At 65.8% G+C, this 230,686-nt stretch carries 177 protein-coding genes, 3 tRNA genes and 1 pseudogene (2 of these 181 only partly in view); 83 read left to right on the top strand and 98 right to left on the bottom strand.

The window, feature by feature from the left end:
- The 3 genes and pseudogenes from ETR14_RS14100 to ETR14_RS14090 all read right to left on the bottom strand — a co-directional run.
- Positions 1 to 1,769: the 5' portion of a nitrate reductase gene (locus ETR14_RS14100; RefSeq protein WP_129385505.1), read on the bottom strand. Its footprint begins 820 nt before the window's first position; only the first 1,769 of its 2,589 coding nucleotides appear in the window; it begins with the start codon at positions 1,767 to 1,769; the stop codon falls past the left edge of the window.
- A gap of 28 nt (positions 1,770 to 1,797) precedes the next feature.
- Positions 1,798 to 3,015 (bottom strand): annotated as a pseudogene (locus tag ETR14_RS14095) (NAD(P)/FAD-dependent oxidoreductase); the annotation flags it as partial.
- Positions 3,016 to 3,017: 2 nt separating this feature from the next.
- Entirely contained in the window at positions 3,018 to 4,274 is a 1,257-nt protein-coding gene (locus tag ETR14_RS14090) for a NarK/NasA family nitrate transporter (RefSeq protein WP_129391882.1), read from the bottom strand.
- A 387-nt stretch (positions 4,275 to 4,661) separates the two neighbouring features.
- On the opposite strand from ETR14_RS14090, the gene ETR14_RS14085 reads away from it, so the two are divergent.
- Positions 4,662 to 5,633: a sigma factor gene (locus tag ETR14_RS14085; RefSeq protein ID WP_129385501.1), complete on the top strand. Its 972-nt coding sequence runs from the start codon at positions 4,662 to 4,664 to the stop codon at positions 5,631 to 5,633.
- A gap of 87 nt (positions 5,634 to 5,720) precedes the next feature.
- Here ETR14_RS14085 and ETR14_RS14080 read toward each other — a convergent pair whose 3' ends face one another.
- The 4 genes from ETR14_RS14080 to ETR14_RS14065 form a co-directional block, all read right to left on the bottom strand.
- The gene (locus ETR14_RS14080) at positions 5,721 to 6,950 is read right to left on the bottom strand and encodes an MFS transporter (RefSeq protein WP_165356449.1); all 1,230 of its coding nucleotides are present in this window, start codon (positions 6,948 to 6,950) and stop codon (positions 5,721 to 5,723) included.
- 169 nt (positions 6,951 to 7,119) lie between these two features.
- Positions 7,120 to 8,166 carry a sugar phosphate isomerase/epimerase gene (locus ETR14_RS14075; RefSeq protein ID WP_129385498.1) on the bottom strand — a complete coding sequence of 349 codons (1,047 nt, stop codon included), beginning with the start codon at positions 8,164 to 8,166 and terminating at the stop codon, positions 7,120 to 7,122.
- Positions 8,167 to 8,257: 91 nt separating this feature from the next.
- Positions 8,258 to 9,403, bottom strand: a complete 1,146-nt coding sequence (locus tag ETR14_RS14070) for a Gfo/Idh/MocA family protein (RefSeq protein ID WP_206185836.1) — start codon at positions 9,401 to 9,403, stop codon at positions 8,258 to 8,260.
- Between the two features lie 10 nt (positions 9,404 to 9,413).
- Entirely contained in the window at positions 9,414 to 10,331 is a 918-nt protein-coding gene (locus ETR14_RS14065; protein WP_129385496.1) for a sugar phosphate isomerase/epimerase, read from the bottom strand.
- A gap of 230 nt (positions 10,332 to 10,561) precedes the next feature.
- Here ETR14_RS14065 and ETR14_RS14060 point away from each other — a divergent pair, with 230 nt between their 5' ends.
- Entirely contained in the window at positions 10,562 to 13,705 is a 3,144-nt protein-coding gene (locus ETR14_RS14060; protein WP_165356448.1) for a PAS domain S-box protein, read from the top strand.
- On the opposite strand, the gene ETR14_RS14055 is transcribed toward ETR14_RS14060, so the two are convergent.
- From ETR14_RS14055 to ETR14_RS14035, 5 genes are all read right to left on the bottom strand, one after another.
- Entirely contained in the window at positions 13,706 to 14,521 is an 816-nt protein-coding gene (locus ETR14_RS14055) for a helix-turn-helix domain-containing protein (RefSeq protein ID WP_129385492.1), read from the bottom strand.
- Between the two features lie 70 nt (positions 14,522 to 14,591).
- Positions 14,592 to 14,978, bottom strand: a complete 387-nt coding sequence (locus tag ETR14_RS14050) for a hypothetical protein (protein WP_129385490.1) — start codon at positions 14,976 to 14,978, stop codon at positions 14,592 to 14,594.
- Between the two features lie 93 nt (positions 14,979 to 15,071).
- On the bottom strand, positions 15,072 to 16,004 hold the full coding sequence (locus tag ETR14_RS14045) for a DUF1080 domain-containing protein (RefSeq protein WP_129385488.1): 933 nt from the start codon (positions 16,002 to 16,004) through the stop codon (positions 15,072 to 15,074).
- 99 nt (positions 16,005 to 16,103) lie between these two features.
- Positions 16,104 to 16,862 (bottom strand): NIPSNAP family protein, encoded by a 759-nt coding sequence (locus tag ETR14_RS14040; RefSeq protein WP_206185835.1) that lies wholly within the window; start codon positions 16,860 to 16,862, stop codon positions 16,104 to 16,106.
- A gap of 2 nt (positions 16,863 to 16,864) precedes the next feature.
- A complete protein-coding gene (locus ETR14_RS14035; protein WP_129385484.1) occupies positions 16,865 to 17,452 on the bottom strand; it encodes a DUF1579 domain-containing protein in 588 nt (195 codons plus the stop codon).
- Between the two features lie 80 nt (positions 17,453 to 17,532).
- On the opposite strand from ETR14_RS14035, the gene ETR14_RS14030 reads away from it, so the two are divergent.
- The 3 genes from ETR14_RS14030 (at position 17,533) to ETR14_RS14020 (ending at position 20,607) form a co-directional block, all read left to right on the top strand.
- On the top strand, positions 17,533 to 18,510 hold the full coding sequence (locus ETR14_RS14030; RefSeq protein WP_129385482.1) for a YafY family protein: 978 nt from the start codon (positions 17,533 to 17,535) through the stop codon (positions 18,508 to 18,510).
- Between the two features lie 218 nt (positions 18,511 to 18,728).
- Positions 18,729 to 18,959: a hypothetical protein gene (locus tag ETR14_RS14025; RefSeq protein WP_129385480.1), complete on the top strand. Its 231-nt coding sequence runs from the start codon at positions 18,729 to 18,731 to the stop codon at positions 18,957 to 18,959.
- 256 nt (positions 18,960 to 19,215) lie between these two features.
- Positions 19,216 to 20,607 carry an exopolysaccharide biosynthesis polyprenyl glycosylphosphotransferase gene (locus tag ETR14_RS14020; protein ID WP_243455520.1) on the top strand — a complete coding sequence of 464 codons (1,392 nt, stop codon included), beginning with the start codon at positions 19,216 to 19,218 and terminating at the stop codon, positions 20,605 to 20,607.
- Between the two features lie 246 nt (positions 20,608 to 20,853).
- Here the strand turns inward: ETR14_RS14020 and ETR14_RS14015 are convergent, their stop codons facing one another.
- Together ETR14_RS14015 and galU are read right to left on the bottom strand one after the other, a co-directional pair.
- Entirely contained in the window at positions 20,854 to 22,197 is a 1,344-nt protein-coding gene (locus ETR14_RS14015) for a UDP-glucose/GDP-mannose dehydrogenase family protein (RefSeq protein ID WP_129385478.1), read from the bottom strand.
- Positions 22,185 to 23,123 (bottom strand): UTP--glucose-1-phosphate uridylyltransferase GalU, encoded by a 939-nt coding sequence (gene galU / locus ETR14_RS14010; protein ID WP_129385477.1) that lies wholly within the window; start codon positions 23,121 to 23,123, stop codon positions 22,185 to 22,187. Before galU ends, ETR14_RS14015 begins: the two co-directional genes overlap by 13 nt.
- Before the next feature lie 565 nt (positions 23,124 to 23,688).
- Between galU and ETR14_RS14005 the strand changes: the two genes are divergently transcribed.
- From ETR14_RS14005 to ETR14_RS13980, 6 genes are all read left to right on the top strand, one after another.
- Complete coding sequence (locus ETR14_RS14005; protein ID WP_129385475.1) at positions 23,689 to 24,141, top strand: hypothetical protein; 453 nt, start codon at positions 23,689 to 23,691, stop codon at positions 24,139 to 24,141.
- Positions 24,138 to 24,626, top strand: a complete 489-nt coding sequence (locus ETR14_RS14000; protein WP_165356447.1) for a glycosyltransferase — start codon at positions 24,138 to 24,140, stop codon at positions 24,624 to 24,626. Before ETR14_RS14005 ends, ETR14_RS14000 begins: the two co-directional genes overlap by 4 nt.
- Positions 24,627 to 25,144: 518 nt before the next feature.
- Positions 25,145 to 25,888, top strand: a complete 744-nt coding sequence (locus ETR14_RS13995; protein WP_129385471.1) for a transglutaminase-like cysteine peptidase — start codon at positions 25,145 to 25,147, stop codon at positions 25,886 to 25,888.
- A gap of 74 nt (positions 25,889 to 25,962) precedes the next feature.
- Positions 25,963 to 27,327 (top strand): cell wall hydrolase, encoded by a 1,365-nt coding sequence (locus ETR14_RS28865; RefSeq protein WP_243455519.1) that lies wholly within the window; start codon positions 25,963 to 25,965, stop codon positions 27,325 to 27,327.
- 199 nt (positions 27,328 to 27,526) lie between these two features.
- A complete protein-coding gene (locus ETR14_RS13985; protein ID WP_165356446.1) occupies positions 27,527 to 29,494 on the top strand; it encodes an acyltransferase family protein in 1,968 nt (655 codons plus the stop codon).
- Positions 29,491 to 30,075 carry a serine acetyltransferase gene (locus ETR14_RS13980; protein ID WP_129385467.1) on the top strand — a complete coding sequence of 195 codons (585 nt, stop codon included), beginning with the start codon at positions 29,491 to 29,493 and terminating at the stop codon, positions 30,073 to 30,075. The genes ETR14_RS13985 and ETR14_RS13980 overlap by 4 nt, the downstream gene beginning before the upstream one ends.
- Positions 30,076 to 30,087: 12 nt before the next feature.
- On the opposite strand, the gene ETR14_RS13975 is transcribed toward ETR14_RS13980, so the two are convergent.
- Genes ETR14_RS13975 through ETR14_RS13945 form a run of 7 tightly spaced genes read right to left on the bottom strand, consistent with a single transcriptional unit; the run spans position 30,088 to position 39,277 of the window.
- On the bottom strand, positions 30,088 to 32,082 hold the full coding sequence (locus ETR14_RS13975) for an acyltransferase family protein (protein ID WP_129385465.1): 1,995 nt from the start codon (positions 32,080 to 32,082) through the stop codon (positions 30,088 to 30,090).
- Positions 32,082 to 33,068, bottom strand: coding sequence for a glycosyltransferase (locus ETR14_RS13970; protein ID WP_129385463.1), 987 nt, complete (start codon positions 33,066 to 33,068; stop codon positions 32,082 to 32,084). Before ETR14_RS13970 ends, ETR14_RS13975 begins: the two co-directional genes overlap by 1 nt.
- The gene (locus tag ETR14_RS13965) at positions 33,065 to 34,420 is read right to left on the bottom strand and encodes a hypothetical protein (protein ID WP_129385461.1); all 1,356 of its coding nucleotides are present in this window, start codon (positions 34,418 to 34,420) and stop codon (positions 33,065 to 33,067) included. Before ETR14_RS13965 ends, ETR14_RS13970 begins: the two co-directional genes overlap by 4 nt.
- Positions 34,410 to 35,720 carry an O-antigen ligase gene (locus ETR14_RS13960; RefSeq protein ID WP_129385459.1) on the bottom strand — a complete coding sequence of 437 codons (1,311 nt, stop codon included), beginning with the start codon at positions 35,718 to 35,720 and terminating at the stop codon, positions 34,410 to 34,412. Before ETR14_RS13960 ends, ETR14_RS13965 begins: the two co-directional genes overlap by 11 nt.
- On the bottom strand, positions 35,717 to 37,063 hold the full coding sequence (locus tag ETR14_RS13955) for an O-antigen ligase (RefSeq protein WP_165356445.1): 1,347 nt from the start codon (positions 37,061 to 37,063) through the stop codon (positions 35,717 to 35,719). Before ETR14_RS13955 ends, ETR14_RS13960 begins: the two co-directional genes overlap by 4 nt.
- Position 37,064: 1 nt before the next feature.
- A complete protein-coding gene (locus tag ETR14_RS13950) occupies positions 37,065 to 38,198 on the bottom strand; it encodes an acyltransferase (protein ID WP_129385455.1) in 1,134 nt (377 codons plus the stop codon).
- Complete coding sequence (locus tag ETR14_RS13945; protein WP_165356444.1) at positions 38,195 to 39,277, bottom strand: glycosyltransferase family 4 protein; 1,083 nt, start codon at positions 39,275 to 39,277, stop codon at positions 38,195 to 38,197. The genes ETR14_RS13950 and ETR14_RS13945 overlap by 4 nt, the downstream gene beginning before the upstream one ends.
- Before the next feature lie 252 nt (positions 39,278 to 39,529).
- On the opposite strand from ETR14_RS13945, the gene ETR14_RS13940 reads away from it, so the two are divergent.
- Complete coding sequence (locus ETR14_RS13940) at positions 39,530 to 40,669, top strand: acyltransferase (protein WP_129385451.1); 1,140 nt, start codon at positions 39,530 to 39,532, stop codon at positions 40,667 to 40,669.
- Here the strand turns inward: ETR14_RS13940 and ETR14_RS13935 are convergent.
- Positions 40,614 to 41,786, bottom strand: a complete 1,173-nt coding sequence (locus ETR14_RS13935; protein WP_165356443.1) for an acyltransferase — start codon at positions 41,784 to 41,786, stop codon at positions 40,614 to 40,616. The two genes, ETR14_RS13940 and ETR14_RS13935, sit on opposite strands and share 56 nt — an antisense overlap.
- A 296-nt stretch (positions 41,787 to 42,082) precedes the next feature.
- Between ETR14_RS13935 and ETR14_RS13930 the strand changes: the two genes are divergently transcribed.
- Genes ETR14_RS13930 through ETR14_RS13910 form a run of 5 tightly spaced genes read left to right on the top strand, consistent with a single transcriptional unit; the run spans position 42,083 to position 47,452 of the window.
- Complete coding sequence (locus ETR14_RS13930; protein WP_243455518.1) at positions 42,083 to 42,652, top strand: polysaccharide biosynthesis/export family protein; 570 nt, start codon at positions 42,083 to 42,085, stop codon at positions 42,650 to 42,652.
- A gap of 44 nt (positions 42,653 to 42,696) precedes the next feature.
- Positions 42,697 to 43,200, top strand: coding sequence for a hypothetical protein (locus tag ETR14_RS13925; RefSeq protein WP_129385447.1), 504 nt, complete (start codon positions 42,697 to 42,699; stop codon positions 43,198 to 43,200).
- A 55-nt stretch (positions 43,201 to 43,255) separates the two neighbouring features.
- Complete coding sequence (locus tag ETR14_RS13920) at positions 43,256 to 44,551, top strand: outer membrane beta-barrel protein (protein ID WP_129385445.1); 1,296 nt, start codon at positions 43,256 to 43,258, stop codon at positions 44,549 to 44,551.
- A 53-nt stretch (positions 44,552 to 44,604) separates the two neighbouring features.
- On the top strand, positions 44,605 to 46,719 hold the full coding sequence (locus tag ETR14_RS13915; RefSeq protein WP_165356442.1) for a polysaccharide biosynthesis tyrosine autokinase: 2,115 nt from the start codon (positions 44,605 to 44,607) through the stop codon (positions 46,717 to 46,719).
- 16 nt (positions 46,720 to 46,735) lie between these two features.
- Complete coding sequence (locus tag ETR14_RS13910; RefSeq protein ID WP_129385441.1) at positions 46,736 to 47,452, top strand: hypothetical protein; 717 nt, start codon at positions 46,736 to 46,738, stop codon at positions 47,450 to 47,452.
- Here ETR14_RS13910 and ETR14_RS13905 read toward each other — a convergent pair.
- From ETR14_RS13905 to ETR14_RS29650, 4 genes are all read right to left on the bottom strand, one after another.
- On the bottom strand, positions 47,337 to 48,731 hold the full coding sequence (locus ETR14_RS13905) for an O-antigen ligase (RefSeq protein ID WP_165356441.1): 1,395 nt from the start codon (positions 48,729 to 48,731) through the stop codon (positions 47,337 to 47,339). The two genes, ETR14_RS13910 and ETR14_RS13905, sit on opposite strands and share 116 nt — an antisense overlap.
- Positions 48,721 to 51,105: a sialidase family protein gene (locus tag ETR14_RS13900; RefSeq protein WP_206185834.1), complete on the bottom strand. Its 2,385-nt coding sequence runs from the start codon at positions 51,103 to 51,105 to the stop codon at positions 48,721 to 48,723. Before ETR14_RS13900 ends, ETR14_RS13905 begins: the two co-directional genes overlap by 11 nt.
- A 34-nt stretch (positions 51,106 to 51,139) precedes the next feature.
- Positions 51,140 to 51,991: a WecB/TagA/CpsF family glycosyltransferase gene (locus ETR14_RS13895; RefSeq protein ID WP_206185833.1), complete on the bottom strand. Its 852-nt coding sequence runs from the start codon at positions 51,989 to 51,991 to the stop codon at positions 51,140 to 51,142.
- A gap of 276 nt (positions 51,992 to 52,267) precedes the next feature.
- Positions 52,268 to 55,660 carry a M10 family metallopeptidase C-terminal domain-containing protein gene (locus ETR14_RS29650; RefSeq protein ID WP_129385437.1) on the bottom strand — a complete coding sequence of 1,131 codons (3,393 nt, stop codon included), beginning with the start codon at positions 55,658 to 55,660 and terminating at the stop codon, positions 52,268 to 52,270.
- A gap of 521 nt (positions 55,661 to 56,181) precedes the next feature.
- Between ETR14_RS29650 and ETR14_RS13885 the strand changes: the two genes are divergently transcribed.
- On the top strand, positions 56,182 to 56,454 hold the full coding sequence (locus tag ETR14_RS13885; RefSeq protein WP_129385435.1) for a hypothetical protein: 273 nt from the start codon (positions 56,182 to 56,184) through the stop codon (positions 56,452 to 56,454).
- A 163-nt stretch (positions 56,455 to 56,617) separates the two neighbouring features.
- Entirely contained in the window at positions 56,618 to 58,027 is a 1,410-nt protein-coding gene (locus tag ETR14_RS13880; RefSeq protein ID WP_129385433.1) for an exopolysaccharide biosynthesis polyprenyl glycosylphosphotransferase, read from the top strand.
- Between the two features lie 38 nt (positions 58,028 to 58,065).
- Here the strand turns inward: ETR14_RS13880 and ETR14_RS13875 are convergent, their stop codons facing one another.
- Positions 58,066 to 58,617 carry an NUDIX domain-containing protein gene (locus ETR14_RS13875; protein WP_129385431.1) on the bottom strand — a complete coding sequence of 184 codons (552 nt, stop codon included), beginning with the start codon at positions 58,615 to 58,617 and terminating at the stop codon, positions 58,066 to 58,068.
- A 153-nt stretch (positions 58,618 to 58,770) separates the two neighbouring features.
- On the opposite strand from ETR14_RS13875, the gene ETR14_RS13870 reads away from it, so the two are divergent.
- The 6 genes from ETR14_RS13870 (at position 58,771) to ETR14_RS13845 (ending at position 69,061) form a co-directional block, all read left to right on the top strand.
- Positions 58,771 to 60,201: a glycoside hydrolase family 30 beta sandwich domain-containing protein gene (locus ETR14_RS13870; RefSeq protein ID WP_206185832.1), complete on the top strand. Its 1,431-nt coding sequence runs from the start codon at positions 58,771 to 58,773 to the stop codon at positions 60,199 to 60,201.
- On the top strand, positions 60,198 to 61,421 hold the full coding sequence (locus ETR14_RS13865; RefSeq protein ID WP_243455517.1) for an MFS transporter: 1,224 nt from the start codon (positions 60,198 to 60,200) through the stop codon (positions 61,419 to 61,421). The genes ETR14_RS13870 and ETR14_RS13865 overlap by 4 nt, the downstream gene beginning before the upstream one ends.
- Positions 61,422 to 61,449: 28 nt before the next feature.
- Positions 61,450 to 62,499, top strand: coding sequence for a LacI family DNA-binding transcriptional regulator (locus ETR14_RS13860; RefSeq protein WP_129385429.1), 1,050 nt, complete (start codon positions 61,450 to 61,452; stop codon positions 62,497 to 62,499).
- 125 nt (positions 62,500 to 62,624) lie between these two features.
- A complete protein-coding gene (locus ETR14_RS13855; RefSeq protein WP_129385427.1) occupies positions 62,625 to 65,501 on the top strand; it encodes a TonB-dependent receptor in 2,877 nt (958 codons plus the stop codon).
- A gap of 53 nt (positions 65,502 to 65,554) precedes the next feature.
- Positions 65,555 to 67,525 (top strand): glycoside hydrolase family 3 protein, encoded by a 1,971-nt coding sequence (locus tag ETR14_RS13850; protein ID WP_129385425.1) that lies wholly within the window; start codon positions 65,555 to 65,557, stop codon positions 67,523 to 67,525.
- Positions 67,526 to 67,558: 33 nt separating this feature from the next.
- Positions 67,559 to 69,061 carry a tryptophan halogenase family protein gene (locus ETR14_RS13845; protein WP_129385423.1) on the top strand — a complete coding sequence of 501 codons (1,503 nt, stop codon included), beginning with the start codon at positions 67,559 to 67,561 and terminating at the stop codon, positions 69,059 to 69,061.
- 22 nt (positions 69,062 to 69,083) lie between these two features.
- On the opposite strand, the gene ETR14_RS13840 is transcribed toward ETR14_RS13845, so the two are convergent.
- Positions 69,084 to 69,707: a GNAT family N-acetyltransferase gene (locus tag ETR14_RS13840; RefSeq protein WP_129385421.1), complete on the bottom strand. Its 624-nt coding sequence runs from the start codon at positions 69,705 to 69,707 to the stop codon at positions 69,084 to 69,086.
- Between the two features lie 572 nt (positions 69,708 to 70,279).
- On the opposite strand from ETR14_RS13840, the gene ETR14_RS13835 reads away from it, so the two are divergent.
- The 8 genes from ETR14_RS13835 to ETR14_RS13800 all read left to right on the top strand — a co-directional run bounded on the left by ETR14_RS13835 (position 70,280) and on the right by ETR14_RS13800 (position 83,937).
- Complete coding sequence (locus ETR14_RS13835; RefSeq protein WP_129385419.1) at positions 70,280 to 71,500, top strand: helix-turn-helix domain-containing protein; 1,221 nt, start codon at positions 70,280 to 70,282, stop codon at positions 71,498 to 71,500.
- Positions 71,501 to 71,533: 33 nt separating this feature from the next.
- Entirely contained in the window at positions 71,534 to 72,175 is a 642-nt protein-coding gene (locus tag ETR14_RS13830) for a PQQ-binding-like beta-propeller repeat protein (protein ID WP_129385417.1), read from the top strand.
- Between the two features lie 264 nt (positions 72,176 to 72,439).
- Positions 72,440 to 73,834, top strand: coding sequence for a glycoside hydrolase family 28 protein (locus tag ETR14_RS13825; RefSeq protein ID WP_206185831.1), 1,395 nt, complete (start codon positions 72,440 to 72,442; stop codon positions 73,832 to 73,834).
- Positions 73,835 to 73,868: 34 nt separating this feature from the next.
- Positions 73,869 to 75,179: a pectate lyase gene (pelA, locus tag ETR14_RS13820; protein WP_129385415.1), complete on the top strand. Its 1,311-nt coding sequence runs from the start codon at positions 73,869 to 73,871 to the stop codon at positions 75,177 to 75,179.
- A 76-nt stretch (positions 75,180 to 75,255) separates the two neighbouring features.
- Positions 75,256 to 78,015 (top strand): TonB-dependent receptor, encoded by a 2,760-nt coding sequence (locus ETR14_RS13815; RefSeq protein WP_129385413.1) that lies wholly within the window; start codon positions 75,256 to 75,258, stop codon positions 78,013 to 78,015.
- 80 nt (positions 78,016 to 78,095) lie between these two features.
- Complete coding sequence (locus ETR14_RS13810) at positions 78,096 to 80,324, top strand: glycoside hydrolase family 88 protein (RefSeq protein ID WP_129385411.1); 2,229 nt, start codon at positions 78,096 to 78,098, stop codon at positions 80,322 to 80,324.
- Positions 80,321 to 82,573: a hypothetical protein gene (locus ETR14_RS13805; RefSeq protein WP_243455516.1), complete on the top strand. Its 2,253-nt coding sequence runs from the start codon at positions 80,321 to 80,323 to the stop codon at positions 82,571 to 82,573. The genes ETR14_RS13810 and ETR14_RS13805 overlap by 4 nt, the downstream gene beginning before the upstream one ends.
- A 17-nt stretch (positions 82,574 to 82,590) precedes the next feature.
- A complete protein-coding gene (locus ETR14_RS13800; protein ID WP_129385409.1) occupies positions 82,591 to 83,937 on the top strand; it encodes an oligogalacturonate lyase family protein in 1,347 nt (448 codons plus the stop codon).
- Positions 83,938 to 83,949: 12 nt separating this feature from the next.
- Here ETR14_RS13800 and ybaK read toward each other — a convergent pair whose 3' ends face one another.
- Positions 83,950 to 84,423: a Cys-tRNA(Pro) deacylase gene (gene ybaK / locus ETR14_RS13795; RefSeq protein WP_129385407.1), complete on the bottom strand. Its 474-nt coding sequence runs from the start codon at positions 84,421 to 84,423 to the stop codon at positions 83,950 to 83,952.
- A gap of 173 nt (positions 84,424 to 84,596) precedes the next feature.
- Here ybaK and ETR14_RS28385 point away from each other — a divergent pair, with 173 nt between their 5' ends.
- Complete coding sequence (locus tag ETR14_RS28385) at positions 84,597 to 84,743, top strand: hypothetical protein (RefSeq protein ID WP_165356440.1); 147 nt, start codon at positions 84,597 to 84,599, stop codon at positions 84,741 to 84,743.
- Between the two features lie 119 nt (positions 84,744 to 84,862).
- Here the strand turns inward: ETR14_RS28385 and ETR14_RS13790 are convergent.
- Together ETR14_RS13790 and ETR14_RS13785 are read right to left on the bottom strand one after the other, a co-directional pair.
- A tRNA-Ser gene (locus tag ETR14_RS13790) sits at positions 84,863 to 84,953 on the bottom strand.
- A 75-nt stretch (positions 84,954 to 85,028) separates the two neighbouring features.
- Complete coding sequence (locus ETR14_RS13785; protein WP_129385405.1) at positions 85,029 to 85,313, bottom strand: 4a-hydroxytetrahydrobiopterin dehydratase; 285 nt, start codon at positions 85,311 to 85,313, stop codon at positions 85,029 to 85,031.
- Between the two features lie 59 nt (positions 85,314 to 85,372).
- Between ETR14_RS13785 and ETR14_RS13780 the strand changes: the two genes are divergently transcribed.
- The 3 genes from ETR14_RS13780 to ETR14_RS13770 are packed head-to-tail and all read left to right on the top strand — an operon-like array spanning position 85,373 to position 87,014.
- A complete protein-coding gene (locus tag ETR14_RS13780; RefSeq protein WP_129385403.1) occupies positions 85,373 to 85,807 on the top strand; it encodes a metallopeptidase family protein in 435 nt (144 codons plus the stop codon).
- Entirely contained in the window at positions 85,804 to 86,376 is a 573-nt protein-coding gene (gene ccmA, locus ETR14_RS13775) for a heme ABC exporter ATP-binding protein CcmA (RefSeq protein ID WP_129385401.1), read from the top strand. The genes ETR14_RS13780 and ccmA overlap by 4 nt, the downstream gene beginning before the upstream one ends.
- The gene (locus tag ETR14_RS13770) at positions 86,373 to 87,014 is read left to right on the top strand and encodes a heme exporter protein CcmB (protein WP_129385399.1); all 642 of its coding nucleotides are present in this window, start codon (positions 86,373 to 86,375) and stop codon (positions 87,012 to 87,014) included. The genes ccmA and ETR14_RS13770 overlap by 4 nt, the downstream gene beginning before the upstream one ends.
- On the opposite strand, the gene ETR14_RS13765 is transcribed toward ETR14_RS13770, so the two are convergent.
- From ETR14_RS13765 to ETR14_RS13750, 4 genes are all read right to left on the bottom strand, one after another.
- On the bottom strand, positions 87,011 to 87,877 hold the full coding sequence (locus ETR14_RS13765; RefSeq protein ID WP_129385397.1) for a class I SAM-dependent methyltransferase: 867 nt from the start codon (positions 87,875 to 87,877) through the stop codon (positions 87,011 to 87,013). The two genes, ETR14_RS13770 and ETR14_RS13765, sit on opposite strands and share 4 nt — an antisense overlap.
- A 4-nt stretch (positions 87,878 to 87,881) precedes the next feature.
- Positions 87,882 to 89,105: a pitrilysin family protein gene (locus ETR14_RS13760; RefSeq protein WP_129385396.1), complete on the bottom strand. Its 1,224-nt coding sequence runs from the start codon at positions 89,103 to 89,105 to the stop codon at positions 87,882 to 87,884.
- An 85-nt stretch (positions 89,106 to 89,190) separates the two neighbouring features.
- On the bottom strand, positions 89,191 to 89,808 hold the full coding sequence (locus tag ETR14_RS13755) for a TetR/AcrR family transcriptional regulator (RefSeq protein ID WP_129385394.1): 618 nt from the start codon (positions 89,806 to 89,808) through the stop codon (positions 89,191 to 89,193).
- 115 nt (positions 89,809 to 89,923) lie between these two features.
- Entirely contained in the window at positions 89,924 to 91,549 is a 1,626-nt protein-coding gene (locus ETR14_RS13750) for an ATP-binding protein (protein ID WP_129385392.1), read from the bottom strand.
- A 78-nt stretch (positions 91,550 to 91,627) separates the two neighbouring features.
- Here ETR14_RS13750 and ETR14_RS13745 point away from each other — a divergent pair, with 78 nt between their 5' ends.
- From ETR14_RS13745 to ETR14_RS13730, 4 genes are all read left to right on the top strand, one after another.
- A complete protein-coding gene (locus ETR14_RS13745) occupies positions 91,628 to 92,044 on the top strand; it encodes a type II toxin-antitoxin system HicB family antitoxin (RefSeq protein ID WP_165356439.1) in 417 nt (138 codons plus the stop codon).
- A gap of 64 nt (positions 92,045 to 92,108) precedes the next feature.
- On the top strand, positions 92,109 to 92,936 hold the full coding sequence (locus ETR14_RS13740; RefSeq protein ID WP_129385388.1) for an alpha/beta fold hydrolase: 828 nt from the start codon (positions 92,109 to 92,111) through the stop codon (positions 92,934 to 92,936).
- A gap of 16 nt (positions 92,937 to 92,952) precedes the next feature.
- Positions 92,953 to 95,352: a TonB-dependent receptor gene (locus ETR14_RS13735; protein ID WP_243455515.1), complete on the top strand. Its 2,400-nt coding sequence runs from the start codon at positions 92,953 to 92,955 to the stop codon at positions 95,350 to 95,352.
- Between the two features lie 20 nt (positions 95,353 to 95,372).
- Complete coding sequence (locus ETR14_RS13730) at positions 95,373 to 96,653, top strand: MFS transporter (RefSeq protein WP_129385386.1); 1,281 nt, start codon at positions 95,373 to 95,375, stop codon at positions 96,651 to 96,653.
- Positions 96,654 to 96,662: 9 nt separating this feature from the next.
- On the opposite strand, the gene ETR14_RS13725 is transcribed toward ETR14_RS13730, so the two are convergent.
- From ETR14_RS13725 to maiA, 4 genes are all read right to left on the bottom strand, one after another.
- On the bottom strand, positions 96,663 to 98,417 hold the full coding sequence (locus ETR14_RS13725) for an alpha-keto acid decarboxylase family protein (protein WP_129385384.1): 1,755 nt from the start codon (positions 98,415 to 98,417) through the stop codon (positions 96,663 to 96,665).
- Complete coding sequence (locus tag ETR14_RS13720; protein WP_129385382.1) at positions 98,417 to 100,135, bottom strand: FAD-dependent oxidoreductase; 1,719 nt, start codon at positions 100,133 to 100,135, stop codon at positions 98,417 to 98,419. Before ETR14_RS13720 ends, ETR14_RS13725 begins: the two co-directional genes overlap by 1 nt.
- 117 nt (positions 100,136 to 100,252) lie before the next feature.
- Positions 100,253 to 101,023 carry a class II aldolase/adducin family protein gene (locus ETR14_RS13715; protein WP_129391850.1) on the bottom strand — a complete coding sequence of 257 codons (771 nt, stop codon included), beginning with the start codon at positions 101,021 to 101,023 and terminating at the stop codon, positions 100,253 to 100,255.
- A 91-nt stretch (positions 101,024 to 101,114) separates the two neighbouring features.
- Positions 101,115 to 101,750, bottom strand: coding sequence for a maleylacetoacetate isomerase (gene maiA / locus ETR14_RS13710; protein WP_129385380.1), 636 nt, complete (start codon positions 101,748 to 101,750; stop codon positions 101,115 to 101,117).
- Positions 101,751 to 101,969: 219 nt separating this feature from the next.
- On the opposite strand from maiA, the gene ETR14_RS13705 reads away from it, so the two are divergent.
- Together ETR14_RS13705 and ETR14_RS13700 are read left to right on the top strand one after the other, a co-directional pair.
- Positions 101,970 to 102,572, top strand: a complete 603-nt coding sequence (locus ETR14_RS13705; protein WP_129385378.1) for a PilZ domain-containing protein — start codon at positions 101,970 to 101,972, stop codon at positions 102,570 to 102,572.
- 100 nt (positions 102,573 to 102,672) lie between these two features.
- Positions 102,673 to 102,858 (top strand): hypothetical protein, encoded by a 186-nt coding sequence (locus ETR14_RS13700; protein ID WP_129385376.1) that lies wholly within the window; start codon positions 102,673 to 102,675, stop codon positions 102,856 to 102,858.
- A 29-nt stretch (positions 102,859 to 102,887) separates the two neighbouring features.
- On the opposite strand, the gene ETR14_RS13695 is transcribed toward ETR14_RS13700, so the two are convergent.
- Both ETR14_RS13695 and ETR14_RS13690 read right to left on the bottom strand, forming a co-directional pair.
- Positions 102,888 to 103,307, bottom strand: coding sequence for a hypothetical protein (locus ETR14_RS13695; protein ID WP_129385375.1), 420 nt, complete (start codon positions 103,305 to 103,307; stop codon positions 102,888 to 102,890).
- Positions 103,304 to 103,543 (bottom strand): hypothetical protein, encoded by a 240-nt coding sequence (locus tag ETR14_RS13690; protein WP_129385373.1) that lies wholly within the window; start codon positions 103,541 to 103,543, stop codon positions 103,304 to 103,306. Before ETR14_RS13690 ends, ETR14_RS13695 begins: the two co-directional genes overlap by 4 nt.
- A 158-nt stretch (positions 103,544 to 103,701) precedes the next feature.
- Here ETR14_RS13690 and ETR14_RS13685 point away from each other — a divergent pair, with 158 nt between their 5' ends.
- From ETR14_RS13685 to ETR14_RS13675, 3 genes are read left to right on the top strand one after another with little or no spacing between them, the layout of a single operon-like run.
- Complete coding sequence (locus ETR14_RS13685) at positions 103,702 to 105,363, top strand: MFS transporter (protein ID WP_165356438.1); 1,662 nt, start codon at positions 103,702 to 103,704, stop codon at positions 105,361 to 105,363.
- Positions 105,360 to 106,553, top strand: coding sequence for an HlyD family secretion protein (locus tag ETR14_RS13680; RefSeq protein ID WP_129385371.1), 1,194 nt, complete (start codon positions 105,360 to 105,362; stop codon positions 106,551 to 106,553). The genes ETR14_RS13685 and ETR14_RS13680 overlap by 4 nt, the downstream gene beginning before the upstream one ends.
- Positions 106,550 to 107,932: an efflux transporter outer membrane subunit gene (locus tag ETR14_RS13675; RefSeq protein ID WP_129385369.1), complete on the top strand. Its 1,383-nt coding sequence runs from the start codon at positions 106,550 to 106,552 to the stop codon at positions 107,930 to 107,932. The genes ETR14_RS13680 and ETR14_RS13675 overlap by 4 nt, the downstream gene beginning before the upstream one ends.
- Here ETR14_RS13675 and speD read toward each other — a convergent pair.
- Genes speD through ETR14_RS13640 form a run of 8 tightly spaced genes read right to left on the bottom strand, consistent with a single transcriptional unit; the run spans position 107,884 to position 114,781 of the window.
- Positions 107,884 to 108,285, bottom strand: coding sequence for an adenosylmethionine decarboxylase (speD, locus tag ETR14_RS13670; protein ID WP_129385367.1), 402 nt, complete (start codon positions 108,283 to 108,285; stop codon positions 107,884 to 107,886). The genes ETR14_RS13675 and speD overlap by 49 nt on opposite strands.
- Positions 108,282 to 109,892 (bottom strand): FAD-dependent oxidoreductase, encoded by a 1,611-nt coding sequence (locus ETR14_RS13665; protein WP_129385365.1) that lies wholly within the window; start codon positions 109,890 to 109,892, stop codon positions 108,282 to 108,284. Before ETR14_RS13665 ends, speD begins: the two co-directional genes overlap by 4 nt.
- Entirely contained in the window at positions 109,882 to 111,414 is a 1,533-nt protein-coding gene (locus ETR14_RS13660) for a polyamine aminopropyltransferase (protein WP_129385363.1), read from the bottom strand. Before ETR14_RS13660 ends, ETR14_RS13665 begins: the two co-directional genes overlap by 11 nt.
- Complete coding sequence (locus tag ETR14_RS13655) at positions 111,407 to 111,619, bottom strand: DUF350 domain-containing protein (protein ID WP_129385361.1); 213 nt, start codon at positions 111,617 to 111,619, stop codon at positions 111,407 to 111,409. Before ETR14_RS13655 ends, ETR14_RS13660 begins: the two co-directional genes overlap by 8 nt.
- A gap of 9 nt (positions 111,620 to 111,628) precedes the next feature.
- Positions 111,629 to 111,775, bottom strand: a complete 147-nt coding sequence (locus ETR14_RS28380; RefSeq protein WP_165356437.1) for a hypothetical protein — start codon at positions 111,773 to 111,775, stop codon at positions 111,629 to 111,631.
- Complete coding sequence (locus ETR14_RS13650) at positions 111,775 to 113,112, bottom strand: DUF4178 domain-containing protein (RefSeq protein ID WP_165356436.1); 1,338 nt, start codon at positions 113,110 to 113,112, stop codon at positions 111,775 to 111,777. Before ETR14_RS13650 ends, ETR14_RS28380 begins: the two co-directional genes overlap by 1 nt.
- The gene (locus ETR14_RS13645) at positions 113,102 to 113,773 is read right to left on the bottom strand and encodes a DUF4178 domain-containing protein (RefSeq protein ID WP_129385357.1); all 672 of its coding nucleotides are present in this window, start codon (positions 113,771 to 113,773) and stop codon (positions 113,102 to 113,104) included. The genes ETR14_RS13650 and ETR14_RS13645 overlap by 11 nt, the downstream gene beginning before the upstream one ends.
- Positions 113,774 to 113,785: 12 nt before the next feature.
- Entirely contained in the window at positions 113,786 to 114,781 is a 996-nt protein-coding gene (locus ETR14_RS13640; protein WP_129385355.1) for an SPFH domain-containing protein, read from the bottom strand.
- A 108-nt stretch (positions 114,782 to 114,889) separates the two neighbouring features.
- Between ETR14_RS13640 and ETR14_RS13635 the strand changes: the two genes are divergently transcribed.
- Positions 114,890 to 115,195 carry a YciI family protein gene (locus ETR14_RS13635; protein ID WP_206185830.1) on the top strand — a complete coding sequence of 102 codons (306 nt, stop codon included), beginning with the start codon at positions 114,890 to 114,892 and terminating at the stop codon, positions 115,193 to 115,195.
- A 7-nt stretch (positions 115,196 to 115,202) separates the two neighbouring features.
- On the opposite strand, the gene ETR14_RS13630 is transcribed toward ETR14_RS13635, so the two are convergent.
- The 3 genes from ETR14_RS13630 to ETR14_RS13620 form a co-directional block, all read right to left on the bottom strand.
- On the bottom strand, positions 115,203 to 116,486 hold the full coding sequence (locus tag ETR14_RS13630; RefSeq protein ID WP_243455919.1) for a serpin family protein: 1,284 nt from the start codon (positions 116,484 to 116,486) through the stop codon (positions 115,203 to 115,205).
- Between the two features lie 89 nt (positions 116,487 to 116,575).
- Positions 116,576 to 117,988 carry a Coenzyme F420 hydrogenase/dehydrogenase, beta subunit C-terminal domain gene (locus ETR14_RS13625; RefSeq protein WP_129385349.1) on the bottom strand — a complete coding sequence of 471 codons (1,413 nt, stop codon included), beginning with the start codon at positions 117,986 to 117,988 and terminating at the stop codon, positions 116,576 to 116,578.
- Positions 117,975 to 119,045, bottom strand: coding sequence for a polysaccharide pyruvyl transferase family protein (locus tag ETR14_RS13620; protein WP_243455514.1), 1,071 nt, complete (start codon positions 119,043 to 119,045; stop codon positions 117,975 to 117,977). The genes ETR14_RS13625 and ETR14_RS13620 overlap by 14 nt, the downstream gene beginning before the upstream one ends.
- A gap of 354 nt (positions 119,046 to 119,399) precedes the next feature.
- Between ETR14_RS13620 and ETR14_RS13615 the strand changes: the two genes are divergently transcribed.
- Positions 119,400 to 119,654: a hypothetical protein gene (locus tag ETR14_RS13615; RefSeq protein WP_165356435.1), complete on the top strand. Its 255-nt coding sequence runs from the start codon at positions 119,400 to 119,402 to the stop codon at positions 119,652 to 119,654.
- A 116-nt stretch (positions 119,655 to 119,770) separates the two neighbouring features.
- On the opposite strand, the gene ETR14_RS13610 is transcribed toward ETR14_RS13615, so the two are convergent.
- From ETR14_RS13610 to ETR14_RS13595, 4 genes are all read right to left on the bottom strand, one after another.
- Entirely contained in the window at positions 119,771 to 120,811 is a 1,041-nt protein-coding gene (locus tag ETR14_RS13610; protein WP_129385343.1) for a DUF2332 domain-containing protein, read from the bottom strand.
- Positions 120,812 to 120,946: 135 nt separating this feature from the next.
- On the bottom strand, positions 120,947 to 122,683 hold the full coding sequence (locus tag ETR14_RS13605) for a methyl-accepting chemotaxis protein (RefSeq protein ID WP_206185829.1): 1,737 nt from the start codon (positions 122,681 to 122,683) through the stop codon (positions 120,947 to 120,949).
- Between the two features lie 283 nt (positions 122,684 to 122,966).
- A complete protein-coding gene (locus ETR14_RS13600) occupies positions 122,967 to 125,444 on the bottom strand; it encodes a TonB-dependent receptor domain-containing protein (RefSeq protein ID WP_129385342.1) in 2,478 nt (825 codons plus the stop codon).
- A gap of 303 nt (positions 125,445 to 125,747) precedes the next feature.
- Positions 125,748 to 128,246 (bottom strand): TonB-dependent receptor domain-containing protein, encoded by a 2,499-nt coding sequence (locus tag ETR14_RS13595; RefSeq protein ID WP_129385340.1) that lies wholly within the window; start codon positions 128,244 to 128,246, stop codon positions 125,748 to 125,750.
- A gap of 101 nt (positions 128,247 to 128,347) precedes the next feature.
- On the opposite strand from ETR14_RS13595, the gene ETR14_RS13590 reads away from it, so the two are divergent.
- Positions 128,348 to 128,632: a hypothetical protein gene (locus tag ETR14_RS13590; RefSeq protein WP_129385338.1), complete on the top strand. Its 285-nt coding sequence runs from the start codon at positions 128,348 to 128,350 to the stop codon at positions 128,630 to 128,632.
- 156 nt (positions 128,633 to 128,788) lie between these two features.
- Here the strand turns inward: ETR14_RS13590 and ETR14_RS13585 are convergent, their stop codons facing one another.
- The 4 genes from ETR14_RS13585 to ETR14_RS13570 form a co-directional block, all read right to left on the bottom strand.
- Positions 128,789 to 129,202, bottom strand: a complete 414-nt coding sequence (locus ETR14_RS13585; RefSeq protein WP_129385336.1) for a response regulator — start codon at positions 129,200 to 129,202, stop codon at positions 128,789 to 128,791.
- 152 nt (positions 129,203 to 129,354) lie between these two features.
- Entirely contained in the window at positions 129,355 to 129,999 is a 645-nt protein-coding gene (locus ETR14_RS13580) for a hypothetical protein (protein ID WP_129385334.1), read from the bottom strand.
- A 133-nt stretch (positions 130,000 to 130,132) separates the two neighbouring features.
- Positions 130,133 to 130,876 carry a LytTR family DNA-binding domain-containing protein gene (locus ETR14_RS28375; protein WP_165356434.1) on the bottom strand — a complete coding sequence of 248 codons (744 nt, stop codon included), beginning with the start codon at positions 130,874 to 130,876 and terminating at the stop codon, positions 130,133 to 130,135.
- Positions 130,873 to 132,915: an ATP-binding protein gene (locus ETR14_RS13570; RefSeq protein ID WP_129385332.1), complete on the bottom strand. Its 2,043-nt coding sequence runs from the start codon at positions 132,913 to 132,915 to the stop codon at positions 130,873 to 130,875. Before ETR14_RS13570 ends, ETR14_RS28375 begins: the two co-directional genes overlap by 4 nt.
- 237 nt (positions 132,916 to 133,152) lie before the next feature.
- On the opposite strand from ETR14_RS13570, the gene ETR14_RS13565 reads away from it, so the two are divergent.
- Complete coding sequence (locus tag ETR14_RS13565) at positions 133,153 to 133,518, top strand: hypothetical protein (RefSeq protein WP_129385330.1); 366 nt, start codon at positions 133,153 to 133,155, stop codon at positions 133,516 to 133,518.
- A 45-nt stretch (positions 133,519 to 133,563) separates the two neighbouring features.
- On the opposite strand, the gene ETR14_RS13560 is transcribed toward ETR14_RS13565, so the two are convergent.
- A tRNA-Thr gene (locus ETR14_RS13560) sits at positions 133,564 to 133,639 on the bottom strand.
- Between the two features lie 176 nt (positions 133,640 to 133,815).
- Here ETR14_RS13560 and ETR14_RS13555 point away from each other — a divergent pair.
- On the top strand, positions 133,816 to 135,108 hold the full coding sequence (locus tag ETR14_RS13555; protein ID WP_129385328.1) for a hypothetical protein: 1,293 nt from the start codon (positions 133,816 to 133,818) through the stop codon (positions 135,106 to 135,108).
- 140 nt (positions 135,109 to 135,248) lie between these two features.
- The gene (locus ETR14_RS13550; RefSeq protein WP_129385326.1) at positions 135,249 to 139,910 is read left to right on the top strand and encodes an NAD-glutamate dehydrogenase domain-containing protein; all 4,662 of its coding nucleotides are present in this window, start codon (positions 135,249 to 135,251) and stop codon (positions 139,908 to 139,910) included.
- 103 nt (positions 139,911 to 140,013) lie between these two features.
- On the opposite strand, the gene ETR14_RS13545 is transcribed toward ETR14_RS13550, so the two are convergent.
- The 5 genes from ETR14_RS13545 to ETR14_RS13525 form a co-directional block, all read right to left on the bottom strand.
- Positions 140,014 to 140,235 (bottom strand): ribbon-helix-helix domain-containing protein, encoded by a 222-nt coding sequence (locus tag ETR14_RS13545; protein WP_129385324.1) that lies wholly within the window; start codon positions 140,233 to 140,235, stop codon positions 140,014 to 140,016.
- 58 nt (positions 140,236 to 140,293) lie between these two features.
- Positions 140,294 to 141,016 (bottom strand): acetoacetyl-CoA reductase, encoded by a 723-nt coding sequence (gene phbB / locus ETR14_RS13540; protein WP_129385322.1) that lies wholly within the window; start codon positions 141,014 to 141,016, stop codon positions 140,294 to 140,296.
- Between the two features lie 30 nt (positions 141,017 to 141,046).
- On the bottom strand, positions 141,047 to 142,054 hold the full coding sequence (hemH, locus tag ETR14_RS13535; RefSeq protein ID WP_129385320.1) for a ferrochelatase: 1,008 nt from the start codon (positions 142,052 to 142,054) through the stop codon (positions 141,047 to 141,049).
- Entirely contained in the window at positions 142,051 to 144,267 is a 2,217-nt protein-coding gene (locus tag ETR14_RS13530; protein ID WP_129385318.1) for a xanthine dehydrogenase family protein molybdopterin-binding subunit, read from the bottom strand. Before ETR14_RS13530 ends, hemH begins: the two co-directional genes overlap by 4 nt.
- Positions 144,268 to 144,346: 79 nt before the next feature.
- The gene (locus ETR14_RS13525) at positions 144,347 to 146,026 is read right to left on the bottom strand and encodes a class I adenylate-forming enzyme family protein (protein ID WP_129385316.1); all 1,680 of its coding nucleotides are present in this window, start codon (positions 146,024 to 146,026) and stop codon (positions 144,347 to 144,349) included.
- A 94-nt stretch (positions 146,027 to 146,120) separates the two neighbouring features.
- Here ETR14_RS13525 and lgt point away from each other — a divergent pair, with 94 nt between their 5' ends.
- The 5 genes from lgt to ETR14_RS13500 all read left to right on the top strand — a co-directional run bounded on the left by lgt (position 146,121) and on the right by ETR14_RS13500 (position 150,724).
- Positions 146,121 to 146,972, top strand: a complete 852-nt coding sequence (lgt, locus tag ETR14_RS13520; RefSeq protein WP_371416670.1) for a prolipoprotein diacylglyceryl transferase — start codon at positions 146,121 to 146,123, stop codon at positions 146,970 to 146,972.
- A 28-nt stretch (positions 146,973 to 147,000) separates the two neighbouring features.
- On the top strand, positions 147,001 to 148,038 hold the full coding sequence (locus ETR14_RS13515) for a class I SAM-dependent methyltransferase (protein ID WP_243455513.1): 1,038 nt from the start codon (positions 147,001 to 147,003) through the stop codon (positions 148,036 to 148,038).
- 1 nt (position 148,039) lies between these two features.
- The gene (locus ETR14_RS13510) at positions 148,040 to 148,561 is read left to right on the top strand and encodes a GNAT family N-acetyltransferase (protein ID WP_129385314.1); all 522 of its coding nucleotides are present in this window, start codon (positions 148,040 to 148,042) and stop codon (positions 148,559 to 148,561) included.
- Positions 148,558 to 149,322 carry a peptidoglycan editing factor PgeF gene (gene pgeF, locus ETR14_RS13505; protein WP_129385312.1) on the top strand — a complete coding sequence of 255 codons (765 nt, stop codon included), beginning with the start codon at positions 148,558 to 148,560 and terminating at the stop codon, positions 149,320 to 149,322. The genes ETR14_RS13510 and pgeF overlap by 4 nt, the downstream gene beginning before the upstream one ends.
- An 85-nt stretch (positions 149,323 to 149,407) precedes the next feature.
- Positions 149,408 to 150,724 (top strand): cystathionine gamma-synthase family protein, encoded by a 1,317-nt coding sequence (locus ETR14_RS13500; protein ID WP_129385310.1) that lies wholly within the window; start codon positions 149,408 to 149,410, stop codon positions 150,722 to 150,724.
- Positions 150,725 to 150,783: 59 nt separating this feature from the next.
- Here the strand turns inward: ETR14_RS13500 and ETR14_RS13495 are convergent, their stop codons facing one another.
- The gene (locus ETR14_RS13495) at positions 150,784 to 151,464 is read right to left on the bottom strand and encodes an HAD family phosphatase (protein WP_129385308.1); all 681 of its coding nucleotides are present in this window, start codon (positions 151,462 to 151,464) and stop codon (positions 150,784 to 150,786) included.
- A gap of 73 nt (positions 151,465 to 151,537) precedes the next feature.
- Here ETR14_RS13495 and ETR14_RS13490 point away from each other — a divergent pair, with 73 nt between their 5' ends.
- Genes ETR14_RS13490 through ETR14_RS13475 form a run of 4 tightly spaced genes read left to right on the top strand, consistent with a single transcriptional unit; the run spans position 151,538 to position 155,065 of the window.
- Positions 151,538 to 152,647, top strand: a complete 1,110-nt coding sequence (locus ETR14_RS13490) for an MlaE family lipid ABC transporter permease subunit (RefSeq protein ID WP_129385306.1) — start codon at positions 151,538 to 151,540, stop codon at positions 152,645 to 152,647.
- A complete protein-coding gene (locus ETR14_RS13485) occupies positions 152,644 to 153,498 on the top strand; it encodes an ABC transporter ATP-binding protein (RefSeq protein WP_129385304.1) in 855 nt (284 codons plus the stop codon). Before ETR14_RS13490 ends, ETR14_RS13485 begins: the two co-directional genes overlap by 4 nt.
- Complete coding sequence (locus ETR14_RS13480) at positions 153,498 to 154,478, top strand: MlaD family protein (RefSeq protein WP_129385302.1); 981 nt, start codon at positions 153,498 to 153,500, stop codon at positions 154,476 to 154,478. Before ETR14_RS13485 ends, ETR14_RS13480 begins: the two co-directional genes overlap by 1 nt.
- Positions 154,479 to 154,483: 5 nt before the next feature.
- Positions 154,484 to 155,065 (top strand): ABC-type transport auxiliary lipoprotein family protein, encoded by a 582-nt coding sequence (locus tag ETR14_RS13475; protein WP_129385300.1) that lies wholly within the window; start codon positions 154,484 to 154,486, stop codon positions 155,063 to 155,065.
- A 126-nt stretch (positions 155,066 to 155,191) separates the two neighbouring features.
- Here the strand turns inward: ETR14_RS13475 and ETR14_RS13470 are convergent, their stop codons facing one another.
- Both ETR14_RS13470 and pepN read right to left on the bottom strand, forming a co-directional pair.
- A complete protein-coding gene (locus tag ETR14_RS13470) occupies positions 155,192 to 157,594 on the bottom strand; it encodes a calcium-binding protein (protein ID WP_129385298.1) in 2,403 nt (800 codons plus the stop codon).
- Between the two features lie 640 nt (positions 157,595 to 158,234).
- A complete protein-coding gene (gene pepN, locus ETR14_RS13465; protein ID WP_129385296.1) occupies positions 158,235 to 160,820 on the bottom strand; it encodes an aminopeptidase N in 2,586 nt (861 codons plus the stop codon).
- A gap of 109 nt (positions 160,821 to 160,929) precedes the next feature.
- Here pepN and ETR14_RS13460 point away from each other — a divergent pair, with 109 nt between their 5' ends.
- Together ETR14_RS13460 and gyrB are read left to right on the top strand one after the other, a co-directional pair.
- A complete protein-coding gene (locus ETR14_RS13460) occupies positions 160,930 to 161,109 on the top strand; it encodes a hypothetical protein (protein WP_129385294.1) in 180 nt (59 codons plus the stop codon).
- Positions 161,110 to 161,185: 76 nt separating this feature from the next.
- Positions 161,186 to 163,711, top strand: a complete 2,526-nt coding sequence (gene gyrB, locus ETR14_RS13455; RefSeq protein ID WP_129385292.1) for a DNA topoisomerase (ATP-hydrolyzing) subunit B — start codon at positions 161,186 to 161,188, stop codon at positions 163,709 to 163,711.
- Positions 163,712 to 164,007: 296 nt separating this feature from the next.
- Here gyrB and xylA read toward each other — a convergent pair whose 3' ends face one another.
- The 4 genes from xylA to ETR14_RS13435 form a co-directional block, all read right to left on the bottom strand.
- Positions 164,008 to 165,318, bottom strand: coding sequence for a xylose isomerase (xylA, locus tag ETR14_RS13450; protein WP_129385290.1), 1,311 nt, complete (start codon positions 165,316 to 165,318; stop codon positions 164,008 to 164,010).
- Positions 165,315 to 166,778 (bottom strand): xylulokinase, encoded by a 1,464-nt coding sequence (gene xylB, locus ETR14_RS13445; protein ID WP_129385288.1) that lies wholly within the window; start codon positions 166,776 to 166,778, stop codon positions 165,315 to 165,317. The genes xylA and xylB overlap by 4 nt, the downstream gene beginning before the upstream one ends.
- Before the next feature lie 4 nt (positions 166,779 to 166,782).
- Positions 166,783 to 167,904, bottom strand: a complete 1,122-nt coding sequence (locus tag ETR14_RS13440) for a glycoside hydrolase family 43 protein (RefSeq protein WP_129385286.1) — start codon at positions 167,902 to 167,904, stop codon at positions 166,783 to 166,785.
- 159 nt (positions 167,905 to 168,063) lie between these two features.
- On the bottom strand, positions 168,064 to 171,003 hold the full coding sequence (locus ETR14_RS13435; RefSeq protein WP_206185827.1) for a TonB-dependent siderophore receptor: 2,940 nt from the start codon (positions 171,001 to 171,003) through the stop codon (positions 168,064 to 168,066).
- Positions 171,004 to 171,608: 605 nt separating this feature from the next.
- Between ETR14_RS13435 and ETR14_RS13430 the strand changes: the two genes are divergently transcribed.
- Positions 171,609 to 172,856, top strand: a complete 1,248-nt coding sequence (locus ETR14_RS13430) for an MFS transporter (protein ID WP_243455512.1) — start codon at positions 171,609 to 171,611, stop codon at positions 172,854 to 172,856.
- On the top strand, positions 172,853 to 174,481 hold the full coding sequence (locus ETR14_RS13425) for a glycoside hydrolase family 43 protein (RefSeq protein WP_129385282.1): 1,629 nt from the start codon (positions 172,853 to 172,855) through the stop codon (positions 174,479 to 174,481). Before ETR14_RS13430 ends, ETR14_RS13425 begins: the two co-directional genes overlap by 4 nt.
- Here the strand turns inward: ETR14_RS13425 and ETR14_RS13420 are convergent.
- The 3 genes from ETR14_RS13420 to ETR14_RS13410 all read right to left on the bottom strand — a co-directional run bounded on the left by ETR14_RS13420 (position 174,442) and on the right by ETR14_RS13410 (position 179,349).
- Positions 174,442 to 175,479, bottom strand: coding sequence for a LacI family DNA-binding transcriptional regulator (locus ETR14_RS13420; protein WP_129385280.1), 1,038 nt, complete (start codon positions 175,477 to 175,479; stop codon positions 174,442 to 174,444). The genes ETR14_RS13425 and ETR14_RS13420 overlap by 40 nt on opposite strands.
- A 103-nt stretch (positions 175,480 to 175,582) precedes the next feature.
- Positions 175,583 to 176,671, bottom strand: a complete 1,089-nt coding sequence (locus ETR14_RS13415) for a Ca2+-dependent phosphoinositide-specific phospholipase C (RefSeq protein ID WP_129385279.1) — start codon at positions 176,669 to 176,671, stop codon at positions 175,583 to 175,585.
- Positions 176,671 to 179,349: a TonB-dependent receptor gene (locus tag ETR14_RS13410; RefSeq protein WP_129385278.1), complete on the bottom strand. Its 2,679-nt coding sequence runs from the start codon at positions 179,347 to 179,349 to the stop codon at positions 176,671 to 176,673. The genes ETR14_RS13415 and ETR14_RS13410 overlap by 1 nt, the downstream gene beginning before the upstream one ends.
- Before the next feature lie 211 nt (positions 179,350 to 179,560).
- Between ETR14_RS13410 and ETR14_RS13405 the strand changes: the two genes are divergently transcribed.
- The 3 genes from ETR14_RS13405 to ETR14_RS13400 all read left to right on the top strand — a co-directional run bounded on the left by ETR14_RS13405 (position 179,561) and on the right by ETR14_RS13400 (position 180,515).
- The gene (locus tag ETR14_RS13405) at positions 179,561 to 179,965 is read left to right on the top strand and encodes a GFA family protein (protein WP_129385277.1); all 405 of its coding nucleotides are present in this window, start codon (positions 179,561 to 179,563) and stop codon (positions 179,963 to 179,965) included.
- A 117-nt stretch (positions 179,966 to 180,082) separates the two neighbouring features.
- Positions 180,083 to 180,226, top strand: coding sequence for a hypothetical protein (locus ETR14_RS28370; RefSeq protein WP_165356433.1), 144 nt, complete (start codon positions 180,083 to 180,085; stop codon positions 180,224 to 180,226).
- 106 nt (positions 180,227 to 180,332) lie between these two features.
- Complete coding sequence (locus tag ETR14_RS13400; RefSeq protein WP_129385276.1) at positions 180,333 to 180,515, top strand: hypothetical protein; 183 nt, start codon at positions 180,333 to 180,335, stop codon at positions 180,513 to 180,515.
- Between the two features lie 174 nt (positions 180,516 to 180,689).
- Here ETR14_RS13400 and ETR14_RS13395 read toward each other — a convergent pair whose 3' ends face one another.
- A complete protein-coding gene (locus tag ETR14_RS13395) occupies positions 180,690 to 180,989 on the bottom strand; it encodes a DUF1153 domain-containing protein (RefSeq protein ID WP_106514098.1) in 300 nt (99 codons plus the stop codon).
- Between the two features lie 108 nt (positions 180,990 to 181,097).
- Positions 181,098 to 181,361, bottom strand: coding sequence for a hypothetical protein (locus ETR14_RS13390; protein ID WP_129385275.1), 264 nt, complete (start codon positions 181,359 to 181,361; stop codon positions 181,098 to 181,100).
- Between the two features lie 102 nt (positions 181,362 to 181,463).
- Here ETR14_RS13390 and mnmA point away from each other — a divergent pair, with 102 nt between their 5' ends.
- The 6 genes from mnmA to ETR14_RS13360 all read left to right on the top strand — a co-directional run bounded on the left by mnmA (position 181,464) and on the right by ETR14_RS13360 (position 186,231).
- A complete protein-coding gene (gene mnmA / locus ETR14_RS13385; RefSeq protein WP_129385274.1) occupies positions 181,464 to 182,570 on the top strand; it encodes a tRNA 2-thiouridine(34) synthase MnmA in 1,107 nt (368 codons plus the stop codon).
- A complete protein-coding gene (locus ETR14_RS13380) occupies positions 182,570 to 183,418 on the top strand; it encodes a pirin family protein (RefSeq protein ID WP_129385273.1) in 849 nt (282 codons plus the stop codon). Before mnmA ends, ETR14_RS13380 begins: the two co-directional genes overlap by 1 nt.
- Positions 183,419 to 183,555: 137 nt before the next feature.
- Positions 183,556 to 183,879 carry a polyhydroxyalkanoic acid system family protein gene (locus ETR14_RS13375; RefSeq protein WP_165356432.1) on the top strand — a complete coding sequence of 108 codons (324 nt, stop codon included), beginning with the start codon at positions 183,556 to 183,558 and terminating at the stop codon, positions 183,877 to 183,879.
- 70 nt (positions 183,880 to 183,949) lie between these two features.
- Complete coding sequence (locus tag ETR14_RS13370) at positions 183,950 to 185,266, top strand: FAD-dependent oxidoreductase (protein ID WP_129385271.1); 1,317 nt, start codon at positions 183,950 to 183,952, stop codon at positions 185,264 to 185,266.
- 133 nt (positions 185,267 to 185,399) lie between these two features.
- A tRNA-Pro gene (locus ETR14_RS13365) sits at positions 185,400 to 185,476 on the top strand.
- A 62-nt stretch (positions 185,477 to 185,538) separates the two neighbouring features.
- A complete protein-coding gene (locus ETR14_RS13360; protein WP_129385270.1) occupies positions 185,539 to 186,231 on the top strand; it encodes a Crp/Fnr family transcriptional regulator in 693 nt (230 codons plus the stop codon).
- Here ETR14_RS13360 and ETR14_RS13355 read toward each other — a convergent pair.
- The 5 genes from ETR14_RS13355 to ETR14_RS29645 all read right to left on the bottom strand — a co-directional run bounded on the left by ETR14_RS13355 (position 186,194) and on the right by ETR14_RS29645 (position 207,311).
- Entirely contained in the window at positions 186,194 to 187,813 is a 1,620-nt protein-coding gene (locus tag ETR14_RS13355; protein WP_129385268.1) for a tetratricopeptide repeat-containing protein, read from the bottom strand. The genes ETR14_RS13360 and ETR14_RS13355 overlap by 38 nt on opposite strands.
- Positions 187,814 to 187,964: 151 nt before the next feature.
- Positions 187,965 to 188,642 (bottom strand): hypothetical protein, encoded by a 678-nt coding sequence (locus ETR14_RS13350; protein ID WP_129385258.1) that lies wholly within the window; start codon positions 188,640 to 188,642, stop codon positions 187,965 to 187,967.
- A 2-nt stretch (positions 188,643 to 188,644) separates the two neighbouring features.
- Entirely contained in the window at positions 188,645 to 190,207 is a 1,563-nt protein-coding gene (locus ETR14_RS13345) for a toll/interleukin-1 receptor domain-containing protein (RefSeq protein ID WP_129385256.1), read from the bottom strand.
- A gap of 376 nt (positions 190,208 to 190,583) precedes the next feature.
- Positions 190,584 to 199,232 carry an S-layer family protein gene (locus tag ETR14_RS13340; RefSeq protein ID WP_129385254.1) on the bottom strand — a complete coding sequence of 2,883 codons (8,649 nt, stop codon included), beginning with the start codon at positions 199,230 to 199,232 and terminating at the stop codon, positions 190,584 to 190,586.
- A gap of 417 nt (positions 199,233 to 199,649) precedes the next feature.
- Complete coding sequence (locus ETR14_RS29645) at positions 199,650 to 207,311, bottom strand: tandem-95 repeat protein (RefSeq protein ID WP_129385252.1); 7,662 nt, start codon at positions 207,309 to 207,311, stop codon at positions 199,650 to 199,652.
- A gap of 423 nt (positions 207,312 to 207,734) precedes the next feature.
- On the opposite strand from ETR14_RS29645, the gene ETR14_RS13330 reads away from it, so the two are divergent.
- The 4 genes from ETR14_RS13330 to ETR14_RS13315 all read left to right on the top strand — a co-directional run bounded on the left by ETR14_RS13330 (position 207,735) and on the right by ETR14_RS13315 (position 211,640).
- A complete protein-coding gene (locus ETR14_RS13330) occupies positions 207,735 to 208,262 on the top strand; it encodes a phage tail protein (protein WP_129385250.1) in 528 nt (175 codons plus the stop codon).
- A gap of 43 nt (positions 208,263 to 208,305) precedes the next feature.
- Positions 208,306 to 208,848, top strand: a complete 543-nt coding sequence (locus ETR14_RS13325; RefSeq protein ID WP_129385248.1) for a phage tail protein — start codon at positions 208,306 to 208,308, stop codon at positions 208,846 to 208,848.
- A gap of 31 nt (positions 208,849 to 208,879) precedes the next feature.
- The gene (locus ETR14_RS13320; RefSeq protein ID WP_129385246.1) at positions 208,880 to 209,428 is read left to right on the top strand and encodes a phage tail protein; all 549 of its coding nucleotides are present in this window, start codon (positions 208,880 to 208,882) and stop codon (positions 209,426 to 209,428) included.
- A gap of 166 nt (positions 209,429 to 209,594) precedes the next feature.
- Positions 209,595 to 211,640: a M13 family metallopeptidase gene (locus ETR14_RS13315; protein WP_129385244.1), complete on the top strand. Its 2,046-nt coding sequence runs from the start codon at positions 209,595 to 209,597 to the stop codon at positions 211,638 to 211,640.
- A gap of 207 nt (positions 211,641 to 211,847) precedes the next feature.
- Here ETR14_RS13315 and ETR14_RS13310 read toward each other — a convergent pair whose 3' ends face one another.
- The 6 genes from ETR14_RS13310 to ETR14_RS13295 form a co-directional block, all read right to left on the bottom strand.
- Positions 211,848 to 215,369, bottom strand: a complete 3,522-nt coding sequence (locus ETR14_RS13310; protein WP_129385242.1) for a tandem-95 repeat protein — start codon at positions 215,367 to 215,369, stop codon at positions 211,848 to 211,850.
- Between the two features lie 249 nt (positions 215,370 to 215,618).
- A complete protein-coding gene (locus ETR14_RS28365) occupies positions 215,619 to 216,161 on the bottom strand; it encodes a 2OG-Fe(II) oxygenase (protein ID WP_165356431.1) in 543 nt (180 codons plus the stop codon).
- A 74-nt stretch (positions 216,162 to 216,235) separates the two neighbouring features.
- Positions 216,236 to 216,679, bottom strand: a complete 444-nt coding sequence (locus ETR14_RS28360) for a hypothetical protein (RefSeq protein ID WP_165356430.1) — start codon at positions 216,677 to 216,679, stop codon at positions 216,236 to 216,238.
- Positions 216,680 to 217,149: 470 nt separating this feature from the next.
- Complete coding sequence (locus ETR14_RS13300; RefSeq protein ID WP_129385238.1) at positions 217,150 to 217,791, bottom strand: sigma-70 family RNA polymerase sigma factor; 642 nt, start codon at positions 217,789 to 217,791, stop codon at positions 217,150 to 217,152.
- A gap of 87 nt (positions 217,792 to 217,878) precedes the next feature.
- Positions 217,879 to 218,016, bottom strand: coding sequence for a hypothetical protein (locus tag ETR14_RS28355; protein WP_165356429.1), 138 nt, complete (start codon positions 218,014 to 218,016; stop codon positions 217,879 to 217,881).
- A 69-nt stretch (positions 218,017 to 218,085) separates the two neighbouring features.
- On the bottom strand, positions 218,086 to 218,880 hold the full coding sequence (locus ETR14_RS13295) for a response regulator (protein ID WP_129385236.1): 795 nt from the start codon (positions 218,878 to 218,880) through the stop codon (positions 218,086 to 218,088).
- A gap of 303 nt (positions 218,881 to 219,183) precedes the next feature.
- On the opposite strand from ETR14_RS13295, the gene ETR14_RS13290 reads away from it, so the two are divergent.
- Both ETR14_RS13290 and ETR14_RS13285 read left to right on the top strand, forming a co-directional pair.
- Complete coding sequence (locus tag ETR14_RS13290) at positions 219,184 to 219,393, top strand: NepR family anti-sigma factor (protein WP_129385234.1); 210 nt, start codon at positions 219,184 to 219,186, stop codon at positions 219,391 to 219,393.
- Between the two features lie 27 nt (positions 219,394 to 219,420).
- Positions 219,421 to 221,010, top strand: coding sequence for a sensor histidine kinase (locus ETR14_RS13285; protein ID WP_129385232.1), 1,590 nt, complete (start codon positions 219,421 to 219,423; stop codon positions 221,008 to 221,010).
- Between the two features lie 35 nt (positions 221,011 to 221,045).
- Here ETR14_RS13285 and ETR14_RS13280 read toward each other — a convergent pair whose 3' ends face one another.
- Entirely contained in the window at positions 221,046 to 221,234 is a 189-nt protein-coding gene (locus tag ETR14_RS13280; protein WP_129385230.1) for a hypothetical protein, read from the bottom strand.
- A 404-nt stretch (positions 221,235 to 221,638) separates the two neighbouring features.
- Here ETR14_RS13280 and ETR14_RS13275 point away from each other — a divergent pair, with 404 nt between their 5' ends.
- On the top strand, positions 221,639 to 221,764 hold the full coding sequence (locus tag ETR14_RS13275; protein WP_129385228.1) for an entericidin A/B family lipoprotein: 126 nt from the start codon (positions 221,639 to 221,641) through the stop codon (positions 221,762 to 221,764).
- A gap of 62 nt (positions 221,765 to 221,826) precedes the next feature.
- Here the strand turns inward: ETR14_RS13275 and ETR14_RS13270 are convergent, their stop codons facing one another.
- Positions 221,827 to 223,791, bottom strand: a complete 1,965-nt coding sequence (locus ETR14_RS13270; protein WP_129391833.1) for a bifunctional diguanylate cyclase/phosphodiesterase — start codon at positions 223,789 to 223,791, stop codon at positions 221,827 to 221,829.
- A gap of 281 nt (positions 223,792 to 224,072) precedes the next feature.
- On the opposite strand from ETR14_RS13270, the gene ETR14_RS13265 reads away from it, so the two are divergent.
- Complete coding sequence (locus ETR14_RS13265; protein ID WP_129385226.1) at positions 224,073 to 224,417, top strand: hypothetical protein; 345 nt, start codon at positions 224,073 to 224,075, stop codon at positions 224,415 to 224,417.
- Positions 224,418 to 224,598: 181 nt separating this feature from the next.
- On the opposite strand, the gene ETR14_RS13260 is transcribed toward ETR14_RS13265, so the two are convergent.
- The 7 genes from ETR14_RS13260 to ETR14_RS13230 form a co-directional block, all read right to left on the bottom strand.
- Positions 224,599 to 224,877, bottom strand: coding sequence for an endonuclease domain-containing protein (locus ETR14_RS13260; RefSeq protein ID WP_243455511.1), 279 nt, complete (start codon positions 224,875 to 224,877; stop codon positions 224,599 to 224,601).
- A 123-nt stretch (positions 224,878 to 225,000) separates the two neighbouring features.
- Positions 225,001 to 225,804, bottom strand: coding sequence for a twin-arginine translocase subunit TatC (gene tatC, locus ETR14_RS13255; protein WP_243455917.1), 804 nt, complete (start codon positions 225,802 to 225,804; stop codon positions 225,001 to 225,003).
- Positions 225,804 to 226,364, bottom strand: coding sequence for a Sec-independent protein translocase protein TatB (gene tatB / locus ETR14_RS13250; RefSeq protein ID WP_129385222.1), 561 nt, complete (start codon positions 226,362 to 226,364; stop codon positions 225,804 to 225,806). Before tatB ends, tatC begins: the two co-directional genes overlap by 1 nt.
- Before the next feature lie 18 nt (positions 226,365 to 226,382).
- Positions 226,383 to 226,646: a twin-arginine translocase TatA/TatE family subunit gene (locus ETR14_RS13245; protein ID WP_129385220.1), complete on the bottom strand. Its 264-nt coding sequence runs from the start codon at positions 226,644 to 226,646 to the stop codon at positions 226,383 to 226,385.
- A gap of 160 nt (positions 226,647 to 226,806) precedes the next feature.
- Positions 226,807 to 227,388 (bottom strand): SMC-Scp complex subunit ScpB, encoded by a 582-nt coding sequence (scpB, locus tag ETR14_RS13240; RefSeq protein WP_129385218.1) that lies wholly within the window; start codon positions 227,386 to 227,388, stop codon positions 226,807 to 226,809.
- Between the two features lie 23 nt (positions 227,389 to 227,411).
- Positions 227,412 to 228,176: a ScpA family protein gene (locus tag ETR14_RS13235; protein ID WP_129391827.1), complete on the bottom strand. Its 765-nt coding sequence runs from the start codon at positions 228,174 to 228,176 to the stop codon at positions 227,412 to 227,414.
- A gap of 252 nt (positions 228,177 to 228,428) precedes the next feature.
- Positions 228,429 to 229,445 carry a glycoside hydrolase family 5 protein gene (locus tag ETR14_RS13230; protein WP_243455510.1) on the bottom strand — a complete coding sequence of 339 codons (1,017 nt, stop codon included), beginning with the start codon at positions 229,443 to 229,445 and terminating at the stop codon, positions 228,429 to 228,431.
- A 469-nt stretch (positions 229,446 to 229,914) separates the two neighbouring features.
- Here ETR14_RS13230 and ETR14_RS13225 point away from each other — a divergent pair, with 469 nt between their 5' ends.
- Positions 229,915 to 230,686, top strand: the 5' portion of a protein-coding gene (locus ETR14_RS13225; protein ID WP_129385216.1) for an alpha/beta fold hydrolase. The gene runs 326 nt beyond the window's last position; 772 of the gene's 1,098 nt are visible here — the first part of the coding sequence; it begins with the start codon at positions 229,915 to 229,917; its stop codon lies off the right edge, out of view.

The raw sequence follows: 230,686 nt of genomic DNA, 5'->3' as shown, positions 1-230,686 counted from the left end.
CTGAGGCCGGTACGAGTCATCGTGTGCCAATGGTCGCGGTAGCGGCCGGTGTTGAGTGTCATCGGCCAGGCGGAAAGGGGCGCTGACAGGGTGCGCTGAACGATCGGCACCAGCCGGGCCCGGCGATTGTCCGTCTGGAAGCGGCCGTTGGCGAAGGGATCGCCGCCCCAGCGGAATGGCGGCATCGCGTCGTAAGCCTGATTGCCGATCGCGGACAGACCCGGAAGTGCAAACAGCCGCCTCCCGTCATTCTGGTACGTCGACAGACGGGCATGCTCGCGGAAGATGTCGGCAACTCGATCATAAGCGAAGTGGCTGGGCCAGCCCATGCGCCGGCCGACCTCCTTGACGATCCACCAATCAGGCTTCGCCTCGCCCGGAAGATCGAAAAGCGCGCGCTGTCGGCTGATCCGCCGCTCCGAATTGGTGACGGTGCCGTCCTTCTCGCCCCAGGCCGCCGCCGGCAGGCGGACATGGGCGAAGGCATTGGTGTCGGTGTCGGCGATCACGTCGGAGACGACGACGAACGGGCAGCCGGCAAGCGCCGTGCGCACCTGTCCGGCATCGGGCATCGACACGGCGGGGTTGGTCGCCATCACCCAAAGCGCCTTGATCCGGCCCTCACCGACTGCGCGGAACAGGTCCACGGCCTTGAGGCCCGGCTTGCACGCCATGTTCGGCGCCGCCCAGAAGCGGCCGACCCGCGCCACATCTTCGGGCTCGAAGTTCATGTGCCCCGCGAGGGTGGAGGCGAGCCCGCCGACTTCGCGGCCGCCCATCGCATTGGGCTGGCCGGTGATTGAAAAAGGTGCCGCGCCGGGTCTGCCGATCCGGCCTGTCGCGAGGTGAAGATTGAGGATCGCGTTGACCTGATCGGTGCCACGCACCGACTGGTTCACGCCCTGGCTGAACAGGGTGACGGTGCGCGGGTTGGCGGCGAACAGATCGAAGAAGCGCCTGAGGTCGGCAGGCGGGACATCGCATGTCCGCGCCGCCGACCACAGGTCGCTCCCCTCTCCCACCTTGGCCCAGAAGTCGTCGGGTACATGGACGCTTCGGGCCAGGTAAGCTTCGTCGATCAGGCGGTTGTCCCGGCAGTATGCAAGCAGGCCGTTGAACAGGGCGACGTCGCTGCCGGGGCGGATGGCGAGGTGCAGATCGGCCTCCTCGGCCGTTTCCGTCCGCCGCGGATCGATGACCACCATCCTGGCGCCGGCCGCACAGCGGGCGCGGGTGCGCTGATAGACGACTGGATGGCACCAGGCCGTGTTCGATCCGACCAGGACGAACAGGTCGGCGGAGTCGAGATCGTCATAGCTTGCCGGCACCACGTCCTCGCCGAAGGCACGAATGTGGCCGGCGACCGCGCTCGACATGCAGAGCCGGGAATTGGTGTCGATGTTGGCCGAGCCGATGAATCCCTTCATCAGCTTGTTGGCAACATAATAATCCTCGGTCAGCAATTGCCCCGAGACGTAGAAGGCGACGCTGTCCGGGCCATGATCGGCGATCGTACGGCGAAAGCGCCGGGCGACGAGATCCAGCGCCTTGTTCCAGGTCGCCTGCCGTTTGCCGATCATCGGTTGCAGCAGGCGCCCCTCAAGCCCCACCGTTTCGCCGAGATGGGTACCCTTGGAACAAAGCCGGCCATGGTTGGCGGGATGATCGGGGTCGCCGGCGATCTCGATCGATCGCGGGCCGGTACGCGTTGCCAGGATGCCGCAGCCGACCCCGCAATAGGCGCAGGTGGTGCGGACCGCCTTGGTCATGTCAGTGCGATGCCCCTGGGGCAGGCTGGGCATAAGCCGCGCCGAAGATCAGCAGATCCCGCATGCCCGACACGTCGCGCTGACTGCGCAGGAGATCGAAATACCAGGGGCCGTCGGCGGTATCGCCGTAGAGCAATGTCCCGACGATGCGATCGTCCTTAAGGACGATCCGGCGATACGTTCCCCCGGCATCGTCGCGCAGGACGATCTCCTCGCTGCCTTCCCCGCCGGCGAACGCGCCTGCGGAGAACAGGTCGATCCCGGAGACCTTGAGCTTGGTCGAGGTCACCGAACCGGCATAGCCGGCGGCGCGGCCGGCCAGACCTTCGGCGAGCGCCCGGCACATCTCCCAGATCGGCGCGACCAGGCCATAGACCTCGCCGCGATGTTCGACGCATTCGCCGACGGCGAGGATCGAAGGGTCGGACGTAACCATATGATCGTCGACGCGGATTGCGCGCCCGACCGCAAGCCCGGCTGCGCGCGCGAGGGCGACGTTGGGGCGGATGCCCGCTGCCATGACCACCAGACGTGCTGGAATGAGCGTGCCGTCCTTCAGGCGGACGCCCTCGACACGTTCCTTGCCCAAGATCTCGGCGGTGTCGGCGCCGGTCAGAATGGTCTGGCCGCGCGTCTCGAGCGACGCCTTGAGCAAGGCCGCGGCGGCCTGATCGAGCTGACGCTCCATCAGTGTCGGCATCAGATGCAGCACGGTGACCTTCATGCCCCGCAGGCTGAGGCCGTGCGCCGCCTCGAGGCCGAGCAGCCCGCCGCCGATCACCACGGCATCGCCCCCGTCCGCCGCCGCGGCCACCATCGCCTCCACGTCATCCAGGTCACGAAAGCCAACCACGCCTGGGAGGTCCGCGCCCGGCACCGGGATGATGAAGGGTTCGGAGCCGGTCGCGATCAGCAAGGTGTCGTAAGCGACGATGCGGCCGCTCCGCGACGCCACGGTCTTCGACGCGCGATCGATCGCCTCCACCGGATCGCCGGCGATCAGTTCGATGTCATTGTCGCGATACCAATCGCGATCGTTGATCACGATATCGTCGAAGCTCTTCTCGCCGGCGAGCAGCGGCGACAACATGATCCGGTTGTAATTGACCCGCGGCTCCGCGCCGACGATCGTGATGCGGTAGCGATCCGGAGCGCGTGCCAGCACCTCTTCGACCGCCCGGCAGCCGGCCATGCCGTTGCCGATCACGACGAGGTGCGGCCGCGTGTCCTTTGCGGAAGCGGCCATCGTCAGATCCTCGCGCCCGTGCTCCAGGCGGCGCGCCACTGGCCCTTGACCACGAACAGCCCCGCCCAGGCGAGCAGTGCCAGCCCTGCGAAGATCAGGAAGCCGCCGGCGAAGCTGCCGGTCAGCTGCTTGGCGATGCCGAGCGAGGAGGCGAGATAGAAGCCGCCGATGCCGCCGGCCATGCCCACCAGGCCGGTCATTACGCCGATCTCCGACTGGAAACGCTGCGGCACCAGCTGGAACACCGCGCCGTTGCCGGTACCGAGCGCCAGCATGGCGACGACGAAGCTCAACAGGGCGGAAACGACACCCGGTGCGACGCTGACCATTGCCAATGCGACCGCTGCGATCGCGAACACGGCCGACAAGGTCCTGATCCCGCCGATGCGGTCGGCGAGCGCACCGCCCATCGGCCGCACCAGGGATCCCGCGAACACGCACGCTGCGGTACAATAGCCGGCGCTCACCGGAGTGAGCCCGAAGCGATCGGTGAAATAGATCGGGAGCGACGCGGCCAGCCCGACGAACCCGCCGAAGCTCACCGCATAGAAACCCATCAGCCACCAGGCATCGGCACTCTGCAGCGGCCGAAAATAGTCCGCCAGGGCCTTGGGCGCGGGGCGATTCGGCGCATCTTTCGCCATCACCAGATAGGCGATGAAGACCAGGCTGAGCGGAATGCAGGCGAGGCCGAGCACCGCATTCCAGCCGAAGAGCGCGGCGAGGCCAGGCGCGAACAGGGCGGCGAGCACCGTTCCCGAATTGCCCATCCCGGCGAAGCCCATCGCCTTGCCCTGATGCTCGGGCGGATACCAGCGGCTGGCGAGCGGGAGGGCGATGGCGAAGCTCGCGCCGGCGAAGCCGAGGATCACGCCCAGTGCAAGCGTTCCGGCAAAGCTGCCGACACCGACCAACCAGGCCGTGAACAATCCGGTAATGACGATGAGCTGGCTGATCGCGCCGGAGCGCTTAGGCCCGATCCGATCGACGAGCAGGCCATTGACCACCCGCAGCAATGCCCCGGCCAAGGTCGGCGTCGCCACCATCAGGCCCTTCTCGGCGGCGCTGAGGTGAAGGCTTTTGGCGATTTCCGGCGCCAGCGGTCCGAGCAGAACCCAGACCATGAAGGCAAGATCGAAGTAAAGAAAGGCTGCGATCAGCGTCGGCGGATGGCCGACCTGCCAGAATGTAGGTGTGGCGCGGGGGGGCACCGGATCGATCTCCGCGCCTCCGCCGGCATAATCGAAGCCTTCGCGCATCAGTTCCGCAATCTTCATCGCTCAAACTCCCGGTGCCTTCGGGCACGAAAAAAGCCGCCTTCGATCCTCCGGCACAGGCGGGGACCGAACAGCGGCTTTGCTGATCTCAGGAGAGGGACGCCCCGGCGCTGGGACCATCCTTCCGATGGCGCGCCTCGTCGCGCGTCGGGCCGATAATCCCGCACATCATGGGCAGTTCGCAAGTGCAAAAAGGCCTTGGTGATTACTTCGCACGTGCGGCAATCGCGGGCACCGGCGCAGCACCTACGCACTACCCCTTACGCAACTACCCGGATTTGAGAATCCCTCTGAACATCGGGCATTTAACCATCACCGGACGGCGGCGACGCCCACCGGAGAAATGCCGAAATCGAGGGGAGATCGAACATGGCTGCTACGACGTCCAAGACCACCATCGCGCTGGAAGCCCTGGTAGCCGAAGTGATCGCCAACCGCGCCGCCGAGGGTGCCAAGCAGACCGGCCGGCAGCGGCTCAACACCGACCGCGCCTTCGCCTCGATCCTCAAGCTGATCGCCCCGCGCATCCGCCACTTCACCCGCCAATACGGCCTCGTCGCCCACGCCGAGGATGCCGAGCAGGTCGCAGCGATCGCCGTTCACCGGGCGATCGAAGCCTATGATCCCGCGAAGGCGCAGTTCACCACCTTCGTCAACTGGCAGATCCGCGGCGAGATGCAGGGCCTCCGCTTCCGCCTGATGACCGACCAGCGTTCGTCCGCCAAGAAGGTCGAGGCGCTCACCGTCTCCCTTCAGGATCTCGGCCGCAGCCACGACGGCGAGGACATGCCGTTCGAAGCGACGATCGAGGACGAAGACGCCCTCTCCGCCACCGAGGCCGGCGCTTCCGCCTACCTCGCCAAGACCGCGACCGCCGCTTTGATCGACGAATATGTCGACCATCTCCGCGCCGTCGGTATGGAGCAGCTCAAGAAGCGGCCCCGCGCCAAGAAGCCCGCCGTTGCCGGCGACGACAAGCTCCCCGTCCACCGGCCGCGCCTCCGCGAAGTGGATCCGGTCGAGCTCGCCAAGCTCGAAGAGAAACTGGAGCGGAACCGCGAAATCGTCGAGCGCCGCGTGTTCGACGCCGGCACCCTCGATGCCCTGGCGCTCGACACGGAGCTCACCAAGGAGCGCGTCCGTCAGATCACCAAGCGCGCCGCCAAGACGATGGGCGAGCTGGTCTCGAAGAGCTCCAAGTTCGAAGTGATGGCCGAGTACAAGGCCGCCGCCGCCCGCAACGGCGGCATCCCGCGCAGCGCCACCGGCAACGTCGTCGCCATTGGCGCCGCCGTGCAGGCGCTGGACGCCGAGTGGCAGGATGCCCGTCAGGCGGCGTGATCCTTCCTGCCTCTCCTCGGCAATGAAAAGGCCCGGATCCGCTCCCAGCTGATCCGGCCCTTTTCGTGTCGACGAAGAGGATGGCCGCTATGCCGCCGCAGCGACCTTCTCCCCACGATTGCGGAACGCGACCAGGAAAACGAGCGCCGTGACCCCGGCAAAGGCCGCCGGGAGATACCAGAAGCTCTGCCAATCGGCGCCGGTGCCAGTTCCGACCTGGACGGCATTGGCGACGTTGCTGCCGATCAGATAGCCGACACCCCAGGTCATCAGCGCCAGGAAGGATTGGGCGCGGCTGCGCGCATCGGCGGCGAAGTGGTTGCCGATCCAGATCGTGGCCGCCACGAAGACGAAGTCGAAGCCGACGCCGTGTAGCGCGAGGCCCGCGTAGATGATCGGCGTGATCGGCCCATCGGCGGTGAAGCCGTTGGCGAACAAAACATAGCGCACCGCCCAGGCCGCCATGCCGATGAACAGCACGCCCTTGATCCCGACCCAGCGGAAGAACAGCGGCAGCAGCAGCAGGAAACCGACCTCCGAGACCTGGCCGATCGTCTGCACCGCCGCGGCATTGTCCACGCCGATGTCGTCGAGGAAGGGGTTGGCGTAGACGTTGTAGAAGGAGAAGGGGATCATCATCAGCATCGAGCAGAGGATGAGCACCCAGAAGCTGCGATCCGAGGTGCGGATCACGTCGAGGCCGAGCAGCGCGACCACGGAGGTGCGCCCCTGCCCTGCCTGCGGCGGAGTGTTCGGCAGCGTGAAGGCGTAGAGGCCGTAGACGATCGATACGGCGGCCGCGAGGAGCAGCGGCTGCGCGGTCCGCTCGGCATGGCCGGCGTCGGGGAACCAGTGGCCCGCCTCGCCGGGAAGAACGAAGCCGACGATCAGGCCGGCGACGATCCAGCCGATCGTTCCGAACACGCGAATGGCCGGGAACTGCTTTTCGCTGTCGGTCAGCACGTTGAGTGCGACCGAGTTGGAGAGCGCGATCGTCGGCATATAGGCGAGCAGCACGCCCAGCGTCGCCATGAACATCGTTCCGGCATTCGCCCCAATGGTCGACAGCACGAACAGCAGCACGCCCGCGAAGACGTGAAGAATGCCCATCACCTTTTGCGCCGCGAAATAGCGATCGGCGATCGCGCCGACGAAGAGCGGCGCCGCGATCGCGGCCCAGCCCTGCGCCGAGTAGATGGTGCCGACATTGTCCTGAAGGCCGTTGCGGGTGAGATAGGTCGCGAACGGAACGAACCAGGCGCCCCACACGAAATATTGCAGGAACATCATCAGCGACAGCCGGGAGCGTGTGCTCATGTCCATCCGGTCTTTCCTCCCCTTGTTTCTATGATCTTCGGAGTTCTTGTACCGTTCGGGCTGAGCCTGTCGAAGCCCTTCTCTTCTTTCTCCAGCGCGGGAGGGAAGAAGGAGAGGGCTTCGACAAGCTCAGCCCGAACGGGGTTTGTGTGTGGTGGTCAGTTTCGGATCAGCCCAGCCCCAGCACGCGGCGGTTGCGGGCCGCGTCGGGCGCGGCGCCGGCGAAATCGTCGAACGCGCGTTCGGCCTTGCGGATCATGTGGGCGGCGATGAACGGCGCGCCTTCCGCCGCACCCTGCTCGGGATGCTTCAACGCGCATTCCCATTCGAGCACCGCCCAGCCGGCATAATCATATTGGGTGAACTTGGAGAAGATCGCCTTGAAATCGATCTGGCCGTCGCCCAGCGAGCGGAACCGGCCCGGGCGCTCGGCCCAATCGGAATAGGAGCCATAGACGCCGGCGCGGCCGGTGGGGCGGAACTCGGCATCCTTCACATGGAAGCATTTGACGCGCTCATGGTAGATGTCGATGAAGGCGAGATAATCGAGCTGCTGCAGGACGAAGTGGCTCGGATCATAGAGGATGTTGGCGCGCGGATGGTTGCCGACGGCCTCCAGGAAGCGCTCGAAGGTGATGCCGTCGTGGAGGTCCTCGCCGGGGTGAAGTTCGTAGGCGGCGTCGACGCCTTGTTCCTCGAAGACGTCGAGGATCGGAGTCCAGCGGCGGGCGAGCTCGGCGAAGCCCTCTTCGACCAGGCCGGCGGGACGCTGCGGCCAAGGGTAGACGGTCTGCCAGAGCAAGGCACCGGAGAAGGTCGCGTGGGCGTCAAGGCCGAGCCGGCGGCTGGCGCGGGCACCCATCTTGACCTGCTCGATCGCCCATTCGGTGCGCGCGGCCGGATTGCCGCGCACCTCTTCGGCCGCGAAGGCGTCGAACAGATCGTCATAAGCGGGATGGACGGCAACCAATTGGCCTTGCAGGTGGGTCGACAGCTCCGTGATCTCGACACCGGCCTCCCGGCAGATGCCGGCGACCTCGTCGCAATAATCCTGGCTCTCGGCGGCCTTGGCGAGATCGAACAGGCGCTGATCCCAGCTGGGGATCTGAACACCCTTATAGCCGAGCCCGGCGGCCCATTCGGCCATGCTCTTCAGGCTGTTGAACGGAGCTTCGTCGCCGGCGAACTGGGCGAGGAAGATTGCGGGACCCTTCATGCTCTGTCTCCCTGAGCAAAAGAAATGGGGGGCTTCGACAGGCTCAGCCCGAACGGGGCTGGGCTGGTATGGAAAACGCGCTCGGCGGTGCTCACGCGAGCTCGACCCATTCCGCGCCGCGCGCACTGCTGTCATGAGCGGCCTGGATGAAGCGCATCCCGGCCACGCCATCGGAAAGGCTGGCGTAGACGGGCTGTTGCGGCGCGCGGCCGCGTACCGCCTCGGCGAAATCGCGATAGATGTTGGCGAAAGCCTCGAGATACCCCTCGGGATGGCCCGACGGCAGGCGGGTCACCGCCATCGCGCGTTCGTCCAGATAGCCACGGTCGACGCCGGGGGTCCAGATTTCCTCCGGCCCGCCGCGCCGCGCGACGCGCAGGCTGTTGGGCTGCTCCTGACGCCAGTGCAGGCCCGCTTCTTCGCACCACACCGAGATTTCGAGCCCATTGGCGTCGCCGGTGCAGATCTGGCTTGCGACCAAGGTGCCGCGGGCGCCGCCTTCGAGGTGGAACATCGCCGCGCCGTCATCGTCGAGCGTGCGGCCCGGCACGGCCGCGCGAATTTCGGCGCTGAGCCTGGTCATCCGCTCGCCGGTGACGAATTCGACCAGGTTGAAGGCGTGGGTGCCGATGTCGCCGAACGCACCGCCGAGGCCGGAGCGCGCCGGATCGATCCGCCACTCCGCCTGCTTGCCGACCTGATCCTCCGCCTTGCCGAGCCAGCCCTGCGTATACTTGACCGCGACCCGACGGACAGCGCCGAGGCTGCCGCCGGCGACCAGCGCGCGCGCCTGCCGGATCAACGGATAGCCGGTATAGGTGTGAGTGACTCCGACCAGACCGCCGGTGCGATGCGCGACTTCCTGCAGCTGCAATGCCGCCTTGAGCGTGTCCGTCAGCGGCTTGTCGGTGAGCACCGGGAAGCCGGCCTCCAGGGCGGCGATCGCCGCCGGCGCGTGGACGTGATTGGGAGTCACGATGGCCACGAACTCGGCGCGCTGCTCGATCGGCAGTTCGCGCTCCCGCTGAATAAGCTCGGCCCAGCTCGAATAGCTGCGCTCCGCAGGCAGTCCGAGCGCCTCGCCCGAGCGGCGTGCCCGATCAGGATCGGAGCTGAACGCACCTGCGACGAGGCGGAGATTGCCGGCGATCGAGGCGGCGATGCGGTGGACGGGGCCAATGAACGCCCCCTCCCCACCGCCGATCATCGCATAGCGAACGGGATCCTTGGTCAGCATGCGGCGGTCCTCAGGCCTGGAGCCGGCGGAGGTAGGCGGCGCTCTTTGCCAATGCCTGGAGCGGCGGTTCGGTGAACGGCTCCTCCTGCTCGACGAAGTAGGAATAAATGGGTGCGCTGCGTGCGGCGGCGAACACGCTCTTCCAGTCGATGCTGCCCTCGCCGACCACGGTGCTGCGCGCATCGGCGGCGATCTTGCCGGGAATCCGCTCGCCGGCGACGATGTCCTTGACGTGAAGCAGGTGAACGCGCGGCGCGTAGCGTCGGATCGCCTCGGCCGGATCGTAGCCCGCACCGGCGGCCCAGCCGAGATCGAGCTCGAGCACCAGATGAGCCGGATCGGTCAGCCGGATGATCTCGTCCATCGGCAGCTTGTTGTCGTAGCGGAGGAATTCGGCGGCGTGATTATGGTAGCCGAAGCGCAGGCCGAGAGCGCGCGCCTTCTTGCCGATCTTGTCCATCTGATCGGCATTGTAGCGCCAGTGATCGAGGGTCATCGCGTCGGCGACACCCTGGTTCCAGCCCTTGCTGTCGTCGATCGGCTTCGCGGTTGCCGGGGACGAGGCGACGACATATTTGACGCCGACGTCGCGGGCGAAGGCAAGCCGTTCGTCGGCATGATCGATGAGATCGCCCATCGAATGGTGGGCCGACACGCATTCCAGCCCGGCCGCGCGCATGGCATCCCGAAACTGCTTCGGCGTGCGATCGTACCAGCCGGCCGCCTCGATCCGCCGGTAACCAAGCTTGCCCAATTGTCTCAGCGTGCCATCGAAATCCTTGGCAAGATCGTCCTTCACCGTCCACAGCTGCACACCCAGCGGCGGCATCCCGCCGCCCCGGGTGGCGGCCGATACGGCGCTGGTCGGAAGCATGGCTCCCGCAGCCAGGATTCCACTATGCGCGATGAGTGCCCGGCGCGTGATCACGTCTCAATCCTCCCTTATCGGTTTGCGCCATTGTTAGCGCTCTCAGGAATTGGGGCAAGCGCAGTCCTGTTGCGCCGCCGCCCAATCTACGCATTTGCCCGTACCTTCGCGATGCGGATGGTTAACGCGGAGCGCCTTAGGCGGGCAGGTCGATGCGGCATGTGGCCGCGCGCAGATTCGGTAGGCCCATGCCCCTTGATTCCCCGCAATCCGGCTCGGCAAGTTGGACGGTGCAGCGTCTCGAAGCGCTTGCGCACGTTCAGACCAAATTGGCGGAGGCGGAGCTCGATCTCGACACGTTCATGCAGGCGGTCGTCGACGAACTCGAGCGGCTGGTCGGCGCCTCGGGCGTGGTGCTCGAACTCGTCGAAGGACGGGAGATGGTCTACCGCGCGACGAACAAGGCACTGGCCGGATTCGTCGGGATGCGGATCAAGCGTTTCGGCAGCCTTTCCGGCCTGTGCGCGGACAAGGGCGAAATCCTGCTGTGCCGCGATACCGCGGACGATCCGCGTGTCGATCGCGCGGCGTGCGAGAGAACCGGCATCAAATCGATGATCTGCGCGCCCCTGCTCCAGCAAGGCGCAGCGATCGGCGTGCTGAAAATCTCGTCCGACCGCGTCGACGCCTTCGGCGCGAGCGAAATTCATGCGCTGCGGCTGCTCACCGCGATCCTTGCCGCCGAGATGGGCAAGCAGCTGCGCTTCGAGCGGACCGAGCGAATGCTCGAGGAATGGACCGAGCGCTCGCTCGAACTCGCCCGGGAAGTGGGCGAGCGCCTGCGGCTCGAGAACAGCCTTCGTGCCAACGAGCAGCGACTCGCGAACATCATCGCCAATGCCCATCAAGCGATCGTCACCACGAGCGAGCGAGGCATCATCACGTGCTGGAACCGGCAGGCGGCGCTCACTTTCGGCTGGAGCGAGGAAGAAGCGCTCGGCCGTGACATCGCGGATCTGATCATCCCGCCGGAGCTTCACGCCAGCCACGACGAGGGCATGAAACGCTTCCTGCAGACGGAAGAGGGGTCGCTGATCGGCAAGCGCGTGGAGGTCGAGGCACTGCACAGAAGCGGTGCCCGGATCCCGATCGAGATCGCGATCAACGCCACCAGGATGAGCGAAGGCTGGGAGTTCACCGCCTTGCTCCACGACATCTCCGAACGCCGCAGCCGCACCGAATTGTTCGAGAACGGCTTCTATCACGCGCCGATCGGAATGGCCCTGATGGATCTGAACGGCGGCTTCCTGAAGGTGAACGATTCCTTTTGCGACATCGTCGGCTATTCGCCGGACGAGCTTCGCACGCGCGACTTCAAATCGATCACCCACGCCGACGACGTCGGCCGCGACACCAGCTTCCTGGGGCAGATGCTGGCCGGCGAGATCAGCAACTACAAGATCGGCAAACGCTACATCCGCAAGAATGGCGAGACGGTGTGGGTGCGGCTTTCGGTGTCGCTGGTGGAGGCGGACGACGGCGCCCCCAAGCACTTCATCGCCCAGGTCGAGAACCTGACCAGCGAGCGCGAGGCGGAGACCCGCTACCGGCTGATGGCGGAGAATTCGACCGACATCATCGTCACCGGCGACGGTCAGGGACGGCTGACCTTCATCTCGCCGGCGTGCGAGGCCATCCTCGGCCTGAGCGAGGCCGATGTGCTCGGCAAATTGTTCATCGACTATGTTCATCCGGACGATCTGCCCGGTGTCCGCCGCCGTTTCGCCCGTCTGAACAGGACGGGATCGTGCGAGCGCTTCCGCTGGCGGGCACGTCACCGCCCGTCGATCTGGCTCGAATCGAGCCCGGCGCTGCTCCGCGAGACCGGCGGCGACGAGGTGATCGGCTATATCGACGTCGTCCGTGACGTCACCGCGCAGAAGGCACAGGAAGACGCGCTTGCCGCCGCGAGGCTGCGCGCCGAGGAGGCGGTGCGCTCGAAATCCGATTTCGTCGCCAATATGAGCCATGAGCTGAGAACGCCGCTCAACAGCATCATCGGTTTTTCGCACCTGCTGGTCGACGCGCCGAACCTCGATGCTGAGACGCAGCGGCGGATCGGTCTGATCCATAATGCGGGCCAGGCTTTGCAGGGCGTGATCGACAACGTTCTCGATTTCTCGAAGCTGGAGGCGGCGGCGCTGGAGCTCAACGCCTCTCCGTTCGATCTCCCGATCTTCCTGCGCGAGACCGTAGCATTGTTGGAACCGCAGGCTGCGGCCCGCGACCTGCCGCTGAGGCTGCTGATCAGCCCCGACGTTCCTTCGTCCGCAGCCGCCGACGAAGGGCGGTTGCGGCAGGTGTTGCTCAACCTCCTGTCCAATGCCGTCAAATTCACACGTGAGGGTGCGGTCACCGTCAGCGTGTGGCCGCTGTCAGTGAGCGAGAACGATTTCAGGATCCGCGTCGAGGTGCGGGACACCGGCCCGGGCATACCGCCGGAGCGGCTGGAAAGCCTGTTCGGCCGCTTCGTCCAGGCCGGCCCCACCGTTGCCTCTCATTATGGCGGTACCGGTCTCGGGCTCGCGATCAGCCGGCAACTGATCGAGTTGATGGGCGGAGCCATGGGCGTTTCGAGCAGCCTCGGCGAAGGCGCGACCTTCTGGTTCGAGCTGCCGCTGGCGCGCGCCGAGGGCGCGGCCGTCGACCGCAGCGAACTGCGCGCGCTGACCCAAGACGCTCTCCAGGGTCGCCGCATTCTCGTCGTCGACGATGTCGATCTCAACCGCGATCTGATGCTTGCGATGCTGTCGCGCTACGGCTGCGAGGTCGAGATCGCCGAACATGGCGCGGCCGCCGTCGCAGCGATCTTCGCCCGCCCCTTCGATCTGGTGCTGATGGACTGTCAGATGCCGGTGATGGACGGCTTCGCCGCGACCCAGGCGGTCCGGGCCGCCGGCGGCTCATACGCCAAGCTCCCGATCGTCGCCCTGACCGCCAGTGCCCAGCAGAGCCACCTCGATCGTTGCAAATCGGCCGGCATGGACGATCATCTGACCAAGCCGCTCCATCATGGGGCGCTCGAGCGGATGCTGGTCCGCTTTCTGAGCGGTTCCGAGGCGCGCCGCCCTGCGGACCCGCCCTCTTCCCCAGCCTCATCGACCAAGCCCAGCCTCGAAGAGCGTTACCGCCAGCGCAAGACGAACGCGTTGGCGGCGATCGGCAGGATCGCGCAGGCCGGTGCGCCCTCCGCCGCCGATCTCAACGAAATCGCGACCGTAGCGCACCAGATTGCCGGCACCGCCGGCATGTTCGGCGACGCCGAGTTCGGCGCGGCGGCACATGCGCTGGAGGTCGGGATCGAACGCTGGACTCCGGCCGAGCTGAAAGACGCGCTTCGCGCAGCCTTCGAGCGCCTGCAGCGCGCCCAGTAATCACGCGTCGGAAGCTGCCAGCCGCCGCAGGCGTTGCGCGGTTTGCGCGTTCGCAGGGAAGAAGGCCTCGATTGCCAATTCGGACAAGGTGACGTCGAGCGGCGTTCCGAACACGGTCGTCGTGCTGAAGAAGTCCAGCTCTCCGGCGAGCGTGGCAAGCCGAAGCGGCACGTAGAGACCGGCTGTGTCGTCGAACCCGCCGTCGGTCCGCGCCGGCGCGTCGTAACCGGACAGCTCTTCCAGAAGCGCGAGGAGCCGAGGATCGCCGCTTGTCGCCGCCTGGCGGCGCACGCGCTCGATCAGATGTTCCTTCCATTCGCCGAGATTGCGGATCGCCGGTGCGAGCCCCTGCGGATGGAGGCTGAGGCGGAGTACGTTGACCGGCTCGACGCGAAGCTCGGGTGCGGCGCCGGCGATCAGACCGGCCGCGGCCCGATTGGCGGCGACCAGGTTCCAGGCGCGGTCGACCGCCAATGCGGGAAAGGGATCATGCGCGTCGAGCACCCGCTCGACCGCTGCGCGGGCAGCGGCGAGATCGGGGTGATCGAGAGGCCGCTCGGCATAAGCCGGCGCAAAACCGCCGGCGAGGAGCAGCAGATTTCGTTCGCGCAGCGGAACGTCGAGCTGCTCTGCAAGCAGCGCCAGCATCTCGCGGCTCGGCTTCGATCGACCGGTCTCGATGAAGCTCAGATGCCGGGTCGATATGCCGGCATCGAGCGCCAGATCCATCTGGCTTAGGCGGCGAAGCTGTCGCCAGGCGCGGAGTTGCTCGCCGATTGGCTTTATCTTCTCCCGGGAGCGCACATTCGGTTCCATCACACCTTCTCCACTGGCTGCGGCGGGCGTTGGCGGGGCTCCGGCGGCGCGTGCCCCACCCGCTTTCCTATCATGCTCGGGCCGGGGCGATCTTCAGCGCGCCGGCCGCTTCCAATAAGGCGAGGCCTGCAACCATAAGCGCCTGCAAGGCGACGAAACCCTGGCCCAGCCAGGTAATCCCGGGCGTGGTCGCGACCAGCACGAAGCTTTCGGCCGCCCACAGCGCATTGCCTGCTACGACCAGCCACACCGGCAGAGGCCGCAAGGTATCGCGGGTCGCCACCCAGAGGATGAACAGAGCCACCGGCAGCAGCGCGAGGCCGGCCGCGCGCAAGACCACCGTATCCAGTCCGAACGGCCCGGACAGCGGCGCTGCGGCGAGCGCGAGAATGGCGCCCATGCCGAGGCAGCTCGCCGCATCCAGGACCAGGATTCGTTTGAGGAAAAGGGTCGTCATGGTTCGTCTCCTTCAACCGACCTTGTGCCGGCGAAGGAGACTATCGCAGCAGCGACGTCACCGGGTCGATTACGTCGGGCGTAATGGCCCTGCTCAGTCCTGAACGATGCGCGGCAGCGCGGCGATCGGCTCGAGCGTGACGTTGCGGAAGTAGGTTTCGGCGCCTTCCGACTGGAACTGGATGCGTCCGCTGGTCAGCGGGCTGCGCTTGCCCGTCTTTCGATCGAGAATGCTGAGATCGTGCACTTCCATCACCGGCACGCCGTTCAGGACATGGATGGCGCGATCACCGAGTACATAGAGATCGATGACATTCCACGCGCCTGCGGGCCGTTCCGGGTTACTTGCCGCTTCGACGTTCCAGGCGGGCTGGGCGACATCGAGGGTACGGCCGCCGATCATGAAGCGACGATGGGGATAGATGATCTTCGGATCGTAGCCGACGCTGGTGCGCACGCCGATATGGGTGCCGACCGGCACGACCATGCCGACGGAGCCGAGCATGATCTCGAACTCCACCGCTGGCATCCAGGTGCCGTAGACGCTGCCGGGCACGCCTCCCGAATGGTAGAGCAGACCGTTATTGTGCGGTTGATCGAGACGCGGGGCGTAGCGCTTCTCGCCCCATTTATATTCGAGCCGCAGATGGTAGTTGGAGAAATTCTTCTTGTGGACGATGCTGCCCCACGTCTTGCCGTTGACGTAGAGTGCGGGTGCGCCATCGATTTCGACCATCTTGAACATGTCGCCGCCCGGTCCGAGCGGCTTCGCGCCGGGCTTGTCGAGGTAGGTCAGCGACGGATCGCCATAGCCGAGCCACGTCTCCCAATCACGCAGATCGCGGCCGTTGAGCAAAGCGACCGCCCGGCCGGTGGCAGCGGGAATGTCGACGAGCCGCAGCGACTGCTGCACGAACGGGGGATCGCCGGCGATCGCGCGCGCCTGTTCGGGGCTGATTTGCGCCTGCGCACCAGCCGCGACGATGGCCGCGCCAAGAACCGCCCCCAAACAAGCTGCCAGTCGCATCGTCTCGCTCCCTAACCCTGCGCGGCCGGACAAGACGCGCAACGATCCGGTCTCTAGCCCGCGGCCATCAGGCGGGTCCAGCAAAGATAGACAGCGCTGTCAAATCACCGGCTGAAGGCGCAGGCGCTCGGGCTTTCGCATCAAAGCGGGCAGCAGATCGGCAGTCGCATCGTCCCGCCAGCCGCTGCACCGGGACCAGCGATCATCGAAGCGTGCGAGTTCGGATTGCGTGCGCCATCTGGAGAACCAGACGAAGACCGGCTCGCCCTCCCGCACCGGGAGCCGCGGAAAGCTGTTCGGCGCGGGTTCGCTGCACAAGATCCAGAGCGGGGTCGCTCCGGCCGCGCTTAGCCGCGGCAGCAGACGAGTCTGGAAGAAGCTCGTAAATTCGCGCGCATCGGTCCGGCTGAGATAGTGGATGTTCGCGGTTACGATTGCGGACGGGGCGAGCGCCGCGGCGGAGCCGGCGGAACGGCGGAGGAGCAACACGTTGTCCGAATCGATCATCGTCGCATTGGCTTCGTCGCGATGCGCACGCCAGACCGGACCGTCGTAGAAGGCGCTCAGCGCCGAAGCGCGCTGATCCATGGTGTCGAAGCCTCGCAGCCAGACGAACCGATCCGGATCGTCGAGATCGCGATAGACGCCCAGAACCGGCGCGCCGACCGCCGCCTGGGGCACGATGAACTCCCGCTCGAACAAACGGATCAGGCGGTCGCGCTGCCCCCCACGAAGCGTATATTGACGCAGTTCGACGATGTTGCTGGACCTACCCTCCCTGGATTGGCCTGCTCCGGGTGAGACGCCCAGGACGAGCGGAGCCGCGGCGAGGCTTGCGATCGAACTCCTGCGCCCCACCGTCACGACAGCCGCTCGAACTGCATGATCCAGTTGGTTTCCCAGGTTACGCCGCGGTCTGGAGAGAATGCTTGCTCCCAGCGTGGCGCGTCCCCCTCGACACCCGACCATAGGTAGCGAACGGTGATCGGCCTGCCGTTCAACTGGTCTTCGGCGAGAAAGGTGCCGAGGCCGTCGACGAAGCGTCCCGTCACCGGCGGCTCGACGACGGAAGAGCGCTCGTCGAACCACCAGATCGACCATAATCGCGTGGCCGGATCGATCCGGCGAAAGCCTACCGCGCGATAGGCGCCGCCGGGGTCGTCGAGGAACTGGTCCTCCACGTTCGCGGCGCCGTCGAGAAGCTCCCAGGCCGAGCAGCGTCCCGTGAAATTTACCCACTCGTCCGAGCCGGCGAGGCGGTGCCTGAGCTTGCGGTGCCGCACCCGCCAGGTCCCCGTTTGAAAGGCAAAGGCATGGTGCCCTTCCCGTGGTGCCGCGGAAGCCTTTGCCGGGCTTGCCGCCAGAGCCGGTTGGGTCAGCAGCGGTGCAAGCGTGAGCGCGGCACCGACGATCGCCCGGCGGGTGGGTTCGGTCGCAGGATCGGACATGGACATCTCCTTGGTTCGGAGTTGCTCTACGAGCCTAAAGGTGACAGCTCATGTCAGCTTTCATGAGGTGATGCAGAAAGATGCGCGCAAGCCGGCTTCTTACGATCCTGATCACCTTGCAGCTCGGCGGACGGGTTACCGCCCGCACGCTTGCCGAGAAGCTCGAGGTCTCCAAGCGAACCATCTATCGCGATATCGACGAGCTCAGCGCCGCGGGAATACCCGTCTACGCGGACCGCGGTCGTGACGGCGGCTTTGCTCTCCTGGACAAATTTCGGACCGACATCACTGGTCTCACGGCCGGCGAATCGGAGGCCCTGCTGCTCGCCGGCATCCCGCTGGTCGCCGCCGATCTCGGCTTGGGAGGCGCTGCCCACGGCGCCCGCGCAAAGCTCCTCGCCGGCCTGAGCGAACGCGAACGGATCGAGGCGAGCCGCGTCTCCGAACGCTTCCACCTCGATCCTCTCGACTGGTACCGGCGCGCCCGTCCTGCACCGCATCTTCAGCAGGTCGCGGCCGCGGTCTGGAACGAACGCCGGCTGGAGATCGCGTATGAAGGATGGCGCAAGACCAGCATTGTGATCGTCGATCCGCTCGGTCTCGTCCTGAAAGGTGGCCAATGGTATCTGGTCGCGGCCGCCCGTGCCGTTCCGCGCACCTACCGGCTATCGGCGATTCACACCGCGAATTCGCTCGACCAGCCCTGCGAGCGGCCGCCGGACTTCGACCTCGCCAGCTACTGGACGAGAGCGATCACGCGTCTGGAGAACGACCTTCGCAGGGAAGAGGCGCGCCTGCGCGCTGCGCCGTCCAGCCTGGATCGGCTCGAACGCCTTGGCGCCGACATTGCCGAGCCCCTGCGCGCCGCCGAACCGGACGCCGCCGGCTGGCGCGAGGCAATCGTGCCGATCGAGAGCGTCGGCTACGCTGCCGGTCTGCTGCTCGGCTTTGCCGACGAGATCGAAGTGCTTGCGCCGCTAGCGCTGCGGAACGAGCTCGCGGCTCGCGCGGGACGGGTGCAGGCGCTCTATAGGTCCGCAGACTTGCCGGAATCGTGACGGTGACTGCCTGAACCCGCCGCATGGTGCGGGAGATTTGCGAATGTGCCGGAGGCGTGCCGAGATCACGAATCTTGGTGAGACGCGCACACCACAGGCCTGAACAAAATGCGCTTTTGCAACCGTTCCTGCGGAACTACGACTCGAATTGCAGCGTCCTATGTTGTAGGACGAATGGCAGGAGAGAACCCGACCGAGGTTCTCCCGGAGAGGATGCTATGGCCGAAGGTTCGAGAGGCCCCCAGGATGCGCATGCGGTAAAGCCGCCGCTGGTCGCGCTTGGCCCGGTGAAGCTCCCCGACGAGGGTTCGCGTCATCAGAGGCCTTGGACCGTTTCCGCCGACGATGCCGAGCAAGGAATCCAGTTCGCCTCGCGACTCGCAGGTCCGGTTATCCTGCTCCTCGCGCTTGCCGGAATCCTGTATTTCATCATCAACGTCTTGATCTAAAAGCTTTTCGCAAGATCGTGCCCGGTAAAGCCGGCCATCGGGGCCGGCGGCGACACGCCGGGACGAGCTTACCCGTCCGTTTCGGAGGGTCCCTTCCTAAGCACGCATCGTCTCAGAACAGGGCGTTTTGCATCGCAGGCGTCTTGCCTTTCCGCGTGGATTATGGCTGCTGCGGCGCAACAAAGGATTGCGGCGCTGCGGCCCTCGGGAATGCAGGGTCGTAGTTTCAGTTGCGTCACAGAGTAAAGGCTGCCGCGTGTCAAAGTTCGACTTGGCGATCCGCAATCAGCTTCAGCGAACCGGGTTCGCACCTGCCGCAAGGCGGAACCTCAAGATTTCCTTGTGCCTTGCGCTGATCGGCGCCGATGCGCTGGCATTGTTCGTCGGACTGCTTGTCGGGCTGCACATCGCGCAATCAGGCTCGATCTCGGACGGCGTGTGGACCTTCTTTCTCGGTGGAATGATCGTCTATTTCGCCGTGGCGTTCCAAAATCAGGCCTACAATCCCAAGGTCCTCACCAGTGCGACCGCGAGCGTCCGGCAAGTGGTCGTGTCGCTCGCCGCCACCATGCTGATATTCCTGCTGGTGGTGTTCTCGCTCAAGGTCACCGGCCGCGTCCCCCGGCTCGCCCTCTCCACCGGCATCCTTTCGACCACCGTGCTGGCGATCACTCAGCGCGTGCTCATCTGCCATCTCGTCCGCCGGACCTGGGGGACGTCGCTGCGTGCCGAATTGGTGATCGTCGACGGCGGCGCGGTGCCCGAACATTACCGCGGCTGCGACGTGCTCGACGCCGGCGCAGCGGCACTGCGCTCCGACATCGACGATCCCTACATGCTGAACCGGCTGGCGATGGTGCTGAGCCACTATGATCGCGTCGTGATCAGCTGCGCCCCGGACCGCAAGACCGAGTGGGCGCAGGTACTCAAGGGCGCGAACATCCAGGGCGAGATCATCGTGCCGGAGCTCGGCGAACTGGGCCCGCTCGCCATCCAGCAGCTCAGCGGAGTGGCCACCCTGGTCGTATCGAGAGGGCCCTTGAACCTTGCCAATCGCGCGAAGAAGCGCGCGCTCGACATCGCCATCACAGTGCCGGTGCTGATCCTTCTCGCCCCGCTCATGATCGCGGTCGCACTGGCGATCCGCTTCGACAGCCCTGGTCCGATCTTCTTCCGTCAGGAGCGGATGGGGCGCGGCAACCGTATCTTCCACATCTACAAATTCCGCAGCATGCGGGTGGAAAGCGCCGACGCCGCCGGCAACCGGTCGGCGCGCCGAGACGATGACCGGATTACGCGAGTCGGCCGTTTCATCCGGAAGACCAGCATCGACGAGCTCCCTCAGCTGCTCAACGTCCTGCTTGGCGAGATGAGCCTGGTCGGTCCGCGCCCGCATGCGCTCGGCTCGCTTGCAGGCGACGAGTTGTTCTGGCGCGTCGATCGGCAATATTGGCATCGCCACGCCCTGAAACCCGGCATTACGGGGCTTGCCCAGGTGCGCGGCTTCCGCGGTGCCACCGAACACCGCCGCGACATCCTCAACCGGCTGGAAGCGGATCTCGAATATATGCAGGGCTGGAGCCTGCTGCGCGACGTCAGCATCCTTGCCCGCACCCTGGCCGTCGTGGTCCACCGCAACGCTTACTGATCGAGCCGTTCCGGTGCGCGCCAATGGCTTGCGCGCATCCGGACGGACCTGCTTCATGACACCTGCTTCAAGGGAGCGTCCTGTCGGACGGGTCTGCTCTTGAGCGGCGTTCGGTGCGCCCCTCCAGCCGCCCCCGTTCATGCATCTGACTGAACGATAAACACCCGCCCCAGCCTTGCCTTTCGCCGCGGTGACGCGAAGCAAAGCCGGAGCGGGTGTTCACGACCCTTCAGCGAAGCTGTGGGCTTATTCGGCGGCGAGACCAACCTCGCTCGGCACCGGCTGAAGACCGCGGCCGACGCTCGTGTGGGTGAAGCCGGCGGCTTCGGCCGCATCCGCCTGGTAGATGTTGCGCAGGTCGACAAGAGCATCGCCCACCATCAGCCCGCGCAGGCGGCGCAGATCGAGGGCCCGGAACGCATCCCATTCGGTGACGATCACCGCCGCCGCCGCACCTTCCGCAGCTTCGTAAGGCGAGTTCGCGAAGGTGACGTTCGGAAGCATCGCGCGCGCCGCTTCCATGCCTTCGGGATCGTAGGCGCGAACGGTCGCGCCGCCGTCTTCCAGTGCCTGGATGATTGCCAAAGCCGGCGCGTCGCGCATGTCGTCAGTGTTCGGCTTGAAGGTGAGACCGAGCACGGCGATGGTCTTGCCGCGAACCGAACCGCCGCATGCAGCGATGATCTTGCGGCCCATCGCCCGCTTGCGGGTGTCGTTGACCGCAACCGTGGTCTCGATCAGGCGGATCGGCGCGCCCGCATCCTCGGCCGTCTTGACGAGGGCGAGCGTGTCCTTGGGGAAGCACGAGCCGCCGTAGCCGGGGCCGGCGTGGAGGAACTTGCGGCCGATGCGATTGTCGAGGCCGATGCCACGCGCGACCTCCTGAACGTCCGCACCGACGCGTTCACAAAGATCGGCGACCTCGTTGATGAAGGTGATCTTCATCGCCAGGAACGCATTGGCCGCGTATTTGATCAGCTCGCTGGTCCGCCGGCCGGTGAACAGGATCGGCGACTGGTTGAGGTAGAGGGGCCGATAGACTTCCTCCATCACCGGCCGCGCACGATCATCCTCGATGCCGACGACGATGCGGTCGGGCCGCTTGAAGTCGTCGATCGCCGCGCCTTCGCGGAGGAATTCGGGATTGGAGGCGACGGCGACGTCTGCCTTCGGATTGACCTCGCGCAGGATCCGCTCGACCTCGTCACCGGTGCCGACCGGCACCGTCGACTTGGTGACGACAACGGTGAAACCGGTCAGCCACGGCGCGATCTCGGCCGCTGCGGCATGGACGTAGGAGAGATCGGCATGGCCGTCGCCCCGCCGAGCCGGCGTGCCGACCGCGATGAAGACGACGTCCGCATCCCAGACCGGCTGGGCGAGATCGGTCGAGAACGACAGCCGACCGGCGGCAACGTTCCGGTTGACCAGATCCTCGAGACCAGGCTCATAGATCGGGATCTTGCCCTCACGCAGACGGGAGATCTTGCTCTCGTCCTTGTCGATGCAGACCACCTGATGGCCGAAATCCGCCAGGCAAGCACCCGACACCAGGCCGACATAGCCCGATCCGATCATCACGATACGCATGCGACACTCCCTTCTTCGTCATTGGCTACGGCCGCGGCCGCACGAACGGCGCCGCGTTCGGCGAGCAAGGCACGGGCGAACCGCTCCACCTCGGCACTGATCTCCTCGCGTTCGAGCGCGAGCGCGAGATTGGCATGGAGAAAACCGGCTTTGTCTCCGCAATCGTAGCGAGTGCCGGCAAAGGTAAGACCATGGAACGGCTGAGTTCCGATCAGCTGCGCCATTGCATCGGTGAGCTGGATCTCGCCGCCGGCGCCCTTCTGCTGGCCGGCGAGGATCTTCATCACTTCCGGCTGCAGGATGTAGCGGCCGATCACCGACAGATTGGACGGCGCGGTTCCCGGCGCCGGCTTTTCCACCAGGCCCTGAACCTCCGTGAGCGCACCGTCGCGACCGCCCGGCGTGATGATCCCGTATCGATGCGTCTGATCATCGGGGACGATCTCCGCGCAGAGCAGGTTGCCGCCGGTACGGTCATACGCATCGACCATCTGGCGGAGGCAGCCGGGCTTGCCGACCATCAGATCATCGGCGAGCAGGACCGCGAACGGCTCGTCGCCGACGACATCGCGCGCGCACCAGACCGCGTGGCCGAGGCCCATCGGCTCCTGCTGGCGAACATAGGTGATCGCGCCGGGGCTGAGCCGCGATCCGTCGAGCAGTCCCAGAGACTTGCCGCGTTCCCGCATCGTCGTTTCGAGCTCGAACGCGATGTCGAAATGATCCTCGATCGCGGACTTGCCACGGGCCGTGACGAAGATCATCTGCTCGATCCCCGCCTCGATTGCTTCTTCGACCGCATATTGGATCAGCGGCCGGTCAACGACCGGAAGCATTTCCTTCGGCACGGCCTTCGTCGCGGGAAGAAAGCGGGTTCCAAGCCCACCCACGGGAAAGACTGCCTTGCGAACAGGTTTGATTGCCATCACTGTCCCTTTGTTTCGCTGCGGCGCAGCAGGACACTCTTCTGCGGCGCAGCATAGATCGTCTTGAGCACGAAAGAGGATCGGACACAAGACCCGCCCGCCGTCATGGCGTCAGCGCCGCGCCGCTCCGCCTTGCGCCTGCGGCGACATGAACCGCCGCGCCGCGGTAGAGTGATCGGTCTCCGCTTCGCGCATTCCCGCACCCGGAAAAGCGCGGATTTTCGCGACCTGACAGAGGCGATGCGGGCCGAAGCGAAAAAGATTTTAGCACCGGATCGGAGCAATCTGCACTGTCAATCCGAGTGCGCTCGACGCCCGCTCCGACTGGCGCGGCGGAAGCCCGGCTCATCGCGTCGATCCAATAGCGGCGAAGCGGAACAAGGCGGTGCACCGCCCTTCACGCTCCGGTCTGCTCGCAAGCACCGCAAAAGACGGTTGCGCTGCAGCACGCGATGGGCAAGGAATCCCCCGCTCGCGCATTGCGTGCAGCCTGCAACACATCTGGGGATCCGATGACGACTAGCAGCATGGCCCTTCGCATGACATCAGCCCGGGTGGCGAGACGGTGAGCCGACCGAGATTGCTCGCGGTCGCCTCCGGCGGCGGCCACTGGACGCAGTTGCTGCGCATGCGCCGCGCGTTCGAGGATTTCGACGTGTCCTACGTTTCTACCTTCGAAGGTCATGTCGACAATCTCGGCGGCGCCAAGCTCTACATCGTGCCCGATGCCTCCCGATTCGACGTGAAGCCGTTCGGAACGATCTTCTGGCGCGCGCTCAAGGTGATGGTGAAGGAACGTCCCAAGGTGATCGTCACCACCGGATCGGCGCCGATGCTGGCGTTCATGCTGCTCGGCCGCATGATGGGCATTCACACCCTGTGGATCGACTCGATCGCGAACACCCAGAAGATGTCGTCGTCGGGGCGCATCGCCCGCAAGTTCGTCAATCAATGCGTCTCACAATGGCCGGAAGTCGCGGAGAAGGAAGGCGTCGCATATTGGGGTCAGGTGCTATGATATTCGCGTCCGTCGGATCGATGATGCCGTTCGATCGCATGACCCGCGCGATCGACGAATGGGCGGCAGCACACCCCAGCGTTCCCGTATTCCTCCAGATCGGTGACGGCGCGTACGAGCCGAAAGCGTGCGAGTGGAAGCGGATGGTGTCGCACGGCGAGTATCAGCGCCATCTCAATGCCTGCAGCCTGTTCGTCGCCCATGTCGGCATGGGCTCGATCCTGCAGGCGCTGGAGATCGGGAAGCCCACTCTGCTGATGCCGCGGCGTGCGTCGCTGCGCGAGCATACGACCGACCACCAGCTCGACACCGCCGGCAAGTTCCGCAATCGTCCCGGCCTGCTGATCGTCGAAGAGGCCGATGATCTGAAAGCTGCAATGACGCGTCTGATCGAACAGCCGATGGAGGGACCGCAAGGCATAGCGCCGCATGCTCCGGCCGAGACGATCGCGAATATTCGATCGCATCTGGCCCGGTTCGCCTGACGTCGGGCGGCGCTGCGCAGTGCGCCGCCGCCTCGGCAGCCGCCGCGCCTTCAAACAGCAATGGCCGCGCCGCGGCGGCGTCAGCGTGCGTGGCACAGCTTTCGATCTACGGCGAGTGGCTGATGCGGCTGCTCACTGCTGCTGACGCACCAGAATTAGCGACTTTCACGCGAGAGCACTGCGTTCGGCGGCTGCTGTGCGGTCACAGGCGGATCGCGCACCGACACTCTTGCTCGCTGGCTGCCGAGCAGGTCCTAGCCATGCTGGAGAGTCAGGGTGTTTCCCCTACGATATCCAGACCTTTCCCGATCGGTAGCCTAGCATCGGCCGCGCAAGAGGATCTTGCAGCCGACTGGTCCTCGGGTTCGCTGCTCGTCGATGCCGCAGGTCGTCGCCAATCGTGGTTGATTTTGAGTTAACCCAAAGGATTAGGCAGATGGGCATGGATCAGACGTCAAAGCGAGGGCTCCTCAACCGGGAGCTTGTCGGTGTCTCGCAGCGTCTTGGCCGCCGCAGTGGTGGCCGCCTTCACGATCACAGCGCCCGCGCACGCGGCGCATAACCCGGCCGCGTTCGTGCCGGCCGGCGAGATCGCCGACGCCCCGACGGGATTTCTCGATCTGTGCCTGCGTGAACCGGCCTTGTGCGGCCTGAACGGCACTCCGGCGGAAATGGCCGCACTTCGGCAAACCGTCGCATGCATGCCGCCCGCCGGGGCGGCACCGACCGCGATCGGCGGCGAGCCGTCCGCGGCCTGCACCGACCCGAGGCGGACATCGCTGACGGGCAACGAACACGGTGCGAATGGCGCAACCGGGGCGATCGCTGCCGACGGCCTGCCGGAACCCGACCGAGAGGCACGCACCAAAGGCGGTTGGCCGATGAAGATGGTTCGGTCGATCAACAGCCACGTCAATGCGACCGTCCGGCAGCGCACCGACCGGGAATCGTTCGGAGTGGACGAATATTGGCAGCCGTCCGGCACCGGCAAGCGTGCGACAGGCGACTGCGAGGATATTGCCCTCCAGAAGCAGCAAGAACTGATCGCGGCGGGGTTGCCGGCCGAGCGGTTGTTCCTGGCCGTCGTCTTCAGCAGCCGGCTCGGCCTGCACACCGTGCTTGTCGTACGCGGCGAGGACGGCGACATCGTGCTCGACAGCGCCACCGGGGCAATCCGTCCGTGGCATAAGACCGGCTACAGCTGGCTGCGGGTGCAGTCTCCTGAGGACAAGCTTTCCTGGCGGCGCGTCGCCGGGGGCTGACGCCGTTCGTCCCGGATATTGCACCGCACAACAAGACTCCTTGTTCGCCGCGCTGCGTTTGATATGCAGCGGCCGTGTCACCCGATCACCTTTCCAGCGCCGAGTCGCACTTGGCGGTGGAGTCCGCCGGAGCGGAATTCGCGCTGGAGGGCGCGACTTCAGGTGGATTGCCGCCGCATTTCGATCCGCGTGCCGAGGTAAGGCCGCCGCCGTCGCCGCTGCTTGCGATACTGCTCGTGCTCTTCCTCGGTCTGCTCGCAGCCGGTGGTGCGGTCGCCTATCTTGCACTCGACGAGGACAGCCAGGTCCTTGCCGGCCTTGCCCGCTCCGTCGGCATTCGCACCGACAAGGACGGCGAAAAGCCGCCGACGATCCCTGTTCCGCCCGTCGAGCCGGTCGAATATCTCGACGTGCCGGCCGAGACGGCGCAGGCGATCAACGCCAAAGTGCCGTTCACCAAGGATCCGGTGCCGGCCGCTGCGCCGTTCCGGCTGGCCCTTCCGGCCGCCGATCAGGCGCGGGCCGTGGACTGCCTCGCCTCGGCAGCCTGGTACGAAGCGGGCGACCGAGCCCTGGACCAGGCGCCGGTGGTTCAGGTCGTGCTCAATCGCCTTCGCCACCCGGCCTTTCCGAAGTCCGTTTGCGGCGTCGTGTATCAGGGATCCAACCGCTCCACAGGTTGCCAATTCTCCTTCACCTGCGACGGTTCGCTTCGCCGTCGGATTCCTTCGGCGGCAGCCTGGGAGCGAGCGCGTGCCATGGCGCGAAGCGCGTTGGCGGGCAGCGTCTATGCGCCGGTCGGCTGGGCAACGCACTTCCACACCGACTGGGTGGTGCCGAACTGGAGCTCGAGCGTCGACAAGGTGGCCGCGGTCAACACCCACCTCTTCTTCCGCTGGCGGGGTGCCACCGGCAAACCCGGTGCTTTCCGGGGCACGCACCAGGGGAGCGAACCGATCACCCCGATGCTCGCGACGTTGTCGCCGGCGCATCGTCCGGGTTCCGAGACCGAAGTGCCGGAAGTCGCGCTCGATCTGCCGCCGGTTTCGATCGAGCCGGAGCCCCCAACGGCGCCGCCGCCGAGCGTCGCCGTGCCCGAGGCGATGCTGAGGGGCAATCAGTTGCGCGCCGCTGATGCCGCCGAAAACCTGTTCGTGCTGCAGATCAAACCGGATCAATTTGCCGGCACCCTGGCGCTGGTGGGGCTCGAAATGTGCAAGCAGGCCCCGAAAGGCTGCACCGTGGTCGGCTTTACGGGCACGCCGGGGCGAGTGCTCTCGAACGGGCTCGGCCGGACGAGCTGGCCCGACAGGCAGCCTGATTTCTATTATTTCGTCGACCGTTCGCGGGCGCGCGAGATCGCTCTCTGGAATTGCGAGACGTTGCCGCGGCCGGACAAGAAACAGTGCATGCCGCCGGGTTTCCGGGGCGAAGGCTGACACCCGTCGGCCGGCCGTCTGAGGCGCAGAGATGCCGCCCCGCCACAGAATGGTCCATCGTGGCGCAACGTGGTTGCTTTTCGCGCCGACGGCTCTCTAAATGGTGCACCGCAGCAGATGCAGTGCATCACGGCCCTGTGCACCGCCAAGGACCTGCCTGCCGGCAGAGTTGCGCCGGTGTGGCAACGGAGATGAGTTGATGACGAAGGAGTTCGCGTTTCCTCGGTCCTTCGGGCACGATCCCGCGGCGGCGATCGAGCGCGAGCCCCGTGCGGCGCCCTCCGCTACGGCCCACGCCTATCGCGCCGACATCGACGGCTTGCGAACGCTGGCGGTGCTACCCGTCGTGTTCAACCATATCGGCATGCGCGGGTTCGGGGGGGGCTATGTCGGGGTCGACATCTTCTTCGTGATCTCGGGCTATCTTATCACCGGCATCCTCGTCCGCGATCTTGCGCTCGGCCGCTATTCGATCGCCGATTTCTACCGGCGCCGGGTGCTGCGCATCTTCCCTGCCCTGTTCCTGGTGCTCGGCGTGACCACCGCGATCGCCTGTATGGCGATGCTGCCCAACGAGTTGATCCGCTACGCACATTCGCTGATGGCCACCACGCTGTTCGGATCGAACATCCTGTTCTTCTCCGAAAGCGGCTATTTCGACGCCGAAAGTCACGTCAAGCCGCTGCTCCACACCTGGTCGCTTGCGATCGAGGAGCAATTCTACATCCTCTGGCCGTTGCTGCTGGCAGCGATCGGCGTCGCCAGACCTGCCCGCCTGAAAGCCGTCATCCTCGCCGTCGGGCTCGTCAGCCTTGCCGCCGCCGTAGCGACGATGGCCTGGAACCCTTCGGCGGCCTTCTACCTCCTGCCAAGCCGTGCCTGGGAATTGGCGCTCGGAGGTGGCCTTGCGCTGATCACGACCGCGCCCAAGCGCCGGTGGGTCAACGAACTCCTCGGTGCCGCCGGGCTGATCGGCATTCTGCTCTGCGTATGGAAATACAGCGCGCAGACTCCGTTCCCCGGCCTCACCGCCCTCGTCCCGTGCATCGGCGCGGCTCTGCTGATCTACACGGGCGCGCAGAATACCATCGTGTCGCAATTGATGTCGCTGCCGCCGGTGGTGTTCATCGGCCGAATCTCCTATTCCCTATACCTCTGGCACTGGCCCGTGATCGTGTTCAGCAAGATCTGGCTTTTCCAGGCCGCCGGTCCGATGGTGATGGGGCTTGAAGTCGCAGCGTCCATCCTGCTCGCCATCCTCTCCTGGAAATATGTGGAGACACCGTTTCGGGTTCAGGGTGCGCGCTGGACCACGCGCGCCATCCTGTCGACCGCCCTTGGCGCCATGGCCGTGACCATCGCCCTCGGCGGCGCGCTGATCGCCTCCGGCGGGTTGACGCAACGCTTCACCCCTGTCCAGGCCGCCGTGGCCCGTTTCGCCGACCTGGACCAGGAAGCCAGCTATCGTCGCGGCAGCTGTTTCATCTCCAACTATCGCGACACGTTCGACGCCGCGACCTGCCTGAAGACCAGCGGCACGAAGCCGGTGCTGCTGCTGGTCGGCGACAGCCATGCCGCCCATCTCTGGCCGGGCGTTGCCCAGCTCCGGGACCGCTACGACGTGGTCCAGGCAACCCTGGTCGGGTGCCGGCCGATGCTCTACCCGGGCGAAGGCGGCAAGGTCTGCGAGCGCTTCTTCCGCGACATTCTCGGCCGCTGGGTGCCCGAACATCGGCCCACGGCGGTTCTGCTCGCCGGACGCTGGCAGCTGGACGACGTTCCTCTGCTGACCGAGACACTCCGCGACCCGCGGCTCGCGGGCACCAAGATCCTGCTGGCAGGACCGGTGCCGCAATATGACATCGCCCTCCCGCGTCTGCTCGTCTCGGCGGACCGTGCCGGAGATCCCGATCTCGTCCGGCGGTTCGCCGACCCGAACGCCGCCGCAGCGGACGCCGCGCTGGCCCGGCTGAGCGCTGAGCCGCACGTCACCTATCTGTCGCTGCGACAGAAGCTGTGTCCTGGGGGAACCTGCCGGACCTGGGCCTCGCCCGGTATCCCGCTGCAATTCGACTATGGTCATCTGTCGGAACCGGGATCGCGCCTTGCCGTCGGACTGATCGCCCCCGACATCGAAGCCGCATTGGCAGGGAGGACCGGTCGATGAGCCCGCTCGACGCCGACATCTTCCGGGCGACGGCACGGGGCGGGTGGGGTCAGCTGATCAAGCTGATGATCAAGAGCCGCACCTTCCGTCCGATCGCCACCTTGCGCGCCTACCAGGCGCTGCGTCGGCGAAGCTGGGGGCGTCCGCTGGCGCCGATTGCTGCCATCGCACACCGCCTCGCCTGCCATGGTGCCGCCATCGATCTGCCGCTCCGCACCGCGATCGGCCATGGCTTCGCGATCGCGCATGGTTGGGGGATCGTCGTCAACCAGCATGCCCGGATCGGGCGCAACGTCACCCTGTTCCACGGCGCCACGATCGGACAGGGAGACCGCATCGCCCGTGACGGCAGCCGCGAGACGTTTTACCCGGTGATCGAGGACGACGTCTGGATCGGTCCGCACGCGGTGGTCGTCGGCGCAGTCACGGTCGGCGCCGGCAGCCGCATCCTGGCGGGCGCAGTGGTGACGGCCGACGTGCCGCCGGCCTCGATCGTGGCAGGCAATCCCGGCACCATCGTCAAGCAGGATTGCGTGCCGGACGTCACCAACCGAGTCATTCTGACGGCTCCATCCCCCTGACGTGCAGCAAGATCAGCGCGCCATTGCGCGTGCGGTCTCGCCCATCCGCATCTCGTGTCCCAGCGCACGAGAGCCGACGATGCTCAGGTGCGCCAGATCGCGGTAGATCGGCTTGCCGCCGGCGCTGATCCGACAGGTGCCGGAGCCGCAGAGCGTTTCTTCGAACGACAGGATCGGCAGCGTCTTGCGACGGGTTACCTCGGCAAGGAACGCGTTGATCGGGCGCCGAAATGCACTATAGGCGTCAAGCGAGAAGTCGCAGCGCCCCTCCGGCGCTACGACCGGCAGCCCGGCCGCCTCGCGTGCCTGACAGCGCGCCATGTCGAAGCCGGCCGATGGCGGCGGTGCAATCAGCACGACCTTCTTGCCCGATCGCCGGATCGCGGCGACCGTACGGGTCAGCGCTGCGTGAACTTGATCCAGCGATTGCGGCTGCTCGGTGAGAGCGTCGCCGCGCCGCACGAGCGCGTGCCAGCCCGGCTCCTGCCCAGGCACATATTGCGCGAGTGCGCTCGACAGGATGACCGTGTCGATCTGCGGCGAACGCGCAAGCGCGGCGAGCACCGAATCGTTGAAGGCGATGCAGCGCCGCGCCCAATCCGGGGTCTGCTGAGCGCCGTTCACCGGCGCCAGGCCCAGAAATGGGCCACACGAAGTCCGCGTCGCCTGCTCGACGCCGCCGGGACTGCTGACCGCCAGCCCGGGGCCAAGATGCATCGCGAAGCTGTCGCCCCACAACAGGGTGGTGGGTCGATCCGCGGTCCGGCAATCGGCCCGCGGCGCATAGGCATTCTTGAAATCGCAGCCGGCGCCGATGCCGGTATTGCCGATGTGCAGCGCGGGGTCGGGCTGGCCACCGGCGCGCAGGGCGAGCGCCGATCCACCGACGACGATCAGCGGGATCAACACGAGTAGGCCGATCCGGCGGGCGTCCAGTCGCATCGCGCGATACGGTTGCTCCGCAAGCCGGTATTGCAGCTCCATCCAGATCAGGACGGGGACCAGAAGCAGAATGTTGAGCCAGAGCGGCACGCGGGTGATGAAGATGTTGTTGACGAACGCATAGACCGGCCAGTGCACCAGGTAGAGCGAATAGGAGCGATCGCCGATCGCCACCAGCGGCGCCAATGGTCGGGAAGCCTTGAGATCCAGGCCGGGGACGAGCAGCAGCGCCGTCGCAAGGCATATGACGAGCGCAGGCAGACCGGGGTGGCCGCGTTCGTCGACCAGCAACGGGACGAGGATGAGAATGGCCGCCGCCGCCAGTCGCGGGATCGGCAAGGCCGCCGGCCTCACCCATTCCTTTCGGATCAGCAGGGCGAGCACCGAGCCGATCCCCAGTTCCCAGAATCGGGTCGGCAGGAAATAGAAAGTGGCGGAAGGAACCCGCTGCAGCAGCCATGCGCAGGCGGCGATGCTGATCAGCGTCGCGGCTGCGGTCAGTGGAAGCCGAAAACGCTTCGGAAAGCAGAAGAGCAGCAGCGGCAGGACCAGGTAATATTGTTCCTCGAGCGACAGCGACCACATATGGAGGAGCGGCTTGAGCGCGGCGCCGCTGTTGAAGTAATCGGACTGCTTCCACAGCACCAGATTGACCACGAAGGTGAAGCTGCCGGCGAGCTGCGCGAGAAAATCGCGATATTCCCAATGATCGAGCAGGAAGGGCGCGAGCAAAGCCGTGACGGCGAGCGTGGCATAGGCGGCGGGGAGCAGGCGGCGGATCCGCCGCGCATAGAAGTTCCGGAAGCTGAACCGGCCTTCGTCGAGTTCGCGGGCGATGATTCCGGTCATCAGATAGCCCGAGACGACGAAGAAGATATCCACGCCCAGGAAACCGCCCGGCACGTACGGCACGTGAGCGTGATGCAGCAGCACCAGGATGATCGCCAGCGCACGGAGCAGCTGGATGTCGATGCGAAGCCCGCGCGACGGGCTATGGGTGCGGTCGGGCCGTGGCGCCTGCGCCTCCGGCGCGACAGGATCGAGCTGGCTGTACGCCGTCGCCATCACCCGTGCTTCAGCTCGATCGCCCCGAGCGGACGATCAGGCGGCGTCCGGCGCCGGAAGAAGCCGGCGAGCAGGCCGGCGGCGCTGACGTTCCAGGCGGTGAGGGAGTAGAGGCCGAGCCGCGGCGAACCGCGCCGCCACGACAGGAACGCCAGCGGCACGAGGATCAGGCCGAGCAAGACGAACGGATGCCAGGTGACCAGCGCAACCAGCAGCAGCAGCCACCAGGCCATTACCGCAAGACCGTTTCTGACATGGCCGAGCCGGCGCAGGACGATCGGCAGATGACTGCGCCCGATCGCTCCGCGAAGCACCTCCCCCGGGGCACCCGAATAGCCGGAGCGTATCCGCCGCAGCAGCAGATGATAGCCGTCTTCGGTGTGGCCGAAATGATCGATCGCGGGCACGTCGATCCTGGCCAGCTTCCATCCCCGCGCCTGCAGGCGCGACGCGAGCTCGAACTCCTCGAACGCATGGAGATTGCGATCCGCGAACCAACCGGCTTCGCGAACGGCGCTGGTCCGGTAGAGGCCGCCGCAATCCAGGCGATCGACGATCCCTGGCGACCAGTTGCGATCGTTCGCCACCGTGTTCGCGCGGATCTGGAATTCGTGCCCTTGCGTGTTGCGTTCGCGAACATGGCCGCCGACTGCAGCGACGTCCTTATTTTCCTCGAGATAGGCGATCCCGGCGGGCAGGAAGCCGGGATCGATCACCATGTCGCCATCGAGCAGGTAGAAATACTCGCCCTTGGCGCTCTGGAAGGCGAGCTGGGCGCCTGCCCCGCAGCAGCGTTCCGCCGGGTTGGCAAGCTGGACGATGCGGACCGGGAACTGCCGCGCGATCTCGATCGTGCGGTCGGTCGAACCGCTGTCGGCCAGGACCACTTCGCCGCCGAACGGCGCCACTGCGGCGACCGCGCTGGCGAGCGCATCGGCGATCCTCTTTTCTTCGTTGAGCGCCTTGATGCCAATGGTAACCTTCACGCCGCGTCCTCCGCTTGCCCCGCGGGCGCTGGCGCGCCCATTGTCTCGACCGGTTCTGCGGAACCGGCTTTCCTCCGCCACCGGCGCGCTTCCCGCCATGTCCAGAGCGCGAACACGAACTCGCCGATCAGGATTCCGACGATCGACCAGAGCGGGCCGACGACGAACAGCATCGCAAGCACCGCCAGCACCGAAAACCCGCACGCGATCATGCTGGCATGGGCCAGCGGCCGGAACGCGCCCGCAGCCTGCAACAAGGTGGATTCGGGTGTGCGCACGAGGCGGATGCCGGAGACGGCAAGCCAGAGTGCCGTGCCGATCGCCAGCACCGACCGGTCATATTCCCTCGGGAATACCAGATGCGGATCGATCACGAAGAGCAGGACGGCGGCAGTGCAGGTCGCGACCCAGGCGGCGACCAGCACCATCCGGAAGAAGCGGACGCTGCGCACGGCGTCGCCGATCCGGGCGCTGCCGATCTGCCGCGCCATCCGCGGCCGCTCGAAATCGCCGAGCGCGTTCTGGGCGACCCCCATCGGCCGGATCATCAACGCGGTTGCGGCGATCGGTGCGTATGCGGCGGGCCCGGCAATCAGGGTGACGATGTAGACGTGCGCGTTGATCGTGGCCTCGGTGGTGACGATGCCGGCCAGCGACCAGCCCGAATGTTCGCGCCAGATCGGCCGGTAATTGGCGAAAGCCTCGCGATCGAAGGCGAACAGGGCGCGGACGTAAGTGCGGCCGAAGGGCAGCAATCCGAGCGCGGCGCTCAGGGCCATGATGCCGTAGCACCATTCGACGGACGCGATCCCGGCCGCAGCGAGAGCACCGACGCCGCCGAGCAGGATGGCGCTGTAGACGAGGTCGGAGACCGTCACCCGAACGACGCGATCGTGCGCATAGGCATAGGTTCGTGCGTACCAGCGCAATACGAACATCGCGGCATAGACGCCGAACAGCAAGGCGCCGCCGAGCGGCACGTGCAGCGCGAGCCCCATGACCGCGAACACGGCGAAGACGAGTATCGAGCCGAGCGTCGACAGCGTCGTGAGCGATCGGATGGCACGATCGCGAACCGCTTCATCGGCCTGGTTGAGGAGAACGGGCAGCGGCGCGCAGAACAGCCCCGCCCAAAGGCCGGCCGAAAAGATCGAGGTTACGAGAAGAAAGGCGAAACTGCCGAACGCGGCCGGGCTGAGCAGATGCAGCAGCAGAAGCGAGAGAACGAATTGCGCCCCCGCCCCCGCGATCGGCCCGACCGCGGCGACCGCGTAGCGCATCAGTCCGGACACGAGCGTGCGGCCGCCCCTTGCCGGCGGCGGCATTTCGGCGACGGCCGGCTCAACGCCCATTGGCGGCCTCCGCAAGCGTCTCGCTGGTTGCCGCGTTGGTCTCGCGCCAGATGAAGGCAAGCGTGATGATCAGGAAGACCTGCAGGATCTGATCGCGGTCGAAGAGACTCGATTCGGTCAGATTGTGCCCTGCGCAGAACAGCAGCAGGGTGACCAGAAGCGCGCCCGTCTGGCGTGGAATCGTACGGCTGCTGAGCAACTTGACGAGCGGCCAGATCAGGGCCGCGAACACGACGATGAGCATGCCGGGAAAGCCGATCTGGATGAGCAGATCGAGATAGCCGTTGTGACCGCTGGTGATCTCGGTGAGCCAGCCGCTTGCGTAATTGTAGATCGGCGTGGTGCCCCCGATGTTCCAGAAAGCGCCATAGCCCGAGCCCAGCATCCAGTGATCCTGGGCATATTCGATCAGGACCGGCCAGATCTGGACGCGCCCGGTGAAGGCATCCTTGGAGGAGAAGGGCGCCGCCAGCGCATCCCAGTAGAATTCGGAGGCGAGGAACAGGCCGACGCCGATCACGCTCAGCAACGGGATCAGCAAGGCCCGGTAGGCGGGATTGTAGCGGGCATAGATATAGCCGCAGAGCATCGAGAAGATGAGGATGCCCCCGGACGTCTTCGAGTTCGTGCGATAAAGGTAGTAAGCCGTCGCTGCGATGACGATCGCGCAGAGCCATGGCCGGAGCGGCTTGCTGTCGAAGACGAACAGCAGGATGGTGAGCGCGCAGGTGGCGCCTGCAAAGTTCTTTTGAAGCATCACGCCGCGCCACGACCCGACGATTCCCGGATCGGCGAGATCGGCCGCCTGGTGCACGCCGAATTGCGGGAAGCCCACGGATGCAACGTAATTCGCGATCAGGATGCCGACCAGGATCAACCGCATGATCGCCAGGGATCGGCGGTAGCCGGCCTGCCGCGCGATCATGAATATGGTCCACATCACGATCGTCGTCAGCAGCAATCGGCGTACCGATATGTCCGGCACCGCAGACCAGGCTAGGCTGACCCAGCACCAGCCGAGCGCGATCATCATGATCAGCGGGATCGCCAACAGTCGATCCGGCTTGGAAAGCGGCCGCGCCGCCCAGGCGAGGGTCAGCGCGCAGCTGAAGAAGATCAGCTGCCGCATGGGGTTGCCCTCGCCGGTGAACGGGGCGGGCTTGTAGTTGATGTACGGGCCGAGCAGGACGAGGATCAGGATGATCGCGAGAACGACCAGGGCCGGGGTGGTGCGCTCCCTCGGAACGATCCGGACCCGGGTTCGCAACGGCGCCGGAGCGTGGAGATGGGCACTGGTCATGCCCGCCCCTCCCGTGCCAGCGGCCGCTGGGCGGCGATGAACTGCGCGCGCGGGATCCGATCCGTCCGAGCGCGACGCGCGGCATAGGAGGTGCCGAGCACCGAGCCGACCATCGCCACGGCGAAGCTCAGGAATTGCTGCACCACCATGTCGCGATCGAACAGGCTGCTCTCCGTCGTGTTGTGGCCCATGCAGAAGACGATCAGCGCCAGCATCAGGGCGCCGGTCTGGCGCGGCGCGGTTCGGCTGCCGAGCAGGCGGATCATCGGCCAGATGATCATCGAAATGACGATCAGCGTCAGCCCGGGGAGGCCGACCTGGACGAGCATGTCGAGATAGCCGTTGTGACCGCTGGCGATCCCCGACACCCAGCCTTCGGCATATTGATAGATCGGGCTGGTCGGACCGATATTCCAGAAGGAGCCGAAGCCCGAACCGGTCAGCAGATGATCGTTGGCGAAATTGGCGAGCGGCGGCCAGATCTGGGTTCGTCCGGTGAGCGCGTCGGGGCTGTGCAGCGGCGCCATCAGCGCATCCCAATTCATCTCGACGTAGAGCACGCCGGCGCAGCCGATCACGCTGATGAGCGGGATGATCAGCGCGCGATAGGAGGGATTGTAGCGGGTGTAGACCCAGCCGACGATCATCGCCAGGACGAGGATGCCCTGCGACGTCTTGGAGTGTGTTTTGTAGAGGAAGAACAGGGCTCCGACGATCACCACGGCGCGGAGCCAGCGCTGCAGTTTCTGCGCGTCGAAGGTGAACAGGATAACAGTGAAGGCGCAGATGGCCCCGGCGAAATTCTTCTGCGGAAGCACGCCGCGCCAGTTTCCGATCAGGTTCGGATCCCCGATTTCCGCCATCTGGTGGACCGCGGCCGGCGTGACCACGATCGCGACGTAGTTCAGCACCAAAGTGATCAGCAGCACCAGGCGGATCAGCGCGATCGTCCGCTCATGGCCGATCTCCTTCACCGAGCGGAAGATCGAGAACATGATGATGGAGGTGAGGATCAGCCGACGCATGCCGACGTCCGGCACCGCCGACCAGCTCAGGCTCAGCCAGCACCAGCCGAGCGCGATCGTCACCGTCAGCGGGAGTGCGAACAGATTGCGCGGGTGGGTCAGCGGGCGAGAGGCGAGCAGCGCGACGATGAAGATTAGGCTGTAGCAGAGCTGGCGCGCGAGATCGCCGTCACCCGTCGCCGGGATGGTCTTGACCTTCTCCGACAGCGGGTTGAGGCCGATGATCACCATCCACAACATGCCGAACGTGGCGGCGGTGAAGGCCCCACGCCTGATCGATGCCCATCTGTCCGCCCGCACGGCGCCGCTCACTGCCATCTCACCGCGCCTCGGCCCGGCGAACTTCGCCCTGTGCGGTGCCATTGCCGGCTCGGGAGCGCTCGAAACCACGCATCAGCCGAAGCAGAGGCTTTTCGAGAATGAAATGCGCAACGAGGCCGGCCAGCACCGAGGCCGCGAGAATCAGAAAGAACAGGATTTCCGCCGGGATAGCGCCGTAGAGCAGCCGCCGGTTCAACCCTGCGAGCAGCGAGATCACCGGTGAGTGGACGAGGTAGATGGCGTAGCTCGCCTCCCCGAGGAGGACCAGGGTCGCCGGGACCCGCAGCGGCCGAGCACGTTCGAACACCACGCTGCCGAGCAGGATCAACGCGAATCCGACCGCAAGCGCGATCAGCAGGAGCGGCTTGCCCTGCCCGAAGCCAAGCCGGGGATCGACGAGACCGGCGCCGAACAGGATCGCGAGCAACGCGAAACCGGCGGCGAACAGCAATCCGCCGGCCTTGGCGCCGTGGATCCGCTGAAACGCGGCGAACGAGAGCGCGCCGATCAGGAAGTACAGGTTCCAGACGTGAGTCCAGCCGGTCTGGCTGTCGCCCAGGATGAGGCCGTTTATCAGCACCGCGGTGGTCCACAGCGCAATCAACGTGAAGCCGATGCGGCGGTTGAGGATAACGACGAGGAAGGCGAGGTAGAAGGTCACCTCATAAACCAGCGTCCAGGCCACCTGCAGCGGCAGATCCGGCGCCGGCACGATCCTCAGCAACGTGTAGGAGGAGAGCAGGTGGAGCGGCGCGGTGGTGAACTCGGCGTGGCCGAGCCCCATGGAGGACGCGGCGATGAATCCGGTCAGCACCAGCCAGTAAACGGGATAGACGCGGGAGAAGCGTCGCCACAGGTAGCGGCCCGCCCGCGCCGGCATTCCGATATCCTTGGCGTGGGCGTAGAGGATGATGAAGCCGCTCAGAACGAAGAAGAAATTGACGCCGGTCCAGCCACGCGAGGCAACCGTGTCGAAGGCGTGAATGCCGCCGTAGACCGGTTCCTTCAGGATCAGATTGGTGTGGTAGACCGCCACCGCGAACGCCGCGATGCCGCGCATCGCCTGAAGCGAAAAGAGGGTCGACCGGGTGGCCTGACCTTCGGCAGGGTTCGCCGACTGGGGCGCGCTCATGCGACCAGGGCCTCATAGGCGTCGAGCATCGCCGCATAGCTCGCCTCGCTGCCAAGCTTCGCCGACAGCGCGGCCATCTGCGCATATTCGGCCGGATCGTCGAGCAGGCGCCGCAAGGTTGCGGCGAGGCCTTCGGGATCCTGCGTCGAGACGGCGAGGCCGCAACGCTGACCATCGCGCGCGGTGATCCCCTCGATCTGCACCGGAACATCGGACACGACCAGCGGCAGCCCGAGCTTCGCTGCTTCGACGAGAGCGAGACTGTGGCCTTCGAACAGGCTCGCCTGCACGAACACGTCGCCGTCAGCGAGGATCGCCATCGCCTCTTCCCGCGGCCGGTGCCCGAGAAACTCGACCCGCCCCTGAACGCCCAGTTCGATCGCGAGTGCCTTCAGCGCCGCTTCTTCGGGGCCGTTGCCGACGATCTTGAAGGTCGCATCCGGCAGGTGGGCCGCGGCACGAAGCAGCAGCGGATAGTTTTTCTGGGGCGCCAGCCGCCCGGTCGCCACTACCGTGCGCGTGCGCGCCACCCGCGGCCGCCGCGCTTGGGCGAGCGACTCGATCAGCGTTTCGATACGCGGCGGCAGCGCATTGTGGATGGTCCGCCGACGCTGACGATAGGGGGCGGGCTTGCTGTCGAGCGAGGCGGCAACCGTGTTGGATACGCTGACCACGGCCTTGACGCTCTTCAGCGAGCCGGCAACGCCGTCGATCACGTTCAAGGCAGGATTATGGGTCTCGACCGGCGAGTGATGGGAGGTGACGACCCGCGTCCCGCTGCCGGCCAGCCGTGCCGCTATCGACGCGAGAACGTTCGCAGCCGGCATCGCGGTGAACACGATTTCCGGGCGATCCCGACGGAATCGGGCCACCAGCGCGCGCAGCAAACCGATGGCCGCGAGAGGGCCGGAGGGCCGTTTCGGCACGATGTAGCTCCACGGCAGGTGCGCCGCCGATTCGCGAACGGTGGCACGATAAGGGTAGAGAGCGGCGAGAACGACTTCATAGCCGCGCTCGGAAAACCCTTCGGCAAGATTGGCCCAGATCTCCTGGGCACCGCCGGCGGAGGAATGAGACACCAGAAACATCACTGATCGAGCAGGCAAAACACGCCCCCCTTTTCCCGTTACGTTACCTCTCCCCCTGTCGCGGCCGCTGTGCCGGACACCGCGCCGCACTCCAATTAGCAAGTGCACAATTTTCGGCTAGGCGTGTTCTTCGTACGAGGAGCCGAGCCCTGCTGCAATGCACAAATATGCTCCATTTCGGCGCGTTTCGCGCTAAGGGGCGGGCGGGGGCGGCATTCGAGAGGGAAGTCGTCGAAGGTGAGCATGTCGATTGGAGCCGCTTCCGAGCATCGCAGCGCCGCAGGCGCCGCCCTGCCGAGGCTGGATGGCCTTCAGCTCGGAAGAGCGGTGGCGGCCTGCAGCGTGGTGATCAGCCATGCGTTCGGCCATTACAACAACGGGACCCACGGTATCTGGACGATGCTGTCCGGCTACGGCGTCACGTTGTTCTTCGTGATCAGCGGCTACATCATGGTCCTGACCACGGGCCGGGAAAGCTTCAGCCCGCGCGCCTTTCTCAGCCGCCGCATCCGCCGAATCGTCCCGATTTATTACATCGCCAATATGGTGCTCGCCGTGGCCACGCTGCTTGCCCCGTGGGCTTTCAAGCGGACGACCTTCGATGCCTGGCACGTGGTCCAGTCGCTGCTCTTCATCCCGGCCTACGATCCGGCGGGCTCCGGCTACATTTGGCCATTCTTCCGCCTCGGCTGGACACTCAATTACGAGATGTTCTTCTACCTGATATTCGCTTCGCTGTTCGCGCTCGGCGTGGTGCAGCGGGCGCTATCGGTGACTCTCGTCCTCGGCGGGTTGATCCTGCTGGGCATGATTCACCCGTTCAGCGCAGCGATTCCGAACTTCTATACCCAGGTAGCGACGATCGGCTTCATCTTCGGCACGCTGACCGGAATGATAGCCCTGTATCGGCCGATTCGCCTGAACGGCTTCTGGTCGTGGATCGCGGCACTGCTCAGCTTCGCCATGCTCGCAGTGATGGCGAGCATGTACGAACAGATCCGACGCGATCCCGCGACCCAGCTTTGGCTTTCGATCGCCTGCACGCTGCACATCGTCTTATTGGTCTCCCTGGTCGACGGACGCGGACGCGCGGTGCCCAAGTCCCTGCTCTACGTCGGCGACGCGAGCTACTCGATCTACCTTTTCCACATGTTTGCGGTCGGTGCCGCCACCGCGGTGGCCCACCGCCTGCCGAGCGCCCTTCTCTACCCGGCGCTCGCGCTTTCAGCCTGCTCGGGGATCCTCGCCGGGCTGGTCGCCTATCGCTTCGTCGAGGCGCCGCTGAACCGCTACTTCCGTTACCGCAGGCCGTTGACCGCGGCCGAGATCAGCGCGCCTGCCGCTGCCACGGAGCCACCCGTCGCCGGGACAGCAGCGCGATGAGCGGCTTTTCGACGAGATAGTGGACCAGAAGCCCCGTCGCGGTGGCGAGGGCCACGAAGACGAAGAACAAGGCTTCGCGCGGGAGCGCGACATGGAGCTTGGTCGCCGCTTCGAAGGCGGTGAGCAAGACGCCATTGTGGGTGAGATAGATCGCGAACGAGGCGTTGCCGAGCACGATCCCGACCTTCTCGAGCCAGCGCGGCGATCCTTCGCAGACGATCCCCGTCCACACGATGGCCGCGGCGAGCAGCGTCCAGAGACAGCTGCGCAAGAGACCGACCGACATGTCCATCCACTCGACCAGAACGGTCGCCGCAGCGACGATGGCGAGCACGGACAGCAAGCCGCCAATCCGCCGAGGACGGATCCAGGCATGGCGTTTCAGATACAGGATGCCGAGCCCGAATCCGGCGCCGAACTGGAGGTTTGCGCCATTCTCGCTGCCCATCAGCAGCACGTGGAGGAACTGCTCGACGGGGGAGTCAGCACCCAACGGGCGGCCGACGATCAGCGGCACCGCCAATCCGAAGATCAGCGGCGAGACGAACCAGATGCCGAGCAGCCACCAGCGCTGCCGCGCGACCATCAGAGTGGCGGCAAATAGCCCATAGAAGATGATCTCGTGACGGAGCGACCAGATGACGTTGGGCTTCAATCCCCCGACCGGCCAGATGACGAGCGCGCGCAGTGCGTTCATCCACTCCACCTCGCGGGTGCCGAGATAGGTCAGGACATTGTAGCCGATCACTGCGAGCCACAGGAACGGCATGATTCGTACGAAGCGCCGCCAGGCGAAATCCGGTATCGTCAGCCGCGCCCGCAGGTCCCGGTCAAGCGAGACGATCGCAATGATGAAGCCGCTGATCGCGAAAAAGACGGTGACGCCGAAGACCCCGGCCTCTCGAATATCGAACGGGCTCTGGTGGAAGTAGCGGGGATACCGCATCATCAGATTGGCGTGGGCGAGGATGACCAGCATCGCGGCGCAGCCGCGCAGCAACTGGATGCCGACCAGAAGCCCGGCGCCGGCAGACGGTTTGGAGGCCGGAGCATCCTTTTGCTGCGGCGCAGCGGCAATCGCCCCCTCTGCAGCCACCAAACCAGCCTGATCGTTCACGTCATTTCCCACCGACGGTCTGAATCGCCCCACCCACAGCATTTGGACTCACTCCTCAGCGCAGGGGATCGAAACATCAGCTCGTGGATGGCGCGACCATCTCCTAGCCCTGTTTCGGATCGAGGCCTTAACTACAATCAGCAAACGCACAAACCACGCACGTCTCGGCTCATCAGGGCTTGCGTCTCGCAACGGGACGGTTAACGCCGCCTTGATCAGTGCAGGCTCCTGCTGTACATTTCGCACTTGCACACAAAATTTCGCAACTGCACAATACAATTTTTAATGGGGGTCCTGTGGCTTTCCGACTTCTGACCATGTTCTGGTGCGTTCTGATCCTCGCCGGATGCTCGCCTTCGGCGGTGGTTTCTCCGGGTGAACGCGTCGCCGCGGCGACCGCGATCGACGCCGAATATCGGCTTGGCGTCGGCGACCGGGTCAAGATCAACGTGTACAACGAAGCGGCCCTGTCAGGGGAGTTCGCGGTCAACGACTCGGGGAATCTCTCGCTGCCGTTGATCGGCGACGTGCCCGCCACCGGGCAGACGCCGGCGCAGGTGGCACGCGTCGTCGAAACGAAGCTCGCGGACGGCTATCTGCGCGAGCCGAGGGTGAGCATGGAAGTCGCGGCGTACCGCCCCTTCTACATTCTGGGCGAGGTCAAGTCGCCCGGCCAATATCCTTATGCAAGCGGGCTCACGGTGCTGAATGCGATCGCGACGGCACAGGGTTTCACGCCGCGCGCCGAGAAGAACGTCGTGTTCATCCGCAAGTTCGGCACGGACGTCGAAGAGCCGTTCAAGCTGACGCCGGACCTCAAGGTCTATCCGGGCGACACGATCCGGCTAGGCGAGCGCTTCTTCTGAGTTCGTCCGACCACCTGATCACAAGAAAACACAAGGGGAAGTTCATGATTCGCAATCACGTGTCGACACTGTCGGCGATCGCCATGCTGCTGGTCGCCGGAACGGCGGCGCCCGTGGGCGCGCAGTCGGTCCGCAAGGTCCGTCCGATCACGAACGCCAATTGCCCGAAGCTTGCAAAGGCGACGACTCGAACGCCGCAGGAGATGACGCGCGCCGTACAACGGGTCACAGCGGCTCTCGCCCGCGAAATCGGCACCTTGTCGCCCAATGCCTCGAGCGAGGATGCCGAAGCGGCCGTGGCCTTCGCCCTCAGCCAGCTCAACGAGAGTTCCGACGTGGTCGAGACCGCGATTAACCAATATTCGGCAACGCCCGGCCTTACCCGCAACGTTCGCCAGGCGCTTGCCAACTCGCGCCAGGCGCTGCTCGAATGCCAGCCGGGCGGTACCGCCGGGCTTGGCCGGAGCGGTGGCAATCCGGCGGGCTTCGGGGCTTCTCCGGTGATCGGCGTCGGCGGTGGCGGCGGCTCCAATTACTCGACGGATTGAGTCCGCACGCGCCTGCGCCGCCGACACGACTTGGCCCTTCGACAGAGTAACCGTCATGCGTTCCCGATATCTTCCCTGGCTTCTCCTCACCTCCGCCTGTCTCGTCGCTGCAACGCCGGCGGCCGCGCAGACGGAATCGGGGATCATCCAGCAGGCGATTCCGTTCGACTACGATCGCGATCGCAACGTCAGCGTCTCCGAACGGCCCCGGCCCGAATATGATGCGCTTGGGCTCCGTGCCGGCGGTTTCCTGATCTATCCGCGGGCGGAGATCGGCGCGGGCTTTACCGACAACGTCTATCTGTCCGAATCGAGCAGCGGATCGGACGGCTATGCGCTGCTGGCGCCATCGGTGCGGGCGCAGTCCGATTGGTCGCGGCACGCCTTGAGCCTCTCGGGCGGCGCGCAGTTCCGGCGGTTCTTCGACGCCACCCTGCGCAACGAGAATGCTTATTATCTCCGTGGGCTCGGCCGCGCAGATCTCGGTGATTCGATGTCGGTCACCGCAGAGGCGCAGGCCGGCAAGATCTACGAGACTCCCTTCTCCAACGACGGCGAAGCGCTGGTCACCGGCGTTTCCAGCTACCTCTACAACATGCAGGGGCTGCGCGGACAATATTCGCTGGGCCGGGTGCGAGCGACCGTCGCCTATGCGCGCAACGAGTTCGATTTTCGCGGCCTGACGACCGGGGGTGCCCGCCTCGACCAGTCGGATCGCGATCGCATCATCAACAGCGTGGTCGGCCAGCTGCAATATGCGCTGTCGCCGAGCTTCGCGGCGTTCGGACAGGTAAGCTTCTCCGACACCGATTATGACCGCACCCTGCTGACGGGGCAGCCGAACCGCGACTCCAAGGGCTATCGCGTGCTCGGCGGGGTGAACATGGATCTTTCCGCGCTGATGCGGGGATCGATCGGGATCGGCTACACGCACCGTGATTATTCGAGCCCCCTCTACCGCAACGAGGGCGGCCTGTCCGTCGAGGCGCAGATCGAATATTTCCTGTCGGAGCTGACCACGGTCTCGGTGCGGGCCCAGCGGACCATCGAGGATTCGAACCTCAGCACGATCGGGTCCTTCTTCAACAACCGCTTCCAGCTGCGAGTCGATCACGAACTGCTCCGCAACCTGATCCTCAACGCATCGGCGGATTACGCGCACCAGGACTATATCCGTTCGGATCGTTCCAACGACGTGTACCGGGTGGGCGGCGGGGCCCAGTTCCTGTTCTCGCCGACCATGAATGCCCGGTTGCGCCTCGACTACGCCAAGCGCGACCGGAGCGGCTTCAATTTCGACGGCTCGCTCGACGAATTTCGAGCGGACGTATCGCTGGTCTTCCAGCGCTGACCCAGGAGTGAGTTATGCTTATGTCGCGTCCCGGCACGTCACAGAGGATAGACATGGAAGGAACGCCTGAGGTCGTCGGCTACGAGGCGCGCCTCGCCGACACGTTGCGCTCGCTCCGCGACATGATCCGGCGCCGGTGGCTGACCTTGTTCCTGGTCACCGCGGCGGTGGTTGCGATCGGTGCCACGCTGATCATGCTGATGACGCCGAAATATGAGGCCGTCGCCCGCATCCAGATCGACCCCAGCCGCAATCCGCTCTCCTCCGCCTCCAACGATGTCGCCAGTCTGGCATCGGAGGCGATCGAGACCGAGGTGACGGTGCTCAATTCGGAAGATTTGGCCCGCCAGGTCGTCAAGCAGCTCAATCTGCAGAACGATCCGGAGTTCACGCGCGGTCTCGCGCCGGCCGAAGGCGCACCGCCGCTCACCAACGAGGAGCGGATCAGCGCCGTCGCCGGCAAGGTCCAGCGCCAGCTCAGCGTCGGGCGCGATCGCCTGACCTATGTGATCAACATCCGGTTCAAGGCCAACGATGCCGATAAGGCAGCAAAGGTCGCCAACACCTATGCCGAGACCTACATCAATTCGAAGGTCGGCAGCCGCATGGGCACCGCGGAGCGACAGGCCGCCTTCTTCCGTCAGCGCCTTGACGAGCTCGGCCGCGAAGTGCGCGCCGCCGATCAGGCGGTTGCGCAATATCGCGCACAGGCCGGCATCGTCGCCCAGGGTCAGGGCAGCACGACCATCGCCGACCAGCAGGTCGCACCTTTGTCGACCCAGCTCGCCACGGCCGAATCGGAAGCGGCCGAAGCCCGCTCCAACCTGGCCGCCGCGCGCGCCCAGATCGCACGCGGCGGGCTCGACGCGGTGTCAGAGGTCCGCAGCTCGCCGGTGATCTCCGATCTCCGCCGCCAGCGCGCCGAAGTGCTCCGCAACATGGGCGAAGTCTCTGCCCGTTACGGCGAGCGCCACCCGGAAAGCGTGAAGGTCCGCGAACAGCTTGCCGGTCTCGACGAACAGATCAAGGCCGAGGCGCAGCGCGCCGTGAGCTCGCTCGAGGCCGCCGCCGGTGCCGCCCAGGCGCGGGCTACGAGCCTGCGCGGAACCCTGCATGGCCTCGAGGGCCAGCAGGCCCGCAACACCCGCGCGTCCGCGACCGCGGAGACGCTGGAGCGGGAAGCCCAGAGCAAGCGTGCCGCCTACGACAAGATCGCCGAGCTCTCTCTGCAGAGCACCCAGGCCTCGCGCAACGAGATCTCGCAGGCGACGATCGTCGATCGGGCAGTTGCGCCGGTTCGTCCGACCTCGCCCAATCGTCCGCTGCTGCTCGCGTTGACCCTGATCGTCGCCCTTGCTGCCGGCGGCACCACGGTCATCGTCCAGGAACTGCTCGTGTCGGGCATCCGCAGCGTCGGCGACTTCGAGAACCAGTTCGGCATTCCGGTGCTCGCCGCGCTGCCGCGCGTCAAGCACGCCTCGCCGGCCGATCTGATCGCCGATCGCCGCACCTCCCTTTATGCCGAATCGCTGCGCATCGCGCGTGCGGCGATCTTCGGCACGCGCGGAGTCACCCCGCCCAAGGTGATCGCAATCACCTCGGCGCTGCCGGACGAAGGCAAGACGACGACCTCTGCTGCCTTCGCGCGTGTGCTTGCGCTCAGCGGACAGCGAACGCTGCTGATCGATTGCGATCTGCGGCGTGCCGCGATGCGGATGATCGTCCCGACCGGTGAGTCCGCCGGTCTCATCGCGCTGCTCAACGGCAGCGCCGCGATCGAGCAGGCGATCGTCAAGGATCGGGTCGAGAATCTCGATGTCGTCCTGGTCACGGCACCCCATTTCGCCACCGACGACCTGTTCGGCGGAGACCGCCTCAAGACCCTGCTCGCCACCCTGTCCCCGCACTACGACACCATCCTGCTCGATCTGCCGCCGCTCGTCGGTTTGGCCGATGGCCGCACCCTTGCGACCATGGCCGACGCGACGATCCTGGTCGTCAAATGGGGCTCGACCCCGGCCGCGCCGATCGATTCGGCACTCGGCTGGCTGCGTGCGGACGGCGCCAATGCGATCGGCGCCCTGTTCACGATGGTGGACCCGTCGGCCGAAGCGCTGGGCGGCATGTATTATTCCAAGAAGTACGGCGCTTATTATCAGCCAGAATGAACACAGAGCCGGCCGCGTGCGCGCGCGGCCGGCCATATCGCGGTCGTCGCGCCACCTGAGCTATGGCGCCATCGGCCTGCTGGGCCTGGTCTCCATGGCCGCCCTGTTTGCCCTCCGGCAGGAGCTCGACGTCGAGCGTTGGACGTCATCCCTGCAGCGTCAGCAGCGCGCATTCGAGCGGGGCGAGCCGAGCCCGGCAGCGCCTGACCCAGCAGGAACCGCCGCGCCGCGGGCGCGCCTGCTTCGCGCAATCTTCCTTCTTCGGACTGCGCAGACCACCCCCGATGCCGGCGCGGCACAGCGGCTGCGCCAGGAGGCGGAGGGGGAGCTGGCCGCTGCGCGAACCGCACGTGCCACCTGGGGCGATGCCGCGGTCGTAACCGCCTTCGCCGAATCACTGCGCCAACCCGAATCGATGTCGGCGATCGCCTCGGCACTGGCGGAGAGCTATCGCGGTGCGCCCTATCTGAAGGACGCGTCGCGATGGAGGATCGAGATGGGCCTTTGGTGCTGGGACCTGTTGCCGCCGGTTGCACGCGATCGGCTGATCAACGAAGCGGTCTGGTACGTCCGCCTGCGGCCTCAGGATCGGACTCACGTTTTCGGACTGATGCGTCTCAGCCCTGCCTACCGGCCGTTCCTGCTGCGCTGGTATGCCGTTCGCTCCGGCGATAGCGATTGGCGTCGCGGCCCGGTGCCCATGCCAGCCCAACCAGGAACATCGTCAGGCTGACCATCGCCGGCACGTCGAGCGCAATGTCGATCATCGCGCAGGCGAAGACGACAAAAACTGCGATCACGACGGCGTCCGATCCGCAGCGCCAATCGTCCCTCATCCCTCGCACGATGATGCCATAGCCGACCCACAAGGCCGCCAATGTCATCAGGATCAGGTAGGGAAAGCCGCCCTGCAGCAGCAGTTGCAGAACGAGATTGTGCGCGGAATTCACCATCCACAGGGCCTGCGCCAGCCGCGGATCCGAAAGCGCATAGGCGTTGAGTACCGGAAACGCACCCAGTCCATAGCCGTGCAGGGGCGCGGCCTCCGCCAGCGACGCATATTGCCTCCACATCAGCACGCGAAGGGCGAACTCGTCGGACGCGATCGCGAGACGATCGAGCACGAGATCGGAGAGGCCGAACGCTGCCACCAGCAGGACCAGCGAAGCCGCGATGAACAGGCCGAACCAGCCGCCTGCCCCACGCCGGCGTGCAGCCCGCCAGAGTGGCAGCATCCCGAGTGCCGCAATGGTCGCGACGTTCGCCGATCGCGATCCGGTCAGCGCACAGGCGCCGATCAGGATGGTGAGCGCGATCGCCAAGGCACAGAAGCGCACCAAAGCGGCGTGGCCATCGGCGCGTGCGAAGCCTCCGGCGGGCCGCGCTTCCATCAGCCTTGCCAGTGCAAGCACCGCCAGCAGACCGAAATAAGCCCCCGCCACGTTGGCATTGCTGAGGGTTCCGGTGAAGCGGGCGTCAGGCCGCTCGCGCCACAGCTCGAACGCGAGGTCCGCGCCCCAGGCCCTCAGGATCAGACCGATCACGGCATTGACGCAGCCGAACAGGATTAGCGCGTCCATTGCCACGGCAAGATTGTGGCGGCGCGCGCCAATCCTGGCACCGCAGAGCAGGGCAACGAGGTGGCCGGACAGTCCGAGAAGAGCCGGCAGCATGATGTCGGGCGCAAGCGCATCGTCGCCGCCCCACTGCGGCGCCCAGGCCGGCAGCGACGCCCAGGCTCCGGCAGCGCCGACCAATGCAAGGGCCGGCAGGCTCTGCCGCCAGAAGGCGGCGGGCGCCGGCCACAAGCCCAGCAGCAGGCTCAGGATCCCCGCGGCCAGCAGGCATGCGATGGCGTTGCCGGCGGGACTGTTCAGGCCATTGAAGGTGATGCCGATGCTGAACAGCAATGCAGCGCCGATCGATGCCGAGGCGCTCGGTGCCAGTGCAGGGCCGCCGCGATGCCGCAACGGCCGTGTCCCGGCAGCAGTCCCAAGCGCCCTAGTGGACATCGTAGCATTCCCGCGCCGGCCCGACCGAAGCGGCGCCGCACCCGGCCGGCTCACCATAAACCCAGCCGGAGCCCTTGAAGCCGAGATAGACCCGGCCGAAGACGTCCGGGTCCGCACCGACGACGCTGACCTGGTCGAGCGACCCGACCGGGAAGGCCCCGACCCGCTGCCAGCTTCGGCCTTCGTCGATCGAACGCCAGATGCCGTAGGATCCGCGCACCTGGCCGGACAGGAACATGGTCGGGTAACGAGCGCCCGCCGCCGCCTTGCCGAAGGCGATGTCGTCGACACGATCGACGCCGTCGAGAATGCTCCAATGTTCCCCGCCGTCGATGCTCCGACGCAGGCGGCTGTCCTGGGGACCGTCGAAACCCGCGGTGAAGAACAGATGGCCGGCCTTGCCCGGCACCACCCGCAACTTGGCCGCGGCCCCGTTTGCCGGTGCGATCTCGCCGGCGAAGACGCGTGTCCATCGAACGCCGCCATCGCTCGTCCGCCACAGCCCGCGGAGCCCGGGATTGCGACCGTTGCCGCTGTGGAAAAGGTAGAAGGTGCCCGGCCGCACCCGATCGGCGGCGAGCACCTTTCGCGGCATGAACCACTGCCCGTGCGTGCCGGTGAAGGGCAGTTTCTCACCCGGGAGCACGACCCGGCTCCAGGTCCGCCCACGGTCGAGAGTGTAGAAAGCGGAGCGGAAGTAAGTCGGCATCCACACGATGTTGTCGACGCTGTTCGCGGAAACCGCGATCATTCCCATCGCCATCCGCCAGGGATCGTCGCCGCGCGTGCCTGGCGGCTGCGGCAGGCTCGGAAACTTCGTCCAGCTGCGGCCGCCATCCATGCTGTAGCCGGCCAGCACGGCATCGCCGTCTTCGGAGCAGCAGGAGGTTCGCGTATCCGAGGCGTTGGTGACGATGAACCGCGGATCGGCGGGGCTCCAGTCGATCTGCTGCGCCGCGATCAGCACCCGCTCCTTCGGCCCGTACGTGGTCGAATAGGCGTCGAGATCGTCTTTGACGTGGATCCCGAAATCCCAGGCGGCGAACAGCGGCGAGCCGCCGCGGGGCTGAATGACGTCGTTGGCGACGAGTTCTTCGATGCCGCGCACCTGGGTGGTCCAGGTCATCGATCCGCCGCCGGGCGCAAGGCTGGTCACCATTGGCCCGACACCCGACGCGATCCAGAACTTCCCCGAGGTCTGCGGATCGGCGACGATCGCGGCCGTCGAGACCCATCCGCCGTCGGCGACCCGAAGCCACGGCGGATCGCCCTCGCCGACCGCGACGTCGCGGCGCATGCGGGACCAGGTCTGTCCATCGGGGGCGCCACGCAGGGCACGTCCCCCCTGATCGGCGACGAGGATGTCGCCGGACTTGCGATCGATGGCGATCGTGGCAAAGGCGCGGGGCGACAATCCGGGACGGCCGCTAAGATCTTCCCAGCGGCCGCTGCGATAGCGCCAGATCTTGCGACCGGCATCGTCGACGCCGTAGAAACTGCCGTCGGGTGCGAAGCTGCCTTGCTTCAGCCGCCGCGGCGCGGGAGTCGTCGAGGGCAGGGGCACGAATCGCGCACCATCATCCGCGGACACGAATATGCCGTTGCCCGGCACCATCGCAAAGACTCGCGGTCTGCCCCCTTGCTTTCGTTCGAACCAGAAAGTTGCGCCCGCGGCGAGCTTCGCCGGCGCGGCGCCGCCTTTGGGCAGGCTCGTGACCGGCGCCCAGGTGCGGCCGCCATCGGCGCTTCGCCACGCACCGTTTTCCGGAGACCCGAAGAGGACGATGTCGGGGTTGGCCGGACTGACGGCCAGAAACGGACCGTTGAAGCGCGTCGGCGCATTGGCATCGAAGGCGAACGCAGGGCCGGCAGTTCGACCCCGCTGCCAATGCGCACCGCGATCGGAGGACCAGTAGAGCCGGCCCTTGATCGCCATGTACAGCCGCCGCGCGTCGGAAGGCGCTACCGCAATTTCGTAGACTCCGTCGGCGACTCGGTTCTGCCCGACATCCTCCGCCGGCATAGACTGCGCCGTCACCAACTGCCGCCAGCGATCGATCTCCGGCTGCCACACATAGGCGCCATAGACGTCGGCGCGCGCCACCATCGTCCGACCGGCATCGTCGATCGACAGGCCGGTGATGAAGCCGCCGCCTCCGATCGCGACCGGCCGCCACAAATACCGCTCGTCCGGCACTGGGCGGCCGTCGTGGGCGGCGGCTTTCGGCGGGCCCGCAGCGACCGGCGCGCGGGCGGTGAGCGCAAGGAGAATCAGCAGCAACAGAACGGCCGCAACGATGCCGGCCCACAAGAAGGTGCGGCGGCCGATGCGTCCCCCGGTACGATCATCGGCAAGGCTCGCAAGATGCGACATGATCTTCAGCAAGCCTGGCGACCCTGGCCTCGCATCACCGTTCGTAGCTCTTGGTGAGCAGATGCCAGACGGCGGCAGGATTGGTCTTCAGATAGCGAACGCCGAGCCGTGCAGGCTCGAGCATCGATCGGTGCAACCATTCAAGCCCGGCATTCTGCATCCACTGCGGTGCCCGCGGCACCAGTCCGGTATAATGGTCGAACATCCCGCCGCACGTCCGGATCCAGCCGAGCCCGGCCAGTGAGGCACGACGGCGAATGGCGAAGGATTCCTGCGCCGGGCTGCCCAGGCCGAGCCAAAGCACGTCAGCGCCGGAACTCCGCACCGTGGCGCAGATCTCCTCTTCCTCGTCCGCACCGAAATAGCCGTGCCGGCTGCCGACGATCTGAACGCCCGGATGGAGTGCACGCAAGCGATCGGCGGCGCGATCGGCAACGCCGGGTCGCGCGCCCAGGAAGTAGAATCGCAAGCCCTGCTCCACCGCCACCCGGCACGCATCATGGATGAAATCGGTCGTGGCGACCCGCTCGGTCAAGGGTCGCTTCCAAAGCAACCGGCTCGCCAGCACCAGCGGCATTCCGTCCGGATCGACGAGATCGGCGGCATCGATCAACGCACGGAATTGCGGATCGGAATGATAGCGCGCGATCACCGAGCCGTTCGAAGCGACGATGACGCGGGGCAGCCGCAACAGCCCGGCGCGGGCAGATTGCACATCCTCCAGCATGATGTCGGCTAGCTGCGAACGGGTCACACGGGCGGTCTGTATGCCGCCAAGCCGCGCCCGAACGAGAGAATCGCTTCGCTTCAACCCGGTTGCCTCAACACTAGGCCGGTACGCGGCCGGTAACGCCATCTCGAACGAGGCATCAGAGTTTTCGCTCATGGCCCTTGCTCCACCAACGGCCGACAAAAGCCATGCTCCCTAACCCCACCCGGAGCCCGCGCAACGCCCGCGCGACGAATATTTCTACCACTGCGCCGATGTCCCCCGCTAGCCCGTAGGCCCCTACTCCACGCAACGATTGTACGAGAAGATCGGTCCACGACCGCTCAAGGGTGAATGTCCCACGGCGGGACAATGCACAAGGGCCGACGGGTGGGAAAGAGGGACCAAATGCCGGGCGTGGCGGACGATCGACCCTGTTCGGTCGATCGCTCCTCAGAACCAAAAATCCGCAGCGTTCATCTGATGGCCGCCTGACACGACCACGGAGATCGAAAGGTCGGCAATGCGGTCACCGTCGACGTCACCTTCGACAAACCAGGTGCCCGCCTTGGACATGTCCTCGAAGACGCGAAGCTCGCCGGCCTTACCGCTGAACGCCGCGGCGCCGACGAAGCGGAAATCCTGATCGCCGTTGGCACTGCTGTTCGCATCGATTCCCGCAAGGGAGATCCGGTCGCCCACCGCGAAATCGGCGATCACGTCGCGCTGGCCACGGGTGGAGTCGCCGACATCGCGATATTCGAACACGTCGTTGCCGGCACCGCCGATCAGCGTGTCAGCGCCGCCGAGGCCAGCAATCGTGTCGTTGCCGATGTTCCCAGTGATCACATTGGCAACGCCGTTCCCAATGAAGATGGATCCAAGCTCCCGTAGGCCGGTAAGGTTCTCGAAATTGGCGCCGAGCGTGAAGGTGGCGCCGGGCGTGCGCACTTCATCGATGCCTTCGTTGGCCGCTTCGAACAGAATGTCGTAACCCTGGACGATGTAAACGTCGTCGCCGGCGCCGCCTTTCATCGTGTCCGGCCCGGCACCGCCGGTCAGGATGTCGTTGCCTCCTCCACCGGTCAGCGTGTCCGCACCGGCGCCGCCGGTGATCACGTTGGACGCATCGTTGCCGGTGAGGATCTGACCCTTGCTCGCAGTGCCGATGAGACGCTCGAAATTGGCCGCAAGGGTGTAACTGGCGGCCGACGTGCGAACCTCGTCGATACCCTCGTTGGCTGCTTCGATCAGAACATCGGTGCTGTCCGCGATGTAGACGTCGTCACCCGCGCCCCCCTTCAGGGTGTCCGCTCCAGCGCCGCCGTCGAGAAGGTCGTCGCCGCCGCCCCCGCTCAGCGTGTCGGCTCCCGTGCCGCCGGTGATCGTATTGGCGGCACCGTTGCCGGTGAGGATCTGGCCGGTGCCGGCAGTGCCGGTGAGCAACTCGAAGTTCTCCGCGAGGGTGAAGCTCGCCGCAGCGGTTCGCACTTCGTCGGTTCCCGCGCCTGGCGCCTCGATCAGTATGTCGGTGGCGTCGGCGATATAGAGATCGTCGCCAAGGCCGCCCTGAAGCGTATCCGCACCGCCCGCCCCATCGAGCGTGTCGTTGCCGATATTCCCGGTGATTACATTGGCAAGGCCGTTTCCGATGAAGATCGAGCCAAGCTCCCTTATACCGGTAAGGTTCTCGAAATTGGCGCCGAGCGTGTAGGTGGCGCCGGGCGTCCGCACTTCATCGATGCCTTCGTTCGCGGCTTCGAACAGAATGTCGTAACCCTGGACAACGTAGACGTCGTCGCCGGCACCGCCCTTCATCGTGTCCGCCCCGGCACCACCCGTGAGAATGTCGTTGCCGCCACCTCCGATCAGCGTGTCCACGCCGGCGCCGCCGGTGATCACGTTGGCGGCATCGTTGCCGGTGAGTATCTGACCCTTGCTCGCAGTGCCGATGAGACGCTCGATGTTGGCCGCAAGGGTGTAGCTGGCGGCCGACGTGCGAACCTCGTCAATACCCTCGTTGGCTGCTTCGATCAGAACGTCGTCGCTGTCCGCGATGTAGACATCATCACCCATGCCACCCTGGAGCGTATCCGCGCCACCGGCGCCGTCGAGAACGTCGTTGCCGGCGCCACCGGTGATGACATTGGCCAGGCTGTTCCCCTTCAGCACCTGACCGGTCGCACCCGTCGCGGTGAGATTTTCCACGTTGTCGCTCAGCGTGAACGAGGAAGCCGCCGTTCGGACCTCATCCGTCCCCTCGCCCAACTTCTCGACGATCGTATCATTGGCATCCGCATAATAGATGTCGTTACCGAGGCCGCCCTTCAGCGTGTCGGCCCCGGTGGTGCCGTGGAGGATATCGTGAATCGAATCGACCGGTGGCGCCGGCGCTGGAACGGTGGCGGGCCGGGACGGCTGCGCGATCACGGAGGCACCGGCGCCGGTGACCAGCGTCTCGACCGTCCCAGTGCCGCTCGCGGTGCGGACGTTCAGATCGAGATTGTTGACGGTGATCGATCCGATGCCCGAGATCACTTCAGCGCCGAAATTGATGCATGAGAGATACTCATCGGCGGTGACGATGCCGAGCGATTGCAGATGGGCGATCACCTTTCCGATGTCGAGCGTGCCGACGAGCACGTCCTTGTCCGCGACGACCGCCGTATAAATTCCGTCCCGGTAGATGGTCGCGGTGAATGTGCCATCGGTGTAGGTGCCGATCACGCTTCCGAACGGTTGGACGTCACCCTTGTGGACCCAGATCATGACCTCGTTGGTGATCGTCGGCCTGGTTCCGTCATGCTTGGTACTGAACCAGATATCGTAGGCCACGTTGTAGCCGCCGACCGTTCCACGCATCGTCACGTCATAGGTCGCCGTCAGACCGGCGAGACTTCCGACGCGGACGGGAAAAACATGCGACGTGTCGGTCGGGTTGATCAATTCGCCCTGCGGCGCGACTCCGAACAGAACGTTGGGATAGGCACGGATCGGCGCGGCACCTTCCGTCACGTAGGGAAACGACCAGTTGAAGGTTGTACCGCTCGTCATGTCGTTCTTGTTGAACGAGACATCGATGTTGTAATCGCTGCCATATTTGAGGGCACCCGCCCCCCAGGCGTTGGTCAACACATACCAGCCGTTGGCGTTGAAGCCGCGATCGGACCCCGCCATCTGAAAATAGCTGGATGGAACGGGCGCTTTGGGAAGCGCGAACCCGAAGTCGCTGGGATCGAGATCGCTGAGCGAGATATCGCGAAGGACAAGAGATTCGCCATTGCCGAGGGCAATCTTGACGTCGCCGCCAAGCTGCTGGGCACGCGACACGATCTGGCCGAAGTCGGATAGGCTGTAGCCAGTGAGCCGAACCATGTCATAGCCAGGCGTGAAGCCGTAGATCGCATCGGAGCCGTTGCCGGCGGCGACTACGAAGATGTCGGAGCCGACGCCGCCGACCAGAACATCGTCTCCGCCTAGACCGTTCAGGGTTGCGCCGATCCCGCCTGCGACGATGATGTTGTCGAGTGCGTTTCCGGTGCCCGAAGTCAGGCCCTTGCCGTTGAGGATCAGATTTTCGACGTTGGCGGCAAGCGTCGCCGCTCCCCAGTAATAAGCATAGACCGTGTCCACCCCCTGCCCCGCGGTTTCCGTTGCCGTGGCGGTGTTCGCCCAGAGATGATAGATGTCGTCGCCCAGCCCGCCGACCAGAACATCGCCGACCAAGCCCTGAAACGTGTCGCCGAGAGCGGTTCCGTTGCGGACGACATTGGACCCAGTCGCTGAGACCCAGTTTAGGGACTTCGCGGAAAGCTTGAGTTCGGTGCTTTTTGCAGACACGTACATGACGGGGTTTCCAAGTTCTGGTGCCGCCGTCCTAGTCAGTCCCGCATTGCAACATGGTTTGCGGTTAGGCTTATCTTCGCATTAACCACACAATAATGGTCAGTCAGACTGCGGCCTAAGCTCTTGGGTGCGTTGCACACTTTTTCTCGTAAGACGCTGTTAAGCACGTCAGGGCGCCAACAAGAAGCAGCCGTTCCCTCGCAGCTGCAACAGAATCTGCTCAACAGCCATGCTTCATCGTTGTGGGGTTTACAGATGTTAACCATGCCCGGCAGGGCTATCTAACAAGATTAGAAATAGGCATAGTAGGACAACAGCGGAGTAGCAGGGATTTAGAGACCACCTCGCCTAGCGGAATGGATTACCATGGTTGAGCGGCGGACCGGTACTGGCAGGTGTCTTGGGCACGACATGACTTGTCCAGGAGCACCCAATGCCGGGACCTCCACCTAAGCACATTAACCTTTGATCAACTACTTTACCGATAGTGCGAGGCCCTCGACCCGAGGAGCGATGTTGCAATGGCCAAGCGTCAAGTACGAAGCGAGACGAAGACCCAGGTCATCGCGCCCGAATCGCCCTTCGCCCTCCCCCCAAGCGAGACCCTCAGCCCCGCGCACGAGCTGCAGCGCGACCTCGCCCAGCGGTTGCAGGCGGAACGGCTGGAACTGGTTCTGCCGCCGCGCTCGGCACTCGACGCGCGCGCGGAATGGATGATCTCTCAGACTTCGCGCTACGCTGGCCCGGTCGCGCTCGTCGCCGCCACTGCGGGGCTGATCAGCCTCTTCCTTTAGGCGTTCCACCCCTCAAACGGTCCAATTTCGGGACGGAGCGTGCTGCACTGCAGCGCGCCGCCGTGATTCCCCCTAGCGATCTGCGTCGAAAGGCGGTACATATATTGCACTGCACAATGTGTCGTGCATATCGCATCCGAAGCGACGCTTGGGGGTTCGCCTAATGGAAGCCAGTATCCAACAGAGTTTTATCGCTGCCGCAAAGGCGAACAATGCCGGCGGGCTGAAGCAGTCCGGCTTCTCTCGCAAGACGCTGCGCGTCATGCTGTACGGCAAGATGTTCGGTTTCGATGTCGCAGCCTTGTTGATCGGGCCGATGCTGGCGACGAACGTTCTCGTCGCGCTTGGCTATCCCGGTGGGGATTATTGGGCATCGGCGGCCGTGGCCCTGATCTACGGGGCGGTGGCGGTGATGCGCGGGGTCTATTCGCGCGACGCCCTGTCGCGTGCGGTGGAGGGGATCCGGCGTTCGCTCTTCGCCTTCGCAAGTGCGACATTTATGGTGCTGGTCGTCGCCTTCTTCCTGAAGAGCGGGGCGGAAATTTCTCGCCTCAACTTCGCTGCCGGCACCGCGGCCGCAGCGGCGTTGATGATCGCCGGGCGCATCTACTTCCCGCGTTACGCCCACCGCCTCGCCGGCGGCACGTTGCTCGACGAGCTCGTCATCCTTCACGGCAAGCCGATGCGCAGCCATTTCGGCACCGCGACGGTCGTCGACGCCGATCAGATCGGCCTGCGTCCGGACCTCAACGATCCGAAGATGCTCAGCTATTTCGGCACGATCGTCCAGGCATTCGATCGGGTGCTGATCGACAGCCGGAGCGAGAATCATCGTGCCTGGGCGCTGCTCCTCAAGGGCGCCAATGTCGACGGCGAGATCCTGCTCGACGAAGCCAACGAGGTCGGCGCGATCGCCATGCAGACCTTCGAAGGCAAGGACACTCTGGTCGTCGCCCGGCAGCCTCTCAGTCTTGCCAACCGGATGCAGAAGCGCCTTCTCGATCTTGCCGTCGCAGTGCCGCTGATCATCGCTCTGATGCCGGTTTTTGCCCTCGTCGCATTGATCATCAAGCTCGAGTCGCCCGGTCCGGTCTTCTTCCGCCAGAATCGGGTGGGCCGCGGCAACCGCTTGTTCCAGGTGTTGAAGTTCCGGAGCATGCGAACCGATCTTTGCGATGCCAACGGCTCCCGCTCCGCCTCGCGCGACGACGATCGCATCACCCGCTTCGGCCGAATCATTCGCGCGACCAGCGTCGACGAACTGCCTCAGCTCCTCAACGTGCTGATGGGCGACATGAGCCTCGTCGGTCCGCGCCCGCATGCGCTTGGTTCGCTCGCCGGCAACCGCCTGTTCTGGCAGGTGGACGAGACCTACTGGCTGCGCCACCAGCTCAAGCCGGGGATCACCGGCCTCGCCCAGGTGCGCGGCTATCGCGGCGCGACGGTCGAGGCGACCGATCTCACCGATCGCCTCCAGTCCGACATGGAATATATCCAGGGCTGGGACATCTGGCGCGACGTCGCGATCCTGGTGAACACGCTGCGCGTCGTCGCCCACAAGAACGCTTTCTGAGAAGCGGCGGCGCCCGGCGCCGCCGGCATACAGAACGCTTAGCCCCCGGGGAACGCGGCGAGATCCGGCGGCAGCAAGCGCACAAAGGCATCGCCGATCTCGTCCGCGGCGGCGCCGCTCTCCGCTTCCTGCCAGCCCCCGCCGGCCGTCGCGGCCGCAATCAGCAAGCGGGTCAGCCGTGTTGCTTCGGGCGGAAGCGCGTCGGGTGCGAACTCGCCGAAGGCTTCAATCTCCAGTGACGGCCGCCCGTCGTAGACCGCCCTCTCGACCAGGAACAAGGCAGCCAGACCCCGCCGGTATTCGGGCCTGTGCTCGAAATTGCAGATGTGCCGGATGTCGGCGTAGTCGGCGAGACGCAGTTCCTCGCGCAGTTCGCGCACGATTGCCGTTTCCGGCGCTTCGCGCAGTTTGAGCCCACCGCCGGGCAGCCGCCAACCCGGGGAATAGGTCTGCCGCACGAGCACGATCCTGCCGGCCGGGGTCAGCACGACCGCATGGACACCGAGCGCTTCGGGCCGTGTGACGAACCAGATTGCAGTGCGCGCGCGCTGGAACGTCGTTACCGCGACGCGAATCAGGAAACGCCACATATCGGCTCGCTCCAGGGGATCGAAGCCCCTCCTCTGTCTGCCTGCGCGTCATCGGGCAAGCCGGAGGGGCGTGCAGGCGCTTGAGCTTCGCACCCGGGCGCGGCTAACCCCGTTCGCGAGCGTCGGATCGGCGCCATAGCGGGAGAGGAATGCGTGGCCGAGACACTCCGGAGCAGGATGGCACGCGCCGCCGTCCCGATCGTCGCCCTCGTTCTCGCCGGCTGCGCCGCGGGTCCGGGCGGCCGCGGCGAGGTCGAAAGCTGGCTGACTGTGCCGGACGGCAGCGCCCGACTTGCGCAGCAGCCGGAGCTGGCGTGGCAGCCCGGCACGCCCGAGGATGCCATCCGCGTAGATCCTTCGCATCACTATCAGGAGATGGTCGGGTTCGGCGCTTCGATCACCGATGCTTCGGCCTTCGTGATCCAGCGGCTCGAACCGAGCGCCCGTGCTGCCTTGCTCCGGGATCTGTTTGGGCGCGATGGCGGCATCGGCTTCGCATTCACCCGCCTCACCATCGGCGGCTCGGATTTCTCGCTCAGCCATCGCAGCTATGACGACATGCCTGCCGGGCAAACGGATCCGGAACTACGCAACTTCTCGATCGACATCGCCAGAGCAGAGGTGCTGCCCACCGCCCGCGCCGCCCTTGCGATCAATCCCGAGCTCAAGATCATGGCGACGGCGTGGAGTGCGCCCGGCTGGATGAAGACCAGCGACTCGATGGTCAAAGGCACGCTGCGCGACGCTTACTATCCGGCCTTCGCCGAATACCTGCGCAGAACCGTTGAGGCGTTCGCAACCGAAGGCGTGCCGGTCCACTATCTCAGCATCCAGAACGAGCCGGATTTCGAGCCCGAAAACTATCCCGGCATGCGCCTGTCCCCGGCGCAACGGGCAACGATCATCGGCGACCATGTCGGGCCGGAATTCGCCCGTGCCGGTCTGTCCACAAGAATCCTGGACTGGGATCACAATTGGGACCAGCCGGAGCAGCCGCTCGCGGTGCTCGCTGACGCAAAGGCGGCCCGCTTCGTCGCCGGCGTCGCCTGGCATTGCTATGGCGGCGACGTCTCGGCGCAGAGCAAGGTGCGTGACCGCCATCCGGACAAGGACGTCTTCTTCACCGAATGCTCGGGCGGCGAATGGTCGCCGGCCTGGACGGAAGCATGGCCCTGGACGATGCGGAATCTGATCGTCGGCGCCACGCGGCACTGGGCGCGCGGCGTGCTGATGTGGAATCTGGCGCTCGACGAGAAACATGGTCCGCACCTCGGCGGCTGCGGCGATTGCCGCGGCGTGGTGACGATCGACAGCGGCACCGGCGAAGTCACCCGCAATCCCGAATATTACGCACTCGGGCACCTCAGCCGCTTCGTCCGCCCCGGCGCGCGCCGCATCGAGTCGACCAGTCCTGTCGGCGAGGTGCTGACCGTCGCGTTCGCAGATGGAGGCGCCCATGTCCTGCTGGCATTCAACGCGGGCAGCCAGGCGACGGAAGTCGGCGTTGCCGAGGGCGGTCGCCACTTCCGAACGCGGCTGGCGCCGCATGCCGCCGCGACGTTCCGCTGGCCTGCGCGCAAGTGACGAAACGGATTGCCGGCACCGGCTTCGCGCCTGTCGTCAGCCTGTTCTTCGCCTGGGGATTTCTGGCGGCGAATAACGACCCCCTCGTCGCCGCCCTTCGGGCGATCTTCCGGCTCAGCTACACCGAAGCGTTGCTGACGCAGATCGTCTCCTTCATCGCCTTCGGCCTGGTCTCCTTGCCCGCCGCCCGGCTGCTCGCCCGGTTCGGACCGGCGCGGACCATCATCGCCGCTTTGTGTGCGATGATCGCAGGCTGCCTGATCATCCAGGCGACCCGGCTCGTCCATGATTATCGGCTGGTGCTCTCCGGTCTGTTCGTGGCCGGCGGCGGGATCACCACGCTGCAGGTCGCGGCCAACCCGATCGCCGCCTTTGCAGGGCCACCGGAGGGAAGCCACTTTCGTCTCACCCTCGCGCAGTTCTTCAACTCTCTCGGCATGATCTGCGGCGTGTATTTCGGCGCAAGGATGATCCTGCGCGGCGGCCTCGACGATCTTCACTCGGTTCAGGACGCCTTTCTGATGCTGGCAGGAGGGATGGCGCTGCTCGCGGCCGGCATCTGGCATTTCCGCCGGCCGATCCTGTCAGCGGCGGCAGGGGTTCCCGCAAGTACGGAGGACAGCATCTCGGCCGCCTTCCGGTCACGCTGGGCCCTGACCGGCGCGGCAGCGATCGCTTTCTATGTCGGCGCCGAGGTGACGATCGGCAGTCTGATGATCAACTTTCTCGCCGCCCCGGAGCGTCTGGGTCTCTCACTCGCCGAGGCCGGCTACCGCCTGGCAGCCTTCTACTGGGGTGGTGCCCTCGCCGGACGGTTGCTGGGCGCGCTGCTGATGATCCGCGTGCCGGCCGCGCGACTGCTGGTCGGCGCAGCGACGGTCGCCGCTGCGCTCTGTGCCGTCGCAATGGGGGGAAGCGGCCCGATTGCGGCTTACGCCGCCTTGTCGATCGGGCTGTTCAACGCGATCATGTTCCCAACCATTTTCGCGCTTACGCTCGAACGCTCACACGCTTCGGTGCCGTCGACGTCGGGCCTGCTATGCCTCGGCATTGCCTTCGGCGCGCCGGTGCCGCTGCTTGCCGCCCAGATCGCCGATCGGATCGGCATCGCGTTCGCCTTCTGGGCGCCCTTCGCGGCCTATCTCTACATCCTCCTGTTCGCACTTCTGTGCGTCCGCCAATCCAGCGGCGTCTTGTCACTGGCGAAGCGGGCGGCCTAAGACGGAAACGGAACAGGGGGAACGAGGCTTGACGGGCAAGAAAGCGACCATCGACGACGTCGCCCGGGTTGCAGGCGTCGGGCGCACCACCGTCTCCCGAGTCCTGAACAACGGCCCCAATGTCCGGCCCGAAGTGCGCGAGAAGGTGATGCGCGCCGTGGAAGAGCTCGGCTTCCGCGTGAACGAGCAGGCGCGCAGTCTTGCCATCGGTGCCAAGCGGGAAATCGCCCTGATCCACGCCTCCGATCTCGATACCGAGCCCAATTCCTATTATCATGCCGGCCTCGAGCTCGGCGCAATGCGTGCCTGCGCAGAGCACGGCTTTCATCTCTCGAACCACAGCATCAACCAGAATGCGCCGGACCGCAGCGCTCGCGTCCGCGCGCTCGTCGCCGAGGGCCGCTACGAAGGCGTGATTCTGACGCCGCCTTTTTCCGACGACGTCGCCCTCATCCGAGCCGTCGGTGGCGATGGCGCAATCGTCATTTCGATCTCGGCCGGCCCTTCTGCCCGCGCGGTGGCGCCGTCGGTCGGGATCGACGATTTTGAGGCCGGGCGCGACATCGGCGCATATCTCTTCGGGCTCGGCCACCGTCGCTTCGGCTTCATCCTCGGCATCGAAGGCCATGTTTCGGCGGAAGGCCGGTTCGAAGGATTCCTGAAGGCGATCGAGCAGCATGGGCTCGGCCTCGAGGACATCGTCGTCGAACGCGGCAACTTCACCTTCCATTCCGGGATCGCCTGCGCGGAAGCGATCCTCGCGCAGGCGCAGCGTCCGACCGCGCTGGTTTGCGCCAATGACGACATGGCGGCGGGAGCCACGCTGACCGCGCACAAGCTCGGCCTCGACATACCTCGCGACATTTCCGTCACCGGCTTCGACGATACGCCGGTCTCCGAAATCATCTGGCCGCCGCTTACCACAGTTCACCAGCCGATCCGGGAGATGGGGCGGCGCGCTGCGGAACTGGCCATCGAGGCGCTGACCGAGCGGGAGCGGCGGCGGCCCGCTCCGATCCTCTCGTTGATTTCACACCACATCGTGGAGCGCCAGTCGGCGGCAGCGCCAAGGCGATAATAACAGTTGGAAGCGCTTCCACTATCGTCTATTGGAAGCGCTTCCAGCCTGCTCGACGCCAATAAGGTGCGGGCGCTGGAAGCCACAAGCGGCACGAAGATGACCGCGGGATCAGGGGGGATGACGTGAAACAACGCCATAACGCACGCACTCGGACTCGGCGCCTCGGACTTTGCGGCGGTGCCGCTCTCTCGGCCCTCGCGTTCGCCTCCGCCGCGCAGGCGCAGGAGACGAGTGTCGAGGGTGACGCTCAGGCCGCCACTGCCGAGCCGTCCGGCGACCAGGGAAATGCCGGCGGCGAGACGGAAATCATCGTCACCGGTATCCGCGGCGGCCTGGCGCGCTCGATCGACCTCAAACGTGAGGAAACCTCGATCGTCGAGGCGATCTCTGCCGAGGATATCGGCAAGCTTCCGGACGTCAGCATCGCCGAATCGATCGCGCGTCTGCCGGGCCTCGCCGCGCAGCGGGTCAACGGCCGTGCGCAGGTGATCTCGATCCGCGGTCTCGCTCCCGATTTCACCACCACCCTGCTCAACGGACGTCAGCAGGCGAGCTCGGGCGACAATCGCGCCGTCGAGTTCGACCAATACCCTTCCGAACTGCTCGGCAGCGTCGTCATCTACAAGACGCCCGACGCGGAAATCTCCGGCATGGGCCTGTCCGGCACCGCCGACCTTCGCACGGTACGTCCGCTCGATTTCGAGGATCGCGTGATCGCGCTCAACATCCGCGGCGAGAAGACCGAAGGCGATCGGCTCAACCACGACGTCCGAAACTGGGGTGGCCGTGCGAGCTTCAGCTACATCGACCGGTTTCTCGACGGCACGCTCGGCGTGGCTCTCGGCTATGCGCACCTCGATTCTCCGTCGCAGAATCGCCACTACAAGGCCTATGGCTACGAAGCCTTCGGCTTTGCGGTAACGCCGGACGCCGCAGACAATGCGCTGCTGCTGAACGGACAGGAGGTTTTTGCAACCTCGCGGCTTAACCGGCGCGACGCCGGTATCGCGATCGTCGAGTGGCAGCCGGACGAGACCGTCCATTCGACCCTCGATCTCTATTATTCCAAGTTCCGGCAGGAGGAGACGACCCGCGGCGCGCAATGGTTCTCCAACGGCTTTGCGGACAATGCCACCTTCACGGACGTCCAGACGGAGACACGCGGCGGATCGATGATCGCCACCTCCGGCACGCTGCACAATGGCGTTCCGATCCTCCGCAACGACTACAACACGCGAAACGACGAGATCTTCTCGGCCGGGCTCAACAATCAGTTCACGCTCGATCCCCGCACCCATTTCGAGCTCGATCTTTCCTATTCCAAGAACAAGCGGCGCGAGCAGATCCTGGAAACCTATGCGGGGTACGGACGCGGCATCGGCGGCGTCACGCCGGCGACTCCGGACGTCGGCCGCACCTTCGACACGATCGGCTTCGAAGGGTCGGAAGACGGCTACCCGACCTATGGCCCCGGCCTGGATTACGCCGAGGCCTCCCGGATCAGCCTCGGCGATCGCGCACCGTGGGGAGGATGGGGCCATGACGGCGCGATACGCTTTCCGGATGTCGAGGAAAGCATCGGTGCGATCGACGCTGAGATCGATCATGAAATGGATGGTTTCCTGCGCAAGCTCAGCGCCGGCATCAACTGGACCCACCGCTCAAAGGCGAAGCGCGTCGACGATTTCGATCTCTTCCTGAAGAGCGGGCGTCAGCAGGTCTTCGTAGATCCGCGCTATCTCGTCGATCCGACGAACCTCGCCTGGGTCGGCTTCGGCCCCGTGCTGAGCGTCGACATGTCGAACGCCCTCGAGGCCTATTACGATCGAGCGCCGATCCTCGACGCCAATTATTTCGACAAGAATTGGGACATCCAGGAGGATGTCGTCACCACGTTCGTCAAGGCGGATTTCCGCACCGGCAATCTGCGCGGCAATATCGGCGTTCAGATCGTCAACCAAGACCAGAGGTCCACGGGGGTCGTTATCAACGGGCTCGAGCCCGGCCAGCCGATCGTACCGGTCCTGCGAAGCGCGGGCGCGGCGTATACCGACATCCTGCCGAGCCTGAACGTGATCTGGGAATTGGGCGGCGGCCATCGCCTTCGCCTTGCGGCGTCCAAAACGATGGCAAGGCCGCGAATGGACGAGATGCGGGCCAACGTCACGCCCGGCTTCAACGCCCTCGTCTGCTCCGGCCAGCCGTGCACGCCTGGACAGACGGTCAATCCCTGGTCCGCATCGGGCGGCAATCCGAACCTCAAGCCGTGGCGCGCCAAAGCCCTCGACCTTGCCTATGAATGGTACGTCGACCGCACCACCTATTTCGCCGTCGCGGGCTTCTACAAGAAGCTCGACACCTACATCTACCAGCGCTCGGACCTGTTCAATTTCTCGGGGATCCCGCTGCCGACGACGGCCTCGTCGATCCCGGCCGGGATCGTGATCAGCCCGATCGGCCAGATCACGCTGCCGGCGAACGGCGATGGCGGCACGATCAAGGGCGTCGAGTTCAGCGGCGCCGTCGACCTCGGCACAATCTTCGATCCATTGCGGGGTCTCGGCTTCATCGGCAGCCTGTCGCTCACCGATTCCAACCTCAATCCCGCCGACAACGGACAGGAGGTGCGGATCCCGGGGCTTTCCGGAACGATCTACAACATCACGGCTTATTACGAGCGGGGCGGATTCCAGGCCCGGATCAGCCAGCGCTACCGGTCCGCGTTCAAGGGCGAGGTGGTGCAGCTGTTCGCGACGCGTGGCTATACCGAGATCCTCGCCGACAAGCAGGTCGATGCGCAGATCGGCTACACCTTCGAAAGTGGCGCACTGGAGGGGCTCGGAATCCTCTTTCAGGTCAACAACCTGACTGATTCTCCCTACCGAACCCGCCTCGGCCTCGACACCGGCGGGACCAAGACTTCGGACGGCACCAGCCTGCTCGAAACCTATGAGAAATATGGCCGGCAGTTCCTGCTCGGCTTCAACTACCGGTTCTGAACGCGCCGTCCGGCCCGCACCCCCGGCATCACCGACATGAATGGAGAATATGAATGGGCGTATCGCGGCTGAGCCTGGCCCTGCTGGCCGTGCTGGCCCTGCCGGCGTCAGCCGGGGGCGCACCGAAGCCGGCGCCTGCTCCAGGGCTCCTCGCCGACTGGCCTGCGGTGAAGAGCCCGATCGGGCGCGACCCGGTGATCGAGCGGCGGATTGCCGGCATTGTCGCCGGAATGACGCTCGAGCAGAAGATCGGGCAGATGACTCAGGCGGACGTCCGCTATATCACGCCGGACGAGGTCCGCCGCTACCAGCTCGGTTCGGTGCTGAACGGCGGCGGTGCCTGGCCGGCGATGAACAAGCATGCCGGTGTCCGGCAATGGGCGGACCTCGCTGCCGCTTTCCATACGGCATCGATGCAGACCGACGCCAAGGTGAAGATCCCGCTCATCTGGGGCACCGACGCCGTTCACGGTCACAACAACGTCTTCGGCGCCACCGTCTTCCCGCACAATATCGGCCTCGGCGCCGCTCGCGATCCGGCGCTGGTGGAGGAGATTGCGCGGGCCACCGCCAGGGCCGCGCGCGCCACCGGCATCAGCTGGGTGTTCGCGCCGACCGTCGCAGTCGCCCAGGACCAACGCTGGGGCCGCACCTATGAAAGCTATTCGTCCGACCCTGCCCTGGTCCGGCGCTACGGCGAAGCGGCGGTTCGAGGGCTGCAGGGCCGCCTCACCGGTGACGGGGACGTCGTCGCCAGCGTCAAGCATTTCCTTGCCGATGGCGGAACGCAGCACGGCAACGACCAGGGCGAGGCGCGAACATCTCTTGCCGAGCTGATCAACATCCACGGCGCGGGCTATTATGGCGCACTCGCAGCCGGCGCCCAGACGGTGATGGCGTCGTACAGCAGCTGGACCGACGCGGGCACGGGGACCGCCCATGGCAAGATGCACGGCAACCGCGCCTTGCTCACCGATGCACTGAAGGGACGCATGGGCTTCGACGGGTTCGTCGTTTCCGACTGGAATGCGATCGAGCAGGTCCCCGGCTGCACCAAGGACCATTGCCCCGCTTCGATCAATGCCGGTGTCGACATGGTGATGGTGCCTGAGGATTGGCGCGCGTTCATCGCCAACACCGCCGCTGACGTGAAGGCGGGACGTATCCCCATGGCCCGGATCGACGATGCCGTGACCCGCATTCTTCGCGTGAAGATGCGTTCCGGCCTGTTCGATCGGCTGCCGGCCCGCAGCGCGCTCAACGGCCGTGCCGATGCGCTGGAGGCGCGGGCGCTGGCGCGCCGTGCCGTGCAGGAGAGCCTGGTCCTGCTCAAGAACGACCGGGGCGTGCTGCCGCTCCGCCGTGGCGGCCGGCTGCTGGTGGTCGGCAAGAGCGCCGACAGCCTCTCCAATCAATCGGGCGGCTGGACTCGCACCTGGCAGGGGACGGAGAACGTCAATGCCGATTTCGGCACCGGCGAGACCCTGCTCGCGGCGCTTCGCGAAACGCTCGGCGCCGAGACCGTCGTCTTCAGCGAGACCGGAGCAGAGGTCGATCCGGCAGATTTCTCCGCGGTGATCGCGATCGTCGGCGAGACGCCCTATGCGGAATATATTGGCGATGTCGATTGGCCTGCGCCGCTCCACCACAGCGCCCGCTACAAGGAAGATCTCGAGCTCTTGTCGAAGGTGGCGGGCCGGGGTGCTCCGGTGGTGACGATCTTCTATTCGGGCCGCACCGTGTACGCGAACGATCTGATCGATCGATCCGACGCATTCGTTGCCGCCTGGCTTCCGGGCACCGAAGCCGGCGGCATTGCCGACCTCATCCTGCGAAGCGAAACGGGCGGGATCAGGCAGGATTTCCGGGGTACCCTGCCTTTCGCCTGGCCCAGTGACGCCTGCGCCACCGGCCCCGGCGCGCCGATCCTCTTCCAGCGCGGCTACGGCCTGCGTTATGACACGCCGAAAGAGGTGCCGAACCTCGCCGTCGCCGCCGCACCCAGGACGTGCGCGGCCGGCTGAGGCGACAGGCCGGACCGGAGGGGCTGCAAGACAATGGCGTCGCACGCGCTGAGGCGGATCCTGATCGTCGGCGGCGGCTCCGCCGGCTGGATGACCGCTGCCTTGTTCGCGAAGCTGTTTCGCGGCCTTTACGAGATCCGCCTGATCGAGAGCGAGGAGATCGGCACGATCGGTGTCGGCGAAGCGACCATCCCGGCGATCAAGACGTACAACGATCTGCTCGGAATCGACGAGCGCGAATTCGTCCGCGAAACCCGGGGAACGTTCAAGCTCGGCATCCAGTTCAACGACTGGCTTCGGCCGGGGTCCAGCTACATCCACGGGTTCGGCGTGATCGGGCAGGATCTGGGGTGGCTGCGCTGCCATCAATATTGGCTGAAGGCGCAGACTCTCGGCAAGGCATCGGATCTCGCCGCTTACTCGATCAACACCGCCGCGGCGCTGCGCAACCGCTTCCTGCCCGCTCAGGCGAAGATGAAGGACTCGCCGCTCGGCCACATCGCCTATGCCTACCATTTCGACGCCGGCCTTTATGCGCGCTTCCTGCGCGCGCGGGCGGAGGCCGGCGGCGTGGTGCGTACGGAAGGCAAGGTGGTCGACGTTTCACTGCGTGCCGGAGACGGCTTCATCGACACCGTGACCCTGGCAAGCGGTGAGCGCATCGCGGCTGACCTGTTCATCGACTGCTCGGGGTTCCGCGGTCTTCTGATCGAGCAGGCACTGGCGACCGGCTATGAGGACTGGACGCATTGGCTGCCGTGCGACCGCGCGATCGCAATACCGTGCGCCCGCTCAGAGGATTTCACTCCCTACACCCGCGCCAGTGTGAGACCGGCGGGCTGGCAGTGGCGGATCCCGCTGCAGCACCGCACCGGCAACGGCCATGTCTATGCCAGTCGCTACATGGAAGAGGCGGAGGCGGAGCGGATCCTGCTCGCAACCCTCGACGGTGAGCCGCTTGCGGAGCCGAACCGGCTCCGTTTCGTGACCGGCAAGCGCCGCCAGACCTGGAATCGCAATTGCGTGGCGCTCGGCCTCGCCGCCGGCTTCATGGAGCCGTTGGAATCGACCAGCCTCTACCTTGTCCAGTCGGCAGCGATCCGGCTCGCCCGCTTGTTCCCGGACAGTCGCTTCGATCCCGCCACAATCGCCGAGTTCAACCGCCAGACCGACTTCGAATACCAGCGAACCCGCGACTTCATCATCCTCCACTATAAGGCGACGGAGCGGGACGACACGCCCTTCTGGCGTCACGTGCGCGACATGGAGGTGCCGGAGACGCTTCGCCGGAAGATCGACCTGTTCGCGGCCAATGGCCGCATCTTCCGGGAGGACGACGAATTGTTCGCCGAGGAAAGCTGGATCCAGGTGTTCCTGGGCCAGGGCTTGATTCCGCGCCGTCACGACCCCCTGGTCGACCTGCAGGACGAGGCGGATATTCTGCGATATCTGGCCGATGTCGAGGCGGTGATCGCAAAATGCGTGAACCTGATGCCGAGCCATGCGGCGTTCGTCGACAAGTTCGCGGCCGCCTGATCCGAACGGTAGAGGCGTGAGGTCAATCGTGCGCAGGCAGTGAAGCCAGGTTCGGGTCTGATGCCAAAGGCCGCGTTTCGCGGCGGCCACGCCGGAGCGGGATGCGAACCCGTAGCCACAGGCTGCGGACCCGCACTTCCACCGACAGGCCGATCCTGGTCCAGCCGGCCTTGCGGAAGGCACGAAGGGAGGGACCGTTGGTCCACCATATGAACGCGAGCAGGCTGTCGATCCCAAGCTTTTTGTAATGATCGCAGGCCTCGCGGATCAGCCGCGCTGCATAGCCCCTGCCGCGGAACCGTTCTTCGGTGACGATGTCGACCAGCGCGAGTTGCTCCGCCGCGAGCGGCCAGATCGATCCGAACTCATATCCGCCGAGCGCGGCGAAATGGGCGACCGCGACGATCTGGCTTCCGAGCAGCAGCACGCGTCCCTCCAGTCCCTTGCGGGTGTAGGACAGACTGTTGCGGACCTTGTGGGTCGGGCTTCGATCCAGGGCCGCGGCGTCGGCCTCGGCCAGCGGCGCGCCTGCCAGTTCGTCCCGCGCCGAAGCTCCCGCCGTGGTCGGCGGCGAGGCCAGGATCCAGTTGACCCGCCATTCCGAGAAGACGGATGCGGCCAGGCTCTTCAACAATCGCTTCAGCATCACCGCTCAACCCTGCGGTCCCGGAACGCTTCGGGGCCGAAATCACCACCAAGCACCGTCCGGGCCGAAGCTCAATGGGTCGGTTTCGCATGTCCTGCGATGGCACGGACGGTGCGCTCCGGCTTCCCGTGCCGGTCGAAGAGCAACGCGTCCGCCGGGTCCTTCCCCGCGCGCCTGTAGGAATGCCGGCGACTGGGCGATTGGACCGGAGATTTGGAGCCATCGGCTCTACCGACCGCTCGAGGGCTGTGTTTCGTCACGCCTCCGGAACGCACCTGCGGCCCGGGCGTTGGGCGTGATCAGGAGGATGTGATGAAGGATTGCAGCGAGCGCGACGCACAGCCGAGTGTATTCGGTCTCATGCGCCGCAAGCCGACGGACGCCGAGCGCCACCTGATCGTGCGCAGCGGACTTACCCAGCGCCGCTAAGGCGCGGATCGCCCTTCCCACTCTCCTTCGGAACGTGATCGACGTTTCCCACGTCGAACGATCAAGTCATTCCCTTCCCTCTTCGCCACGCCGCGTTAGAATGGCCGGCATCGTAGACGGAAAGCGAGCATCGCCTCACCAGCATGGATTCGGTGATCACGGCTGCTGCGCGCGCCCTCGCGGCGGGTGACCCCCTGGGCGCGCTGAACCGCGTCGCGCTCCGTGACGACGGGCCAGGGCTGGCGCTGCGCGGCATCGCCATGGCGCAGCTCGGAGATTTTGATCGCGCCAGGCGGCTTCTTCGCCAGGCCGGCAAGCTCTTTGGGCCGCGAGAGGCAGTCGCCCGTGCGCGCTGCATCGTCGCCGAAGCGGAGATCGCCTTCGTTTCTCGCGATCTTGGTTGGCAGCCGAAGTCGCTCGAGTCCGCCGGGGCGATACTCGCCCGTCATGGCGACCGGGTCAATGCCGCCCATGCCCGGCAACTTGGCGCCCGGCGCCTGCTCCTGATCGGCCGCCTCGACGAAGCGGAGGCGGCATTGAAGGAGATCGATCCAAGCGCTCTTCCGCCCGCCCGCAAGGCGGCGCAGGAACTGGCGCTTGCAGAACTCGCGATCCGGCGCCTGCGCATCGGGGAGGCTCGAAACGCATTCGCACGCGCGGCGCACGCGGCACGCGACGCCGGTATAAACTCGCTGCTCGCCGAGATCGCCGTGGCCGTACAGCGCCTCAACGCGCCCGCCGCCCAGTTGGTCGTCCGAGGGGCGATACGGCCGATCCTGCTTGATCAGGTGGAAGAGCTGTTGTCGTCGAACATCTTGATCCTGGATGCATGCCGGCACGCCGTACGACAGGGCGGCGATATGGTGTCGCTCGCGCGGCGGCCCGTCTTGTTCGCTCTGGTCCGTGTGCTTGCCGAGCCGTGGCCGGAGGACGTCGGCCGCCGGGTGCTGCTCGAACGCGGCTTCGGGGCACGCTTTGCCGACGAATCACATCGGGCCCGCCTGCGCGTCGAGATCGGAAGGCTGCGTGGGGCACTAGCAGGACTGGCGGAAATCCGCGCCACCGCCGCCGGGTTCCGGCTGGCACCGACGGCATCCGATCGCCTGATGCTCCTGATGCCGCCGGTGGAGGGACCCCATATGGCGATCGCCGCCCTTCTGGCGGACGGGGAGGCCTGGTCGAGTTCCGCACTGGCGATCGCACTCGATGCCAGCCAGCGCACCGTTCAACGAGCCCTGGAGGCCCTCGCCGCAGCCGGCCGCGTCCAGTCGTTCGGCCACGGCCGCGCTCGGCGCTGGATCGCGCCGGCGATCACGGGATTCCCGACAAGCTTGTTACTCCCTGCGGCAATCGAGCCGCGCTAGGTCGATCTTCGAACCAAGATCGGGGACAACGACATGAAACGCTCGCCCGCCGAGATCGATGAGGAATTCGGACCCTTTCCCGGCATCGAAGCCGTGCACGGCGTTACCTTTGACGGGCAGCGTATCTGGTTTGCCGCGGGCGACTCGTTGAATGCGGTCGATCCGGGCAGCGGAGCCCTGGCCGAGGTGATCGATGTCGCGGCTGACGCGGGTACCGCGTTCGACGGTCATCATCTCTTCCAGCTCACCGAGAACCGCATCGACAGGATCGATCCGAAGACAGGGGTGGTGGTCTCATCGATCCCGACGCCGGAAAGCGGAGGCGGCTCCGGCCTCGCCTGGTCCGAGGGATCGCTCTGGCTCGGTCGATATCGTGACCGGAAGATCCACCAGATCGATCCGGAGACCGGAGCCATCCTCCGCACCATCGCGTGCAGCCGCTTCGTCACCGGCGTAACCTGGGTCGATGGCGAATTGTGGCACGGCACCTGGGAAGGCGACCAGAGCGACGTCCGGCGCATCGATCCAACCACGGGTGAAGTTCTGGAAGCGATCGACATGCCGAAGGGCGCCATCGTCTCCGGCCTCGAATCCGATGGCGACCGTCGCTTTTTCTGCGGCGGCGCGACCAGCGGCACGATTCGCGTCGTCCACCGACCGCTGCGTGAGACGTAATCGGATCCAGCCGGCATCTTCGCACCTGAGGCCGATGGACCCGTCTGGCGGACGCGGGGCTGGCCGCTCCGGCGACTTGGCAGCGACCTTCAACGATCCCATTATTTGTATGATTACATCAGATGTTGGGACAGAGTGCTTGCACCTGACACCGGTTTCCGGTAGCGACTCGTCATACAAATGGGACGGGAGAGGTCCTTAGTGGCGTTGTTCTGCGATCGTGTGCCATCGGAGCACGGCTTTGCCCGCCCGTCGCGCCGGTCCGTGCTCGTCACTGGGCTTGGCACGGCCTTGCTGCCGATGCTGCCACGCCGCGCCTTTGCGTGGGAGGGCGCAACGCCGGGCAGTATCATCGAAGCGGCCGATTACGGCACCGTCGGCGATGGTGAAGCGATCGAGACTGCGGGGATCCAGCGAGCGATCGATGCCGCACATCTCGCCGGCGGCGGAACCGTTCGGCTGAAGCCGGGCCTTTATCGGTCCGGCGCGTTGTTCGTGAAGTCGGGGGTGACACTGGAAGTAGGCCGCGGCGTCACCCTGCGCGGTGTCCAGGATCTTGCCGCTTACCCGCTCCTGCCCACCCGCGTCGCCGGCATCGAGATGCTTTGGCCGGCGGCCTTGCTCAACGTCTATCGCCAGAAGAATGCGCGCATCATCGGCGAAGGCACCGTCGATGGTGACGGCAAGCCGTTCTGGGACAGCTATTGGCGCCTCCGTAGGGACTATGATCCGAAGGGTCTGCGCTGGGCCGCCGATTATGATTGCAGGCGTCCGCGCCTGATCCAGATCTTCGAGTCGGAAGACGTCCGTCTCTCGGGCCCATTGCTGACCCGCTCCGGTTTCTGGACGGTGCACATCTGCTATTCGCGCGATGTCGACGTCTCCGACGTCATCATCCGCAACAATGTCGGCGGCCGCGGGCCATCGACCGACGGCATCGACGTCGATTCCTCCGACGGTGTCCGAATCGCGCGCTGCGACATCTCGGTCAACGACGACGCCATCTGCATCAAGGCCGGCCGCGACTCGGACGGCTTGCGGGTCGATCGGCCCTGCCGCAACGTGACGGTGCGCGACTGTGTGGTTCGCGACGCGCTCGCCGGCATGACCTTCGGTAGCGAGACGTCGGGCGGCTTCTCCGACATCGACGTTGCCGGCCTCCGCATCGACTATCCGGTGCCGCTCGGCATCTTCTTCAAATCCGGGTCGAGCCGCGGCGGTACGATCCGGGAGATCCGTCTGCGCGACATCGCGCTGCAGGACGTTGCCACCGTGTTGCGGGTCAACCTCGACTGGTATCCGCTCTACAGCTACGCAAAAATTCCCGCCGGTATTGCCGATCCGCCGCCGCACTGGCGCACGCTGGCGACGCCGGTGCCGCGTGCGCGGGGCATCCCGCGCATCAAGGGCGTCCGGATCGAGGACGTGCGCGCCGTCGGCGCCAAGATCGGCTTCGAGGCCGCCGCCTATGCCGAGGCCCCGCTCGAGGACTTCGTCTTCTCGCGGCTGCGCTGGGATGTCCGCGAAGCAGGAAGCATCGCCAACGCGCGAAACTGGCGCTTCACCGACAGCGTCATCGATACCCTGGACGGCAAGGGACCAAGGGTGACGGCCTCCACGGATGTGATCGGCCTCCGGCCCGGGCCGCCGGCCCCTTGAGACGAACGGAATGACGCAGGAGAGGAAGACAGGGATGATCTCGAGGATCTCACGCACGATGGCGGCAGGACTGGCCCTGTGCGTGCTCGCTGGGCCGATGCCGGCGATCGCCAAGGTGATCGGCACCAACGTGCCGGCGCAGTCGCTGACTCACGAACGGATCGCCGCCCTTCCCGCCGCCGAGCGTGCGGCATGGGCCGCCTATCTTCGTCGCTCCGAAGCGCAGATGCGCGCAGATCGTGCGTCACTCGCTGCGGAATTGCCGGCCGGCGCGACGCCGCCACCGCCTCCGCAGGCCGTGGGCGGCGGCAAGGGCAATATGCCGCTCGACCGCGATGCGTCCTGGTATGGCGGCACCGAGGCACGCGCCGTTGCGGACACGATCGTCAGCTTCCAGACCCCGGCTGGCGGCTGGAGCAAGAACCAGGATCGCGCCATCGCCCCGCGGCGCCCCGGCCAGCGTTTCGCCAACGATGCCGAGACGATGGATCCCGATCGCTCGAATTTCGACGCCCCCGCGGATCGTTTCTGGACCTTCGTCGGCACGCTGGACAACGACGCGACCACGACCGAGATGCGCTTCCTGGCACGGGTCGCCGAGCAGCTTCCGGCCGCCGAGGCCGCCAGATACCGGGCGAGCTTCGTGAAAGGCGTGCGCTACCTGCTCGCCGCCCAATATCCCAACGGCGGCTGGCCGCAGAATTGGCCGCTGGAAGGCGGCTTCCACGATGCGATCACGTTCAACGACAATGCCGTCGCCCACGCCGCCACCCTGCTCCAGGAGGTCGCCGCCGGCGGCGCACGATACGGCTTCGTTCCCGCCGATCTGCGGCGCCAGGCCGCGAGGGCTGCCGATCGCGGCATCGCGATCATCATCCGGGCGCAGGTGAGAATTGGCGGAACGCTGGCAGGCTGGCCGCAGCAGGTCGATCCGCTGACTCTGGCGCCGAGCTCCGCGCGCAATTACGAGCCTCAGTCGATCGCCAGCGCAGAGACCACCGACATTCTGCTGTTCCTGATGCAGCAGCCAAGGCCATCGTCGGCCGTCAACGCGGCGATCCGGGGCGGGATCGCCTGGCTCAAGGCCAAGGCGATTTACAATCAGGCCTGGACGCACACCCCGGAAGGCCGAAAAATCGTTCCACAACAGGGTGCCGGGCCGATTTGGTCGCGCAATTACAGCATCACCACCGGCCAGCCGATCTTCGGCGACAAGGACAAGAGCATCCACGACGACGTCAACTTCATCTCGATAGGCCGTCGCAACGGATACAATTGGTACGTGACCAGCCCGCAGCAAGCGATCGACGCCTTCGCCAAATGGTCTTCGAACAATCCGGGCTGAAGCGGTTTCGGCCGTGGAAATCATCGACTTCAAACAAGCCGGATTGACACCGGTAACAATTCTCGGGGAGAGGATAATGCGTTACTCCAATCATGCTCTGTACTTGCTCGGCGCCTCACTCGCCGGGCTCGCGGCCCCGCAGACCGCCTCTGCCCAGGCGACCGACAGTGCCGTCGGTTCGGCGGATGCCGCGCCGACCGAATCCGAGCCGGCAGCGAGCGGCGCGCAAACGGAAGAGACGGCGGCTGACGAGGGTATCATCGTCACCGGATTCCGCTCGAGCTTGGACAAGGCGCTCGGCATCAAGCGCCGCGAAGCGGGCGCGGTCGACACCATCCTCGCCGAGGACATTGCCGATTTTCCCGATCTCAACCTCGCCGAGTCGATTCAGCGCCTGCCGGGCGTCACCATCGATCGAGACACCGGCCAGGGCCGCACGATCAGCGTGCGCGGCCTCAACGCCGATTTCACCCGAGTCCGCATCAACGGCCTCGAAGCGCAGGCGGCCTATGGCGGCAATCGCAGCCGCGGCTTCGATTTCTCGATCTTCGCATCGGAGCTGTTCAACAGCATCACCGTGCGCAAGACTCAGTCGGCCGAGATCGAGGAAGGCTCGCTCGGCGCGACCGTCGATCTGCAGACCGGCCGGCCGCTCGATTTCGGCGCCGGCTTCCACACCGCTCTGTCGGGCCAGGGATCGTATAACGATCTTTCCAAGAAGCTGCTGCCGCGCCTGGCCGGGCTGGTCAGCTGGAGCAATCCGGACAGCACTTTGGGCTTCCTGCTCTCCGCCGCCTATAGCGAGCGCAAGCCGACCAGCGAGAGCTTCAACACCACCCGCTGGCAGCGGGGAGATCCGAGTGCGGCCTATGGTACCGGCAACAATTTCGCCGGCTGCGTTCCCTGCACCACGCCTGCCCAGCGGGACGAGGTGCTCAGCAACTTCTACCCGCGAATCCCGCGCTACACCTACGGATCGTTCGCCGAGGATCGGCTCGGCATCACCGGTGCGATTCAGTGGCGGCCGAGCGAGCAGACCGAGGTGACGCTCGACGTCCTGTTCTCCCGGTTCAACCAGGAAGCCGAGAGCCCCAACATCGAGGCGATCAGTTTCAGCCGTGCTGCCGGCGGCGTGCGCGAGACGATCGTCCGCGACTATGCGATCGATCCCGAGACCCAGACCATTTCCTACGGCGTGTTCGACGACGTCGACATTCGTTCGGAAAACGGCTTCACCCGCGACGAAAGCGAGTTCGCCCAGGTCTCGCTCAATGCGCGTCACGCCTTCACGGACCGGCTCCGCGGCCGGATCAAGATCGGCGGCAACGAATCGAAGGCGCGGACGCCGCTTTCCGTCTCCTACATGTTCGATGCCAACAATCGCGACGGCTTCACCTACGATTTTCGAGAGAACGACCGGCTTCCGCTGATCAATTACGGCTTCGACGTCAGCAGCGGCGCGCCCTTCACCCTCACCGAATGGCGAAAGAGCGAAGGCGGCGCCAATTACAAACTGCGCACCTATGCCGGCGCGCTCGAATATGATCTGCTGCCGCAGGTGACGCTGAAGGGCGGCGGCGAATATCGAACCTATGCCTTCGACACGTTCGGCAATCAGCAGGCGGTCTCCACCCTCTCCGGCGCTGACCGGCAAGTGGGGGTCGACGCGCTCGGCAAGGTCGTCAGCCTGGAAGGCGGGCTCGCCATCCCTGCGGGATCGAGCCTCAACTACATCGTACCCGACATCTGGAAGATCAACGACTTCCTGAGCATCTACGACGATCCCCTGGTGCCGACCTACAACGGCATTCGCGAAGTCGGCGAGAAGGACAAGGGCGCCTTCGTCCAGGCTGATTTCAACACCGATCTCGGCGGCCTCACCGTGCGCGGCAATGTCGGCCTTCGCTACGCCCGCACCGACACCACCGCCTCGGGCTTTCTCAACACCGATTATGTGACGGTGAAGAACAGCTACGAGGATTGGCTGCCCTCGTTCAACCTGGCGATCGAACCGGCGCGGGACCTGGTCGTCCGTCTCGGCGCCGCAAAGGTGATGTCGCGGCCCGCGCTCGGCGATCTTACGCCCGGCGGCAGCCTTTCGACGCCGACGCGGCGGGTGAGCTACGGCAATCCGCTGCTGAACCCGTTCCGCGCGACGAATTACGATGCTTCGGTGGAATGGTATTTCGCCCGCGAGGCGCTGCTGTCGGCAGCCTTCTTCTACAAGAAGATCGATTCGTTCATCACCACCAGCACCGAGGTGGTGCCGTGGGCGAGCCTCGGCCTGCCGGACAGCCTGCTGACCGGCACCCCGGCGTCGCCCGACGAGGATTTCGAGGTCACCCGCAAGCTCAATGGCGAAGGCGGCACCTTGAAGGGCATCGAACTGCAATATCAGCAGCCCTTCAGCTTCCTGCCCGGGCCGCTTTCCAACTTCGGCTTCATCGGCAATTACACGTGGGTCCATTCGAAGGTGAATTACGGCACCCCCGAGGCGCCGAACTACAATCGCCTCACCGGCCAGTCGAAGAACATGTTCAACGCCACCCTCTATTACGAGGACGACCGGCTGAGCGCCCGTGTCTCGGCCGCCTATCGCGATCGCTACCTCGTCGGCTTCCCCGGTGGCAATGGCAATAGCGAGGAAGGGGTGAATTCAACGCTGAACATCGATGCGTCGATGTCGTACGAGATCACCAAGACCCTCACCTTCTCGCTCGAGGCGGTGAACCTGACCGACGAATATAACGACCGTTACGTCGACGTGACCAACCGCGTGTCCAATTATCGCCACTTCGGCCGCGAGCTTCTCGTCGGTCTGCGCTGGAAATATTGAACGCATGGGCTTCGGTGCTGGAACGGGCCGAAGCCCTCCCCTTCGCCGCGCGGCGAAGACATTCGATCAGGAGTGACGCCATGTTCCGCCGGGCACGCCTTAGATACGCCCTCCTTGGCCTGACGATCCTCGGCGCCTGCCCGGCAGCGGCGGCGCCCTCCGAGGTGCCCGGCGTCGAGGCTGTGTGGCGGACGCCGCCGGCGCGGCCGGCCTTGCATGTGGATCCGGCGCGACTGCCTGGGCGTGCGGAGACGCTGGCGGCCCTGAACTACGTCGCCCGATCGCAGATCGCGGCCATGGCGGGAACGCCGATCGCCTTGTCGACCGGCAGCAATCTCAGCCAGATGTCGTCCAACTGGGTGGCGGCAACCTTCTACGTCGGCGCGGCACGGCTCGCCCGCGTCTCCGACGACCCCGAAATCCTGCGCTTCCTCACCGGGATCGGCGAGCATTACAATTACAGCCTCCGCGGCGCGCGCTCGCCGGTGACCATGCTCAACGCCGACGATCTCGCGATCGGCGATCTCTACGCCGAGCTTTACGCGCGGCGCCGCCAGGAAGGCGTATTGATGCCGCTGCGGCAGCGGCTCGACTGGCAGGTGCCGCACCTTGCGCGGAGCAAGGACAGCCCCGCCCTCATCTGGTGGTGGATCGACGCGATGTTCATGGCGCCGCCGGTGTTCGCGCGCATGTCGGCGCTCACCGGCGATCCGAAATATGTCCTCGCCGCCGACAAGGAGTGGCGCCGCACCGCCGATCGTCTGTGGGTGCCGGAGCAGCGGCTGTTCCTTCGCGACGAGCGCTTCCGCGATCGTAAAAGCGCGAACGGAGCACCGATCTATTGGTCGCGAGCGAACGGCTGGGCGATCGCGGGGCTCGCCCGCTGGCTCGAATCGGCGCCGGCGGACCTCGCGGGGCGCGACACCTACATCGCCATGTACCGGCAGCTCGCGGCGCGGCTTGCCGAGCTGCAGCAGCCTGACGGCCTGTGGCGTGCGAGCCTGCTCGATCCGAAGGCGTTCCCCGAAGCAGAGACGTCGGGCTCCGCTTTCCACGTCTATGGCCTCGCCTGGGGCATCAATCACGGCCTGATCGATCGCAAGACCTACCTGCCGCACGTCCGCAGGGGCTGGGCCGCGCTCAATCGGCAGATTCTGCCGAACGGTCTGGTCGGCGCCGCCCAGAAGACCGGCGATCAGCCGGTGGCGACGCGGGCCGACGAGGTGGGCCTCTACAGCAGCGGCGCCTATCTGTTGGCCGGGCTCGAGATCATGGACCTGAGCGGCGCGCCGCAGGCGCTGCCCGAGCCCGAGCCGAGCCAGGATCCAGCCGAACTGATCGCCCGGACCACGCCGTTGCCGCCGCCGCCGGCGACCATCGTGGGCGCCGCCGAGACCCAGCGCCGCGAAGAAGAGATGCAAGCGACGCGGGCGCTCGCCTACGATCCGGCCACGCTCGGACGGCCCTCGACTGTCGAGCGGCTGGCGCTGCCGCCGGCGGATCAGCAACGGCCCCGCGCGGTCGCGCGGTTCGCGCCGGATCGGCTGGACGATCTGCTGTGGGAGAATGACCGGGTCGCCCACCGCATCTACGGGCCGGCCCTGGAAGCGAAGGAGCCGCCTTCGGGCTCCGGCATCGACGTCTGGGCCAAGCGGGTGCGCTGGCCGTTCATGGACCGGCAGCTGAAATTCCCCAACTACCATGTCGACCGCGGCGAGGGGCTGGACTTCTACGACGTCGGCCGCGGCCGCGGCGCGGGCGGGCTCGGCATCTGGCATGACAACAAATTGTGGACGAGCCGCAACTTCGCGGCGCATCGGATCGAGGCGTCCGGCGGCGAGGTCGCCCGGTTCGAAGTCGATTACCGGCCCTGGCCGGTCGATGTGGTCCGCAAGGTGTGGGAGACGCGCCGCTTCGAGCTTCCACTCGGCTCCAATTTCACGCGAATAGTGTCGACGCTCCAGTCCGACACGGCCGCGCCGCTGATCGTCGGGGTCGGCATATCGAAGCGCAAGGCCGGAGCCGATGCGGGGAACGTCACCCGTGACGCGGCGCGCGGCCGGCTGACCTTCTGGGAGCCACAGGATCCGGAGCATGGCTCCCTCGGCCTTGCCATCCTCGTCGACCCCGCTCTGGTCCAGGGCTTTGCCGAGGACGCCGACAATTACCTGATCCTGCTGCGCGTCGAGCCCGGTAAGCCGTTCGTCTATTATATGGGCTCCGCCTGGGATCGCGGCCTCGACTATCGGACGCGCGAAGCCTGGGAGCAGGCGGTTGCCCGGCAGCAGACCGAGTTCCGCGCGCGATGAGCGGGACCATGCTTCGCGCCGTTGCCGTCTGGCTGATCCTCTGCACGGCCGCGCAGGCGGCAAGGCCGGCCGATCGCATCGACCGCAAGGCCCTGGTCACCCGTCACAACGTCACCCTCTCCAAGGCCGATCCGCACGCCCCGACCATGCTCGGCAATGGCAATTTGGGCTTCACTGCCGATATCACGGGGCTGCAGACCTTCCCGCAGCTCTATTCGGAGCTCGCCCCCCTGCTCACCATGGCCCAATGGGCCTGGCACAGCTTCCCCAATCCACAAGGCTACCGCGAACAGGATGGTATGGTGAACGTGGCCGTGCCGGGCCGCGGCAACCAGCCTTATGCCTGGATGCGGTCATGGGCCGATGCCGAGACCAACAAGGCGCTGACCTGGCTTCGCGCCAATCCGCACCGCATCTCGCTTGGCCGGCTGTCCTTCACCTCCGCCGACGGCACGCCGCTGCGCTTCGAAAAGGTCACGCAGACACGGCAGAGCCTCGATCTGTGGACCGGTACCCTTACCAGCAGCTTTCGCTATGACGGTGCCCCGGTCCGGGTCGTAACTCGGGTCCATCCGACGCAGGACCTCGTCCAGGTGGAGGTCGCGTCCCCTCTCCTCGCCAGCGGAGCGCTGCGGGTGCGTGTGGCCTATCCGGGGGTGGCTCCGGCGATCAACCCCGATCCGTCGGACTGGAGCGGCGGCGGCGGCAAGACCGATCTGCTTGTCCAGCAGCCCGGCTCGGTGCGTCTGCGCCGGACGATCGACGCGACTACCTATTGGACGGACGTGGCGAGCGACGGCGCGATCAAGCTCGCCGGACCGTCCGCCGTCGCGATCAGCGGCCAAGGGCGGACCAGATTGACGGTGCAGGTACGCTTTGCGCCCACGGAGCGGGCTGCGGCGATGCCGGCAGCAGCGGCAACGCAGCGGGCGGTCGCGGCAGCCTGGCGTGCTTTCTGGACGCAGGGCGGCGCGGTCGACTTCTCGGGCAGCACCGATCCGCGCGCCGCGGAGCTGGAGCGGCGGGTGATACTCTCGCAATATCTGTCGGCGATCAATGGTTCGGGCACCCTGCCGCCGCAGGAAGAAGGGCTGTTCTCGAACAGCTGGTACGGCAAGTTCCACCTCGAAATGCATCCCTGGCATTCCGGCTGGCAGGCTCTGTGGGGTCATTCCGACCGGCTCGAGCGCAGCCTCGGCTGGTACGTCGCCAATTTGCCGAACGCCCGGGCCGAGGCGGCACGGCACAAGGTGGAGGGCGCCTGGTGGCCGAAGATGACCGGCCCGGAGGGGCGCAACAGCCCCAGCCTCGTCTCTCCCTTCATCATGTGGCAGCAGCCCCACCCGATCTTCCTCGCCGAGCTGGTCCGGCGCGGCGGCGGCGACGCAGCGACCGCCCGCTACGCCGAGCTCGTCGAAGCGTCGGCCGATCTGCTCGCCTCCTGGCCGCTCAATCGCAATGGCCGGCGCGATCTCGGCCCGCCGCTGATCCCCGCGCAGGAGAATTACGATCCGCTGACGACGGTGAATCCCACCTTCGAGCTCGAATATTTCCGCTGGGCGCTGCAGACGGCGCAGGCCTGGCGGATCCGCCGCGGCGCCCCGCGCAAGGCTGAATGGGACGCGGCGATCGCACGGCTCGCGGCGCCAGCCGTCAAGGATGGCCTCTATCTGCCGGTCGAAAGCCAACCCGATTTCTGGACCGTGGCGAGCGGTCCCGAATGCCGCCGCAACGCCACCGCGGCGCAGTGCAAGAATCGCGACCACCCATCCTTCCTGATGGCCTATGGCTTCATTCCCGGTGCTCGCATCGATGCCGCGACGATGCGCCGGACCTTCGATAAGGTCGAAGAGGTCTGGGACGTCCGCCAGACCTGGGGCTGGGACTTTCCGATGATGGCGATGACCGCGGCGCGGCTCGGCCAGCCGGAAAAGGCGATCGATTGGCTGTTCGCCGACCTCAAGAACAACCAGTGGGGCGTCACCGGAATGACTCCGCGAGTTCACCTCGACGCGCATGCCGAGGATCTGGTGCCGGTCTCCGGGGGCGCCGGCGGCGTGCAGATGGCGGTCAATCCTGACGGCCCGGGCTATCGCCGTGCCGCCGAAACCTATTTTCCCTCGAACGGATCCCTGCTGATGGCGGTCGGACTGATGGCGGCGGGCTGGGACGGATCGAGCGGACACGCGCCCGGCTTCCCGAAGCGGGGCTGGACCGTGCGGGTTGAGGGCATCGGCAAAGCACCGTGACAGACGAGGACAGGATTATGGACAGGATCAGTCGCCGTTCGGCTCTGCAAGGCCTGCTCGGAAGCGCAGCTGCCGGCGCGGCGGCCCTGGGCGGCACTGCGGCCAGCGCCGCACCGCCGGCCGGGCCTCCGCCGCGGGACTATAGCGATGCGAAAACGGGGCGGCGGATCGTTCGACTCTCGCCCGATGCGGGTGGCAGCAAGCTCTATTTCTACAAGAACAGCTTCACGCCGGAGGGCGACCGCATGGCGATGTCGACCCCGGACGGGATCGCCCTCGTCGATCTCGCGACCTTCCGGGTGCGCACCCTGGTCGCCGATCCGAAGGCGGAACTGATGTTCACCGGACGAAAGTCGCGGAACGTCTATTATTCGGTCACCGACCCGGGTGACGCCCAGCCGATGGATCGCCCGAAGACCGTCTATGCCATCGATGTCGACAGCAAGCGGGTTCGGCGCATCTGCCGTGTTGCCAACGGCAGCTTCAATTCGATCAATGCCGACGAAACGCTGTTGCTCGGCTTTGTCGCCTACGGCTCGCAGCCGCTCCAGCCCGGTGTCGCCGATCCGCGCAACCGCCGCTTCGGTCAGGCCGAATATGCCGCGGTCGGCCCGGACGGCAAGCCGCTCAACTTCGCCAAGGCCAAGGGCGTGCGGATGCTCGAGCGCTGGGCGGCACGCTACCCGATGGAGATCTTCGTCGTCGATACCGCCAGCGGCGCGCGGCGGGTGATCCACCAGACCCGCGAGTGGATCGGCCATTTCCAATTCTCGCCCACCGATCCGCAGCAGATCATGTTCTGTCACGAAGGTCCCTGGCACCGGGTCGATCGGGTCTGGCTGATCCGCGCCGATGGATCGGGCCTTAAGCCGATCCACCGGCGCACGATGAACTTCGAGATTTGGGGCCATGAATTCTTCAGTCCCGACGGGAAGTGGATCTGGTACGATCTGCAGACCCCGCGCGGGCAGGTCTTCTGGGTCGCCGGCTACGAACTCGCCACCGGCCGTCGGCTATGGCGCCGGGTCGAGCAGAATGACTGGTCGGTTCACTACAACGTCGCGGCGGACGGCCGCCTGTTCGCGGGTGACGGCGGCGACCGCGACATGGTCGCCCATGCGCCCGATGGAAAGTGGATCACGCTGCAGCGCCCCGAAACGATCGTCGACGCGGATCTGGAATCCTACAAGGATGATCTCGTGACGATCGAATATATGCGGTCGGAGCGGCTCGTCGACATGTCTGCGCACGATTACCGGCTGGAACCCAACCTGGTCTTCACTCCCGACGGCAAGTGGATCGTCTTCGGCTCCAACATGCACGGTGCCAACCATGTCTATGCGGTGTCGGTGACGCAATCCTGATCGGCACGAGGCTCACGCCACCAGTGGCACGGCGGCGGCCTCGAGCACGGACGGCAGCGCGTTCGGATCGAGCCGGATCTGCAGACCGCGCTGGCCGCCGTTGACATAGACCAGCGGGTTCCCGAGCGCAGTCTCCTCGATGAAGGTGCGGATCTGACGGCGCTGGCCGAACGGGCTGATGCCACCGACCTTGTAGCCGGTCAGGCGTTCGGCCTCCGCCGGCTTCATCATCTCTGCCGACTTGCCGCCCGCGGCAGCGGCCAGCCTCTTCATCGCGACCTCCCGATCCGAGGGGATGACGGCGCAGACCGGTTTGCCGTCGACCAGCGCCATCAGAGTCTTCAGCACCAGATGCGGCGATTCGCCGAGCGCTTCCGCCGCCTGCAGACCGACGCGCTCCGCCGCCGGATCATAATCGTAGCGGTGGAGCGTGAAGGCGATATCGGCGGCGGCAAGGGCGCGGGTTGCAGGCGTGGCGTGTGACATGGCGGCCCAAAAGCAGGTTCTGCGCAAAGAAGGAAGGCGGCACGCACCTCAGCGGGAATCGCCCGGCGCGCTGCCGCTCCAACGGCAAAGAGTCGTTCTTGTGCGGTCAACGAAGTTGAATGTTCGGCGGGTTTCGTGAATTGGCGGCGTCATCCAGGAAAGAGGAGCGCAGAATGGAACGATTTTGGCGCGCGCTCGGGTTTGATTACACCCGCCGCGTGCACATCAAGCGTATGGTGACCGGAACCGATTGGATGTTCTGGCTCGGCGTGCTCGGCGTGATCGTCGCGGCCGTGCTCGCGCTCCGCTACCTTGGCTGAGCCCTGTCCCGGCGTCGGAGCGGTCCGCCGCATCGTCGCGCGTGCGACGCCGAGCCCGTTGTCCCTTCGGCAGCGCACGAAGCGCAACAAAAAAGGCCCCCTGAGCGGGGGCCTTTTTGTGGCGGAGCGGGAGGGATTCGAACCCTCGATACGCTTTTGACGTATACTCACTTTCCAGGCGAGCGCCTTCGACCACTCGGCCACCGCTCCGCATGCTCTGGAACCACGGCCCTCTAGTCGGCGATTTCGGAAAGGGCAAGCACGGGGATGTGCGTAATCCGCGGGTCAGGCGACGAGCGCGTCGATCGCGGCGGCGAGATCGAGGTCGCGTTCGGTGAGGCCGCCGGCGTCGTGGGTGGTGAGCGCGATCTCCACCCGGTTCCAGACATTGCTCCACTCGGGATGGTGATCCGCCTTCTCGGCCAGCAGCGCGACCCGCGTCATGAAGCCGAACGCCTCGGCGAAATCGGCGAAGCGCAGCGTGCGGCGGATCGCACGGGCGTCGCCGTCATACGCCCAGTCGGGCAGCGCCTTCAGCCGCTCCTCGCGTATTCCGTCCGTCAGCAGCATTCCATCCTCCTCACCGCACTTGCTGGCGCGCCCAACGCTTCACCCTTATGGGACGTGCCATGAGCGAGCGTCAAACCAACGAGCCATCCGATAACCCGGCGGCCGAGACCTTCGCGCCCGATGTGGCGCTGCTCGAGGCGCTTGCCGACCGGGCGATGACGCGGCTGCCCGAGCCATTCCGGCGATTGCTCGGCGGAGTCGTGGTTCGGGTGGAGGATTTCGCGAGCGACGAGGTCCTCGCCGAATTCGGCATGGAGGATCCGTTCGAACTTACCGGCCTCTATACCGGCCGTCCTGTCGGCCACCAGGAGCAGATGGCGCCTGGCGAGCTGATGCCGATCATCCATCTTTATCGTCGCCCCTTGCTCGACGAATGGGTTGAAACCGGCGTGTCGCTGGAGGCGCTGATCACCCACGTCATCGTCCACGAGGTCGGCCACCATTTCGGCCTCTCCGACGACGACATGCACGCGATCGAGGATTCCGCCGAATGAGCGCAGCGCCGCTGCTGCGCCTTGAGGAGGTCGCTCTCCTCCGCGGCGGGCGGCTGCTTTTCGAGCGGCTGACGCTGCGGATCGCGGCCGGTGAGGCATTGCTGCTGACCGGCCCCAACGGCATCGGTAAATCGAGCCTGATCCGTGTCGCGGCGGGATTGCTGCGGGCGAGTGCAGGCTTGGTCGAGCGGCACGGATCGGCGGCGCTCGCCGACGAAGGCCTCGCGCTCGACCCGCGCCAGGCTCTGGCGGACGCCCTGCGATTCTGGGCGCGGCTCGACGGCGGCGACGAACGCGTCGGCATGGACGCGATGGGCCTTGCCAGGCTGGCACCAGTGCCGGTGCGGATGCTTTCCACCGGCCAGCGCAAGCGCGCCGTGCTGGCACGGGTGATTTCTGCCGGTGCCCCGCTCTGGCTGCTGGACGAGCCCGGCAACGGCCTCGATGCCGAAGGGCTCACGCGGCTCGGCGCCGCGATGGCGGCACACCGCGCGGGCGGCGGCGCGATCCTCGCCGCTTCGCACCAACCCTTGGGCCTCGACGACGCGCGGACGGTGGCGCTCGCATGATCGCCCTGATCGCGCGCGAGCTGCGGCTTGCGCTCACCGCCGGCAATGCCTTGCTGCCGCTCATCTTCTTCCTGCTCGTCGCGGCCTTGTTTCCGTTCGCGGTGGGGCCGGACGCGCCTTTGCTGGCGCGCACCGGCGGCGGCGCCCTGTGGATGGCGGCCTTGCTTGCCGCCCTGCTGCCGGTCGAGCGGCTGGTGGAGCCCGATCGCGCCTCCGGCCTGCTCGATCAGCTGGCGGTGCGCGGCATCGGCGACGAGACGATCGCCTTTGCCAAGCTCGCCGGCCACTGGCTGAGCTTCGGACCGCCGCTGATGATCGCCGCCTTTCCGGCTGCCGCCTTGATGAAGCTGCCCGGGGACATCCTGCTTCGCCTGGAAATCGGCCTTGCCGCCGGCACGCCGGGCCTCGCGGCGCTGACCCTCATCGTCGCGGCGCTGACCGCCGGGCTGCGCGGCACCGGTGCGCTTGCCGGGCTGCTGATCCTGCCGCTGGCGGTGCCGATCCTAATCTTCGGCGCGGCGATGATCGAGCCTGGCGGCGGCGCCGGCGCGGCCAAGCTTCTCGGCGCCGTTTCCTTGCTGCTGGTCGCGATCGCGCCGTTTGCCGCGGGCGCGGCGATCCGCGCGGGTCGCGACTAGTCGCGGCTCCAGCGCGCGAAGATCGCGGTCGGAAGGAGCAGGCCCCGCGCTTCCTCTCGGACGGCCATGTCGCCGCATTCGATCCTGCCGCCGAGATCGGCGAGCGCCTGGCGGAGGAGTTCGCCGATCGCCAGCGCCGACATCCGAACCGCATAGACGGTGAGGACAAGGAATCGGCTGTCGGCGTCGAGCAATTTGCGGCAATCCGCGATCAGGCCGGGCAGCCCCTCTTCCAGCCGCCAGACCTCGCCGGTGGGGCCGCGGCCATATTTCGGTGGATCGAGGATGATACCGTCATAGCGGCGGCCGCGGCGCACTTCGCGGGCGGTGAACTTCGCGGCATCGTCGATCATCCAGCGGATCGGCCGCTCGGCAAACCCGGACAGGCGGGCATTCTCCTTGCCCGCCTCCACCGACTTCTTGGACGCATCGACATGGGTGAGCCGCGCGCCGGCGGCAGCCATCGCCAGGGTGCCGACCCCGGTATAGCCGAACAGGTTCATCGCTTCCGAGCCGGCGCCGAGCCGCTCCCGCATCCATGCCCATTGCGGCGACATGTCGGGAAAGAAAGCGAGGTGGCGGAAAGGCGTACACTGGCTGCGGAAGCGGACGTCCTCCCAGCCCATGTCCCAGCCGGCCTGCGGCACCGGACGCGCAAATTGCCAGCGACCGCCCCCATCCTCGTCCGAGCCGGGGATGAACTCGCCGTCGGCATCCCAGTCGGCCAGGGCCGGCGCCCACATCGCCTGCGGCTCGGGCCGGATGAAGCTGTAGGGACCGTAGCGTTCGAGCTTGCGGCCGTTGCCGCTGTCCATGAGGCCGTAATCGGCCCAGGGCTCGCCGACGAGAGTGGAAAGGACCATGCGGTCAGGCGGCGCGGACGGCCGGGAAGCCGATCGTGGCCCGGGCCCGCGGCCCCGAAAGCATTGCCCGGCCGGCCGCACGGATCCGGTCGAGATCGACCTTGTCGACATCGGCGATGACCTCGGCGGGCTCGACCAGGCGGCCATAGGTCTGGATCTGCCGCGCCACGTAATGGGCCTGGCCCCACGGACTTTCGAGCGACATCAAGAGGCCGGCTCGGGCCTGGGTGCGAACGCGCTGCAATTCGCGCTCGGTGATCGTCTCGGCAGCATCGGCAAGAATCTCCTCGATCAGCTGCGCGGCCGCGGCAGACTGCCGGCGCGCAGTGGCCGCGTAGATCGAGAACAGGCCGGTGTCGGCCCAGGGCTGCAGCATCGAATAGACCGAATAAGCGAGGCCGCGTTCCTCGCGCAGTTGCTGGAACAGGCGGGACGACATGCCGCCCCCGACCGCGTCGCTGAACAGGCGGGCGGCGTAATAGTCTTCATGGGTCTGGCCGGGCGCGCCGAAGCCGAGCGCAAGGTGCGCCTGGTCCGACGAAGTGCGGCCGACCCGGTCGCCGCCGGTGAAACGCGCCGGATCGGGCGTGTCGCTGCTGCCCGCGGTAAGGTCGGCGAAATGCTTTTCGGCGAGATCGACCAGCCGATCGTGGTCGACCTTGCCGGCCGCGACGAGAGTCAGGCTGCCGGCCCGATAATGGCTGCTGCGCCACGCCTCGAGATCGTCGACCTGGATCGCCTCGATACTCTCCTCGGTGCCGAGCACCGAACGCCCCAGCGCCTGTTCGGCAAAGGCGGCCGACTGGAGATCGTCGAAGATGATGTCGTTGGGGGTATCGCGCGCTTCGCCCAGTTCCTGGAGCACGACATCCTTCTCGCGTTCGAGCTCCCCGGCGTTGAAATGCGGACGCTGGACGAGATCGGCGATCATCTCGACGCCGAGCGGAATGTGCTCCGCCATCACCGACGCGGTGAAATTCGTCGTCTCGCGATCGGTCGAGGCGTTGAGATCGCCGCCGACGTCCTCGATCGCCTCGCTGATATCCCGGGCCGAGCGGCCGCCGGCGCCCTTGAACACCATATGTTCGAACAGGTGGGCGATGCCGTTGAGTGGCGCCGCCTCGTAGCGGGAGCCGGTCTCCGCATAGAGGCCGACGGCGGCAGTCTCGATACCGGGCATCTGGCGGCTGGCGACTCGCAGGCCGCTGGAAAGGGTGGTGAGCTTCATGAACTGGGCCAATTAGGCGCGGGCCGGCTGCGCTTCAACCATGGCTTCCCGAAACGGGTCAGCCCAGGCGAACGCGATAGGCGGATCATCGCTTCCGCAGCCCCTCCGAAACCAACGCGATCGCGGTGTCAGCGACCTCGCCGGGCGAGAGATCCTCGTCCCACAGGCCGTAGCGCATGCCGAGGAAGACGCTCATCCCGATCAGCGCCCAGGCGCGCGGCTCGTCGGCGCCGTCGGCAATCTCGCCGCGCCCCCGGGCGCCGGCCAGATTGCGCACATAGGCCTCGGCGAAGCTTCGGTAATGTTCCCGGTAGACGTCCTGGGCGACGAACTGCGCTTCCTCGATGATCCGGTAGAGCTCCGGATGCTGACGGACGAAGGCGATGAACGCCTCGAGGCCGATTCTTTCGGCGGCCAGGCGATCGGGCGCATGCTTGACCGCTTCGGCGACATGGGCGCGGGTGGCGCGGCTCATGTCGCGAACGAGCGCCCGAAACACCTCCTCCTTGCTCTCGAAATAGGTGTAAAAGGTGCCGAGCGCGACGCCGGCGCGCTGGGTGATTCCGGTGATCGCGGCCTCGTGAAAGCCGCGCTCGCCGAATTCGGCGGCGGCCGCCTCGATCAGCCGGCGCAGGGTCTTGCGGCCACGCTCGGTGCGCGGCTCCTTCTCGCCGCCCGCCGCGGCCTCGTTCACATATGCCATCGCCTCTCCCCGGGGATGGTCAAACTGAGCCGCTTTTCACCCCCGTGCAACCCGCCTTGACGGCGCTAGAGCATGATCAGATCGGGCTGAATCAGCCTGGTCCGTAATCATGCCCTCATCCTTGGTCCGTCGCGCGCTGCTGCGGCCCCGCGGGCAAGCTGAAATTGACGATGGTTCCTCCGGCTGCTGGCGCCTCCGCCCAGATGCGGCCGCCCTGCGCTTCGACCATCGTGCGGCAGAGCGACAGGCCGACTCCGAGTCCGCCCGATGTCGAGGGCTGGAGGGCGTCGAACAGGCCGCCGATCCGTTCCGCCGCGATCCCGGCTCCGCGATCCCGCACCGACACCTGCACCATGGCCCCGGCGGCGATCGCATCAACGATGATGGGTTCCGTCGTGGCGGCCGATGCCTGACCGGCGTTGCGCAAGAGGTTCAGCAATATCTGTTCGAGTTGCACCTGATCGGCGATCACGGTCTGGGCTGCTGCCGCCACTGCAACCTCGACGCGGTTGCGCGAAAGCTCGCCGCTGGTTTCGAGCAGCCGAACAACCCGCCCGATGACATCGGTGAGCGGCACCTCCTCGCGATGGGCGGCGCCGGCCGAGACGAGGCTTCGCATGCGCCGGATGATCTCGCCGGCACGCTGAATCTGTTGCTCCGATTCCCGGAGCAGGTTCTCGATCGCGCGTTGGTCCCCGCCGATGGCGAGGAAGCGCTGGCCTGCCGTGAGGAAATTCGCCGCTGCGGTCAGCGGCTGGTTGAGCTCATGGGCCAGGGTCATCGCCATCGTCCCCATGGCGTTGAGCCGCGAGGCGTGCAGCAATTGCGCATGCAGGTGGTCGGCGCGCTCGCGCGACACGCGGCGGCTGGTGACATCGTAGCCGAAGAAGACCAATCCGGTGATCGCCCCGCGGTCGTCACGCGTCGCCTGCCAGATGAAATCGACGAAGCGGCGCTCGGCCGCAGCGTCGGGGCCGTTGTGCACGCAGAATTCGACTTCCTGGCCGATCCAGGGTTCACCGCTCTGAAAGACGGCTTGCAACGGCGCGACCATGTCCTGGGCCGCAGCCTCCGGTATCGCATCTGGAAGCGCGCGTCCGATCAGAGGTCGACCGCCGAAGAAACGATCGAAGGCGGGGTTGGCATCTCGGAACGTCAGGACTGGCCCGGTCGTCGCCGCCATCAGCACCGGCGAGCGTTCGAACATCTGCGACAGCCGGGCATTCTCCCCTTCCAGCCGGTCGCTGCGCTCGAATTCTCGTGTCGTGTCATAAACTTCCCCAAGCACGCCGCCGATGCTGCCATCCTCGAGCGGCACCGGTGTGTAGACGAGCGTTCCCGACGCCGGTTCATCCCGGCCGTAGCGACGCGTAATCGCTCGGAAGTTAGGGAGAAACTGCGGCGATCCGGAATAAGCGGCTTCGATGTGGGGCCCGAGCTTCGGCCAGAGGTCGCGGCGGAGCGCCGGGAACGGCCTGCCGATCGCGTCGGCAAAGGCGGTGCCGAGGTTCGTCGAATAGGCGTCGTTGTGGAGCGTGATCAGCTCGGGGCCCCACAAGAGGAGCTTCGGGGCCGCGGAAACCAGTGCCGTGGCGAGCAGGGTCTTCAACGCCGCCGGCCAGGCTGCGATCGGCCCCAGCGGCGTGTTCTCCCACGGGAAGGCACGGATCACAGCAGCGCTTCGCCCGGGCAGCGAGAGGAAGGCGGTCGGATCAACCGCGGCTGCAATGGAGAAGGACAATGAAGGTTTCCGAGACTCGGCCGAGAGCAACCGAATTTAGGGGCGGGGCCGCGCCGCGCGATACCGTTCATATACCATATGCGACGTTTCACTGCTCCTAAGGCGCATGCGCTCAGAGCGACGCTCCAGTCGGAGTATTTTCTGGTGCTGCTTTCCTACCCGGTCATCCTGGCGGACGATGGTTTTGGGACCGTCTACGCCCTGTGCCCGGACATTCCCGAAGCGATGACCTATGCCGCCACCCGCGAGGAGGCCGCCGCCAAAGCGCGCGAGGCGATCGAGGGCGCACTTGACCTTTATCGCATCGAAGGGCGGCCAATCCCGAAACCCGGCTCCGCCAAAGGCGATCTCATCGTTTCTCTGAGATCAACCGATCTCGGGTTCGACGTCGAACCCCCGGCGCCCATCGCCAAGGTCCGGGTACCCGGCGCAGCCGCCCGGAGACTTCACCGGGTCTTCAGCCTCAAACGGCTGAAATCCAAAGTTGAAGGTTGACTCAACTTTCACTTAGTCGCATCTTCCCCTCACCTGCCGAGACGAGCGGGAAAGGGAGGATGGGTTGCCGGTTTTCGCCGCGTCGGACGGTGCTTGCATCGCTTATGATGACGAAGGCGCGGGCCGGCCGGTCCTGCTGCTGCACGGGCTCATGGCCAATGCGGGCTTCTTCGAGCCGCAGCGCGCGCTCGCCGACCAGTTCCGGCTGATCCGGGTCGATTTTCGCGGCCACGGCCGCTCGAGCGTCGATGCCGCGGCTTCGGTCGAACGTCTTGCCAGTGATGTTGCCGAACTTGCCGCACAGCTGTCGATCGAAGACGCGATCCTGGTCGGCTGGTCGCTCGGCGCCTCAGTCTTGTGGCGCGTGTTGGCAGAAGCCTCGGAGGACAGGTTCGCAGCGGCCGTTGTCATCGACATGACTCCGCGCGTCCGCAACGATGCCGATTGGGCGCTTGGCCTGTCTCCCGATCACTGCGCGGCGCGCAGCCGGGCAATGCGCGACGATTTTGCCGCCTTCGCCACCGCTGCGGGCGGCGCCATTTTTGCCGACGGAGACGCTCCGCATCCGCTCGCCGCCTGGGCCGGTGCCGAGTTCGGCCGCAGCGACGCTTCCACCGTCGCGGCGATCTGGTCGTCCCTGGTGGATGCCGACTTCCGCCCGGTGCTGCCGACGATCCGGCAACCGAGCCTGATTGCCCATGGCGCAGGCAGCCATCTCTACGGAGCCGATACCGCCGATCACCTCGTCGGGGCTCTCCCCGATGCGCGCGGGATCGTGTTCGCGCACTCCGGCCACTCACCGCACCTCGAAGAGCCCGAACTCTTCAACCGCACCCTACGCGCATTCGCGGTCAGCATACCGCCAGTCCGTCACAGTCGCGCAACAGCATAAGCAGGAGAAGATCGCCATGACCGGAAACGCCTTGATGACGCGCTTGCGCTGGGGAAGCGCCCTTGCGGTACTCGCTCTTGCCGCCCCGTCCTGGGGGCAGGACGCCACGAGCGCCTCTGACGAACAGCAGGCTGCAGGGGCCAACGATGCCGCCGCTGCCACTTCGGCCGGCCAGGACCAGGAGATCATCGTCACGGCCCGCCGCCGCGCCGAAAGCCTGCAGGACGTGCCGATCGCCGTCACCGCTTATTCGGGCGAGGCGCTGGAACGGCAGGGTGCGATCGACATCACCGACATCTCGGACACCACGCCGAACGTCACGCTCGAGACATCGCGCGGCACCAACACCACGCTCACCGCCTTCATCCGCGGCGTTGGCCAGCAGGACCCGGTCGCGGGCTTCGAGGCCGGTGTCGGCCTCTACCTCGACGACGTCTATCTCAACCGGCCGCAGGCGGCGGTTCTCGACATCTACGACGTCGAGCGCATCGAAGTGCTGCGCGGTCCCCAGGGTACGCTCTATGGCCGCAACACGATCGGCGGCGCCATCAAGTACGTCACCCGCCGCCTTTCCGACGATCCGACGCTGCGCGCCCGGGCCAATTTCGGCACCTACAAACAGGGCGACATCATCCTGTCGGCGAGCGCGCCACTTACCGAGGGAATCCGCATCGGCGCCTCGGGCGCACGGCTGTACCGCGGCGGCTTCGGCGAGAATCGCAACAACGGCCTCGACAATTACAATCGCGACATCTGGGCGGCGCGCGGCACACTCGAAATCGAGCCGAGCTCGAACTTCTTCCTGCGCGTCTCGGGTGATTACACCAAGGACGATTCCAATCCGCGCAACGGGCACCGGCTGATCCCGGGCCTGGTGACCGGCGCGCCCGTGCTGGACGACGTCTATGACACGCGTGCCGGCCTCAACACGCCGAAGCAGGAGATCGAAGCTTATGGCGGTGCCGTGCGGGCGGAGCTCAAGCTCAGCGACGAACTCACGCTGCGCAACATCCTCGCCTACCGGAAGGACAAGAGCTTCGCGCCGATCGACTTCGATTCGCTGCCGTCGGCGGACGTCGACGTGCCGGCGATCTACCGCAACAAGCAATTCTCCAACGAATTCCAGATCCTCTACGAGGGCACCAGGCTCAACGGCGTCGCCGGCGTCTATTATCTCGATGCCAACGCCAACAACATCTTCGACGTCGTGCTCGCGACGACGTCGCCGATCGCACTGCCGGGCCTGACCGCCTCGACCTTCGGCGACGTCGACACCAAGACCTGGGCCGCGTTCGCGGATTTCACTTACGATTTCACCGATCAGTTCGCGCTGTCGGTCGGCGGCCGCTACACCCACGACAAGCGCAGTGCCCGTGTGATCCGCGCCAATCTGCTCAACGGCCCGTCCCCGGAGCTGGGCGGCCGCGGAGTCCAGCTCGGGCCGCGCACATCCGATTTCACCGGCGAAGAAACCTTCAAGGAATTCACGCCACGCGCCTCGATCAGCTTCAAGCCCAACGAAGACAACACCATCTATCTGAGCTATTCGAAAGGCTTCAAGGGCGGCGGCTTCGATCCGCGCGGCCTTTCGACGGCAGCGCCGGATCTCGACGGCAACGGTACCCGCGATGCTGCCGAGATCTTCGATTACTTCCTGTTCGAGCCGGAAAAGGTCGACAGCTACGAACTCGGCTACAAGGCGTCCCTGTTCGACCGCCGTCTCCGCCTAGCGCTCGCCGGTTTCTATGCCGACTACAAGGACGTGCAGGTGCCCGGATCGGTCGGCGCGGTGATCAACAACGTCCCCACCTTCGTCGGGGTCACCACCAATGCCGGCAAAGCCAGCTTCAAGGGTGTCGAAGCCGAGATGGTGGCGACCCTGCTCCGTGATCCGACCTCCGGCACCCGCGTCAACTTCACCGGCACGGCCGGCTATCTCGACGCGCAATATGACGAATTCATCACCAACGTGCCCGGCACCGGCCCGGTCGACGTTGCGGATTACCGGCGGATCCAGAACACGCCCAAGTGGACGCTTTCTGGCACGCTGGACGTGGCGACGCGGGTGAGCGGCGGCGAATTGTCGGCCAGCACCACGCTCTCCTACCGCAGCAAGACCTATCAGTTCGAAACCCCGAGCCCCTTCCTCGATCAGCCCGGTTATGCCCTCCTCGATGCCAGCCTGGTCTGGACGTCGAGCGACGATCGCTACACGATCGGGCTCCACGGCAAGAACCTGACGGACAAGCAGTATATCACCTCGGGTTACCAGTTCCTGCTGACCGATCCGGTTACCGGCGTTCCGCTTCGCAACGCCGCCGGCCAGGTTCGGCCGAGCCTGGGTGTTGAGGGCGTCGCCACCGCCTTCTACGGCAATCCGCGCCAGGTCTTCCTGAGCCTGGGCGTCAAATTCTGATCGAAAGGAAAGCGAGGAGCATGAACCAGACCGGCGTCACCGGCACGCACGACCGGAGGGGACGCCGGGTTCTCGCCATCCTGCTTCTCGCCTACATCTTCAACTTCATCGACCGTCAGATTATCGGCGTGCTCGCGGTGCCGATCAAGGCGGAGCTCGCGCTCACCGACACCCAGCTCAGCCTGATGGGCGGCCTCGCCTTCGCCCTCTTCTACAGCGGCATCGCGATCCCGGTAGCCTGGTTTGCCGACCGCAAGAGCCGGGTCAACATCATCGCCGTGTCGGTGGCCTTGTGGAGCCTGTTCACCGCCTTGTGCGGCGTCGCCCAGAATTTCTGGCACCTGTTCCTCGCCCGCATGGGCGTCGGCATCGGCGAAGCCGGCGGCGTGGCCCCTTCCTACGCACTGATCTCCGATTTCTACCCGAAGGCGCGGCGAGCGCGGGCGCTGGCCTTGTTCTCGCTCGGGATACCGATCGGGTCGGCGCTCGGGGTATTCTTCGGCGGCTGGATCGCCAGCAATCTCGATTGGCGCTCGGCCTTTCTGATCGTCGGGCTTGCCGGGCTGCCCGCGGCGCTGGCGGTCAAGCTCGGCATCCCCGAGCCGGTGCGTGGCGGCTTCGACACGGCCGACGGAAGCGCCAGCGCGGCGGCCCCGCCCTTCCCAAGGGTAGCGGCGACGCTCGCCCGAACGCCAAGCTTCTGGCTGCTCTCGTTCGGCGCCGCCTCGGGATCGATCCTCGGCTACGGCCTGATCTTCTGGCTGCCGTCCTTCTTCAGCCGCAGCTTCGGCCTCAGCCTTATCGAGGTGAGCTGGTTCTACGGCTCGATCGTCCTGGTCGGCGGCGTCGCGGGCACGTGGCTCGGCGGCTGGATCGGCGATCGGACCGGTCCGTCCAACCCGGCCTCCTACGCGCGAATCCCCGCGATCTGCTTCCTGATCGCCGCCCCGGCTTTCGCTTTCGGACTGTTCGCGCCTTCCCTGCCGATCGCCTGGATCCTGTTCGCGATCGGCCAGATGCTGGCCCTTGCCTGGCTCGGGCCGGTGATCGCCGCCGTCCAGCACATCGTTCCGCCCAACATGCGCGCGACCGCGTCGGCCAGCTTCCTGTTCATCAACAACCTGATCGGCATCGGCTTCGGAATCTTCTTCCTCGGCTTCATGTCGGATCGGATGACCGCCCTTCACGGTCAGGATTCGCTGCGCTGGTCGATCCTCTACGGCCTCGTATTCTACCTGCTGAGCGCCGCACTCTACTTCGTCGCCTCGAAGCGGCTGGAGCGGGACTGGTATCGCGGCTGACCACCTCGTTCAGTCGCCCCCGGTCGGTCCCGGGATCGGAGTCCGCAGATATTTGCGCTCGGGCACCGGCGCTCCGGCAAGGCGGGCAAGCTGGGGTGCGAGATCCTTCTCCGGGATGACCACTTCGATGAGCGCAGGCACATCGGTCAGTGACTCGATGTCTTTGAGCGCATCGGCCAGCGCGTCCCTGCTGTCGACGCGAAAGCCGCGCGCGCCGAATGCCTTGGCAAGGGAAAGGTAATCCCACACCGGAAGCACGTCGAACGGGGCGAAGCTGCCTTGCGGCGTGAAGGCGTCGATGTTCACGAACGCCTGCTCGATCGCATAGCCCTTGTTGCTCATCACGAAGACGGCGGCCGGAATTCCGGCCCGTACCAGGCTCGACAGCTCCTGACAGATCATCATGAAGCCGCCGTCGCCGGCGACCACGAACGGCCGCTTGCCGGATCCAAGCGCGACTCCGAGCGCGCAGCCGGTCTCGTGCCCGAGCGAACCCCAGGCGGCCTGCGCCACGAAGCCGTTCTGCCGCAGTCCGAAAAGGTTGCCGAACACGTAGAGTGACGTGCTCTCGCCGAGGACCAGCACGATATCGTCCAGCAATGCCCGTTCTTTCAGCCAGTCGGTTAGCTGGCGATAAAAACGGGTGTAGGTGAGCGGACCGGCGGCGTCCGAGGCCTCGGGATCGTCATCCTCGGCAATTGCCGCCCAGCATCGGCGCGGAAAGGCTGGATCCGCCTCGAACCGCTCTGCTAGATTCTGCAGGAAATCGCGCAGGGCCACGCCGGGATAATAAGCCCAGCCGACCCGCGCTTCCTCGTAATTCACCTCGATCATGTCGCCGAAGCTCGATCCCATGATGTCGAGATAGTCGTCGGTGATGATCGTGCCGAGGGCAATCGGGCAATCGCAGCGGGTCATCGCCTCGCGTGTCCCCGCGGGCGACGCCGGGCCGGCATAGGTGCCGATGAATTGCGGCTGCGCTTCGTCGAGTACGGTCTTGCCGAGGCTGGTGGTGGTGAACGGCAGTCCGCTCGCGTCGACGATCCTTTGCAGCAGATCCTGGAGGCCGAAGCGCTGGATGTCTATTCCGGCCCAGAGCACGGGACGTTCGGCGGCTGAGATCCGCGTCCAGGCGGCATCGACCAACGCCGCCAGCGCGTTCGAATCGCTGGTCGCCTCGATCGGCGCGAGCGCCCCTTGCGGCCGCGCGCAGCCCATCACCCAGACATCCTGCAGCACCTCGATATAGATTGGGCGGCGGTGGCTGAGCATGGCAATCAGTGCGGCGTCGATCTGCGCCGGTGCCAGCACGGGGTCTTCGACGATCAAGGACGCGACCGTCACCTGCGCGAAGATGTCGCGGTCGGCGTCGAGATCGCCGGTCGAATGGTGAAAGAGGATGCTCTCCGTCGTCTCGAGCGCTCGGTCCTTGGTTGAAGGGCTGGCGGAGATGAAGGCGACCGGCACCCGTTCGACGAACGCCCCGGCGGCGCAATTGAGGGCCGAAAAGGTGCCCACGCCATATTGCACGCAGGCCGCGCCGATGCCGCGGAAGCGGGCATAGCCGTCGGCAGCATAGCCGCTGCCGAGCTCGTTTATGTTGGGCACTCGCACGATCCCCGGCATACCGTCGAGCGCATCGAGGAAGTGCGACGCATAGTCGCCCGGCACCGCGAAGACGTGGCCGAGCCCGCATTGGGCGAGACGGTCTGCCAGATATTGGGCGACGCTGTAGGCAGCGGGCGCGGGCGCGGCGGCGGCCATCAGCTGATCTGCTTTCGGCCGAAGCAGCTCGGAGTTGCCGCCTGCAGCACGTCGGCGGTGTCGAAGCTCCGGAGGCAGCCCTCGATTTCTCCGCAGCCGCCCTCCGGCGCCGGCATCAATTGATAATTGGGGTCGAGCCATCTCGGCGGCGTCAGGCCCATATGAGTCTGCAGCATCTGCTCGGCGGTGGTGAGCGAGCCTTCGACCCAGCCCTGGCCGTAGGAATAAGCCTCACCGACGATGTGCACGTCCTGGTCGGGAAGCGGCTTCAGCATCTGCCACATGATCTTGTCGAGCCGGTAGCCGGCCTTCCACTCGTGCCAGCCCCCGCCATAGGGATCTTCGTTCCACGTATGGTAGACCGCCGCATAAGGCATCGGGATCGATGGCAGCGCGTGGACCGTAGCGATCTGGGCGTTCGCGACCTCCACCATCAGGCGGGTGGCGCGATAAGGCGTGATCGGCACGGCCTCGTCCGGACTTTCGGCAATGCAGGGATTGTTCGGCCCGATATAGGGCTCGCCGATCTCCAGTCCCTTCCAGAACGGCACCGTCGAAATGTCGTTATAGCTTGCCATGAGGAGCGAGTTCATCGTCGGATCGCCGCCCGATTGCTCGCCCTCGGTGCCGAAATAGAAGATCTGCCGCACCGGCAGATCGGTCACCGAGCGGCCGGCGACCAGGCCCAGGCTGCGCCACCAGGGTTGCTGATAGGCCATGAACAGCTTGAAGGCGCTCTGGATCAGCACCGAACCGAGGCTGCTCTTCAGCGGCTCGGCCTCGAACATGTCGCTCTTGACCAACTCCAGCGATCGCCGCGGCAAAGCGAGCACCAGGGACTTGGCCCGAACCACGATCGGATCGGCAGCGCCCATCCGGGTGGCGGCATTCTCCGTCACCGTCGGCTGAAAGACCAGTTCGTACCGATACTTCCCGTCGCCGATCCGGATCTCCTTGAGGCAGTGATTCATGAAGATGCGCGATCCGGCGGCCAGGTTGCCGCCGGGCAGAGCGTTGAAGCGTTTGGCAAGCGTCAGCGGCAGCGCCTGATAGCCGTCACACAGAGTGAGATACTGGGTCTCGTCGCCATATTCGGTCGCCGGCAGCTGGGTTACCGCATTGGCGTTGGCGACGTTGGCATCGTAGCCGCCGGCATCCTTCATGAACTGATAGCCCTCGTTCGAGAGCACACGGAACATCAGGTCCCAGAAGCCGTATTTCCACATCGGCTGGCCGAAGACCTTGATCTTCATCTGGTCGCACAGCGACAGGTCGGCGAAGCCGGGATAGATGTTGTTCATCACCTGCACCTGCAGGTTGGTCGGGCCGAGCCCGCGTTCCGACCAGGCCATGTTGTAGGGCACCTTGGCGGGATCGGAGAGCTCGTGCAGCCGCATGTGGCGGCCGCGCAGGTAGAAAAGGTTGCAATTGGCGCCGACCGGATCGGGTGCGCCCATCGGGAAGTTGCGGGTCGGAAGCTTCAGATGGTCGACGAGATCCGCCACCATCTTGTGGGAATCGGGAATGTAACGCATGCCGCCGAGCTCGGCCTTGAGGCTCGGCACGCCGGGCACGGTGACCGAATAGAGGCGGCCGCCGATGCGATCACCATATTCGAAAAGCCCGATGCTGGCGTCGGCGCCGCGATCCTGCTGGAGACGCCAGGCCGTATACGCTCCGGCAACGCCGCCGCCGATCACCGCATAATCGAGATCCATGTCCCCTCCCTGCCGAGCGGACGCGACCCCTCACGCCTTCACCATGCTCGATCGAGGAAGATTAAGGCCATTCGTCTGGAAAACGGCGCAGGGACTGATCCGTTTTCGAGCGAATGCTCAGGTCGCGAAACCCGGATCGAGGCGGTAGGCCTTGCGCAGCAGCGCCGGCCAGGCGAGCGCTCCCGCGGCCATCTTGAGGCCCATCTTGCCTTGCTGGGCGGTGACCTCGGGCGCCCCTTGCGGCGGATTGTTGAGATTGGCCGCGCCGGCGGACAGCGCCAGGATCTGGGCTTCGCAGGCGCGCTCGAGGAAATAGATTTTGAGGAAGGCCTCGCCCACCGTTTCACCGACCGCCAGGGTGCCGTGGTTGCGCAGCAGCATCGCGCTTTTCTCGCCGAGGTGGGCGACGAGACGCTCGCGCTCGTCGAGATCGACCGCCACCCCTTCATAATCATGGTAGGCGACCTCGTCGCGGATCAGCATCGCCGTTTGCGTGATCGGCAGCAGGCCTTCGGCATGCGCACTGACCGCCTGGCCGTGCGGCGTGTGCAGATGGATCACCGCCTGGGCATCGTCGCGGGCCATGTGGATCGCCGAATGGATGGTGAAGCCCGCCGGGTTGGTGATGAACGCGGTCGGCCCGACCGGGAGACCGTGCAGATCGACCTTGACCAAGCTCGATGCGGTCACCTCCTCGAACATCAGATTATAGGGGTTGAGCAGGAAGTGGTGTTCGGGCCCGGGTATCCGCGCCGACAAATGGGTGAAGATCAGGTCGTCCCAACCGAAATAGGCGATCAGGCGGTAAGCGGCGGCGAGATCGACGCGCACCTTCCACTCCGCGTCGCTGACTTGACCCTGAAGCGATGGAATCTCGATTGAGGCCATCGGCGAGACCTCCGCCATTCCCCGGTTGATCGCATCGACCCGGCCCATTCCGCCTCTCCTCTCGTCTTTGGTCCGCTATAGCGGCCGCCGCTCAGGGCGCAAAGCGGTCCGGATGCGCCGCCGCAAAGGGGCTGAGAGCATTTGCCTCGGCATCGACCCGCACGAGCAAAGGATAGGCCTCGAGCGGTACCGCGAACCGCCGCGCATTGAACATCTGCGGCACCAGGCACACGTCTGCCAGGGTCGGCGTATCGCCGAACAGAAAGCGCCCGGCCCGATCCTGCGCCAGCGCTTCCAGCCCGGCGAGTCCCTCGGCGACCCAGTGGCGGTACCAGGCGTCGCGCACGTCCTGCGGCTGGCCGAGCGGTCCGGCGAGATGCTTCAGCACCCGCAAATTGTTGAGCGGATGGATGTCGCAGGCGATGGCCAGGGCCAGCGCCCGGACGTGAGCACGATCGAACGGATCAGCGGGCAGCAAAGCGGGTTCGGGATGCGCCGCGTCCAGCCACTCGATGATCGCGAGGCTTTGGGTGAGGCGGCGGCCGTCGACCTCGAGCGAAGGCACCAGACCTTGCGGATTGCGGGCGCGATAGGCCTCGGCGCGCTGCGCTCCTTCCAGAAGGTTGATTTCGACGCGCTCGTATTCGACCGCTTTCATCGCCAGGGCGATGCGCACGCGATAGGAAGCGGAGGACCGGAAATAATCGAACAACAAGGGGCGAGCCATCCCGTGAGGGTAACGCCCTCGCTTGGAGGCGACAATCTTTTGAGTCTTTGCTCGCCGCGTTGACCGGCCGTTAACCAGCCATCGTCAAGATGACGCCGGGGACCATCGGGCTGCGGTCAGAGGGGAAAATCGGTGACTTTCGGATCGTCCGTCGGCTTCGCACCCGGCGGGGGAGCGCGCCAGGATGAGAATCAGAGGGCCGCTCCGCGTACAAATCTGATGCTTTCCGCCTCGATCGAGGCGGGCCCGCTGACCGCGCCCGTTCGGATCCGCAATCTTTCGGAGACCGGCGCCGCACTGGAAGGCGCAGCATTGCCGCACGTCGGCGCCTCCTTCACCCTTCGCCGACTCGACATTTCCATCGGCGGCACGGTGATGTGGATCGCCGGCGGCCGCTGCGGCGTGCAGTTCGACGGCAGAACCTGCGTACCCGACTGGATCTCGGGCACGCGTTCGTCGCTAAGCGGCACTCGCGACCAGACCCACGTCGACACCATTCAGGCCGCGATCCGCACCGGATCGGGCTTCGTGCCGACGTCGGCGGCGCCCCAGCCCACGCCCTTGCAGGCCGATCTCGACTCGCGCCTGTCTCAGGAACTCGCCTTCGTTCGGCGATTGCTCGAACAGCTTGGCGAGGAGCTTTCGGACGAACCCGCCGTCCTCGCCCGGCATATGCGCGCGTTGCAGAGTTTCGATCTCGCCGGACAGATACTCGGCCATATCGCAAACATCCTGGTGGCGGACGATCGCGCGACGGCCGTCAATGCGATCGGCATGGAGGATCTTCGCGGGCGCCTCCTGCGCAAGCCGGTCGCTCAGTAACATTCCCAATCCAGGCGGGGACTTTCCCTATCTGTATTGATACGGAAGTGACGGCGTGCGGCAGACAGGTCACTCTCTCCCCATAGAGAGAGGAAAACCGATGAGGACCTACAGCATCGTGATCGTGACCGCGGAAGGCGCCGAAACCCGGCGCTATGTTCGCTACGACAACGATCTCCAGGTTATCCGCGACTGGCTTCGCGTCCCGGGTGCCCGGAGCGTTCGCATCCTCTGCGGCGACCGGCCGCTCGCCTCCAATTACGAGCAGTACGAGCTCGCCGCCTGATACGTCCCCGGCGGAAATGGCCGCTGGGCTCAGAAGCGGCGCTGCGCCCCGTCGCGAGACCCCATCAGGTACAAAGTGCAGTGGCTGCGCAGTGCCGCAGCTTCCGTCTTCGACATCGCGAACGCATCGGTAAGCGCGCCGAAGAAGGCTGCGGGATCGCGCGACTTGCTGCCGGCGCGGCAGACGGTGGAAATCGCATCATAGTCGCTGGCCAGCGCCTTGCGCGCCGAAGATGCGCCTTGCGCGGCGATCGGCTTCCGAACCGGCCTTACCGCTTCGATCTCGCCTGAACGTCGAGCGCGGCGCGGTCCAGCCAGGGCAAAGCCTGCGATGATGCGAGCAGCGTTGCAAGAATGATCCTTGGAAATCCCCGATTGCTCCAGGCAACAGGGATGAACGAAATTGGTTAACGACCCGCTAACCATGAACCGGCCGGGGAACGGCTTCATTCAGGGCAGCATCGGTCGACATCCAGGATGCGGGCGATCGGCGCTGGTGTTCTCCGGCCTCTGCTTGCGCGAAGACCTTTCGGATCGGCGAAGCGCGGCTCGGTGACCAGCACCTGCACGTCCTGCGCAACAGGAGCGACATGGCTTGCCTGCGACGATCGCCGAGATCTCGCCCCCGTCGACTCTGGGCGCTTCGCGTTCGGATGGACCATTCCGCCGATCTCGTCCGGATCCAAGAGCCCATCTCCTCGAGATGGATCAAGAATGCTTGCGCGGAAAGACGCTTCTCGTCCATTGCACCGCCGCGCGACAGAACTACATTGCGTTTTGCAACGAAACCAAGTGCGTCCTGCGGCTTTCCGCATCCGTAACATCCTGAGCTCGGATCTTCCCGTTGGCCGCTTCGGCAGACTATCAGTTCAAGCCGCACGAGCGGCCGTTCCTGCCGGGCTCGCCGGCGACGCCGGACCATCCCATGTCCCGGCGGATGGCTTACATCGCCATCGGCGTGCTGATCGCGCTGACCAGCGGCTTCAGCAACGGCCTGCTGCTCGCCAATCTGCCGCAGATCCAGGGCTCCCTCGGCCTGACCCCGGTTGAAGGCGGCTGGCTGACGGCGGCCTATTCGATGACCAACGTCTGCACGAGCTTCGTGCTGATCAAATTCCGCCAGCAGCTCGGATTGCAGCGGATCACCCGCGTCTTTCTGCTCGGCTTCGTCGGTCTGAACGGCGTCCAATTGTTCGTGCACAGCTATGGCATGGAGCTTGCGGTGCGGGCGGCGAGCGGCGTCCTCGCGAGCGGTTTCACCCCGCTAGGCTTCTTCTACATCATGCAGGGCATGTCGGCGAAAGCGCGAATGTCCGGCATGATCATCGGCATCGGCTTGACCCAGGTCGCGCTGCCGCTCGCCCGCGTGATATCGCCGCTGCTGCTCGCCGACGGCGACATCCAGAATCTGTACATCTTCGAGTTCGGCCTGAGCCTGATCTGCCTCGGCTGCGTCGCCCTGCTTCGACTGCCGCCGAGCGAGCGCATGCAGGTGTTCGAGAAACTGGACGTCCTCACTTTCCTGCTGTTCGCGCCGGGCGTGATGCTGCTGATCGCCGTGCTGGTGCAGGGGCGGATCGTCTGGTGGACGACGCCGTGGCTCGGTTATGCCGTGGCCGGAGCAATCCTTCTGGTCGGCGCCGCCATGCTGATCGAGCATAATCGCGCCAATCCGATGCTCAACACCCGCTGGATCGCCAGCCGCGACGTGCTTCGCTTCGCGATGATCGCCGCATCGATGCGCATCCTGCTCGGCGAGCAGAATTACGGCTCGATCGGTTTGCTGAGCGCCGTCGGCATGGGGCAGGATCAACTCGTTTCCTTCTACCTGGTGGTGACGGTGGCGACGATCGCCGGACTGGCGATCGGCGTGGCCACGATGAACCCGCTCGATCTGCTGCGGCAGATCGTGATCTCGATCGCGTTGATCGGTATTGCCGCCTGGCTCGATGCGGATGCGAGCAACCTCACCCGACCCGCCAACCTCTACATCACCCAGGCGATGATCGCCTTCGCCGCCATCTTCTTCTTGGGGCCGACGATGATGGGCGGCGTCCTGCGCGCGATCGCCAAGGGGCCGAGCCACATGGTCAGCTATTCCGCCGTCTTCTCGCTGTCGCAGACCGTCGGCGGCCTCGGCGGAACCGCCTTGCTCGGCACCTTCCAGATCGTGCGCGAAAAATATCACAGCCACGAGCTCGTCCAGTCGATCGTGATGAGCGATCCGCAGGTCGCGACCCGCATCCAGCAGATCGGCGGCGCCTACGCCAAGGTCGTCACCGATCCGGTGCTTCGCCAGGTGCAGGGCGCCGGCCTGTTGTCGCAGCAAGTCACGCGCGAGGCGAACATCCTAGCGTTCAACGACGTTTTCATGCTGATCGCGATCCTCGCCGGCCTCGCCTTCCTGTGGCTCGGCGGACGCTGGCTCGTGTTGCGCATCCGCGGAGTCAATCCGCTCGGCCCCGAACTCGCCGCCCTCCAGAAGATGATGGCCAGCAGACGATGACAGACGATAGAACAGCCTCGCCGTCTCCGGCCCCGGCAAGTCCACCCCCACCGACTCCCGCAACCCAGGAGCGGCTGGAGGATCCGGTCGAAAGCCCGGCGGCGCCGGAGACGCGCGCTCGCGGCTGGGCACCGCCCCGATCGGGTCTCGCCATGACCGCCTTGTTCGTCGCCCTGTTGATCGGCGGCGCGCTTCTTGCGCTTTATGCCTGGGGGATCGGCCCGTTTTCGGGTGCCGTGCAAACCACCGACAACGCCTATGTTCGCGGTCAGACGACGGTGATCGCGCCGCAGGTCAACGGCTATGTCGTCGAAATGCTGGTCCAGGATTTCCAGCATGTGGAGGCGGGCCAGCCCCTTCTCCGCATCGACGATCGTATCTACCGGCAACGGGTTCAGCAGGCGCGGGCCAATCTGGATGCGCAGATTGCGAGTCTCAACAATTCGCAGCAGAGCGCCCGGTCGAGCCAGGCTTCGGTCGCGGGTCAGGAGGCGGCGATCGCCAATGCGCGGGCGCAACTGCAGCGGGCGCAGGCCGACATGCGCCGCGTCAACGAACTCGTCGCCCAGGGATCGGTTTCGCTGCGCGAGCGTGATCAAACCCTCGCTACTTTGCGGCAGGCCGAAGCCGGCGTTCGCCAGGCGCAGGCCCAGCGCACCATCGCTCAGGAACAGGTGCGGACGGTGGAGGTCGGACGCGGCGGGCTGGAAGCGGCGGTCGAGAACGCCCGCGCCGCCCTGCGGCTTGCCGAGATCGATCTCGCCAACACCGTCATCAGGGCGCCGCAAGCGGGCCAGGTCAGCGAACTCGGCGTGCGGCTCGGCCAATATGTTTCCGCCGGCACCCAATTGGTGTTCCTGGTTCCGACCAACGTCTGGGTGGTCGCGAACTTCAAGGAAGCGCAGACCGCGAAGATTGCGCCAGGCCAGAGGGCAGTGTTCAGCGTCGACGCGCTCGGCGGTGCCGAGCTGACCGGCCGGGTGCAGCAGCTCGCGCCGGCAGCAGGGAGCGAATTTTCGGTGATCCGGCCGGACAATGCGAGCGGCAATTTCGTCAAGGTGGCGCAGCGCATCGCAGTGCGGATCGCGATCGATCCGGGTCAGCCGCTCGCGCAAAGGCTGCGTCCGGGCATGTCGGTGGAAGCCCGTATCGACACGGATGCTGCCCCCGCGGCAGGAGTCCGGCGTTGAGGCTTCCTGCGGCTCTGACGCTTGTGCTGCTCGCGGCGGGCTGTGCCGGGCGTTCCCCGGCACCGGTGCCTGCGGAGGCGGCGGTCAACGCTCCGGCGGCGTGGCGGACCAGTGCCGGTCCGACCGCACCGATCGAGCGACAATGGTGGCAGGCTTTCGGCGATCCTGTGCTGGCCGCGCTGATCGAGCGCGCGCTTGCCAACAATCCCGATATCGGCACCGCCGCGGCACGGGTCCGCGAGGCGCGCGCGCAGGAACGGCTTGCGCGCTCGCAACTCGTCCCCAGCCTCGATCTCGGCGCCGGCACCACCTACGGGCGCAGCGTCAGCGCCTTGGGACAGCCGACAGAAAGCGTGTCGGTGCAGCCGCTCTTCCAGGCCGCATACGAGCTCGATCTGTTCGGACGGATCGACCAGCAGGTCGCGGCGGCGCGCGCAGGGACGGCCGCGGCCGAAGCCGGACGGGAGACCGTTACCCTCTCCATCGCGGCGGCGACCGCAAGCGGCTACATCACCTTGCGAGGACTGGACGCCCGGCTCGGCATCGTCCGCGAAACCCTGGCCTCGCGGGCCGAGGCGCTCCGCATCGCTCGCAATCGCGCCGAAGTCGGCTACACGTCGGAGCTGGAGCTGCGGCAGGCCGAAGCGGAATATGAAGCGACGGCGCAGATCGTGCCGCAGGTCGCGCTGGCGGTCAGCCGGCAGGAGAATGCGCTGAGCCAGCTGCTCGGCGAGTCGCCCCGCGCGATCGAGCGCGGGGTGACACTTGCCGCCTTGCGTCAGCCGCCGATCCCCGACGGCCTTCCGGCCGATCTGCTCCGCCGCCGCCCCGACATCGCCCAGGCCGAATTCACGCTCGCCGCTTCGGACGCGACTCTGGCGTCGGCACGGGCGCAATTCCTGCCGCAGATCCGGCTCACCGGAACGGCGGGCGGCGTGCTCTCCTCGGCGCTCGGCGATCCGATTTCACTCTGGTCGCTCGGCGGCAGCATCCTCGCGCCGATCTTCAACGGCGGACGAATCCAGGCGCAGGTCGACACCGCCGCCGCCCGGCGCGACCAGGCTGCGTTCGCCTACCGGCGCACCGCCCTCGTCGCGTTCCGGGAGGTGGAGGACAATCTCGCCGCGGTGCGCCGTCTTGCCGAGCAGCGTGTTCGGCTGGAGGCCCAGCGCCGGGCGGTCGCGGAAGCGCTGCGCCACGCCACCAACCGGTACCAGGCCGGCTATTCACCCTATCTCGAGCAACTCGATGCGCAGCGCGCCTTGCTCAACGTCGAGCTCACGCTCATTCAGATAGAGGCGGATCAGCTGAATGCCCTGGTGGCGCTCTATCAGGCGATGGGCGGCGGCTGGACGGGACTGGCCATGTCCGCGCAATAGCCCCGTTCGATGTCGTGCGTGGCGACGCGTGCCGCGCCGAGCGCGGCGGCAATCACGCCAAGCGCCGCAGCGGGATCGTTGCGGCGGCCGCACATGAAGATGTCGATCGCCGCGTAGCCATGCTCCGGCCAGCTGTGGATCGAGATGTGCGATTCCGCGAGCAAGGCGACGCCGGTGATGCCCTGCCCCGGCCCGAAACTGTGCAGAAGCACCTCGATCAGATGTGCCCCCGCGGCGGCGGCGCCGCCCACCAGAGCGGCGCGAACCAGGGCAAGATCGTCGAGGCCCGAGCAGCCGTGAAGGTCGGCGATGAGGTGGCGGCCCTGATAGGGCTCGGCGGATGCGATCGTCATAACAGGCTTTCGAACCGATGGCCGAGGTGGCGCATCGCGGCTTCGGCGGCGCGCGTGCCGTGATAATGCGCCTCTTCGAACAGGGAGAGGCCGCTGAGATCGGAGTGGGCGAGGAAGACCGGCGGGCGGGTCTGCAACGCGCGCGGCGCCGATCCCCAGATGAAGCCGGGCACCGGCCGCACCATCGCATGGCCCCAGCGCCAGATGTCGATCGATCTGATCGCGCCTTCCAGTTCCGGGTTCATCAGCAGGAGATCGTCCTCCACGATACGCTGCCATTCCGCGACCGGTCGCTCGAGCAATTGGCGCCGTCCCTGCGCCGGCGGCAGCGTCGACAGCGGCATGTACCAGGTCAGCACCGAGCCGGCGGTGCGGGCATCCGGCCCCTGGTGGGTGGCCACCACATAGCCGAGCGATTCGCTGGTTGCAGAGACGTTGTCCCAAGCGAGCGGCGCGCCCTTTCCCGCGGGCAGGCGATCGACGGTGACGTTCGCGACCAGCCAGGGCGCATAGCTGAACGCCGGATCCGGACGCACTTCTGCCGGTGCCACGCGCGCAGCGACGAAATGCGGCATCGCCAGTATCAGCGCCTGCGCATCGGTCCGGATCGTCTCCCCACGTGCCACATCGAAGCTGTCGACGAGGACCCGCCCCGCGTCTCGCTGGACGCCGTGGACGATCCGGCCCGGCCGGACTCGGCCGGAGAAGCGGTTCGCCATGGCGCGGGCCAGATGCGCATTGCCCTCGGGCCAGGTCAGCACCTTGTCCCCGGCCCCATCGGCCGCCCAGCCTCGGCGTCCGGCGAAATAATGGATGCCGGCCCAGGCGGAGACGTGATCGAGTTCGCATCCGTAATCGTCGCGCATGGCATAACGCAGATGTGCGCGCAGAACGGGCGAGTGCAGATTGCGGCCGTCCAGCCAATCGCGAAATGAGATCGTGTCGAGCGCGAGCAGGTCGGGATCGCGCGAGCTGTAGGCGGCAGGGATGGTGAAGGCAGCCCGGCCGTCGCGGCCTCTTTGCGCGGAGAAGCCCGCCACGGCCGCGTCGAACGCGGCCAGGTCGGCGCGATCCTGCTGTCCGATGCCGGTGCGCGGGATCAACCCTTCGTGCCAGCGCCCCTGATGGAGCAGGCGCTCCTCGAGGTCGGCGCAGATCTGGTACGGATCGTAGACCGGCAGGCCGTCTTTCTCGCCGACGATCATCCCGAGCCGGCCGAGCAGATGGCGCAGCGCCCGCGCATCCTGATTGGCGACCGGGAGATAATGCGCACCGAGCGGATAGGCGGACACCGCGTTCCGGCCCGCCCGCGCATTGCCGCCGGTTTCGTCTTCCAGTTCCAGCAGGAGGAAATCGTCATAGCCGGCTTCCGCCAGGCTCCATCCCGCCGAAAGGCCTGCAATGCCGCCGCCGGCGATCACCGTCCCGGCCTGTTCCGACCGGCTCGGCGGCGGAAACGACCCCTTGGCGAGCCGGTGCCCGCGCGCGAGATCGGCGCCCGCCAGCGTTCCCGGCGTGGCGCGCCGCCGCAGCGCGGCCCACCCCGCCCCGGCAATCGCCGCCGCGCCGGCGGCGCCGCCGATCAGCGCCCGCCGGCTAAGCTTCATAGCGGCTCCACTCCTCCTCGAAGAGCCGAACGAGCGCCTGGTTGTCGAGCCGGTTCACCGGCGCCGGCCGCCGCGCCATGTCGGGCGGGAAATCGAACAGGCGCTCGGAAGTAGGCTGATCGAGAAAGCGTCCGGGGAGCACATGCGCGGTAGGCGCGATCGGTCCGTTCGCCGCGAGGATGAAACCCCATTCGCCGAAGCTCGGCACGTAGACGTGATAGGGCCGGGTCTGCAGCCCGGTCGCTTCCAGGGTCGTCGCCACCGTCCAGAACGCCTTCGGCGCCACCAGCGGCGAAGTGCTTTGGACGACGGCGATGCCGCCGGGCGCGATCAGGCGCTTGAGTTCGCGATAGAAGCTTTCGGTGTAGAGCTTGCCGACCGAGAAATCGACCGGATCGGGAAAGTCGACGATTACCGCGTCCCATTGCGCCCGCGCTTCGCGTGCCCAGCGAAAGCCGTCGGCATTGATCACGCGCATGCGCGGATCGGTCAGCGATCCGCGGTTGAGCGCCGTCAGCATCGCGGTGCGCGAGAACAATCTGGTCATATCGGGATCGAGATCGACCAGGGTAAGGCTGCGCACCTCCGGATGGCGAAGGACCTCGCGCGCGGCGAGGCCGTCGCCGCCGCCGAGAATGAGCACGCGGCGTGGCCTGGCGACCCGGGCGAGCGCCGGCTGCACCAGCGCTTCGTGATAGCGATATTCGTCGCGCGAGGAGAATTGGAGGTTGCCGTTGAGGTAGAGCCTGAGATCGTCGCCGCGACGGGTGAGCACGATCCGCTGGAAGCGGCTCGACACCGCGTAGACGACCGGCTCCTGGTAGCTCGCCACCTCGGCCCAGCGCTGGAGACGGTCGGAGGCGACGAAACCGGCGCCGAGCACGATAAGGACAATGACTGCCGCCAGCTTCTCGAGCTTGAAACGGCCGGCCTCGCGCATCACGAACAGCAGGGCGAGCGCGACCGCCGCGTTGGCGATGCCGAACAGGAAGCCCGTCCTGACCATCCCGAGATAGGGCATCAGGATCAGCGGAAACAGCAGCGAGGCGGCGAGCGCGCCGACATAGTCGAAGGTCAGGACGCTCGACACCACTTCGCGGAAATCCACATCCCGCAGGATCCGCATCAGCAGTGGGATTTCGAGGCCGACGAAGAAGCCGATCGCCAGCACCAGAGCGTAGAGCGCGACCCGGAAATGATCGATCATCGGGAAGAGCAGGAACAAGGCGGCGGCCGAGCAGCCGCCGAGCAGCGCGATCAGCAGTTCGACTCGGACGAAGAGGCGCAGCTCGTTGCGGCGAACGTAGCGCGAGCACCAGCTGCCGATCCCCATCGCGAACAGATAGGATCCGATGACCGTCGAAAATTGGGTAACGCTGTCGCCGAGCAGATAGGAGGCAAGCGTACTCGCCAGCAGTTCGTAGATGAGGCCGCAGGTCGCGACGACGAAGGCAGAGGCGAGCAGCGCCACGGCCGGGGCCGAGACGCCGTGGGCGCTTCTCGGCCGGCCGGCATCAGCCATGGATTGCGGCGGCGACGATGATCGCGAGGCCGAGCGCGACCAGGCCGGCGAAGATCGCCACCGCGTTGTTCTGCTTCTCGTTGATCTGCTCCCACAATTTTCCGGGCGTGAGCAGATCGAGGATGATGAAGCCGACGACGAAAACGACGATGCCGATCCCGGCGTAGAGCAGAGTGTTGAGCAGCACCGGCAGGGAGGTGACCATGTTCGTCTCCTATTTGTGGGTTGGGCCGTACATTCCGGCGCGGGGCCCGACCCGGCCGCCATCGGCGAAGGGGGACCAGGCATAGAAGCCCGAAGCGACGAAGATGCCGGTAATGGCGAGGCACCACAGGCCGTAGAGAAACAGGCGGCTGCTCATCAATCGTCGTCCGAACTGGTGAAGAGTTTGGCCACGCCGGTGCGGCCAACGTCGCTCTCGTCCTGCCGCGCCTGCTCGAACTTGACGTGGCGGTGGACGAAGAAGAGCAGCGGCAGAAGCAAGAAGATCAGGGCGATCAGCGCATTGCCGGGGAAGAAGGCGCCGGAGGAGATGGTGATCTGCAGGGTCTCGGCAGGCGCGGCGATCCCGAAATTCGGCGTCGAACCCCCGCTCCATTGCTGGCCGGAATAGTCGACAACGAGATCGTAGGTGCCGGCCGGAACGGCGGCGAGCTTCACCGTCGCGCTTCGGCTGCCCTCCGTCCAGTCGCCGTCCGAATCCCGTCCGGAATAGCGCTCCGCCAGGCCGTAGGCTTCGTAGGAGGCCTGGGTCTTGCGATCGACGAGCGCGTAATCGAGATCGACCCAGGCATTTTCCAACCCGGGCGCTTCGGCATCGATCGCGATCAGCTGGTGCGGCCTGGTGACCGTCACCGGGCCCAGCGTGGCCGTCCGGCTGGTACCGTCCAGCGCATAGGGAAGCGTTCCCCGGAATAGCACCGGCCCGGTCCCCATCAGGATCAGCAGCAGGCTGACGAACAGCGCCGCGCCCACGCCGATCCAGACCAGCTTCTTCATGTCGCCGACATAAGGGGAAGGCTGGTGCGGCAGCGGCGGCCACGGATTGCGCGGTGCACGGACCCCGAACGCGTCCCGTATCTCCCGCGGCGCGAGGAGCTCCGAACGGGTCCAGCTCACTTCCTGCCCATTCTGCTCACGCGAGAGCATGAAGCCGGGGCGGACCCAGTCGTCGGTTCGCACCTCCTCGCCGACCCGAACCCGCCAGTAGAATTCGCCGAGGACGTAATCGACCTGCGCCCGCCCTTCCTTGAAGAAGGGTTGGTAGTCCTCACGCCCGAGCCACAATGCTCCATGTTCCGCTTCGGGAGTCCGGGTCAGCATCTCGCCGAAGCTCCACCCGCGGCCGTTGGTGATCAACCAGCGATAGCCGTGATAGGGATTGAACAGCAGATATTCGGACCAGGGATAGGTGCCGCCTTCCGATCGCTCGACGTAGCCGATCGCCTCCCACTCCACCCCCTTCAGCCGGCCGCGCGTGCCGAGCGGGATTTCGAGCTCGGCGGCCTGCCGGTGATATTCGGTGATGAGGCGAACGTCCTCATTCGCGACGTCCAGCACGCTGCCGCAGTACAGGCAGGCGACGCTGACCGTATAGCCCGCCGCCTTGAGGTTGAGCGTGCCGCCGCAGGAGGGGCAGGACAGGGCCTTGGCGGCAGGTACCTCGGCCGCGGCGGAGACGAGTGGCTCAGGCGCCATAAGCGGGCACCTGCCATCCCTCGATCCGGCGCAGGCCGACCGGCGCCAGCTCGGCCAGCGTGACGTAGCGGCCGACATAAAGGTTCGCCTCCTGCCCGTCACGCTGGAGGCTTGCCGCGCTTCCGTCGGCCCCGCGCAGGTCGACGCTGTAGATCGTCCAGTCCTTGGGCGCGGTGAAGGGCAGTTCGCCCTCGGCGGCGATGCAGGTCGCATTGCGCGCGTCGACAATGGTCAGCTGCCTGCCCTCGACATCGGCGGACGTGCCGACCGCGATCCTGTCTCCGGCGGCGAGCCTGCGGATCAACTGGCTCTCGACCTTGGCGAGCGGCCATTCGCGCAGCAGCATATAGTGCCCCATCGCCTCCCCCAGCCAGGCATGCGTGCCGTCGCCGAACAGCAACAGCCATTCGTTCCAGCTGCCATCGGTCCAGCCCCAGCGCACCCGGCCGATCACGTCGAACGCAGCGCCCTCGAACCGGCCGCGCGTGCCGATCATGATCGGGCTCACGTCGAACGGCAGCACCGCCGCCTTCCCCGCCATGGTCAGCGCATCGCCGCTGCGCACGATCATCGTCCGGCAATAGTCGCAGATTCGGGCCGGCAGTGCCGGCGAGCGGAACGTCACGTCGGCCCCGCAATTCGGGCAGGCGAAGGTCTGCATTCCGGAGCGATCCTAGCGGATGCGCCCCATCAGTTCGGCTTTCTTGCTGTCGAACTCTTCCTGGCTGATCGCACCGATGGTCAGCAGCTTGTGCAGCCTTTCAATCAGCGCGAACGGATCCTCCGCAGGCTGCGCGCCCGTCTGCGGCGCCGCCGCCCCGCCGAGGCCACTCGCCATCGCCTGGCCGATCGCCACGCCCGCCGCCGCGCCGGCACCGAGCCCGGCGATCCCGCCTGGCTGCGCCGCGGCCGTGCCGATCGCTTCGGCGGTCTGAAACTTGGCGTAGCGATCGAGATCGCCGAGCACCCGCATCGAGCTGCTCTTGTCGAGATATTTCTGCACCTCTTCGGGCAAGGACAGGCTCTCGACGAAGAAGCTGTGCACCCCCAGGCCCCATTGCGCGAAGACCGGTGTCACCGCCGCCTTGATTGCCTCCGAAAGCTTGGTCTGGTTCGCGGCAAGGTCGAGGAACGCGATCTCGCCGCCGCCGAGGCCGGTTGCGATCGCCGTCGCAACGGCGGCGCGCAGCTGCGGCTCGACATCCTCGACCCGCAGCCGCTCCAGCGTTCCCATCAGCCGCACGGCGAACGCGCTGACGTCCTCGATGCGGAACGAATAGGTGCCGAAGGCGCGGATGCGCAGCGGCCCGAATTCCTTGTCACGCACGGTGACGGGCTGCGAGGTTCCCCATTTCTGGTTGATCTGCTCCTTCTGCGAGAAGAAGTAGACGTCGGACTTGAACGGCGACTTGAAGGCCTTGTCCCAGTTCATGAGTGCGGTGAGCACCGGCAGATTGGCGGTGTCGAGCGTATGGAGCCCGGGGCCGAAAACGTCGGCCACCTGGCCCTCGTTGACGAAGGCAGCCGCCTGGCCTTCGCGCACCGTCAGCTGCGCGCCGTTCTGGATCTCGCGATCCTGCATCGGATAGCGGATGGCGAGATCGCCGGGTTGCTCGACCCAATCGATCACATCGACGAATTGCTTCGAAAGGAAATCGAACATGCCCATCTGAATGTCCCCGCGCTGGTGTTCTACCATCCTAACACGGCGCGAACGGGGATAAACCCGTTTTTTGCGCGTGAGGCCACTCCCGCGTACAACTCGGCGGCCCGGAAGATGGAGACAAAGATGTACGTGGTGCTGCTGGAAGACGATCCCGCTTACGCCGATGCGCGCGCGCGGCTAATGGAGGAGCATCTGCAATTCCTCGTTCGGAATGGAGACACGATCCGAAGTGCCGGACCGCTCCGCGACGAGATTGCCGATGCGGCCGCCGGCGGCCTCTGGATCGTCGATGCCCCGGATCGCGAGGCCGTTCAGGCCCTGGTGGAAGCCGATCCGTTCTGGCCGACCGGTCTCCGGAAGAGCGTCTCGATCCTGAGCTGGCGTCAGGTCTTCGCGGACGGGCAGAGACGGGTCTGAGGCCGGTTCACCCGGGCGGAGGCCCAGCGTAGCGTCCGATGAACAGGATCGCGCCAGTGCGGGTGTCGCGCACCAGCAGCACGAACGGATGATCAGCGCGGAAGACGACTGGCGGCAGCGGCTTGCGGTTCGTTCCGGTGACGACGATGCCGACCACGGCGGTGGCGGCCGCAGCTTCGGATCCGAGCTCGTCGACGTCCAGAAAGGTCTGGTGAAGGATGGTTCCAAGCGTCACTGGATGATCGTTGGTCTCGGCGCTGTTCGCGTCGACCACTTTCATGGCGGAAAAATCCGCCTCGCTGGATAACGCCACTTTGAGCCCGAGCTCTTCGAGCGCGGGATTAAGTACTCCTTTCCATCCCAGTCGAAATCTGGGGAGAGTCAGAATGGTGTCGCGCGCAGATGCCTCGCCCAACTTGTCGAGACAGGCCGCCAATGTGTCCGAGCCAAGCCGCTTCTCGACACGGGCCAGCCCTGCCGGTGACGATGGTAGAAGCACCAGCATCTCGAGCTCCCCGGCGCGGAACGGGAGCGAGGCAAGCTGCGCACCTTCGCACGAGGTGATTCGGAAAGCTGCGCGCTGGTGCATCAGCGGCACCTGACGAATCGCGCCGTCGACCAGCTTGAAGGGCCCTTCTCGGGTCTCTGCCTTGCTGAATTGTGAGGCCCATTGCGCCTTGAGGTAGATGGTGTTGACCAACACAGCCTTCGTGCCCGCGGAAACCGCCCCTTGCGGGATCAGCTTACGAATGCGGTCACCAGTCTGCTGCTCCACCCACCGGTTGATCTCCGTCCTTGCGGCTTCGGCGTCGCCTTCAAAGTCGGCCCGCGCGAGGCCGGCGGAATAATGGCTCTCCATATCCGCGACATAACGATCCGAGAGCCGCAGCCCGTTCTGGATCCACAGCCGATTCGCGACGGCCAATGTGCGGCCGGGCGCATCGATCTTCATCGTCCGCAGCACTTCGCCGTTTACGGCTGCGAACGCCGCCGGCGGCAGAGGATAATGGAGGACCTTGCGGATCTCGTCCGCGGTTGCGCGCGCAGCCCCCCGATATGCGAGGCCGATGGCTGTCGAGACGCTCGCCGGCGAGAGAAAGAGATTGCCGTCACCTCTCGCCGAAGCCTTGTAGAAATCGAGCGAAAATGCGTTCAGTCCGTCAATTGCGGCCTCGCCCTCAGGTCCGAGTACCGCCGCCACCGGCCGATCCACCTCCTCGACCACCCCGAGGTCCGGCTCCTGCGCCGATGCGGCTGCCCCTGCTGCAAGCAGCGCCGCGCCTATTACCATTCGAAAGCAGCTGGCCATTTCGCCCCTCCCGAGGTGAGTTAGCCTGCCGGATCGCAAAGGAGCGGTAAACGCAGCCTTATCGAGACGCCTCAGCGCTCCCCTGACGACGTGAGCTTCCGCTCGATGCGGTCGATCGCCGCGCCGATGCGTCCGCGCGAATAGGTCAGGCCCTGATAGAGCGCGAGCGTCGCGCGGCCCCACCGGATGTAGAGCGACGGACGCTCGATCTCGCGGGCGAGGAAGAAGATGCGGTGGCTCCAGGCGCTGATCCGCGCCCGCATCCAGTAGATGAGCTTGCGGCGCGGCGGCAGCCCTGCCGCCGCAGGCGGGACGCGCTTACGCGGTCGAGTGCCGCGGCGGCGATGCGCCAACCGCCAGGCGAGGCCCTCGCGACGCTGCCTGAAGCCTGCCGCCTGGGTGCCGACGATGAACTCGGCATCGACCGTCTCGAGCGCGAGCCGGCCGCCGGCGATCGCCTCTTCGACGATGGCATGGAGTTCCGGCGCCCGCACGACGACGACGTTGGTCCCGCGTCCGTCCGAGGAATAAGGCTCGACCCAGGCGTCGCCGAACGAGATGTCGGCGGTTTCGGCGACGACGTCGTCGCAGAAGTTGCACGCCGAATTCTGGAAATAGCCCGCACCCCAGTCGCCGTCGACCAGGTGCCACCAATCCTGCCAGACGGTGCGATCGTCCTGCAAGGTCAGGTGAGCGGTATACCAATTGGCCGGACGATCGGCATTCTTCATCCGATATTCGACGGCCTTCACTGCGTCGAAGGGCACGTCCAACTGCCACGCGAAACTCTCGACGAAGCGGGCGCTCTTCATGTGGCCGCAGAACAGGCCAAGCGTATGGGTGATGCGCTCGCGCAGGATTTCGTCCTCGGCGCGCTGAAGGTTCACGCTCTTGATGAAGCAGGGAACCCCCACCACCGCGTAACGACCAGGCACCGCCCGTATCTCGTCGAGCACGGCGGAAAGCTCGATCGGATAGTAACGCGATTTGGCGCCTGCCCGCACATCGGCCTGGCTTCGCGAAATGCGATAGCCGAAGAAGCGGCCTTCTGCGGCGCGATCGGCGGCGGGTGCGACATGCGCAACCCCGTCGACCAGGCCGCGGCGCAGGAGCTCGGCGGCGATCCAGGTGACCATCCCGCCCGAGCTGCCGGCGGTGCGGAAATCCTGTTCGGAAACCGCGCCGACATAGGCTTCCTCGAACCGCCCGATCCGGGAGTCGACGACCCGTGCCTCGGGATAGAGGGCGATGGCGATGCTGTCCTCGTCGCGCGCCGCCGGCGAGAAGGGGCAGAGGCGTGCGAATTCGGGGGTTCGCTGGCGATACCAGCTTTCCGGCCCGGTCGGCTTCAACTGGCCGTAGCGGTCCCATTCCATGGTCGCGCCGGCCGGCTTCGCCCCGGCGGCGCAGCCGCCGCAGCCGATACACAGGCCGGAGCCGACGATGTCGCGCGGGCTGAGCGCAGGCGTCTCAGGCGAGCGCATGCGCAAGGTAGGTATCCGACTGCCGGCGGAGGGCGGCGATGCGATCTCCGATCCCGGGATCGAGCGGTGTCCCGAGCAGATCACCGATCCGGGAGGCATCGCCCGGCATCGTGGTAAGGTGCGGTTCGGCACCGACGGTGCGCATCAAGTCGCGCACCTTGTTCGAGCGATAAGCGGACGAAACGGCGGCGAAGGGTCGGTTGTGCAGCAGCGCGAAAACGCAGCCGTGGAAGAAGTTGGTCGCGACCGCAGCCGCGCGGCCGATCAGCCTCGAGAACTCGTCGGGTCCGGCGTCGATCGCCTGCTCGTCCGCATACGGGCTGCGATAGCCGACGCTGACGATCCGATATCCCCGCGCATCCGCCCAGGCCCGCACCGCATCGCCATACCAGTCCGGGAAATTGTGGCCGTAGAGGGCGACATAAGGTCGTTCCCGCTCCTGTTCCGGCTCCGGCGTCACCGGAGGAAATTGAAGGCAGGGATCCAGCACCAGTGCCGGCTCGACGCCGAGCGCCTCGCGCACCAGCGAACGGCTGTTGTCGTCGCGGACGGAAATGGCGGAGAAGCGCCGCAGCTTCTCGGCCCAGGCCTGGTCGAGCCCCTCCGAGGCATCGTGATTGCCGAAGCTCGCCGCGTAGGATGCAAGACGGCCGGCCTCGATCCCGGCGCCGTAGAAGATCGGCTTCCCGCCATACCAGGGATGGCGCATGTTCCAGACCTCGTCGCTGCCGACCACCACCAGATCGTAGCGGTCCATCTCGCCCGGCGCATGGAGGGAAAAGCGGGAGGAGCGCGGCAGTCGGTCGACGGCGTCGATGATCTTGCGGGCCTTCTCCTTGTAGAAGGGGAAGTCCGATCGGGCGGATCGTTGCGGCAACAGGGGCTGGAACGCACAGCGCCATTCGACGCGGTTCACCTGCTCGCAATGGTGATCGAGCAGGACCGCATCATGGCCGCGACCGCGCAGCCCTTCGACGAGCGCACGCGCTTGCCAGTAGGAGCCGTAATTGATGCAGCGGTGAAAGGTGAGGATGCCGATCTTGGGAACAGCGGTCACGGGTCGATCGGCCAAGCAGAACCTCGATGAGGATGGGGAGGAATGACGGCTCGCCAATGCGTCGCCCCGTCCTTGGTTCCGCCGCACCGGGGCTCCTTCCCGCAGGGTCAGCGGCAAGTCAACGGACGACCGCAGATGGTGCGCCGACTCCGCCGAGCGGCCGCTTGCTTGAGGCGAACGATCCGCCGCGCCCGCCCCTGCGTCGCTGCGCGCCATGCTTTCTTCACCAGAATGGACGAAACCCTCGACAAGCGGTTCAAAAGTCGCGATAGACCGTTGCGACCAAATTCGGTGGTTGACGTTGAGCTTCCCTAGTGGCAGCAGACTCGAAAGCCGCCCAGGGGAGATATTTACATGAAATCGAGAATTTTGTCTGCTTTCATTGCGAGCGCCATGATCGTTGCCCCGACGGCAACTTTGGCACAGAGCGCAGCCCCGGCGCCGGCCGTAGAGACGGTGTCTGCTGGCGAAGGCAACAACCTGCTCGGCGGTGGCGGCATGGTCCTTGCCGGCGTGTTCTTCGCGACGCTGCTGGCGCTGATCCTGCTCGAGGACGAGATCTTCGGCGATGACGGCCCGCTGAACCCGGGTACCCCGGTCACGCCGTAACCGGATTTCGTCTCCCCGGCATGGAACGGGAAGATCTAATCTGAAATTGGAGGCACGACCTGATCACGGATCGGGTCGTGCTTCTTTTTTTGCGTCGTAGCGACGCGCCGATCTCGTCAGCCGCGCCAATCGATCCAGTCGCCGTATGGATGGCAGATTGCCAGGGTCCTGGTCTCACCAGTGGGCCAGCAGGTCAGCGACAACCGAACCTCGCTGCGCTCGGGAGTCCATTCGAATGCGATCCAGGCGAGCGGCCGCTCCAGGGTCGCCTCTGCGCCCGCGCGGCAGATCGCATCAAGTACATGAGCGCGGTCGTCGTCCGTCAGATATTGAAGCACCATCGAGTGGAAGACGACCCGACACCGCCCGGTCTCCTGCGGCGATGCGAGACGTTCGGCCAGCCACGAAGGGGCGTCGGCACGATCGATCCGTGGCGGATGGCGCCGCGCCACGGCGAGCGCATATTGAAGCCGGCGGGCACGTTTCGGCTGGTCCGCCCAGACGAAGGACAAGAGCCGCTCCCGGGTCTTCTCGTCACCGGCGTCGAGCGGCTTCAGGTCGACTCCTCGGGCCGCGAGAACCTCGATCGGGGCACAAGCCGGGCGCGATCCGCGCCATTCCGGCGCGATTCGCACCGGCGAGTCCGGGGTTCCGGCGGAAAGCCCGCCGAGATCATAAGCATAGCGCGCGAGATTGAGATTGAGCCCGCAGCTGGAGCCGAGTTCCAGAAGCTCAAACGGGAGCCCGAACTTGCGCCGTGCCACCATCAACGCCGCACCGATTGCGGCGGCTCGGCCGACTTCGTTGGTTTGCGGCGGATCGCGCATCCATTCGGCGATGAAATCGTCTCCGGCAACAAGCGCCGCGCCGATCGCGCCGTCATAATCGTCATGCTCGCGGCGATAGAGCGCTTTCAGCGCCGGCGGCATGCCGCGACGGGCCAGCGCGTGAAGCGCGCCGTTGAAGCGCATCGCCAGGGCCGCCGCCGAGGGATCGCACGGCCAGTTCGCAAACAGATCCGCCGTCCGCGGCGCCTTGCGCAGCTGCCGGTGACTTGCCTCCAGCACATCCGCGACGAACGGAGATCCGAGCGCGCGCGCGATTCCGGCCTGCCGGCAGAGTTCGCTCTGGTCGGCGATTTTGGCCATCATGTTCATGCAATTTTCCCCGCTCGACCGGTCTTGCCGAGGCTGTCCGTTCGCGGCTTGTTCTGAAATCGGGACCTGGACGACGAAGGCTCGCAGCGACATGTCACCGCTGCGAGCCTTGCCAAGTGTCGTGCGCCGAGACGCTTACCGGCCGCCGACCGCGCGCAGCGCGCGGGCCGGCGCCGAACGTGCCGAGCGGCTGGCCGCGTCGGTGCCGGTGTTGAACCGGCCGACGAGGCTCGCAAGTCCGGTCGCCTCATCGGCGAGGCTGCGCGCGGCGGCGTTGCTCTCCTCCACCATCGCGGCATTCTGCTGGGTGACCTTGTCCATCTCGCTGATTGCGCTGTTGACCTGGGCCAGCGCCGAGCTCTGCTGGTCTGCCGCCATCGCGATCTGGCTGACGAGTCCGGAAACCTCGTCGACCGAGCCGATGATCCGGGTGAGCGCCTTGCCGGCCTCGCCGACGAGGGCGACGCCGCCATCGACCTGCTTGGAGCTGTTCGAGATCAGCGTGCCGATCTCCTGCGCAGCATCGGCTGAGCGCTGGGCAAGCGCCCGCACTTCGTTGGCGACGACCGCGAAGGCGCGACCCGCTTCACCGGCATGCGCGGCTTCGACCGACGCATTGAGCGCGAGCAGATTGGTCTGGAAAGCGATCTTGTCGATCACCTCGATGATCTTGGTGATCTCCTGCGAGCTCTTTTCGATCTCGGCCATCGCGGCGACGGCATCGCCGACCACCTTGCTGCTCTCCTGCGCATCCGCCTGGGTGGCGCGGACCAGCTTGTTGGCCTCGTTCGCACCCGCCGCGCTGTTGTGCACGGTCGCGGTGATCTCGGTCATCGCAGCAGCGGTTTCCTCAAGCGAGGCGGCCTGCTGCTCGGTGCGGCGCGACAGATCGTCCGAGGCCTGGCTGATCTCGCCGGAGCCGCCATGAATGTTGCCGGTGGCAAGCGCGATCGACCCCATCGCTTCGCGAAGCGCGCCGAGTGCGCCGTTGAAGTCTTCCTCGAGCTTGCGATATTCGGCCGGGAAATTGGCGAGGGTGACGGTGAGATCGCCGGCCGACATCTTGCCGAGCGCCTGGGCAAGATCGCTGACGACCTGCTGCTGGGCGGCCTCGGAGCGGACCTTTTCGGCGGATGCCTTTTCCTGCGCCACCGCGGCGTCACGGAACACCAGCACCGCCTTGGCCATGTCGCCCAATTCGTCGGCACGATCGGTGTCGGGCACGGCAATGTCGTTCTTGCCGGCGGCCAGATCGGCCATGCTGGCGGTCAGACGGGTGACCGGGCGGGCGATCATCCGGGTCAGCATCATCGCAAGGGTGATGGCGATGCCGATCAGCGCGATGGCGCCGAGGACGAGCACGATGCGCGCGGTGCTGATCGCGCCTTCCTGGCGGGCCGAATTCTCGTCGATCAGCTTGACCTGCGCTTCGCGAATGTCGCGCAGCGGCAGCACGGCGGCGCTGGTCAGCACGGCCTTGCCGGCGGAGCGTACTTCGGCCTGGGCGGCATCGCGCTGGCCCGCCTTGACCTGGTCGATGAGGCGATCGCCCCACTTCTTGCGCCAGGCAAGGGTTTCCTCGCGTGACTTGAGCAAAGCGGCCTTCTGCGCCGAATCGGTGAGCAGCGTCTCGAGCTCCGCCGAGGTGCTGTCATATTCCTCGCGGCCCTCGTCGTAGGACTTCAGATACGTCGTGTCGCCGGTGACCAGAAAGCCACGAAACTGGCTGTTCTGCCGCAGGATCGAGGTCTCCAGCGCCAGCGCCTTGGCGTGGATCGACTGGCTCATATTGTTCCGGTCCGTCGACGTGCTGATCATCGAGATGTTCACGAAGAACACGAGCATGACGATCGCGGCGGAGGCGCAGATCATGAGGAAAGAAAGGCCAAGCTTTCTCGGGATCTTCATGGATTTCAACATCATAGCAACTTTCGCTTGGAGCCCGAACTGGAAGGTCCGGATGTGCCTGCGGCTGGGCTGCGGGCACTTCCGGTTCAACTCAGAAGGAGAGGCGGCAGGACATCCGCCCCTTCGCCCCTGGATATCAGATCCATTATAGAACGGAGCCGACCAGGGGCCCGCGCTTGCGTGATTTAACTCGCGACACTTCGGTATCGGATGGCCGAACCCGACGGGTCCGGCCATCCTTCCCGCCTCAGAAGGAGAAGCGTACCGAGGTCGAGACGGTGCGGCCGGTGAGCACGTGCGCACGAGCCACTCCTCCGGCCGGGACCGTCGGATCGTCGATCGCCGTGATCGCGAGCACGTCGAACAGGTTGTTGGCGTTGACGGACAAAGTCACCCGGTCGGTCGGACGGAATTGCACGAAGGCGTTGGTGGTGACGTAACCCGGCACCTTCAGCAGATTGTCGTCCGTCGCGTAGCTTCCGGTCGTCCCGATGAACACCGCGCCGATGCTGAAGCGATCGGTCGAATATTGCGGAGTGGCCTGGAAGATCAGCTTCGCCTGATGGTGTGGAACGTTGCCCTCGATCGCCGGATTGACGAAATCCGAGAGGATCTCCGCGTCGGTGTAGGTTGCACCGGCGGTGAGGCTGACCGGTCCCTTGCGGAAGCCGCCCTCGAACTCGGCACCCATTGCCTTGTAGTCGCGGACGATCGGCTGGCCGTTGGTCGTGTCGATGTTGGTCTCGGCGGCCTTCGCCCAGAAGCCGGTCACGTTCAGCGTCAGACCGCCCTTCCGGTACTTCACGCCGGCTTCCGCCTGCTTGACGTTGTCGACTGCCAGCTGCGGGTAGAGGATGTCGCCATCACCACCGATCACCGGGCTGAACAGCAGACGGTCGGCGTTGGCGCGGCCGCCCTTGCTGTAGCGCGCAAACACCGCGAGCGGCTCTGCGATGCGGAAGTTGATACCCGCCGAGTAGGACAGATAATCATAGTCGTAATCGAGCGGAGCCGGAGTCGACAGCGGAAGTACCGAAACCTGCTGCTCGGCGATCGAGATGACGCCGTCGCCGTTCATGTCGCGCGGCGCGAGGCCGATGCGGCCACCGCCGAGTTCGGCGCCCTGGACGGAGCCCTTTGCGCTGCCGAAATCGTAGCGCAGGCTGCCGCCGATGGCGATCTTGCCGATATGGTAGTTGATCGAGCCGAACGGAGCGTTGGTGGTGTAGCCGAGATCGTAGCTGCGGCGCAGCCCTCCGCCGAGACCGCCATATTGGAACACGCCGTCCTGCGTGATCTTGGCGCCCGTGGCGGTGACGATGTCGAGCAGGTGTGAATCGCCATTGTCGGCGATGTCCGAGAACACGGTCGACCACAGCCAATCGGTGTCGATCGTCTGGTGCGAGCTATAGAAGCCGGCCGTGGTGGTCAGATCGCCGCGACCGATCTCCCAAACGCGGCTTGCGCGAATGTCATTGGTGACATTGTTGACGCTGTTGAGGTCGGTATTGGCAACCATCAGCAAAGCGGCGAGGCCGTTCTCGTTGAGGGTCATCGGGTTACCGATCGATTGACCGACATTCCCGCCATTGGCGAAGAAGGCGGTTGCGCCCGGTCCGCCGAACGCCATCGGCAGCACCGCCGCAGGCATGAAGCCGGCATAAGCAATACCGATATAGTGGCCCGACATGTTGGCGAAACGGAACCGCTCGGTTACGTCCCAGCCCGCCAGCTCGAACTTGCCCTCAAGGCCGATCGTCTTGGCGATGGCATGCTGGCGCATGTCGTCGCTGCGCACATTGTTGTTGCCGTCGAGCGTCAGATTGTCCTGGTAGTTGCGCGAATAAAGCGTGTCATGACGCGCGTCGAACCCGGCGACGTTCTTGTACTCGGGATCCGAATTGGTCCCGGTCACCGCCAGCGGCACGGTGTCGTAGCTCGGCGAACGATCGTTCAGATACTTGCCGTACAGGCGGACGTAGCCTCCATCGAACTCCTTGGTGACGTTGAATTTCACCTGGCCGCCTTCGGTGGCGTTGAAGCCGGTGTGGCGTACGCCCTCGCCGAGGCGGTAGAAGCCGCCGATGTGAAAGCGCACTGTCTCGCTGAGCTTGGCGCCATAATCGAAGTCGACGCGATATTGCTCGTAATCGAGACCTGCGGTCACTTCGACGTTGCCGCCTTCGGTCTCGCCCGTCTTCGAAATGAAGTTGACGATGCCGCCGGGCGAGTTGGACGCGAACGTCGACGCTGAACCGCCGCGGATCGCTTCGACGGCGGCCAAGTTCAAGTCGGCGCGGAGGAAGGTGTCGGCGGTCGCGAAGCTGATGTCGCCGAATTCGAACACGGGAAGTCCGTCTTCCTGCAGCTGCAGGAACTTCGCGCCACTCGACGCGAGCGGGAGGCCGCGGATGGTGATGTTCGCATTGCCCTCGCCATTCGCCGCTTCGGCGCGGATGCCCGGAATGTCGCGGAGGATGTCGGCAACCGAGCGGGCACCGAGCTTGACGATCTCGGCTTCGCGGAGCGAGCTGGTGGAGGTGGCGCTGTCCAGACGATCGCGACCTTTGGCGACGCCGGTGGAGAAGACTTCCTTGGCCGCCCCAGAATCGGCCGGCGCTTCGGCGCCGGACTGTTCGACGGCACCTGCCGTCGCGACTTCTGCCATCGCCGGCGCGGCCAAGGCCACCGGCGCAACACTGAGCAGCAAAAACAACTTACGCATATTGAATCCCCTGAACCTTCATTTTCCGAAACCGGCGGACACAAGCTGGGAGTTAACTGCCGCCGCAGAACCGATATCGTCCCTACACAGCGCCGGAAGTCTTTCCGTTAAGGGACGTTTTCGTAATTTTACTTATTCCGAACATCACCACCTGCCGATGATCGGCATAAGACAAAAACCCGCCGGACGCAGGCGTCCCAGCGGGTTCTTGTTTTTACTTCTATGATACTGCGCCGGCTGCGAAGACGCCGGCCCGCGCACGATCGGGCGGCGGCGCGACATGCAGTCCGCCGCCTGCCCGGATCAGAAGGCGAAGCGCAGGGAGGTCGAGATCGTGCGACCGTTGAGAGCACGTGCCGTGACGATGCCGCTCGCCGGGATCGCCGCCTGGGTGACTTCGACGAAGGCTGTCTTGTCGAACAGGTTGTTCGCGTTCAGCGACAGCTGCACCCGCTCGGTGGGGCGGAACTGCAGGAACGCTCCGACCAGGGTGTAGCCCGGCATCTTGAGCAGGTTGGTATCCTGCGCATAGCTGCTGGTGGTGCCGACGAAGTTCGCACCGACGGTGAACATGTCGGTGGTGACCTGCGGGGTCGCCTGGAAGATGAAGTTCGCCTGGTGCCGCGGCCGGTTGCCGATCACCGTCGGGTTGAACTCGTCATCCTTGATTTCGGCATCGGTATAGGTCGCCCCGGCGGTCAGGCTGAACGGGCCATGGCGATAGCCGCCCTCGAACTCGACGCCCTTTGCCTGATATTTGCGGATGATGCGCTCGACCTGCACCGAACCGTTGGCTGCGGTGTTGATCTGCAGGTTGCGCTCTCCGGTGTCGGCAAGAAAGCCGGTGACGTTGATTGTGAAATCCGATTTGCGGAACTTCAGGCCGAGCTCGGATTGCTTCACCGCGTCATAGGCATTCTTCGGGTCGGTCAAGCTGCCGTCGACCGGGCTCACCGCCGAGGTGAACAGGATCCGGTCAGCAGCGGCGCGGCCGCCCCGGCTGTAGCGGGCGAACACCGCCAGCGGCTCGGCGATGCGGAAGTTGATACCCGCCGAATAGCTCAGATAATCGTAATCGTAATCCACCGGCGCCGGATTGGTCAGCGGCAGGATGCCGGTGCGGCTTTCGGCGGCGGAGATCACGCCGTCCTGGTTGATGTCGTACGCCGTGACGCCGACACGACCGGCGCCGAGTTCGGACCCGTACAGCGAGCCGTTCACCTTGCCGATGTCGTAGCGGATGCTGCCGCCGATCGCGATCTTGCCCTTGTGGAAGTTGATCGAGGCGTAAGGCGCCGACACGTCATATTCGACGTCGTACTTGCGGCGATAGCCGGTGGTCACCGGCACTGCGCTGTAGGCGAAGTAGCCGTCCTGGGTCTGGCGCACGCCATTCGCGCTGGTCACGTTGATCAGCGCCGCATCGCCATCGCCGCGCACGTCGGTGATGATCGACGCGAACAGCCAGTCCGCATCGAGCGACTGCCGCGACTTGTAGAAGCCGGCAGTGGTGGTGAAATCGCCCCCGGCGATGTCCCAGACGCGGCTCGCCCGGATGTCGTTGGTGACGTTGTCGGTGCTGTTGAACTTGAAGTTCTGGAGCAGCGACAGCGACAGCAGGCCATTGCCGTTGAGCGACGCCGGGTCGGCGATCGCCTGGCCGGCATTGGGGCCGGTGGCGTAGCTCAAGCGAGCGCCTGGACCGCCGAGCGTGGTGGCAAGGATCGCAGCCGGAGCAATGGTTGCCGGGAAATTTTGGATGACCTGCGCACGATTGTCGGCGTAGCGGAACTTCTCGCTAATCGACCAGCCGGCAACGTCGAACTGGGTTTCCAGTCCAAGCGTCTTCGAAACCGCGTGCATGCCGTCGCGGGCGTCATCGCGGTACAGATTGTTGTCGCCGTCGAGGCCGATGACGTTGGTGATGTTGCGCGACAGCAAGCTGTCCTTCTTGATGTCGAAGTTGGCGACGCTCTTGAAATCCGGATCCGAATTGGTGCCCGTCACTGCGACCGGCGCCTGCAGATAGGCCGGCGTGCGATCGTCGAGGAGCTTGGCGTAGAGGCGAACATAGCCGCCCTCGAACTGCTTTGTGACGTTGAGCTTCACCTGGCCACCCTTCCAGGCGGTATAGCCGGCCTGGCGCGGGCCTTCGCCCGAGCGGTAGAAGCCGCCGATGTGGAACCGCAGGGTGTCGCTGATCTTCGAACCGTAGTCGAAATCGACGCGGTTCTCGCCATAGTCGAGGCCCTTGGTCACCTGGACGGCACCGCCCTCGACATCACCGGTCTTGGAGATGAAATTAATGAGGCCGCCCGGCGAGTTGGAGGCGAAGGTCGAGGCCGAGCCGCCGCGAATGGCTTCAACCGCACCGAGATTGAAGTCGGCGCGCAGGAATAGGTCGGACGAGACATAGGACATGTCGCCGAACTCGAGCACCGGCAGGCCGTCTTCCTGGAACTGAAGGAACTTGGCACCGCTCGATGCCAGCGGCAAGCCGCGGATGGAGTAGCTGGAATTGCCCTCGTTGACCGCTTCGGCCCGAATGCCCGGGATGTTGCGGAGGATCTCGGCGAGCGAACGCGCGCCGAACTTCTCGATCTCGGCGGCGCGCAGCGAACTGGTGGAGGTGGCGCTGTCGAGACGGTCGCGGCCCTTGGCCACGCCGGTGGAGAAGACTTCCTTTTCAGGTGCCTTGTCGGCCGTTGCCTCGGCGTCCTGCTGGACGGAAGCCGTTTCGGCGAGGGCGGGAGAAACCAGCGCAAACGGCGCTGCAGCAAACAAAAGCAGATACTTACGCATTACGGTCCTACTCCGGCGATGGTACAGGATCGATCGGCCGCTCCGTCCGGGCTCGGTCTCGCCACACGCGCGATCTGCATGGTGGAAGCCTTGCCGCGCAGATGTCCGACAGCCGCAGCGCGCTGCTGCGGGCAAAGAAGGACATCGATGTGGCGAAGGCTCTTGCCGCTCCAGGACGCTCGATCGCTGCCGTTCGCTGCACGTGCAGCGTCCTCAGCGATCATCACGCGCCCGGCGCGCTCATTCAGTCGATGTGCAACGTCTTTCCTGTGCAGGATGCGCTCGCATCCCTTCCCGCCTACTATAGCCGGCCAGCCAGCCGGAACGGGCTCATGACGCAATTATTTCGAAGAAAAAACAACGACCCGGCAAATATTGCCGGGTGATGCACTATATTCGAACCGATTGGGAAGTCTCGCTCATTTCGCAGATCGGCTGACTTCCATCGCCTTGCGGACGATTTCTGCAACACGATAGCACCCGGTGCCAATTGGCAGGCGGCTGGCCGATTACGCGCCATCCGCGCCCTCGCCAACCAAGCGTCAGCGAGGCTCGGTCGGCTGCGGGGCGACGGTGAGCGGACGGCCGAGCAGGGTGGCGGCGGCCGCGATCAGCTTGCCCTGGGTGATCGGCTTGGAGAGAAACTGCCCCCCCTCGACTCCGAAGCGCATTGCCGCCGACGCGACTTCGCCGCTCAGATAGAGAACGCCGATGCGATCGTTCAGCGCGCGGGCATGGCGCGCAACGTCGAAGCCGGTCGTCCCTTCCCGAAGATTGATGTCGGTGATCAGCAGATCGATACGCGAACCATCGGCATCGAGGACGTCATAGGCGCCCTGATCGGTTTGCGACCATAAGACATCGGCGCCGTTGTCCTCGAACGCCTCCTGAAGCATCAGGCCGATGAGCAATTCGTCCTCGACGATCAGGATACGGGCACCCGAAAGAACGGACATCACAATCTTCCTAGCCGAAAGCACGTCGAGAGGCTTTCACCAGGCAACGATACGCGCACGAAAACACCCCACGCCCAGAAGATGGACCCAAGCGCGACCCAAACGCGCCGATAACAAGCGGGTTCCATCCGGTGCGCCCGCCCCATGTGCCTTCAGGCGCTTTCCCATATCGGCGAAAGGCCGAAGCAGCGATCCCGCAGCGGCTCCGACCCGCTCCAGCCGACCGGTGCCGGTCGGTCAGACGACACGCTTAATCGGGCAAAGGGCGGCGCGGCCTCGCCGCCGTCGTCCGAGGCGAGATTCCACTTGGCCGCATAGGCATCGGACAGGCGCCGTTCCCACGCCGATCCGAGGAACATCTCGACTCGGCGGACCTCCCGGACGTCGAAGTCGCTTGCCGCGGCGCGGCCGCCGCCGGCTCGCCCGAGCCGCTCCCGCCAGTCGGCGCGCGGATCGATGGCTACAGCCAGCGCGGTTTCGACCAGAGTGGATCCGTCGACGTTCAGCCGCACGAGCGCCAGTCTTCGCGCGAGTACGCCAATGCCGATCGACAGATGCATCAGCCGCTCCTCGGGAACCGGTCGCCAGCTCGGGATCGGCAGCATATGCTCCTCGCCGGCCGCGGTCCGCACGATGACGGCGAATAGCCCCTTGCGCTTGCTGACCAGCGAAAGTTCGCAGCCGCCGGGTTCGCGGCAGGAGAGGACTCCGCGTGGGGCAAGGCCTTTATGGGCAGATAGCCTGCCGACGACATGGACGGTGACTCCCGGCGCATCGGCAACGGCGTTGTGACGCATCTTCACTCCCCATCGGCCCCCGCCGATCATCGATGCGCACGCTAGGCTGCCGATGTGCCAGCCCGGCGTCGCGCCGCCGTGGAATTTGTGTCAATTGTGACAAGGAAGCAGGCGGCACGCCCTGCCCTCGGGGTCAGCCCGACAGATTGAGCGTCGCCATCACCGCCGAAAGATAGAGAGGCCCCACCGGCACGGCCGAACCATTGGCAAGGAGAAGATTGCCGCCCCGGGCCGCGCGTCGGAACTCGCGGACCATTGAGGGTCGGACGAATGCCGAGCGATGCACCCGCAGCAATTCGGCCGGATCGAGCGTTCTTTCCAGCGCATCCATGGTGGTGCGCAAAAGGTAGGAACGGTGCTGCGTGTGCAACATCACATAATCGCGATCCGCGCGGATCAGCTCGATGTCCGCAACCGCCACACGAACCAGCGCGCCACGATCCTGCACCCAGAGTTCCTGATGATAGGGTGCTTCAGGGGCTTGCCCCGGTTTCAGGGGCGCGCGGACTTGTGCCCGGCGAAGCACCGCACGGACCCGGGCGATCAGTTCTCGGAGTTCGAACGGCTTGCTGACGTAATCGTCGGCACCGAGTTCCAGGCCGACCACCCGGTCGACCAGCTCCGACCGCGCCGTCAGCATGATGATCGGTGCCGAGGTGGCGGCGGGAAGCCGGCGCGCGATGCTGAAGCCGTCCTCTCCGGGCATGTTGACGTCGAGCAGGATCGCATCGACCGAACGGACGGCGAGGAGGGCGTCGAGAGCAGCGCCATTCTCGGCTTCGGAGGTCTCGAAGCCATGCGCCTGCAGATAGGATGCTATCGATTCTCGCAGATCCGGCTCGTCGTCGACGATCGCGACATGCGGCCGCCCGTTCACGCAACGCTCTCCGCCGCGACCATCTCTTCAAGCAGCTGATGCAGCCCCGAACGGGTGAACGGCTTTTCGAGAAAAGGGCGTCCCGCCCGCGCGAGCAGACGTGCGGCCGAGGGGCTGAGCGTATCGCCGGTGGAAAAGCAGAAGCGACGAACCAGATCCGGACGATCGCGCTGCAGCCAGGTGAACAAGGCGGCGCCGTCTATGTCGGGCATCCGCAAATCGCTGACGATCAGATCATAGTCCTCGGCGCGGAGCCGTGTCTGCGCAGCCTCACCGCCGCCGGCGATCGTACAGCGATATCCCTCGATTTGGAGCAGCGACGCGAGCGCTTCCGCGATATCGGGCTCGTCGTCGACGATCAGGGCCGTACGCTTCACGTCCTGGCGGGCGATCACCGGATCGGCGGCAACCGGTTCGACGACGATCTCCCCGATCGGCAGGCTGATCCGGAACAGGGCTCCGCCGCCATGATCGTGCACTTCAAGCTGGCCGCCATGGGCCTCGACGAGCCCCTGCGAAAAGGAGAGGCCGACGCCGGTTCCCATTTCCTGGGGCTTGGTGGTGAAGAAGGGCTCGAAAATTCGACGGCGCAGGTGCAGCGGCACGCCGGGCCCGGTGTCGGAGATGTCGACGCATAGAGTCCCCTCCTTCTCGCCGGCCGCCGTCGCGACATTCAAGAGCCGTGGACCGGATAGGTCCTGCATCGCTTGCTGCGCGTTGACGATGAGGTTGACGATCACCTGATGAAGCTGGTCGGCATCGGCCATCAGCAGGGGCAAATCGCGTGCGAGCTGCCGCTCGAGCCGGATGCCGCTGGATCGGAGGCCATATTCGGTGAGGTCCAGGGCGGCATTGACCACATCGTTGATCGCGACGGGCGCATGCCGCGGGCTGCGCTGCCGCGCCATCGCAAGGAAGGTCTGGACGATCCGCGCCGATCGCTCGGCAGCACGGCGGATCTTCCCCGCCCGCTCGGCGGCGGCGGTGCCCGCTGCCTGAAGCTCCAGCAACTCGGCCTGCGCGAGGATGATCGCGATCGGGTTGTTCAGTTCGTGGCTGACGCCGGCAAGCAGGGATCCGAGCGCGTTGAGCTTCTCGGACTGGTAGAGGGCCTCGCGCGAGCGTTCGAGTTCGCGCTCCGCGCGCTTCAGCGCAGTGATGTCGACGTCGAAGCCGGCCAGCCGGAATGGGGAATCCGCGTCGATCTGAACGGGAAAGCGCATTGCCAGCGCAACCTCGTCGCTATCGCCAAGGCGCTGCTCGATCACGCGCAACCGCCCGCTCGACAGCACTTCGCCGTCCAGCCGCGCGATTTCCCGGGCACGCTCCGGCGCCACCAGGTCCGCAGCGGTCTTGCCGACGAGTTCGGCCGGCCCGCGGCCGAGCCGCCGCGCCACCTCCGGATTGACGATGAGGTACCGGCCGTCTTCGTCCTTCAGGTAGATGCCGATCGGCGCGTGAGTCATGATCGCCGACAGCAAGGCATCGCTTTCCCGCCGTGCGGCTTCGGCCTTGGCGCGTTCCAATGTGGCCCAGGTGCGCTCGGCAACCTCGGCGACGAGATCGACGTCGGCGCGGGACCAGGATCGCGGCGTCTTCTGCTGAACCGAGAGGATCGAGACGAGCTGATCGTTCTTGATCAAAGGCACGGTGATCGCGGCATCGATGTCGAACGCCGCACAGGCGGCGCGCCCCTCGGCGTCCAGGCGCGGGTTGTCGAGCGAGTCCTGAACCCAGATCTCACCGGCGCGATGCGACGTCGTGATCGCGGCGCCGAACGCCGGGAACGAGAAGCGGCCGACCATCTCCACGACACTGCCGTCGGTCCAATGGCTCCGCGCGACCATCTCGGAGGCGCTCTCGTCGAACTCCATATAGCCGACGCGGCTGGCACCGAAATGGACGCCGAGGCGCTTCGACGTCTGATCCAGGATCACGTCGCTGTCGACTTCGTTGCGGAGGTGATCGCGGAGCGTGGCCAGGAAGCCTTCGTGCGTGTCCGCCGATGGAACGAGGGCGTCGGGCTGTGATTGAGGCATTCGCGACGTCTCCGGTCAGGCAGGCTGTACAACAAACGGGACCGGACACGGTCAAGCCGCCATTGGTCGCACGCGGCAATGACGTCGTCCGCGTCCGGCTTCGAGCCTTTGGCGATGGCGCCGCCGTGCGTTCGACCAAAGGCAGATCCGGCGCGACGAAAAGCACCCGCCTTGGCCGATTGCAGACTTGGCAGCCGCCGGAGTACGAAGATCGCACCGGGCAAAGAAGGCGGATGGATGGACTTGGCAAGATCCGGCACTGCCATGATGGGCAATGTCCTGGCGATCGGGATCGCGATCGCTCTCTCCAGCTGCGATCGAGGGCGGACCAGCTTCGACCGGCAGACATGGGCCGCCGAGCGGGGCAATTACGACGGTGCGAACCGCCGCGCCGCAATGGTGAGCGCTCTCGAAAAAGCCGGAGTCGTGCCAGGTGCGGCCCGACCGAGTGTTCGCGGTGTGCTGGGCGAACCCGATTCGACCGGCCCCGCCGCCGACATCTATTTCCTCGGCCGCAGCGAAGTCGGCCCGAGCTTCGAGATTCTCCGCATCGACTATGATAGGGACGGGATGGTTCGACGGACGTCTGTCGGGCGAAGCTGAGGCGAAGATCCGGATCGAGTACGACGCCCATCTGCAGGACGTCGGTGGTGCCGCTTACAGGACTCGAACCTGTGACCCCATCATTACGAATGATGTGCTCTACCAGCTGAGCTAAAGCGGCGCTCCCGGAAGAGCCGGCCCTCTAGCAATGCGCGGCGGGCATGACAAGCGCCGGTTCGCGTCGTCGACCGCAAGCCTCCGAACGGACGTCACGGGGGTAACGCTTAACCGATTCTCAACCACGCATCGTCCATGGCTGCAGCTGAAACTTTGCCATGAGAGGCTTCGGGAACGCTGATGGACAGCCTGCGCGCATTCGAGGACGAGCCCGATTATGGTTCGGCCCACGACGAGGTTGCGATCGAAGCGCCGCCCGAGATCGGGCTCGACGAACGGCGCATGCACGTGCGCGCCTATAATTATTGGGTGTCGCTGCTCGATGGCCGGCCCTATCCCTCGATCAACGATCTCGATCCCGCCACGCTCGGCGATTTCGGCCCGCACAGCGTGCTGCTCGATTTCTCGGAAGGCGGTGAGGATCCGGGTGTCGCCTGGCTCGGCGGCGCGCTTCGCGACGAATGCAGCCTGACCGGCGAAATCCGCCGGATCAGCGAGGTGCCCAAACGCTCGCTCCTGTCGCGGCTGACCGATCATTATCTCCAGATCATCGCCAACCGTGCCCCGATCGGCTTCGAGGCCGAATTCGTTTCGCAGGGCGGCCGCAACACGATGTACCGCGGCATCCTGATGCCGTTCTCCTCGTCCGGCGACACGATCGATTTCATCTATGGCGTGATCAACTGGAAGGAGATTGCCGGCGACGCGGTGATCGCCGACATCGCTCGGGAAGCGGAACGCGCCCTCGCGGCGGTCGGAGTCCCGGCGGTCGAGGCGAGCCCGGTGTGGGCCGACGGCCCCAATGCCGAACCGTTGCTGCTCTCCGAAGTCGCCCCCGATGGAGATGGGTGGGACGAACTGGCCGACGGTCCCGAGGCCGCTTACGACGCCGAGGCCGGCCTTGCCGATCGGCTCGACGCCGCCCGCGCCTGCGCCGAAGTTGCCCGCGGCGCCGCCAGCCGCAGCCGACTCTCCCTCTATCGCGCGCTCGGCCTCGCTTACGCATTCGCCCGCGCCACCGAAGTGGACCAGGACGGGTATCGCGAATTGCTCGAAGATGCCGGTGTGAAGGCCCAGGCGCGCGCGCCGATGACGCCGGTGGTCAAACTCGTCTTCGGTGCCGATTACGACAAGGCTCGGCTGACCGAATTCGCCGCCGCTTTGTCGTGGGCGCGGCGCGAATCGGTGCCGATCGACGGCTTCCGCGCCTATCTCGAATCGTTCGACGGAGGTCTCAAGGGCGTTGTTCAGGCCGAGCGGCAGGCCCGTCGCCCCGAGCCGAAATCGAATGGCGGCGACGCGGCGCGCGAAACCTTGCGCCGCGCGCCCGCGCTCGCCCACCTCGAATTGGATACCGCCGAGGAGTTCGTTCTGATCCTCGCCCGTCGTGAGGCCCAAGGCAGGGTTGCCGTGATCGGCACGCTGTTGGATCCCGCACTTACCGACAGGGCGATCAAGAAGGCCGCTGCCTGACCCACGAGCCTCGGCAGCCATGCCGATGTGCCGGAGCCTTGCAGCGCAAGCCCGGGGTTGCCCGCTCGTTTTGCCCGGAGCATAGGGACCGCACTCATCCCGCGGCCCAACGACGGTCGCTTGTACCCGGGAGCGACAATATGAACTCGGAGAGCAACGTCGCGGATCACGCCGCAGACGTGCGGATTCTGGAAGCCCTGTCCCACGCTCTCGTCGAGGGCGCGCTGCCCGGAGAGATAGCCGAATTCACCAGCGAGGATCGCGAGGGCGCGGCCCGCTTCATCGCCTCCTGCGCGAGCAGCCGGATGCGGGGCAGCGCCCTGGTCCGACTGGAATCGCTCGGCGGCGCCGTCGGTCAGCGCCGGATGCGGATCGGGATCATCAACGACGACATGCCGTTCCTGGTCGATTCGGTCGCGAACACGATCGCGGCCCGCGGCCTGATCGTCCATCGCCTGCTCCACCCCGTGGTCTGCGTCCGCCGTGACGAGGATGGGCGCCTGCTCGCCGTCGAACCCCTCTGTGACGACAAGGATCGTCGCGAATCGATGATGTACCTGGAGGTGGATCGCGCCGACGCGCGCATCCGCCGCGATGTCGTCGCCGATCTCAACCGCGTTCTCGCGGACGTGCGTGCCGCCGTCGAAGATTGGCGGGCGATGCAGGATCAGATGCGCGCGGACGCCGCCGCCACCGGGGACGAGGAGGGCGCGGCCTTGCTGCGCTGGTTCGCCGACGGCGCCATGACCTTGCTCGGCTATGAAGTCGAAAGGCCGGATGCGCCGGCTTCGCAGGCGCTCGGCCTGTTCCGCATGCCCGGCGACCCGACCGACCCCGGCGGTTCGATCGGCGCGATCCGCTATTTCGAGGAAGGCGGATCGGTTCCCCTCCTCGCCAAGGCCGAGCGGCGCTCGTCGGTGCATCGACGCGTCCCGCTCGATCTCGTCGTCGTGCCGATCCGCGAAGGCGACAAGGTTGCCGCGATCGGCGTCCATGCCGGGCTGTGGACCAGCGAAGCGCTGACCGCGCATGTCGAGGACGTGCCGGTGCTCCGGCAGCGCCTGAGAGAGCTGGACGAAGAGTTCGGTTTCGATCCCTCCGGCCACAGCGGCAAGGCGTTGCGCCATGCCCTGACCGCCCTCCCGCACGATCTGCTCGCCAGCCTCAGCCGGGATTCGGTGCGGGAACTGGTCACCACCGCGATGTCCCTTGCCGATCGGCCGCGCCCGACTTTGGTGCTCGCCCGGTCGATCCTCAAGGGCAACATGTTCGCCTTTGCCTGGCTGCCGAGAGACGAACTCACCACCCGCCGCCGGATCGCCGTCGGCAAGATGATCGAGCAGGCCTCGGGCGGCCGCATCTCCAATTGGTCGGTCGAGCTCGGCGACGGCGATCTCGCCCTGCTGCGCTACACTCTTTATGTCGGCCCGGAGGCGCCGACGCCGGATGTCGCCGCGCTCGACCGCCAGCTCGATGAGATGGTGCGGGGCTGGGAACCGGCGGTGGAGGAGGCGCTCGGCGGGATCGTCGGCCTCAACCGCGCCACCCGCCTGGCGCTCAGCTACATGAGCGATCTGCCCGAGCTCTATCGCGCGCAGACCAGCCCGGCCGAAGCCGCCCAGGACATCTTGCGCATCAGCGAGCTGCACGATGCCGGCGATCGGGACGCGCGGCTCTATCGTTCGGCAGGCGACGGCGCGTCGCGGCTTCGCCTCAAGACCTACCGCCTGGCGGGTCTGATCGCGCTGTCGGAAGCGGTTCCGGTGTTCGAGAATTTCGGCTTCCGCGTGCTCGAAGAGTTTCCGTGGCCACTCGACGAGGGCCGGCTCGGCTACATCCACGAATTCGTTCTGGAGCTGCGCGGCGGCGGTGACGCCAGCCACGTGCTCGCCCGGGCCGAGCTCGCCGAGCGGGCGATCGCCGACGTGCTGGAAGGCCGGGCGGAGAATGATTCGTTCAACCAGCTGCTGATCGCAGCCGATCTCGACCGCCGCGACGTCGTCCTGTTCCGCGCCTGGTTCCGCTATTTGCGCCAGGTCGGCCTGTCCTATTCGATGCTGACCGTGGTCGAGGCCCTGCGCCGTGCGCCGGCGGTGACCCAGGCGCTGATCGCGCTGTTCGACGCCCTCCACGATCCCGAGCGGGACGGCGACCGGACGGTTGCCGCGAAGGCTGCCGAAGACGCGATCCGCGACGGTCTCGCCGGAGTGGCGGCAATCGACGAAGATCGCATCCTGCGGCTGTTCCACGGCGTGATCGCGTCGATGCTCCGCACCAACGCCTTCAGCCCGGCCGGCCAGGAAGCGCTCGCGTTCAAGCTCGAGAGCGCCAGGGTTCCGGGACTGCCGGCGCCGGTGCCGTGGCGGGAAATCTGGGTCTATTCGCCCCGGGTCGAAGGTATTCATCTGCGCGGCGGGCCGATCGCACGCGGCGGTTTGCGCTGGTCCGATCGGCGCGACGATTTCCGCACCGAGATCCTGGGCCTGATGAAGGCGCAGCTCGTCAAGAATGCGGTGATCGTGCCGACCGGGGCCAAGGGCGGCTTCTATCCCAAGCAGCTGCCGCCCGTGGCATCGCGCGACGCCTGGCTGGCGGAAGGCACGGAGAGCTACCGCATCTTCATCCGCGCGCTGCTTTCGGTCACCGATAATATCGTCGAAAGCAAGGTCGTTCATCCGGACGGAGTCACCATCCGCGACGCCGAAGACCCTTATTTCGTCGTTGCCGCGGACAAGGGAACCGCCACATTTTCCGACATCGCCAACCAGATCGCGCTGGATCGCAGATTCTGGCTCGGCGACGCCTTCGCATCGGGCGGAAGCCAGGGCTACGATCACAAGGCGATGGGCATCACCGCGCGCGGCGGCTGGGTCTCGGTGCAGCGCCACTTCGCGGAACTCGGCGTCGACGTGCAGACCCAGCCGATCCGGGTCGCCGGCGTCGGCGACATGTCGGGCGACGTGTTCGGCAACGGCATGCTGCTGTCCAAGGCGCTGAAGGTCGTCGCGGCCTTCGATCACCGCCACATCTTCATCGATCCGGAGCCCGATCCGGCGAAGAGCTGGGACGAGCGCGCGCGGCTGTTCGCCCTCCCCCGTTCGTCCTGGGACGATTACGACAAGAGCCTGATCTCGAAGGGCGGCGGAATCTTCCCGCGCAGCCAGAAGACGATTCCGCTCAGTCCCGAGATGCAGGCGATGTTCGGCCTCGACGGCGATACGATCGAGCCGGCTGCACTGATGATCGCGATCCTCAAGGCGCCGGTCGACCTGCTCTGGTTCGGCGGCATCGGTACCTACATCCGGGCGCGATCCGAAAGCAATTCGGAGGTCGGCGATCCCGCCAACGACGCGATCCGGATCACCGGCTGCGACGTTCGGGCGAAGGCGATCGGCGAAGGTGCCAATCTCGGCATGACCCAGGCCGCCCGCATCGAATTCTCGCAGGCGGGCGGGCGCTGCAACACGGATTTCATCGACAATTCGGCCGGCGTCGATTGCTCGGACAACGAGGTCAACATCAAGATCCCGCTCAACCGGGAGATGGACGAAGGCCGGCTGAGCTTCGAGGCACGCAACCAGCTCCTCGCCGAGATGACCGACGAGGTCGCGGCCATCGTGCTCGAGGACAACCGGCTGCAGACGCTTGCACTCTCGATCGCGGAGCGTGGCGGTGCGGCCGATCTGCCGCCGCTGATCCGCGCTATGGAAGTGCTGGAAGAGAGCGGCCGGCTCAACCGCACGGTCGAGGGGCTTCAGTCCAACGAGGAACTGATGCGGCGGGCGCAGGACAATCGCGGCCTGACCCGTCCCGAACTGGCCGTCTTGCTCTCCACCTCCAAGATGGCGCTGCAGACCGCGCTCGAGGCCGGCAGGATCACCGAAGATCCGACCCTTGAGCCCGAGCTGCTCGCCGCTTTCCCGAAGACGATGCAGGCGCGCCATCGCGACGCGATCCTCGGTCACCGGCTTCGCCGCGAGATCATCGCGACCAAGATCGCCAACCGCTTCGTCAATCGGCTTGGAATCACCGCCGTGTTCACCCTGTCGGAGGAAGAGGGGGCGAGCTTCGGCCAGGTTGCGGCAGCGTTCGTCGCCGCCGAGCGCCTCTTCGGCATGGCGGATCTGTGGCGGGATCTCGACACGATCGACATTCCCGAGCAGCTTCGGCTGGAGCTGTTCGATCAGGCCTCCAACGCCCTGCAGCTGCACATCGCCGACATTCTGCGCAATTCTAGCGCGTCCGCCAAGCTCACCGAGCTCGTCGAGACGCTTCAGCCCGGCATCGACAAGCTCAGCGAGAGCGTCGGCGGCCTGCTGCGCAAGGAAGTCGCCGGCGATGCCGCCCTGCGGCGGGCACGCCTCAGCGACCTTGGCGCGCCGCCGGAGATCGCCGACCGGCTCGTACGGCTGTTCGAGCTGAACGGCGGTGTCGGCATCGCGGCACTGGGGCGCCGCCTCGGCGTCGACGAGATCACGCTCACCAATGCCTATACCCGGCTCGGCGAAGCGCTCGGGCTCGATTGGGCGCAGGGCGTGGCCAATGCCTTTCAGGCGAGCGATCAGTGGGAGCGGCTGCTGACCGCCGGTCTTGCAAGGGATTTCGAGCAATTGCGCCTCGATTTCCTGCAGCGCGCCCGCGGCGACGACCCCGCCCATGCGGTGGAGATGTGGGTGGAAACGCAGGGCCCGCGCATCGACCAATTCCGCCGTCTGGTCGATCGCGCCCGCAACGCGCCGGCGACGACCTCGCCGATGCTGGCGCAGATCGCCACCCAGGCTCGCGTGCTGCTGGCGCGCTGATCTGCTTGCGTTCCAGCGCTCGATGTAATTGTCTCCGTCCTCCCAGTCCGCGAAACGGATGGGAGGCGGAGCTGACACGTGGCCTCACCGCCGAGGCGGAAATTCACCCCCGCGCCCGTTCGAACAGCCAGACCCGAATGGCGCTTGCCAGATTGGCGGGATCGTCGGCTTCGATGCGCTCGGCATCGATCCGGGCGACGAGCGCGTTCAGGGGCACGCTTTCCGCTTCGGCGGCCTCCCGCAACGCCTCCCAGAAGATCGGCTCGAGGCTGATCGAGGTGGCGTGACCGGCGATCATCATCGATCGTTTGACCGGTCCGCTCATCACCCCCTCCTCGCGGCGACGACGGATCCCGGCTGCGCCGCGAGCCGCCGACGCGGCCTCAATACATGTGCTGGCCGCCGTTGATCGACAGGGTCGATCCGGTGACGAAGCCGGCATCGTCGCCGACCAGGAAAGCGACGCCGCGGGCGATCTCCTCCGCCTTGCCGAGCCGGCCGACCGGGATTTTGGCGACGATCTTGGCGAGCACGTCCTCCGGCACGGCGGCGACCATCTCGGTGTCGATATAGCCCGGCGCGATCGCGTTGACGGTGATCCCTGAACGCGCGCCTTCCTGGGCCAGCGCCTTGGTGAAACCGTGAATGCCCGATTTGGCGGCGGCGTAGTTGACCTGACCGTATTGGCCGGCCTGGCCGTTGATCGAACCGATATTGACGATGCGGCCGAACTTCCGGCTCTGCATGCCTTCGAACACGGCCTTCGCCATGTTGAAGCAACCGCCGAGATTGACGTCGATGACGTCGTCCCAGGCCTGCCGGGTCATGCGCTTCATCGTTCCGTCGCGGGTGATTCCGGCATTGTTGACCAGCACATCGACGGGGCCGAGTTCGCTCTCCACCTGCTGGATGCCGGCGATGCAGGCGTCGAAATCGGAGACGTCCCACTTGAAGGCACGAATACCGGTCCGCTCGCTGAATTCGCGGGCTTTCTCGTCGTTTCCTGCGTAATTGGCGGCGACGGTCATGCCCAAACTCTTGAGCGCGACGCTGATCGCTTCGCCGATACCGCGGGTTCCGCCGGTCACGACTGCAATACGTGCCATCTTCCCTCTCCTTTATTATCGGCCCGGTGCTTAGGGCGCAGCAATCCATCCTTCAAGCTCGCGGCGAAGAATGCTGCGCAGCATCTCCAGTCCGGGTTCGCCGTCGTTCAGGCACGGCAGATAGGCGAACTCGCGCCCGCCGGCCGCCAGGAACGTCTCGCGACCCCGTATCGCCAGCTCTTCCAGCGTTTCAAGGCAATCGGCGGAAAAACCGGGTGCGATCAGCGCCACCTTGCGGACGCCCTGATCGGGGAGCGCGGCAAGAGTCACATCGGTTGCCGGCTCGAGCCACTTGGCGCGGCCGAAGCGGGACTGGAACGTCACGGTAAGCGGGCGGCCCAACGCTTCGGACAGCAGCCGGGCCGTCTTGCGGCAATGGCAATGATAGGGGTCGCCGAGGTGCAGGGTGCGCTCCGGCATGCCGTGGAAGCTGGCGAGGATCGCATCGGGTACGAAGTCGAGCGTCGCCAGCGATTGCTCGACGCTCGTCTTCAGCGCCGCAATATAGTCTGGATCGTCATGGTAAGGCGGCAGCGTGCGAACCGCAGGTTGCCAGCGCATGCGGCGGAGATGCGCGAACGCCTCGTCATTGGCGGTTGCAGTGGTCGCGCCGCAATATTGCGGATAAAGGGGGGCGATCAGGATGCGCTCGCACCCCTGGGCCTTCAGCGCTTCGATCCGGTCGCGGATCGCGGGCTTGCCGTAGCGCATGGCATGATCGACGACGACGGCGGGTCCGAACGCACCCGCCAAGGCCCGCGCCTGGCGCGCGGTGATCGCGGCAAGCGGCGAGCCCTCGTCCGTCCACACCTGTCGATAGGCATGGGCGGATTTCTTCGGCCGCGTGTTGAGGATGATGCCGCGCAGGATCGGCTGCCAAACCAGCTGCGGTATCTCGACGACACGCGGATCGGACAGGAACTCCTTCAGGTACAGTTTCACCGATCCGGGCTCGGGCGCGTTGGGCGTGCCGAGATTGATCAGCAACACGCCGATCTTCGGGGAAGGGATCGACGGATGGTCGGCCGGCATCGTCATGCACCGAGCTCCAGCGGCATCCGGCGCACCCTTCGGCCGGTCAATGCGAACAGAGCATTCGCCATCGCCGGGGCGGCGGTCGGCACCGCCAGCTCGGTCACTCCGCCGGAGGCTTCGTCGCTGTCGATCAGTTCCACCGTGATTTCCGGCGCGTCGGCGAGGTTCAAGATTCCGAGATCGCCGAAGCCGCGCGGGGTCGGACGGCCCCCGCTGAAATCGATCGGAATGCCGCGCGCCGCGGATATGCCGTACAACAACCCGCCTTCGATCTGCTGGCGGACGAGGTTGGGATTGATCGCCCGCCCGCAATCCACCGCACTCACCGCCCGCAACACGCGCAACCCGCGCCCAGCTTCCACTTCGACCTCCACAACCGTCGCGATGTGCGACCCATAACCGCTGAACGCGGCGATACCCTTGCTGCTGCCGCGCTGTCCGCCATCCCATTCGCCATGCGCTGCCGCGGTCGACAGGCAGCGCGCCAGCCGGGGATTGTCGCCGAGCATCTGGATCCGGAAGGACAAGGGCTCGATTCCTGCGAGGCGGGCCAGCTCGTCGACGAAACTTTCGGTGAAGAAGTTGGTGTAGGCATTTGCCCCCGATCGCCACAGGCCGGCCTGGACCGCCACGTCCGCGGGCAGGAAGTCCACCGCCAGGGAGGGGATGGCGTAAGGCGGCACCGCCCCCGCCACCGGATCGGCGAGCGCGGCAAGTGCGTCGCTGCCCAGCCGTGCCTCCAGCTGCCCCGCGATTTCCGGTGCCGCGATCCGCGTCTGCCAGCCGAGGATCGCACCCGATGGCCCGAGCCGGGCGCTTAGCATGCCGCGCGCCGGCGGCCGCAGCGTGTCGGCGGCGCTTTCCTCGGCACGTGACCAGACGACCTGCACCGGCCGGCCGGCCTTGAGGGTCAGCACCACCGCCTGTTCGATCGCGCGGACTTCCGCCTTGCGGCCATAGCCGCCGCCGACTGGCATGGCGTAGATGGTGACATTGCCGACGGGCAGCCCTGCCGCCCGTGCGGCGGCGTCCCGCGCGATTGACGGCACCTGCGTCGGCGCCCAGACCTCGAGCAGATCGCCGGTAACCCGCGCCGTTGCGGTCAGCGTCTCGAGCGGCGCATTCGCCGCCGGGCCTGCGAAATAGTGGCCGCGCACCACGTGGCCGCCCGCATAGACCGCTTCGACGTCGCCCCGTTCGAAAGCGCGGCGCCCCTTGTCGCGGATCAGGGCCTCGGAAAAGGCGCTTTCGATCCTCGCGCGGCTCGGCTCCGATCCGGTGGACCATTCCGCGCTCATCGCCCGCAGCGCACGATCGGCCGCGTGCCAATTGGTGGCCAGCGCCGCGATCCATTCCGGGCTGTCGAACAGCTGGACGATCCCGGGGATCCGTGCCGGCGCATCCCGGTCGATGCGGCGCAGACGGCCGCCGGGCGGCGCCGAGCGGACCGATGCGAACAGCATCTCCGGAAGCCGTACATCGCCGGCGAAGCGTGCAGAGCCGTCGATCTTGGCGGGCAGATCGAGGCGGGGCAGCGACTGCCCGGCCAGGCGGTTGTCGACGCCGCCGCGCATCAGCAGGATGTCCGGCAAGGACTGCGCAGCCGCAGCCTCGGCCAGTTCCGCGAAGCGCGTCCGCTGGGCCCCGTTGATGACGAACCCGCCGAAGGTGTCGAGGCTTTCCCACTCCACGCCCCAGCGCGCCGCCGCAGCCTTCATCAGCAGCGACCGGGCACCCGCGCCGGCCTCCCGCAGCCCCTGCTCGAAGGCGCGCACCGAGGACGAACCGCCGGTCACCATGGTCGAATCGCGCATTGCGACCTGATCGGCGCGCCAGCGCGCGGCCCCTTCGAGGAACGTCGGCGCGGCTGCGACGGCACGCGCCTCTGCTAGCAATTGATTGGCGTAGAACGGGCCGATCGGTGCGGGCTCGACCGCGACCGTTTCCCAGGCGGCGCCAAGTTCGTCCGCAAGGATCTGCGGCAGAACCGTCCAGCTACCCTGGCCGAGTTCGGCCTGCGGAACGGCGATAATCACCCGCCCATCACCGCCGATCTTGAGAAAGGCGTTGAACACATGCTCGCCAGGGCCGGCGCGCAGATTGGGCGAATAGCGGCGGGGCCATAAGTTCCAGGCGAGCAGCAGTCCGGCCCCGACGCCGCCCCCGACCAGCAGCGTGCGGCGGGTCAGCAAAGGGGCATGCTCAGCGTCGGCCATGCGCCGGGTGATAGACGGCAGGCGCGGCAGCAGCCAGCCGGAACAATCGATGACGAAGATCGACTGCGCGCGCGGGCGATCATCCGATCTCCGACTGGTAGCGCTCCCGCAACGTCTTCTTGTCGATCTTGCCGGTGCCGAGCTTGGGCAGCGGATCGTCATGGACCCAGAGCCGCGCCGGCAGCTTGAACGCGGCGAGGCGGTCCTTGAGGAATGCGGTCAGGCCGTCCTGGTCGAGGCAGCGATCGTCTTCGCAATAGATTACGGCGGCGGGCACTTCGCCGAGGCGATCGTCGGGGATCCCGAACACGGAGGCTTCGGAGATCGAGGGATGGGCGTAGATCGCCGCCTCTACCTCCTGGCAGCTGATATTCTCGCCGCCGCGGATGATGATGTCCTTCTTGCGGTCGACGATGAACAGATAGCCGTCCTCGTCGAGATAGCCGATGTCGCCCGTCTTGAGGTAGCCGTCGGGGGTGAAGGCGTTCGCGCTCGCCTCCGGATCGCGCCAGTAGCTGCGGATGTTCGCCGCCGATCGGATCGCGATCTCGCCGACCTCGCCTGCCGCCAAGCGGCTGTCGCTCTCGCCGAGAATCGCCAGTTCGACGAAGGGATGATGCGGGCGGCCGGTCGAGGCCGGCTTGTCGGCATAATTCTGCCAGACGTTGCCGCAGCCGATCGCGTTGGTCTCGGTAAGCCCGTAGCCCAGTGCCGGTTGCGCCCTGGGGAAGCTCTCCTGCAGGCGCTTGACGTGGGCGACCGGACGCGCGGCCCCGCCTGCGGCGATGTCGGTGAGGGTGGAGAGATCATATTTGTCCCGGTCCGGATGCTGCATCAGCTCCAGGCTCATCGTCGGGACGCCGACGAAATAGGTCACCTTCTCGCTCTCGATCAGCCGCAGCGCCTCGCCCGGATCCCATTTCGACATCAGCACCATGGTCCGGCCGATGACGAAGCTGTTGAGGAGAACCGGAACCTCGCCGGTCACGTGGAAGAGCGGCACGTTGACCAACGTACGCGGCGGATTGGCCGGAGGGCGGCCTTCCGTCTCGAGAATGCCGAGCAGGGTCATCAGGCTGATCGAGTAGGTGTAGACGCCGGTGGTGACCGCGCGGTGCGTGGAGACGGCGCCCTTGGCAAGGCCGGTCGACCCCGAGGTGAACAGGATCGTCGCGTCGTCGCCCTCGTCGACCGTCGGCAGATCGGAATCGTCGCCGCCGCGCGCGAACAAGGGCGCCAGTGCCTCGCTGATCGGCCGATCGATCGGCAGGGCGACCGTTTGAATGCCGAGACCCGTCGCCTCGCTGCGCTCCGCGCGCGCGGCATCGGCGAGCACCAGCCGCGGCTCGGTCAGCGTCAGGCCGTGACGGAGTTCGTCCACCTGCCACCAGCCGTTGACCAGGGTGGCCACCCCGCCGGCCTTGACCACCGCCATGTAGGTGACGATCCAGGCCGGGCAGTTGCGCATCGCGATCGCGACCCGATCGCCCTTGCCGATGCCCCAGCCGCCGACCAGGCATTTGGCAAGCCTGGTCGCCTGGGCGTTCAGCTCGGCGAAGGGCAGCCGTTCGCCGTCGGCGATGACTCCGATCGTCTCTCCATTCAGCATGCAGAAGATGTCGAAGAAGCCGGGCAGGGTCGCCGGAAAATTGGTGACGATCGCACGCCCGGCATCATCCTCGCCGATGACGACGCGGCCGCCCGGCCCCGTCACGGCCGCAAGCACCGCATCGAACTTGCGATCCAGCTCACTCGGCATCCGACTCTCCCTTTTTCTTTTCGTTTCCTCTCGCCCTCCGTAATAGGGTGCGCAGAGTGAGGGGATAGCCTTGATACAGCCGTTACTGACATCTTTGGCAACAGCCGCGTCGGCACCGATCGAGTGGAACAGCCTGGGCCTGCACCCGATCATCCACGATTTCGGCTTTTTCCAGCTGCGCTGGTACTCGCTCGCCTACCTTGCCGGCATCCTGATCGGCTGGTGGTATCTGCTGAAGCTGCTGGCGCGTCCGGGCGCGCCGATGGCCCGCCGCCATGCCGACGACATGGTCTTCTATGGCACGCTCGGCGTCATCCTCGGCGGCCGGATCGGCTACGTTCTCTTCTACCGCCCGGAATTCTACTTCGCCAATCCGCTCGCGATCCTGCGGATCATGGATGGCGGCATGTCGTTCCACGGCGGTGCGATCGGCACCAGCCTGGCGATGTTCTACCTCGCCTGGCGCAACAAGCTGAGCGTGCTCAGGGTGCATGATTACATCGCCTGCATCGTGCCGATCGGCCTGTTCTTCGGCCGCCTCGCCAATTTCGTGAATCACGAATTGTGGGGGCGCCCCACCGACGTTCCCTGGGCGGTGGTCTTCCCGGACGGGGGACCGGTCGGACGTCACCCGAGCCAGCTCTACGAGGCCGGCCTCGAGGGCATCCTGCTGTTCACGATTCTCAATCTCCTCTTCTGGAAGACGGACGCGCGCTATCAGCCCGGCAAGCTCGTCGGCACCTTCCTGCTCGGCTACGGCCTCAGTCGCTTCTTCGTCGAATATTTCCGCCAGCCGGATCGCGGACTCGAGCATCTGTCCTGGGGGCTGACCATGGGCCAGACCCTGACCGTGCCGATGATCCTGATCGGCCTGTTCCTGATCCTGACCGCCAAATCCCGGCGAGAGCGGGTGGAGCCGTTCGCCGGGACGGAGAGTGTCGCCTGACCTTCTGCCGGGTCCTGCCGGAGCGACGATGATCGAGACCAGTCTTGCCGACCGGCTCCGCCGGCTGATCGCGTCGGCGGGACCGATACCGGTCAGCCTCTACATGGCGGAGGCCAACGCCGCTTATTACGGCACCCGCGATCCGCTCGGCCGGGACTTCATCACGGCACCCGAGGTCAGCCAGATGTTCGGCGAACTGGTCGGGCTGTGGATCGCCGATCTGTGGTCGCGCGCCGGGGCGCCGCCGGTCCGTTACGTCGAGCTCGGGCCGGGCCGGGGAACGCTGGCCGCGGACGCGGCGCGGGCGATGCGGGCCGCAGCGCTGGCGCCGCCGGTGCACTTCGTCGAAACCAGCCCCACCCTGCGCGCGGCGCAAGCGGAGCGGGTCCCCGGCGCGACCTGGCACGATCGGTTCGCCGACATTCCGGGCGACGAACCCTTGCTGGTGGTCGCCAACGAATTCTTCGATGCTCTGCCGATCCGGCAGTTCGTCCGCGGCCGTGCCGCCTGGCACGAGCGCCTGGTGACGATCGAAGGCGAACGATTCCTTCCCGCGGCCGGCCCGAGCGTTCCCGACGCGGCGATTCCCGAGAGTCTGCGCGGTGCCGACGAAGGCAGCGTGCTGGAAGTCGCTCCGATGGCAGCGGCCGTCATCGGCGACATCGCCGATGCGATCGCCGCCCGCGGCGGGGCTGCCCTGGTTTTCGACTACGGCCATGTCCGCACCGGACTCGGTGACACGCTGCAGGCCGTGGCTGCGAACCGCTACGCAGACCCGTGGGTGGCGCCCGGCGACCAGGACCTCACCGCCCATGTCGATTTCCAGGCGCTTGGGGACGCCGCCCGGCGGGAACGGGTCAGCCTGTTCGGGCCGACGACGCAGGGCGCCTGGCTCAGCGAGATGGGCATCGATGTCCGCACCGAGGCCCTGTCCCGCGCCGCGCCGGGCCGGTCTCCCGAAATCGCCTCAGCCCGCGATCGGCTGGTCTCGCCGCGCCAGATGGGCGCCCTGTTCAAGGCGATGGCTTTCGTGGCAGAGGGCTGGCCGCAACCCGCAGGATTCTGACGTGCCCGATTTTCGCCTCCGCGACGCAACCCCCGACGATGCTCCGATCCTGTCCGATCTCGGCCGCCGCACCTTCGTCGAGACGTTCGGCCATCTCTACCGGCCGGAGGATCTCGCGGCATTCCTGCGTGGCCACGATGTCGATGCCTGGCAGGCGGAGCTTGCGGACCCGAACTTGACCGTCCGCCTCGCCGAAGACGGCGGAGCAGCGGCCGGTTTCGTCAAGGTCGGCCCGCTCAAGCTGCCGGTCGATACGGACCGGACCGCGGCCGAGCTGCGCCAATTCTACATTTTGAAGCCCTGGCAGGGTGCCGGTCTCGCCCAGATGTTGATGGAGTGGGTGCTCGGAGAAGCGCGCGCACGTGGCGCGCAGGAGCTGTACCTTTCGGTGTTCAGCGAGAATCATCGCGCCCGGCGTTTCTACGAGCGCTACGGCTTCGTATTCGTCGCCCCTTATGCCTTCATGGTCGGTGATCAGGCCGACGAAGACCATATCCTCCGACTGACCTTGGAGGCCGCATGACCATCGCACCCTTTCGCGCCCGAGCGCTCGTTGCCGTCCCGCACGGATTCCTCGGGCGCCGCGGCGGTGTCTCGACCGGGGTCTGCGCCGGCCTGAACGTCGGGCTCGGGGCGGACGACGATCCGCAGGCGGTGCGGACGAACCGGCGCCTCGCCGCCGAGGCGGTGATGCCCGGCGCCGCGCTGGTCACGGTTCACCAGGTCCATTCGGCCGACGCGGTTCACGCAGTGGCGGCCTGGCCGGACGATGCGCGGCCGCACGCCGATGCCTTGGTCGCGGATCGTCCGGGGCTCGTCCTCGGCATCCTCACCGCCGATTGCGCGCCCGTGCTGTTCGCGGATGCGCAAGCCGGCGTGATCGGCGCCGCGCATGCCGGCTGGAAGGGCGCTCTCACCGGAGTCGTCGACGCGACGGTCGCCGCGATGGAGCGGCTGGGTGCCGATCGGAGCCGGATCGCCGCTGCGGTGGGCCCCTGCATCGCGCGCAAGTCGTATGAGGTAGACGAGAGTTTCCTTCGGCGCTTCGCGGCGGCGGCACCGGAGAATGAGCGCTTCTTTTCGCTGGGCCGCGCGGGCCACCATCAATTCGATCTCGAAGGGTTCGTCGTCGCCCGGCTCGCCGCCGCCGGACTGTCGCGGATCGAGGCGCTCGGTCAGGACACCTATTCGCAGCCGGACAGCTTCTACAGCTACCGCCGGGCGACCCATCGTGAGGAACCGACCTATGGCCGTCAGATCAGCCTGATCGCCCTTCCCGCCTGACGGGCGGCACGATCTCTCTCCCGGGCCACTGGCGGGCCGGCCCCGAAGTGCGTTAGGGGCCAATCAACGATTTGGGAGAGCCCGCATGCAAGAAGACGAATCCGACCTGACCGGCACCACGCCGCGCCGCCGTCCGAAGAATTCGGTGCGCGAGGTCGGCGGCCGCCGGCTTCAGCCAGCCACCCTGATGATGGGCCACGGCTTCGATCCGGCGCTGTCCGAAGGCTCGCTGAAACCGCCGATCTTCCTTACCTCGACCTTCGTCTTCGAGAATGCCGCGGCCGGCAAGCGCTTCTTCGAAGGCGTCACCGGCAAGCGCCCGGGCGGCGCCGAGGGCCTCGTCTACTCACGCTTCAACGGCCCCAACCAGGAGATCCTGGAGGATCGGCTGAGCCTCTGGGAAGATGCCGAGGATGCGCTGACCTTCTCGTCCGGCATGTCGGCCATCGCCACCGTGCTGCTGACCTTCGTCCAGCCCGGCGACGTCATCGTCCATTCGGGCCCGCTCTACGCGGCGACGGAGACCCTGATCGGCCGCATCCTCGGTCGCTTTGGTGTCCAGTGGCTCGATTTTCCGGCCGGCGCCGAGCAGGCGCAGATCGAGGAAGTGCTCGGCCGCGCCAAGGCGATGGGCCGGGTGCCGCTCATCTATCTCGAAAGCCCGGCGAATCCGACCAACGCGCTGGTCGACGTCGAAGCCGTGGCGGCGGCGCGCGCGGCCGTGTTCGGTGATGAGCGGCCGCCGATCGCGATCGACAACACCTTCCTCGGCCCGCTCTGGGCGAAGCCGCTCGAACAGGGCGCCGACCTGTCGATCTATTCGCTGACCAAATATGCCGGCGGCCACTCAGATCTCGTCGCCGGCGGCGTGGTCGGCGCCAAGGCCCTGCTCGATCCGATCCGGATGATGCGCAACACGATCGGCACGATCACCGATCCGAACACCGCCTGGATGCTGCTGCGCAGCCTCGAGACCCTGGAACTGCGCATGACCCGGGCCGGCGAGAATGCCGCCAAGGTCTGCGCCTTCCTGCGCGATCACCCGAAGGTCGAGAGCGTCGGCTATCTCGGCTTTCTCGAAGATGGCGGCGACGCCCGCCAGGCGGACATCTACCGCCGCCACTGCACCGGCGCGGGCTCGACCTTCTCGCTCTATCTGAAGGGCGGCGAGAAGGAGGCTTTCGCCTTCCTCGATTCGCTCAAGATCGCCCATCTCGCGGTCAGCCTCGGCGGCACCGAGACCCTGGCCAGCGCGCCGGCCGCCATGACCCATCTCTCCGTGCCGGAGGAGCGCAAGCAGGCGCTCGGCATCACCGACAATCTCGTTCGAATCTCGATCGGGGTCGAGGATCCGGACGATCTGATCGCCGACTTCAGCCAGGCGCTAGACGCGATCGGCTGAGGGAGTCCGTCGGGGCACCACGATCACTCGATCGATCGTGATCGTGGTGCCCCGGCTTCTCATTCCTTTGCCCAGTCCACCACTTCCCAGCCTTCCGCCTTCGCCAGCCGGACGAGGCGCGCATGGGCATTGGCGGCGACCGGCTCGTCGCTCCAGCGATGGACGTGGTGATCGGACACGTGGTCCGAATAGAAACGGATGTGCACGGCGTCGCGGGTGAGCCCTTCGCGCGCCATCCACTGCTCGATCATGTCGAGCTTGGCCGCGCCGTAGCAATTGTTGCCGTCGATCCTGGCGATGATCCGCCCGTCCGCATCGAGCCCCGTCTCGGTCGCGACGACATCGTCGAAGCCGAGACGGCGCGCGATCGCCGCCGCGTAGAGACGGTAGGAGGCCGTCGCCATGACCAGCCGGCGTCCTGCCGCGCGATCGGCGGCGATGCTCCTCCGGGCGCCCGGCATGATGTTGCCTGCAATCTGCTTGTCGGCGAAGCTCTCGATCACCGGTTCGAGCCCCGCCGAGGTCACACCGCGGCCGATCAGGAGGTTGTAATTCCATTCCTTCAGCGTCCCGCGCTGGATCAGGCGAAGGACGTACGCCAGCATGGTCAGCAGCACCAACGGGAACAGCAGCAGCCGCCAGGGTGCCAGCCGTGTCGCGGCGTGGATCAGGAATGGGGTGTAGGTTGCATGCCGGGTGATCGTCCGGTCCATGTCGTAAATTGCGAGTTGCGCCTTCATGAACCGGCGGAAGCATGTTTGGATGTCTTTTGTCCAGCTTGCCCAGCGCCGAGAATTGAAGCATGTCGCTCGCATGAGCACAGTCGCCCGTTGCAACGAAACCACAGAAAACGGACGCCGGGTGCTTCGCTTCGGGGGCGATCTGACGCTCGCGCGGCTGGGGGTGCTTCCAACCAAGCTCGATCGACTGAAAGGGCGCGATCTCGTCGTCGACCTTTCGGGCGTCGGCCGCATGGACACGATCGGCGCATGGACGATCCATCGCCTGGTCCGCGATCGCGGCGGCGAGGTGGTCGGCGCGAGCGAGGCCAACGGCTCGCTGCTGCAGCAGATGGCGGAACTCGATCAGCCGGTGAAGGTCCGGCCCGATCCGCCGCCCGCTTTCGCCCGGGTGCTGGACCAGCTCGGCACCGCGACGGTGGAGGCCGGCCGTACGCTCGTCGGTCTGCTCGCTTTTTTCGGCGCGATGCTGATCGGCGTCGCCAAGGTGATCCGGGAACCGCGCCGGTTCCGGCTCAACGCCGTGGTTCAGCGCTTCGAGGTGGTCGGCGTTCACGCCTTCGGCATCATCGGCCTGATGAGCTTCCTGGTCGGCATCGTCATCGCCCAGCAGGGCGCGGTGCAGCTGCGCCAATTCGGTGCCGAAGTGTTCACGGTCAATCTGATCGGGCGAAGCGGCGTCAAGGAACTGGGCGTACTGATGACCGCGATCATGGTCGCCGGTCGCTCCGGCTCATCGTTCGCCGCCCAGCTCGGTTCGATGAAACTCGCCGAGGAAGTCGACGCGATGCGCACCATCGGAGTCTCGCCGATGGAAGCTTTGGTGCTGCCGCGCGTCTTCGCCACCGTGATGATGATGCCGCTCCTCTCCTTCTACGCCGCGATGGTGGTCGTCCTCGGCGGCGGCATCTTCTGCTGGATCGGTCTCGACATTCCGCCGGTCACCTACGTCCAGCGCATTCGCGAGGTGGTGCCGCTGACCGATCTCTGGCAGGCGCTGATCAAGGCGCCGGTGTTCGGGCTGATCATTGCGCTCGCCGGCTGCTACCAGGGGATGCAGGTGGAGGCGAATGCCGAGGAAGTCGGCCTGCGCACCACCACCGCGGTCGTTCAGGGCATTTTCCTGGTGATCGTGCTCGATGCGTTCTTCGCCGTCTTCTTCACTGAGATCGGCTGGACATGAGCGAACCGCAAGCCGCTCGTCAGACCGACGAGCGTGAGAACATCATCGAGGTGCACGGCCTGAAGAATGCCTTTGGCGAGCAGGTCATCCACGAAGGCCTCGATCTCGAGGTTCGCCGCGGCGAGATCCTCGGCGTGGTCGGCGGATCCGGCACCGGCAAATCGGTGCTGATGCGCTCGATCATCGGCCTTCAGCAGCCCAACGAGGGCGACGTCCAGGTCTTCGGAACCGGCATCGGCCGCGCCAACGAGGCGCAGCTTCAGGCCATTCGCAAGCGCTGGGGCATTCTGTTCCAGGGCGCCGCCTTGTTCTCCACCTTGACCGTTGCCGAGAACGTGCAGGTGCCGCTGCGGGAATTCTACCCGCGGCTTTCCGACAAGCTGCTGGATGAGATCGCCGCCTACAAGATCGTCATGGCCGGGCTGCCGGCGGATGCGGGGCCCAAATATCCGGCCGAGCTTTCCGGCGGCATGAAGAAGCGCGCGGGTATCGCCCGCGCGCTCGCGCTCGATCCGGAATTGCTGTTCCTGGACGAGCCGACCGCGGGCCTCGACCCGATCGGCGCCTCCGCCTTCGATCAGCTGATCCTGGATCTGCGCGCGCGCCTCGGCCTGACCGTGTTCCTGATCACCCACGATCTCGACACGCTGCACGCCATCTGCGACCGTGTCGCGGTGCTCGCCGATCGCAAGGTGGTGGCGGTCGGAACGATTCCGGAATTGTTGGCTTTGGATCACGAATGGATCCAGGAATATTTCAGAGGGCCGCGCGGACGTGCGGCCGAGGAAGCGGTCGAGGCCGAAGAGGCCAGGCAAGACGCCGCAATGCAGGACGGGGGCGGTAACGTCTGATGGAAACGCGTTCCAACCATATCCTGGTCGGCAGCGTCGTGCTGGCGATGATCCTCGCCGTGCTGGGCTTCATCGTCTGGCTCAGCCAGGCGTCGGGCAATGCCGACAAGCAGTTCGACATCTTCTTCAACCAGGCGGTGGACGGTCTTGCCGAAGGCTCCGCCGTCACCTTCTCGGGCGTGCCGGTCGGACAGGTCCGATCGATCAACCTCGAGCCCAAGACGCCGCAATTCGTGCGCGTCAGGATCGCGGTTCGCGACAACACGCCGGTTCTGGTCGGCACCACAGCGACCATCAACGGCGTCGGTTTCACCGGAGTCTCGCAGATCCAGCTCGATCCGCCGGAGCGGGACCCCAAACGTCCCGCCGGGCCGCAGCGCGAAATCACCTGTGCGGTGACTCAATGCCCCTATGACGCACCGATCATCCCGACCAAGCCCGGTGCGCTCGGCCAGCTGCTGAGCAGCGCGCCCGAGCTGCTCGATCGGATCACCACCTTGACGGCGCGGCTCACCGAATTGCTGTCGGATCGCAACCAGGCCTCGATCGCGTCGATCCTCGAGAACGTGCAGGTGATCAGCCGCAACCTCGCCGAACGCTCGGGCGAGATCGCGGCAACGATGGCCGAGGCGCGGATCGCGATCCGGCAGGCCGGCCAGGCGGCGGAGGAGTTCGGCCAGCTCGCCGACACCAGCGACCAGATCCTGCAGAAGGATGCCCGGCCGCTGATCGCCGACCTGCGCCAGACGATCCGCGCGGCGGAGACGAGCATGAAGAGCCTCGACGACGTCATCGGTCAGGCCAAGCCGGGCGTCGAGACCTTCTCCACCCGTACCCTTCCCGAAGTCGGCCAGCTGATCCGCGATCTTCGTGCGACCAGCCAGTCGCTCCGCAACATCAGCGAACGCATCGACCAGCGCGGTATCGGCGGGGTCGTCGGCGGCGAACGCCTGCCCGATTATGCGCCGAAGAAAAGGTGATGACGATGAACCGCAGCAAGCTCCTTCTCGCCGCGACGGCCTGCCTTTCGCTCTCCGCCTGCTTCGGCGGCGCCAAGGTTCCCGCCGAATTGCTGACCCTGAGCTCCACCCAGGTTCGCGCCCCCGGCGAAGCCCGCGCGGCGGAGCAGGGGCGGGTGATCACCGTGATCTCGCCGACGGTGCCGCAAGCGATCAGCAACACGCGCGTGCCGGTCTATGTCAGCCCCACCTCGATCCAGTATCTCAAGGATTCGCAGTGGATCGAAAAGCCCAACGAGCTCTTCCGTCAATTGCTTTCGGAGACGCTGGCGGCGCAGACCGGCTGGGTGGTGCTCGATCCGTCCGTCTACGCGCAGGTCCAGGGCGTGGTGCTCGGCGGACAGCTGCTCGCCTTCGGCTTCGATCCGAACCGCATGGAAGCCATCGTCCAATTCGACGCGAATCTCGCCAGGCCCCAGCAGGCTGTCGCGACGCGTCGGTTCGAGGCGCGGGTTCCGGTCACCGCCGCCGACAGCACCCAGATTGCGCCGGCGCTGAATCAAGCCGCCAATCAGGTCGCCGCCGAAGTCGCCGCCTGGGCGGGCTGACCGGGCAAAACTTTCACGTCAAATGATCAAAAGAGAGGCGCGCCACCGGTCCGATGGTGCGCCTCCCCTTTCGCCGGACCGGATCAGGCTGAATCAGCCTGATCCGATCATGGCGACGTCCTCCGTTCAGATGAAATAGGCCGCGGCCGCGGCTGGCGCCGACACCGGGTTGACGAACTCGAACACGTAGTCCGCGCCGACCGTGTACGAACCGTCACCATCGGCATCGACCACCGCGAACATTCGGCCGGCAAAATCGCCGCTGGTCGGGTTGAACAGAACCGCCGAATTGGCCTGCAGCGCTCCGTTCACGGCCGAAGCAAGATCGGCATCGAACGTGACGATGCCGAGTGCGCCGCCGCTTACCGTCCCGGTCCAGCCGGTAACGGCGGTGGGCAGGTCGATCGAGTCGCGGTTCGGTTGGAACCGGTCGATTCGATCGAAATCGATGCCGGTCGACTCCGTCGGTGCGGAATAGGTGAAAGTGTCCCACCCCGCACCGCCGTTCAGCAGATCGCTGCCGAGCCCGCCGTGCAGCACGTCGTCCCCGACACCGCCATAAAGGGAATCATTGCCCGCCCCGGAATCGAACTGGTCGTTCTTGCTCCCGCCCGCGAGAATGTCGTTGCCGCCGCCGCTGTTGACGACATAGCGGCCATCCGTTTCGGCCGTGGCGATGAAGGTCAGATTCTCGCCGGCAACAAGATCGGCGGCATTGATCGTCATGAAGCCGCCGGTGACGACATTGCCGTCGCTCATCGTCAGCGAATAATCGTTGCTGCCGCCGCCGCTCAGCAGGCGGATGATCTCGATGCTCTGCAGACTGGAGCCGCTGAACGTCAGGCCGGCATAGACGCCATCGAGGATCACGCTGTCCGCGCCATCGCCGCCATTGGCGACATCGGCTCCGGTGAGGGCCGCGCCGAAATAGAAGCGGTCGTTGCCGGCGCCGCCAGACGCGACGTCGTTGCCGCCGTCGGCGAGCAGGAACATCTCGTTGGCGCCACTGCCGCTGAGATTGTCGCTGTCGTTACCGCCGTTGACCGTGACGGAACCCCCCACGAGATTGCCGCCCAGGGTCGCGGTGCCGCCGGCAGCGTCGGAATCGGGGCTGTCGACGACGACGCTGAGCGATGGGGCGTTGATCGTCGTGCCCGCGGCCTGGAAGACGCCGTCCGCGGCGAACAGCGAAAGGCCTGCCGAGGTCGTGATGTTCGCGTTGATCCAGAGGTCGGTTCCGCCCTGAAGCAGCAACTGGCCCGCCGCCCGCGTGAGCGAACCGACCACGGACGTGAATCCGCTGCTGACGTTGCCGACATAGAGGCCCGAGGTGGTGATCCGGTCCATTTCGGCATCGGAGAGCTCGAGGGCGGTCGCGCCGTCGACGGCGCTGCCGACCAGGATGTTTCGACCCGCGGTAGCCGTGCCCAGGCGAACCGTGCCGCCGCCGGTGGTGGTGATGCCGGAATCGCCTTCGATCAGCATGCGATCGGCATTGGCAATGACGTTTCCGCCATTGGCGAACAGCGCCGCCGCCGAATTGGCGGCGAGTTCGAGCGTTCCGCCGGCGCCGGTCGTCAGGACCAGGTTCCCAGTTCCCGTGCTCACGCCGATGCTGGCATCGACGCCGTGGTCGTCGCTGACGCTGATGTTGCGACCCGTCGTGATGCTGACGCCGCCATTGCTGCCGGTTCCGAAGTCGTTCGCGGCCATGTCGGCAAAGCCGTCGATGACGAAGTCACGCCCCGCCGTGATGGTGATGCTGCCCGCAGCCCGAACATCGTTGTCGAAATCGGTCCCGCCGGTGCCCAACAGGATGTCGCGCGCGGAGTCGAGCACGATGTTGCCGCCGCGTGCGATCAACGAGTCGAACGACGAAGTGCTGCTGATGTCCTGAGACGCACCGTAGGAGGTGAGAGAGATGCCGCCGGCGCTGTCGACGCCCGCCGAACCGTTGGTATCGGCCAAGGTCACGCTGCCGCCGACGAAGTTGATGTCGCCCGAAGTGACCGTGCGCAAGCCCGCCAGGTCGGCCGAACCGCCGCCGATCGTGGTGGCGGTGTAGCTGAAGATGTCGATACCGCCGGTGTTCGACTCCGCCTCGAGCGTTCCGGCCTGTATCCGGAGCTGATTGCCCACCCCGATGCCGGTGCCGGCGCGCATCAGCAATGTCGACGCGAGAAGGTCCTGGGTCCCGTCGCTTCCGAATTCGCCGATCGTGGTGTTGGCGCCGAGCGTGATCGTGCTCGATGTCTGGAGGAAGTTGACGCCGATTGCGTCGGGCCGGACAGCGGCGTTGGTCAGGCTGCCGATCGTGAAGCTGGCATTGGCCAGGGAATCGGTCACGTTGACGTTCACGTTCTGCCCGGCGCGGCTGAGCACGGTGATGCTGTCTGCCGGATGCACGAAGGTGGTGAACACGGTGCCGTCGGGCGCACGCACGATCGACGTGCCGTTGCCGGCAATGCCATCATCTTCGATCGTGTAGGTGCCGTTGATACCACCAGAAAGATCAATCGTTATTGCCACGTATCTACTCCCCATCAGTCATGGTTGATTATGGTTGGTCGGTGTGCAGAGAAAGAGCGGGCGGGTGATCCGTTGTCGGACCAAGGCCACTAAGGTTCGCGCGGCTCGCGAAGGCTGGTCAGCCGGGACGGAGCGAAATGGCGCACTCCATGCCAAGATTACCGCCGCCGGCGAACGGCGGGTCGCCGTTCGCCAAAGCGACAATCGACCCATCCTTGCCCGCGCAACCATCGTCCTGGCGCGGTTGGAGGGCGTTCCCCGCTCCGGAGTATCGGATCCTGATGGCCATGGAGTTCCTCCCTTTGGCGGGCGCTCCGCCGGCGCGCCCTTCCGAGCTCGCACGCAAAGCTCGGCCCAACCCTGTGGAGACTCACACACGAAGCGGCATCGACTTCATGGCACAAAGGCGCTGGTCTAGCAAAGAAACAAAAGCAGGAATCGAATGACGAGGCCGGAAAGTACCCGCTTTTGATATCAGCTATCGGAAGTCAGCCCAAAGTTTCCAAGTAAAACTTGATTTCACGACTTTCGAAGCTGGATCGTTTGCAGACGCAGGGTCCGGCCGGGATTCTTGGAGACGCGCTCCTTCACCCCCTGCCAGACGCGGAGATAACGCAGCAGAAACAATCCTGGCAATGACTTACGCGAGACTCTTTGAAACCTGCTCGAACACGTCTTTCGACAGCTGCGGTGACGCAACGATTCGCTCCAGCTGCGCCTTCATCCGGTCGGCCCGCACGGGATCGAAGCGGCGCCAGCGGCCGAGCGGCGGCACCAGCCGCGCCGCCGTCTGCGGATTGAGCCGGTCGACGGCCAGGATCATGTCCGCAAGGAACGCATAGCCTCGGCCCGACGGATCGTGGAAAGCGCGTTGATTGGCGGCGAAGGCGCCCACCAGCGCGCGCATGCGGTTGGGGTTGGACAGGGTGAAATCGGGGTGGGCGGCAAGCGCCTCGACGGCATCGAGCACGTCGTCGCGGGTGGAGAGCGCCTGAACCGAGAACCATTTGTCCAGAACCAGGGCATCGTCGCGGTAGCGATCGTAGAAGGCGGCAAGCGCGCCGTGCCGTTCCGCAGCGTCCGAACTGACCAGGGCGGCAAGCGCACCATGCCGGTCGGTCATGTTGTCGGCATCGTCGAACTGCCGCATCGCGAGCGCCGGTGCATCGCTCGCGCCGGCCGCCATCAGATAGCCGAGCGCAACCGTGCGCATCCGTCGCCGGCCCTTGCCTGCGGGCGAATATTCGAACCGGTTGGCGGAACTGGCCGCATAGGCATCGCGCCATTGCCCTTCGAATTCCCGGCCGATCGCGACGCGGAGCGCTTCCCTGGCGCCACGAACCGCTTCGGGATCGACGATGGCCATGTGATCGCCGATGAAGGCCTCGCTTGGCGGCAGCACGGCTTCGGCCACGAACGCCGGGTCGAGCGACGTATCGGCAAGCGTTTCCCGGATGGCGTCCAGAACCGGTCCATGATCCGGCTGACCGCCGGCGATCGCCGACAGCAAGGTGTCGAGCATCAATTGCTGGGTGGCCTCGTAGCGCGCGAACGGGTTGTCGTCGCGCGCGGAGAGAAACGCGAGTTCGGCAAGGGTGCGATCGCTCTCGACCACCACCGGCGCCGAAAAGTCCCGGTTGATCGAAAGCACCGGCCGCTCCGCCAGTCCGTCGAAGACGACCTCCTGCGCCTCGCCGTCGAACACGACCAGGCGCTCGTCGAGCTTGGCGCCGCTGGTCTCACCGAACAAGGCGAGCTTGAGCGGGATCGGCATCGGCTGCTTGGCCGGCTGACCCGGTGTCGGCGGCACCTCCTGTGCGAGATGCAGCACCGCACGTCCTTCTCCCGCATGGCCGAGCTGAGCGCGGACCCGCGGCGTGCCCGCCTGGCTGTACCACCGCCGAAAATCGCCGAGATCGATCCCGCCGCCCTCCTCCATTGCGCGGACGAAATCCTCGCAGGTCGCCGCCTCGCCGTCGTGGCGCTCGAAATAGAGGTCCGTACCGGCACGGAAGCGCTCCGGTCCAAGCAGGGTGTGCATCATCCGGATGAGCTCGGCGCCCTTGGAATAGACGGTGGCGGTGTAGAAGTTGGAAATTTCGATATAGCTTTCCGGGCGCACCGGATGCGCCAGCGGTCCCGCATCCTCCGGGAATTGCGCCGCGCGGAGCATGCGCACGTCCTCGATCCGCTTCACAGCGGCAGAGCCCATGTCGGCCGAGAATTGCTGATCGCGGAAGACCGTGAAGCCCTCCTTCAGCGACAGCTGGAACCAGTCGCGACAGGTGATCCGGTTGCCGGACCAGTTGTGGAAATATTCGTGCGCGACGACTCCGGCGATGGCATCGAAATCGGCGTCCGTCGCAGTCTCGGCATCGGCCAGTATGTAGCGCGAGTTGAAGATGTTGAGGCCCTTATTCTCCATCGCGCCAAAGTTGAAATCGGCCACCGCGACGATGTTGAACACGGCCAGATCATATTCGCGGCCATAGACGTCCTCGTCCCATTTCATCGAAGCCTTGAGCGCGGCCATCGCGTGATCGGTCTTGGCGAGATCCGGCTCGCGCACCCAGATGCCGAGATCGACGGCGCGCCCCGACGCGGTCACGAACCGGTCGCGATTGGCGACGAGATCGCCGGCGACGAGCGCGAACAGATAACAGGGCTTGGGGAAAGGATCGTGCCACTCGGCCCAGTGGCGGCCATCGCCGGCATCGCCGGCATCGATCGGGTCGCCGTTGGACAGGAGGATCGGATAGTCGGCCTTGGGTGCCGTCATTCGAACGCGGTAGCGGCTGAGCACGTCGGGACGGTCCGGGAACGGCGTGATCCGACGAAAGCCCTGCGCCTCGCACTGGGTGCACAGGATGCCGCCGGACTCGTACAATCCCATCAACTGGGTATTCGCGCGCGGCGCGATTTCGACGAGGGTTTCGACGGTCGCGGCGGCCGCGGACAGCTGGATGGTAAGAAGATCGCCGGCATAGGAATAATCGGCCGGGCTGCCGTCGACGGTGACGGCGACGATCGTCAACGCCTCGGCGTCCAGCACCAGCGGCCGATCGTGATCGCCATTGCGCTCCACCCGAAGAGTCGACCGAACCCGGCTGCGCTCGGCGCCGAGATCGAAGTCGAGCACGATCTCGGGCACCAGCCAATCCGGCGGACGATAATCCTCGCGGCGGATCGCGGTAGGGACGGCGGGAGCGTTCTGGGCGTCGAGCATGAGATGCGACTTAAGATTGCGCCCGAGCGGGTGCAATGCACCGGGACCGAACAATTGCGCCGCACTGCCCATCCTCGGAGCCGGAGCACGTGCCCGGCGTTGATGGCCCATGCGTCTCGAAAAACAGAATCGCCGTTCCTGTATCGCCCTCCTCATCGGCCTCGCCGCGCTGATCGGGCTGATCATCTGGATGGCGCTCGGCGGGCTCCCGCGCGAAAGTGTCGGGGACGATGTGAAGGGGGATCTCCAGGCGCCCGCGCCACGAACGGCTGGACGGCCGACCGGCTGATCCGCCCAAACAGGAAAGCGGCGCCCTTGACGCTAAATTCCTTGGGTTCCGAGGCGCGCGTCGCTATATCCTCGGCATGGCAACATCTCCGAGTGAAAACAGCTACGGCGCCGATTCCATCAAGGTGCTTAAAGGTCTCGACGCGGTCCGCAAGCGGCCCGGCATGTACATTGGCGACACCGACGACGGATCGGGCCTCCACCACATGGTGTTCGAGGTTTCCGACAACGCGATCGACGAAGCGCTCGCCGGGCATTGCGATCTGATCCGGATCACCCTCAATCCTGACGGCTCGGTCTCGGTCGAGGATAACGGCCGCGGCATTCCGACCGGGATCCATGCCGAGGAAGGCGTCTCGGCCGCCGAAGTGATCATGACCCAGCTGCATGCGGGCGGCAAGTTCGAGAACACCTCGGACGACAATGCCTACAAGGTCTCCGGCGGCCTGCACGGCGTCGGCGTGTCGGTGGTGAACGCGCTCTCCGAATGGCTGGAGCTCACCATTTGGCGCGGCGGCGAAGAGCATTGGATGCGCTTCCGCCACGGCGACGCCGAAGCACCGCTCAAGGTCAACGGCCCGGCGGCAGAGGGCAAGAAGGGTACGAAGGTCACCTTTCTCCCCTCCCCATCGACCTTCAAGATCGTCGAGTTCGACTTCGACAAGCTCGAGCACCGCTTCCGCGAGCTCGCCTTTCTAAACTCCGGCGTGCGCCTGATCCTCACCGACGCCCGGCACGAAGACGAAAAGGCGATCGAGCTCTATTACGAAGGCGGCATTGCAGCCTTCGTCCGTTATCTCGACCGCACCAAGACGGCGCTGATCCCCGATCCGATCTCGGTCTCGGGGCAACGCGACGATATCGGCATCGACGTCGCGCTCGAGTGGAACGACAGCTATTACGAGCAGGTCCTCTGCTTCACCAACAACATCCCGCAGCGGGACGGCGGCACCCACCTTGCCGCCTTCCGTGCCGCGCTGACCCGCACGATGAACAATTATGCCGAGAAATCGGGCGTTCTGAAGAAGGAAAAGGTGTCGCTCACGGGCGACGACATGCGCGAGGGGCTGACCGCGATCGTCTCCGTCAAGCTGCCCGATCCCAAGTTCAGCTCGCAGACCAAGGACAAGCTCGTCTCGTCCGAAGTGCGCCAGCCGCTCGAGAGCCTGATCGCCGACAAGATGGCCGAGTGGCTCGAGGAAAATCCGGCTCACGCCCGCACGATCATCCAGAAGATCATCGATGCCGCGGCGGCGCGCGAAGCGGCGCGCAAGGCGCGCGAGCTCACCCGGCGCAAGGGCGTGATGGACATCGCCTCGCTGCCCGGCAAGCTCGCCGATTGTCAGGAGCGCGATCCCGCCAAGTCCGAGCTGTTCCTGGTCGAGGGTGACTCGGCCGGCGGTTCCGCCAAGCAGGGTCGCGATCGCAGCACCCAGGCGATCCTGCCCTTGAAGGGTAAGATCCTGAACGTCGAGCGCGCCCGCTTTGACCGCATGCTGTCGTCGAAGGAAGTCGGCACCCTCATCCAGGCGATGGGTACCGGGATCGGCCGCGACGATTTCAACATCGAAAAATTGCGCTACCACAAGATCGTGATCATGACGGACGCCGACGTCGATGGCGCCCATATCCGCACCCTGCTGCTCACCTTCTTCTACCGGCAAATGCCGGAGATCATTGAACGCGGGCACCTCTACATCGCTCAGCCGCCGCTTTATAAGATCACCAAGGGCCGGTCCGAAGTCTATGTAAAGGACGACGGCAAGCTCGACGATTATCTGGTCGACGCCGGCATCGGCGCGATGCTGCTCGAAACCGCGGAAGGCCCGCGCTCAGGCCAGGATCTGCGCTCACTCGCCGACCATGCCCGGCGGGTGCGCACCCTGATGCGCTACGTTCCCAAGCGCTACAACCCGGCGATCATCGAAGCGCTCGCACTCGGCGGGGCCTTCGATCCGGCGCTTGCGGCCGGCGAGCGAGCGGATGCGATCCTGCGCGCCGCGACATGGCTGCAGGGGGGCGACGAGGAATCGACCTGGACGGGCGAACTCGGCGTTGATGGCGATTACATTCTGCGTCGCCTGTGGCGCGGGGTCACCGATCATCACATCGTCGATCACAAGTTCATCGCATCGGCCGAAGCCCGCAAGCTGCATACGCTGACTGCCGAGCAGGCTCCCGCTTACGCGCAATCCTCGCGATTGGTGTCGATGAAGTCGGCGGCTGCGGCCGCGGCGACCGACGAGGAGAGCGTGCAGGAGGCGAACACCCCCGGTGCAGCCCTCGACGCGGCACCGCCTGCCGAGCGTGCGCCCGACGCCCGCGGCGTCCTCGTTCGCCGCCCGACCGAATTGCTCGAAGCGATCCTCGCGGCGGGCCGCAAGGGCATGGCGATCCAGCGCTACAAGGGTCTCGGCGAGATGAATGCCGATCAATTGTGGGAAACCACGCTCGATCCGGCCAATCGCAGCCTGCTCAAGGTCGAGGTCACCCAGGCCGACATCGCCGACGAGATCTTCACCCGGCTGATGGGCGACGTGGTCGAACCGCGCCGCGACTTCATCCAGGAAAACGCCCTGAACGTCGCCAACCTCGACGTCTGAGCACGGACCTCGATCCAGTCGCTTACTTGCTTTGCGGCAGGGCTGCGTTCGCTCCAACCTAAGGTGTGGAGCAGGCTCTAGTGTCCTGAGCAACGATCGTTCTGCAGCAAGACGTCTTCGTGACGGCTGGTTGAGCGGTCATGGGGGCGGCCCGTATTGCGGTCGGTGGCCTGGGTCGGCGGAGCGAAGCGGGCGCGCGCTCCCCCAACACCGCTGTCGCAGGCCGTGCCTGCTCCAGCAGCGTCGCGGTTGGGTGAGCAGCGGGAGACGGCGAAAGCCGCCTCCCCAACCCGGATTCACATAAAACGGTTGAACAAATTCTCCAGCCGCTCCTGGCGCCCTGACCGTGGCTTCGGATCGATCGATTTCTGCGCGGTGAGGTCCGCGATGCCGGCGAGATCGAGGGAGGCGATCTGCTTGCCAAATGCCCCGTCCCAGCCGGAATAACGCTCGGCCTTGGCCGCGTCGACGCGGCCATCCTCGATGATCGCGGCGGCGTTGAGGAGGCCCTTCGCCACCGTGTCGATACCGCCGACATGGCCGTAGAACAGATCGGCGGGATCGATCGACTGGCGCCGGACCTTGGCGTCGAAATTGAAGCCGCCGGTGGTGAAGCCGCCCGCGCGGAGGATCTCCAGCACCGCGAGGGTCAGTTCTTCGACCGAGTTGGGGAATTGATCGGTGTCCCAGCCATTCTGCGGATCGCCGCGATTGGCGTCGATCGAGCCGAAGATGCCGAGCGCGGCGGCGGTGGCGATCTCATGCTCGAACGTGTGGCCCGACAGGGTGGCATGGTTCGCCTCGATGTTGACCTTCACTTCATTCTCGAGCCCGTAGCGCTTGAGGAAGCCGTACACGGTTGCCGTGTCGAAGTCGTACTGGTGCTTGGTCGGCTCGTGCGGCTTCGGCTCGATCAGGATCGTGCCCTCGAACCCGATCTTGTGCTTGTGCTCGACGACGAGGCTGAGGAATCGGCCGAAATTGTCGAGCTCGCGCTTCAGATCGGTGTTGAGCAGGGTCTCATAGCCCTCGCGGCCGCCCCACAGCACGTAATTGACTCCGCCCAGGCGGTGCGTGGCGTCGAGCGCGTCGCGGACCTGCAACGCCGCGAATGCATAGACTTCGGGATCGGGGCTGGTCGCGGCGCCGGCAAGGAAGCGCGGGTGACTGAACAGGTTGGCCGTGCCCCACAGCAGCTTGCGGCCCGACGACGCCTGCAGCCTCTCCAGGTGATCGACCGCTTCGGCGAAATGGCGGCGGTGCTCGTCCGCCGTCCTGGCCTCGGCCATCACGTCCACGTCGTGGAAGCAATAATAAGGTACGTCGAGCTTGGTGAAGAAATCGAACGCGATTTCGCGCTTGGCCGCGGCCGCCGCGCTGTCGTTCGCACCGGCATGCCAGGGGCGGTTGAAGGTTCCCGCGCCGAACACGTCGCTGCCCGGCCAGCAGAAGGTGTGCCAGAAGCAGATCGCGAAGCGCAGATGGTCTTCCATGCGCTTGCCGAGCACGATCCGGTCCTTGTCGTACCAGCGGTAGGCCAGCTCGTTGGAACTGTCCGGTCCCTCATATTTGATCTGCGGGATTTCGGCGAAATAATCGGTGCTCATCGGGGGCTCCTCGACGCAAGTTTCGGGGTGATACGCGGATAGGCGTCGCGGAACGCCTGCTGCTTGGGCGCCAGGCGGTCGGCAAGCGCCGCATCCGGCTGAATGACATGGGCGACCGGCGGCGCCACGCAGACCTCGCTCGGCGTGCCGCCATCGACGGCGAGCTGCGCCAGGCGCGCACCGCCCATCGCGGGTCCGACCTCGCCGCCGTTCAGATAGACGAGCGGCACGCCCATCGCAGCGGCGATCGTCTCGCCCCAGTATCGCGAGCGCGCGCCGCCGCCGATCACCGCCAGATCGGCCACTTCGGTGCCGGCTTCGCGCAGCACGTCGAGGCCGTCGGCGAGCGCGAAGGCGACGCCCTCCAGCACCGCCTGCGCCAGCCTGTCGGGGCCGGTATCGTTGTCGAGATGGAGGAAGCCGCCGCGCACCTGGGCGTCGTTGTGCGGCGTGCGCTCGCCCGAGAGATAGGGTAGGAACAGCTCCGGGCCGCTGCCCGGACCGGCCGCCTCGGCACGCGCGAACAGCTCGGCCGCGCCGCTGACTCCGGTCAGCCGGGCGACCCAGTCGATGCAGGAGGCGGCGCTCAGGTGCACCGACATCTGGTGCCACATGTCCGGGAGGCAATGGCAGAAGGCATGGACGGCGCGCGCCGGATTGGGCTTGAACCGGTCATTGGCGACGAAGATCACGCCCGAGGTGCCGAGCGAAAGCAGGGCCTTGCCGTCGCTGACCACGCCGATGCCCGCGGCCCCCGCGGCGTTGTCGCCGCCGCCGCCCGCCACCGCAACCTCTGCCATGCCCCACAGCTCCGCAACGGATGCGCGCAGTTGGCCGCTTTTCTCACTGCCCTCAACGAGGCGGGGCATGTGATCGGCGCTGAGCGAGCAGGCGGCGAGCAGTTCGTCGCTCCAGGTCCGCTTGGCGACGTCCAGCCACAGGGTGCCGGCGGAATCCGACATGTCGGACACCTTGTCGCCGGTCATCAGCAGGCGAACATAGTCTTTGGGCAGCAGGACCGTTCGGACGTGCTCGAAGATTTCGGGTTCGTGGTCCCGCACCCAGCGCAGCTTGGGCGCGGTGAACCCCGGCATGGCGAGATTGCCCGCAACGGCGTGCAGGTCGGGGACCTCCGCTTCCATTGCCTCGCATTCGGCAAAGGAGCGCCCGTCGTTCCACAGGATCGCCGGACGCAGCGGACGATCGTCTGCGCCGAGCAGGGTAGCGCCGTGCATCTGCCCGGCGACGCCGATCCCACGCACCGACCGGCGGATCGCCGGATCGATCGCGAGCACGGCGGCGTTGGTCGCTGTCCACCAATCACCTGGATCCTGTTCGGACCAGAGCGGCTGCGGACGCTGCACGGTCAATGCCGCGACGCCCTGTCCGACGACGGCGCCATGGCTGTCGATCACGACCGCCTTGACGCCCGACGTCCCGATATCGATGCCGAGGAACATCCGCTTACTTCTTGATCGGGTTGATCGTCTGGATCGTGCCGTCCGGATTGTACTTGAGCTCGGTCACCTTGACGTTGCGGAGGCGGGTCTGGCCCGAAAGCTGGCTATCGGCATAGAAGAGCCAGGTTTTGCCCTTCCAGTCGACGATCGAGTGGTGGGTGGTCCAGCCTTCGACGGGTTCCAGGATCCGGCCCTTGTAGGTGAACGGGCCGTAGGGCGAGTCGCCGATCGCATAGACCAGATAGTGGGTATCGCCGGTCGAGTAGCTGAAATAATATTTGCCATTGTGCTTGTGCATCCACGACGCTTCGAAGAAGCGGCGGTCGTGATCCTTGCCCAGCAGCGGCTTTCCGGCCTCGTCGAGGATGACCACGTCGCGCGGCTTCTCCGAGAATTCGGTCATGCTCCCGTCGAGCGCAGCGACCTTGGGCGTGAGGGCGGGCTGGTCGGGCTGCTCGAGGTCGGTCTTGGAGCCGTTCGGATCGTAGCTGCCGGTCACGTTGCGCTGCAGCTGGCCGCCCCAGATGCCGCCGAAATACATGTACGACTTGCCGTCCGTGTCGGTGAACACCGCCGGATCGATCGAAAAGCTGCCCTTGATCGGCTGGGGGTTGGCCTTGAACGGACCCACCGGCGACTTGGAGGTCGCGACGCCGATGCGGAAGGCGCCCTGCTTATCCTTGGCCGGGAAATAGAGATAATAGGTGCCGTTCTTGAAGGCGGCGTCCGGGGCCCACATCTGCTGGCTCGCCCAGGGTACGTCCTTCACGTCCAACGCGGTCGGATGGATCGTCACCTTGCCGCCCGGCGCGTCCATGCTGAGGATGCGGTAATCGCGCATCTCGAAATGGCCGCCCAGGTCGTCCTCCTTGGCGTCCCCGTCGATGTCGTGGCTCGGATAGATGTACAGCTTGCCGTCGCTCCAGACATGGGCGGACGGATCGGCGGTGTAGATCTCGCTGACCAGCGGCTGCGAGAGATAGCGACTCGGATCCTTGGCGCCCGACTCGGCTTGGGTCGCCGCCGTGTTGCCGGAGGCCAAATCGTCCTGCCCCTCGGCCGGCGCGGTACACGCCTGAGAGACGAAAAGGGCGATGCTGCTGACCGCAAGGTTGAAGCGCTTCATGTTTCACTCTCCATTTCATGGCCGCTTGCCGCAAGCTCTGCCGTTAGCGCTAACATTGTTCTGGGTCGGAGCACAAGCCGGCGATCGGCGCGTGTTGCATTCAGGCGTCGCCGATGTGACCACCCGTGGGGTGCGGAGGTCACATCGGCGTCGCCCGAATTAGAATTTGAAGCGCACGCCGGCGCGATAGACGCGGCCGAGTTGGTCGTAGAGCGCGGGATTGTTGAAAATGGTGGAGCGGGCCGGCGCACGATCGAAGACGTTGTCCACCTTGAAATAGGCGGTGATCTGGTCGGTGAGGTTGTACGTGCCGCCAAGGTCCAGATAGAAAGCGCCGCGGATGTGGTTCCTGTCGATCGTCGGGCGCGCCGCCGTCGAGGCCGGGCAAGCGGTCTGGCAGACGATATATTGTTTGCCGATCGTGCCGCTGCTGAACCACCTTTCCTGCACGAGCAGGGAGAAGCGGTCATTTTCGTAGCTCTGGATCGCGAGCCACTTCCAGTGCGGGGTCGCGCCGAGATTGTTGCCGGCGGTGTCGGTGGGGATCGTGCCGGGGAGACCGGTGTCCGTCACATATTCGATGACGTGCGTGGCGAGACCGCGCACCACGAAACTTCCGGGCAGGCCGAGCGGGCGGGTCCACCGATAGCTGGCCTCGATGTCGAAGCCTTTGGTCTCGATCGAGGCGAGATTGAACGCCTGGACGTTGATGAAATTGGGTCCGGCGCTGTTGTTCAGGTTGAACACGTCGCACGTCTCAGGGAGCACGTTCTGGAAGCAGAGCTGGACGATGTCCGCCGGCGCGATGCTCGAGATCACGTCTTTGATCTTGAGCGTGTAATAGTCGAACGAGAGATTGAGTCCGGGAAGCCAGGACGGCGCCGCGAGGGTGATTCCGGCCGTCGTGTTGCGCGCGATTTCCGGGGTGAGTTCCGTATTTCCGATCGTGTTCTGGATGACGAGCACATTGGTGTTGCGGAACGGATCGAAGAAGTTCGGCAGGGTGGTGGTGACCGGCGCGGCGAACAGTTCCGACAGGTTCGGCGCACGGACGTCGCGCGATGTGACGGCGCGAATACGCAGACCATCGATCGGCAGATCCCAGGTCCCGCCGACCTTCCACGCCCAGACCTGGCCGGAGGTGCTGTAATCGGTCAGGCGGGCAGCGGCATTGATGTTCGCGCGGCCCGTCGCATCCGATGAAAGGATCGGAAGATTGGCTTCGAAGAAGCCTTCCTTGACGCTGTAGGCGCCGCTGCCGTTCTTGTAATTGCCCGCATACCAGTTGTTTCCGCCGGCGAGCAGAACGGGATCTGCAGGATAATCGGCATTGGCCGGACTCGCGGCGAACCCGGCGCCATAGGGGTCCGCCCGCACCGTGTAGAATTCGTGGCGATATTCAGCGCCGAAGGCGATCGCCAGCGGGCCCGCCCAAAGATCGATCGGAGATCCCGAGAAGTTGACGCTGACCACGTCCTGGGACTGGCGTGTGCGCTGAAAGGGACCGTTCTCCGGCATGATGTATCGCAGCGCCGCCTGCGAGGGATTGCCGCCGATGATGTTGAGCGGCTGGCACCCGGAGGCACGCGCGGTCGGGTTTCGGCAGACGGTTTCGCCGTTCAGCGAGACGGCGTCGATCGCCTGATTGAAGCGGTTCGACAGGAGGATGTTGTCGACGTCGATGTCCGTGTAATTGGCGCCACGCTGGTAATAGACGTCGTAGTTCCACGCCGTTCCGGTGGCATCGAAGCGACCGTTCGCGCCGACCACGAGGCGATAGAGACGGCGATCGGTGTGGACGCGAGTATTTCCCAGCGCCGCATTGCTCGTCCCATATTGAAAGCTCGTTATCCCTGCCGAGGCGCAGGCGGCCTGGATCGAGGCCGGCACGAAGGGATTGGCGCATTGCAGGGTCAAACCAGGGCGATTCTGTCCGTTCACGGGCTGATTGCTCGTTTTCACCTGCCCCACGCTCAACGTCGCATAGAGCTCGTTGTCCGGCGCGAAATCGTAGCCGATCCGGCCATAGGTGGTCAGGCGCTCGATGCTGGATTTCAGCGAGCGGCCGGCATCGACATTGCCCGAAAGGTCGCCGCCCAGGCAAAAGCCGGGGTAGCAGCCGATGACGGTGCCGGCGGCGTTGCGTGCGGGAACGCCGTTGGAGCCATATTGAAACTGGAAGGGATTGCCGGCCTGGTCGAAGGCTGTGCCCTGCAGCGGACCGGCCGTGATCAGGCCATATTTCGTGAACGTGGTGGACTGGGCGAAATCGCGGACCAGATATTGGGGCGTGCCGTCATTGAGCACGCCGCGGTTGATCAACGTGGTCTGAACGAACCAGTCCCGCCCACCGGCAAGGTCGAGGCCGAAATTGCCGCCGTCGACGCCGCCCTCCTTGCCATATTCGGCACTCGCAACGATGTGCAACCTGTCCTCCAGGAAGCTTTCGCCGACTGCCAGTTGAAACAGGCCTTGCTCGTCGTCGCCATAATTGGTGATGCCGCCCTGGATATTGCCCTTGACGCCCTTGAACCTCGTGTCGGTGATGAAATTGACGACACCGCCGACCGCATCGGAGCCGTAGGAGGCGGATGCACCGCCGTTGACGACGTCGACCCTGCGCACCAGCAGTTGCGGAAACAGGCTGACGTCGGGAACGCCGGTGACATTGGCACCGACCACACGCTGCCCATCGAGCAGGGTCAGAGTCCGGATCGCGCCGACCCCGCGCAGCGAGAAGGAACTGAGCCCCTGCTGACCGCTGGAGGTGCTGAACGTGTTGACCTGCGTGCCGGTGGATCCCTGAAGGGAGGGAAGCTGCGCAACGGTCGTGAAGATGTTGGGCTGGGCGTTGGCGGCAATCTGTTCTTCGCCGATCACCGTCGTCGGGGTCGGCGCCGTGAAACCGCTCACCTGAAGACGTGTCCCGGTGACGATGATCTCGCCCGCCTGCGCCGTGCTCGAGGCTTGTGGGTCGCTCACGCCCGGCTGGTCGGCATCCGCGATCGGTGGCTGCTGGCGGTCTTCATCCGAAGCCGCTTCGGAACTCTGCGATTGGGCAACCGCCGAAGAAGGAAAGACGGCGGCAGCGATCATCATCGCGCCCAATGATACAGTGCGCAAATATCTTGTTCGCGCGCTCACCTGTTGAAGATACATTGGCTGCCTCCCTCCTTGCATGTTATGTCGATGGCCGTTGGATATCGGGCGAGCAGCGCCCGCGCCCGCCGAACTTATTCGACGCGCCAGTGCACGCATGCGTGATCGCCGGAGATGATGGTCTGATTACCTGCCGAATCGGTCATGACCACACGACGCCTGCAGAACCGCGCGGCGCTGCAAGCGGATGATCAATGGCAATACCCGGCAATTTGGAACTAATTGCCGTGCGTAGTCATCATTCGCATAAGATCCTCTCCTGGCGCCTCTTGGCGCTCGCCTCGCTCGATTGCATCGAGTCGCTCGTTGTTCATCATCATGAGCCACACCTGACTCAAGCCGTTGATGTTTACGTTAACATGAACGCTAAGCCGCCTCCTGGACCTTGTCAATACTCGGACAAATAGGTGTCTTTTGCTAAACGAGGGGCTTGTTTCTGCGCGTGTGAGTCGGCAGACACCATGGCCGGGCTGCTCTAACGCCGCCCTGCCGGTACTCGGCTCTCGAGACCCGGAGAGGAATGTTCACGTTAACGGAGATCGCGGTTGACCAGGCCCGGCATTCCTCACCTGCGCTGGACGATCATGGCGCTGTTCGTCGGCGCGATGGTGCTCAACTATCTGACCCGGGCCGTGCTCGGAGTTGCGGCGCCGCTGATCCTCGAAGAACAGTCGATCAGCACCGAGCAATATGGCTGGATCACCGGCGCTTTCCAGGCCGGGATCATGTTCCAGCCGCTGGCGGGCTATCTGCTCGATGGCGCCGGGCTTCGCCTCGGCTTCGCAGCCTGCGCGGCGCTCTGGTCGCTGCTGACCATGGCGCATGTCTTTGCCAACGGCTGGCTTGGCTTTGCCATGCTGCGGGGCATGCTCGGCCTCGCCGAAGGCTCGGCGCAGCCCGCCGGTCAGAAGCTGATCGCCGAATGGTTTCCGGCGCGCGAGCGCGGATTGGCAGGCGGCATCTACAATATCGGCGCCTCGTTCGGCGCGATTCTGGCGCCCGGCCTCGTCGCCTGGGCGGTGGCCTTGCACAGCTGGCGCCTGGCCTTCTTCGTAGCCGGCGCGATCGGCCTTCTCTGGGTCGTCGCCTGGCTCCTCTGGTACGACACGCCTCAGCGCCATCGCTTCATCCGCGCGAAGGAGCAGGCCCTTATCTCCGAAGGGCAGGAGGTGCGGCTTGCGGCCGTCGGCGATCGTGCCTCCATTCCGTCGCTGCTGCGGCGCCGGGATCTGTGGGGAATAGCCCTGCCCCGGCTGCTCGCCGATCCGGTCTGGGGCATGCTGTCCTTCTGGATGCCGCTCTACCTGGCGCGCGAGCGCGGCTTCGATCTTACCCAGATCGCCTTGTTCGCCTGGCTCCCCTTCCTCGCCGCCGATCTCGGCTGCCTGTTCGGGCCGTTTGTCGCCGCCTTCCTCAATCGCCGCGGTGTTTCCCTGGTCAATGCCCGGCGTTCGGCCTTCACGATCGGAGCGGTCATGATGATCGGGATGGTGTTCGTCAGCTCCGTCACGAGCCCCTATGCGGCAATCGCATTGCTCTGCCTGGGAGGCTTCGCGCATCAGACCCTGTCCGTGTCGGTCATTACCATGGCCTCGGACCTGTTCCGCCGCAACGAGGTGGCGACCGCCACCGGCTTTGCGGGGCTTGCCGGCAATTTCGGAGTCCTGGTCTTCTCGCTGCTGCTCGGCGGCCTGGTCGACGATGTCGGCTACGGCCCCTTCTTCCTCCTGCTCGGCGTCCTCGATCTCATCGGCGCCGCCATCCTCTGGACCCTGGTGCGCAAGCCGGCATGACTTTCCTTCGCAACCCCATCCTGCGCGGGTTCAATCCCGATCCGTCGATCGTGCGCGTCGGCGAAGACATCTTCATCGCGACCTCGACCTTCGAATGGTATCCTGGAGTTCAGATCCATCAGAGCCGCGATCTGGTGAACTGGCGCCTTGCGGCTCGTCCGCTGGCACGAGCGGCACAGCTCGACATGCGTGGTGCCCCCGATTCCTGCGGCGTCTGGGCGCCGGATCTGAGCCATGCCGATGGCCGCTTCTGGCTCGTCTACACCGACGTCAAGCGGTACGGCCGGACGACGGTCACCGGCGCGGCCGGAGCATCCTTGCGGGATTTCCATAACTATCTCGTGGTCTGCGATCAGGTCGACGGCAGCTGGTCCGATCCGATCCATCTTAACAGCAGCGGCTTCGATCCGGCCTTGTTCCACGACGACGACGGCCGCAGCTGGCTGCTCAACATGCTTTGGGACCATCGTCCCGGCCGCGGCCGCTTCGCCGGCATCGTCGCGCAGGAACTGGATCGCACGTCTCTTCGCCTGGTCGGCGAGCGGCGGCTGATCTTCACCGGCACCGAACGCGGCTTCACCGAAGGGCCGCACCTCTACAAGCGTGACGGCTGGTATCATCTGCTGGTCGCGGAGGGCGGCACCGGGTGGGATCATGCGGTGGTGATGGCCCGCTCGCGCGCGCTGTTCGGGCCGTACGAGGTTCATCCCGATGGCGCAGTGCTGACGGCGGCGGGTCGCCGCGACGCGCCGCTCGCCCGCGCCGGCCATGGCGACCTCGTCGATCTTCCCGATGGAACCACCTGGCTCGCTTATCTGTGCGGCCGCCCCCTTCCCGGCCGGGAGCGCTGCCCGATGGGCCGGGAGACCGCGATGCAGCCGATGCGCTGGGGTGCCGACGGGTGGCTGCGCACCGAGACTGCAGATGCCGCGCCCGACCCTTCCCCGCCGCGGCCGGCGCTCGCCCCGGCGCCGTGGCCCGATGCCGGGTGTGACGGCACGTTCAGGAGCGCGGAGCTTCCGGCCGAGTTCCAATGGCTCCGCACGCCCGATCCCGCCTTTCTTTTCAGCCTGGATGCGCGACCCGGATGGCTGCGTTTCTGGGGGCGCGAGACGATCGGCAGCCACTTCAACCAGGCTCTGGTCGCGCGCAGGCAGGAGCATTTCCGCTATCGTGCGACCACCCGGATCGACTTCGCACCGGCGCACTTCCAGCAGGCGGCGGGCCTGGTCTGCTATTACAACAGCACCAAATTCCACTATCTCCATGTCACCCGGGGAGACGAGGGACGGCAGCTCGCCTTGATGTCGGCCCAGGCAGACGAAGGCTGTACGAGCGAGGTCGTGGCACTGCTTCCGGACGGACCGATCGATCTGCGCGCCGATGTCGATCACGACGTGCTTCGCTTCGCCTGGCGTCCGGCCGGGTCGGAAGAATGGCAATTTCTCCCCAACTCTCTCGATGCGAGCATCTTGTCGGACGAGGTGACGGTGCCCGGCCTGCCCAACTTCACCGGTGGCTTCGTTGGCATGGCGTGTCAGGACATGTCCGGCGCGGCGCTCCCGGCCGATTTCGCCTGGTTTCGCTACGAAGGGAAGGACACCGACAGCATTGCGGCCGATTGACGCTTGATAAGTTCGTGCTCGAGCAGCCTTGGTGACGGTGCGTTTGCGCCGCAAAGCGCCTCGGCGATGACGGCCGATAGTGCCTCGGCCGCCAGCCGCCGCACCGGCTGATGCACGGTGGTGAGCGGCGGCCAGAGCGTCACCGCCGCACTGGTGTCGTCGAAGCCGGCAACGGTCAGCTCGGCCGGCACGTCGAGGTGACGCCGGTGCGCGACCGAGACGATCGCCGCCGCCATGTCGTCATTGCTGGCAAAGATCGCGGTCGGCTGCTCCGGTCCGGAGAGCAATTGCTCGCCCGCGACGAGCCCGGAGGCATAGCTGAAATCGCCCTGCGCGACGGTGACGCTGACGCCGTCGACGGCCCGCACCGCGTCGTAGAAGCCGGCCATCCGCTCGGCGCTCGCCGCCTGATCGGGATTGCCGAGCACGAAGCCGAGGCGGCGATGACCAAGATCGATCAGGTGCCGAGTCATCTCGCAGGCGGCTGCGCGATCGTCGATCCTGACGCAGGTGGCGCCCTCGACATCATAGGCACCGACCGCCGCGACCGGGATCCCCCACTTGCGCACCGCGCCCAGCACCGAACGCGATTCCCCGAGCGGCGGGGCCAGGATGACGCCGGACAAGCCGGACGCGGCGAAGCGGGTCAGCGCAGCCGCAGTGGGCGGGCGCCCGCCTTCCCCCTTGAGCAGGACCAGGCGTGCGCCGCTGGAGGAGGCCTCCTCGAACAATCCGGTCAGGAACTCGCTCATGAAGGCGGCGCTGGGATTGGAATAGATGATGCCGATGCGGAGCTCGGCCGATCGCACCAGGCTGCGGGCGGCGGTGTTCGGCGTGTAGGCGAGCGCTTTGATCGCCCGCTCCACGGCGGCGCGGGTCTCCGGCCGAATGCCGCTGCGGCCGTTGATGACTCGCGACACCGTCATCGCCGACACGCCGGCATGCGCCGCGACGTCGACGATCGTCGCGCCCCGCTCCACCCGACCGCTTTTCGCCATGCCCCTCTTTGCCCGGCCTCCGCACGAGCGTCCCGCCTACGGCATGGCGCCTCGCCCGCAAAGGGGCGACGTCGTCATCTTAAACAAGACCACGCGCCGCACGTCACGGGGCGAGCGCGCATCCTTCCGGCACGCGCACCGGGCTGCAGCGGGCCATGGCATTGTCCGGCAGCGTCACCACGAAGCCGAGCTTCAGCGGATCCGGCGCGCCCGGATAATAATCGGTGCTGATCGCCTGCGCCCCGCTGGCCATCGCCGCGCGTGCCTTGGCGAGATCGCTGCGACGCGCTTCGACCGTGTTGGCGTCGGTGCGGGTGCGCACGATCATGCCGTCGCGGACCCATTGCCGGATGCGATCGCCTTCGATCAGCGGATCCTGGACGATCTGGATCGCGGCTTCCGGCTGATCCTCGGAATACCAGCCGAACATCGCCCGTCCCGCGAGCGACGGATGGCCCGCGCGGTAGACATCGGAGACCGCCGGCCGGACATCGAGTAGGATGAAGATGCGGCCGCGGGTCGCGGCGAGCGAAGGCCAGCCGCGGCTGCGCACCGCGTCGCGCAAGGTTGCGGCATCGCCCCGCACCTCGTCCGGCGTGATCAGCCTCTTGCCGGGCAGCGCCGCCCGGATCTCGGCATCGAGGGCGTCGAGCAGGACGGGATCGGCGAGCGACAGCGGATCGGAGATACCGGGGCGGCCGGACGGCGTGTCGGCGGCATTGATGGTGATCATGATCGGCAGATGGCCCGGATTGGCCCGCGACCAGGCGTCCACATCGGCCAGGCAGCGGACCAGGGTGGGGCAAGTGCTCCGATAGTCGATGTCGGGAATGTGGAAGACCTTGAAACCGGGCTTCAGCATGGCCTCCCGATCGAAGCCGGTCTTCTCCCCGGCTGCGCGGGCGATCTTCTCCCCCGCCGGATCGGCATAACGGCCGCCGGCGGGATCTGCGAAGACGTCCAGCTCGATCTGGCGAACGCCGGCGTCGAGCTGGGCGGCGAGCGGGACATGATGATAATCGAGCCCGTCCGCCAGCTTCGGGTCTGCCGTCCGGATCTTCGCCATCACGGCCGCCGGGATCGCGGCCTTGAAGCTGTTGTGCGAACCGACGACCTGGATGTCGTTCATCGCGGCCGGAGTCGCCGCACCGGCCGAGGCCAGTGCAGCGGCGGCGAGGAGCGCCGTCACCATCAGAATTCCGCCCGCACGCCGGCGAGCAGGGTACGCCCGTAATAGTTGATCTCGCCGAAGCGGAGATCGTCGTCATTATAGGTATAGACCTTGGCGCCGGCGATGTTGATCGCCTCGAGGCTGAGGGTGATCTTGGGCGTCACGCGGTAGGACAGATTGCCGTCGAGCGAACTTACCGGCGCGACATAGGTCGGCGCCTGCGTGGTGCTGCCGGTGCCTGCCAGATAGCGATCGCGCCAGACGTAGGAGAGCCGGGCCGAAAGCGGGCCGATCTCGTAGAAGCCGACCAGGTTGAAGCTGTTCTTGGACAGACCGATCAATTGGTCGACGATCGGCCGCGCCCCCGCCGTGTAGTTCGCCTCCACCGACGTGTGGGTGTAGGAGGCCTGCATGCCGAGGCCGTCGAACGGCGCCGGCAGGAAATCGAACACCTGGTTGTAGGCGGCCTCGACGCCCCAGACCTTGGCGTTGCCGCCATTGACCTGGGTGCTGAGCAGAACGGTGCCGCGTCCCGGTATCTCGATGTTGATGTTCTGCGCGGTGATGTAATCGTCCATCGCCTTGTAGAAGACGGCGCCGGTGAGCGAGCCCTTGCGGTTGAAATACCATTCGAGCGACGCGTCGAACTGGGTGGCGAGGAACGGCTTCAGATCCGGATTGCCGCCGCTCGCGGTCGGCGCGTCGGTGGAGACGCTGATCTGCGGCGCGCTCTGGGTCACGTTGGGGCGGGTCAGCACGCGGCTCGCCGCGACACGGGCGATCAGATCGGGCGTCAGCGCGGCGCGCAGGTTGAAGCTCGGCAGCCAGTTGTTGAACGTCTTGGGGAAGCTTGCCGGCGTCGGCGCCGTCCCGATGGTGAGCGTGCCGCTCGCCACCTGGTCGGTGTGAACGTAGCGCAGGCCCAGATTGCCGGTGACGTCGACGCTGCCCAGCGCAAAACCGTAATCGGCACGGACATACGCGCCCGCGACCTTCTCCTCGACGATGTACGAAGCGCGCAGATCGCCCGGGGTCAGCGGTGCGCTTGCGATCGCGTCGGTGAACAGCGTGTCGTAGAAAGCGCCGGTGATCGGCACCAGCCAGCTGCGCGGCGTGTTGCCCGAGACTCCATCGAGGAAATCATCGTACGGGATGGTCTCGTACGCGTTCGATCCGAGGCTGGTCAGCGGCTGGTTGTTGGCCGAATTGACGTTGAAATCGCGCCGTCGATAGTCGCGCTTGCGCCAGTGATACTCGCCGCCGGCGGCGAGCCTGGTGAGGAAGCCCTCGAAATCGTGCGCGACGTCGAGCCGGCCATAGGCGTCCCAATCCTTGCTGTTCTTCGGCGCGATGTTGAAGGGGTAGAGGACGTAATTGGCGGGATCGGTGAGATCCTTGGTGGTGGTGATCGTCGGCAGCGTCTTGTAGCCGCCCGATGCGTCATAGGTCAGCGGCGCGAAGAACATCGCGCGGCTGCGCACCGTCCCTTCCGCGTAGCTTGGATGGTAGCTGTGGGCGTAGGAATAATTGAGGTTGGCCGTAATGGTCCAATCCTGGGGCTTCCACACCTGCTTGAGCCCCGCGGTGATGAGATCGTGGCGGTTGAGACTGTATTCGCGCGAGGCCATGAAGCGGACGTCGTTGATCGTTGCGGCAACCACGGTGTTGCCGTCGAGCTTCACCGATCCGGGAACGAGAACCGGGCGGTGGCCGGCAACGCTGGTGTCGTCCGGATAGATGTCGATCCCGAATTCATCATAGGCGACGTCGAGCCGGGTCGCGAGCACGTCCAGCGTCGTTTCCAGTTCGTCGGACGGGCGCCACTGGGCCGAGATCAAGCCGGCGATGCGCTTGCGATCCTCGGTCTCGATCGTCGGACGGGTGCGGGTGGGCGTATAGAAGCCGGTACCGAGCACCGAGGCGAATTTGTCGAGGTTCCAGCCGAAGTTCATGAAGCGATCGTTGCGGACCTGCTTGCCCCAATATTGGGCGGCGGCGAGGATGCCGAACGTGCCGTCCTCCGTTACCTTGCTGCTCAGGATGGTCGCGTTCGGTTTCACCTTCTCGGTCAGGGTCGTGTAGGTGCCGCGCAGATTGACGGTGGTGCGGTCGCCCACATCCAGGGGATGGAAGGTCTTGACCTCGATATTGCCGCCGAGCGCGCCCTCGGTCATGTCCGCAGTCGGCGTCTTGACCACATCGATCTGCGACACGAACTCCGCCGGCAGCATTTCGAAGCGGAATTGGCGGCCGTTGGCGCCGCCATTCTCGATCAGGTCGTTGATCGCGACGGTGCGGCCGTTGACGAGGGTGCTCTGGAATTGCGGTCCGAGACCGCGGACGCTGACGTACAGGCCCTCGCCGCGCGGCCGCGTGATCGCGACGCCGGTGACGAGTTGCAGCGCTTCGGCGACGTTCTGGGTCGGGAATTTGCCGATGTCGGTCGAATTGATCGAGTCGACGCCATAGGCCGCCTGGCGCTTGGTCTCGGTCGCCGCGGCAAGGCTGCGCGCGTAGGTGGCGGTGACCACGATTTCCTCGTCTGCACCGCCTTCGACGCCCGATGCCGCCGGGTCTGCGGAGATGGCGGCGTCGGCTGCGGTAGCGGCCGCGGCCTGCGCGTGCGCGGATTGTGCGCTGCCCAGCGTGGCCAGGGTGAACGGCAGGGTCGCCCAAAGCAGGCGGGATCGTTGCGACATGTGGTACTTCTCCCCCAGGCCGGATGGCCTTCGGGGGTGCCCATAGAGGCGCTCTGTTGCGCTTTTGGGGCCGCTCCATTGCGGAGAAATTTCGGCTTGCGGACACCCGGATGACACAGCGGCATTGTTGCCGAGGGAGCATTGCTGACAGCACGCTGTCAGCAGGGTGCTGGTAGGCGTTTCAGCGCATTCACTTTGCAAGGAGAAGACGGTGCTGAAGACCTATCATGGCAGCTGCCATTGCGGCGCAGTGCAATTCGAAGCGGACATCGATCTCGCCGCGGGCACGAACAAATGCAATTGTTCGATCTGCACCAAGCGCCGCAACTGGAACGCGCTGATCAAGCCGGACTCCTTCCGGCAGCTTGCCGGCGACCAGGCGCTCAGCAGCTACGCCTTCGGCAGCAAGCAAGGCGAATGGCTGTTCTGTTCCACCTGCGGCTGCGCTCCGTTTTCCCGAGGCGACGTTGCCGAGATCGGCGGCGCGTTCGTCTCGGTCAGCATCGCCTGCCTCGATGACGCCAGCCCCGCGGAGATGGCTGCAGCGCCGGTTCGCATCGGCGATGGGCGCAACAACGCCTGGTGGCAGGAGCCGGAGGAAACGCGCTACCTTTGAAGAGGTCGGAGCGTCCGATGGGGGTCTGGGAGATGCGGGAAGCAGGGCGCGGCGACGTCATCAATCCGAAGGCCATTGCCGAGGGTAGCACAGATGGAAAAGAGATTGCTCATCGGCATGGCCGGCGTCGCCCTGGCCACGCTGACCCTGCTGGTGGCGCAGCTCGGCCTTGCCGCGCCGCGCGCCTGCTGCGGCGATTCCGCAATCGCGGCCGCCTCGGCTCCCCTGTCGTTTCGCCAGCCTCCTCCGGCGCAAAAATGACGACTGACGCAAAAAGCATCTGTTAGCGTTATCAGCTTTGCGTTAGGATCCCATTTGACTCGAGAGTCCGCAATATGGACCCGGATCGAAGGGGAGAGGTGAAGAAATGCATCCCATCGGACGCAAGGATCGCGGACGTCGCGCCCGTCGCTTCGGCCAGAATGCGGCGCCGATCCACCCGATATTGCTGTGGCTTGCAGAGGCGGCGCAAGAGAGCGGGAGTCCCGCCACGATCACCGACTCGGTCGCAGGCTCCCGCCCTTTGTCCGATCGACCTTATTTCGGCTGACCCGCGCCCGCGGGCGCAACTGCGGTATGCGGCACCCGTGAAAAGCCCTCCCGCCGCCGCGGCGGAGGGAGGGCCGTACAGGCCGCCTATCTGATACGCGTCAGATTGCGGCGAAGCGCTTCTTTTTGTTTCGCAAAGCTGGCACCCTGCGGCGGCACCACCTCTGCATCCCGCTCAGAACTTCTGCTGCCGTTCGTAGAGCGACTTGTAATGCTGGATCCGGGTCACCCGCAGGCCGGGCATGCCCGAGCGATCGACCGCACGCTGCCAGCTGGCGAATTCCTCGAGCGTCAGACCATAACGGTCGCAGGCTTCGTCGACCGAGAGCAGGCCGCCATTGACCGCGGCAACCACTTCGGCCTTGCGGCGAACGACCCAGCGCGAGGTGCCCGCGGGCGGCAGCGAGTCGAGAGTGAGCGGCTCCCCCAAGGGGCCGATCACCTGCGCTGGCCGGATTTTCTGATTCTCGATCATTCGCACCTCAAACTCGCGAAACCTGAAACTCTTGCTCCCCTGCCCATTGGGTGTAAGCCCCGAGCCTTGAAGGAAGATTGAAACCGCAAGGTAAACGCCGCGGTCATTTCAGTTACCGTCGTCTTGCCCGGCCAGGGCGCTGTTGAAGGAGCCGCGCTGTGACGCGACCGCGCGCCGCCAGCCGGAGCCGCCGAGAACGATTTCCGCAATCGGATCGGCAACCTTGGGCTCCTCGAGCAGCGCCTCGGCACGCGCCGCCGCGGAGGCCGCGCGCTGCGCCTGCAGCAGCGCGGTCACCACGCCCGGATCGGGCGCGACGGCGGTGCGGCTGGCGAAACGCTGTTCCGCGCGGCGGAGAAATCCAAGGTCCATCCGGCCGCCTTAGCGCGGGAAGGTTGAAGACCGGGTAAAGACACCGTCTTTTTTGGGAAGGGGTGGGCTTTGCGACCCGCCGCTCTTATGTAAGCGCCCGATATGCAGGTGGATTTTCAGCTCGGCCGGCCCGCACAGGGTGCCAGGATCGTCGTTGCCATGTCGGGGGGCGTCGACAGTTCGGTGGTCGCCGCGCTCGCCGCACGAAGCGGCGCGGAAGTGATCGGCGTTACCCTTCAGCTTTACGATCATGGTGAGGCGATCGGGCGAACCAAGACCTGCTGCGCAGGTCAGGACATCTATGATGCGAAGACGGTGGCCGACCGTCTCGGCATCGCCCATTACGTCTTCGACTATGAAAGCGCCTTTCGAGGCAGCGTGATCGAACGTTTTGCCGACGAATATATGAAGGGTCGCACGCCGATCCCCTGCGTGTCGTGCAACCAGGGCGTCAAGTTCACCGATCTTCTCGGCCTTGCCCGCGATCTCGGTGCGGATTGCCTCGCCACCGGCCATTATGTCCGCCGCGTGGAGGGGGCCAGCGGCGCCGAGCTGCACCGCGCCGCCGATCCGGCGCGCGACCAGAGCTACTTCCTGTTCGCGACCACGCGCACGCAGCTCGATTATCTCCGCTTCCCGCTCGGCGGGCTTCCCAAGCCGCTCGTCCGCGAGCTTGCCCGCGATCTCGGACTCGTCGTCGCCGACAAGCCCGACAGTCAGGATATCTGCTTCGTGCCCGGCGGCGATTATGCCGCCGTGGTGAAGAAGGTGCGTCCGGAGGCGGCCGAGGAAGGCGAGATCGTCGACCGCAACGGCGATGTGCTCGGGCGGCACAAGGGCCTCATCCACTTCACGGTCGGGCAGCGCCGCGGTCTCGAAATCGGCGGCCAGGCCGAGCCGCTCTACGTCGTCCGCATCGATGCCGAAGCGCGGCGCGTCGTCGTGGGGCCGAAAAGCGCGCTCGCCGTCCGTGCGGCACGCCTGTCCGCAATCAACTGGCTCGGTGAGGACCAGCGCGAAGGCCTGACCGCCAAGGTTCGCTCGATGGCGCGTCCGGCCCCGGTCCGCTTCGACGGCGAGGCGATCCATTTCGAGGCGCCCGAATATGGTGTCTCCCCCGGCCAGGCGGCGGTGCTCTATGCGGGCGACCGGGTGCTCGGCGGCGGCTGGATCGAGGAAACGCAGGCTTCGGAACTGGAGCCCGCCTGATGCGGAGCCGCCAGGTCAAGCGCCTCCACCCTGCGCTGCGCGACGATATCGGCGATCTCGTCACGCGGCGGCCGCTGCCGGGCCCGGCCTTGCCCGATCTCGATCCCTTCCTGTTCCTCAACCATCATGGCCCGCAAGTCTATTCGGCGGGGAATCGCGGCCTCCCGTTCGGTCCGCATCCCCATCGCGGCTTCGAGACGGTGACCTTCATCCTCGCGGGAGAGCTCTCGCATCTGGACAGTGGCGGCCACGAGAGCGTGATCCATGCCGGCGGCGTGCAGTGGATGACGGCCGGCCGCGGGCTCGTCCACGCCGAGCTGTCGCCGGATAGCTTCAAGCAGGAGGGCGGGCCGCTCGAAATCCTGCAGCTCTGGATCAACCTGCCGGCGCGGCTGAAGATGACCGCCCCCGCTTATGTCGGTCTCGAGGCCAACGACATTCCCAGCGTCGAGATCGCGAAGGGACGCCTGCATCTCGTCTCCGAGCAATGGGACGGAATCGAAGGCCCGATCAAGCCGATCGCCGACATCCGGCTGATGACCGTGCGGCTCGACGCTGGCGGCACGGTCGACATACCGGTGCCGGCCGGCCGCACCATCTTCCTCTACGTCGTCGCCGGCGAGGGGCAGGTCGGCGGCGTTCCGGTTCCCGCCCACCACCTCGCCGAGTTCGCCGACGACGGCGAGGGAGTGTCGATCGCGGCACCGGCGGGCGCCACCATTTTGTTCGGTCACGGTGCGCCGTTCCGGGAGCCGATCGTCTCCCACGGTCCGTTCGTGATGAACAGCCGCGAGGAGATCGTCGCCGCGGTGCAGGACTATCAGGCGGGCCGCTTCGGCCACCTCTGACCGGCCGCTTCCCGGCCACAAGCGCATCCATCAGGCCGTCAATCGGGTTCCCGTACCGGGACATCGTTGTCCGTCCGCGCCGCAATCACCACATGGTCTTGCTACGCAGTCCAAATGCGCCTCGTTCAGGAGACACTATGGCCAGCCCGATCACCGTCGATCTTCCGCACGCACTTGGTGCCGCCGAGGCGAAGCGCCGTATCCAGAACGGCATCGGCCAGCTCACCGATCATCTGCCGAGCGGCGCCCAGGTCGAGAAGAACTGGGTCGGCGATCGGCTGAACCTGAACATCACGGCTCTTGGCCAGACCGTCGGCGCTTCCCTCGACGTGCAGGAAAAACTGGTGCGCGTGGAGGTAAGCCTGCCGGGCGTATTGTCCTTCTTCGGCAAGCAGATCGAGGGCTTGCTGCGGCGGCACGGCAATGAATTGCTGGAAGATCGCAGCGGCCGCAAATCCTGACTCGCGCGCCCATGGCGGCTTGCCAAGCCGGGGCGCAGCGCTAGCATCCGGGGAAAATGGGAGCGTGCGGATGCGGCACATAGCGATCATCGGCTCCGGCCCGGCCGGCTTCTACAGCGCCGAGGGGCTGCAGAAGCAATATGGCGCCGGAGTTCGTATCGATCTGATCGACCGGCTGCCGGTCCCCTACGGGCTGATCCGCTCCGGCGTCGCGCCCGATCATCAGTCGATCAAGGCAGTGTCCCGGCGCTACGAAAAGGTCGCCGTGGCGGAGGGTGTCCGCTTCGTTGGCAACGTGCTGATCGGCCGCGACGTCTCGATCGACGAGCTTCGCGACCTGTACGACGCGGTCGTCGTCGCGACCGGAGCGCCCGCGGACCGGCCGCTCGGCATTCCCGGCAGCGATCTTCCGGGCGTTCTCGGGTCGGCCGCCTTCGTCGGCTGGTATAACGGCCATCCGGATTTCGCATCGCTCGATCCGCCGCTCGACACTGCTGCCGCCGCCGCGGTGATCGGCAATGGCAATGTCGCGCTCGACGTCGCCCGCATCCTCGCCAAGACCGAGGCCGAGTTCGCAGGCTCCGACATCGTCGGCCACGCTCTCGAAGCGCTCGATCGCTCGGCGATCCGGTCGATCCACATCTTGGGCCGGCGCGGCCCCCATCAGATCGCGATGACGCCGAAGGAGCTTGGCGAGCTCGGCCATCTCGAGGCGGCGCGCCCGTTCGTCGATCGCGCCGATCTCCCGCCCGAGGCCGCGGATGCCGGGCTTGAACCCGGGCTGCGCAAGTCGGTCGCGCACCTGCGCGCATTCGCCGAGGGCGCGCCGGACGGGGACAAGCCGAAGACGATCTGCTTCGAATTCTTCGCGATGCCGATCGCGATCGAAGGCGACGGCAGGGCCGAGCGGCTGATCGTCGAGCGGACCCGGCTGACCGACGATGGCCGGGCGGTCGGCACCGGCGAGCGTCATGCGATCGACTGCGGCCTGATCGTCACCTGCATCGGCTACCAGACCCCGCCGATCGAGGGCATTCCCTACGATCCGGCGCGCGGGCGCTTCGCCAATGACGAAGGCGTGATCGGCGACGGCGTCTATTGCGTCGGCTGGGCGCGCCGCGGCCCCACCGGCACGATCGGCACCAACCGCCCGGACGGCTTCGAAGTCGCCGAGAAGATCTTCGCCCGCTTCGGCACCGGCGACGGCGGCAAGCCGGGCGGGGACGGCCTCGACGCCCTGCTCCAGACGCGCGGCGTCACCGCCGTGCCGTTCTGCGACTGGCAAAGGATCGAGGCGGCCGAGGCGGCGCGCGCGCGCAGCGGCAGCCCGCGCGAGAAATTCGTCAGCATCGAGGACATGCTCGGCAGCCTCGCCCCACAGCCTTGAAGGTCTTCCAGAGCCGCCTCGCATCGCGTTTGCGCGAGGCCGCCGGCGCGCCAAAAGAGACCGCTTGCGCTGCCGAAAACCGCCCCCTATAGGCTCGCACCTGCCTTCCGGTCGGCGCAAGCCGGTATCCGGTCGGGGAGTAGCTCAGCCTGGTAGAGCACTGTCTTCGGGAGGCAGGGGCCGGAGGTTCGAATCCTCTCTCCCCGACCATTTTCTTGTCCCAACGCGCGCACGCCGTTGCGAATCCTCGTTAATTGCGGTCTGATCCTCTCATGGAAGGGGGCTCCAGCACCGGCGATCCGCAGGCCCAGGCCACGCACGATCTGATCGCGCGCATCTTCGCCTGCTCCGCCGACGTCGCCGCCCAGGTGATGCGGCGGGGCCGGATCCGCGCTTATGCCGGCCATGCGACGATCCTGCGCCAGGGCGATTGGCTGAGCACCGCCTTCCTGCTTCTGCTCGGCCGTGCGCAAGCCCTGCTCTACAGCGCCGACGGTCAGATGGTTTTGCTCCACGAATATCATCCCGGCGACCTGTTCGGCGCGCTCGGAGAGCTCGAGCCGGTGCGGCAGGAGGCGGACGTACGGGCGCTGGAGGATGCGCGCGCTTTGGTGCTCGAAGCCGCCGAATTCGCCATGCTCGCCCAGCAGCACGGCTGCATCAGCCTCGCCCTCTCCCGCATGCTCCTCAAGCGGCTGCGAAAAGCGACGGAGCGGATGTACGAACGCGCCGCCGTCTCCGCTATGGGGCGGGTCTATGCGGAACTGCTGCGCCAGGCACGCGAGGCACCCGATCTCGCGATCCGACCTTCCCCCGTTATCGCCGAACTCGCGCTTCGCGTCTCGACGACGCGCGAGACCGCGTCCCGGGCGATCAACGGCCTCCAGCGTCGCGGCATCATCCGCCGCGACGCCGACGCGCTGATCGTCAGCGCACCGGGCCGTCTGGAGGAGATGATATTCTAGGCTTGAGAGCGTAGAGGGCGATCGGCGGCCCCTCATCGGGCGGGTCGAGCTCGCCGACATATTCGCTGTGCGGTCCGGCATCCCCAGCGACCGCAAGAGCGGCGGCGAAGTCCTCGGTGACGCAGACCGAACCCGGCGGTGTCGATGCCGCCGCGGCAGACGCGGCCGCGGTGGCACTGCCGGGCAAGCGCTGCGCTCCGGAAAAGGGGTCGGTGAACGCGGTTGTAGCGAGATAGTCCCCTCCGATCCGGTAGTCCGCGCTTGCCAGCCTTAATCCGACGTCGGCCGCGGAAAGCAAATTCTCAAAGGCGAGCATCACGGCGTCTTCGGAGAAATAGGCTAGGTGCGCCGAGTGGGACAATCGGTCGATCAACGTGCGCAAGGTGGCCAATCTCCCTTGCTCTCCGCCTTCCACTTGCTCAGCGAAGCGGATTGAGAGGACAGCCATTGCTCGTCTTGACGAAGAACTAGCAGTGTCATGCGCGGGAGTGGGCGCAACCGCCTCACGTGGTGCTGGGATGAGCCATTGGCGCCAGCCACCCTGAGCCCAGCGCACCTGCGCACGGTAGGTCGCGCTCGGTTCCGGTGCGGCCCCATTATCGACGACCAGCAACTGCACGGCCGAACTCTCCAGTCGTCGAGCGTTCATCAGCGCCGCACCCATGGCGACTTCGTCCGCAACCGCAATCGTCTCCGCATCGGGCGCCATAGCGAGCGGGCGAATAAGCCTTACCGCTTCTGCGCGTTCGAGCACCGCATCGTACCGCCGCCGCCACTCGGGGCCGAATGGATCCACCGAGCGCGCAGCGAACGCCGTGGGACCGCCCGGCACGATCAGGTGCAGCTCCCCGCCTCGCTCGAGCAGTGCCTCGGCAATGATAATATCCGCTCCCGCTGCGAGCGCACCAAATGCGAAGCCGACATTCTCCACCTCCAGCGCTCTGGTGACCGTTTCGCCGAGAAGCCCGTGCCTAGAGACATCCGATCGAAACGACATGTGCCCGCCAAAGTGTACGGAACGCGGCGGCCGAAGATCATCGAGCCAATCCGCTTCACTGCCTCTTTTAGTGAGGATCAGCTCAAACTGGCGAATGGTGGAAGCATGGTCCTCCCACGCATTTGGCGCGAGAGCTATCGCTATGCGGAGCGCACCGGCGGCTTCATGCTCGCGGCGGAGAAGGAGCAATGCCTCGGCCCGTGTCGCAGCGTGATAATAGGGCGTCTCGAACTCGTCCGGCTCCTCTGACAGCCGCCGCAGGATCTCACCGGCAAACGACGCAGCGCCATCCAGATCGTCACTCAGAAGGGAAAGGGTCGCCGCGTTGATCAGCGGATAGGTTGTACTGCCGTTTTGAGCCGCGTGCGCGTACATCTTGGCCGCCTCGCGAAAGAGCTTCACTCTGGCCGCTCCGGTCGCTCGCAAGGCTTTATCCTTGAGCAAACGTCCTTGCAGAGCGAGTGCCGCCGGCCGAGTGTCACGGTCGAATCCGGCAGCGCTGAACCGGGACCAAGCCTCCTCCAAAGCCCCGGCCCGTGCGAGCGCACCGATCCCTTGGAGGGAGTTCAGGTCATCGTTCGCCATTGAGTCCCATCCAGACCGTTAGTGGCCTCGTCGAAGGTCTTGGCGGATCATAGCCAACTAGACCAGCGTCCGGCACATGTACGTTAGTTGAATACGCCCTTCCTTGCGCGACCGCGTCTCACAATGGCATCTGGAGCGAGCGATGCCAATCTCAAGGCACGGGATTCGGGTCGTAACCGCCAGGATGCCCAACGTCTGGATCAACGATGGTAGGCAATAATCGAGGCACACCCTTCCTGTTGACAATTAGATCAAGGTAGAAGTTGAATCGGGTTACAAACGCATTACCCGGCTCCTTGGAGTTGTCGAATTCCTCCTGCGCTTTTGAGATAAAATAAGCAACACGACATTTTGCACCAGACTCTACTTTGTATTCGTATTTCATGGCACCAGTGAGTCTATCCCTCCAAACGCCAGTTGCTTCGATATAATAACCTGATTTGCCGTTTTCGACTGAGAATGGAAAGCAGTTATCCATAAACTGCCAGTTTTTGTTGTTCAGGACAAACACAAGGTAGGCATATTCCGTGTGGTGTATTGAAAGCGGCGATTTGCCAGGAACCACCTCTCCAGGTGTTTTCCAGTCTTGAGAGGTCGGATCATGACCGTCTACGATTCTCCTTGTGTAATCTTCAATTGTTTCCGGTCCCCTTAGCCGATATCTAGCAGCTCTGTCATAGAATATGTCGATCTCTCCGCTTCCGGTTACTTTAAAGTCAAGGCTCCAAACTATAACGTCTTTTGGTAGTACGTCCGTGGTGTCTAGTTTGCCCATCTCCTGAACACTACCCACGCGAGCCGCCACCACTTCGAGAAGAGCTGATTCCATGTTCAATCTCCATCTTTGATTGCTGTGCCTTCAATCCGACGCTTCCAGCTCCTCCAAGCTTCATTGCTAGGATCGCGGCGCATAAGGTCACGCGCGACTTTCGCGGCTTGATGCCTGTACGCACGACTTTTCGCCCGGTCCTCACCCGCAAGCGCCTCAGCCATGACCATTAGCGCGCGCATCCATTGGTCCTGGAGGTCTGCATCGAGACGCAACCTGGACGCATATGGCTCAAGTAAGCGCAGCTGTGCCTCTCGCGCCGCTTGAGCCCTGCCTCGGTTGCCGGACGCCAGCCACGCATCGGCCAGCCAAGCCTGTCTGTTGGCGACATCTCGGATAGTTCGAAGCTCCTGCGGACGCAGGCGCTGCACTTTTTCCATGATTACCAAAGCGCGCTGACAGCTCCTCAAGGCGGCATCCGGTCGAGCCTTGACCGCTAATTCCAAGGTGCACCAATTCCCCTCAGAAAAGGCCTCTTCCCGCAACCAATCCGCATTATCCTGATCGCGGGCAGCGAGCTGCTGGGCAAGGCGCCGGTACTCGCCCCAATAAGTTGCGGCCACGTCCCAGTTCCTATCGAGATACGCAATGTAGCCCAGCCAGTAGGCACTTTGTGCATGCACCATCTGTCGCTCGGGATTTTGAGGATCTCGTTTCAATTGCTCGCCGGTAACGCGATGCGCTTCGTGGAACCGGTACAACGCATCAGATCGGTCGCCCAGCTTCTCCGCATCCTCTCCCATGGCAAGCAGAATTCGTGCACGCCGCTCAAGCGAATCCGGACTAAGTGAACGGAGCGGTTTCCCCTCGTACAGCGCAAGAGCGCGCTTGTTCGTAGCCGTCAGCACATCCAGCCGCCCCACACCCTTCAGCCGCTCGCGCAAATCGGTCAGCATGAATTCCACCAATCCTTCCGCCTCCGCCCGCTGCCGCTCGGCCTCCACGCGTTGAGTGAAAGCGAAGATCGCCAATCCCATCGTGACTAGCATCATCAGCAGGGCGCCGAGCGTGACAGCGGTCACGCGGCGGATGCGGCGTTGAGCGTCGCGCTGGACAAGGGCGTCGAGGCCGACGCCGGCGATCCCGGCGACGAGCTTCAGGGTGCCGAGACGGCGGCCGTCACCCTCGGGGCGAAGGTCTGCCGCCAACGGCTCGATCTCGGCCGTGGAGAGCCCGGCGGGGAAGCATTGCGCCGGCTCTCCCTCCAGGATGGCGGCGAAGATCGGGCGCTCCGGGTGGAGTTCCCGGAAGGTGCGCACTTCCTTCGCCACCCACGGCGAGGCGGCCGCGTTGGGCGAGCAGACGACGATCAGGCTCTCGGACGCGGCCAGCGCGGCACGCACCTCGGTGGAAAGATCGCCGGCCGCCGGCAATTCCTCGCGATCGCGGAAGATCGGCGAAAGTCGTGCAGGAACGATACCGCGCGCACCGTCCCGACCGGCGAGTCGCCGCGGCATCCGATAGCTTTCGAGGCGACGATGAAGCCACCGCGCCTGCTGCCGATCCTTGTGGTTATAGCTCAGGAACGCGCGGTAGCGCGTGCCAATGCCCTGCCCCGACTCCATGTCGCCCCCTCTTTGGACATGGTTTATTCGGAGATGGTGCCACAAGAAAGTTTGGTCGCCAAGCGGTTAAGCAGATACCACTCGCTTCTATTTGCGGAACCGTTACCGTTTCTTTTTGGTTCCGAAGTCGCTTCGCCGCCTGCAGTTCAGACGAAGATCTCAACGCCTCCCGGCAAGATGCCGACCGTCTGCACGGATGCGATCACATCTCCTGCTCCCAATTGGTATGATCCGTTACGATCGCGACGTTGCGGAAGCCGGAATATCTGACTCGAGTCCGGTGTCCCCAACGAGCCGTGAGCACGTGGTCTCTGCGCCCGCGCTTCGATCGTCGCGGGCCGGCGAGGAGGAGGCGATCGGCCGCCTCCTCACCGGTCTAGATGAAATAGGCCGCGTGCGCGTCGAGCGGGGCGACGGGCTGGGCGAACTCGATAACGTAATCTTGTCCGGCCTGGTAGGATCCGTCGCCATTGCCGTCGATCACCGCGAAGCTGCGGCCGGCGAAGCTGCCGCTGCTGGCGATGAAGAGGACGGCGGAATGGGCGTTGAGCGCGGCATTGACCGCGGCCGCCAGATCGCTGTCGAAGCTTGCGGCGCTGAGCCCGCCGCTCGTTACCGTGCCGCTCCAGCCGGTCACTGCGAACGGCAGGTCGATCCGGTCGACATAGGTGCTGAACTTCTCGATCGTGTCGAAGCCGGTGCTGGTCGATTCCGCGGCCGATCCATAGACGAACACGTCGCTGCCGGATCCGCCGTTCAGGATGTCGTGGCCAAGACCGCCGGTGATCGTGTCGTTGCCGGTCAGGCCGTAGATCGTATCGTCGCCGGCGCCTCCGGAGATGATGTCGTTCTGCGTTCCGCCGGCGAGGATGTCGTCGCCCGCGCCGCTCAGGATCTTGTAGAAGCCGTTGGTCTCCGCGATGCCGACGAAGGTCAGGGTCTCGCCGGCGACGAGCCCCTGCGCATCCACCAGCAATTGCTGCCCGGCAGCGACGTTGCCGTTGGCCATGGTCAGATAATAATCGAAATCGGCGCCGTTGCCGGTGTTGAGCCGAAGCCGTTCGATCGAGACCATCTGGGTCTCGCCGAACGTGTAGGTGTAGTCGCCGGCGAGCTGAAGCGAGTCCTCGCCGGTGCCGCCGTCGACGCTGTCGCCGGAATTCCACTGGTCGCCGAAATAGAAGCGGTCGTTGCCGCCGCCGCCGTCGCCATGATCGTTGCCGCCATGCTGGAACAGGAACTGCTCGGGGCCGCCGCTGCCCGAGACGCTGTTGTCGCCGCTGTCGCCATCGACGAACCCGTCGGTGACGAGGTTGATCGTGACGATGTCCTGGTCGGTCTTGGCACCGCCGGTACCGGCGACGCCGAGATCGCTGGTGGTGACCGTCAGGGCATCGACGCCGTGATAATTGAGTGCGCCGCGATAGACGAGGCCATCGAGCGCCGCGTTGATCGCGGATGCGGTGCCGCTGAACGTCATCGTCGCGTCGGCGGTGCCGTCACCTGTGGTGAAGCTGAGGCCTGCCGCGCCTGCCAGGGTCAACAGACCGTGCGAAACGCTCAGGGTGACCTGAAGACTGGTCGCTTCGGCATCCGCAACGCTGATCGCATTGGCGTTGGCGACCGAGAAGACGAGGTTCGAATCCTCGACGCCGGCCTGGGTCGGCAGCAAGGTGTTGATCGGCGCATCGTTGACGGCGGTGATGCCGACGCTGACCAGCTTGACGTCGAGATTGGTCGCGCCGCTGCCCTGGCCCTGACCCGGCGAACCGTCGGTAAAGCCATAGGCGAGATCGATCGATGCGGGCGGCGTGTCGCTGGAGTTGAGGTAGCGTATGGACTGGATCACCTGGTCGATCAGCGCCGAGGTCGCCGCCGTCTGACTGCTGGTGAAGCTGATCTGGATGAAACCGGTCGCACTGATCGAGAAGGTGCCGAAGACCAGCCCGCCCGCCTTGAGCTGGTTGCCGTCGATGGTGAAGCCGGATCCGGCAACGAGGCTGAAAACGTCCTGCGCATTGGCCGCCGAATTGCGGTTCACGCTGAACACCGCGCCGGCATAGTCGCCGAGCCCGCCATTCTTCTGATCGAGGTCGACGTCGGCGACGGTCACGCCCGAAAGCACGGCGATCGCAATCTGCTCCGTCGCCGACACCGGGGCGGCGGCACTGAGAGACGGGGCGTCGTTGACGGCGGTTACGTCGATGGTCAGCGTGTTCGGGCTGGCATCGCTGCCGCCCTCATTGTCGGTGACGGCGAAGCTGATGCTGCCGAGCCCGCTACCGTTGGCGTTGGCGGTCGCCACGAAGCTGACCCATCCGCCGGCGAGGTCGGCGGACGTGAACACCCGCGGCAACGTCACTTCCGTTGCCAGCGCGGGTCCGGCTCCATCCGCATCGAAGAAGATCTTGCCGCCGCTGACGGAACCGATCGTCACGCTGGCGAAGCTGCCGTCGACGTCGCTGAAGCCGAAATCGGCCGCACCGAGCGTGCGTGCGGCATCCTCGTTGATGACAATCGTGCTGCTCGTCCCGCTGGGCAGATCGTTGATCGACGTCACCGCGATCGTCGTCGTCGCGGCGGGGCTGTCATCCACGCCGTCATTCACCGTCCAGCTGAGGGTGCGCGAGGTGCCCGGCGCCTCGCTGGTCGAGTTGAAGCCAACTTGGCGGAGCAACGCCTGATAGTCGGCAAGCGTCGCGATTCCGGTCAGGGTCAGGACGCCCGTCGTCGCGTTGTAGGCGATGGTGATGCCGTTGACGGTCCCGGTGGTGGCGCCGTTGACGGTGAGCCGATCCTGTCCTGCGATGAGACCGCCGGTGATCGTCACCGTTGCGCTTTCGATGTCGGTGTCGTCCGCATCGGTGACCAGCGCCGCCGGGGCGAGAACTGAGGCACCGGCGCCCTCGCCGTAGCTGCCGCTATTGTCGATGCCCGCGGCCGCGCCGTTGAGATCGAGTGCCGGCGGCAAATTGTCGGGAGCGACGTCGATCGTGATCGTGTTCGGCGTGGCGTCGAGATCCACACCGCCATTGGCGGTGCCGCCGTCGTCCCGGACCTGGAAGGTGAAGCTGGCATAATTGTCGCCGGTTTCATCGGGATCCGGCACGAAGACGAGCAGGCCCGCATTGATGTCCGCCCGCGAAACCGCCTGCCCCGCCGCGACCGCGACGCCGTTCAGCAGCAACGCGCCATTGCCCGGCAAGGTGGTGATGACGACCTCGGCCCAGTCGTCCCCTTCGGCGTCGCTGAAGCCGAAGTCGGTGAGGAAGAAGGCGTAAGGATCATCCTCGCTGACCTCGATCGTCTTGTCGATGCCCACCGGTGCATCGTTGACGGCGAGAACCGCGAACGAGTTCTGAAGAATGATCGTGCTAGTCTCTCCGGGACCGCTGCCGTCGCCGTCCGACAAGGTATAGGTGACGGTGCGCGTACCCGCCGCCGGATCGTCGCCGGTATTGGAATATTGGACGGCGCGAATGACCTCCTGGACGCGTGCGGGCGTGGCATTGGCATTGAGGGCGATGAAAAAACCGAAACTGGGTGGCGAGGCGACCGGAAAGAGGGTGCCGATCTCCACCCCGGCAACCGAAACCGCCAGGGTACCGTTGTCGACGGCCACGGTTCCGGGCGCGAGCGAGAGCGCGTCGTCGCCAACCGCATTGATGGTGACGGTCAGTGTTCCCAGTTCAAAATTGAAGCTGTCGACGTCGGTGACCACAGCATTGCTGCCGACATCGAGCAGCAGCGGCGCACCATTCTCCGTATAGGTTGAGGTGTCGCCGTTCAGATTGGAGATCGCCGGCGCATCGTTGAGCGGCGTGACATCGAACGTGAACGTGTTCGGCGTCTGATCCGTATCGGCGCCGCCATTGGCGGTGCCGCCATTGTCCCGCACCCGGAAGGTGAACGTGTCGAGGGCAATTCCAACCTGATCGGCATTCGGCGTGTAGGTGACGAGGCCGCTCGAGATATCGGCTGCCGACGCGAACCCGCCGGCGCTGATCGCGACCCCGTTGATCTTGACGACGCCATTTGCCGGCAGCGTGGTGAACACCACGCCGGCAAAGGCATTGCCGTCGACATCGCTGAAGTTGAAATCCGCGGCGGTGAAGACGTGGGTCGAATCTTCGACGATCGTGGCACCGTCGTCCTGACCGCTCGGCGCATCGTTGACCGCGGTGAGGGTGACGGTGGTGGTCACGGTCGTATCGTCGTCGCCGTTATTGGCCCGGCCGTCGCCGTCGATCAGGGTGAAGCTGACGTTGCGGGTCGCGGTGCCTGGATCGATTGCGTTGGTGTTGCGATAGCCGAGCGCACGAACAAGATCCTGAACGGCGGCCGGTGTCGCATCGGCATCGAACGAGAAGACCATCGACAGGCCGGTGCCGGCGAGCGCCCAGGTGGCGATCTGGACGCCGCCTACCGACACCGTGCCCGACGCATTGCCGGCATCCATCGTCGCGCTGACGGCGCCGCCGGTCCTGATGACGATGGCATCGTCGTCGAGCGGATCGATGATGGTGACGGTAAGCGAGCCGCCGGCGAAATCGGGGCTGTCCCCATCGGTGACGGTGGCGTCGAGCGAAGGGTCGAAGCCGATGGTCGTGCCGCCCTCGATGAAGTTGGCGCTGTCCCCTTGAAGGTTGCCGATCACCGGCGGCTGGTTCGGAATCTCGAAACCGATGTCGAGCGTGGTGTTGGTGTCGAGCGCCGGACCGGTCGGCCCGGTCGATGTTTCGGTCCCGTAGGCGAGCGTGATCGCGCGCGTCGCAACGAGGCCGGAGAGTGATTGGCCATTATTGTCGTTGTCGACATTGTCGTCCGGATCATTGGCGCTCGCACTCGCGACGCGTGCGTTCAGCGCTCCGCCGGGGGCGAAATTCGCGGAGTCGACGACGACGATATAATCGCCCGGCGCCAGGTTGGCGAAACTGTAAAATCCGTTTGCGAGAGTGGCAGTGGTCAGCGCCGTTCCGGTGCCGCCCGGCGCCGGCGTGTCGATGCCCTGCTGATAGCCGGCGCCGCCGCCGAGTTCGTTATAGCCGACATAAAGGTCCCCGGCGCTGAAGACGCCGTCATTGTTGCTGTCGGCATAGAGCGTGAGTGTCACGCCGCTTGGCCCGTTCTCGCCGGCCTCGAGAACGCCGTCCTTGTCGAGATCGATGAAGATCTGGCCCCCGAGCGTCAGCCCATCGACGGCGGTGACGTTGGTTGCGCTGCTCTGGGGTGCGGTCTGATCGGAATCGACGATTGTCGCGCCGGAGACGCCGGCGACCAGGCCGTCCTCGCCCGCAGCATTGACGATGTGGCGGAACTCGATGGTGACGCTCTGACCGGCGGGCAGGTTGCCGATGTTGATCGGCGACAAAGCGAACGCGCCGGCCACGGCATTGCCGCTCGCCGCCTGCACCGCATCGGTGCCGGGCAGTCGCCGCTCGCCTGGGTTGATCGTGCCGAACATCAGGTCGGCACGATCCGTCGATGCATATTCGTCGAGGAGCCCGATCTGGTGCCCGAGTTCGTGCATGACGACGGTGAGGAGATCGATCCGGGTTCCGGCGGCACCGTGCGCGTCAGCCGCCGCAAGACGGCCGGCAAGCGCTTGATATTCCGCATCGTCGCCGGGACTCGCATCGATGAACCAGCTGAAGCCCGCACCATTGTCGTCGATCCGGATCTCGCCGGCGCCGCTCTCCGCCAGTTGCAAGCCGGCGAGGTTCGCGATCGAGACGTCGACGGTGCGCATTGCCGCCAGCTGGACGGCGGTCGCGCCGACTGCGGCCCACCGCGCGATCGCAGCGTCGACGATCAGCGCGAGCTCGGCCGCGGCGAGGACTCCGTCATCGACCACCACGGGCCCGGCGGACAATGGGACCTCGGGCGAATCGTCGACCGATGGAGTGCCGCTTCCCTGCGCGGGGGGCGCCTGCCCGACGTCTTCCGAGGCTTCGGACGCCGGCGGGGCTGCCGCCGCGAAGATCGGCAGCGGGTTGGTCGGGGTCTGGGCGGTGCCCGCGCTGGGCCCGGTGGCGGTGCCCGTCAGGCTGACCGCGATATTCGAGGTGGACGCACCGGGCGTGTTGCCGTTCGCGTTCCACGTCGCCACGGCGTCGTCCTCGATCCCGGCTCCGCCTTCGACGAATCCCTGCAGAAAGATTCGCGGATTGTGGCCGTCGTTGAGTTCCGACACGCGCAGCCGCAGCAGGTTCGGAGCGGCTGTGGCAGTCAGATTGTTGTTGGCAATGTTCGCATAGATCTGGTTCGTCTCGATGTTGGTGCCGGACGAGGAACCGCTCTGAAGGTTGATGTCGGCGAGGGTGTTCGGATCGGTCGAATCGATCACGTTGCCGATCAGCGTAATGTCGAGCCGGGCGCTGCCCTCGCGCGCGATCGCGTCGATTGCGGAGCTGTTGTTGCCCACATCCTGGGTGAGGGTGTTGCCGGACGCCGAGACGATGGTGTGGGAGCTTTCCTGGGCGAGCACGCGGATGCCGCTGCCGGACGCGCCGGTGCCGGCGGGCGTCTGGCTGTAGACTTCGATGTCGGGATTGTTGTTGATCCGCCCCATCACGGTTGCGTTCAGGAACGACGTGATGTTGACGGCGGCGCCGCCGCTCGATCGGATCGTCGGATTGTTGTTGATGTTGAAGGCGACGTTGGCAGTGTCGTTGCCGTTGATGTCGATGCCGGTGCCGATCCCGGTGCCGCTGTCGATGACGTTGTTGACGATGTCGACGCTGACCGTGGAATCGTCTTCGCCGATCACCTGAATCGCCTGCGTGCGCAGACGCAGGAAATCGCTGTCGAGAATGTCGATGTTGGTGACTGGCGCGCCCGCCGCATTGCTGAAGCTGCGGAACTGAAGCCCGCCTTCGCCGATCGCGCCGGATTGCGTGTCGCGGAAGATGACGTTGTTGAGCGTCAGGTTGAGGTTGACGTCGGTATTGACGATGTCGAGGCTGTTGGTCTCGGAGAGCGCAATTTCGCTGTTGGTCAGCGACGATGTGCCGGACAGATTGTTGAACTCGATTCCGCTCTCGTGGGCGCCGTTGCCGGCGCCGCTGATCAGGCTGTTGTTCAGCTGGAAATTGCTGACGTTGGTGCCGGTTATGCCATTGTCGAGGATCGTCCCGGTAACGTTGATGTTGTCGAACACGGCCGTACTGACGTTGCGCATGTAGACTGCGCCGTTGGCATTGGTGACGGTAAGATCGTTGCCGGCCGTGTCGGCGCTGTCGTTGGCATTGGTCAGATTGAGATTCTTGATGCTGACCTGCGCCGTATCGATGAGCTCGATGCCGCGCACATCGGTATTCTGAATCGTACCGCCCGATCCGTCGGTGGTGCCGGTACCGGTGATGGTCAGCCCGGCCGTGCTGCCGGTGTTGTTGAGGATGACACCCTTTGCGCCGCCGTTGGCGCTGATGCTCTCGAAGGTAAGGCCGCCGGTGCCGATCGTGGTGGACGCAACATTGAGGGCGGTACCGCCGCTCGAAGTGATCGTGTTGCCCGAACCTTGAATGACCACGGTGCCGCTGTTCACCGCGTTGAACCCTGTGCCGGTGGTGGTCGTCAGGTCCATTCCAGCCCCGGCCCCGCTGAAGGCAATGGCGCCGCTGTTGTTGGTGAGCGACACGGCAGTGCTGGCGCCGCTTTCGATGAAGATTCGGTTGTCGAAACTGATCGTGCCGGCATTGCCGTCGGCGATGATCCCCGGTCCGGAACCGTCGGTGAACACGCCGGTGAAGGTGACGGTGCCGCCGGTGCGGTCCTGGATTTCGACGAGCGCGAGGCCGTTGCTGGAGATCGATCCGCCATAATATATGTTGGCGCTGCCCCCGGAACTGGCAGTGCCGCCGCCCGCCGCCCCGATCAGGAAGCCCTGATTGGTGGCAGTCTGGATAACGCCGTTGCTGGCGTGAAACGAACCCGTCAGCAGGTTCGCTGCCGTACCCGCGAGATGCACGCCTTCGCTGGTGCCGCTCGCGCTTAGCAAGTTGATGTCGACATCCAGGGCGCCGCCCTGGTCGATGTCGATCGCCTTGCCGAGACCGGTGACGGTGATGGCATCGATCTTCAACGCGCCGACGGTGCCCCCGCCGTCCTGGATTCCGACGGTGGAGGCGTCCCCGGTGACGACGTTCACGCCGAGCACGCTGTTCCCCGTTGCGAGCGTGACGACGGTGCCGCCGGATGCCGTGATCGTCGATCTGCTGCTCGCCGCGGCGAGATTGAAGCCCTCGACAGTGAGCGCCGCGCCGGTGCCGACAAGTTGCTGATCGGTCTCGAGCGCGATCGTGCCGTTGGCGCTGCCCTTCAGGTAGATGATGTCACCATTGCCGTCGGGATCGCCGGCGCCGCCCACGGCAGCGAGCGTGTTGAAGGGGTTGTCCGACGTGCCCGTGCCGCCGCCCGCGGCGGCCGTGTCGACGTACCACACTTCGCCCGACAGCGTGATCGTGACGGTGGCGGTGCTGGTGAGATCGTCGGCATTGTTGGCGATGCCGTCGAGCCCATTGTCCCGGATCGTGTAGGTGAAGCTGTCGGTTCCGGTATCACCGGCCTGGTTCACGTAGTTGAACGAGCCGTCGCTGAAGATGTTGAACGTGCCGCCGCCGGCGCTGACGCCGTTGCTGACGGCGACGATCGAGAACCCAGGTGCATCGTCGCCCGCGATCGCAGACGGCCCGCTGCCGATGTCGTTGGCGAGCAAATTTCCAGCCACCACCGAAGACGCGCCGGTGCCGATGTTCGCAGCGCCGCCGACGCGCAGCACGGTATTGCCGACGGCGGTGAACGAATCGTTGAACGCGATCGGCGAGACGTTGAGCGTTCCGGCGATCAGGCTGGAGCCGCCGAACGAGTCGGCGATGGTGACTCCGGTGCCAAGATCCGCCGGCTGGCCCGACATGTTGGTGACGACGATCCAGGTGCGGAGGGTATCGCCGGGATCCACCACCCCGATCTCGTCCTGATCGGCGAACAGGGTGGTGCTGCGGGTTACGGTAAAAGTCACGGCCATTTCGATCCCCCCGGCGGCGAGCCGACATGCGCGTCATCGATCGCGCGAGCCCCCGTTGAAGCAATGACACAGAAACGCTTGCGCGGCTAGGCAAAGTAAAGCGACATCACGACGTGCAGCAACGGCTTCTTCCCCTCCTCGAGTGCTACGGCTCCTGTGATGGGAAGAGACTCGCAGTGCCTTCTGCAACACGATCGGGGTGCAATCGTCGCGAATTGTTACTGCTCGACATTGCAAGGCGGCGCGTCAAGCAAGCCCACAGTTCCCCGGGGGTGACCGGACCCGAAACAATAGTGGCCCTTTACCGCGCGATGTCGGACATCGCTCGGACGGTCGCGATCGACCGTACGCTCCATTGGGAGCGGCGGGTTCGATCGCGGCTGTCGAGAGGAGGCGATTTGCCGCCTCCTCCCCGCTCTAGATGAAATAGGCAGCGTGCGCGTCGAGCGGGGCGACGGGCTGGGCGAACTCGATCACGTAATCCTGTCCCGCCTGGTAGGATCCGTCGCCATTGCCGTCGATCACCGCGAAGCTGCGGCCGGCGAAGCTGCCGCTGCTGGCGGTGAAGAGGACGGCGGAATGGGCATTGAGCGCGGCATTGACCGCGGCCGCCAGATCGCTGTCGAAGCTTGCGGTGCTGAGTCCGCCGCTCGTTACCGTGCCGCTCCAGCCGGTCACTGCGAACGGCAGGTCGATCCGGTCGACATAGGTGCTGAACTTCTCGATCGTGTCGAAGCCGGTGCCGGTCGATTCCGCGGCCGATCCATAGACGAACACGTCGCTGCCGGATCCGCCGTTCAGGATGTCGTGGCCGAGGCCGCCTGTGATCGTGTCGTTGCCGGTCAGGCCGTAGATCGTATCGTCGCCGGCGCCGCCGGAGATGATGTCGTTCTGCGTTCCGCCGGCGAGGATGTCGTCGCCGGCGCCGCTCAGGATCTTGTAGAAGCCGTTGGTCTCCGCGATGCCGACGAAGGTCAGGGTCTCGCCGGCGACGAGCCCCTGCGCATCCACCAGCAATTGCTGCCCGGCAGCGACGTTGCCGTTGGCCATGGTCAGATAATAATCGAAATCGGCGCCGCCGCCGCTGTTGAGCCGAAGCCGTTCGATCGAGACCATCTGGGTCTCGCCGAACGTGTAGGTGTAGTCGCCGGCGAGCTGGAGCGAGTCTTCGCCGGTGCCGCCGTCGACGCTGTCGCCGGAATTCCACTGGTCGCCGAAATAGAAGCGGTCGTTGCCGCCGCCGCCGTCGCCATGATCGTTGCCGCCATGCTGGAACAGGAACTGCTCGGGGCCGCCCGTGCCCGACATGTTGTTGTCGCCGCTGTCCCCGTCGATATAGCCGTCGGTGACGAGGTTGATCGTGATCCCGTCCTGATCGGTCTTGGTCCCGCCCGTGCCGGCCGCGCCGAGATCGCTGGTCGCGACGTTCAGGATGTCGACGCCGTGATAATTGAGTGCGCCCCGATAGATAAGGCCGTCGAGCGCCGCGTTGATCGCCGATGCGGTGCCGCTGAACGTCATCGTCGCGTCGCCGGTGCCGTCGCCCACGGTGAAGCTGAGGCCGGCCGTTCCGCTGAGGGTCAGCAAGCCTTGCCCGACGCTGAGCGTCACCCGCAGCGTGCTCGCCTCGGCATCGGAAACCGTGATCGCGTTCGCGTTCGCAGCCGAGAAGACGACGTTGGAATCCTCAGTACCGCCCTGAGTGGCCAGCAGGCTGTTGATCGGCGCGTCGTTGACGGCCGTCACCGCGATCGTCGTGCTCGCAACGACGCTGCTGGCGGTGCCGTCGTTCACCGTCCAGGTGAGCGTACGGCTCGCCCCGGGCGTGTCGCTGACCGACTCGAACCCGATCTGGCGGAGGAGGTTCTGATAGACCGCCACCGAGGCAGCGCCGGTCAGCGTCAGAATGCCGGTGGCGGCATTGTAGGCGATGGTGACCCCGTTGATCGTTCCGGCCGTGCCACCGTTGACGGTCAAATAGTCCTGGCCTGACAGCAGCCCGCCGCTGATCGTCACCGTGGCACTCTGCAGGACGCTGTGATCCGCATCGCTCAGCAGCAGCGATGCATGCAGGAAGGCGGACGCGCCATTTTCGGTATAGCTGCCGGTGCCGTCGATTCCAGCCGATGCACCGTTGAGATCGAGCACCGGCACGTCGTTTACGGCGGTGACCACAATCGCGCTGGTGTGGCTCGCCGTGTCGGTGCCGCCGTCCCCGTCGACCAGCGTGTAGTGAACCGTGCGCGTACCGGCCGTCGGCATATCGCCTGTATTGGTGTAGGAAAGTCCGCGGATCAGTTGCTGGATCAGGGCCGGCGTGGCGTTGGCGCTCAAGGTGATCGCGAAGCCGAGCTGCGGCGGTGTCGCCACCGGAGCGTAGGTCCCGATCGAAACGCCCGAAACCGTGACGTCGAAAGTGCTGGGATCAACGACGATGGCCGGATCGAGCACGATCGCGTCGTCGCCGATCGCATCCATGGTGATGGTCAGCGTTCCACCGGCGAAGTTCGCGCTGTCGACGTCTACAACCAATGCGTTATTGCCCGCATCGAGCTGCACTGGCGCATCGTTCTCGGTATAGGCAACGCTGTCGCCGCCGAGCGCGCTGATCGTCGGCGCGTCGTTGACGGCGGTGACTGTCTGGCTGAGAACGACGGTACCGGCCGAATAGGCGGTTGCCCCGCCGGTCGCGCCGAGCGCGGAGATGTCGACGGTCTGTCCGTGCGAGATGCCGAAGCCGAGCGAATTGTCGATCAGATGCACGACGAGGGTCGGCGCAGGACCATTGAAATTCGCAGCCGGGTTGAACCGGATGCTGGTGCCGGAGCCGATCAGCAGCGCAGCGCCGCTGGAGACGCTGCCGACATCGACCCACGTCGTCGTCGTGCTGTTGAAATACTGCCATTGCCCGGTGGAACCGCTCGAGCCGTTCGTCACCACGGCGACACCGCTGAACGCGCCGGGAGACGAACCGCCGGGATTTCCGGCGCTGAATTGGGCGTCGGCAACGTCGGAATATTGGCCTGCGAACAGGGCGGAAACGCTTTGGCCGGCGCCCGGCGTGTCTTCGAGGATCACGCTCGCGTCGACACTGCCGTCGTCGATCACCGTCGGCGCGTCGTTGACCGCGTTGACGTGGACCAGGATGGTATCGGAATCCTGCTCGCTGGTGCCGTCCCCCGAAAGGCCCGGATCGACACCGCTGCTGCCGCGATCGTTGGTCGTGATGACGATCGAACGATCGCCATTATAGTTGCCGCCGGGATTGTAGACGAGCCCGTTGAGCGCCGCGTTGATGTCGGCCAGCGTTCCCGAGAGGGTGACCGCGTTGGTGCCGTCGCCGGTCACCGTCAGGTTGCTGGTGCTCGACAGGGTCAGGGCGCCGGTCTGCACCGAAAGGGTGACGTCCATCGTGCCGGAGCCGGCATCGACGTCGGCGATCGAGATGAGATTGCCGTTGGCGCTGTTGAACGTGATCGCAGTGTCTTCGCCGAACGTCTGCACGCCAACCGGGATGGTCTGCACGGGTGCGTCGTTCACCGCCGTCACCGTGAGCGACGCAGTTGCGGTCGCCGTGTTCCCGAAGCCGTCGCTGATCGTGTAGTCGAACGAGGCCGCGCCGACGAAGTTGGAGGTCGGCGTGAAGGTCACCACGCCGGCCGTGACCGTGGCGGCGCCGCCGACGAAGTTCGAGACGCCGACGATCGTCAGCGTGTCGTTCTCGGCGTCGGTGTCGTTGCCGGTGAGTTCGGTCGACAATTGGATCGGCGTGTCCTCAACGACGGTGAACGGCCCGTCATCGTTGGCGACGGGTGCGATGTTGTCCGCGAGCACGTCGATGGTGATCGTGTTCGCCGAAGCATCGGTGTCGACGCCGCCATTGGCGATGCCGCCATTGTCGCGAACCTGGAAGTTGAAGCTGGCATAAGCCGCTCCGAACGTGTCCGCGGCGGGCACGAAGGTGAAGAGGCCGCCGGCGATGTCAGCGGCCGTGATGAACTGGTTGAGCGTGACGTCGACGCCGTTGAGCTTCAGCGTTCCGGCAGCGGGCAGCGAACTGACCACGATTCCGGCGAAGCTGTTGCCATCGCCGTCGCTGAACCCGAAATTCGAACCGAGGAAAACGTAAGGATCGTCCTCGCTTGCGGTCACTGTGGCGTTGGTCCCCGCGGGTGCATCATTGACCGCAGTGACGGTGATGGTCGTCGTCACCGTGGCGTCGTCGTCGCCGCCATTGGTGCGCCCATCGCCATCGACGAGCGAGATCGCGACGGTTCGCGCGGCCGTCGCCGGATCGAGCGTGTTGGCATTGACGTAGGTAAGCGCGGTGATCAGCGTCTGGACTCGCGCCGCGGTGGCATTGGCGGTGTCGAAGGTAACGACCAGATCCGCGCCGCCGGCGCCGCCGCCGCTCAAGGTGCCGATCGCCTGTCCAGCCACCGAAACGATGCCCCCGGCCACCGTCACGCTGCCGCTGGTGTCGAGGCCGAGCACGTCCTCGGCCACCACCTTTCCGGAAGTGATGGAAACGGTGAGGCTGCCGCCGTTGAAGTCGGTGCTGTCGACGTCCGCAACCGCGGCATTCCCGGTGGGATCGAGCTTTACTGCGGTTCCGCCCTCGACGAACGCAGCGCTGTCGCCCTGAACGTTTCCGATCGTCGGCGCGTCGTTGACGGAGGTCACCGTCACGTTGGCAGTCGCGGTCTCGGTCACGCCGCCCGATGTCACGGTATAGGTGAAGCTGTCGGCGCCGTTGTAATTCGCGGTAGGCGTATAGACGACATAATCGTCGGCGGTGTTGCCGACAGTGCCGTTGTTGTTGATCGACACGCTCCCGTGCAGCGCCGAGCCGACTGCGGTGATCGCACGGGCGGGATTCTCGAAATTGTCGTTGCCGAGCAGATCGAGCGTGTTGCCGCCGCTATCCTCGAGCACGCTGACGGTGTCGTTCGCGATATCGGTCACGGCCGAGAGATTGACGGTGACGGTCGCGGTCTCCGTCACGCCACCGGACGTTACGGTGTAGGTGAAGCTGTCGGTGCCGTTATAATCGGCGGTCGGCGTGTAGACGATGTAGTCGTCGCTGCCGACGCCAGGCGTGCCGTTGTTGTTGATCGTGACGATGCCATGCGCGGCGCTGCCGACGGCGGTGATCGCCCGGGTTGGATCCTCGAAGCTGTCGTTGGCGAGGACGTCGAGCGTGGTTGCGCCCGCATCTTCGGTGAGGTTCACGCTGTCGTTGGCGATGTCGGCAACGGCCGAGAGCGTGACGTTGACCGTCGCAGTCTCGGTCGCGCCGCCCGATGTCACCGTATAGGTGAAGCTGTCGGTGCCGTTATAGTCGGCATTGGCGGTATATTGCAGGAAGTCGTCGGCGAAGTTGCCCGCGGTGCCATTGTCGTTGAGGACGACGGTGCCGTGGGCACCCTGCGTGAACGCAGTGATCGCGTGGCCGGAATTCTCGAACGTGTCGTTGGCCTGCACCGCCACGCTTGCAATCGCCGCGTCCTCGGCGATGTTCAAGACGTCATTGGCGATGTCGGCGACGGCGGTAACGGTGATCGCCACCGTGTCGCTGTCCTGCTCGCTGGTTCCGGTGCCGGTAAGCCCGGGGTCATTGCCGTTGAGCCCGAGATCGTTGGTCGTGAGCGTCAGCGTATCTGCGCCATAATAATCGAGTGTCGGCGTGTAGACGAGGCCGTTCAGCGCAGCGTTGATCGCGTTCGCGGTGCCGGTGAAGGTCATCGTCGCGTCGCCGGTGCCGTCGCCGACGCTGAAGCTCAATCCGGCGGTTCCGGACAGCGTCAGGGTGCCATGGACGACGGCCACCGTCACCTGCAGCGACTGGCTGGTGGGATCGGCATCGACGTCGGAGACGCTGATCAGATTGCCGTTGGCTGTGTTGAACGTGCGCGTGCCGTCCTCGGCGAAGCTTTGCGCACCGGACACGCTGTTCACCGGCGCGTCGTTGATCCCGGTGACGGTGACATTGTTGTTGATCTCGTCGGAGTAGAGCAGCCCGTCGAACACCGATGCGGAGATGGTGCGGGTGCCGGCGGTGCCGAACGCCGTGACGTTGTCGCCGCTGGTCGAGAAATTGACCAGAGCGATCGCCGCCGCATATTCGGCGACGGTGGCGACGCCCGACAGCGTCATCTGCCCGTTGGCCTGATTGTAACTGTAGCTGATGCCCGATCCGGCGATGGTGCCGCTCTGCGTGCCGTTGATCGTCAGGATGTCCTGATGGGTCGCGCCGGCCTGGAAATTGCCGGACACGCGGACCAGCGCGCCGCGCAGCTCGTCGCCCGTATTGGGCGTGTCGATGTCGGACGCGGTCAGCCCCGAATAGAGCGCCACCCGCGAGGTTTCGCCCGATGCCGGCGCGCTGCTCGCCTCGGTGACGGCAAGGCTCGCGATCGCGGTGCCGACCAGGGTCGGCGCGTGCTGGATCTCCAGTCCCTGGGGCCCGAGGCCGTTGATGTTGCCGACCGTGGCGAGCAGGGTCGGCGTGCCGGCCACGGTGAGGCTGCCGCGATACACGCCGCCGTCGCCGACGCCGCCATTGGTGCCGGTCTCGTCGATGACGTAATAGCTGCCGGTCGCGTTATCGACCTCGATATAATAAAGCAGCCCGACCGGACCGGTGCTTCCGTTCTGGGTGTAAAGATTGGTGACCGAGCCGTTGGACGGGTCGTACACCCAGACGCCGCCATAATAAGTGGTCAGGCCATTGCCGTCATTGTCGAGGATGACGGTGCCGGTGACGATGTAGAGTTTCCCGGTGACCGGATCGACGTCGACGCCGCGGACGGTGCCGCGCTCGACTGGCCAGCTGTCGTTCGGAAGCGGATTGCCCTCGCCGCCGACGGAGCTGTCGCCGTTGGCGCCCCAGTTGATCTGGCTGAAGCTCAGAGAATTGGCAGCGTTGGAACCCGTGAGACCGGTGGCGACGAACACCCGGTTGGTGTCGATCATGTCGCTGCCGAACACGCTGGTGACGCTGCTGCTGCCGAGATAGACGGTGCCGGTCGCGTAATTGATTGTCAGCTGCGTGATATAGGCGTCGGGGTCGAGCGTCGCGAGCACGGTACCGGCTTGAGCCTGAGTATCGTAATTGATCCGCAGCAGACTATGCTCGACGTCGAAATAGATCTTCTGGGTCGCGGGGTCGATCGACAGAGTCCGCATGCTGCCGGTCGCGCTGCTGCCGGTGTTGCTGTACAGCACGGTGAAGTTCGGCACGGCGCCCGGATTGGCCAGCAGCTCGCTGATGCTGCCCTGGATGATGCGGTTGTTGCCGTTCAGATCTGCGTCGACGAAGAAATATTTGTCGTTGACGGTATCGAGCGTGATGTCGCTCGGGTGGAAGAGCTGCGCCGCATTCTGGAAGGCGTGGACGATCTGGTAGCCGACGGTGCCGGAGGAATAGGTGCCGTCGAGATTGATCGTAACGATCGCTTCGCCGGCGCCCGATCCGGCGACCCAGATCTGGGCATCGGGGGCGGTGGTGGCTGGGCCCGCAGGGGTGCCGTCCTGCGGGCTGTTGTCATTCTGCACCCAGTCGGTGGCGTTGTTGATCTGGGCGAACAGCTCGCCGTAATTGATGTTGTGGGTGCGCGTGCCGAACTCGGCATTGTCGACGGCGATCGAGACCGCGGAGACGCCGTTGGTGAGGCCGGTATTGAGCAATTCGTTGCCGTCGAAGCCGGCGGTGCCGTCCGCGATGTCGACCGCGTGGAGGAAGCGGCTCGGCGCGTTGATTGCGCCTTGATAGGCGTAGACGGTCTCGCCCGCGTCCGAAAGATCGATCCCGGCGCCCGTCAGCTGCGCCTGGGTGATCGTGATCACCGTCCCGGCGGGAAGGTCGACGCCCGCAGTATAGGTGAACGTGCCCTCGTTGCCGCCCGCCGCGGCGAACGTGGTGCCGTTCCAGCTTCGGTCGGTGAAGAAGATCTGGGTGCCCGATCCGATCGGCGAGAGCAGCATGAAGGTGATCGCGTCACGCTGCGGATTGCCGGTATCTTCGCTGTTGACGCCGATAATGGCGATCTGGCCGACGCTGAGGGTCGTAGCAACCATGTCAATTTCCCCACAGGGCTAGCGCCGCACCCCCCACAGGCATCGGTTCGCGAATAGAGCCCTTCCAGGGTCCCCATGGCACAGAAGCGGTCAGGTTACCAGAGGCGCAGGCGGTTTGGTCCGAAATGGATATACCTGCGAAAGTGAGCTACTCCAAAGACTTATTCGCAAACCGGCAAGTATGAAGGGCTGGTTCCAAGTCTTCGGCCGGCAGGATCGGAAAATTCGCCAGATCGCGTTTGACAGCATGCGCGGTTACGCTCAGACTAAGGGCAATCGGGGGGAATGCATTGATGGTCGACTCTTTGAGCCGCTATGAGGTCGTACCGACCTTTCGCGCCTCTTCGTCCATCCTCCCCCTCTCCTTCATTCCAGCGGCGGACGCCAGGGCGTCCGGCGGGTGTGCAGCGAAAGGGACGAACCATGGCCCAGCCATATGTCGGTGAGATCCGGATGTTCGGCGGGAATTTCCCGCCGTCGGGGTGGCTGTTCTGCAATGGCCAGGTCCTGCCGATCTCCGAGAACGAGGCGCTCTTCCAGCTGATCGGCACGACCTATGGCGGCGATGGCGAGTCGACCTTCGCCCTGCCCAATCTGCAGAGCCGCATCCCGATCCACTTCGGCAACGGACCGAGCGGCATCGCTTATCAAATTGCGGAGGCAGCCGGGGTTGAGACGGTGACGCTGACGACGCAGCAGATGCCGTCACATACGCATCCGATGTCGTCGACGACGACGTCGCAGACATTGACGCCGCAGGGGGCCAAGTTCGCGGACATCACCAGCACCACTGCCGGTGTCACGGCCTATGCGCCGGCGACCGCCAACGTCGCGCTGCTGCCGCAACTCGTCGGTCCAGCCGGCGGCAGCCAGCCGCACGACAATGTGCAGCCTTACCTGTGCATCAACTACATCATCTCGCTGTTCGGCATCTTTCCCTCGCCGACATGAGTGCCGTCAGAGCGACCTTCTTCTATCTTTTCGGAGTGGTGATATGGCAGATCCCTTCGTAGCCGAGATCCGCATTTTCGGGTTCAATTTCGCGCCGACGGGCTGGGCGTTCTGCAACGGACAATTGCTGCCGATCTCGCAGAATACGGCCTTGTTCTCGTTGCTCGGCACCACCTATGGCGGGAACGGCAAGTCGAATTTCGCGCTTCCGAACATGTCCGGCAATGTGGCGATGCAACCGGGCCAGGGCCCCGGCCTCAGCTTGCGGGATCTGGGCGAGCAAGGCGGGTCTTCGACCGTGACCCTCCTGCAAACCGAAATGCCGGTTCACAACCACATGATGCAGGCGGTGAACGCCAATGCCTCCACCGCCGTTGCCAACGGCAATGCACTAGCCAAGGGGCGGTACTCGACGGGCCCGCAAAGCGGCGCGATCGCCTTCTACAACACGGCCGCCGCCTTCGTGCAGATGGATCCGCTGGCGATCGGCATGACCGGCGGCAACCTCCCGCACAACAACATGATGCCGTTCTTGGCGTTGAACTATTGCATCGCCCTGCAGGGCGTCTTCCCACCGCGTCCCTGAACCCCAGCCGGAAAAACGAGGAGCATCGAACATGGCCGAGCCTTTTCTGGCGGAAGTCCGGATTTTCAGCTTCAATTTCCCGCCGAAGGGCTGGGCATTCTGCAATGGTCAGCTTCTGCCGATCAATCAGAACCAGGCGTTGTTCGCCCTGCTCGGCACCGCATATGGCGGAAACGGGCAGACCAATTTCGCGCTTCCCAATCTGCAGGGCCGAGCGGCGCTGCATTATGTCGATTCCCCCTATACGATCGGGACGAACGGCGGCGAGACGTTTCATACCCTCACGATCAGCGAGATGCCGCAGCATAATCACACGATGAGCGCGTTGCCCGGCACCGGATCGGCGGATATCAGCGGCATTACGCCGGGGGCGACCAAGGCGCCGGCGCAGGCTTTGGTTTCGCTGCAGGGCGGCGGCACCAACCAGGCGCAGCTTTACGGCACCGGCGCCATCGACGGCGCGATGGCGCCCTCGACGATCACCAACAGTGGCGGCAGCCAGCCGCACGAGAACCGCCAGCCGTATCTGGCGCTCAACTTCTGCATCGCGCTGCAGGGGATCTTCCCGAGCCAGAATTGAGAAGATCCCTGGCGGGAGCACATGAACGGCTGGCCAAGCCGAGGATGACGTCGCTTGAGCGCAGCTGACGCCACGCGCTGAAAACAGGTTCGCACCTGCGCCGCGGGCTGGTGCGGCGCCAGCGCGGCAACTACATAGGCGGCATTCGCCCCCTTGAGGTTGTTCGATGCGCAAGTTCCTGATTTCCAAGGCCGCCCTGCTCGGTTGCGCCTTCCTGTCCGCGCCCGCCATCGCCGCAATGCTTGCCGGCGTTGAGCAGAGCTATGTCGACGACGGCGTCGCCCCCGGCGACGATTTCGACGCCTATGCCAATGGCGGCTGGCGCAAGACGGCCGAGATCCCGGCCGATCGCTCCAGCGTCGGGGTCAGCTACGACGTCTTCCTCAAGGCCGAGAAGCGCAACGCCGAGATCATCCAGGGCGCCGGCGCGGCGCGGCCGGCAGCGGGAACCGATCCGCGCCGGATCGCCGATTATTATGCGGCTTTCGTCGATACCGCGGGGATCGAGCGGCGCGGCCTCGCGCCGATCGCGCCCGATCTCGCCGCGATCGCCTCCATCCGAGACAAGGCTGCGCTGGCGACCATGCTCGGCGCAACGATGCGCGCCGACACCGACCCGATCAACGCGACCAACTTCTCGACCGAGAATCTGTTCGGCCTGTTCGTCTCGCAGGATCTCGCCCGGCCGAGCGTCACCATCCCCTATCTGATGCAGGGCGGCCTCGGCCTGCCCGATCGCGATTATTATCTGTCCGACAAGCCCGACATGGCGGAGCTGCGGACGGCCTATCGCGCCTATGTCGAGCGCCTGCTGACGCTCGCCGACATCGGCGATGCGGCCGCCCGTGCCGAACGAATCGTCGCGCTCGAGACCAAGATCGCTGCGGCGCATGCCGACATCGAGAGCAGCCAGGATGCCCACAAGGTCCAGAACTGGAAGCGTCGGGATTTCGCCTCGAAGGCGCCGGGCCTCGATTGGTCCCGCTACTGGCAGGCGGCCAGCCTCGGCGATCAGCAGGATTTCGGGGTCTGGCAGCCGGCGGCGATCAGCAAGCTTGCCGGGCTGGTCGGCAGTGAGCCGCTGCAAAGCTGGCAGGACTGGCTCGCCTTCCACACCATCAACCAGGCCTCCGCTGCTTTGCCCAAGGCGGTCGATGACGCGCATTTCGATTTCTACGGCAAGACGCTGAACGGCACCCCCACCCAGCTCAGCCGGGAACGCCGCGCCATCGCCGCGGTCAACGCCAATCTCGGCGACGCGGTCGGCAGGATCTACGCGGACCGCTTCTTTCCGGCATCGTCCAAGGCCGAGATCGAGACGATGGTGAAGAATATCGTCGGCGCCTTCGACAAGAGGGTGGCGGCGCTCGACTGGATGGCACCGAGCACCAAGGCCGAGGCCCGCCGCAAGCTGCAGGTCTTGAAGGTCGGCGTCGGCTATCCCTCGCAGTGGCGCGATTACCGCGCGCTGGAGGTCCGCGCCGACGATCCGCTCGGCAACATTCGGCGTGCACAGATGTTCGAATATCGCCACCAGCTCGCCAAGATCGGCAAGCCGGTCGATCGCGGCGAGTGGTGGATGACGCCGCAGACGGTCAACGCGATCAACCTGCCGCTTCAGAATGCGCTGAACTTCCCGGCCGCGATCCTCGAATCGCCCTATTTCGACGCACGCTTCGACGCCGCCGCCAATTACGGGGCGATCGGTTCGATCATCGGCCACGAGATAAGCCACAGCTTCGACAATCTCGGTGCGGATTTCGACTCGAACGGGCGTCTGCACAATTGGTGGACGGCGGCGGATCTCAAGCGGTTCGAGCAGGCCGGCGCCGCGCTCTCGGCGCAATATGACGCCTACGAAGCGCTGCCCGGATTGAACCTCAAGGGCCAGCAGGAGCTTGGCGAGAACATCGCCGACGTCGCCGGGCTGACCGCGGCCTACGAAGCCTATCACGCCTCGCTCGGCGGCAAGCCGGCGCCGGTGATCAACGGCCTGACCGGCGATCAGCGCTTCTTCCTGGCCTTCGCTCAGGGCTGGCGAACCAAGATGCGGGACAAGGCGCTGCGCGCGCGGATCGCCACCGACGTCCATGCGCCGGCGATGTGGCGGGTGCAGACGGTGCGAAATCTCGACGCCTGGTATCCGGCCTATCAGGTCAAGCCGGGCCAGAAATTGTATCTGGACGAAAAGAGCCGCGTCAAAGTCTGGTAGGACGGCGCCGTCGGCGGGGGCGCCTTCCTGCCGCTCGGCTCGTTGCTCCGCGGCTCGGACGATGGCCTCGCGCCGGCTCGGCTTGAAGGGGATCGGGTCAGGCGGAACCGACCTGACCGTGGATGATGCTCGAGGTGGTGCCTGGTGCCGGCTTCGGGTCGGAGCTGACAGCTCCGACCCGAGAAGATCAGGCGTGCGGTACGGGCCTCAGGGTACGAAGACGAAGTCCGTCGAATGGACGGTGCCCGGTCCCTGGATCGTCACATATTCGACGAAGCCATGGTCGTTGATCTTCCACACGTCGCCGTTGACGTGGCTGAAGCTGGTGCCGGCGGCATAGCCCTGGAGGACGATGGAATCGCCGGCGAAGCGGCCATTGCCGTCGAAGTCGGTGATCACGTCGCCATGCGCCTCCCCCTTGCGGAAGACGAACACGTCGTTCCCGGCGTCGCCGGTCAGCTGGTCGGCATCGTCGCCGCCGTCGATCCGGTCGTTACCGCTGCCGCCGAGCAGCTGGTCGAGCCCGGTGCCGCCGTTCAGCTGATCGTTGCCGCCGTTGCCGGTAAGGATGTCGTTGCCGGCGCCGCCGGACAGGATGTCGTTGCCGTCGGCCGCGGTTTCGAACAGGCCGTTGTCGCCGGCGATGACGTCGTTGCCGCCGGCCCCGTTCAGCGTGTCGTTGCCGAGGCCGCCGACGAAGATGTCGGTTTCGATGCCGCCGAGCATATTATTGGCGGCACCGTCTCCGATCACGAACTCGCCATGATCGTCCTCGACCGCCACCACCATGTCGAATTGCGACACGCCGCCCTGGCCGTCGTTGACCTGGACCCGGATGGTATGGCTGCTCTGCTGCTCGTAATCGATCAGCAGCCCGTTCTCGACGGTGACCACGCCGGAGCTGCTGATGTCGAAGCGGCCGCCGGCATCGTTGACGAGGCTGTAGGTGAAGCTGCTGCTGTCCGGATCCTGCGCGACGACCGTCCCGACCACTGTGCCGTTGTTGGGGAATTCCTCGACCTCGAGCGTCCCGGTGACGCCGGTCGGCGCGTCGTTTGCCGGCGTGACGGTGACGGCGATCGCCTGTTCGACGATGCCGCCATGGCCATCGTCGACCCTGATCGTGAAGCTGTCGGCGCCATTGTAATTGGCCGCAGGCGTGTAGGTGTAGGTTCCCGCCGCCTGATTGAAGCTGACGCTGCCGTGGGCGGGCGCGAAGCCCGGCTTGACGCTGTAGGTGAGCGTGTCGCCGTCGACGTCGCTGGCGTTGATCGGCCTCGCTGCAGAGGGACTGTCCTCGGCGGTGGTTACCGATCCTGTGGACGGCGCGGTCGGCGCGTCGTTGACCGGAGTCACCGTCACCGAGACCACCTGCTCCGCGGTGCCGCCATGGCCGTCGCTGACCAGGATGGTGAAGCTGTCCGATCCGTTGTAGTTCGCGGCTGGCGTGTAGGTGTAGGTGCCCGCGGCCTGGTCGAAGCTGACGCTGCCGTGTGCCGGGCCGAAGCCCGTTTTCACCGTGTAGGAGAGACTGTCGCCTTCAATGTCGCTGGCACCGATCGCCTGCGCGGCCGAGGCGGCATCCTCGGCAGTGGTCACGGAGCCGCTCGACGGCGCGGTCGGCGCGTCGTTGACCGGGGTGACCGTGACCGAGACGCTCTGCTCGGCGGTGCCGCCCTGGCCGTCGTCGATCAGGATGGTGAAGCTGTCGCTCCCGTTATAATTGGCGGCCGGCGTGTAGGTGTAGGTGCCGTTCGCCTGATCGAAGCTGACGGTGCCGTGCGCGGGCGCGAAGCCGGGTTTCACCGAATAGGTCAGCGGATCGCCGTCGGGATCGCTCGCCCCGATCGCCTGCGCCGCCGACGCGGTATCTTCGGCGGTGGTCACGTTTGCGGCCGCCGGCGCGGTCGGATCGTCGTTGGTCGAGATGACGGTGACGGTGACCACCTGCTCCGCGGTGCCGCCCTCGCCGTCGGAGATCAGGATGGTGAAGCTGTCGGCTCCGCTATAGTCCGGGTCCGGCGTGTAGGTGTAGGTGCCGTTCGCCTGATCGAACGTCACGTCGCCATGGGCGGCGGCGAAGCCGGGCTTTTCGGCATAGCTCAGAGCCAGGCTGTCGACGTCGCTCGCGCCGATCGCCTGAGCGGCCGACGGCGATCCCTCGATCGTGCTGACCGTGCCGGTGGCAGGTGCGACCGGGGCATCGTTGGTGTCGACCACCGCAACGGTCGCCTCGACGGTGTCGCTGTACAGCAGCCCATCGAAGGTCTGGTAGGACAGGGTGCGGGTCGGGCTGGCGCCGTAATCATCGGGATTGTCGCCGCTGATCGAGTAGGCGACGAGCGACAGCGCCGCCTCGTAATCGTCGAAGCTCGCGACTCCGCTCAGCGTGAGCAGGCCGGTGGCGTCGTCATAGCCGTAGGCGATGCCGTTGATCGTGCCGCTGGTCGCGCCGTTGATCGTCAGCAGCTCCGTCGCGCCGGGGCTGGTGCCGAAGCCGGCCGAGATGCGGACCCGTGCACCGGCGAGCTGGTCGCTCTGTCCGGCGGTGTCGATGTCGAACACGTCGATCGCCGCGAGCGCCGCCGCTGCGCTGCTCTGCCCCGACCCGGCGCCTGCGCTCTCGACCGCAGCCCCGCCGGTGGCGACGCCGGTGAGCACCGGGGCGCTGATCAGTTCCAGGCCCTGCGGGGTCATGCCCGCCGGCAGCGTCGCGAACAGGGTCGGCGTGCCGCCGGCGGTGCTGCCCTGCCAGATCTGGCCGTTGGTTTCGTCGACGACGTAATAACGGCTCGTCGCCGGATCGACCTCGGTATAATAAAGCTGTCCGGTCGGCCCGTTGACTCCGTCCTGCTGGAACACGGTTCCATAGGCGCCGCTCGGGTTGGCGGCGACGGAATAGGAGAAGATCCCGCCATAATAGGTCGTTATCTCCGAGAAATCCTGGTCGGTGCTGCTGTCGACGTTGACCGTCCCGGTGGTGATGTAGAGCGTGCGGGTGACCGGATCGATGTCGATGCCCCGTATCGTGCCATGTTCGACCGGGAAGGCGCCGGGAATGACGGGGATGTCGGGATCGCCATAAGCGGCGTCATTGGGCGAGAAGACCAGCGGATTGAACGCGAGGCTGGTCGAAGCAGCGCTCAAGCCCGTCGCCTGATAGATGAAATTGTCCTCGACGAAATCCACCCCGAAGAAGCTGTCGACCCGGCTGCTGGCCAGGTAAACCTCGCCATGAACATAGTCGATCGTCACCTGGGTGATGAAATTGCCGGGCCCGAGATCGGCGAGCATTGTCGCCGTCTGCAGCGGCGCGTCGTAGCCGATCTTGTTGAACGTGGTGCCGTTGTCGAAATAGATGATGTCGTTTTCGGTATCGACCGAAAGCGTGCGCATGCTGGCATCCGCATCGATGCCGTTATCCTCGTAGAGAATGGTGAGCGCCGGCGCACCCGGATTGGCCAGCACCTGCGAGATGCTGCCCTGATAGATGCGGTTGTCGCCGCTGGTCACGTCGGAATCGACGAAGAAGAAGCGATCGTTGACGGTATCGAGAACGATGTCGCGCGGTGCATTCAGGTTGGGATTGCCTGCCAGGATGGTCGAGAGATCGTAGCCCGAAGTCCCGCCGCTGACGGTGGAGTCGGCACTGATGATGTGGATCGCTTCCCCGCCGCCGCTGCCGGCCACCCAAAGCTGTTGATCCGGAAAGAGACTGGATGCAGGCATGTTTCGACCCCCATAACATAGTTGCTCGCACCGCGTGCGAGTCCCCGACCCGACATTGATGTCACGGATTCATCGGGGCGGAAAGTCGTTTTCGAGTCGGGGCCTTGGCAGTTAAACCGTTCACATAACTGTTATCTTTTTGCCGGCGCGGCGGAACTGTTCGGTAGCGAAGGAAAACTGTGCACGTTCGATGTCGACTCGAGGTGGGCCGGCGGACGACGAGCGCCGCAAGGCCGCAGCCGCTGCGGATCAGGCCGCGCCCGCCCAGTTGACCAGCGCCCAGCGGACGCCCCGTATCACCGGAGTGACCCGATGCAGCGCCTGTGACGGAAAGATCCGAGCGGCCCCGCGACGCGGCGGCCGCGTCCGTCCCAGCGCGTGCGGAACCAGTTCGAGATCGCCGCCGCCATAATCGGCCGCGTCGGACAGTTCGATCGAGATCGACAGAGCGCGGCGGCCGCGAAGATCGTGGCCGGCATCGCTGTGCCACATCTGGAAGTGGTTGCCCGGCCCGTAGCGCAGGATCTGGAGGTCCTCGGCCATCGGAAGTATCGCGATGTCGAGGTGCGCCGCCGCTTCCGCGAAGAGCCCGTCGACGCGCGCGTAGAGCCAGTCGGTCTCGGGCGCACGCGGGTGAAAGGAGGTAGCGACGTCGCGAACATGCGGGTTGGGCGCATAGCCATGCTGGCCGTGCACCTCCGCCGGCCGCAGCGCGTCGCCCCCGGCGAGCGCGATCGCCCGCGCGCATTCCGCGCTGCTCAGCGCCTCGGCTTTCTCCCAAAATGGCAGCATGCCGGCCCCGTCGCTGCGGCGCTCAGGCGCCGGTCGCCGCCCGCGCCACCGACACGCGGCACCGCGCGATGCCGTCAGGCGAACAGCGCAACGATCTTTCCCGGCTCGGCGGCGGGGCTGAAATGGATCGGCAGGGCGCCGCCGTGCGCCGGCCGGACGACATAGGTCCGGTCGGCGGGAACCTCCGCGGCCGCCTTGAACGTCACGGTGAAGGCGCGCGTGCGCACGCCCGGCCCGGCATGCGGGCCGGCGGCCCGACCCGGTGCCACGCTGACCAGCAGCAGGGAGATCGCACCCGCCGCAGTCTCGACGCTGAACGCGCGGCCGATCTGGTCCGACCAGGTGTCGACATCGGCGGTGGCGAGATCTGGCAGCGCTCCGGATCCGCACTCCGCGCCGCTGGCAGGCGTGCCGACCAGCGCCGCGGCCTTGCCGGCGCCGAGCGCCGCGGCGCCCGCGGCCGCTCCGGCGATGAAGGCGCGGCGTGAAGTCGAATGGCTGTTCTGGAGGCGAGTCATCGGCGAGAGTCCCGAAAAAGAGCGTGGCCCGAACGGGCCTGGCGTCGGGAGACCGAGCGAATGCCGTGATCGCGAAGAAGCATGGCCTATTCCCCCCGGAAGCGCGGCACATGCGCTCATAAAATCCCCCGGGGACAGGTAATTACACATTTTGCGGCGCCGGCCTAGCGAATTTGCGGCGGCGCAGCTCTCCGGTCCGCGCCACGGCGGCGAAACGCGCGGACGACGAAGTTGCGCCTGGAGCGAAATCCCTGTCGGCCTTCGCGGAAAGGAGACGCACGGCTGCCGCCCCGTACGGGACGGAGCGGCAGCGTGCTGACGGGTAGCAGAAGGTCCGGCCACCGCCGCAAGGAACACGATCGAGACGGGCTGAATCAGCCTGGCCCAATGCCGATGCTCACGTTCCCGTTTCGGCGCATGAACCACCCCTCGGGTCGAAGCGGAACGCTTCGACCCGAGATGATCAGGCTCTACAGGTCGCGGTCGCGGCTGAGGTCGTCGACCTCGCTCATGATGCTCTGCAGCGCCGAATTGCCGTCGGTCGCATGCTCGCGCCGCGACGGCAACTTGCCTTCGGCGAGCAGATTTTCGAGCGCCACCCGGCCGCGGGCGACCCGGCTCTTGATCGTTCCGACCGCACAGCCGCAGATCTCGGCCGCTTCCTCATAGGCGAAGCCGCCGGCGCCGACCAGGATCAGCGCTTCGCGTTGCGGCTGCGGCAGGTGCAGCAGGGCCCGCTGCATGTCGCCGAGTTCGACGTGGCGGTCCTGGCTCGCCGGCGCGGCGAGCATCTTCGACGCGGTGATCTCGTCCCACTCGCCCTTGAAGCGGGCGCGCCGCATCTGGCTGAGGAACAGGTTGCGCAAGATGATGAAGGTCCAGGCACGCATGTTGGTGCCCGCCTGGAAACGCTTGCGCGCCGCCCACGCCTTGAGCAGCGTCTCCTGGACGAGATCGTCGGCGAGATCGCGGCTTCCCGACAAGGATCGGCCGAAGGCGCGGAGATGCGGAATGACCTGCGCGAGCTGGTCCTTGAACTCGTTGTCGGGAAGCGGAACCGGTTCGGGCCGAACCTCGTCCACCTCGTCGACTGATGCAGGCTGATGGCTCAAGCTGGCCCCGTCATGGTAAGATACAGTGAAAGTCATGCCGCTCGGGCGCGCAAGCGCACGCCCCCCTTATGCTGAGGATGTAGGCGCTCAGCGCCAGATGAGCAACAAGAGCAGGAACAGGACCACGACGAGCCCGAGCGAGATCGGCAGAATGTACCGCGTCATATGCGGTGTCGCACCCTGCCGTGCCCGTGTCGTGTCGATATGCGGATCGCCCTCGTTCATGGTCCCTCGGTTCCACTCGTTACAGGTAGGCAACGCCTGCTGAACGAGGGGGTTCCGCGACTATTTGGATCAGGCGGGGATCGTCGCCTGATCGAAGAACAAAGCCTGGGCGATCGCCGCCTTCACCGTCGAGCGCTGGAAGGGCTTGGTGATCAGGAAGGTCGGCTCCGGCCGCTCGCCGGTCAGCAGGCGCTCCGGGAAGGCGGTGATGAAGATCACCGGCACCTGGAATTCCTGCAGGATGTCGCGCACCGCGTCGATCCCCGAACTGTCGTCAGCGAGCTGAATGTCGGCGAGAACCAGGCCGGGGCGGCGGGCGAGCGCCTGCGCCACCGCCTCGTCGCGGGTGACGGCAACGCCGGTGACCGAATGGCCGAGATCGCGCACGATGGTCTCGATGTCCATCGCGATGATCGGCTCGTCCTCGATGATCAGCACTTCGGCGCGGGTCTGGCGCTCGATCTCGGCGAGCGCTTCGGCGACCAGGCGCTCGACCTCGTCGGGCTGGGCGCCGATCAGGTAACCGGCATCTTCGGGGGTGAAGCCCTCCATCGCCGTGAGCAGCAGCGCCTGGCGCGACAGCGGCGTGATGCGGGCGAGCCGGGCCTGGGCGATGCTCTCCGGATCCGCGCCCGAACCGGCGCCGGGATCCTCCTCGATATTGGCGGACGACCAGATTGCGTGGAACGTGCGGTAGAGGCCGAGCCGCGGATCGACGTCGCGCGGAAAATCGTTCGGCGCGGCGACGATCGCCTCCAGCGTCGCCCGCACGAAGGCGTCGCCATGGCCCTGGCTCCCCGTCAGGGCACGGGCGTAGCGCCGCAGAAACGGAAGATGGGGGGCGAGATCCTGACCAAGCGACATGTTCGTTACGACTCCTATTCGATTCCCCGGGGTGTATTGAGAGTGTGCAACGTGCTTTGCAACCCCGCCCCGGAACAGGCACGAGCGCGGGTGCCATGGTCGTAAAAACCGTGAGCCCGCCTCGCTTGAAGGGGTGGAACCAATGGCGGAGTTTTTTGTTTCCAACGCCAATCGTGCGCGCTTAACTCGCGCGCGGCGGGGCTTGCCTGATCCAGCCGCCGGACACCGTCGGTGGATGGCTACTTGTTCGGGCATGCTCTTTTTATCTAGGCAGCGGGCGCGGCGTCCGGCCGTGAGGGGTAATTGATTTTGACTTTCGCAGACGAACAGGATGGTGAGCGCCGGCGCAAATCGGCACCGTCACCGGATGCCCAGGGCGCGAACGAGACCAAGCCGCGAAAGAAACGTGCGAACACGCCCGAGGTCGGCCATGCGCTGCGCGCGGCCTATCAGCAGACGATCAACGAGGACATTCCGCCGGACCTGCTCGATCTGCTGGGGAAGCTTGGCTGAGCCTCGCCGCAGCTGCGGCCAGACACCGTGACTGAAACCTTGAAGAGCTGGTTCGCGACTCGCTTCGCACGCCTGTCCACGGGCGTGAAGATGCTGTTCATCCTCAGCACCTTCCTGCTCCCGCTCGGCCTGATCGCGATCTGGGCCTCGATCCAGAGCGCGCAGCAGAAAACCCAGGATCGCGCCGAGCAGACCTTGAGCCGTCTCGAGGTCAAGGCGCAGCGGATCAACGCCACCCTCGCCCGCGGCATCATCACCATCGGCACCGCCAGCGGGGCGATCGCGCTCGCTCCGCAAAATGCGAAGATTTGCGAAAGCACGCTGCAGCGGCTCGAACACGGCCCGATGCCTGGCCGCTATGCGCTGTTCGCCGATTCAATCCGCCCGCGCTGCGCCAGCCCCGGCTTCGCACCGACGGCCCGCGCAGGCCGCTTCGCGCGCCGCCACAGCCTAGCCGAAATCACTCCGGACGGCGAGGCCCTGCAACTTTACGTGTTCGGTGATCACGGCGTGCTCGAAGGAGTCGCCGAATATTCGCGCGAGACCCTCTCCAAGCTCACCGCGATCCCCGGCACGCCGGAAGCGTTCGATCTCACCCTCGCCCAGCAGGGCGGCGCCGGCACCATGGTGCTGCGCGACGAATATGAGCAAGGGCCGTTCGTCCGCACCGTCTCGGGCAGCCACCCGGTGGCCGATCGGCAGCTTCGCCTCGATCTGTCGGCAAGCGCGGTCCCGATCACGATCCTGGAGGCGCTGACCATCCTGCTCCCGGTGCTGATGTGGCTCGGCGCCTCGGTGATCGGCTGGTTCGTCGTCGATCGCTATCTCGTCCGGCCGTTGAAGCGCATGCAGCGGCTGGTCTCGGCCTACCAGCCGGGTGACCGCGACTTCGGTCTGCCGCGGATCAAGTCGCCGGCCCGCGAGATCGCCGAACTCGGCCTCGCCTTCGAAGGCGTCGCCCAGACGGTGGCGCGGCACGAGGCCGAGCTCGAGGCGGCCGTCGAGCGCCAGACCCGGCTGGTCCGCGAGGTCCATCACCGCGTCAAGAACAACCTCCAGGTCGTCGCCTCCCTGCTCAACATCCATTCGCGCGGTTCGGCGAACGAAGCGGCGGCAGCGGCTTATGCCTCGATCCAGCGCCGGGTCGACGCGCTCGCCGTCGTCCACCGCAACCATTATGCCGAGCTCGAGGAAAATCGCGGGGTCGCGCTCAAGCCCCTGGTCTCGGAGCTCGCCGCCAATCTGCGCGCGACCGCGCCCGCCAATGCCGCCAACATGGCGATCCGGCTCGATCTCGAGCCTTATTACGCCACCCAGGACGTCGCCGTCTCCGTCGCCTTCCTGGTCACCGAAGTGGTCGAGTTCGCGATGTTCCATGGCGCCGGCGCCGTTCAGGTGTCGCTGACCGGCGAGGGCGCGACCGCGTCCACCGCCCAGCTCATCCTCGAATCAGACACCCTGCGCGGTCAGGTCGAGACCGACGAGAGAGTCGCCGACCGCTTCGAGAGGATCGTCACCGGCCTGTCGCGCCAGCTGCGCAGCAACATCGACCGCAACACCGACATCGGCCGCTACGCGCTGGCGATCGCCGTTGTCGACAAGGCCGATCGCGGCTGAACCGGAGGCGGTGCACCGCCCTCGGCTCTAATGGCTCAGCGGCTGCGATCGTCCAGCCCGGGCTCCTCGTCGTTGGATTCGGGGCGGGCGGCATTGCCGCGTTTGGCGTCGGCGACCGTGCCCGCATCCTGGCCGACCGCATTGGCGCTGTCGACGTTGCGCTTCTCGTCGCGATGGACTCCGCTGAGGTCGCTATGGGGGGTCGTCTTGGGAGGCTGCGCCACATTCTGTCTCCTGTAAGGAGCCGATCGGCTCCGGGGCTTTCCAGTGTGAACAGGCACGATCGCGATGGGGTTGCGAGAAAAATGCGGCGCTAACGATTTTTTTTGGATCTGTGCGGAACCGGGGCACTGTTTCGTCGTTGTGTACTTCGGATAGTGACCTTTTGCCCCCCCGCTCTCGCTATCCAGAACATGAGCCCGGACGCGCCAACCTCCCCCCCCCCCGGTGGCGCCTCCGGGCTCAACACATTCCAGGATGCTCGCTCTCGCCGCTCCGTACCGGGGCGGCTTTTGTTTGTGCCCTCTTCCGTGGCACGGCCGCTCCGGAACCATCCCGTTCGACGCGAATTTTAGCTGCACATGCTGAGCGCGCCTGGCGCGCTTCCAACTGCCTCAGGAGACACGCCATGGTTCGTAAGCTTCTTTGCCTCTTCGCGGTGACCACCAGCCTGGCGCTTGGCGCGTGCAACACGGTCAAGGGTGCCGGCGAAGACATCAAGTCGGTCGGCGAGGCCGGCGAAAAGGCGATCTAAGATTCTGCCCAGCGCGAAAAGGCCGCCTTCGGGCGGCCTTTTTTTTGCCCGTGCGGGCGGCCTCACGCGGCGCCGGCGGCGACGTTCCCGTTCAACAATCCCCGCACCTGATCGGCTGAGAGCGGCCGTCCCAGGTGGAAGCCCTGGCCAAAGGCGCAGCCGAGCGCGCCGAGCTGCTGCACCGCCGCCTCGCACTCGATCCCTTCCGCGACCACCGGCAGATCGAGGCTGCTCGCCAGGCTGGTGATCGCGCGGACAATCTTCAGCGCATCGGCATCGCGGTCGAGCGCAAGCACGAACGAGCGGTCGATCTTGATCTTGTCGAACGGCAGCATGCGCAGGTGCTGCAGCGACGAATAACCGGTGCCGAAATCGTCGAGCGCCACCTTCATGCCCTGGTTCTTCAACGATTCGATTGTCCGCCGGGCATTGTCGGCGTCGACGATCAGCGCATTCTCGGTGATCTCGATGCCGAGCCGATGCGGCGGGAAGTTGAGCCGGATCAGCGTACCGAGGATCTTCTCCGACAGCCACGGATCCTTGAGCTGGACCGGCGAAATGTTGATCTCGATGCTCAACGCCGGATCCCATTCCAGCGCGTCGCGGCAGCCCCGCTCCAGCAACTGCAGCATCAGCTCGTTGATCAGCCCGCTTTCCTCCGCGACCGGGATGAACTGATCGGGGCCGATCTCGAACCCGTCCGGCCGCGGCCAGCGCGCCAGCATCTCGAAGCCGACGATGCGGCCGCTCGCGAGTTCGACCAGCGGCTGGTAATACGGGCGGAATCCGTCCGCCAGGATGGTCTCGCGAAGCTGGCTCTCGAGCTCCGAGCGCCGCTTGATCTCGGCGTCCATCAGCGGTTCGAAGCAGCGGTGCTGGCAGCGCCCGCCTTCCTTCGCTCGGTACAGAGCGATGTCGGCCCGGCGCATCAACGTCTCGCGGTCGACGGCGTCGGCCGGGAACAGGGAAATGCCGATGCTCGCGCCGATATGATGGACGAAGCCGCTGATCGCGAACGGCTCGCTCATCCCCTGGACGATGCGGCGGGCGATCCGGCGCGGCGCGTCGCCGTCCTCCGGCCCGGTCTCGACCACGATCGCGAATTCGTCGCCGCCGAGGCGGAAGGCACGGGCGACATCGCCGGTGAGCGCCAGCAGGCGCGCGGCGACTTCGCGCAGCAGCTGGTCGCCGGCGAGATGGCCGTGCACGTCGTTGATGCTCTTGAAGCGGTCGAGATCGACGATCAGCAGTCCGAAGCCCGGCGCCTCCCCCGGCGCGGCCATGCTGCCATCGAGCAGGTCGCTGAGCGCGCGCCGATTGGGCAGCCCGGTGAGCGGATCGTGATAGGCGAGATCGTGGGCGCGCTGCTCGGCGTCGCGCGCGCGCTCGCGCTCGGCGAGGATTTCGGAGCGCGACGAGATCACTTCCAGGAAGCCGCCGTAATTGGTACTCAGCATCCGCAGGATCAGCGCCATGACGACGACGAGATCGACGCCGAGGCCGATCAGCAGCCATTCGGCCGAGAGCAGCAGGCGCAAGGTCATCGGCGCGGCGCCGCACAGCAACACGAACCGCGCCGATCCGGGCAGGCATTGCAGACAATAGGCGCAGCTGGTCGCACCGATGAAGATGTAGAGCGCGATGCAGGTGCGCTCGGCGAGATCGGCATTCTCGAACAGCAGCATGCCCCAGCCGCCGAAACCGAGGCTGAGCACGGCCGAGGTGGCCAAAGTGAATTTCAGGTAGCGGCGGATCGTTTCCGGCGATCTTTCCTCGCGGCTGCGCCGCAGCCACACGATCGTCCGCACCAGCGCCGCGAAGCACAGCAAGGCCGGCACGCCGAGGCTCTCCATGTGGGGAACGTCGCGATACATGGCGAAGCTCAGGAAGCAGGCGTCGACCGCCATCAGCGCGTACATGAACGGGATCTGCGCGGCGAGCGTTCGGAACTGCTCGCGCAGCAGGGCCCGGTCGCTCGCGCTGGCCGTTCCGACCAGATCGAACGCGTGCCACACCGACGCCGCCATCCGTTTCAACACACAAAGCCCCTCACGCGCCGATTCCCCTGCGACTTGCACATGCTGGTCCAGCCGGGTTGAAATGGGTTTAACGGGCCACCGGAAACGGATACGGTAGCGTCCCCAAGCGGCAGTAAACGCGCCCTATTGTTCGGGAACAGATGCTCTTCAGACGAGTCGTTGCCGCTGCTGCGCCAATCTTCCGGACGGGCCGCGCCGGCGAAGGACTTCGCTTGAGCGGTGAACTCGGCAGCTCGTTTCGCGTTCGACACGACAGGAGGACAATGCTCGTGAACAGGATCATCCCGCTCGGTCTGTGCCTGACCGTCGCTCTGGCAGGCTGCGCCGGTGGCGGCGACCGCCCGCAAAGCGCGGCCGGGATCGCCGGCCGGACTCTCCAGGTCACCGCTGCCAACGGCCAGGTGTCGACCCTCAGCTTCGGGTCGGACGGCGGCGTCCGCGCCAGCTTCAACGGCCGCGACGTCTCCGGCCGCTGGGCGATGGAGAAGCAACGCCTCTGCTTCACCTGGGGCGGCAGCTTCCGCGAATGCTGGCCCTACGCCACCCCCATCCGCCGCGGCGAAACCCGCTCGATCACCAGCGACCGCGGCAACGTGGTCAAGGTGCGGGGGTAAAGGTCAAGATGCCGCCGGCGCGGCGCTGAAGCCCGAGGCGCCCCTCCACCGCCTTCGGCGGTCCCCCTCCCCATCGCCTGCGGCGACAGGGAGGAGAGGTATTGGTGCCCTTGGTTTCCTCCCTGTCCGCGAAGCGGATGGGGAGGGGGACCGCACGAAGTGCGGTGGAGGGGCCGACGGCCTAAGAGGAGGAACCACCCGCGCAAGCGTTCAAGATGTGCTGGAGAACCCCCTCCGGGTTGGTGAACACCTCCTCGGCGTTGATCCGCAGCACGGAAATACCGCGTTCCCGCAACCACGCATCACGCGCCGGGTGATCGCCCATCTCATGCGCATTCCCATCCACCTCGATCCCCAACCGAACCGCCGCGCAATAGAAATCCAGCACGAACGGCCCCACCGGATGCTGCCGCCGGAACTTGAAGCCGTCCGGCCGCGGACGTAGAAGGTCCCAAAGCATCGCCTCAGGGGGCGACAAGCTCCGCCGCATCGTCCGCGCTTTCGCGACAGTGGACCTACTGGTGCTCCGCACAGCCCTCCACCAGTTTCGACGATCAGGTCCGGCGCGGATGCAGCGCCCGGCTCAGCCCTGCGTCTCCGAAGCCTGCGCCTCGATCGCGGTACCTTCCGCCGCCGCGTCTTTCGCCCGCCTGCGCTCGGTGAACCAGATCGCGATCAGCGAGGCTTCGTAGAGCAGCCACAAGGGGATCGCGAGCATGAACTGGGAGACGACGTCGGGCGGAGTCGCCACCGCGGCGATGACGAAGGCGACGAGCACGGCGTAGCGCCGCCCCTGCACCAATTGGGTGCGGGTGACGATGCCGGCGCGTTCCAGCAGCATCAGCAGGATCGGCAGCAAAAAAGCGACGCCGAAAGCGAAGATGAACTGCATCACCATCGACAGATATTCGCCGATGGCGGGCAGCGCCTCCTGCTCGATGCCGCCAAGATTGCCCTGATATTTCAGGAAGAAGCGGAATGCCGTCGGCATCACCACATAATAAGCGAGCGCACCGCCGGCCAGGAACAGGATCGGGGTCGCGATCAGGAAGGGCAGGAACGCCTTCTTCTCCTTGGCGTAGAGTCCCGGCGCTACGAACAGCCAGATCTGCATCGCGATGATCGGAAAGGCGAGGAAGAAGGCGGCGAACAAAGCCACCCGCACTTCGGTGAAGAAGGCCTCGTAGAGCTTGGTGTAGATCAATTTGCCCTGGCCGGCGCCGAACGCCTTGACCAGAGGCTGGGCGAGAAAGGCTAGGATCTTGTCGGCGAAATAGAAGCAGCCGGCAAAGGCGACGCCAAGCGCCGCGAACGACCAGATCAGCCGCCGGCGCAGCTCGATCAGATGGTCCATCAGCGGCGCACGGCTGTTGTCGATGTCGCGGATCACGGCAGTTCCCGGCGCGGGGCGGCGCCCTCGGATTCGTCGCCGCGCGGCGACGGATCGGACAGGAAGCTCAACTGGGTGTCGGACGCAGGCGGCGCCGCAGGTGCGTCAGTTCCCGGCTCGGCAGCGGGCGGCGGCGCGGTGCGCGGCGGCACTGCATTGGCGGCGGCGGCGGTGTGATCGGAGGCACGGGTGCCGCGCTCGCCGACGTCTTCGTCCTCGGCGCCCTGCGGCTCGCTCCACGGCTCGGCCGCGGCCGGCGGCGCCGGCGCGGGGTCGGTCACCGGCGCGGCGAGCGCGACCGGATCGTCCCAGCTGGTGCCGAGCGGATGCTCGCGCATGATCCGCTCATTTTCCTCGCGCCACTTCTTTTCCATTTCCTCGAGCTCGGCCTCGCGGATCATGGTGTCGATCCCCGATCGGAAATGGCGCGCCATGCCGCGGGCGCGGCCGACCCATTGCCCCACGGTGCGCATCACCCGCGGCAGATCCTTCGGGCCGATCACGATCAAGGCTACGATCGCGACGACCAGCAGCTCCGAATAGCCGATGTCGAACATGCCGCCCGGGCTTTGAAATCAGGGCTCGCGGCGCGGCGGAGCGCCGTCGAGATCGCGGCTGCGATCGGCCGGCACTTCGAGCGTGGTCTCGTCGCGCAGCCGCGGCGGCGGCGCGGCTGCGGTCGGCGTACGGGGGGCCTCGTCATCCTCCGACATGCCCTTCTTGAAGCTCTTCAGCCCCTTGGCAACGTCGCCCATCATGTCGGAAAAGCGGCCTTTGCCGAACAGAAGCAGGATGATGATCCCGACGATCAGCCAATGCCAGATGCTCAAACCACCCATGGGACCTCTCCGAATGCCGTGCGGACTAGATAGGGATCGAGCAGGACCGGCTCAACGGTCCATCTTCCTCCCTGCGGGGAAGCGCTCCTGTCCCCGTCCGCCCGCGCTCCGCCTGTAGCCCCACTTGGCCGCGGCGCAAAGCGTTTCGGGACACCGGCCTTCAGTCGCCCTCGGGGCCGGTCTCCAGCACCAATTGCTCCATCGCCGCGTCGATCGGATCGAGCAGACCTGCCGCCTTCAAATCGTCGATGCCCGGCAGATCGCGGCGGCTCTGCAGGCCGAAATGGGCAAGGAAATCGGCCGTCGTCGCGTAAGTGAGCGGCCGCCCCGGCACTTCCCGGCGGCCGGCCGGGCGGACCCAGCCCGCCTCCATCAGCACGTCCAACGTCCCCTTGGAGATCTGGACGCCGCGGATCGCCTCGATCTCGGCGCGGCTGACCGGTTCGTGATAGGCGATGATCGCCAGGGTCTCGACCGCGGCGCGCGACAATTTGCGGCTTTCGTCGCGCTCGCGGCGGAGCAGATGCGCCATGTCGGCCGCGGTTTGAAAATGCCAGCGCCTGGCCCGCTCGACGAGGTTGATGCCGCGCCCGGCATAATGGGCTTCGAGCGTCGCCAGCGCACCTTTGACGTCGATCCCGGCGCCGACATGCTCCTTTATGTCGTCGACGCTCATCGGCTCCGACGCCGCGAACAGCACCGCCTCGATCGCGCGCAGATCGTCCGGAAGCTCGCCGCTCATCCGCAATTCCTCTTGCGGCCCGGTCATGCCGACCGCACGTAGAGCGGCGCGAAGGCATCCTGCTGCTCGATCTCGAGCTTGCCGCGCTTGGCGAGCTCGAGCGCGGCGACGAACGAGGAGGCGAGCGCCGACTTGCGATATTCGCCGTCCTGGGTCTCCGGCAGGAAGCTTTCGAGCCGGGTCCATTCCATGCGGATGCCGAGCATGCGTTCGACGCGGGTCAGCGCCTCGTCAAGGGTCATCACCGGCCGCCGCCCGACGACATGGATCGCCGGCTCGTTGCGCGCCCGCATCGCGCCATAGGCGGCGATCAGATCGTAGAGATCGACCTGCCACAGCGCCTTCCTGACCACCCGCAGCCCTTCCGGCACGCCGCGCAGGAAGACATCGCGGCCCAGTCGATCGCGCGCCATCAGCCGCGCCCCCGCCTCGCGCATCGCCGCCAGCCGCTGCAGGCGCAGCTGCAGCCGCATCGCCAGCTCCTCGGGCGAAGGATCCTGCTCGGGATCCTTGGGCAGCAGCAGACAGGATTTCAGGTAGGCGAGCCAAGCCGCCATCACCAGATAATCGGCGGCGATCTCCAGCTTCAATTTCTTCGCATCGGCGATGAAGGCGAGATATTGCTCGACCAGAGCCAGGATCGAGATCTTCGCCAGATCCACCTTCTGCGACCGCGCCAGGGTCAGCAGCAGATCGAGGGGCCCCTCCCACCCGTCGAGATCGAGCGTCAGCCGATCGGCCGACCCGACCTGCGGCGTATCCTCGAACAGGGTCTCGGTCTCGTCCATCGCGGCGAGACTAGCAGCGCTCTTGCGCTTGGGCACCCCTCCTCAGATCCTCGCACCGCCCACAGGAGCTTCAACCGGCCAATGAAACACCCCTCCCTGCAAGGGAGGGGACGGGGGTGGGTGCGTTCTCGCCCCCTCGATGGGGGCGTGGACGCCTCAGCACCAGCGCCGGAACCGGAGCACTTCTCGGCATCCCATCAGGTTACCATTTGGACGGGTAGACCAAACTCCGCCCTTCCCCGGCCTTCTCTCCTAACGGGGAGAGGGTATCAGCGCGCTCCGGATCGGCTCCACCCAGCCGTCCTTGTCCATGTCCCACACCAGAAAGTTCGAATCGAACTGCCAATAGGCCCAGGGAAAGCCCGCCGCCTCGGCCTCTTCGCGGATCGCCTTGGTGTAGGCGACGCGCTGGTCGATCGGCGTGCCGGACATGTCGTAGGCGCCGAATTCGCCGAGCAGCACCGGGCGCCGCTGCGCCTTCGCCCAGGCGGCGACCGTGGCGAAGTCGCGCCGCGCCTGCAGCCGCCCGTCCTCGCTCCACTGGACGCCCTTCACGTCCTTCATGTCGCCCGCCCACGAGGCGCCCTGATGGGTGAAGCGGAACGGCTCGTAATAATGGAAGGTGACGAGGATGTTGCGGTCGGCCTCCGGCAGCTTCAGCGTCTTCAGCTGCGCGAAATTGTTCCACTGGGTCGGCCCGATGATCACCGTTCGCGCCGGGTTGCTGGCGCGGACGATGCCGAGCAGCTCGGCCGAGAGCGTGTTCCAGGTGTCGGCGTCGAGCGGACCATAGGGTTCGTTGAGCAATTCGAACGCGACGCTCGCCGGCGCTCGCGCGTAGCGCGGCGCGACCTGACGCCAGAAAGCGGGCAGCTTCACCTTGCAGGCCGGCAGATCCTTGGCGCAGGCATCGAAGTCATGCTCGTCCAGGATCACGCCGAGCCCGGCCTTGCCGGCCTCGCGCACCACCCAGTCGAGCCGTTCCAGCCATTTGGGATCGAGCCGGTTCCGTTCGTCCATATGCTCGAAGGCGAACAAATTGACCCGAACGAAGTCGAACCCGCCGCGGCGTATTTCGCCGAAATGCTTCTGCTGGAAACGCGCCTTGGCCGGATCCTTCCAGATCGGATCGTAGCCGATGATGTTGACCCCGCGCCTGAACTGCGCAGCCGCGGGCGCCGCCGCCCCGGCCGGTGCCGCCTCCGCGACCCCGCACAGCAGCGCGATCGCCGCGACCAGTGCCAGCTTCATCTCTCGCAAAATCGTCATTCCCTTTCCTCTCCGCCTCTTACCGGGCGCGGCGACGGTAGAGCATCGCGCCGGAAAGTGGAGCGGTTTGCAGCGCTTGCGGGCGGCGGATTTTTGTGGCGCGTCTCCTCGTTCGATGGCTTTTCGGCATGGCTCGGCACGCGTGCGGGCTGAAGCTCTCCCGAGCGCAGTCGAAAAGTTTGTCGAAGCCCACCTTCCAACCAACGGCTCTTCCGGGCTCCGGCTCTTGCTATGTCCTCCTAAACCCGTTCGGGCTGAGCTTGTCGAAGCCCTCTCCTTCGCCTTTCGCAAAAGGAGGGATTGGAAATGGAGAAAGGAGTGGGCTTCGACAGGCTCAGCCCGAACGGGTGGTGGAGACGCAACCTTTCAAAGTTGGAAGACGGCACGGAACTGGCGCGGCAGGTCCGAACCGCACACCCCCTCCCCATGACGTCATGACGTGCTAACCTGCCCGCGCATCCGGGGGGACATGATGAAAATTCGCACCATCGCCGCAACGCTCATGATCGGCGCGCTGACCGGCGCCGCACCGGCGTCCCGCCCCGTGATCCCGAGCCTGCCCTACGTCATCGATTTCGAGCGCGGCGCCCCGCTGCTGACCGGCGGCAGCCCGGCCACGCCGCCGCGGCCAGGCACAGTTCTCCCCGTAGCCGACGCCGCTATCGCTGATCCGCCGCGCGACCCCGGCCATCCCGCCGCCAACCGCCAATTGCTCATCTCCTCGCACGGCTACGAGATGAACGCTCTGTTCCTGCTGGCAGGCGGCGCCGGCCCGAAGCCGACGCTGCTTCTCCTCCACGGTCTACCCGGCAACGAGCGCAATCTCGATCTCGCCCAGGCAGTCCGCCGCGCCGGCTGGAACGTGCTCACTTTCACCTATCGCGGCGCCTGGGGCAGCGAAGGCACCTTCTCGATCCAGCACGCGCTCGAGGACACGCAAGTCGCCCTCGCCTTCCTGCGCACGCCGGAAACGGCCCGCCGCTACCAGGTCGATCCCACTCGCCTGGTCGTCGCCGGCCACTCGATGGGCGGCTTCGCGGCCGCCTGGACCGCCGCCAACGACGCCGTAGCTGGCAACCGCAGCGCCCGCCCCGGCTTCGCGGACGCCGCGGGCCCGCTCGCCGGCCTGATCCTGCTCGACGCCTGGGACATCGGCCCGAGCACCGCCGCTTTGCGCGTCGGCGATGCCGCAGCCGCACGCGCCGAGTTCATCGCCGGCTTCGACGACATCGGCCACAGCC

Source organism: Sphingosinicella sp. BN140058 (assembly GCF_004135585.1).
GTDB lineage: Bacteria > Pseudomonadota > Alphaproteobacteria > Sphingomonadales > Sphingomonadaceae > Allosphingosinicella.
Note: the sequence above shows the minus strand (reverse complement) of the source record. Positions and strands in the feature narration are given on the sequence as shown.

Coding starts and splice junctions, on each gene's coding strand:
- ETR14_RS14090 (WP_129391882.1), bottom strand. CDS start 4,274: ATGCGCGAAGGCTTCGATTATGCCGGCGGAGGCGCGGAGATCGATCCG.
- ETR14_RS14085 (WP_129385501.1), top strand. CDS start 4,662: ATGGCTGCTACGACGTCCAAGACCACCATCGCGCTGGAAGCCCTGGTA.
- ETR14_RS14080 (WP_165356449.1), bottom strand. CDS start 6,950: ATGAGCACACGCTCCCGGCTGTCGCTGATGATGTTCCTGCAATATTTC.
- ETR14_RS14075 (WP_129385498.1), bottom strand. CDS start 8,166: ATGAAGGGTCCCGCAATCTTCCTCGCCCAGTTCGCCGGCGACGAAGCT.
- ETR14_RS14070 (WP_206185836.1), bottom strand. CDS start 9,403: ATGCTGACCAAGGATCCCGTTCGCTATGCGATGATCGGCGGTGGGGAG.
- ETR14_RS14055 (WP_129385492.1), bottom strand. CDS start 14,521: ATGGAACCGAATGTGCGCTCCCGGGAGAAGATAAAGCCAATCGGCGAG.
- ETR14_RS14050 (WP_129385490.1), bottom strand. CDS start 14,978: ATGACGACCCTTTTCCTCAAACGAATCCTGGTCCTGGATGCGGCGAGC.
- ETR14_RS14045 (WP_129385488.1), bottom strand. CDS start 16,004: ATGCGACTGGCAGCTTGTTTGGGGGCGGTTCTTGGCGCGGCCATCGTC.
- ETR14_RS14035 (WP_129385484.1), bottom strand. CDS start 17,452: ATGTCCGATCCTGCGACCGAACCCACCCGCCGGGCGATCGTCGGTGCC.
- ETR14_RS14030 (WP_129385482.1), top strand. CDS start 17,533: ATGCGCGCAAGCCGGCTTCTTACGATCCTGATCACCTTGCAGCTCGGC.
- ETR14_RS14025 (WP_129385480.1), top strand. CDS start 18,729: ATGGCCGAAGGTTCGAGAGGCCCCCAGGATGCGCATGCGGTAAAGCCG.
- ETR14_RS14015 (WP_129385478.1), bottom strand. CDS start 22,197: ATGCGTATCGTGATGATCGGATCGGGCTATGTCGGCCTGGTGTCGGGT.
- galU (WP_129385477.1), bottom strand. CDS start 23,123: ATGGCAATCAAACCTGTTCGCAAGGCAGTCTTTCCCGTGGGTGGGCTT.
- ETR14_RS14000 (WP_165356447.1), top strand. CDS start 24,138: ATGATATTCGCGTCCGTCGGATCGATGATGCCGTTCGATCGCATGACC.
- ETR14_RS13985 (WP_165356446.1), top strand. CDS start 27,527: ATGACGAAGGAGTTCGCGTTTCCTCGGTCCTTCGGGCACGATCCCGCG.
- ETR14_RS13980 (WP_129385467.1), top strand. CDS start 29,491: ATGAGCCCGCTCGACGCCGACATCTTCCGGGCGACGGCACGGGGCGGG.
- ETR14_RS13975 (WP_129385465.1), bottom strand. CDS start 32,082: ATGGCGACGGCGTACAGCCAGCTCGATCCTGTCGCGCCGGAGGCGCAG.
- ETR14_RS13965 (WP_129385461.1), bottom strand. CDS start 34,420: ATGGGCGTTGAGCCGGCCGTCGCCGAAATGCCGCCGCCGGCAAGGGGC.
- ETR14_RS13960 (WP_129385459.1), bottom strand. CDS start 35,720: ATGACCAGTGCCCATCTCCACGCTCCGGCGCCGTTGCGAACCCGGGTC.
- ETR14_RS13955 (WP_165356445.1), bottom strand. CDS start 37,063: ATGGCAGTGAGCGGCGCCGTGCGGGCGGACAGATGGGCATCGATCAGG.
- ETR14_RS13950 (WP_129385455.1), bottom strand. CDS start 38,198: ATGAGCGCGCCCCAGTCGGCGAACCCTGCCGAAGGTCAGGCCACCCGG.
- ETR14_RS13940 (WP_129385451.1), top strand. CDS start 39,530: ATGTCGATTGGAGCCGCTTCCGAGCATCGCAGCGCCGCAGGCGCCGCC.
- ETR14_RS13925 (WP_129385447.1), top strand. CDS start 42,697: ATGATTCGCAATCACGTGTCGACACTGTCGGCGATCGCCATGCTGCTG.
- ETR14_RS13920 (WP_129385445.1), top strand. CDS start 43,256: ATGCGTTCCCGATATCTTCCCTGGCTTCTCCTCACCTCCGCCTGTCTC.
- ETR14_RS13915 (WP_165356442.1), top strand. CDS start 44,605: ATGGAAGGAACGCCTGAGGTCGTCGGCTACGAGGCGCGCCTCGCCGAC.
- ETR14_RS13905 (WP_165356441.1), bottom strand. CDS start 48,731: ATGTCCACTAGGGCGCTTGGGACTGCTGCCGGGACACGGCCGTTGCGG.
- ETR14_RS13900 (WP_206185834.1), bottom strand. CDS start 51,105: ATGTCGCATCTTGCGAGCCTTGCCGATGATCGTACCGGGGGACGCATC.
- ETR14_RS13895 (WP_206185833.1), bottom strand. CDS start 51,991: ATGAGCGAAAACTCTGATGCCTCGTTCGAGATGGCGTTACCGGCCGCG.
- ETR14_RS29650 (WP_129385437.1), bottom strand. CDS start 55,660: ATGTACGTGTCTGCAAAAAGCACCGAACTCAAGCTTTCCGCGAAGTCC.
- ETR14_RS13885 (WP_129385435.1), top strand. CDS start 56,182: ATGGCCAAGCGTCAAGTACGAAGCGAGACGAAGACCCAGGTCATCGCG.
- ETR14_RS13880 (WP_129385433.1), top strand. CDS start 56,618: ATGGAAGCCAGTATCCAACAGAGTTTTATCGCTGCCGCAAAGGCGAAC.
- ETR14_RS13875 (WP_129385431.1), bottom strand. CDS start 58,617: ATGTGGCGTTTCCTGATTCGCGTCGCGGTAACGACGTTCCAGCGCGCG.
- ETR14_RS13850 (WP_129385425.1), top strand. CDS start 65,555: ATGGGCGTATCGCGGCTGAGCCTGGCCCTGCTGGCCGTGCTGGCCCTG.
- ETR14_RS13845 (WP_129385423.1), top strand. CDS start 67,559: ATGGCGTCGCACGCGCTGAGGCGGATCCTGATCGTCGGCGGCGGCTCC.
- ETR14_RS13840 (WP_129385421.1), bottom strand. CDS start 69,707: ATGCTGAAGCGATTGTTGAAGAGCCTGGCCGCATCCGTCTTCTCGGAA.
- ETR14_RS13835 (WP_129385419.1), top strand. CDS start 70,280: ATGGATTCGGTGATCACGGCTGCTGCGCGCGCCCTCGCGGCGGGTGAC.
- ETR14_RS13830 (WP_129385417.1), top strand. CDS start 71,534: ATGAAACGCTCGCCCGCCGAGATCGATGAGGAATTCGGACCCTTTCCC.
- pelA (WP_129385415.1), top strand. CDS start 73,869: ATGATCTCGAGGATCTCACGCACGATGGCGGCAGGACTGGCCCTGTGC.
- ETR14_RS13815 (WP_129385413.1), top strand. CDS start 75,256: ATGCGTTACTCCAATCATGCTCTGTACTTGCTCGGCGCCTCACTCGCC.
- ETR14_RS13810 (WP_129385411.1), top strand. CDS start 78,096: ATGTTCCGCCGGGCACGCCTTAGATACGCCCTCCTTGGCCTGACGATC.
- ETR14_RS13805 (WP_243455516.1), top strand. CDS start 80,321: ATGAGCGGGACCATGCTTCGCGCCGTTGCCGTCTGGCTGATCCTCTGC.
- ETR14_RS13800 (WP_129385409.1), top strand. CDS start 82,591: ATGGACAGGATCAGTCGCCGTTCGGCTCTGCAAGGCCTGCTCGGAAGC.
- ybaK (WP_129385407.1), bottom strand. CDS start 84,423: ATGTCACACGCCACGCCTGCAACCCGCGCCCTTGCCGCCGCCGATATC.
- ETR14_RS28385 (WP_165356440.1), top strand. CDS start 84,597: ATGGAACGATTTTGGCGCGCGCTCGGGTTTGATTACACCCGCCGCGTG.
- ETR14_RS13785 (WP_129385405.1), bottom strand. CDS start 85,313: ATGCTGCTGACGGACGGAATACGCGAGGAGCGGCTGAAGGCGCTGCCC.
- ETR14_RS13780 (WP_129385403.1), top strand. CDS start 85,373: ATGAGCGAGCGTCAAACCAACGAGCCATCCGATAACCCGGCGGCCGAG.
- ccmA (WP_129385401.1), top strand. CDS start 85,804: ATGAGCGCAGCGCCGCTGCTGCGCCTTGAGGAGGTCGCTCTCCTCCGC.
- ETR14_RS13770 (WP_129385399.1), top strand. CDS start 86,373: ATGATCGCCCTGATCGCGCGCGAGCTGCGGCTTGCGCTCACCGCCGGC.
- ETR14_RS13765 (WP_129385397.1), bottom strand. CDS start 87,877: ATGGTCCTTTCCACTCTCGTCGGCGAGCCCTGGGCCGATTACGGCCTC.
- ETR14_RS13760 (WP_129385396.1), bottom strand. CDS start 89,105: ATGAAGCTCACCACCCTTTCCAGCGGCCTGCGAGTCGCCAGCCGCCAG.
- ETR14_RS13755 (WP_129385394.1), bottom strand. CDS start 89,808: ATGGCATATGTGAACGAGGCCGCGGCGGGCGGCGAGAAGGAGCCGCGC.
- ETR14_RS13745 (WP_165356439.1), top strand. CDS start 91,628: ATGCGACGTTTCACTGCTCCTAAGGCGCATGCGCTCAGAGCGACGCTC.
- ETR14_RS13735 (WP_243455515.1), top strand. CDS start 92,953: ATGACCGGAAACGCCTTGATGACGCGCTTGCGCTGGGGAAGCGCCCTT.
- ETR14_RS13730 (WP_129385386.1), top strand. CDS start 95,373: ATGAACCAGACCGGCGTCACCGGCACGCACGACCGGAGGGGACGCCGG.
- ETR14_RS13725 (WP_129385384.1), bottom strand. CDS start 98,417: ATGGCCGCCGCCGCGCCCGCGCCCGCTGCCTACAGCGTCGCCCAATAT.
- ETR14_RS13720 (WP_129385382.1), bottom strand. CDS start 100,135: ATGGATCTCGATTATGCGGTGATCGGCGGCGGCGTTGCCGGAGCGTAT.
- ETR14_RS13715 (WP_129391850.1), bottom strand. CDS start 101,023: ATGGCCTCAATCGAGATTCCATCGCTTCAGGGTCAAGTCAGCGACGCG.
- maiA (WP_129385380.1), bottom strand. CDS start 101,750: ATGGCTCGCCCCTTGTTGTTCGATTATTTCCGGTCCTCCGCTTCCTAT.
- ETR14_RS13705 (WP_129385378.1), top strand. CDS start 101,970: ATGCTTTCCGCCTCGATCGAGGCGGGCCCGCTGACCGCGCCCGTTCGG.
- ETR14_RS13700 (WP_129385376.1), top strand. CDS start 102,673: ATGAGGACCTACAGCATCGTGATCGTGACCGCGGAAGGCGCCGAAACC.
- ETR14_RS13695 (WP_129385375.1), bottom strand. CDS start 103,307: ATGAAGCCGTTCCCCGGCCGGTTCATGGTTAGCGGGTCGTTAACCAAT.
- ETR14_RS13680 (WP_129385371.1), top strand. CDS start 105,360: ATGACAGACGATAGAACAGCCTCGCCGTCTCCGGCCCCGGCAAGTCCA.
- speD (WP_129385367.1), bottom strand. CDS start 108,285: ATGACGATCGCATCCGCCGAGCCCTATCAGGGCCGCCACCTCATCGCC.
- ETR14_RS13665 (WP_129385365.1), bottom strand. CDS start 109,892: ATGAAGCTTAGCCGGCGGGCGCTGATCGGCGGCGCCGCCGGCGCGGCG.
- ETR14_RS13660 (WP_129385363.1), bottom strand. CDS start 111,414: ATGGCTGATGCCGGCCGGCCGAGAAGCGCCCACGGCGTCTCGGCCCCG.
- ETR14_RS13655 (WP_129385361.1), bottom strand. CDS start 111,619: ATGGTCACCTCCCTGCCGGTGCTGCTCAACACTCTGCTCTACGCCGGG.
- ETR14_RS28380 (WP_165356437.1), bottom strand. CDS start 111,775: ATGAGCAGCCGCCTGTTTCTCTACGGCCTGTGGTGCCTCGCCATTACC.
- ETR14_RS13650 (WP_165356436.1), bottom strand. CDS start 113,112: ATGGCGCCTGAGCCACTCGTCTCCGCCGCGGCCGAGGTACCTGCCGCC.
- ETR14_RS13645 (WP_129385357.1), bottom strand. CDS start 113,773: ATGCAGACCTTCGCCTGCCCGAATTGCGGGGCCGACGTGACGTTCCGC.
- ETR14_RS13640 (WP_129385355.1), bottom strand. CDS start 114,781: ATGGGCATGTTCGATTTCCTTTCGAAGCAATTCGTCGATGTGATCGAT.
- ETR14_RS13635 (WP_206185830.1), top strand. CDS start 114,890: ATGGAGACAAAGATGTACGTGGTGCTGCTGGAAGACGATCCCGCTTAC.
- ETR14_RS13630 (WP_243455919.1), bottom strand. CDS start 116,486: ATGGTAATAGGCGCGGCGCTGCTTGCAGCAGGGGCAGCCGCATCGGCG.
- ETR14_RS13625 (WP_129385349.1), bottom strand. CDS start 117,988: ATGCGCTCGCCTGAGACGCCTGCGCTCAGCCCGCGCGACATCGTCGGC.
- ETR14_RS13615 (WP_165356435.1), top strand. CDS start 119,400: ATGAAATCGAGAATTTTGTCTGCTTTCATTGCGAGCGCCATGATCGTT.
- ETR14_RS13610 (WP_129385343.1), bottom strand. CDS start 120,811: ATGAACATGATGGCCAAAATCGCCGACCAGAGCGAACTCTGCCGGCAG.
- ETR14_RS13605 (WP_206185829.1), bottom strand. CDS start 122,683: ATGATCTGCGCCTCCGCCGCGATCGTCATGCTCGTGTTCTTCGTGAAC.
- ETR14_RS13600 (WP_129385342.1), bottom strand. CDS start 125,444: ATGCGTAAGTTGTTTTTGCTGCTCAGTGTTGCGCCGGTGGCCTTGGCC.
- ETR14_RS13595 (WP_129385340.1), bottom strand. CDS start 128,246: ATGCGTAAGTATCTGCTTTTGTTTGCTGCAGCGCCGTTTGCGCTGGTT.
- ETR14_RS13590 (WP_129385338.1), top strand. CDS start 128,348: ATGTCCGACAGCCGCAGCGCGCTGCTGCGGGCAAAGAAGGACATCGAT.
- ETR14_RS13585 (WP_129385336.1), bottom strand. CDS start 129,202: ATGTCCGTTCTTTCGGGTGCCCGTATCCTGATCGTCGAGGACGAATTG.
- ETR14_RS13580 (WP_129385334.1), bottom strand. CDS start 129,999: ATGCGTCACAACGCCGTTGCCGATGCGCCGGGAGTCACCGTCCATGTC.
- ETR14_RS13570 (WP_129385332.1), bottom strand. CDS start 132,915: ATGCCTCAATCACAGCCCGACGCCCTCGTTCCATCGGCGGACACGCAC.
- ETR14_RS13565 (WP_129385330.1), top strand. CDS start 133,153: ATGGACTTGGCAAGATCCGGCACTGCCATGATGGGCAATGTCCTGGCG.
- ETR14_RS13555 (WP_129385328.1), top strand. CDS start 133,816: ATGGACAGCCTGCGCGCATTCGAGGACGAGCCCGATTATGGTTCGGCC.
- ETR14_RS13550 (WP_129385326.1), top strand. CDS start 135,249: ATGAACTCGGAGAGCAACGTCGCGGATCACGCCGCAGACGTGCGGATT.
- ETR14_RS13545 (WP_129385324.1), bottom strand. CDS start 140,235: ATGAGCGGACCGGTCAAACGATCGATGATGATCGCCGGTCACGCCACC.
- phbB (WP_129385322.1), bottom strand. CDS start 141,016: ATGGCACGTATTGCAGTCGTGACCGGCGGAACCCGCGGTATCGGCGAA.
- hemH (WP_129385320.1), bottom strand. CDS start 142,054: ATGACGATGCCGGCCGACCATCCGTCGATCCCTTCCCCGAAGATCGGC.
- ETR14_RS13530 (WP_129385318.1), bottom strand. CDS start 144,267: ATGGCCGACGCTGAGCATGCCCCTTTGCTGACCCGCCGCACGCTGCTG.
- ETR14_RS13525 (WP_129385316.1), bottom strand. CDS start 146,026: ATGCCGAGTGAGCTGGATCGCAAGTTCGATGCGGTGCTTGCGGCCGTG.
- ETR14_RS13515 (WP_243455513.1), top strand. CDS start 147,001: ATGATCGAGACCAGTCTTGCCGACCGGCTCCGCCGGCTGATCGCGTCG.
- pgeF (WP_129385312.1), top strand. CDS start 148,558: ATGACCATCGCACCCTTTCGCGCCCGAGCGCTCGTTGCCGTCCCGCAC.
- ETR14_RS13500 (WP_129385310.1), top strand. CDS start 149,408: ATGCAAGAAGACGAATCCGACCTGACCGGCACCACGCCGCGCCGCCGT.
- ETR14_RS13495 (WP_129385308.1), bottom strand. CDS start 151,464: ATGAAGGCGCAACTCGCAATTTACGACATGGACCGGACGATCACCCGG.
- ETR14_RS13490 (WP_129385306.1), top strand. CDS start 151,538: ATGAGCACAGTCGCCCGTTGCAACGAAACCACAGAAAACGGACGCCGG.
- ETR14_RS13485 (WP_129385304.1), top strand. CDS start 152,644: ATGAGCGAACCGCAAGCCGCTCGTCAGACCGACGAGCGTGAGAACATC.
- ETR14_RS13480 (WP_129385302.1), top strand. CDS start 153,498: ATGGAAACGCGTTCCAACCATATCCTGGTCGGCAGCGTCGTGCTGGCG.
- ETR14_RS13475 (WP_129385300.1), top strand. CDS start 154,484: ATGAACCGCAGCAAGCTCCTTCTCGCCGCGACGGCCTGCCTTTCGCTC.
- pepN (WP_129385296.1), bottom strand. CDS start 160,820: ATGCTCGACGCCCAGAACGCTCCCGCCGTCCCTACCGCGATCCGCCGC.
- ETR14_RS13460 (WP_129385294.1), top strand. CDS start 160,930: ATGCGTCTCGAAAAACAGAATCGCCGTTCCTGTATCGCCCTCCTCATC.
- gyrB (WP_129385292.1), top strand. CDS start 161,186: ATGGCAACATCTCCGAGTGAAAACAGCTACGGCGCCGATTCCATCAAG.
- xylA (WP_129385290.1), bottom strand. CDS start 165,318: ATGAGCACCGATTATTTCGCCGAAATCCCGCAGATCAAATATGAGGGA.
- xylB (WP_129385288.1), bottom strand. CDS start 166,778: ATGTTCCTCGGCATCGATATCGGGACGTCGGGCGTCAAGGCGGTCGTG.
- ETR14_RS13440 (WP_129385286.1), bottom strand. CDS start 167,904: ATGAAGCGCTTCAACCTTGCGGTCAGCAGCATCGCCCTTTTCGTCTCT.
- ETR14_RS13435 (WP_206185827.1), bottom strand. CDS start 171,003: ATGATGATCGCTGCCGCCGTCTTTCCTTCTTCGGCGGTTGCCCAATCG.
- ETR14_RS13425 (WP_129385282.1), top strand. CDS start 172,853: ATGACTTTCCTTCGCAACCCCATCCTGCGCGGGTTCAATCCCGATCCG.
- ETR14_RS13420 (WP_129385280.1), bottom strand. CDS start 175,479: ATGGCGAAAAGCGGTCGGGTGGAGCGGGGCGCGACGATCGTCGACGTC.
- ETR14_RS13415 (WP_129385279.1), bottom strand. CDS start 176,671: ATGGTGACGGCGCTCCTCGCCGCCGCTGCACTGGCCTCGGCCGGTGCG.
- ETR14_RS13410 (WP_129385278.1), bottom strand. CDS start 179,349: ATGTCGCAACGATCCCGCCTGCTTTGGGCGACCCTGCCGTTCACCCTG.
- ETR14_RS28370 (WP_165356433.1), top strand. CDS start 180,083: ATGGCCGGCGTCGCCCTGGCCACGCTGACCCTGCTGGTGGCGCAGCTC.
- ETR14_RS13400 (WP_129385276.1), top strand. CDS start 180,333: ATGCATCCCATCGGACGCAAGGATCGCGGACGTCGCGCCCGTCGCTTC.
- ETR14_RS13395 (WP_106514098.1), bottom strand. CDS start 180,989: ATGATCGAGAATCAGAAAATCCGGCCAGCGCAGGTGATCGGCCCCTTG.
- ETR14_RS13390 (WP_129385275.1), bottom strand. CDS start 181,361: ATGGACCTTGGATTTCTCCGCCGCGCGGAACAGCGTTTCGCCAGCCGC.
- mnmA (WP_129385274.1), top strand. CDS start 181,464: ATGCAGGTGGATTTTCAGCTCGGCCGGCCCGCACAGGGTGCCAGGATC.
- ETR14_RS13380 (WP_129385273.1), top strand. CDS start 182,570: ATGCGGAGCCGCCAGGTCAAGCGCCTCCACCCTGCGCTGCGCGACGAT.
- ETR14_RS13375 (WP_165356432.1), top strand. CDS start 183,556: ATGGCCAGCCCGATCACCGTCGATCTTCCGCACGCACTTGGTGCCGCC.
- ETR14_RS13370 (WP_129385271.1), top strand. CDS start 183,950: ATGCGGCACATAGCGATCATCGGCTCCGGCCCGGCCGGCTTCTACAGC.
- ETR14_RS13360 (WP_129385270.1), top strand. CDS start 185,539: ATGGAAGGGGGCTCCAGCACCGGCGATCCGCAGGCCCAGGCCACGCAC.
- ETR14_RS13355 (WP_129385268.1), bottom strand. CDS start 187,813: ATGGCGAACGATGACCTGAACTCCCTCCAAGGGATCGGTGCGCTCGCA.
- ETR14_RS13350 (WP_129385258.1), bottom strand. CDS start 188,642: ATGGAATCAGCTCTTCTCGAAGTGGTGGCGGCTCGCGTGGGTAGTGTT.
- ETR14_RS13345 (WP_129385256.1), bottom strand. CDS start 190,207: ATGGAGTCGGGGCAGGGCATTGGCACGCGCTACCGCGCGTTCCTGAGC.
- ETR14_RS13340 (WP_129385254.1), bottom strand. CDS start 199,232: ATGGCCGTGACTTTTACCGTAACCCGCAGCACCACCCTGTTCGCCGAT.
- ETR14_RS29645 (WP_129385252.1), bottom strand. CDS start 207,311: ATGGTTGCTACGACCCTCAGCGTCGGCCAGATCGCCATTATCGGCGTC.
- ETR14_RS13330 (WP_129385250.1), top strand. CDS start 207,735: ATGGCCCAGCCATATGTCGGTGAGATCCGGATGTTCGGCGGGAATTTC.
- ETR14_RS13325 (WP_129385248.1), top strand. CDS start 208,306: ATGGCAGATCCCTTCGTAGCCGAGATCCGCATTTTCGGGTTCAATTTC.
- ETR14_RS13320 (WP_129385246.1), top strand. CDS start 208,880: ATGGCCGAGCCTTTTCTGGCGGAAGTCCGGATTTTCAGCTTCAATTTC.
- ETR14_RS13315 (WP_129385244.1), top strand. CDS start 209,595: ATGCGCAAGTTCCTGATTTCCAAGGCCGCCCTGCTCGGTTGCGCCTTC.
- ETR14_RS13310 (WP_129385242.1), bottom strand. CDS start 215,369: ATGCCTGCATCCAGTCTCTTTCCGGATCAACAGCTTTGGGTGGCCGGC.
- ETR14_RS28365 (WP_165356431.1), bottom strand. CDS start 216,161: ATGCTGCCATTTTGGGAGAAAGCCGAGGCGCTGAGCAGCGCGGAATGC.
- ETR14_RS28360 (WP_165356430.1), bottom strand. CDS start 216,679: ATGACTCGCCTCCAGAACAGCCATTCGACTTCACGCCGCGCCTTCATC.
- ETR14_RS28355 (WP_165356429.1), bottom strand. CDS start 218,016: ATGAACGAGGGCGATCCGCATATCGACACGACACGGGCACGGCAGGGT.
- ETR14_RS13295 (WP_129385236.1), bottom strand. CDS start 218,880: ATGTCGCTTGGTCAGGATCTCGCCCCCCATCTTCCGTTTCTGCGGCGC.
- ETR14_RS13275 (WP_129385228.1), top strand. CDS start 221,639: ATGGTTCGTAAGCTTCTTTGCCTCTTCGCGGTGACCACCAGCCTGGCG.
- ETR14_RS13270 (WP_129391833.1), bottom strand. CDS start 223,791: ATGGCGGCGTCGGTGTGGCACGCGTTCGATCTGGTCGGAACGGCCAGC.
- ETR14_RS13260 (WP_243455511.1), bottom strand. CDS start 224,877: ATGCTTTGGGACCTTCTACGTCCGCGGCCGGACGGCTTCAAGTTCCGG.
- tatB (WP_129385222.1), bottom strand. CDS start 226,364: ATGTTCGACATCGGCTATTCGGAGCTGCTGGTCGTCGCGATCGTAGCC.
- ETR14_RS13245 (WP_129385220.1), bottom strand. CDS start 226,646: ATGGGTGGTTTGAGCATCTGGCATTGGCTGATCGTCGGGATCATCATC.
- scpB (WP_129385218.1), bottom strand. CDS start 227,388: ATGAGCGGCGAGCTTCCGGACGATCTGCGCGCGATCGAGGCGGTGCTG.
- ETR14_RS13235 (WP_129391827.1), bottom strand. CDS start 228,176: ATGGACGAGACCGAGACCCTGTTCGAGGATACGCCGCAGGTCGGGTCG.
- ETR14_RS13230 (WP_243455510.1), bottom strand. CDS start 229,445: ATGACGATTTTGCGAGAGATGAAGCTGGCACTGGTCGCGGCGATCGCG.